Here is a 230,686-nt window from a genome sequence, read left to right on the forward strand (position 1 = left end):
CAGTTTTGAAAGGATAATCCCTTTGTACCTTGAAAACTGAATCGCGAAAGTAAAGCTTAGAATCATCCTTATAATAATGATGGTTTAAAAGGCCACTTTGGGGACTTTTAAACTACCGCTAGGTTAAGCTAGTAAGAGCACACGGAGGATGCCTAGGCGCCAGGAGCCGACGAAGGACGTGGCGAACGACGAAATTGCCTCGGGGAGCTGTAAGCAAGCATCGATCCGGGGATGTCCGAATGGGGAAACCCGGCTGCTGTAATAGGCAGTCACTCACACCTGAATACATAGGGTGTGAAGAGGCATACGAGGGGAACTGAAACATCTAAGTACCCTCAGGAAGAGAAAACAATAGTGATTCCGTCAGTAGCGGCGAGCGAACGCGGAAAAGCCTAAACCGGAGAGCTTGCTCTCCGGGGTTGTGGGACGTCTCACATGGAGTCAGAAAGGTGTTTATTAGACGAAGAGGTCTGGAAAGGCCCGCCAAAGAAGGTAATAGCCCTGTACTCGAAAGTAAATGCCCTCCGAGACGGATCCCGAGTACCGCGGGACACGTGAAACCCCGTGGGAATCCGGCAGGACCATCTGCTAAGGCTAAATACTCCCTGGCGACCGATAGTGAAGCAGTACCGTGAGGGAAAGGTGAAAAGCACCCCGGAAGGGAGTGAAATAGAACCTGAAACCGTGTGCTTACAAGAAGTCAGAGCCCTTTATGGGTGATGGCGTGCCTTTGTAGAATGAACCGGCGAGTTACGTTTACGTGCAAGGTTAAGGTGAAAAGCCGTAGCCGCAGCGAAAGCGAGTCTGAATAGGGCGAATGAGTACGTAGGCGTAGACCCGAAACCGTGTGATCTACCCCTGTCCAGGGTGAAGGTGCGGTAACACGCACTGGAGGCCCGAACCCACGAATGTTGAAAATTCGGGGATGAGGTGGGGTAGCGGAGAAATTCAATCGAACTCGGAGATAGCTGGTTCTCCCGAAATAGCTTTAGGGCTAGCCTCGGAGGAAGAGTCGTGGAGGTAGAGCACTGATTGGGTGCGGGGCCCGCCAAGGGTTACCAAGCTCAGTCAAACTCCGAATGCCATGGACTTATTATCCGGGAGTCAGACAATGGGTGCTAAGGTCCGTTGTCAAGAGGAAACAGCCCAGACCATCAGCTAAGGCCCACAAAATGTGGCTGATGGTGGTGCAAATGCCGCCGAAGCTATGGATTGATGCTTTTATGCTGCATCAGTGGTAGAGGCGTTGTGTACCGGGTTGAAGGCAGACCGGAAGGACTGCTGGACTGTACACAAGTGAGAATGCCGGTATGAGTAACGAAAAGACATGTGAGAATCATGTCCGCCGAAAGCCTAAGGGTTCCTGGGGAAGGCTCGTCCGCCCAGGGTAAGTCGGGACCTAAGGCGAGGCCGAAAGGCGTAGTCGAAGGACAACAGGTTGAAATTCCTGTACCACCGTAGCCGTTATGAGCAATGGGGGGGGACGCAGAAGGATAGGGACGCGAGCTGATGGATGCTCGTCCAAGCAGTGAGGCTGGTCAGTAGGCAAATCCGCTGACCGTAAGGCTGGGCTGTGACGGGGAGGGAAAATTACAGTACCGAAGGTCTTGATTTCATGCTGCCAAGAAAAGCCTCTAGCCAGGTAAAGGTGCCCGTACCGCAAACCGACACAGGTAGGCGAGAAGAGAATTCTAAGGCGCGCGGAAGAACTCTCGTTAAGGAACTCGGCAAAATGACCCCGTAACTTTGGGAGAAGGGGTGCCCCGGTAGGGTGAATAGCCCGAGGGGGCCGCAGTGAATAGGCCCGAGCGACTGTTTAGCAAAAACACAGGTCTGTGCGAAGCCGTAAGGCGAAGTATACGGGCTGACGCCTGCCCGGTGCTGGAAGGTTAAGGGGAGAGTGGTTAGCCGCAAGGCGAAGCTATGAACCGAAGCCCCAGTAAACGGCGGCCGTAACTATAACGGTCCTAAGGTAGCGAAATTCCTTGTCAGGTAAATTCTGACCCGCACGAATGGCGTAACGACTTGGGCGCTGTCTCAACGAGAGATCCGGTGAAATTTTAATACCTGTGAAGATGCAGGTTACCCGCGACAAGACGGAAAGACCCCATGGAGCTTTACTGCAGCTTGATATTGGACTTTGGTACGGTCTGTACAGGATAGGTGGGAGCCTGAGAAGCCGGAGCGCCAGCTTCGGTGGAGGCGCCGTTGGGATACCACCCTGATCGTATCGGAGTTCTAACCTGGGACCGTGGAACCGGTTCGGGGACAGTGTCAGGCGGGCAGTTTGACTGGGGCGGTCGCCTCCTAAAGAGTAACGGAGGCGCCCCAAGGTTCCCTCAGAATGGTTGGAAATCATTCGAAGAGTGCAAAGGCAGAAGGGAGCTTGACTGCGAGACCTACAAGTCGAGCAGGGACGAAAGTCGGGCTTAGTGATCCGGTGGTACCGCATGGAAGGGCCATCGCTCAACGGATAAAAGCTACCCTGGGGATAACAGGCTTATCTCCCCCAAGAGTCCACATCGACGGGGAGGTTTGGCACCTCGATGTCGGCTCATCGCATCCTGGGGCTGAAGTAGGTCCCAAGGGTTGGGCTGTTCGCCCATTAAAGCGGTACGCGAGCTGGGTTCAGAACGTCGTGAGACAGTTCGGTCCCTATCTGTCGCGGGCGTAGGAAATTTGAGAGGAGCTGTCCTTAGTACGAGAGGACCGGGATGGACGTACCGCTGGTGTACCAGTTGTCTCGCCAGAGGCATAGCTGGGTAGCCAAGTACGGAAGGGATAAGCGCTGAAAGCATCTAAGCGTGAAGCCCCCCTCAAGATGAGATTTCCCACATTGGTAAGACCCCTTGAAGACGACGAGGTAGATAGGTTGGAGGTGGAAGTGCAGCAATGCATGGAGCTGACCAATACTAATCGGTCGAGGGCTTATCCTAAGTAAGATGATTCGCAAGACGAACTTTCGCATTCAGTTTTTAAGGTACAATACCTTATCAATTATATATTCCCTGATAGCTCAGTCGGTAGAGCACTCGGCTGTTAACCGAGTTGTCACAGGTTCGAGTCCTGTTCGGGGAGCCATGGAGAGATGTCCGAGTTTGGTCGAAGGAGCACGATTGGAAATCGTGTAGGCGTCACAAGCGTCTCGAGGGTTCGAATCCCTCTCTCTCCGCCAGTATGGCCCGTTGGTCAAGCGGTTAAGACACCGCCCTTTCACGGCGGTAACACGGGTTCGAATCCCGTACGGGTCACCAATCATGTCTTGCGACTGGTAAAAATTGAGGGTTGAAATCAACCCCAACAATCTGTTAAGATATATTAGTCGCTACAATATGGACGCTTAGCTCAGCTGGGAGAGCATCTGCCTTACAAGCAGAGGGTCGGCGGTTCGATCCCGTCAGCGTCCACCATATTATCGCGGGGTGGAGCAGTTCGGTAGCTCGTCGGGCTCATAACCCGAAGGTCGCAGGTTCAAATCCTGTCCCCGCAACCAATCTGGAGCTGTGGTGTAGAGGCCTAACATGCCTGCCTGTCACGCAGGAGAACGCGGGTTCGAATCCCGTCAGCTCCGCCATTATACTTATATTATTAGGCTCGGTAGCTCAGTCGGTAGAGCAGAGGACTGAAAATCCTCGTGTCGGCGGTTCGATTCCGTCCCGAGCCACCATAATAGGCTTATGCCGGTGTAGCTCAGTTGGTAGAGCGGCTGACTTGTAATCAGTAGGTCGTGGGTTCGACTCCTATCGCCGGCACCATCATGGAGGATTAGCGAAGTGGCCAAACGCAGCAGACTGTAAATCTGTTCCCGTACGGGTTCGGTGGTTCGAATCCATCATCCTCCACCATACATAGGGGCATAGTTTAAAGGTAGAACAGCGGTCTCCAAAACCGTTAGTGTGGGTTCAATTCCTGCTGCCCCTGCCAATCCAATAATTTCATAATGTGGCGGTCGTGGCGAAGTGGTTAACGCATCGGATTGTGGCTCCGACACTCGGGGGTTCGATTCCCCTCGATCGCCCCATACCTTTGGGGATTAGCCAAGCGGTAAGGCAACGGACTTTGACTCCGTCATGCATAGGTTCGAATCCTATATCCCCAGCCATTTATGCGGACATAGCTCAGTGGTAGAGTATCGCCTTGCCAAGGCGAGGGTCGCGGGTTCGAATCCCGTTGTCCGCTCCAGATGGCGCCATAGCCAAGTGGTAAGGCAAAGCTCTGCAAAAGCTTTATTCCCCAGTTCGAATCTGGGTGGCGCCTCCAACTCATTTCTTTCTGAGTGATATGTGCCCTTAGCTCAGCCGGATAGAGCGTTTGACTACGAATCAAAAGGTCAGGAGTTCGAATCTCTTAGGGCACGCCAGATTAACTTCATATGCCGGTGTGGCGGAATGGCAGACGCGCGCGACTCAAAATCGTGAGGGAAACCGTGGAGGTTCGAGTCCTCTCACCGGCACCAGTTTTAACACCAAGACACCTGAAGGGTGTTTTTTTGTTTATATTGAAAACTTGACCGTACATTGTACGGAGACAATGAAATGCAACGTATAGCTAAGTTCCTCCCCGTTCGTACAGGTGGCGAGCATGCTTCAGCCGGATTACTGCCTTTCTGAAGAGTACATAAGAGTCTGTGACGACGCTGAGGGCGTAGAAACCCTGTGCGGGCACTTGCATGGAGCAATCCGGCGGAACAACCTATACAAGAAGAAGCCTTGCCATAACAATTCAGGCAAGGCTTCTTTATTATGATGTATATGGTGTATACTCTATACGTCTAAAAACGCCTTATTCTGCTTGGGGATTCTCGGTGTCGCCTGATACTGCAGGTGGAGCTTCCACCGGGACCGCAGAACGTTTTGCTTGTGGAGTGCCTGCTCCATTCGTCAGACGCTGAATCATTTTTTCGACATCAAGTCCGGACACATCCTTCAACATTTGCGGGGCCGTCGCCATCAGTTGGGTTACATAGTTGCTAACGCGGGCCGCCCCTTCTCCGTTGCCGGTATCCACGACAGTCAGCTTGTCAATCTGCTGCAGCGGCTCGGCAATCTTGCCGGCCAGTTCAGGCAGCATCTTCATGACGATATCGAGCACCGCTGCTTCGCCGAATTTCTCGAACGCTTCGGCGAGCTTCTGCTTCGCTTCGGCTTCTGCCAGACCGCGCAGCCGGATGACTTCGGCTTCCGCGGTTCCCCGTGCCCGTTCGGCGTCCGCTTCCGCCATACCGGTGAGGCGCTTCTGCTCCGCCATTGCCTTCGCTTCCGCCTCGATCCGATACTGCATCGCATCGGCTTCAAGCACTTTCTTGGATTTATCGGCTTCTGCGGACTGAACGACGGCGTAACGCTCGGCGTCTGCTTTCTTCTTCACTTCAGCATCATACTGCTTCTCACGGCGCAAAATTTCTTTAGCTTCGAGGTCAATTTCCCGTTCTTTCCGAACGAGCTCGACCCGCATTTGCTCTTCGACGACGCTTTGCTTGGAACGGGCTTCCTGCACGTAATACGCTTGGTCGGCTTCCGCACGGGCCATATCCTGATCCTTCTTAAAGGAAGCTACCTTCAATTCCTTCTCCTTCGCTGCTTCGGCGATGTTGGTATCGCGCAGCAGTTCGGCCTTCATTCCTTGCTCCTCGGCATTGGCCTTCTGAATCCGCGAGTCTCTCACCGCTTCGGCTTCCGCGATTTCAGCGTCGCGCTTCACGGCCGCAATCCGCGGCTTCCCGAGCGCATCCAAGTATCCGTGCTTGTCGCGTACGTCTTTGATGGTGAAGGAAACGATCTGAAGCCCCATCTTCTTCAAATCTTTGGCGGCCACAGACTGGACTTCCTGTGCAAAACGATCGCGGTTACGATAAACTTCCTCGACCGTCATTGATCCAAGGATCGCACGAAGATGTCCTTCCAATACTTCCTGCGCTTCGCTCTTGAGCGCTTCCGTCGGCTTGCCGAGGAATTGCTCGGCTGCCGTGGCAATATCTTCTACCGAACTGCCGATCTTAATGATGGCGACCGCGTCGGTCATCACCGGAACGCCTTGCTCGGTATATACTTCCGGTGTCATGACATCGAGCTTATGAGATAATAAGGACAAGAATTGCGACTGTTGAAACACCGGAAGAATAAATGCGCCGCCACCGCGGACAATTTTCATCTTGCGCCCCGTTTCATCGGCGCTGACATTTTTGGTACCGAGATACGTCCCGGTCACGATCATCGCCTCATCCGGGCTGACCGTCTTGTAGCGGGCCCAGAATGCGAGGCCCAGCACGAGGATGACGCCGATTACAATCACCGGCACCATGATCGCTTCATTGAATTCCATGGCATACAGCTCCCTTTTCTATGTAAATTTGTAGTGAAACCGTAATTAGCGTATTCCTGAATCAGTTTTCTTGAAGGCTGAGCATTTCTTTGGTAAGAGGGGATACATACAGCGTGTCTTCGGCGACGTTAATGACGACAACCGTCGTTCCGGCAGGAATGTTGTCCTTATCGAAAGAAGCGGCAATTTGATTCGTCAAGCCGGCTCCGATTCGCAATGTCACTTCCCCGTATCCGACGGAAGGAATCGAAATGCTGACTTCTCCGACTTTGCCAACCAAGTCCTGAATGGAGAAGCCGGTAGAGCTCTCTGTATTGTGCATTGGGCGAATATAGAGGAAATACATAAGAAGGCAGACAATGAGCGCGCCGGCGATAGCGACCACAAGAATGAGCGTGGACTGCCAAGCCGTATAACGGTTCAGCAGAATGCCAATTGCGCCAAAAGCCGTTAGCCCGCTCACGAGCACCGTCGGCTGCAGAAAAGGCAGCCCGTCTCCAAAAATGGAATCGAACGCATGACTCAATATTTCCCCGAATATCAAGGTAACAACGGAATATAAAATACCGAAGATGAACAGACCCCAAAATAACGTGTCCATGGCATTGCTCCTTTCGCCTGCCAGAGTCAGGCCCGATAGTTCGGAAAGCTTCCTATGATAATATATACGCCGAATCACGCACGGAGTTTCAAATTACCTTCCCTCGAGTCCAGCCCCGGTTGACCTTGAGACGGTCTGTCCCCCCGACCTGAGTCCAGTACGAAAAACCGCCCCCAGCCTGTTTTGAACAGAAGGGGAATCCCCTAAAATAAAGACATAAGCAAGGCACAATGAAAGGTGGTGACAAACCGAATGCAAATGAAAAAAGGCAACTCGTTCGCTATTATCTTGATAGCATTGGGAGCGTTCATTCTGCTCAGCAAGTTTGGAGTTCACTTGGGAAGCTGGTTCGGCTACTTGTTCCCGATTCTGCTGATTGTACTCGGTTATTATGGAGTCAAGGCAGGGAATTCGTTCTTCGGATGGGTCTTCATCATATTGGGCTCCATCACATTAATCGGCAAGCTATCCTGGCTCATCGGCATTTTCATCGCCATCGGAATGATTGTGTTCGGTATCTCAATGCTGAATAACAAACGAAGTGGCCATCATTACTGAACAGGAGACAGCAACGTATTTGGATGAAGGAGGGACAGAGAGGCATGAGCAATATTTTGAAAAGGGTTCGCGATATTACACTGGCAACGCTCAATGAGCGGCTTGACAAAGCGGAAGACCCTGTCCGGTTAATCGACCAATTCCTTATGCGCACTCGGCAGGACATCGCGGAAGCGGACCGCTTATATCAACAGTATGTGGTGCACGCGAATCAAATGAGACATCAGATGAATCAGGCCAATGAAATGAGAGAGCGCCGCGAGCAGCAAGCGATGCTGGCCTTGAAGGCGGGAGAGGAATTCGCCGCTAGGATTGCACTCCAAGAAAAAATGATGCATGACGAGAAAGCGCGGCAGTACGAGGATCTCTACAATAAAAGCAAGGAATCCATCCTGGAGCTGGAAGAACAGCTGAACATACTCAAGAGCGAATATCAGACCGTCTATGACAAGCGGCAGTATTACTTCGCTCGCATGCAGAACATACGGCTTCAGCAGCAAATGAACCAACGCTTTGGCCAATATGGCTACGGGCAGGTGGACGGCATGTTCCGCCGGCTGGAGGATCGCGTATCCGACATGGAGTGGGAAAACACAAGCCTTCAAGAGGTGCGCCGCTCCAACGGAACATCACCTTACGGCGGGAATACCGAAAGAGACATTGCACTGCAGCGTGAGATGGAACGTCTGCGCAAGAAATTGGACACTGCGAAGGAGTGACATGAACCATGAACAAAAAATTGTACCGTTCGGTTCGTGACCGGAAGTTCTGCGGTGTACTCGGAGGAATCGCTGAATGGTTGAATATGGATGCGACGCTGCTGCGCATACTGTTCGTCCTGGGCGTGTTCTTCACGGCATTCTCCCTGATACCCGTCTACTTCATCGTAGCGCTTGTGGTTCCGAAAGAGCCATTCACGACATACGGACCATATAATTACGGTGGAGGACCGTATCAGAATTCGAACGGATATTACGGAAATGACGGCGGCTATCCTGGTGGTGGCTACAACGGCAATAACAGCTGTAACAGCGGCTACAATAACGGCCGGAACGATTACAGCAGCTATGGATCCTACGGAACGAAGCCGAACGGAAGCAAGACTCAATATGATTCCCCCATCGATTCGATGATGGATGATATTGAAAGAAAAGCAATGCGCAAAGAACTTCAAGAACTTCGCGAGAAAATTGCGAAATACGAGAAAGGGGATAAGTAAAATGGGAGTATTCAAACGAATTAAAGATATGACGAAAGCGTCGATTCATGAAATGTTGGACAAGGTGGAAGATCCGGTAGTTATGCTTAACCAATACCTCCGCGACATGGAGCAGGAGATTCGGGAAGCTGAAGTAACGGTAGCGAAGCAAATGGCAAGCGAGCGCCGCATCAAGCATCGCTACGACGAAGCGATTCGGATGGTGGCTGACCGCGAAGTCCAGGCTGAGCGCGCTCTCGTATCCGGTCATGAAGAAGCAGCCCGCAAATACTTGGAAGAAAAATTGTACATCGATCAAAAAGTTACGGAATATGCAGAATTGCATGCCCAAGCGAAAGCGCAAGCCGATGAGCTCATGCAGCAGCTGCATTCGATGAAAGACGAGTTCTACAAGCTGCGCAACAAGCGCAACGAACTGTCTGCTCGTGCTCAAATGGCGAAAGCCCGCAAGCAAATGGCTTCCATTACAAGCGTTCACAGCATCGAATCGGGCGAAGCTTCCCGCGGATTCCAACGCATGGAAGAGAAGATTATGCAGCTTGAAGCGGAAGCGGAAGTCACCCGTGTACCGTACGGCGGATATGCAGCCACGACCTATCAACCACCGGTAGATGTTGAGAAGCAAATGAAAGTCGATGAGCAGTTGGAAGCATTGAAACAAAAATTGAACCGCAGCGAATAACCCCTTGGGACTTGGACGCGGTTATGATATGCTAACTAAGGAGCTTACGGCGATGCCCCCGCATCGCCGTTAAGTTTCGTTGTAAGGTTTTCCGGCACAACTCTATTGATTCTGAGCGACAGGAGGTGCGTCATGATAAAGGGGAACAATCGTTTACTTGCATATTTGCTCATTATCGCGGGACTGTTCATTCTGATTGGCAAATGGATTAGCTTCGGAACCTTTGTCGCCCTGTTCATGCTGTACCTCGGCATTAGCAAAGTAAAATCCGAGGAGCTTCGTCTCGGCTATACTTTGCTTGGTATCGGGGGAGCTATCCTGTTGTTGGAGCATCTGATGCTGTTTGTCGGCATCATTCTCATATCGCTCGGTATTTTTTATTCTCGGACCCGCTATGAACAAAAGCACGAATGGATGCAGAAGCGTCCCGATCTGACAGCGAATCTCAAATGGGATCGGGAGCCGTTCCATTTGCACAGCCAGAGCTTGTGGCATGTGATCGGAGAGAGCGACATCGACTTGTCGCTCGCGATGATGGAGGAGCCGGAGACGATGCTCTTGTTCCAAGGCGTGCTCGGAGATATGGACATTTCGATTCCTGACGATATCGGAGTCAAAGTGGAAGCGACGGTCTTGTTCGGACAGATCAATGCGGGTCAGCACCGGGAGACCGGCTTGCTCAACAAATGGGCCTATACTTCGCCGAATTATGAACGCTCGGAGCAGCGGGTGAAACTTCGCATCTCTTACATCGTAGGAGATATTGATATCCGATTGCACGCGTAATATGGAGAAGATGCTGCAGAAAGGAGATGCAAGCCGGCAATGGAACCGAAAAAACAGACGAAAAATATGGTTGTGCGCTTGATGGGCGAGACGCTTCTCCTTTCCTTTGTCCTGTTTTTCGTCATTGTTTATTTAATGCAATCATATGGATATGTCAAACCGTTCGAAACCTGGCTGGCCGGCGTGAAATCGACGCTGTCTGTCTTAATCGTCGTAGCCATAATTGCGGCGATTTTCGGCTTTTTCCAAGGTTTTCGCATGAAACGGCGGATTGAGCTGCTGCGCGAATCGATGCTGCTCTTGGAGAAGGGCAATCTGTCCCGGCCGATGCCGGACCTGGGAGACGACGAGATCGGCCAACTGGCCGATCAATTGGGCAGGGTGAGCAAGCGCTGGGAGGAACAGGTGACCTCCTTGCAGCGGTTATCCACGAATAACGCCCAATTAGCCGAACAGGCCAGGATATCGGCCATTATGGAAGAGCGTCAACGCTTGGCGCGGGAGCTGCATGACGCCGTGAGCCAACAATTATTCGCGATCTCGATGACGGCTACGGCGGTGCGAAGGACGCTGGACAAAGATTTTGAGCGAGCGGAGAGCCAGGTGGAGCTTATCGAGGAAATGGCCTCGGTAGCCCAATCGGAAATGAGAGCGCTGCTGCTCCATCTCCGGCCGGTTCACCTGGAAGGCAAGGGCCTTACGCAAGGTGTCGCTGAACTGATTCGAGAGCTTGAAGCGAAGGTGCCCATTCAGATTCAATATGAGATGGACGAGCATATTACGCTGTTGAAGGGCGTCGAGAATCATTTATTCCGTATCGTGCAGGAAGCATTATCGAATACGCTCCGCCATTCCAAGGCGACCCGCATGGAGATCAAGCTCCAGGACCGAGGCGATTATGTGCGTTTATTCATTCGCGATAATGGCGTCGGCTTCGAATGGGATGACAAAAAGCAAGCGAGCTACGGCTTGCGTACGATGCAGGAGCGAATCAATGAGATCGGGGGCTCGGTGCAATTCATTACGGCGCCGAACAAAGGCACCCGCATTGAAATACGCGTTCCCGTCGTCAATGAAGAGAGCGGGCTGAAGGACGAAGAGGGCAGCGATGGCCCAGGAGGTGAGGATGCCTGATATGGACACAGATATCAAAGTATTGCTCGTAGATGACCATGAGATGGTGCGCATCGGATTGGCAGCCGTATTGAGCACCGAGGATGGCATCGAGGTCGTTGGCGAGGCAAGCAACGGCGAGGAAGGAATCCGCTTGGCACAAGAGTACAAGCCGGATGTCGTGCTGATGGATCTGGTTATGGAGGGGATGGACGGCATTGAGACGACGCGCAAGCTGCTGAGCCTGTATCCCGACTGCAAGGTCATTGTGCTGACCAGTTACTTGGATGACGAGAAAATGTACCCTGTCATTGAAGCGGGAGCGTTCAGCTATCTGCTCAAGACGTCACGTGCAACGGAAATTGCCGAGGCTATCCGTGCCGCCGCTCGGGGACAGTCCGTTCTCGAATCGCAGGTCGCCTCGAAAATGATGAACCGCTTCCGCCAGCCGAAGCCTACGCAAGCCGCCCATGAACAACTGACGGACCGGGAAATGGATGTACTGCGATTGCTTGCCCAAGGCAAGTCCAACCAAGATATCGCCGATGACCTGTTCATTGGAATCAAGACCGTGAAGTTCCACGTCACGAATATCCTTGCCAAGCTGGGCGTGGAGGATCGCACGCAAGCCGCCATTTACGCTTACAAGAACGGCCTGGCTGAATAACGGATGACCCGACCTTAAAGGCCGGGTTTTTTTGTGCTCGCGGAAGGCCCAGGAGGGGGACAATAAGGAAACGCGAATGGAGTGTGATAAGTGGCAGAACCGGGTGACGATACCCGGTTCTGTCTGCAGGAGGGGCGTGCAAGGAAGCAGCCGTTAGCCGTTATTGTGCTTCTGGCAACAACTCGATGGGGAGCGGCAGGAATTCGGGGAGGAGAAGCAGAATGAGTGTTACACGAGCAAAAGAAACAAGAGCGCGATAAGCGTCAGGTCGAGTTCTATCCGGCCGCGGCCATACAGGCCCGAGTGTGGGCCATGATGCGAAGCTGGAAAGGCTCCCTTGGGTTGAAGGGAGGTCACCCTGCCCTTCTTCCCGCTGCATGGCTTGCATGGGCGCTTGACGGGCTTGCAAGGCCGCTTGACCGGTTTGACCCGCCGCTTGTGCGGCTTTTTCTTGGGCTCGCATTCTTCCTCAACAATCGGAATTACCTCTTCGGGAACTTCTTCTTCGTTCAGAATGATTTTGCCGTCCCGGCAGTGGCTGAGACGGCCAATGAACTGGCGGCCATCATGGGTAACGGCACACACGGTCCGCCCGCAATGCGATCGGATGACTTCTTCATCCAATGGAATAGGAATCACGTTACATACCTCCTTCTATAGCGGGAATGTTCTGTCATCAGTCTATTCATTGGAGGATATTGGCGCATGGACATTGACCTAGGAGAGAAGCGCCTAATTTTGCAGCATGGAATGTGCTCCCTATCGGTGAATCAATTATCCATATGAATATGGAGGCGGTTACGGTGAGACTGGTTCGCAGAACGAAGACTCCGGTCATTGGATTGCTTCTGTTGGCGTTGTGCGGCGCTGTCGCAGCCGCCTGGAGCAGCGATGCCTGGAAGCCGGCCCCATCCGCGATTGCGCCGGCATCGTCAGAGGTGGCGAAGCGGCTGCAAATGTTGTGGGTGCTGGCAGAATTGAGCGGAGAGCGGAAGTTCAGCTCCGCGATAACGGTTCAGGGCAGCTTTCTCGCTGAAGAAGGACTGGCGGCCGAAGTAGACCGCTGGCGGCGGGAAGCAGGCATCATGAGCACTCTCGACCCTAGGCAGGAACGGGGAAGGAAAGTGTATCGCGGGACGTATAATACGGCACCCTATCAAGGGGATGTGCTGTTGTTCCAGGAGAACGACGGGCGGATTTATTATACGGTCAAATTGTCGGCGGAAGCGAAAGGAGGCATGGCCCGTACGGCGGAAGAAGCGGAGCGGCTGCTGCGCCAGCTTGGGGAAGCGAAGATTGGGGCCGATTGGAACGCGACCGTCCGTGCGGCAACAGGGGCTTCCTTGACCGACGGCTTCGCAGCAGCGGAGAAGGCATTGGCGGAGTGGGGAACGGCCGTACCGCTCGACCGGTATGAAGATGACCGCACGATCAGCGTGACGTATGAGACGGACTATATGGGGGCCGGCGTCGCCATGAAGGGGCGGCAGGCCAATCTGCAGGTTGCGGCCCATGAGGATCGGGAACGTGGAGAGACACGGTTGTCTTTTGGCACGCCGCTTATCGCGGGGGAGTATTGATTCGACCTTTTTCGCTAACCCGTGGCGTCAATCTGACAAGTATGCTAAAATGTCATCACATTCGAAATGTGTGATGTCAAGTCTATAACAGAGTGTAAGGATGATGGAGAGAGATGACTGTGATGCATAACCAAGAATCCCAACTGGCTGAAGGCGCCGTCTTTTTTATATTCGGCGCGACCGGTGATTTGGCACGCCGCAAATTGTTTCCTGCCATTTACAGCTTATATCACGAAGGCAAATTAGGTGAGCGGTTTGCTGTCATCGGCTTGGCCCGCCGTGGACGTACGAATGATGAGTTTCGCGATGATGTGCGCGCGTCCATTGAAGAATTTTGTCGTTATCCGATTCCAAATGATGAAGTTTGGAGCCGCTTTGCGCAGCATTTCGAATACAAACCGCTTGACATCAACAATGTGGAGCGCTTCAAGGAATTACGGATACAGACCGAGCATATTGAACGGGAATTCAATATCCCGGGCAACCGCCTGTTCTACTTGGCGCTGGCGCCTGAACTGTTCGGCAGCGTCTCATTGAACCTGCGCGACGGCGGAATGCTCGACAGCGAAGGCTGGCATCGACTGGTCATTGAGAAGCCGTTCGGCTATGATTTGCCGTCGGCTCAGAAATTGAACGAAGAATTGAGCCATGTGTTCAAGGAAGAAGAGATCTACCGCATCGATCACTATTTGGGCAAAGAGATGGTCCAGAACATTGAAGTGATTCGATTCGCGAATGCCTTCTTTGAGCCATTGTGGAACAATAAGCACATCGCCAATATCCAGATTTCGCTGGCCGAGACGGTCGGCGTCGAAGAGCGCGGCGGCTATTACGATCATGCTGGAGCGCTGCGCGATATGGCCCAGAACCATATGCTGCAAATGCTGACGATGATCGCGATGGAAGCGCCTAGCCGGCTCCATCCGGAAGATATTCGCGATGAGAAGGTGAAGGTGCTTCGCTCTCTGCGCCAATTCGAGAATGCCGACGACGTGATGCGCAATGTCGTGCGCGGCCAATATGCGGCCGGCGCGTTGAACGGCAAGCCGCTGCCGGCGTACCGGGAAGAAGAGAAAGTGAACCCTGCTTCCGTCACGGAAACGTACTTCGCGGCCCGTCTCTATGTGGACAACTTCCGCTGGGCAGGCGTTCCCTTCTATATTCGCACCGGGAAGCGGCTTCCGGTCAAAACGACCGAGGTCGTCGTGGAGTTCAAGAACATGCCGACGAACGTCTATCTGTCGCAAAAGCATAAGCTGGAACCGAATCTGCTCGTCATTCGGGTGAACCCGATGGAAGGCATTTATGTCAAGATCAATGGCAAGAAGCCGGGAGCCGACGCCAGCGTGCAGCCGCTCGCGATGGATTTCTGCCAGAGCTGCATGGTCGGCATCAATACGCCGGAAGCCTATGAACGGCTTATCTTCGACGCGGCGCGCGGCGACTCCACTTATTTCACCCGGTGGGATGAAGTGGCATCGGCCTGGTCGTTCGTCGACAAGATCGCCGGAGCCTGGAAGGCATCCAGCGAAGACCTGCATCTGTATCCGGCAGGGTCTTGGGGACCGGAGCAAGCCGACAAGCTGTTGGCCGAAGACGGCTTCCAGTGGTGGCCGGTGAATGGACAAGAGGAAAGCCAGGTCATATGGAATAAGTAAATCAACAATAAGAGAAGGCTGTGCTCCCGACGGGAGCACAGTTTTTTTAGGCCAAAGCGGGTTGAGTCGTTCATAGCTTTTCCAGATTACTAGATTAAAATATAATATTCCTATAAATTCACTCGGAAAAAAAGATTGTGTTCTATCAAAAGATAGTTATACTATAAAATATAAAGTGTGTTACAATTTTCGGGGGGAATCGACATGAAACGCAACAAGTTATGGCTCGCACTCTTATTATCTTTAGTCGTTGCGGTGGTCAGCGCCTGCGGTGGCAGCCAGACGCCGGCTCCAGATACGGCTTCCGGCACCGATACGGGAGGAGAGCCGAAGAGCGGCGGCAGCATCATTATCGCGGTTCAGGATGATCCGCGAGTGATGAATCCTGTCTATGCCGGGGACCGGGTAACATTGACCATTAACCAATCGTTGTTCGCTCCTTTATATCATATCGATAACGGCGAGAAGAAATTCGTCCTGGCCGAAAGCTTGACTCCTTCGGAGGACTCGCTGACGTATACGCTGAAGCTGCGCGAAGGCTTGCAATGGCATGACGGGCAGCCACTGACGGCGGACGATGTCGTCTTTACGATGAACAGCATTTTGGATGAGAAGCAGCACAGCTCGGATCGGGCTAACTATGTATTCAATGGCAAGCCGCTGACGGCGAAAAAAGTGGATGATCTGACGGTGGAATTCGTGCTTCCGCAGCAATCGGCTTCGTTCGAAGGTGTACTGGCCAATTTCAAGCCAATTCCGAAGCATGTGTTCGAGGGTGAAGCGGATCTGGAGAAGAGCAGCAAGAACGACCAACCTATCGGATCGGGTCCGTTCAAATTTAAGGAATACCGCGCAGGTGAATATGTGACGCTGGAGCGGTTCGACGATTATTTTGCCGGCAAGGCGTATCTGGATTCGGTAACCTACCGCGTGGCGAAGGATTCGAACTCCGCCAACCTGGCCCTTCAGAACGGCGAGCTGCAAATGCGCATGATCGACTCCGTTGACTATGCCAAGCTCGACAACACCGGCAAATTCAATCTGGTGACGTATCCGGAAGGACGCCTTATCTATATGGTGTTCAACCAGAACGTCGATGTGATGAAGAAGAAGGAAGTGCGCCAAGCTATTGCGTACGCCTTGAATAAGGAAGAAATGATTACGGCAGCCTTCGGCTCGACGGAATTCGCGGAACCGGCCGCTTCGATCTTCACGCCGGACACGCTGTATCAGACGACGGATGTCGCCACCTACGATTACAATGTGGAGAAAGCGAAGGAGCTGCTCCAGCAAGCTGGCGTCAGCAACCTGAAGCTGCGTCTCGCGTATGTGAACTCGAACAAGCCACAGACCAGCAAAGCGCTGTATATTCAGCAGCAGTTGAAGGAAGTCGGCATCGACGTGGAACTGATGGCGCTCGATATCGCGGCTTTCGGCAATATGTCGCTCGACATGAACAACACGAGCTATGATATTTCGTTCGGCGGCTATATTATGGGCTACGAGCCGGATGCATACAAATCGCTCTATATGAGCGATGCGGCTTACAACTATGCTCATTATAAAAATTCGGACTTCGATGCGCTGTGGAACCAAGCGGCCGTCGAAATGGACAAAACGAAGCGCGGCGAGCTGTACAAGCAGATCCAGCAAACTGTCGCAGACGAGATGACCGTGTACCCAATCGCGTACGGTAAAGCGATCGTGGCGGTAGACAAGCGCTACGGCGGGTTGGAAGAAGCCATTCCGAAGCCGGTTGTTATGTTCGAGGATTTGTCCAAAATTTATGTGAAGTAATCTCTCGGAACCGATCATCATAAGGTAGCGGGAATTGAATCGAGAATTCGCGGGCGCTTGAAACGTTATCGTTTCAAGCGCTCTTTCGGAGGGAACCTGTGTGCAGAAATATATCGTGCGACGCGTTCTTCAAGCCATACCGCTATTATTCTTCATTTCTATCGTGTCGTTCGCGCTGATTAAGCTGGCTCCGGGAGATCCGGTCAATTCGTTCGTGACGCCCGATATGAACAAGGAAGACGTGGAACGGATAAGGGAAAGTCTCGGCTTGAACCTTCCGGTCTATATGCAATATTGGATCTGGCTGAAAAATGTGTTCATGGGCAATCTAGGCTACTCCCTGACCAGTCACCGGCCTGTGCTGACGCTGATTGTGGAGCGTCTTCCGGCCACGATTGGCTTAATGGGGGCGGCTCTCTTGTTGTCTTTGCTTATCTCCGTGCCGCTTAGCATGTACGCGGCTTCCCGGAAAAACCGCCCGGTCGATCGTGCGCTCGGGCTTGTATCGTATATCGGAATCTCGATCCCGAGCTTCTGGTTCGGGATCATGCTGATCTATTTGTTCGCCGTCCAGCTCAATTGGCTGCCGAGTATGGGAATGCGGACCATCGGCGTCGACTCGGTGTGGGATGTGCTGAAGCATGGCATCCTGCCGTGCACCGTGCTCTGCTTCATGAACGTCTCCGTCTATATGCGCTATGTCCGATCGAATACGATCTCGCAGCTGGAAGAGGATTATGTGCAGATTCAATATGCCTACGGCTCGACGCGAGGCACGGTCCTGCGGCGCCATGTGCTCAAGAACGTGCTGCTCCCGATTATTACGATTCTCGGGATGTCCTTCCCGGAATTGATCGCCGGGGCGTTCATCACTGAGTCGGTATTTTCCTGGCCTGGCATGGGATCGCTCGGAATTACCGCCGTGTTCGCCTTGGATTATCCCGTCATTATGGGGATAACGATGTTCTCGTCGGTCATGCTCGTGATCGGGAATCTGGCCGCGGACGTTCTGTATGGCGTAGTCGATCCGCGCATTAAGACGATGAGGTGATTGTGATGAACCGAATGAAATGGCGTAACGTACTTACCCAAGTGAAAGAGCAAAAGGCCGCCATTGCCGCGATCATTCTCCTTGCCGTCTTTGCACTCGCCGCGATCTTCGCCTTCCTTGTGCCGTACGACCCGAACAAGATCGTCGTGACGGAGCGGCTGCTGCCGCCCAGCGCCGCGCACTGGTTCGGAACGGATGATTACGGCCGCGATTATTTGGCGCGGGCGCTCTACGGCGGACGCGTCTCGCTCAGCGTGGGCTTCCTGGCGATGGCGATCGCTGTTATCGTCGGCACCGCCGTCGGTACGGTGAGCGGTTATTTTGGCGGCTGGATCGATAATGTGCTGATGCGGATGGTCGACATTTTGATGTCGATTCCGTCTTTTTTCTTAATGCTGATTCTTAACGCGTATCTCAAGCCGGGCATTACGACGATTATTCTCATTATCGGCATGCTCAGCTGGATGAATATCGCCCGGATCGTGCGGGCGGAGACGCTGTCGGTCAAGGAGCGGGAATATGTGCTCTATGCCCGGGTATCGGGACAGAATACGCTCGCTATTATTTTGAAGCATATTGTGCCCAATATTATGTCTACGATTATCGTGGCCGCGACGATTAACATCGCCTCGGCGATCTTGATGGAATCTTCGCTCAGCTTCCTCGGCCTGGGCATCCAGCAGCCGAATTCGTCCTGGGGCAGCATGCTGAACAATGCGCAAGGATTTATCGGAGAAGCGCCTTATCTGGCCTTGTTCCCGGGCTTGTTCATCTTGCTGACGGTCCTCTCCTTCAACGTGCTGGGCGATGTGTTCCGCGTCGCATTCGAGCCGAAGGCGAACAAGAGGTAATGATGGAAGACAGATGGAGAAGGGCTATGGAATTCACAGAGAACGGGAGTGGGACCAATGACTGAATTGCTGTCCGTCCGACAATTGAGAACATCGTTCATGACCCGGGACGGCGAAGTGCAGTCCGTCCGCGGCGTCAGCTTCGATGTGCGCGAGGGCGAGGTCATCGGCATCGTCGGCGAATCGGGAAGCGGCAAAAGCGTGACGGCCAAGTCGCTTATCGGCCTGATTCCGCCTCCGGGCGTCATCCGAGAGGGGGAAGTCCTGTACCGGGGCGAGAATCTGCTCGCCCTGCCGGAGAAGCGGCTGCGGCAGATTCGGGGCAACCGCATTGCGATGATTTTCCAGGACCCGATGACATCCTTGAACCCGGTCGTCAAGGTCGGGGCCCAGATCATCGAGGTGCTGCAGCGGCATAAGAAGCTGAGCAAGCAGGCGGCCCGCGCCGAGGCGATCGAGCTGCTCCGCAAAGTCGGCATCCCTTCGCCGGAGGAGCGGATCGATCAGTATCCGCATGAATTCAGCGGCGGAATGCGCCAGCGGGCGATGATCGCGATGGCGCTCTCCTGCCAGCCGGAGCTGCTCATCGCCGACGAGCCGACGACGGCGCTGGACGTGACCATCCAGGCTCAGATTCTCGGCCTGATGAAGCAGCTTCGGGATACGACCAACACGGCGATTCTCCTGATCACCCATGATCTGGGCGTCGTGGCCCAAGTATGCACTCGTGTCGTCGTCATGTATGGCGGCCTGATTATGGAAGAGGGCACGGTCCATGATATTTTCGAGCGGCCGATGCATCCGTATACGCAAGGGCTGCTGCGCTCGATCCCGAAGGTGACGGATGGGGAGCGGGAACGGCTCTTCAGCATTGAAGGCACGCCGCCGAATCTGCTGCATCCGCCCGGGGGTTGTCCGTTCCAGGACCGGTGCCCGCATGCGATGGAGCAATGCCGGCAGCTGCCCCCTTATGCGGTAACAGAGACGGGCCATCGTTCGCTCTGCTGGCTGCAGCAGGATGCGCTGGGCGTTACGCTGGAGGCGGTCAATCCAGAGGAGGTGGGGCAGCATGAGTAAGCCGGACCAGGCGCTGCTGGATGTGCGGGGCTTGAAAAAGTATTTTTATACCGCGAAAGGGCTGTTCGGTAAAAACAAGCAGACGCTGAAGGCGGTCGATGATGTCAGCTTCCAGATTCGGCGCGGAGAGACGTTCGGGCTCGTGGGCGAATCCGGCTGCGGCAAGTCGACAACAGGCCGCTCCATCGTCCGCCTGTACGATGTGACCGCAGGCGAGATTCGGTTCGACGGCACCGATCTGGCTCATCTGAGCGAACGGGAGCTGAAGCCGTTCCGCAAGCGGATGCAGACGATTTTCCAGGATCCGTATTCATCGTTGAATCCGGGCATGAACGTGACCCAGCTCATTAGCGAGCCGATGGAGATTCACGGCTTCGGCACGAAGGACGAGCGGCGGGAGACGGTGCTGGAGCTGCTGAACAAGGTCGGGCTGAAGCCCGAGCATGCGGAACGGTATCCGCATGAATTCAGCGGCGGCCAGCGGCAGCGGATCAGCATCGCGCGCGCCTTGTCCGTCAAGCCGGAGTTCATTCTGTGCGACGAGCCGATCTCGGCACTGGACGTATCCGTGCAGGCGCAGGTGGTCAATATGCTGGAGGATCTGCAGGCGGAGTTCGGATTGACCTATCTGTTCATCGCCCATGATCTGTCCATGGTGCGCCATATTTCCGACCGCATCGGCGTCATGTATCTGGGCAAGCTGGTCGAGCTGGCGCCGAGCGATGAATTGTACAATCATCCGGCTCATCCGTATACGCAAGCATTGCTGGCGGCTATCCCGGTGCCGGATCCGAATGCGGCCAGCGGCGCCGGAACGATGCTCGAAGGCGATCTGCCGAGCCCGTTGGCGGGATCGGCCGGCTGCCGCTTCGCCTCGCGCTGTCCGTTCGCCACGGATCGATGCCGTCAGCAGGAGCCGGAATGGAAGGAGATCTCGCCGGGACATTTTGCGGCTTGTCATTTATATGAAGAGAAATAAGGAGGCAGGGACAATGGGGAACGAGGCACGGTTGTCGCAAAACACGGCGATTCTGCTGGAACGCGCCCGGCGCAAAGGATTTACGGACGAGCAGTTGCTGGGCATCATTCGCTCCGGCGACGTTAGCCCGCTGACGAAGGTGAATGAGGAGTGGTATACGTACGATGATTTTCTGACGTATGCCGCTGAGCATGGCGAGTTGTTGGAACAGGCGGTCGCGGAAGGCTACCGCATTACGTTCAATACGATGAACGGATTGAAAATATGGCTGGAAACGCGCTTCGGCATCGAGGAAGGTATCGATTTCACCCGGGGAGAAGGGAAATATACCGGGCTGACGCTGTCTGAAGCGGACCTGGAGGCGCTTCGCTCCGGGCTGGCCGCGAATTGGGTTATCCTCGAAGAGGGAGAGGCATCCGGGCCGAAGCGGACGGTTACGCTGTCCGTGCGGGCCTTGAGCGGGCTGCAGTAAGGAATAAGAGCAAGATATAATCAGTCATTAGTAGAGAAGATAGGGACGAGAAAAGCGAACAAGCCGCCCGTGTCTCCGCAGAGGGAGATGCAGGCGGCTTGCGCTGTGTTAGGCAACCCGTTGGGCGGCAGCGGGAAGATCTGTTGCGGCTAAGGTCGTCATGCCAGTCTCATGCCAGTCCATGTCAGCCGCCGCGGGAAGTTCAATCCCGGAGAAGCTCGACGGCTAGCAGCCGGGCATCTCGTCCGGCTCCGCAGAGGAGAGCCGAACTGCGCGCCTGCTGCCACGGCATGCCAATGACGTACAGAGCGGCGGCCGGCGTGCGATGTCCATGATAGATGAGGTGGCCGCGAGCGTCCAGCGTTCCCGGAACATGGAGCCAGCGATAATCCGGCCGGAAGCCGGTCGCCCAGACGATGGCCGCTGGCCGGAAGGAGGCATGATCCTTGAACAGCACGGCGGCGCCGTCTTCCCCGCTGCCGACCGCTTCCGGGAACAGCCGAATCCGCCCGGCATGGACCGCATCCCGCAGCTCGTATCCGAAGATCGGATCTCCCTTTCTCCGCAGCCATCCTGCCCGCTTGCCGCCCGCCGGCGCATGCAGCAGGGTGAGCCGGTCCATCCATTCGAAGGTGCTCCGGTTCAGCAGCCGCAGCGGCAAGTGCCGGACCGGTCCGCGAGCGGACAATACCGTCATGCGGCTCTGCGACAGTTCAAACGCAATCTGGGCTCCGGAATTGCCTCCGCCGACGACAAGAGCCGGCCCGTCAGGCAATTGCGATGGCCGCTGATATTGGCTGGAATGGAGCTGGGCAATGCCGCTGCCAAGCGATGCGGCCCATTCCGGTATATATGGATTGCGGAAGGGGCCGCAGGCCACAACCAGCTTCCGGCAGCGCAGCGGCTGCTCCTGACCCCGGAGCGTGACTAGGAACGAGGGCGGGCCACAGCTGCCGTCTGCAGCCGCCGCGACCTGTTCGACGGTGCTTTCCAACCGCACGGGCAGCTTCCCATGCTGCGCATAGCGCTCCAAATAATCGGCAATCTCGTCCCGTCCCGGAAAGCTTTCCGGATCGCCTGGCAGCGGAAGTCCCGGTAATTCGCTATATTTCCGCGGCGTGAACAGGACGAGAGAATCATAGCGTTCGCGCCAATTGTCGCCAATTCGGGAATGCCGCTCGAGCAGCAGCAGCGAGAGGCGGGGCTGACGCCGGATCAATTCGGCCCCGAGCGCCAGTCCGGCTTGCCCTGCCCCGATGATGAGCACGTCTACATATTGCTGCGCCTGTGTTGCTTCCATGGCAATCCCCTTTCGGTTATAAGTGGTAGGATGCCATCATTATAACATTCAAACTAATGTTTGAATATAGAGGGCAGAAAAATATTATATTTGGCGCTCCCATGAAAATATTTTTGCCGATATCGCAAAAGATGTGTGCATTGTCCATTTATGGGCATCCCTGTTTTGTGATACAATAACGAATACGTGATTTTAGATGAGAGGGCTATGTCTAATGAGCAAATCATTATCTGAAGAATTGAAGCAAGAAGTGGAGAAGCGGCGCACCTTCGCGATCATCTCCCACCCGGACGCCGGGAAGACGACCTTGACAGAGAAGCTGCTCCTGTTCGGGGGAGCGATCCGCCTCGCGGGAACCGTCAAAGCCCGCAAAGCGAGCAAGCATGCGACGAGCGACTGGATGGAAATCGAGAAGCAGCGCGGCATCTCGGTTACGTCGTCCGTCATGCAGTTCGACTATAGCGGCCATCGTATCAATATTCTTGATACCCCGGGCCACCAGGATTTCAGTGAGGACACGTACCGGACGTTGACGGCCGCCGACAGCGCGGTCATGCTGATCGACGTGGCGAAGGGCGTCGAGAATCAGACGATTAAGCTGTTCCAGGTCTGCGCGAAGCGGGGCATCCCGATCTTCACGTTCATCAACAAGCTGGACCGCGAAGGACGGAATCCGTTCGAGCTGATGGAAGAGATTGAGCAAGTGCTGGGCATCCGTTCGGTTCCGATGAACTGGCCGATCGGCATGGGACGCCAGCTGTGCGGCGTGTACGACCGCATGAAGAAGCAAGTGGAGCTGTTCCAGGGCGACGACCATTCGGTCATTAAGGTGGAGAAAGTAGATGATTACCGCGATCCGGTCATCCGGGATATAGCGGGAGAGCATTTGCATGACCAGTTGTGCGAGGAGTTGGAGCTGCTGGACGTAGCCGGAGACGAATTCGATTATGAGAAAGTGAAGCGGGGCGAGCTGACTCCGGTCTTTTTCGGCAGCGCGATCAATAACTTCGGTGTGCAGACCTTCCTGGAGAACTTCCTCCAATTGGCGCCGAAGCCGGCTTCGCGTCAATCGACGGAAGGCCCGATCGAGCCGACGAATGAGAAGTTCACGGGTTACGTGTTCAAAATTCAGGCGAACATGAACCCGGCCCACCGCGACCGGATTGCGTTCCTGCGTATCTGCTCCGGGAAGTTCGAGCGGGGGATGAGCGTCAAGCATGTGCGCGTCGGCAAAGACATCAAGCTGTCGCAGCCGCAGCAATTCCTCGCCCAGGACCGGGATATCGTAACGGAAGCCTATCCTGGCGATATTATCGGGCTGTTCGATCCAGGCATCTTCCGCATAGGGGACAGCTTGAGCCAGGGAGGGGTCGTCACATTCGACGAGCTCCCGATTTTCTCGCCGGAAATTTTTGCTCGCGTCACGGTCAAAAACGCGCTCAAGCATAAGCAGTACCAGAAGGGCGTCGACCAGTTGACTGAGGAAGGAACGATTCAGGTGTTCCATTCCGCGAGCGTCTTCGAGGAGACGATACTGGGCGTTGTCGGCCAGCTTCAGTTCGAGGTGTTCGAGTATCGGATGAAGGCGGAGTACGGGGTCGACGTGCAGTTGATGAAGCTGCCTTACCAATTCGCGAGATGGGTGACGGGACCGAATATCGATCCGTCCAAATTCCGCATCAATTCGCAGCTCGTCAAAGACAAGTCCGGCAACTTCGTCGCCTTGTTCGAAAATGAATATGCGATGCGCACGGCAATGGACAAAATGCCGGAATTGAATTTCCTGGAGACGGCGCCGTAACACGTAACAGATTGGTATTCCAAGAATTAGCGAACCCCCTCATTCAAGATGATGAGGGGGTTCTGTCGATCAGCGGATGATTGCTGAATTCCCGTGTCACGGCTTGCGGATAACGAGCAGGTGCAGGAGATGGTTCAACTGCTCGGCTCTCACCTCATAGCGGTGCTGCTCCAGCCAGCGAATAAGCCGGGAACGGTCGGCGAAGTACTCATCGAGTACGGCCTCGACGGAGGCTTGGTCACCGCGTGCGTTGAGTTCGTCAAGGAACGCATCACGATGCTCGTTATCCGTGAACATCAGATCGGCGATGACGATCCGTCCGCCGGGGCGGAGCAGCCGGCCCATCTCCTCGAATGCAATCTCCTTCTGATCATCGGTGAGATGATGCAGCGCATAGGTCGATACGATGAAATCAAAGGCGACGTCCGCCAGCGGAATGGCCATCAGATTGCCCTTCAACAGACGAACGGCCGGGTATTTCCCGCGGCATTGCTCCAGCATGGCATCAGATTGATCGATGCCTGTCATGGCCGCCCCTTCGCGGAGGAAGCGTCCAGCCAGATTGCCTGTGCCGACGCCGAGCTCCAGCCCGCTTTCTCCCTGGCGGGGCGCAGTCTCCCGCGTCACCCGGTCCAATATGTTGTCGTAATCGGCATGTACCCGCAAGGAATCCGTATTGTTCGCTACGGCTTCATCGTAGCGGCTTGCCTGCGCATCGAAATTCCACCGATCGCGCCACTCCGCGCGCAGCTTCTCAAAGCGCTGCGACTGTTCCCCGATATGATGTAATTGACTCACAATCTTTTCCCCCTCCTGTTCGGTATCCTCTCTGTCCAATAGACGGCGCAGCATGCCCAGCAGACGCTGCAGCTCCGTATACTGCAGCGCTAACTGCTGCATTTGCTGATTGAGATAAGGGCGCAGCGCCGCCAGACGCCCATCGAGCGCCTCGTCAAGACATTCCCGAATCTGATCAAGCGGCAGATTCAGCTCGCGCAGCGCAGCAATCATGCGCAGACGCTCAATATCCTCCTCCCGGAAGACGCGGTACCCGTTGTCCTCCTGCTTGGCTGGGGACAGCAACCCCTTTTGCTCATAAAAACGAATCGCCCGCGTCGTCAAGCCGAGCCGATCGGCCGCTTCCTGAATTTTCATAGGCCAGCTCCTTTCAGATGTATTGTAACGCTTGACGCCGCGTTAAAGTAAAGTCTCTATTTTAATTTCCTCTCTTAAAAGGTTGGAAGCGTGCCCTGACATGCTCGGAAAGCAGCGCAAAAACACGAATCCGTCTCGGGGAGTCCGGCAGATTCGCGTTTTTGCATTCCATCAGGCGCGCGGCTGATCGTCTTGATGCAGCTTATGCTGCAGCGTATCCACCATCTGCTGACGCAGCTCGCTGTCGCTTTCCTTCCAGATTAATTCGAATAGAACGCCAAGACCGGGAAGCGCCCGCTCATCATAATCGATAGAGCCTTCGATCATGTCAATGACATCCTTATCCGGCTTATTGGACACTTTCTGCACAATCGCCTGGCGTAAGTTAAGTGTGACGGCCATCGGCTGCTCCCTCCTTCCTTACAGTGCCGGTTACGTATCTATCCCCCTCGCAGCGCCACCCAGAGGGATGACTTGGCATATAAGCCAGACATCCATCGGGATACACTATCGACTGACAGACGGCGAACCGGCACTTCGCGTATAACGTTCCCCAATTGGGTGACCCTCATACGGACGGGGACGGGGGATCCCTTCATCTCGCTGGATGGGCGTGGTATAATTGAGAAAGAATAAGCAGTGTCGGACGAATGGGGAAGGTGATAGTATGACGGCTAAAAAGCAATTTGCGATTATTGGGATGGGACGATTCGGCTCCAGCGTCGCCCAAAATTTGAGCAACATGAATTTCGAGGTGCTGGCCATCGACTCCAGTGAGCAGAAGATACAGGAAGTCATGAACATCGTAACGCATGCCGTCTCGGCGGACTCGACGGATGAAGATGCGCTCCGCGCCCTCGGTATCCGCAACTTCGATGTCGTAGTCGTCGCGATCGGACAAGATATTCAGTCCAGCATTCTGACGACGCTGATTTTGAAGGATCTGGGCGTACCGATGATTGTCGTCAAGGCGCAGAACGAGCTGCACGGCAAAGTATTGAGCAAAATAGGCGCCGATAAAGTGGTATTCCCGGAGCGGGATATGGGAGCAAGGGTGGCGCATCATTTGATTTCACCGAATATTTTGGACTATATCGAGCTGTCGGAGGACCATTCGATTGTAGAGATGCGGGCTTCCTCGCTTATGATAGGCAAGAACTTGAAGGAATTGGATATCCGTGCCCGCTTCGGGTGTAACGTCATGGCCATTAAGAACAACGGCAAGACGAATATTTCGCCGTATGCGGAAGACCGGATTAAGGATGGGGATATTTTGGTTATCGTGGGGCAGAATAATCATCTGAAAAACCTGGAACTGGCGTATGCCGAATCATGATGAATCGAACTGAGACGATTACTTCCGTTCATAATCCCCGCGTCAAGCGATGGGCGTCACTGCGGGAACGCAAAGGCCGGAAGCAGGAAGGATGCTTCCTCGTGGAAGGCATCCATCTCGTGCAGGAAGCGCTAGCCTCTGGTGCCCCGGTAGAGGCCGTCCTGTGCGATGAAGCGCGCGATGTCCCAGCCGAGTTGCTTCCGTATGCAGATGCGTCGCGAACCGCGACAGCAGACGGCGAGCAGCCGGAGTGGATCGGCGTCACGGATGCCATTATTCGCAAGCTGAGCGAGACGGAGACCCCACAGCCGGTCATCGCGGTCGTGCGCAAGCCGGCACTCGATCCGGGAGCTCTCTTCGGCGCGTTCATGCCGCTCGTGGTGGCGGTAGACGGGGTGCAGGATCCCGGCAATCTGGGCACGATCATCCGCTCGGCCGACGCTGTCGGGGCGACGGGGGTCGTCCTGGGCCGGGGAACGGTGGACGTGTATAACGCCAAGACGGTGCGCTCGACGATGGGCTCGCTCTTCCATCTCCCGGTAGTCGAGGCCGATCTGCAGTCCCTGCTTCCCGAAGCGAAGGCGCACGGGATGCGGCTGGCCAGCACGAGTCTGCAGGCTTCGCATTCCTGCTACGGTTACGATTACCGGCAGCCGCTCTGGCTCATCGTCGGCAATGAAGGCCAAGGCGTATCACCGGCCGTACAAGCTCTCGTCGACGATACCTTGATTATTCCGATGCGCGGCCAGGCCGAATCGCTGAATGTCGCCATGGCGACGACTGTGCTGCTCTACGAGGCGATGCGCCAGCGTCATTATACAATTTAGAATGACGGCTCTGATGTGAGTTGTAATGTAAATGACACTGATTTTTGGCGCAAACTCCTTGATATTCAAGGGTTTGCTGCCATTTGGTTTATGTTTGGCTTATAAATTGTGAAGGTGAAAATAAAAAAGTGTATTTTCAGAAGCTGGATTCCTCAGTAACCGTCAACTTGTTGAATGCTCTTTAAAAAGATAGAGTATCTATTCATTTTTCAATTATTTCCTCCGATTTAATATTATGTTATGGAGGTGATACAAATTGAGAATTGCTTTAAAGATATTCTTGGTGCTAATTAGTATTGGTCTCGGGGTGATTAGCTGTGGTCTAGGCTTAAATATTTTGATGAGTTTCCGTGAGCCCGGCTTTATTGTCTATAATCCAGGCCCCAGAGGGATACAAATTTTTTTACTATCGATGATTATCATTGGATATAGTATTTTGCTGTTTCTTTTACACAGGAACAAGAAGAACTCAGAGATAGCAATGATTGCGCTCTATACTTTTATTATTTCTATTATTGTAACTCCAGTAATTATTATTTACTCAGCAGACATAAGTCGTTTTTTTAGAACCCCGCCCTCTCATAAAACACAGATGTCTATACAAAAAGAAATTCAAAAAATTATACAAGAAAATGATTTGCCATATATATTAGATTCGAAAGAAAGTAAAAACCAAACAAAAAATGAGTACACCAGGACTGTAATTCTTTTAAGAAAAAAAACTGGCGATAAAATTCAACAAAAGGAGGTTGATTTAGTTATTAAAAACAGCCGGAGTTCTAAACTTAGACTGACTTTTTACGACAAAAATCAACAAGAGCATGTTACGGTAATCCTTGGCAAAGACAGGAGTATTTATTACTGTGACCCTATTGAGTTTTGTAAGTGAAAATAACTCCCATAGGGCTGCGCAGAGCAACAGGATGTGTATAAGGAAGTGGCTTGAACGAAACGACGACAACCACTGTCCTAAACACCGTTAAAAAATGGGATGCAAGAGATGCCAATTTCAGTTCCGCGCAGCTTCAACATAAAAGGCCGAGTGCACGGCGCACCGGCCTTTTTGCTGAACACCTGGAACAGCAGCAGCCGACAGGTTTCGAGCCGACTTCTACAGTTCATCCTTTTCCTGCTCCATAAGCACGCATGGCTGGCCATTTTCTTATATAGGCATCAGCGCGTTACGGAGTACGAAGTCGCATTAAGGGTGTCCTTCTTTTTTGGATGATGGCCGCATACACTGGAATCGTACAGGCCAACCATGATATCCGAGGCCGGAAAGGGGGAGCGGAGAGGTATGGCCAGATGGCGTTCCCGCGGCTTCCGAGCGACACGCTGGCGTCTGCCGCGCATCTCGATACAACCGCGCAAGCCTTCGGGATGGCGTCCCCGGAGAGTCTGGGGCGGAAGCCTGCGCGGCAAGGCCCCCCAAGGCGCTGCTTGGCAAGGGGGGAGGCCGTCCAAGCCGCGCCGTAAGCGCAAATATTTGTTTATTGCGCTCGTTATTATGACGCTGCTGACGGTACAGCTGTTCGTGTATGTAGATAAGCATGTACGAGGGCCGCTTATGCATCTTGCCAAAATCCGGGTCAAGCAAATAGCGACGCAAGCGATTAACAAAGCCATTACCGATCAGGTAATGCGGGGCCGGGAGCTGGATAAGCTGATCGAATGGAAGACGGATTCACGCGGCAAAGTGACGAGCTTCGTCTTGAATTATAACGAACATATGCGGATAACGTCCGAGACGGTCGAGATCGTGCAGCGGACGCTGCAGCAGACCCAGGAATTGAAGGAGCATATTCCGCTCGGGCAAGCGTTGGGCAGTCCGCTCATCGCCTCCTTCGGTCCAAGGGTCCCTTTCCGGATGGAGCCGCAGGGCGCAGCGAAGGTCGAATTGAGCACCCGGCCGATGGATGTCGGCATCAATATGGTACTGGTGGAGGTATATATCAGAGTCATTGAGGAAGTTGCGATTGTGATCCCTTTCGATCTGGAGCCTGAAGTGGTGGAGACGGAAATCCCAGTCTCTTATCTGCTCGTCGTCGGCGATGTGCCCATGTACTACTACGATGGCAAGGGGCAGCCCGTCGGAAGCAACCGTGAGAAAGCACCCGCCCTGTCCTTGCCGGTCCTGCCGCCATCCGGGGCAGTCAATTCTTCGGACAACGACAACCTTAGCGTGCCCGCGCATACCGAGATGGTCCCGCCGTCAGGCGAGCCATCCGACGGAATCGAACCGCCGCCGTCAGCAGCAGACCCATAAAAAGAATGGAGAACCGGGGCGGATCAGCCCCGGTTCTTGCTATGCAGGGGGAGAGGGAGCAGCTGCTTGAGCTGGCTTACCTTGAGCAAGCATGTGGGGAGAGTCGCTTATGGCCAATATCCCCGTTGGTCAGGAAGGGGCAAGGGGGAGGCGTTATGGTCGCTCGCCCCACAGATCAGGGGATAGGGGGATAAAGTGCGTTATGGTTGCTCGCCCCGCAGATCAGAGGGGTGGAGGTATATAATGCGGTTCCCGGCCTCTTGTGCATAAACGCGGAAAAAAAGCGATCCGGAAGCGGGATCGCTTTAGAACGTAACGGCTCACACTCCGGTATTGTCGGCAAGCCGAACCGGGTATGAAGCATCGCGTTCTGCTGTCGTATAATAACCGGCTTGCGGCAAGCATACAGATCAATTTAGCGCCGCTGCTCTTTCCTGCTGTTCGCCGGGACTGCGGACGGGGTCTTGGTGGGGAGCGAAGAGGTTTTGCGCCGCTCCTTCAGCTTGCGCAGGTCGGACAGCTCCCATTGCCGCAGCAGCGGGTAGGGGTCATAGGAATATTCCACCAGTCCCCGATCCCGGTAAATGCCGAAGTGGAGATGCGGCGGGAATTTGCCGGCGGTCCCAGGGGGGCCATAGCCGGAGCTGCCGACCCATCCGATCGTCTGTCCGGGGGTGACGATGTCGCCGATTTTTATGTTTTTCTGGTATCCGGACAAATGGGCGTAGTAATGGTAATTATTGTTGATGTCGCGGATGCCGATCCGCCAGCCGCCGTAGCGGTTCCAGCCCTTGATCTCGATGATGCCGTAGCAGGTGCTGCGGACAGGAACGCCGTAACCGGCGAAAATATCGGTTCCTTCGTGAATGCGGAATCCTCCGTAATGCCGCCCCATCCCCCAGGTGCTGCGGTATGAATAGTCAGCGGTCACGGGAAGCGGGAAGGCCGTGTCGAACAATTGAAGCTGATCGAAATGTTCATAGAGACGGGCGAACTGCTTCACGCGCTGCACGGCACGCGGGTTGGCGTAGTAATTCCACAGTCCGGTGCCGAAGTCGTCCTCGCTCAAGCCGTAGGAGCCGACAAGGTCGGCTACGCTGTACAGCAAGTCGGTGTCATTGTTCATATCAGCCCGTCCGTCTCCGGAGCCGTCGCGGCCCATCCCCTTGAACATCGAGATGGAGACCGGGTTCTGATCTTCCCAATCCGGATTGAGCATGCCAACCCACTTCGGCGGTTCGATAAATACACCGGTTATCCGCTCCGGATGCTGGCGCTGCTTCGGCTTGGCTTTCGTCAAAGTCCGTTCGTATTGATCGATAGCCGCAAGCCGGTACCAGGGAATGCCCGTTAAGGTTCCCATTTTTTCGTATAAATCCCGCCGTTCCCGCCATATATTCACCGTGTCGGGTTTAGGCGTCGTCGAGGCGGAGCCGGGCATTGAAGATGCAATCGGATGGAGTTCCTCCTTCTTTCCTGGCGACCAGGCGTCCATCGGTGAGCAGATGACGACCCAGAGCGCCAAGCCAGCCCATGATATGGCAGCTTTTTTCATGCGTGATTTCCCTCCTTATACCTGTCCCAAATGCAGATCTTAATGATAGAATGTGCACGAACGGGCTTTTTATCCGAACCCGGGACATGCAGGTATGGAATTTGGAGGGTTCATGGTATAATACTGAATTGAGGTCAAGGTAAAGCGAACGGAAAGAAGGTAATGACTCAATGAAAACGAAAGAGCAGAAACCAGACTGGATACGCATCAAACTGACCACAGGAGAAAATTATTCCGAAATCAAAGACATGATGCGCTCAAAAACGCTTCATACCGTATGCGAGGAGGCGCGGTGTCCGAACATTTACGAGTGTTGGGCCAATCGCACCGCAACATTTATGATTTTGGGTGATATCTGCACACGCGCTTGCCGCTTCTGTGCGGTTAACACCGGCATGCCGACCGAATTGGATCTGCAGGAGCCGGAACGTGTAGCGGAAGCGGCCGAGCGCATGGGCTTGCGCCACTGCGTCGTCACTTCCGTGGCAAGGGATGATCTGAAGGACGGAGGCGCCTCCATCTTCGCGGAGACGATTCGAGCGATTCGCCGTCGTTTGCCATTCTGCAGTGTAGAAGTGCTTATTCCCGATTTTATGGGGAACTGGGAAGCGCTGCGTGTCGTGATGGACGCGAAGCCGGATATATTGAATCATAATATCGAGACGGTAGAGCGGATGTCCGACCGGGTACGGGCCAAGGCGAAATATTCCCGTTCCCTGGAACTGCTGCGTCAGGCGAAGGAGATGCAGCCTGGGATCCCGACCAAGTCGAGCATTATGCTCGGCGTTGGCGAGGAATGGGATGAAATTTTGCAAGCCATGGATGACTTGCGGGCAGTTGATTGCGATATTTTGACGCTGGGACAATATTTGCAGCCGTCGCCGAAGCATTTGGATGTCGCCAAATATTATCATCCGGATCAGTTCGCCGAGCTGAAGCAGGAAGGAATGAAGCGGGGCTTCAGCCACGTCGAATCGGGGCCGCTCGTTCGGAGCTCGTATCATGCGCATGAACAAGTGAAGTCGGCCCATCAGGCCATGTCCACATCGCAAGCGACCGGCAGCTAACGGGATAGCTGTCGAAGCAGGCCATGGCCCTGATGCAATCCGGGGTTACGGGAAGGAGGAACGGGCATGTTCCACATTAGCGGCCAGACATATGAAGTGGTTCAGGAGCACAAGAATGCGTGGAATCCGGAGGCATTCCGCGACCGGTACAGCGAAGTGCTGGAACGGTATGATTATATCGTAGGCGACTGGGGATACAATCAGCTGCGGCTGAAAGGCTTCTTCCGGGATAATCATCCGAAGTCGACGAAGGACACGACTTCCTCCGGTATTGTTGATTATATTAACGAATATTGCAATTTCGGATGTGCTTATTTCATCGTGGAGAAATTGAGCAGCAAAGATCCGCGTTATCGCCAATCCCAGGATAACGGGGATGAAGAGGAAACGCACGGGGCCGCACCGGACAATAGGGAGGATGCCGCGACGAAGCAAGGCATCTCGCTCCAGCCGAAAGTCCCGACCCCGGAACCCGATGACGAACCTCCGGCGAAGCCGGCTATGCAGGAGCGCAAGCCGCGTCCGCGCCATCGCCACAAGAACCGGGGCCATCATTCCAATGAAGCCAAGCGATCGGATACCGCGAAGGTATCCGCGAAGGAGCCGCGTCCCCCGAAGGACAACCGCTCCTGATCGCGCATATACACATGAACACCTCCCTTATCGCATCATGCGAAGCGGGAGGTGTTGTTGTGTGTACCGATAATCTAATTCGTTGGGTAGCAGCCGTTCTCATCGTATCCGAGGAAGGCTTCACGGACGCGCTTCCAGAAGGGGAACGGCCGATAGCGGACGAAGGTGACCCGCTGATCCGCAACCCGGCAGCGAATCGAGCGCAGATGAGACAGCCGGATATTAATATGATCGATAGAGAGCAGCAGGTTCTGTCCTTGTCGGGGCCGAATGTCGAAATGATGATGCTTCGGCAGGATCAAGGATGATCCGAGTGTCCGGTACACCCGGTTGTTAATCGATGCAATCTCAGCCAATTGGATGGCCGGAATGGAAGGGTGAACCATGGCGCCGCCCAAGCTCTTATTGTAGGCAGTGCTTCCTGATGGCGTCGATACGCAGATTCCGTCTCCGCGGAACATTTCAAATAATTCATCATTGATGTCGATCTGGGCGACCAATGTATTATCAGTGCATTTCAGCGTAAATTCATTCAAGGCGATATAGGTCTTCTTCCCCGCATCCTCCCTGTCAAGCTCTAGCTTGATGAGCGGATATCTCACGATCCGAGGGTTGATCTGATCCTTGGAACGGTTCTCCGCCATCATATGGACGAGCAGTTCGATCTCATCCGGCTTCCAATCGGCATAAAAGCCAAGATGCCCCGTATGAATCCCGACGAAGGCGGTATGGTCAATCCGGTTGATGTAGCGGTGAAAGGCTTGCAGCATCGTGCCGTCCCCGCCGATGGACAGAACGATCTCCGGTTCTTCGTCATCTCGCACCAGTCCACGCGCCTCAGCCAAACGATGAAACGTCTCCGTCAAAGAGACGGACAATTCGTCTCCCCGGTTCAATACTGCATATTTCAAGGCGTTGACTCCTTTGTCGAACGGTATTGTGGAACATATCAACTCCATCTTATACGTTCCGCGGCCGGATTACAATCGTGTTTTCGACAAGAATCTCTCCTTCTGCTATGTCCGCAGCCGCCGCCAGGCAACGATCAGGAGGGAAGCGGCTAACAGCAGGCAGCATACCGTCAGCAGCGTCCAAAATCCGCCGCGCAGGGAATGCCAAGCGGTCTCCCAAGGGCTGTAGGCTTGGGCCCATACCTGTGAAGGGATCCAGACCGCTGCTTCCTCGGCGTACGGCGCTAGCAGCGGGAAGAGGAAATAGGCCGCCGCCGCCGCCAACAGGCTATGGAGCACCCGAGCTGCAAGGAAAGGGAGGTACCGCATATCGCATTCGTTCATAATGCTCGCGATCTGAGCGTGAACCGACAGTCCCGCCCAGGACAGGATCCAGGCCGCCGCCACCACCTGCGAGCGAAGCCCGGCCACGTTGGCTGCGCCTGCTCCCTTCGCGCCGAGGGTGACCTCGAACAAGCCGCCGGAGAAGGCCGATGCGAGCGCAGGCGACAAATGGAACAACGCCAAGGCCGACTGCAGCAGGCGGTCGATCATATTCATGACGCCAATACAGGCGAGCAATTCCATCAATACGGAGAAAAAGACGACGAGCCCGCCGACTACGGTCATCAGCCGGAGCGAGGAGCCGAGCGCCTCACGCAGCAGTGTGCCGAGCGGGCGTCCGTCCTGCTGCCTCGCCCGATGCATCGCCCGGAACGCGCGCCGGAACAACGGGCTGTCGAACTGGCGCATGTCACCTGGCGAAGGGGTCATCGGCGAGGCGGGCGCATGGTAGCGCATCAGGATGCCGATGGTGAGTCCGGCGCCATAATGGGCGACCGCCAGGATGAGGGCGAGGCCGGCATTGCCGAAAAAGCCGACGGCTACGGCTCCGATCAGGAATATCGGGTCGGAGGTGGAGGTGAAGGCGATGAGCCGTTCCCCCTCCTCTCGGGTGACAAGCCGATCGGCCCGCAGCCTCGTCGTCAGCTTGGCCCCTACAGGGTAGCCGGACGCATAGCCCATGGCGACAACGAAGCCGCCGATGCCCGGGACGCGGAACAGCGGGCGCATGACAGGATCGAGCAGCGCACCGATAAAATGCACGATGCCGAACCCGAGCAACGCTTCGGAGATGATGAAAAAAGGGAGCAGGGAAGGGAACAGGACGTCCCACCATATCGATAGGCCGCGAACCGCCGAGCTGAGGGCGGCAGACGGGTAAATGGCCATCAGGGCCGCAAAAGCGCTCAACACTCCCGCGATAAGGAGCATGAGAAGGATGCGGCTTGTCCTGCGGTTCATACAAAGCACTCTCCTTTCCTGTCACGCCGATGAGCACTCCATACTTTCAAGTTTATGAGAGGAAAGGGACAATCATGACAGGCGTCACGCCGCGCCGTGCCTTCATTCCGCAATATTCCTGTAATCAAAATGTAAAGAAAACGCTTGCATGTTTTCGTGTTATTTTGAAAATAATTATGATAAAATACAAGTATAGAGAGATGGAACGCGTTCGTTAGGGGTGATACGGATGAGCATTATTGCTGGCATCCTGGTTTGCGCTTTCGTCTATGTCATTCGAGAGTCGTTAATGGGACCACCGGAAGAAGATTGGGAAAGTTAATCATTTTACGCAAGCGCTGAAGGATTCAGCGTTTTTTTGTTTTTTACCGGGGAACGTGAAGCATCACATTGAAAAGACCCTCTTTTTATAATAAAGTGGGGGGGAGCAAGCAACCGCTCAAATTAACCGGTGGCCGGAAATGCAGCGCCGCAATGGTAAGGATGCTGCGCCTGGCCCCGTAAGACAGGAGCTGTGCCATGGAACGCATACAGCGCTACAATACGATTTATGATGCGATTGGCGGAGCGGATACGATTCGCCGCATCGTAGAGTCATTTTATCCCAAAGTCCAGGCTCACCCGCTGCTGGGCCCTTTGTTTCCCGAAGATATTTTTCCGGTTATGGAAAAGCAGTTCATGTTTTTGTCCCAGTTCTTCGGCGGGCCTTCGTTATTTTCCGATGCTTACGGCCATCCGATGATGCGGGCACGGCATTTGCCGTTCCCGGTGACGCCTGCCCGGGCCGAGGCTTGGCTCGGCTGCATGCGCGAAGCGCTGACGGAGATTGGCTTGGAGCCGGAACTGCGGGACATGGTGATTACCCGGCTGTCCGGCCCGGCGCATCATTTCGTGAATACGCCGGATGAAGAGGGGCAAGCGTAGCGTGTTACCCTGCCGGCCCGGCGCCGGCACCCCAGACAGAGAACGCATAAGGAGAGGAGAAGTTTGGTAGAAATAGAACCGCTGTTTACAAGTAAAATTGAATGTCCGTTTTGCTCTGAATCATTTGAGATCTCGCGTGTACGTTCACGCTTCAAAAAGTCTTCCCAGATCGACAGTGATTTTTGTCCCCATTATGCCGAGGACCGGCTGAATCCGGATTACTATGTCGTGCGGGTATGCCCGAACTGCGGCTGTGCATCGACCGAGAACTCGATCAAGAACTGGAATCATGCCCAGCGCCAGGCGTTCCGGGAGCGTGTCGCTTCCCATTGGACACGGAAGGAGTACGGAGGTGAACGGACATGGGAGCAGGCAATGGAGACGTATCAATTGGCCTTGTTGACGGCGCAGACGATCGGCGAGCACCAGCGCGTCGTGGCCGGCCTGCTGCATCATATCGCCTGGCTGTTCCGCTACCGCGGGATGGAGGCAGAGGAGCAGCGATATTTGCGCTTCGCGCTGGAGGCCTATATATCGGTGTATGAGTATGAATGGCAGGATCAGAACGATGCGCGGCTCATGTATATGATTGGCGAGCTGCACCGCCGGCTTGGCGAGTATAATGAAGCGGGGAAATACTTCACTCGCATCATCCAGGACAAGCGGATTATGGATGCGGCGATGATTCGGGCTGCGCGCCAGCAGTGGCAGCAGATGCGCGAGGAGATGCAGGAAGCGGCGGATGGGAAGGAACACCTGGAGAGCACGCCGATCTGATCTGACAGAGGACGAAGAACTGGGAGCTAGCGAATCTTCCGATCCGCCAGCAAATAGTCGCGATCGGCATCGAGGACGACGATCCGGTTATGGCAGCAGGGCATGATGAGCAGCCGCTTTTTCCCGTCACGAATGTCGGGAAGTTCCTTCGGCTTGAGTGATACAAGCACGTTATCCTCATGGCAAAAAGGGCACTGCGGAATATACATATCCCCCATAATGATGTCATAAGGAACCGTATTCTCGAACGGAATCATTGCGAACGCTCCCCATCGGAATCGGCCGGCGGTTCGGCCGGTTCCTGCTTCGCTTCGGCGGCAGCCAGTTCGGCCAGCTTCTTCATCAGAATATGCTGCGGCATATGCATGAGCTGTTCAATAGGAACACCCAGCGCCTGGGACAGCTTGACGGCGGTATCAGCAGAAATTTGCAAAGGTCTCATTGAGGCGCCATCCTTTCTATGCGGGTTACTCAATTTTTGATATAGTTTAGTTATACACGCTCAACATGCAAAACTCAAATCGCTGCAGCTATTTTTTTATTCCAAAAAAAGAAAGGTGTGTCCGCAATTATGCAACATCCGTTAAATCCGACATGGGATCTGGAATCGATCTTCCCGGGAGGGTCAGATTCGGAAGCGCTTCAACAATCATTCGCCGCGATCGAACAGGATCTGGCTCTGTTGAACGGGGAACTGAAAGAGTTGTCATCTCCGATCAGCGAGGACAGCATCCCGGCGCTAGCGAAGATAACCACCCGGTTGCAGGATCTGAATCGCCGGATGCAGGAGGCGGGCGCCTTTATCAGCTGTCTGACCGCTCAGAACCTTCAGGATAAGAAGGCGGTGCAATTAACGGGACGGAAGTCGGCGTTATCGGCGCAGCTGGTCGCTATCGACGCATTGTATGATGAGCTGCTCCGTGGAATGCCGGATGAGCGATGGTCCCGGTTCCTGGCGCTGCCGGAGATCGAAGGAGTGGCTTTCAATTTGAACGAACGCCGCGAGACGGCCAAGGAGAAGATGGGCCCGGAGTTGGAAGCGCTTGTTGGAGATCTCGCGGTGGACGGTTATCATGGCTGGGCGGAAATGTACAACACTATCGTCTCCCATGTGCGCATCAATTACGAGGAGAACGGTGTGACCCAGCAATTATCGGCAGGACAGGCTCATAACAAGTTGTCCCATCCGGATCGCCGTGTTCGCGAAGAGATGTTCAAGCTGTGGGAACAGGAATGGAGCGACAAGGCCGATTTCTGCGCTGACGCCCTGAATCATATTGCCGGCTTCCGCTTGAAGCTGTACGAACGCCGCGGTTGGGACAATGTCTTGAAGGAGCCGCTTGCCAGAAACCGGATGTCGCAAGAGACCTTGGATGCGATGTGGGATACGATCGTCCGCAATAAGCCAAAGTTCGTGCAATATTTGGAGCGGAAGGCTCAACTTCTCGGCGTAGAGAAGCTGAGCTGGTGCGATGTGGACGCTCCGATCGGCGGAAGCCAGACGACTATCAGCTATGACGATGGCGCGGAGGCTATCGTCGAGCAGTTCCGCAAGTTCAGCCCGCGGATGGCGGATTTCGCGGTGCGCGCGTTCGAGAACCGCTGGATTGAGGCGGAGGACCGGCCTGGCAAGCGGCCGGGCGGCTTCTGTACCTCCTTGCCGGTCAGCAAGCAGACGCGCATCTTCATGACCTATGCGGGCACACCATCCAACGTATCGACGCTGGCGCATGAACTGGGGCACGGTTACCATCAGCACGTGATGGACGGACTGCCGGCGTTCGCTCAGCGCTATGCGATGAATGTCGCGGAGACGGCCTCCACCTTCGCCGAAATGATCGTGGCCGATTCGGCCGTGAAGGGGGCGAAGGACGAGCAGGAGAAGCTGGGGCTGCTCGAAGACAAGATTCAGCGCTCCATTGCTTTCTATATGAATATTCATGCCCGCTTCCTGTTCGAGACTCGCTTCTATGAGAAGCGCAAGGCGGGACTGCTGTCGAGCGAACAAATCTGTGCATTGATGGAGGAAGCGCAGCAAGAAGCATATTGCGGGGCACTGGGTTCGCTGCATCCGCATTTCTGGGCTTCCAAAATGCACTTCTATTTCACGCATGTGCCGTTCTACAACTTCCCGTATACGTTCGGCTATTTGTTCAGCACCGGCTTGTATGCCCGCGCGCTGGAAGAAGGGGAATCGTTCGCTTCGAAATATGACGCGCTGCTGCGCGATACGGCAGTCATGACGGTGGAGGACCTTGCCAGCAAGCATCTTGGCATCGATCTGACGAAGCCGGACTTCTGGCAATCGGCCATCAATGTAACGCTCAAGGATGTGGAGCTCTTCTTGCAGATGACGGAATAAGCGGCTCGGGAAAGGAACGACACATTTGACATCCAATCGCCTATTGAAGGGATTCCATGCGGTGTTCTATTCGACGAATGCGCTGCTGATTCCCTATCTGCCCCTCTTGCTGACAGAGCGGGGATTTCATGCATGGGAAGCGGGGACGCTTCTCATGCTCGGGCCATTTCTGGCGATGTTCGTGCAGCCATTGGCCGGCGTGCTCAGCGATCGATTGAAGGCGGTCCGGCCACTGCTGTTCGGATGCTGGATCGCGCAAGGCACGGCCGCCGCCTGCCTGTTCCTGTCTTCGGGCAGAATGGCGGCCGCGGCCAGCCTGCTGGCACTCTATATTTTCTTCCTGCCTGCTGTGTCTCTGCTCGATTCTTTGACGGTCAAGACGGCGATTGCGGCAGGGCAGTCATACAGCAGCATCCGCCTGTGGGGATCGGTAGGGTTTACCATGACCGGACTTGTCCTCGGACAAATGTTCGATGCCTGGGGCGGCGTCGACTCACTCATGTGGATGTACGCCCCAATATGGATATGTCTGCTTATCGGAATCGGGTTCCTGCGGGAAGCGCCGGCTGATGCGAAGGAGGCCGAGACTGTGGTCAATCTCACGGTCTTGCGCAAAGCGCTCTCGGTGCCTGCCTTGCTGGTGTTCCTGCTGCTCGTCTTCATCGTGGCGATGCCGCATCGAATGAACGATGCGCTGCTCACACTTCATCTGAGCGACCTGGGAGCGACCTCCGCCCAAATGTCCTGGGCTTGGTCGGTCGCCGGGGTAAGCGAAGTCATTGGCTTTGCGGTGATGGCGGCATGGGTGTCCCGGAAGCGGATGCTGCGGTTGTTCGCTATCGTCTGCGGGTTGTACGCGATCCGATGGCTGCTGTACGCATTTGTGACGGAGCCTTGGGTTGTCATCGTCATGCAAGGAGCGCATGCCTTCACGTATGCTGCGCTGTGGGTGCTGTCCATCGAATTCGTGTCATCGCTCCTTCCCAGGCAGCTTGCGGCGACCGCTCAGGCGTTGCTTGGCATGGTGTTCCTTGGCCTGGCCGGCCTCGCGGGCGGGATGAGCGGCGGAGCGCTTCAGGAAGCATATGGCGGGACCGGGATGTATCTGTATGGCTTCGTCTGCGCGGCCGTAAGCACAATCGGCTTCGGCATCTGGGCCTTCCGGCGCGAGCGCGCTGAGCGTCTGCGGGCCGCGTCACCGAAGGCAACGAACTATTAGAGGTAGTTCAAAAAGTCCTGCTAATGTTGTCTTGCCTGCACTGCGCTGCTCCTTACAAGTTTTCGAAGCAAAACTCGCTACGAAAGCTACGAGTTCTTGCAACCTTCTTGGTGCTGAAAACCGGTCTTTTTGAACTCGCATTATCCTTATAAAATGAACCAGGCGGCCGAAGATTCGGCCGCCTGTCTGTATGTAGATGAGAAGTTCCGCATAGAGTTACATTTTGAATACTTGAATCGTGCGCTGCAATTGGGTCACCTTCTGCTGCAATTGCCCGGTTGACTCGACGGTAGCCTGGACGGAAGCGATCTGTTCGGTCATCGACGCCGACATCTGCTCGGTGCCTGCGGCGGCCTCCTGCGTAATCGCGGAGATGTTCACGATCGAACCGGTAATCGTCTTCGCGCTCTCCAGCATAAGATCGCTCTCCTGTGCGAAGGCAGCGATCTCTTCCGTAATGAACTGAATGGAATCAACAATCTCGTTGAAGATTCGTTCCGTCTCGCGGATCATTGCGGTCTGGCTCTGTACGACTGCTTCATTGGTCTGGATATTCGTAATCGCCTGGTTAATCCCGGATTCGATTCCCTTGACGAGCGAAAAGACTTCCTTCGTGGATGAGGAGGCTTCCTCGGCCAGATTGCGGACTTCCTGGGCGACGACGGCGAAGCCGCGGCCATGCTCTCCGGCTCGCGCCGCTTCAATGGATGCGTTCAGCGAGAGCAGGTTCGTCTGCTCGGCAATCTCGGAAATGGTGCGAGTAATCTTGGAGATGCCCTCGGCTTGCCGGGCCAACTGCTCGATCGTCGAGGCTACATGCTCCGTCGCTTCGATATTGCGTTCCATGCCGGCGGACTGGCTCTCCACCGCCGTGCGGCCCTTGGCCACCAGCTCCAGCGTCGTAGCGGAGCGGTTGTTCATCTCGCGGGAGGAATGCGCATAGGCTTCCACCTTCTGTTCGATTTCTTTGATCGAGTCGGACATCTGGGAGATATCCTCGGAGATCTCGGCGGAACCGACGGCCAATTCATTGGCGGATGCGGCGACCTGTTCCATCGCGATCTTCATATTCTGGTTCTTATGGTACATATCCCGTCCGGAATCGGACACATGACGGGTAATATCGGTAGTCTGCTGCAATATTTCGCGAAGCTTGAGCAGCATGGAATTGAAGGAATGTCCCAATTCGCCAAGCGCGTCGTCGCTCGTTACTTGCACGGTCTGAGAGAAATCGCCCCGGGCAATCTGCAAGGCTGAATTCGACATGTCCTTGATCGGCTCGTTAAGCGAGCGTTCTAGCATATTAATAATGGGATAGCTGATTCCCACTAGGATGACAAGGGTGATGAGGCCTGGAATCAATGTGGCATGAGTCGTCAATAGGACTATCGTAGTAAGAGCGAACAAGCCGACAATGCCATAACAGCCAAAGAGTAGCTTTTGCTTAAAACTCAAGGAATTGAACCAATTCATATGACCGCCCCTTCTTTCATCCCAATACGTCCATAATATAACAACATTATAGCATCGCCCCTACAGGCGGTCTATGTAATTGTTAGCAATCCGCCATAGTTTTACATTTTCAGGAACAGGATGATGAAGAAAGTCAAATACTGTTGCTATCTGTTGAATAAAGGAAAAATATCCTATATAATGTGTATAAAGAACTATTTTCATGTCGATGGAAATGGTTCTGTATTCTTAAGGAGGTGTGATTCGTCATGGGCTCTTATGAAATATCATTGGCCAGACAGTTCAGCATGGTTTTTGATAAGCTGGAATCGGAGCTGCTTGGACTTACAGGAGGCACGGTCATTGTATGTATTCGCAACGATGTCATAGGCAAATTCGGTGTCAAGCATGACGCGCTCGAAAGCCAGAACGGGGTCATCAAGCCGCTGCGCCAAGGATTGATGAAGCGGCATGTCGCAGAATTCCGCCAGACGGCGATGGAGGCCCTGAAGCACAAGAAGCAGTGGACTCACGGAGAGATTGTGTTTGATTTTGCCATGAAGCAGGATATCTTGCTCATCAGCACATGGTTCGAATCGAACTATAATCTGATACATATGTTAGAGAAGCCTGAAGCGCGCACATATAGACGCGTCTCCTGATGGCCGGCTGTAACCTCGGGGGAATGCCTTGAATATACACAGCAAAAGAAGCTCTCTGCCTGTCGGCGAGAGCTTCTGCGGTGTTATCAGGCAATTGACGTAAGTATGGTATACGATGCTCGAGATCGTCTAAGCTTATCGAGTCGTACGGCCTGCCAGTTGCTGCTCGGCCATTTGAACGAGACGCTTCGTGATGAAGCCCCCGAGAGAACCTGTATCGCGAGTCGTATAGTTGCCATAGTATCCGTCTTGAGGAATCGGAATTCCCAGCTCTTGAGCGATCTCGTACTTCATTTGCTGCAGGGCTGCAGTCGCTTGAGGCACTACGAGATTGTTGGAGCGGCTTCCACCTTGATTCGGCATGCTGTTCACCTCCCTGTGATTGTTAGTATGGAGAACGAGAGTAGAAATATGCAGTCAGGGAGGGGAACGGAGGATGTAAATAATGCCAGGCCGGAGGTACGGCCTGGCATCGCGTTACGGATGGATAATCTCGAGATCCAGGGTCAAGGTGACCGGGGCTTGCGGCTTCAGATCGATAAGTCCCGTCGTCTCGCTGCCGAACGGCAGGTTCGGCGCATCGGTCAGCCACGTATACGGCTCGACGCAAATGATCTCGTCCGCGGTGCCGCGGGTATACAGCACCCAGTGTTTGAAGTGAGGCTGGCTGCCAGCATAGCGGATGCGGTAACCGTCATCCCGGGTCAACCATGCCTCCGGCTTGCCTTCACCTGCGCTGAATACCGTATCAAAGTCGGAGCCTTGGAGATTCATGCCTTCAAGCAGCGCCTTATTTTCATCCAGAGGCAGCGTCCTGCCTGTCGTAATCAATTCCTCGTCCAGCTCATATATCCCAGCCACCGGGACTTGCAGCGTCCAACGGCTCGGTTCTCCGTCGATCAGGAACCAGGTATGGGTTCCGAACCCGAACGGAGCGGATTGTTCCCCCTTATTGGTTACCGTCAGCTGCTGGGTCAGGGTGCCTCCCTGAAGGCGGAAGGTGACCTCCAGCTCCAGCGGGGTAGGATATTGCCGCATCCAGTTGCCATCGCCGGCGGTGCGGAATTGCGCGGTAACTTCCGCAGCATCGACTGCAGCACTGGACCGGGTGACTGTCCACGGCTGAAGGCGGTGAAGCCCGTGAATATGGTTGTCATTCGCCGTATTCTGATCGAATTGGTAGCTTACGCCGGCATATGTGAATGTACCGCGGCGGATTCGCCCCGGAGGCATCAGCATCGGAATACCGAAGTGGTAAGGCTTGGTCATATAATAATCCAGGTCGCTCTCGGCAGGCGTGCGTAGAATATCCCGCTGCGCCTTCTTGTCCCACAGCCGGATGACATTGCAGCCGAGCCCTGGGAGCAGCGTAGCTGCCAAAGTGTCATTTTCTAGTATGACGGTCTCATAACCGTTCCATTGCCCTTTGTTCACTTGAACCATGTTGATTGCTCCTTTTCCCATACAGCTTCCCATTCACGTTGTTCACCAAGCCCGCTTCGTATTCAAGCGATCTTACCGGTACTTAGAAGCGGCCTGTGTGAACATGCATGATATGGTTCTAATCATAACAAATCAGTTGGGCAAAGTCATATGATGATTGATATCCCATTGACAAGCGGGACGATATTCGATATCCTAATGGCTAATTCAACCTGGATGGCATTCATCCGGCTGGAACAAAGCGATGATAAGGACAAGTAAGCTTCGCGGCGGGCTTCAGAGAACCGGTGGCTGGTGAGAACCGGTGCTTCCTGCGATGACTGAATGGACCTTGGAGTGCGGAGCCGAATCGGAGTAGGCTTTGCCGTAAGTCCTGCGTTAAAGGAAGAGAGGTTCGCAAGCGGCCCGATTGGGATTGAGGGGTTAGACCGCGACAGGCTGTCCTGCCGCGATAGAGCAGGCTTAGCGCGAACGAATAAGGGTGGCACCACGGTCTTCGTCCCTTTCCGGGATGGAAGGCCTTTTTTGCGTGTAAATCAAGGCATATTCAACACAATGAGGGAAAATGACAAGGAGTGTGAATTTCCAATGGCACGGGTATTATCCGGTATTCAGCCCAGCGGACAGTTGACGATGGGCAACTACATCGGGGCAATTCAAAATTTCGTAAAATTGCAGCATGAGCATGAGTGCTTCTTCATGGTCGTCGACCTGCACGCGATTACGGTGCCGCAAGATCCGGAAGCGCTGCGGGAGCAGACCGAGGCGGTAGCCGCGATTTATTTGGCGGCAGGCATTGATCCGGACAAGTCGGCCATTTTTCTTCAATCCCAGGTGCACCAGCATGCCGAGCTGGGCTGGTTGTTGACGACGCTCACCTATATGGGAGAGCTGGAGCGGATGACTCAGTTCAAGGATAAATCGGCAGGCAAAGAATCGGTCGGCACCGGCTTGTTCGTCTATCCGGCGCTGATGGCCGCCGACATATTGTTATACAATGCAGACCTTGTTCCGGTCGGCGATGATCAGAAGCAGCATCTGGAGTTGACGCGTGACGTAGCGAACCGCTTCAATCATCGTTACGGCGATTTTTTTACAATGCCAGCGCCGTATATTCCGGAGGTCGGGGCGAGAATTATGTCGTTGGACGATGCCTCCAAAAAAATGAGCAAAAGCAATCCGAATCCGGGAAGCTACATTTCCCTGCTGGATCCGCCAAATGTTATCCGCAAAAAAATTAGCCGGGCCAAAACGGATTCTGAAGCGCTCGTCAAGTATGATCCGGTGAACAAGCCCGAGATCAGCAATCTGCTCAGCATCTATTCGTACGCATCCGGACAGTCTGTCGCAGAGATCGAGGCGGAGTACGAAGGGCAGATGTACGGAGCCTTCAAGAAGGAATTGGGCGAGCGCGTCGTCGCGCTGCTGGAGCCGCTCCAGAACCGGTATGAAGAGGTGCGGCGGAACGGCGAGCATCTGGAAGCGCTGCGCCGCGGCGCCGAGAAAGCCAAGGAGGTCGCCCAGCAGCAGCTGGACGAAGTGAAGCGCCGGATGGGATTCGTTGTATAAGCCTCATCCGCGGCATGGTAACAGGGCAGGAGCCCCGTGCAGAGCACAATGTGCCTGCCGGGCTCCTGCCCTGCTGCGCATCAGGCCGACTTGCGGCGCTGCCGGGCCTTGACGATGAAGCCGAAGCCGATATTGAACACCGCCAGGACGGCGAAGAGGATGCTGAGCCATATGTTATGGCTGAGAGTGATGGCTGTCCCCGTCAACAGCACAATGGAAGAAACCGCGAACCATAATGCCAATCCTTTACTCACGCTTACCGCTCCTTTTCAAAGAAAAATCGCTTCAAAATGAAGTATAACATTTCGTAGATCGGACAAAATAGGGTTGCAAGCTTGCGACAACAAGAACCACCGATGTGAAAGGAGATTTTACTCATGGCTAATAATCAATCTCGCACGAATAACTTGGTCGTTCCTCAAGCCACTGCAGCCCTGCAGCAAATGAAATATGAAATTGCACAGGAATTGGGCATTCCGATTCCTCAAGACGGGTACTACGGAAACTACACGACCCGTGACACCGGTTCCATCGGGGGCTTCATGACGAAGCGCCTGATTCAAATCGCCGAGGAATCCTTGTCCGGCGGCAACCGCTAATTGATGCACTGATTTTTGGCTACTCCTGCGCGCGGAGTAGCCTTTTATATATCGACAAAATGGTGCGTAAACACAACTTTTCCGCTTTTTTGTCGTCTAACAATTAGATTCATAATCATGAACATTTACTCAAAAGGGGATAGTACATGCGGTTGAGACTAACTATGAGTGCAGTGAAACGGCTGAGCATATGGGTCTTGGGCGCACTTATCATAGGCTGCTCCGTATTGTGGTACATACATGAAACGTCCGGCCGATCGTGGACCACGCTAATGAGCATGAGCAAGACCGGGCCAGATGAGATCGAAATCTACAACGTCAACTCCATGTCGATGAACTCGGGGGAGGAGGATCGCCTGCTCGTCGTCTTGACGGAGCCTATTCATCTTCGGACCATAGATGAAGCCATATCGTCAGCCCGCCCAATCGAAGGAGTGGCGAAGGTGGCACAGCCCCATTTCCGCATTCATTACAATAATACCAACTATTATGTATGGTTGTCGAAAGATGAACAATATGGCGCATTTATGAACGCCGACCAGTCCCATACTCTATACAGTCTCAGCGACCGTTCCATTAACCAGCTGCAGGAGCTCTTCAATGATTTGCATCTGTGGCGCGAGCCCAAAGGATCGGGGACAGGGGGCGGATCCTAGGATTCGCCCCCTTCAGCTTCGCTCCCACTCCAGGCCATACCGCCTGGCGCTGCCCGGCTTGTTCAGCCAGCCGACAAAATAATCGAGAATATCGCCCTCTTTATTCATCATGATAAGCGCCACGAGCGGGAACTGCTTCCGATGGCGGTAACGGACATCTGCCCAGCGTACGGCGTAGCCGTAGCGGGTCGGCTCCAGGGTGGCGCAGACGAAGCGGGAAGTGTCCAACAGCGCTTGGACGGCAGGGTGAGATCGGGAAGCTTCCACCAGCGGATGGTCGCTGCATCGGGCGGTCTCAGTCCATGCTACCGTTCCCCGCTTCCAGTGCCCGAGCCGGTAAGTACCGTCCCTTCGCCGCTTCACGACATTCCAGCGGGAGAACGCGACGGTCGGCATGACCGTATACGACTCCCCTTCCGCGAATTCCGGGTCCCTGTTCGGCAACCCTTGCACGACTCGGCGATGGGCGCGGATCCGCCAGATGCAGTACAGAACGAGCACGCTGTACAGAATCGGAAAGACGATGCGGGGAGAGACGAGCCTGGTTACCCACAATGTAATTGCGGCGAGATGGGTGGAGAAGATAAACGGGTCGAACAGAGCGATAATATTCCAGCATATCCACCGATTCACGAATGGCCATGCCGCCAATGTCCCGTAAGGGTTGAACAGGTCGGAGATGATGTGGATGACGACGGCCAGCGCGGTCCATGCCAGCACGTGCAGGAAGGAGGCGCCCGGTATGGCACCCGCCAGCACAGCGGCAATCAGGACGGACCATACGACCGCCATGGGCGGGGAATGGGAGATTCCCCGATGTTGTTGAAGATATAAAATATTGTTTTTCCACTTGAAGACTGTATCCGCGTCCGGTGCTTGCGATCCAAGCATCACCCCCAAAAACACGGCTGCCGCAGTAGCCGGCTCGGAAGCGACGACCGGGTCGCATTGCGACAATCCCGCCAGACCTATCCCCATAACGACATGAGTGCTTGTGTCCACTTCGATCACCTCGCTTGTATTGTGAGCAGGATTGTACCAAAATATGACGGAGAGGCAAAAACTCCAGCTTGAAATAATAGGGAGAAGCTGCACGCAAATCCACGCAAGCACGCAAAAGAGTATCTTTCAAATAAGAAAGGATGAGAAACAAGCATGAAGCAGATGGATCGAATTATATTTGTGGAATACCGCATCCTGCCGGAGGCAAGAGATACCTACTTGACCGTGATCAAACGCCAACTGAAGCATCGGCCTGACGTCGTGCTGTATGAAGGAACCGACCAGCCGAACATCTTTGTCGAGCAATGGCTCGGAACGACCGCGGATGACTATGCCTCCCTGAAGAAGCTCCGCAGAGAAGGGATGGACGGCTGGGATGAGGTAACCGCATGCATTGCCGGGGGCGTGGACAAATTGCATATATGGGAGTTCCAGCGTTCTCCGATCGTGCCAGAGGAATAACTGGCTTAAGACGGTGTCAAATTGATGAACGATTCCTCGAAACATTGTCATTGTTCGGATTTATTTGCTATGATAAAAATTACAGCAGAAAGAAAAAGATTCTGCTTTTCTCTGAACACAACAAGGAGGAACGGGTCGCGTGGATAAACAAATGACTTATCGGGGGCCTTCCGATTCCGTTACATTAACGCCAGGGCCGATACGGGTCGGATTATGGAAAGAGTTTATTCAATTAACGAAGCCGGGCATTATCCGCTCGAACCTGATGGCGGCGTTTGCCGGCTTTTGGGTAGCGGCCAAGTGGGACATTCCTTGGCTTACCTTGCTGTGGATGCTGGTCGGAACGACGCTGGTCCTCGCATCCTCATGCGTATTCAACAATTATTTTGATCGGGATTTCGATATGAAGATGGAGCGGACGAAGAAGCGTGCGCTGCCGGAAGGACGATTGAAGCCGAACACCGTGCTTGGCTATGCTATCATCCTGGGCGCAGCCGGTCTGGCTGTGCTGTTCGGCCTCGTGAATGTATTATCCGGAGTCGTGGGCATCGCCGGCATGTTCTTCTATGTTGTCATATATACGCTGTGGCTCAAGCGCACCTCCACCTGGAGCACGTCTGTCGGCGGTATTTCCGGAGCGATGCCTCCTGTCATCGGCTATGTTGCCGTCACCGGCCAGATTGATATGGGAGCGGTATTGCTGTTCGCTTTGCTGTTCCTGTGGCAGCCGCCGCATTTCTGGGCGCTCGGTATCCGGCGCGTGGAAGAGTACCGTGCTGCCGGCTATCCGCTTCTGCCCGTCGTTAAGGGCATTACCCGCACGAAATGGCAGATGATTCCTTACGTCGTCTTGCTGCTGCCGGTATCATGGTTGTTCTATTCGTACGGTTATACTGGCATTATTTACGGCATCCTCGGCACCATCATCAATGCGATCTGGCTGTTCATCTGCATTGCCGGCTTCCGCGCGAAGGACACAGAAGCTTGGGCGAAGAAGAACTTCATTTGGTCCATTAACGTCCTGATGCTGAATATGCTGGTCATGATTTTGGACACGATGGGGAAAGTGTAAGGACGAATTTTGCAGGTTATAGCATGGGAAGCTAGGGGGAGGAACGGAGCATGTCGTGGGCGAAGAAGTATTCTTTTCAGATTTTCCTTGGGGCGCTGGTCGCAGTCTTTGCGATTGTGGTGGCCATTCTGTACTGGCCGCGGGAACCGGACATTCCGATGACCGATAAGAAGGCGCCGGATTTCAACATGCAAAATGTGGACGGCAGCACGGTGACGCTGGCGGATACGAACGGTAAGGTCCGCTTGTTCTATTTCTATTTCACCAACTGTCCGGATGTCTGCCCGCCAACGACATACCGCTTGTCTGAAGTACAGAAGCTGCTTCAGGAAAAGGGGATGTTCGGCACCGACGCGAGCATCGTCTCGATTTCATTCGATCCGGAACGCGATACGTTGGAGGAGATTAAGACATGGTCGGAGAAATACAACGCCGATTATAGCGGCTGGTACTTCCTGCGGGGCAAGGAAGAGGATGTCGCGAAGATGATGCCGGAGCTCGGATCCAGCGTCTTCAAGGACGAGGACGGGAATTTCACGCATCTGAACGTCATCACCCTGGTCGATCAGGACGGCAATATTCGCAAGTACTATAACGCGAATGATTTGGAGACGGCTTCCCCTGAAAATATCGCCAAAGATGTAGCGCGTCTCGTAAAAGCGTAACTATATATGGGAGCTCACAGCCGTCTGTCTTGTTGAGGCGCTGCTGTGAACCGCCTGATTCACAGAGGCGGGGCCGGATCCGGATATGTAATATATTCGACCAGCCCCGCCTTTTCGAGCTGCTGAATCAAGTACTCATCCGGCGTTCCTTCGACGCCCGCATAACCGCGGCGCGTGTAAATATGTTCAGCTTCGGGGAACGTATCACGCAATATGCCGCGTATCCGCTTGCCTGATGCGTCATTATCCAGGAACAAATAGACGTCCTTGTCATGCGCTTCCTTGCGCAGCTGCTCGGTCCGGAGCGTATTCAAGGTGCCGAACGTACACAAGATGCCTACTTCCTCGCTAAGAAGCCGCCGCAGCCGGCTGCGGTCGTTCTTCCCTTCCACGATGATGATAATATCCATAAGTGCCACCCCCTGCGGTATCCATTATCACAATGTTTCTGTACCGATAGTGTACCACAATCCAGACAGCCGCCTGCAAGGGCTTCTCGGGCGAACACAAAGAGGCTTGCCGGGATTGGCAAGCCGCATGAGGAGAGAGGGTAACAAGAAATAACGGTTAGTAGAGTGGCGCCCGCAAAATAATGACGAGCAAGATGTAAAGGACGAGGATGGTTCCGGTCGATGTTCCGAATCCGGGACCGCAGACAGGAGCCGGCTTCGCAACCGGGGCCACAGCCGCAGGACCAGGTCCGCAAGGATGGTAACAGTGGCTCATCTCGTTTCACCTCGCTTTCCCGTCGGGTCATTTGTTACAATGCTATACTATGTCGGCGCCTGCCCTGGGGCATGTGCATCTACCCAGATCCGCCCGAATGGGCTGATGGAGCAATAGGCAGCATTAGACCCGCGTTGTCGTGCGCGCGGCGGGGAGAAGAGAAGGCGGCAAAAAAGCTTGCTTCGCCGGCAGCAGCGTGACCGCAATCATAAGGACGACAAATGCGATAAAATAAGGCGAAATCGTATCTCTAATCTGCCCCGCGATCATCGGGCCGAGGAAGGAGCCGATGGAAGAGGCGATCGCCAGGATCGAAAATATCCGGCCAAAACGGGTTCCTCCGCTTAATAAAATCAAATGAGAGGTCATCGCGGGCAAAATGATTCCCTTGGTCATTCCGATCAGGAACAGCGTCGCCAGCAGTGGCACCGGCCAATGGATAGCCATTCCGAAAAAGAGCAGCGCCAACGCGAATGCGCCCATCCACGTCCTCGTATACGGTTGATAATGGTTCAGGAACAGCAGGCTCAACGTGAACAATGCGCCCAGGCTGACGGCGGAGAACAGGATGCCGGCCCGCATAATCGATTCGAGCGCGTCCGCCATCAGCGGAAGCTCGAAGAACAGGATACCCTGGGACAGCGAAATGGCAAGCGGCATGAAATAAAAGCGCCATGGGACAGGCACAGCTTCCGGCTCCTTATGCGGCTGTGAAGGAATCCCCTCTGCTTGTGGCGTCATAGTAACGGCATTCTGGTCGGTATCCCGGATGAAGAACCAGGCCATCACCCCGACGATGAGCAGCATGATGCCAAGCGCCTGGAAAGCCATGCCGAACCCGATCTTGGCGACGAGATACGCGCCGGCGGCCGGAGAGACAACCGAGGCGAGCGTATGAATGAGGCCGTTGCCTGCCATCAGCTTCCCTTGATGCACATGATCCCGGGCCATGCGTGCGAGCAGGGACAAGCAGGCCGGTGAGAGGAAGGCGAGCACGAATCCGCTAATGGAGCGCAGCACGAGCAGCTCCCAAGGATTGACGACATGGGCCTGCAAAATCATGATTATCCCAGCGCCGATCAGACTGAACACAATAAAAATCCGGCTACCGAATCGGTCGATTCCGTAACCGGCCAGCAGGTTGCCTGGCAGATGGGTGAAGGAGTACATACCCATCATCAATCCGATGAAGGAGGGCGCCGCACCTATTGAGATGGCAAACGGGGTTAGGATCGGGTATTGTGCGTGCAAATCAAAGAAAGCAACGAACAAGAACAAATAGAGCCACAGCACTGAGCGCAAAGTTCAGTCACCTCCAAATCGCTATGCTATACTTGTACGTTGGAAGGGACGAACTTAGTACCCCAAGATGCAATATGCTGCTCAAGGCGGGCGATTGCCATAAATAATGGGAATGATGCTATAATACGTGGTGGAAAGGTGGTTGTCAGGTGAATCAGATGGACATGTGGTTTGAATTTATTAAGCAGAACTGGCTCATTTTCCTCATCGCGCTCATCGTCTTATTCGTTATTGTCAGCTTCGTGAAGACGATGGTCAAATGGGCGCTTGTGTTGGTGATTATTGCCGCGGTCGCCGTGTACAGCGGGATTACATGGGATAATGTCAATCAGGTGGTCACGAATGTGAAGGATGAGACGGTGCAGAAGCTGAAGGAGCAGGCCACCCAGGCGATGCTCGATGAAGCGAAAAAAGCGACGTATACGGTCGAGAAGGACGGAACGTACACCATCAAGACGCCGAGTCTGGTGCTGACAGGGAAGTCGGACAGCGCCAAGGTGAACGTATCGTTCAGCGGCGTGCCGCTCGGGGAATGGGATATCAACGACACGCTGCGCCAATTCATTGACAAGGCGAAGCAGAAGCAATGAACGGGCAAATACTGACAGACGGGAATGTGGTGACGATATTGCTTGGCGTCATCCTGCTTCTCTCGGTGCTGCTAGGGGTGAGGAGAGGGGCTTCCGGCTCCGCTCGTCACCTTTTGTCATTTGTGTTGGATACCGCGGCCGTTGTGGTCTCTGCGCTGGCTTCCTATTGGATAGCGATGACGCTGTCTCCGCTTGTGCAGCGCCAGATGGTTGAATGGAGCATTGCGATTCCGGCGCGGGAGCTGTCGTGGTGGGAGCAGGTCGGCTATACGCTGCTAACCGGGATCCGCGACTTCCCGCTGCTTCGCTTCGCTGTGCTGTTCGCGTTGATATATATGATTACCCGCTGGATAGCCGGCTGGGCGCTGAACGCTCTGGTGCCGGCATTCGGCCGGGAACGGGCTTATCTTCCGCCGGGAACGGCGGCGGCCGGACCGTTGAAGACGCTGGGGAATTGGCTCGCCGGCGCGGTGCTGGGCGGCATCATCGGCATGGCGCGGGCGCTGCTCGTCATTCTCGTGCTGTTCGCTTATGTGACGTGGCAGCCGGATACGAAGGCGAGCGCGGTCATCCGCGATTCGGAGGCATACCGGCTGGCCGCCCAGAAGTTGATCGAACCGGTCGCCGGCGACTTTATCTCGTCCCAATGGCCAGTATTTACTTCCCAGGTCGCCGAAGAGCTTACATCGCTCATGCAGCGCAAATATGAAGTCGTCGATTCCCATATTCCGGACGACATCGAACAGGCTGCCGCGGACATTACAGCCGGCGCACACTCGGATGAAGAGAAGGCGCGCAAGCTGTACGATTGGATTGGAAGCCGCGTTCAATATGACTGGGACAAGGCGAAGCAGTATGAGACGAAGCGGGTGTGGAAAGAGCAGAGTCCGCAGGATACGTTCGCATCCAAGCAGGGCGTCTGCATCGATTACGCCCGTCTCTATGCGGTCATGGCCCGGTCAGTAGATGTGAAGGTCAAAGTAGTGACCGGTCTCGGGTATAACGGTCAGGGCGGGTATGGCCCCCATGCCTGGAACGAGGTCTGGCTATCGGAAGAACAGCGCTGGATTCCGCTCGATGCGACCTGGGCTAGCTCTGGTGATTGGTTCAATCCGCCGGATTTCGCCAAGACGCATGTGCCGGACAAGATAGCGGGGAGTTAATCCATGATTTAGGCCTTTGAAGGGGAATTCCTATCTATGCTAAAATGGTTGTGAACCAAGTTACAGCGGGAGAAAGGTTGATAGAGCAGTGAATCACCCTCATCATGATCCGGAAAAACGTGAAGTCATCAACCGGCGTAATTTTTCGCATCGGCTGAATTTATTCTTTTTTGTTACATTTGCCGTGTTTTCCGTACTAATCGTCCGGTTAGCGATATTGCAGTTCGTGGAAGGCCCGAGCCTGAAGGAGAAGGAAGCGCAGCTCGGTTATAAGGAGACGCCAATCCCTCCGCTTCGGGGCTCGATCTATGATGCGTCCGGAGAACAGGTCGCGTATTCGACCTCGACCCAGTCCTTATATTTTAATATCGAGAAAAATTACGGGGATCCGAAGAAGGCGGAACTGACCGACGTACAGAAGAAAAATCGGGAAGAGGCGAAGCTCTTGGCCCAGCGGCTGGCCGACGTGTTCATGGAGTACGGCGATCCCGAAGACAAGCCGCTGACCGCCGACGCCATCTACAACGATCTGATGGATCTGTCGGCGCGCGTCAATTTTACGTACACGCCGCGCATTATCAAGACCGGGCTGACCCAGAAGGAAGTGGCTTACTTCCTGGAGCATAAGCCGGAGTTCCCGGGCATTGATATCGTCGAGGACAGCGTGCGCCACTACGATCCGATGGCGGTGCAGACGGTCGGGTATTTGAAGAAGTTCAAGGGTGTGCGCGACAATCCGGGGTATTATAACGATATTTATAATAATCGCGCCACGACGCCGTCCGAGAAGCAATATCTCGACTACGAGGATGTCGGCTTCGATGGCATCGAGCTGATGTACCAAGAAGAGCTGCGGGGATTGAACGGGGTCAAGAAGTTCCCTGTCAATGTGGCGAACCGCATCATCGGGCCAATGGAGCTGACGAAGCCGCAGCGCGGCGACGATATCCATCTGACGATTCATCGCCATGTCCAAAAGGCGACCGAGGACGCGATCATGCAGACACTGGAGCGGATCAGGAACTCTTCGAACCGCTCGGAGCGGGCGCCGTATGCACGTACCGGCTATGCTGTCGCGATGGAGGTGGACACTGGGAATATCATTGCGATGGCGAGTATGCCGGACTACGATCCGAACGTGTGGCGGAACGGCTCGATCACTCCCGAGGATTATGAACAATACCAATATTATTTGATGAACGGAACGATTCGCGACGTCCCGGCTCCTTATGAAGATGACAAAGAGCGGATGAAGCATCCGGGCTCGGTTGTCTATCTCGGCTCGACGATGAAGCCGCTGTCCGTACTAATCGGCCTCCAGGAGAAGCTGTTCTCTCTCGGGGAGACCTATTACGACGGCGGTTACGCCCAGTTCGGCCGCGTCGGCCACGAGACGAAGGTGTGGAACTCGGGCAATGTCGGCTTCGGACGAATCGGAGCTTCGCGAGCATTGGAAGTGTCCTCTAACGCCTTCATGGTCGACATGATCGGGAAGCGTCTTTATTCGATGCCGACCGTCAACGGGCGCAATGGGCTGAGTGTATGGGACGAGTATATGGACGCCTTCGGGCTTGGCGTGCCGACCGGAAGCGGCCTGCCGCGCGAGCAGGCGGGAGCCAAGGATTATTTGCTCGAGGCCGAGCGCAATAACGCGCAATCCGCGCTCGTCTATGCCTCCTTCGGCCAGCAGGGGAAATATACGACCTTGCAGCTTGCCCAATTTGCCGCCACGCTGGCGAACCGGGGCACGCGCATCAAGCCGCAGTTAGTGAGCAAGATTACCGATGGCAACGGCCAAGTCGTGAAGAACTTCGGCCGCGAAGAGCTGAACAAGACGAAGATCGACGATGCCTACTGGAATGTCATCGAGGACGGCATGCTGAAGGTTAACGTCCACGGCTTCGACGGCTTCCCGTACTCGTTCTACCGCAAGACGGGTACGTCGCAGATGGACGTATCCGGAGGACGGGTGGACAACGCGGTGTTCATCGCTTATGCGCCGGCGGATAAACCGAAGCTTGCCGTCGCCGTCGTCGTGCCGGAGGGCGGCTTCGGGTCGTACGGTGCCGCGCCGATTGCGCGGGCGATGTTCGACGCGTATGATGAGGTGTACGGCTTGACCGGCACGCCGAAGAAGAAGCCGGATGAGCAAAAGGATGAACAGGCGGATACGTCCGCCGGGCAGGGTACGGAATAATACCATAGTCACGATATAGACGCTGATGTGTTCGCATAAGCGGTTTACCCTATGGGGGGAACGCTGCGAACGGTCAGCGTCTTTTGATGTTCCTTCGGTTTCAGTGTTTTGGCATCAAGTGCCAAATATGTGGTAAAATAATGTATCAAAATAAATTCATGGGCAGAAAGGATGATCGGACCAGTGATTCATCCCCATGATGATCCGGAGAAGCGGGAACTGGTGAACCGCCGCAAATTTTCATTCCGCTTGAATATTTTCTTTTTTATGACGTTTGCCATTTTCAGCGTGCTTATCGTCCGGTTGGCGATCCTGCAGTTCGTAGAAGGCCCGGGCTTGAAGAAGCAGGAATACGAGCTCAGCTATAAGGCAGCTCCGATCGCACCGCTTCGCGGAACGATTTTTGACGCGTCGGGGCAATCGATCGCGTATTCCACATCGACACAGTCGTTGTACTTCAATATTGAGAAAAACTATGGCGATCCGTCCAGCGGGAAGCTGACAGAGGCGCAGCAGGAGAACCGGGCAGAGGCTTATGCATTGGCGAAGCGTCTGGCCGAGACGTTCCGGCAGTACGGCCAACCGGAGGAAAAGCCGTTGACGGCCAACCGCATTTACCATGCGCTGATGGATTTGTCCTCCCGGGTCAATTATTCGTACACGCCCCGCATTATCAAGACTGGCTTGACCCGGCAGGAGGTGGCATACTTTCTCGAGCATAGGCCGGAGTTCCCAGGCATCGATATTGTGGAGGACAGCGTGCGCAATTATAACCCGATGGCGGTGCAGACGGTCGGTTATCTGAAGAAGTTCAAGGGCGTGCGCGCGGAGCCGGGCTTCTATCAAGACCTGTTCGACAACCGGAACAAGCTGCCGCAGGAGAAGCTGTACCTGGATTATGAGGATGTCGGCTTCGACGGCATCGAACGGATGTATCAGGAAGAGCTTCGGGGGCTGAACGGAGTGAAGAAGTTCCCCGTCAATGTGGCCAACCGCGTCATCGGTCCGATGGAAGTGACGAAGCCACAGCGCGGCAATAACATTCATCTGACAATTCACCGGGATATTCAAAAAGCGACGGAAGAGGCGATTATGCGGACATTGGAGAAAATCCGCAATTCGAGCAACCGCTCGGAACGGGCACCGAACGCCCACACCGGCTTCGCGGTAGCGATGGAAGTCGAGACAGGCCATGTCGTGTCCATCGCCAGTATGCCGGATTATAATCCGGATGTATGGAAGAACGGCTCGATCAGTCCCGAGAATTATAAAAAATATCAATATTATTTGCTGAACGGAGCCATCCGGGATGTGCCGGCTCCCTATGAGGACAATAACGAACGCATGAAGCATCCCGGCTCGGTCGTCTATCTGGGATCGACGATGAAGCCGTTGACCGTTTTGATCGGCCTGCAGGAGAAGCTGTTCTCGCCCGGCGAGACCTATTCCGACTACGGGTATGCCGAGATCGGGCGCGCCGGATCAGTCCGGCGGATATGGAACTCGGGCAATGCCTCCTTCGGTCCCATCAGGGCATCGAGGGCCCTGCAAGTGTCGTCGAACTCATTCATGATCGACATGATCGGCAAGCGGCTCTATAGCCTGCCGACGGTCAATGGCAGGAATGGCCTCACGATCTGGGATGAGTACATGGAGGGGTTCGGTCTCGGCGTGCTGACGGGGAGCGGACTGCCGCTTGAGCAGCCGGGGAGGAAGGATTACCTCATTGACGCCGAGCAGAACAGCGCGCAATCCGCGCTTGCCGGAGCGTCCTTCGGACAGATGGGGAAATATACGACACTCCAGCTGGCCCAGTACGCCGCGACGCTGGCGAACCGCGGCGAGCGGATTAAGCCGCAGCTCGTCAGCAAGATTACCGATAGGAACGGACAGGTGATCCGGACCTTCGGCCGTGAAGTGCTGAATCGGACGAAGATTGAGGATGAATACTGGCGCATCGTCGAGGATGGCATGTCCAAAGTGACTGCGCATGGCTTTGACGGCTTCCCGTATCCTTATTACCGGAAGACGGGCACCTCGCAGCAGCAAGGGGTGAATGGGGAAATGCTCGATAATGCGGTGTTCATCGCTTATGCGCCGCAGGATAAGCCGAAGCTCGCCGTAGCGGTCGTCGTTCCGGAAGGAGGATTCGGGGCCTACGGAGCCGCTCCGATCGGGCGGGCTATCTTCGATGCCTATGACGAGGTATACGGCCTGACAGGGAAGCCGAAGAAGAAGGCGAAGGCGCCAGCGGACAGCTCCGGCGGCCGGGATGCGGAATAACGGCAGGGCGGGAAGCGAAGATACGGATCGTTCGCTTAAGGTGACAGCCAACGAGGGCGAGCCCCAAGCGAACGTTCCGCTGGGAAAAGGATGGTCATCTTGCGGCTTATCGGATTGGGAGACCGTGTTACGGCAGGTGTTTTTTTGCGGCCGTCAAACCAGCAAGACCGGGCGTGCGGGATAACCGTCATGTGAGTCACCTGCCAGGGGTGGTCCGCATACGATATCTCAACGCCCTTGCTTTTTTGCAACCTAAAAGTTGCCCCTATCCAATAGAGTTGGTCTCGTTAAAAATGGGCGAGTCCGGAAGGAACATCAGCTTGCATATGTGCGAATAAAGGAGTGTTGGCAGCGATGAAGCCAAAGCAGTCGAAATGGAATTCAGCGTTAAAACGGTTCATTATGACCGTCCTGTTCCTGAGCGTCGTCATCGGATTGTCCGCCTGCACCGGATTCGAAGCTTATTTATACAGTCCGAGTGCAGTCACGGCCGCGTTGGTTCCGGTTGCGAAGGCATCTGGCAGCGATGCCGAAGGACGATAGGAGGCCTCGGCAGGGGGAGACTATAGAGCAGGGAAGCCCGTAAGTGCAGCTTCCATGATAGCGAAAGACGGCTGCACGCTGAAGATCCAGGCAGGAAGTCTTTGTTGCTGATGCTGTGTTATGGTACAATGTCGTTATGTGTTTTGGCGTGTTTTTTTGAGGAGTGAATACGAACATGACTAAATATCGATTGTTAGCTCTTGATATGGACGGCACGCTGCTGACTGACGATCATCGCATCAGCAAGAAGACGGCAGAGGCGATTCGGGACGCGCGCGAAGCGGGCATCACGGTCATCCTGTCCACAGGGCGCGCGTTCCCTAATGCGGTGCCATACGCGGAGGAATTGGGGCTGGATTCCCCAATGGTGACTGTTAACGGCAGCGAAGTATGGAAGAAGCCGCACCAGATTTATATCCGCCATCTGTTGGATCGCGAAGCGGTGAAGCGTATGGTGGCCTTGTCGGAGTCGCATGACACTTGGTTCTGGGCCTATTCGACGAAGCGGCTCTATAACCGGGAAAATTGGAATGCCGACATCGACAGCGAGGACTGGCTGAAGTTCGGTTATTTCAATGAGGACAAGGATGTACTCGGCTCGCTTTGGAAGGAGCTGCGCGTCATGGGAGGTCTCGAGCTGTCGAATTCCTCTCCAGACAATATCGAAATCAATCCATCCGGAATTCATAAAGCATCCGGTCTGCAGATCGTATGCGATCTGATCGGCTGCACGATGTCCGAGGCCGTCTCCATCGGCGACAGCCTGAATGATCTGGCCGCCATCCAGGCGTCCGGACTCGGGATTGCCATGGGGAATGCCCAGGATGATGTGAAGCGGGCGGCGGATGCCGTCGTGCGCTCCAATAATGAGGACGGGGTAGCCCAAGCGATTTGGGAGTATGTCCTGAAGTAAGTCTGAACGAGGAGGGCCCTGTTATGACCTTCTTAGGCTGGTTATGTGTACTCGTATTATTCGCGGTCGGGATGGCCGGCGCGATTTACCCTATTTTGCCGGGCGCGCTCGCCATTTATGCCGCATTCTTCGTGTACGGGCTGTTTTTTGGATTCGAGTCCTTCGGGTTCTGGTTCTGGTCGATACAGACACTGATTGTGGTCATGCTCTTCGTCGCTGATTATGTCGTCAATGCATGGGGTGTCAAGCGCTATGGCGGTTCGAAAGCCTCGGTAATCGGCAGCACGATCGGCATTATTATCGGCCCTTTTCTCATTCCGGCGTTCGGTCTTGTCCTTGGACCGTTCCTCGGCGCTTTTCTAGGCGAGATTTTTACGGGAGCGGATGTGGAAAAGGCGATGAAATCGTCCTGGGGAGCGGTCGTCGGGCTGTTCTCCAGCATAGCCGTAAAAATTGTTCTTCAGATCGTGATGATCGTCCTGTTCTTCACATGGGTGCTCATGTTCTAATTGAAACGGTGCATAGCAGCACCCGGTGAAGACGGCATAAGAAAGAAGGGAAACGTTTGGCAAAGGAATCATTTATAAAAGGAACGATCATCATTGCCGCCGCAACGCTGGTGGCGCGCGTTCTCGGCCTGGTTCAGCGCGTGCCGCTTGAGCATATGCTCGGATCGGTGGGCAATGCCTCCTTCGCCGCCTCGCAGACGGTCTATTTGCTGATTCTGGCGGTCGCGACGGCAGGCATCCCCAGCACGTTGAGCAAAATGGTATCAGAGCGCTATGCGCTGAACCGGGTGCGAGAAGCGGAGCGCGTCTATTATGCAGCGCTGCTGTTCGGTCTCGGCTCGGGCCTGATCGTGACGATATTGCTGTTCCTGTTCGCGCCAATATATGCCAATATGATTCAGCTTCCGGAAGCCGCGCTGGCGATCCGGGCGCTCGCGCCTGCCTTGCTCCTGTTCCCGGTCATCGCCATGATGCGGGGATATACACAGGGCCGCAATATGATGCAGGCGAGCGGGATGTCCCAGATTGTGGAGCAGATTTTACGGGTCATCACGGCGATTGGGTTGGCCTTCATTCTCATGCAGTCGGGAGCGTCGCAGGAATGGACGGCTGCCGCCGCTTCGTTCGGAGGCGTGTTGGGAAGCATCGGGGCGTTCGCCGTGATGATTCATTATTTGCGCAAGCTGAGGGAGGCGGATCGGGAGGCCGGGATCCGTGCCCGTCGATCCGGGGCCAAGAAGGTGCCTTTAAGCGATATTTTCAAGTCGATATTCGCCATGTCGGTGCCGATTGTCCTATCATCACTGGCTGTGCCAGCCGTGAACTTCATTGATACGTCGATTACGATTCCACTCTTGTCCCCGGATGTGGGACAAGCCCAGGCGGCTCATCTGTACGCGATTCTTGGACAGCGGGCACAGTCGATTGCCGGGATTCCTCCGATTTTGGCGATTGCCCTCAGCACCTCGCTGATCCCGATTATCTCTGCGGCCTATGCGAAGAAGGACATGAATCATCTGAAGCGGCAGACCTCGCTCGCGATGCGGATTTCCGTCCTGAGCGGCATGCCGATTGTGCTGGCTCTCTCCGTCGGCGCATTTTCGGTCAACGGCTTCCTGTTCAGCTCGCTGGACGGATCGGAAATTATTGCGATGCTGACGATCGGAACGATATTCCAAATAACGATGATGACGTCCAGCTCGATTCTTATCGGGTTGGGCAAGCCGTATATCGCCATGATTAGCGTAACGCTCGGCATTCTGATCAAGCTGCTGTCGAGCTTCCTGCTCGCAAATTACTTCGGCATTTACGGCATTATCGCAGGGACGATGATCAGCTTCCTCATTATCACATGGCTGAACCTGCGGGTCATGAAGAAGGTCGTCCCGTTCGATGTTCTTGGCAACCGCTGGATAGGCTTCCTGTTGACAAGCGTGCTGGCCGGCGGCATCGGCTTCGGCGTCGAGAAATTGGGAGAGCAACTGGTCGTCATCCTGCCGGCCAAGCTTGTCTATATGCTCACCGCCGGAATCGTGGCGTTGGTTGTTGTAGCGTTGTTCGTCGTGGGCCTCGTCGCGTTCCGCGTCGTGCGCCAGGATGAACTGGGAAGCTACCCGCGCTTAGTTCAGAAGGCGCTGCGCCCATTAATGCGCCTGCAGGGCGGAGCGGCACGTGGGCGGGCGCGGCGTTAGACGGTAGCCCCACATTCGTGCTTTTGAGAACGTAACCTGCAAAGCCTTGATAATGGCCTAGTCCCTTTGGAAAAAGAGGGGCTGGGCCATTTTTTATTGTAATAGACGGCCTCACCGGGATGCGATGTCCCCTATGGTCAGAAGCGCCGTGAACTATTGTGCGTGGCCTCTTATGCGTATTATCCCCATGAGTCAAGGATGGCGTGAACTAGTGTCTGCGTTCTCTTATGCGTATTATCCCCAAGGGTCAGGAACGCCGTAAACTTGTGTGTGTGGTCTCTTATGCGTATTATCCCCATGAGTCAGGGATGGCGTGAACTAGTATGTGCAGTCTCTTATGCGTATTATCCCCATGAGTCAGGGATGCTGTGAACTAGTATGTGCGCGGTCTCTTAAATGTATTATCCCCATGAGTCAGGGATGGCGTGCACTAGTGTCTGCGTTCTCTTATTCGTATTATCCCCAAGGGTCAGGAACGCCGTAAACTAGTGTGTGCGGTCTCTTATGCGTCTTATCCCCCTAAGTCAGGAATACCGTGAACTAGTGTACGCGGTCTCTTAAATGTATTATCCCCTTAGTTCAGATACGCGAAATTGTACCCAGACTCTTGTGTGCAGCCTCCCCATTACTCACATCAATTTCCTTCCTGACTAGAGGGGAGAGTGTCTATAGGGATGCGGGATCTGAGTAGATGGGATAGTGTCTGTCAGGGTGCTGGGAGGCTGGACCTGAGCAGAGGGAGAGTGGTGCTGGGAGGCTGGACCTGAGCAGAAGAGAGAGTGTCTGTAAGGATGCCAGGAGGCTGGATCTGAGCAGAAGGGAGAGTGCTTCTAAGGATGCGAGGCGCATGAACCTGAACGAATGGGAGAGTGCACCAAAGATACCAAAGGGAGTATAATTTCGTTTGGCTACCTTTAATTACCTTTTGATTTTTTTTCTGAAAAGTATAAAAAAGTATAGCGAAAATGTCCGATATACGTACAGTGTTGAATTTAAAACGGACAAAGAGGAGATTTTACAGTGAAATACGGTAAAAATTGGGCGCGGTCGATTCGGCATTCCATGCAAAAAAAGATGATTCTGCTGCTCACCTGCTTTATCATCGTTCCAACGATTATTCTTATTGTCGTGTTGACTATTACGGCATCGAACAACACGAAGAATATGATGTATGACCAGGTCAATGAAGCGACGAATTCGATCTCGCGGCTGCTGAATCAATCGTACGAGACGAACGCTCATATGATAGGCAGCTTGGTCAACGGGATTAGCGAATACCCGCAGGATATCGAGCGAATCAAGCACCGGGTGACGGATCTGGCGGGAGACGTCAACACGATTTTAAATGCCTATGTGGTGCTGGGAGACAAGTATCTCGACAGCAACGGCAGCAAGCTGAGCATTGATGATGCCGCTCAACGCGAATGGTATCAGTTGGCTTTGCAGCGTCCGAGCGAGGTCATCGTCTCGAAGCCTTATCAGGATATCATTACGGGAAAACTGATTTTGACGTTCTCGCATTCGCTGCCTAACGGAGCCGGTGTCGCCGGAATCGATGTCTCGATTGATAATATCAAGCAATCGGTAAGCCAATTCAAAGTTGGAAACAGCGGATATATCAGCCTCATTGACAAAGACAATCATATCTTGTTCCACCCGGAATATGAGCCAGGGACTCAAGTGGATAAGGAGCAGTATAGTGAGCTGCTGACGGACGAATATGGCGAGTTCCTGTCCAGCGCGGACGGCCGGAACGAGTTCATCAGCTTCGACAAGCGGAACAAGTTCGGCATCAATATCGTCTCGGTACTTAGCGTTGGCGAGATCAATCAGCAAGCGAATCAGATCGTCGTTATCGCTTCCGTGTTCCTCGTCGTGCTTATCGGGCTTATTGGACTTTTTCTATGGAGATTTGTCAATAATATCATCCGCCCTGTTGTTCGGATTCAGCAAGTGACGGAGCGGATCGCCACCGGCGATTTCTCGGTTCGCATTCCAACAAGCGAACGGACAGATGAAATCGGCCGTCTGGAGAAAAACTTCAATGCCATGTCGCAGGCATTATCCGAGATTATGATGCAAATCCGCGAAGTATCCGAATCGGTGGCGGCTTCGGCCGAAGAGCTGTCCGCGAATTCCGAGGAGAATCTCAGCTCCTTGCAAGAAGTATCGGCATCTTACCAGCAAGTGTCGGCGCAGTCGGCCCAACTGAATGAGCGCTTGAATACCGCAACGTCCCAAGCGCATCAGTCTGCGGCACATCTTAAGCGCGTCGTCGAGCTGGTCGGAAATTCTTCCCATGCGGCGCATGAGATGAGCGAATGGGCCGTGAATGGGGAAAAGGCGCTCGAAAATGTGCGGAAGCAGATGGAAGCCATCACGCGGAACACGGAACAGGCCAAGGCGGAGACCGAACAGTTGAATCAGCAATCGCATGATATTCACCGCATCGTTATCTTTATTCAAGAGGTAGCTGCCCAGACGGAGCTGCTTGCGCTTAATGCGTCGATTGAAGCGGCGCGGGCTGGCGAACACGGGCGCGGCTTCGCCGTCGTCGCGGGCGAGGTCCGCAAGCTGGCGGAGGAGACGAAGGAAGCGGCCGGCAAGATTACGGGCGTCGTGCAGCAAATGAGAGAGCGCTCCGACTCGGTATGGGCCACCATGCAGGACGGAGTCGAGACGGTAGCCGAGGGACAAGCGTTGACGCAGACGGTGACGGACAGATTCTCGGATATGTTCCAAGCAATCGATGAAATGAATATTCAATTAAGCCATGTGGCTGATTTGGGCGCCCAGCTTGCGTCTTCCAATGGCGAGATGATTGAGTCGTTCGATGCCGCAAGCGAGATGACCAATGTGACCTTAGTGGAAATGGAGACCGTAGCGGCAGCAAGTGAGCAGCAAAATGCGGCGATGCAGGAGATGGCGTCGTATGCGAATCACTTGGCGAGCATTGCCGATGATTTGCAGCAGTTGTCCGCACGCTTCAAATCCTGAATATAGACAGAGCGTTAGTATGAGAGCGTTCGAGCCGAAAGCGGCCGGCGCTCTTTTTGTTGCCGCCATAATTGAAGTTCGCCTAGAAAGGATACAGCCAACGACCGATGCAACCGATTTGCAACCCTTTTCCTGTTAACTGGAGGCGACTCTAGACTGAACAAGAGGTGGACGACTTGAACGAGGTGTTCATTGCGAGTGCGGTGCGTACTCCGATTGGAGGGTTGCAGGGCGGCTTCCAGGATACGCCGGCCACAGAACTGGGGGCCGTTGTCATGAAGGAGGCTTGCCAACGTGCGGGAGTAGCCAGTGAGCGGGTAGACCATGTGTATATGGGGCAGGTGCTGCAAGGCGGTATTGGAATGAATGGAGCGAGGCAGGCATCGTTGCAAGCGGGAATTCCGGATCGGGTTCCGGCGACGAGCGTAAATCTCGTATGCGGATCGGGCCTGCAGGCGGTAATGTTGGGGGCCCAATGTATCCGTTCGGGAGATGCAGACGTAATCGTGGCTGGCGGCATGGAAAATATGTCGCAGTCTCCTTACATGCTGAAGAAGGCGCGTCAGGGCTACCGGTTCGGGCATGGGGAGCTTGTTGACTCGGTGCTGCATGACGGGCTCACGTGCGCGATTACCGGTCAGCCGATGGGATGGACGGCGGAACGTCTTGCCGAGCGCTATGGACTGGCGCGCGAGCAGCAGGATGCCTTCGCGCTGCAGAGCCAGCAGCGGGCGCAAGCGGCGATGCAGGATGGACGGTTCCAAGAGGAGACCGTCGCGGTATCCGTTGCGGACCGCAAGGGTAGTGCGCGCCTGATCGCGGCGGATGAGCACCCCCGCTCAGGGCTGACAATGGAGGCGCTCGTCAGGCTGAGTCCGGCGTTCATCACGCAAGGCACGGTGACGGCAGGCAATTCGTCCGGCATCAACGACGGCGCGGCGGCCGTCGTATTGTGCGGCCGGAAGGCAGCCGATACGCATGGCATCGTCCCGGTCGCAGCCATTCGCGGATATGCCGCCGTCGGGCTTGAGCCGGAGTGGATGGGGCTTGGCCCGGTTCCTGCCCTGAGGCAGGCTATCGGCCGGGCAGGCTTGCGGCTGCAGGACATCGGCCTGTTCGAGATCAATGAGGCGTTCGCCGCGCAGGCGCTGGCCGTGATGAGCGAGCTGGAGCTTGATCCCGAACGGGTAAATGTGAATGGCGGGGCCATTGCGCTCGGCCATCCGATCGGCGCGAGCGGCGCGCGTGTGCTGGTCACCTTGATTCATGAGATGGAGCGCAGGCACATTCGATATGGTGCGGCAGCTCTATGCGTAGGAGGCGGTCATGGTGTCGCTGTTGTTGTCGAACGGAGCTGAGCCGGAACGGAGGGATCAGGCGATGCATGACAGCGCGCTTCGATGGTTCGAGAACCGGTGCCGGCATACTCCGGATCGGATTGCCACGGTAGATTGGCATAGAGGGATCCGCCTGACTTACCGGACTCTGCATCGCCGCGCGGAGCGGCTGGCTGCGGCCTTGCAGTCGTCGGGTATCGGTCATGGCGATCGGGTGGCCGTCCTGCTGCACAATCAGACGGAGATGCTGGAGGCGGTGCTCGGCTGCGGCATGATCGGGGCGATTGCGGTGCCGCTGAATTGGCGGCTGTCCGTGGCGGAGCTTCACGGGATTATGCTGGACTGCGAACCGAAGCTGATGGTGTATGACGGCGACGATCCGGAGATGGCGCGGCTGGTTGCGGGGCTACCGCTTGCGGACAGCGCGCAGCTGTCTGTCGCGGCATTGGAGTCCAGCATGGAAGGCGCGGCGGTGAAGCGGCATCATCCGGCGTATGGCGATGCCTGGATGATGATCTATACCGGCGGCACGACCGGGAAGCCGAAGGGGGTGGTGCTGACGCATGGATCCGTGTATTGGAATGCGGTCAACACCGTTGTCAGCTGGCAATTGACGGCTGACGACGTGACGCCGACGGTATTGCCGATGTTCCATACGGGCGGACTGAATGCGCTCACGATGCCGGTGCTGATGGCCGGGGGAACGGTCGTCGTGGTGCGAGCGTTTCAGTGCGAGGACATGGTCCGCCTGTTGAACGAAGAGCGATGCACTATCGCGCTCATGGTGCCGACGATGTACCATATGCTGGTCCATTCCGGCGCGTTCGCACAGGCGGAATTCCCGGCGATGCGGGCGTTCCTGTCGGGAGGAGCGCCATGCCCGCTATCGGTATATCAAGCCTTCCAAGCGAAAGGGCTTCCGTTCAAGGAAGGGTACGGAGCGACCGAATCGGGGCCGAACAACTTCGTCATTGATCCGGCGATTGCGGCGCACAAGCCCGGCTCCGTGGGCCTTCCGATGATGTTCAGCGAGGCGAAGCTTATACCGCTGCCAGGAGGCACTGGAAGTGTGGGGCCGAATCAGGTCGGAGAACTCGCGCTCCGGGGCGGGCATCTGTTCTCGCATTATTGGAATAACCCGGAGGCGACTTCCGAAGCCTTGCAGGAAGGCTGGTTCGTGACGGGGGACCTGGCTTCGCAGGACAAGGACGGCTATTATTATATCGTCGGGCGCAAAAAAGACATGATCATTACCGGCGGGGAGAACGTATATCCGCTGGAGGTGGAGCATACGCTGGAGAGCTGCCCGGGCGTCAAGGAGGCGGCGGTCGTCGGGCTGGCGGACGAGAAATGGGGGGAGGTCGTGGCTGCGGTGGTCGCGGTTGACGGGAGCGCTTCGGTGACGCAGGCCGGCCTTGCTGCCTTTTGCTCGGCGCGCATCGGCAAATACAAGGTGCCGAAGCGGTTCCTGCTCGTGCGGGAGCTGCCGACAACGGCCGTAGGCAAATTGGATAAGAAGCGAATGAAGGAATGGTTCGGCGGTTGACGCAAGTCGGCCGCTTTTTTTGCGAAAAACGAGATTAGCTATCGAATCAATTATGCTACAATATACAGGAGAATATGGGAAAGAGAGGTTCGTCATGAAGGAAGGACGCGTGCTTAAAATGAAGCTGATGCCGCCTCCCTTGAAAAAGCAGCTGCTTCACCGTCCACGAATCGCGAAGCGGCTGTCCCGCATCCCGGACTTTCCCCTTACGGTGTTGACATCGGGCCCGGGCTTCGGCAAGACGACAGCGCTCTCCGCATTTCTTCGATCCTCTGATTTGACGTATGCATGGTACGGCGTATCTCCCCAAGACAATGACTTCATTCCTTTTGTATCTCATATCGTCTATACGCTCAGGCAGGCGGTACCCGGATTCGGAGAGACGATGCTTGGCGACTTGAAAGGCGGAAGCCGGAGGGGCAGCGAGGACATTTATGCGTTGGCGGATTTGTTTTTGAATGAATTGACTGCGCTTCCGCAGCAGACGCTGCTCATCATCGACGACTATCACCTCGTGGAAGCGACGGACAGCATTGAACAGTGGATGCAGTATGTGCTTGTCTATCTGCCCGATTGCGACAAGCTGCGAATCGTCATCTCCTCCCGTTCGCGGCCCCAATGGGACAGCCTGGCTTCGATGCGCATTCACGGCCATTTGCTTGAACTCGCCAGAGAAGACCTTGCTTTTAATGAAGAAGAAATTGACGTTCTGTTCAGCGATTACTATGATCACCCGTTGACATCAAGCGAAGTCCGGCGGGTGCACGAGCAGACGGAAGGGTGGGTCATTGCGGTTCAGCTTATTTGGCAGCGCTTACTTGCGTCGAACGGAACGATTGCCGAAGCGCTTGACGCGCCCCGGGAAACGATGGAGGATCTGTTTCAATATTTGGCATTGGAGCTGTTCCAGAAGCAGCCGCCGTCCATGCGTACCTTCATGCTGGAGACGAGCATTTTCGACGAGCTGACCGGGGAATGGTGCGATGCGGTATGCGCAAGGCACGGATCTCATGCCTTGCTGTTACAGCTATGCGGCACGGGTATGCTGTCGGCGGTCGATGAACGGCAATTCCGCTATCATACGTTGTTCCGCGAATTCCTGACGGAACAGCTCGGACGGCAGCCGGAGCGGCGCGAGTCTTTGTTGAGGCAGGCGGTGCATGTATTTGCCGCCCGCAAGCGATATGACCTGGCGATAACGCAAGCGGCCGCCCTGCAGGATACGGAGGAGATGGCGCTCTTGCTGCAGGACGGAGGCGGCGAGCTAATCCGGAATGGACGTCTGGAGCTCGTCTGCGCCGCGCTTACGGGGCTTCCGGAGCGCATTAAGCACCGGCATCCTTACCTGCTTGTACTGCAGGGCGATATTTTCCGCTACCAATGTCAATATGAAGCTTCTGGCGAGCAGTATCGGATGGCCGAGTACGGGGCCGGAAGCGTTGGCAACCGCATGGTGCAGATGCTGGCGCTTGAAGGGCAGTCGCTCTTATATTTGGATACGATTCGCCCAGGATTGGCGGAGCCCTTGCTTGAGCGGGCCATAGCGCTGGCGGAGGCGCTGTTCGGATATTACCCGCCGTTAGCGGAAGAGGCGGAAGCTGGCTTGTCGGCGGAACAGGGGCTGTCCGGGCCAACTGGGAATCGGGCCGACCCGCAAGCTCAAGCCGGGTTGGCCGCGTATCGCTCGGCATGGCACGGACATGCGGGAGGGCGGCAGACGCTGGCGCGGCTGTACGCGATGATGGCCGAAAATATGCTGAACGCGGGCAGAGGGATGGAGGCGCAGATCTGGTATGATCGCGCGATACATGTCGATCGGGGCAGCCGCGATTGGATTTTGGAAGCGAGGCTGTGCCTGCGGACGGGACGGCTGCGCGAAGCGAGGGCGAAGCTGTTGCGGGCCGAGCAGTTGGAGCGAGGGGAAGGAATGCCTTATAACGGCCTCAGCTATCATCCGAAGACATTGTCGCGATCGCATCGGGAGATCGACCTGCTGCTGTCGATGATCGACAGCATGCGCGGCGAGCCGGCTCCGGCCAAGCGGGCGGCGGAGGACGGCATGATGCATGGCATCCGCTTGAAGGCCCCGTTCGTGGAAGCATGCGGCTGGATGCGAATGGGGCATGCCGCACAGCTGATGGGCACCTATGATGCGGGAGTGGCCGCGGATTGCTACCATGAGGCATTGGCCATCATGGAGCGGCTGGAGGTCAAGCGGGGAAGCGCGGAGCCGTATATGGGGCTGTGCCTGCTGTACGGCCGGGCGCGCTCGGCGGAGACGGCGCTTCGGTACGGGCAGACCGCCTGGGACGGAACCCAGAGCGCCAACGATGGCTGGCTGACGGCCCTTATCCGATTAAGCATGGGCATAGCGCTGTTCTATGACGACCGCTGCGCGGAAGCGGAGCAAGTGCTTCGCGAGTGCGGAGAGCGCTTCGTCGCCTGCGGAGATCAGTTCGGGTGCGCTACGGCGGAAATGTGGCAGGCGCTCATCGCCTATCGGCTGGAGCGGGACAGTTGGTTCGCGGTCTCGATGGAACGCTTTTTGACGTTGGCCGAGCAGGAAGGATACGCCTTTCTGTTCACGCGGCGCACGTTGTTCGGCCCAAGCGACACGCAGCAGCTCATCCCGCTGCTCATCGAAGCGGTCCGGCTCGATCTGTGCCGCGCTTATGCCGCTTCGCTGCTCTCGGAGCTTGGCATGGACCGATTGACTTATCATCCCGGTTATACCCTCTATATCGATACGCTGGGCGAGTTCCGTGTTCGCCTCGGCGATGTGGGGCTAGAGGAGAAGGACTGGCAGCGCGGCAAAGCGAAGGAGCTGTTCCAATTGCTTGTGACCCGCCGCCATCGCCCGGTCTCGAAGGAAGAACTGCTCTGCCAGCTGTTCCCCGAGGCGGAAGAGAAAGCGGCGAATCGTGACTTCAAGGTTGCGCTCAACGCCCTGAATACCGCTCTGGAGCCTCATCGCCGCGCCCGATCCGTACCCTATTTCATCCTGCGGCGGGGGCAGGCCTATCAGCTCAATCCGGGTGCGGGCTGGGTGCTGGACGCGGATCGCTTCGAGCAGTCAATGGCACGCGGGCTCGAAGCGGATGATACGGCAGAGGCTGTGTCCCGGCTGGAGGAGGGGCTTCGCTTGTATCAGGGGGATTATATGCCGGATCGGCGTTATGAGGATTGGTGCATCGAAGAAAGGGAGCGGCTGCAGGTGTTGTTCATGCGCGGAGCGGAACGGCTGTCCCGCCATTATATCGCGGCAGAGGCTTACGACAAGGCGGTCCACTGGGCGGAGGAGATGGCGGCGAAGGATCGCTGCTGGGAAGAGGCCTACCGCATCTTGATCGCCTGCCACCTCCGGATGAACAACCGGAACCAGGCGCTCAAATGGTACCGCAAGTGTGCAGCAGCCCTGCAGGATGAGCTTGGCATTGAGCCGATGCCGAGCATTCGGGACCTGATGGCGTCCGTAACCGAATGATGACCGGATTCTAGTGCAACTGATTTGCAACCTAACCCTCTTATGATGAACGGGAATTGAATCGTAAGGGGGTTTTGTCGTGTTCAAGCATCATGCTCCATTTCGGCGCATGCCGCGCATGTTCGTGTTCGCTCTGCTTGCATTCATCCTTCTCGCCGTCTCCGCTTGCGCAAGCGGCGGCGCGGGGCCTGGCAATGGCGGCGCTTCCGGCCAGACGGCTAACGGCGGCGGTTCCGTTGAGGACAAGGGCAAGGAGGGGCCGGCCGAAGGCGTGGAAGGAGCCGGACAACCGCCTATTCGGATTGGCGTGCTCGCTTCGATGACGGGGGCGCTCGAATCGTATGGCAAGCAGAGCACGCGTGGATTCGAGCTGGGCATTGATTATGCGACCGGGGGAACGAGAACCGTGGCCGGCCGCAGCATTGAGTTCATCATTGAAGATACGGAGACGAAGCCCGATGTGGCTGTCAAGAAAGCGACCAAGCTGCTCGAAACCGATAAAGTCGATTTCCTCGTCGGCTCCTCCAGCTCGGGCGACACGCTTGCCGTGCTTCCCCTGGCAGAAGAGTATGAGAAGGTGATGGTCGTCGAGCCGGCGGTTGCCGACAGCATCACTGGGGAGCTATGGAACCGGTATGTGTTCCGCACAGCGCGCAACTCTTCGCAGGATGCGGTGGCCGGCGCGGCGGCGATAGCGAAGCCGGGCGTCAAGATCGCCACATTCGCTCCCGATGGCGCGTTCGGCCGGGACGGCATCGCCGCGTTCATAGAGGCGGCGGAGAAGCTGAGGGCGGTCATCGTGGAGGAGCAGTATGCCGATGCCGCGGCGACCGATTTCACGGCGAACATTCAGAAGATCGTGAGCGCCAAGCCGGATTATTTGTTCATCGTCTGGGCGGGGGCGAACACGCCCTGGAAGCAGCTGCAGGATATGAAGGTACGGGAGCAGGGCATTAAAATATCGACCGGCGCGCCGGATATCGCCGCCCTCAAGACGATGCACGAGCTGGAGGGAATGGAAGGATTCTCGGTGTACTATTACACGCTCCCGGACAATGAGGTCAATCAATGGCTGGTGGAAGAGCATCAGAAGCGGTTCAATAGCGATTTGCCGGATCTGTTCACGCCGGGAGGAATGTCGGCCGCGATCGCGATTGTCGAAGCGCTGAAGAAAACCGGAGGCGAGGCGGATACGGACAAATTGATTGCCGCGATGGAAGGAATGAGCTTCGAGTCGCCCAAGGGCACCATGACGTTCCGGGCCGAAGATCATCAGGCCTTGCAAACCATATATGCGGTTACATTGAAAAAACGGGACGGGCTCGATTATCCGGAGCCGGTGCTGATTCGCGAGCTGTCGCCGGAGGAGACGGCTCCGCCGATACGCAACAAACGGCAGCCGGGGAGGTGAGGGGATGAACGGGACGGGATCCGCTCGTGCCGATGATATTGTATTGGCAACGGACGGGCTGACGATTGCCTTCGGAGGCCATGCGGCCGTCCGGGATGTGAGCCTGAAAATAGAGCGCCATCGCTTCAAGTCCATTATCGGGCCGAATGGCGCGGGCAAGACGACGCTGTTCAATCTGCTCAGCGGACAGCTGCGCCCGACGGCCGGGACGATCCGCTTCAACGATCAGGATATCACGGCGCTGCCTCCGTTCCGGCGCACCCGCTTGGGAATGGGGCGATCGTTCCAGTTGACGAACGTATTCCCGAATCTGACCGTGCTGGAAAATGTGCGGCTCGCCGTTCAGTCGCGGCAGGGGGTCCGCCTGAACTGGCATGCATCGCCGAGAGCGTTCCGCCGCTTCGAGGAGGAGGCGCAGCATTGGCTTGACATGGTGCTGCTCGGCAACCGGTCCGGGGCGATGGCCTCCTATCTCGCGCACGGGGAGAAGCGCAAGCTGGAGCTGGCGATGCTGCTGGCGCTGCAGCCGGAATTGCTGCTGCTAGACGAGCCGACGGCCGGAATCTCGATTGAAGAAGTCCCTGCCATCCTGGAGGTTATCCGCAAGATGAAGGAGGAAGGCAAGCGCACGATCGTGCTGATTGAGCACAAGATGGACATGGTGCTCGATCTGTCCGACACGATCGCCGTGCTGTTCGGCGGCCGGCTCCTGGCGGACGGGCGCCCGGAGGAGATTATGAGCAACGAGACGGTGCAGGCCGCTTATTTGGGAGGGCTGTATGATGACGCTGCTGCAAGTGCAGGGAATTGAGACGCATATCGGGCAATTTCATATTTTACAAGGCGTGACCTTCGAGGTGAAGGCAGGGGAGATTACGGTTGTGCTCGGAAGGAACGGCGCGGGCAAGACGACCGCCCTCCGCTCGATTATGGGCCTGAATCCGGTCTCCAGGGGCGAGATACGCTTTCAAGGCGAGCGAATCGAAGCGTTGCCCACACACCGGATAGCGCGCCAGGGCATCGGATATGTTCCGGAGGATCAGGGGATTTTCCCCGAGCTGACCGTAGGGGAGACGATGCGCATCGCGATGAGGCGCAATGACGCCGAGACGAAGGCGCGGCTCGAATGGGCGCTGGAGCTGTTCCCGGATTTGCGCGCCTTCTGGGGCCGCAAATCGGGGCTCCTCAGCGGGGGGCAGAAGCAGATGCTGGCCATCTCGAGGGCTTATGTAAATGATAATCGGCTGTTGCTTATCGATGAGCCGAGCAAGGGACTGGCTCCGATTATGGTGGAGAAGCTGATGCAGGCCATTGAGCAGATGAAGGCGAAGACGACCGTGCTGTTGGTGGAGCAGAACTTCATGATGGCCAGCCGTATCGGCGACCGGTACGTCCTGATGGATGAAGGGCGCATCGTCGCCGCAGGAACAATGGCCGAATTGCGGCAGGACGAAGCGACAAGGCGCAAATATTTGGGCATCGCATAGCCGGCCCGCGGAACGGGGGGATAGGAACATTGAATGGCATTATCAATTTGCTTGTGAACGGGCTGGCGACGGGAATGCTGATCTTCCTGTTGGCGTCGGGGCTTACGCTTATATTCGGTCTGATGGGCGTGCTGAACTTCGCGCATGGCGGACTGTTCGCCTGGGGAGCGTACGGCGGAGTATGGGTATATGCCGCGACGGGCTCGTTCGCCGCGGCCGTCATCGGGGCCGTCTTCATGGGCATGCTGATCGGCTTGGTCATGGAGCGGCTCGTCATCCGGCCCGTGTACGGCAATCCAATCCAGCAGATACTCGTCACGCTGGGCGCGATGCTCGTCTTGAGCGAGCTGCTGAAGGTTGCGTTCGGCCCGAATCCGCTCAAGGCCGGCGTTCCGCCGCTGCTGAACGGCAGTTGGGAGCTTGGCGGCATCATTTTCATTAAATACCGCTTGTTCATTATTGGTGTCGGGGCGATCGTCTTTGCCGGACTGCTGTTCGTGCTGAAGCGGACGACAATCGGCATTATCGTGCGCGCCGGGGTGATGAATCCCGAGATGGTGCAGGCGCTGGGCATCCCGATCCGCCGCGTGTTTACGCTCGTATTTATGGCGGGAGCCGGCCTTGCGGCCCTTGGGGGCGCGCTCCTCGCGCCGTATTCCGGGGTGATTTTCGCCGAGATGGGCATGCAATTCGCTATCCTCGCCTTCATCGTCGTCGTCATCGGCGGCATGGGAAGCATTCCGGGCTCCGCATTGGCGGCGGTGCTCGTCGGTCTCTCAGGCGCCTTCATGGCTTATTACGTGCCGGAGCTGTCGCTTGCCGCCAATATGCTGCTGATGGTCATCGTGCTGCTCATCAAGCCTTCCGGCTTGTTCGGGGCGAAGGGGGGAGCGGGATGAGAATGAACCGGATCGGAACGGCCGGGTTCCTGGTGATGGTCACGGCTCTGGCACTGCTTCCCGTGGTCAATGATTCACGCAGCTTTCTCATCGTCATGACGCAGATTTGCATATTCGCCATTTTTGCCATGAGCTACGATATCCTGCTCGGGTACACGGGAATTGTATCGTTCGGCCATTGTATGTTTTTCGGTGTCGGGGCCTATGCGAGCGGGATCATGCTGGAGCGGCTCGGTCCTTCCGTCGGGACGCTCTTCATGTCCGTCCTGGCCGGCATGGTGCTGTCCGCGCTGCTCAGTTATATCGTAGGAATGCTCTCGCTGCGGTTGAAAAGCCACTTTTACGCAATGCTGACGCTTGCCTTCTCGGGCCTGCTGCTGGTGCTGGCGGAGAAATGGCGGTCGCTGACGAACGGCAATGACGGCTTCACCTTCCCGATCCCGGCCGCAATGAAGGACCGGACCGTCCTGTACTTCACTGCGCTGGCCGTGATGGCGGCCATGTTCCTGCTGCTGCGCCGATTTACGCAATCCCCGGTCGGCCGGGTGCTGCAGGCCATTCGCGAAAATGAGCAGCGAGCCGAGTCGCTCGGTTACGAAATCGTTCATTACAAGGTGATGGCAACCGTGGTCGCCGGTATGGCGGCCAGTCTGAGCGGGTCGCTGTATGTGCTGACATTGCGGTTCGTCAATACGACAGTCTTCGGGATGGACATGACGCTGAACGCTTTGTTAATGACGATTATCGGCGGGGTAGGGACATTGTATGGGGCCATCATCGGGGCTTCCCTGATTGAATGGGCGCATCACGGACTATCGGAATTGGCCAAGTTCCACCCGATATTCGAGCGCTGGATCATTTTCTTCGGCTTATTGTACATCTTGGTCGTGCTGCTGTTCCCATCCGGCATCGTCGGCACGCTGCGCACCTGGATAGGGAGGCGCAGAGGGGGCCGTCCCGGGCATGACCGGAAGGGGGCTCCCAGGCCTGTGCGGAAGGAGGAAGCCGGATGATGGAGCACAGCGGCAGGGAAGGCTATGGTCAGCCTGAGCGGACGAATGGCGGAACGGCGGTCGGCTCCTTCGTCATCCGCTGCCAGACGCGGTTCGATGATGCTTCCGGCGGCGCATGGCGCATACGCGTCACTTATGTGCAGGGACAAGAAGAACAGACGGTCGCTTCCTGGGAGGAGGCGGTGCTGTTCATGCAGCAGCGAATGAAACGGGGGAACATGCCATATGATCGGTAACGGACATGATGCGGCGGACGCGATCCGCTTGCTGGCCACGGGGATCTACATCCCGGAAGGCCGAATGACGAGCGCGGATATCGCGCAGGCGTCCGGCATACCGCAGGAGATCGTCGAGACGAAGCTCGGCATCAAGCACAAACCGGTTCCCGGGCCGGAGGACCACCCTTGCGAGATGGGGGTGCGGGCGGCACGGCAAGCGCTGGCCCGGGCGGCGATCGATCCGGGCGAGCTTGATCTTGTCATCTATATTGGCGAGGAGTATAAAGAATATCCGGTATGGACGGCCGCCCTGAAGCTGCAGGACGATCTGGGCGCCGTCAATGCCTGGGGCTTCGATTTGTCCTCCCGCTGCTGCACGACGTTGATGGCCGTGAAGACGGCGAAGGCGATGATGCAGGGAGATGCGCGCATCTCGACCGTGCTGCTGGCGGGCGGATACCGCAACGGAGATCTCATTGATTTGTCCGACCCCGATACCCGCTTCATGGCCAATCTCGGCGCCGGCGGAGGGGCGATGATATTGCGCCGGGGAGCTAGCGCCGCTTATCCGGAAGTGCTGGACACAACTGTGATAACGGACGGCTCCTTCGCCGAGGATGTCATTATCGCGGCGGGCGGGACTAAGCGGCCGTTGACGGCGGAGCTGATCGCGCAGGGGGAGCCGCGGTTCCGGGTGCCTGATCCCGGCAGGATGAAGAGCCGGCTGGACGCGGTGTCGATGGCCCGGTTCGCCGAGGTGGTGGAACGCTCCGTTCGCAGCAGCGGCTGGCGTCCGGATGAGATCGATTTTATCGGTCTGCTCCATATGAAGCGATCCGCCCATGAGGCGGTGCTCCGGGCGCTGGGCATTCCGGCCCGCCAGTCGGTGTATCTGGATGAATTCGGGCATATCGGTCAATTCGATCCGATGATATGCATCGAGTTGGGCGTGAAGCAAGGCCTGATTCGCCCGGGTAGCGTAGTGGTGCTGGCTGCGGCGGGCATCGGCTATGCTTGGGGGGCGCTCACATTGAAATGGGGGGATTCCGTATGAAGGCAAGGGTCACATTGAAATCAGTCCTGCTGCCCAATGGGGAGACGCTCGGTTACCGTGAACGGGATGGCGGGGAGGAGGTCCTGCTGCTCATTCACGGCAATATGAATTCTTCTTACCATTGGGATGTGGCGTTGGAGCGGCTGGACCCCCGCTATAAGCTGTACGCAATCGATTTGCGGGGCTTCGGCATCTCGACGTATCATGAACCGATCCGCGCCTTGCGCGACTTGGCCGATGACGTGAAGCTGTTCTCCCGGGAGCTGGAGCTGGACCGATTGGCGGTCATGGGCTGGTCGACGGGCGGCGGCGTGGCGATGGAACTGGCGGCGGATTGGCCCGAGACGGTGACGAAGCTGATTTTATTGGCATCGGTATCGACCCGCGGATATCCGTTCCATGAAGATGGCGGCAGCGGCCTGCCGGATAGGGGCAGACGGATCGTGAGCTATGCGGGCATCGAGGCGCTGGAGCGCAATCGCTTGATCGCGGCAGCGATCGCACGGGGCGACCGCGTGTTTTTGAAGCGGCTGTATGAAGCGGTCATCTATGACAAGAACCGGCCGGAGGAAGCCCATTATGAAGCATATCTCGATGATATGCTGACCCAACGCAATCTGATGGACATATATCATGCGTTAAATACGTTCAATGTCAGCATGTTCGATCATGAGGCGGCCGCGGGCAGCGGCGCGGTGCGGCGCATTGCAGCCCCCACGCTGGTACTGCGCGGAGATCGGGACATGGTCATCAGCGAGGCGATGGCGGCAGAGACGCTCGCCGATCTGGGAGAGATCGCCCGGTTCATCCCGCTGAAGGACTGCGGGCACTCCCCGCTGGTCGACGATCCGGCGCAGCTGCTGCAAGCGGTGGAGGCGTTCCTCGCGGCGGACATCGTCATGCAGCCCGAAGTATGATCGGGGGGGGCGGACCAGGCAGGAGAGGCGGGACATGCGGAACATGCGGGACATGCGGGCAGGGCGATCTGCCGGACCGCTTGACGGAACCGTCTGAGAGACCGCCGTAGGGAGAGGCAAGGAATCAGACAGGAGGGGGAACATGAAGGTTGAGGGCAAGACGGTAATCATTACAGGCGGAGCCAATGGGATTGGCGAAGCGGCCGTGCGGCTGTTCATGGATGCGGGAGCGAATGTCGTCATCGCTGATTACAATGAAGAAGCGGGGATGCGGCTCCTGAATGATCTTGGACCGTCCGCAGGGGAGCGTGCGCTCTTCGCTGCATGCAATGTCGCGGATCCGGCCAGCGTGCAGCAGCTTATGGAGAAGACGCTGGAGCGCTTCGGCGCCATCGAGGTGCTGATTAATAACGCCGGGATCACCCGCGACGCGATGCTGCTGAAAATGTCGCCGGAACAGTGGCGCGATGTCATCGATGTGAATCTGACCGGCGTATTCTATTGCACTCGGCATGCTGCGCCCCATATGGCGGCTCAAGGACGGGGCAAGATTATTAACACGGCCTCCATCGTCGGCGTGCAGGGCAATATCGGGCAGACCAACTATGCGGCTGCCAAGGCGGGCGTCATCGGCATGACGAAGACATGGGCGCGCGAGCTTGGCTACAAAGGCATCAGCGTGAACGCGGTCGCGCCCGGCTTTATCGCGACGGACATGGTGGCGAAGATGCCGGAGAATATTGTCGACGGCATGCGGAACAAGGTGCCTTTGCGCCGGCTCGGACAACCGGAAGATGTCGCGCAGGTCTATCTGTTCCTTGCGTCCGGCGCCGCGGACTATATTAACGGAGCCGTCATTGAAGTGAACGGAGGGCTGTCGATCTGACAAGGGAACGAAGCCCTGCATAGCGGCTCGAGCAAGAAAAGGATCTTGGCCAGCCTCGTGAAGGGCGGCGCAAGATCCTTTTTTAAGTTGAAAGCGTTCGCGGCCGAATTCAGGAATGCTGCGTCCGGCCGGGATGAATGAAGCCGGCGAGGGAAGCCGTTTCCTTCCATAGCCGATCATGCGGCAAGGTCATGTCCGCCTGGAGAGGAGGGCGCGTCGGCTGCAGATGCTTCAGCATCCGCTCGTCCACGAACCAATCGCTGGCCTCGACGGGCGGCAGCGGCTCGTCCGGCCATGCATCGGCCAGCCGCGGGCTGTAGGCCCGATGATCCGCCGGCAGGTTCGCATGATCCTGCGCCGACGCTTGGGTGGTGAAGGCATGCGGCCAATAGTCGGCGCGCGATCCGGTGTGCGGGACGGCGCGCATGAAGCTTAACGCCCCTTCGTAGATGTCAGGGACATGGAATAACAGAGCGTACAATTTGCGTCCGAACGCGATCCGCTCGTCCAGATCGGAGAAATTCTCCAGTGTCAGCCCGACGAGCGGAACGGCCGGCTCCTGCACTGCCGGCACTCCGAGCGGGATAACGACCTGGTTCATCTGCATCCAGCCGTGCAGGCGGAAGTCCCACTTCGTGATGACCTGCTCGCGGAACTGTTCATTCTGGACGACGCTTCCTTCGATGACGTTCTGTTCATTGATGATGAGTGCGGTCGTCAGCAGAGGGCTGTCCGGCTGAACCCAGAAGCTGTCCCAAAATGGAACCATGAATGCCGATACGCCCAGATGCGGAAGCAGATGGAACAGGCTGCGCCCTTTGCGGCGGCTGGCGTCATATAATAGGAGCTGCGGGAAGGCGTCGTGAAAAATAAGGGCATTGCTGCGTTCCAGCAAGCGGAACGACCAGAGGCGCTGTGCCGGACTCATGATGCGCGGCAGCCATTCCCCCTGCAGATCCGTCATATTCCAGCCTCCGTTGCGGGAGACGGTATGGGCCAGCAGCGCCCAGTGCAGCTCCGGGTGCTGATTATAGAGGCGAAGGTAGGCTGCGGCCCGGGTAACATTGTTCCGGTTCGCAGCCGCTGCCAGATGGCGAATATGAGCGAGAAGCTTCAGCTCTTCGGATGTCAGACTTTGACGCTCATGGGCTCGGGCCTCTTCGGCATGCGGGCGGCTCCGCTCCGCGATAATCCGGTACAGACGCTCTTCCGTTCGTCTGGCTGCGGCCCGGTTCCACTCCATTGCGCGCAGGTTGCGTATGCTTCTCATCTGCCTGCGCATGCTAGTCCATAGATTGCGCATGACAGCGCAGGCGCTGTCAACGGCATGCCGAAGCAATCGCCAGGCGTACCGCCAGCGGGTAGGGGACGAGGATTCCATCGTATTTGCGCTCTCCTTTCCCGGAAATCCCTTGTTTTCCGTTTATTTTTTTACTAGTATGTCCAAAATGACGCGCCTGTGAACCTATTTGCAGTTTGACTTTTCATTTCACATTGGTTTATGTTGATAACAACCTAGTTGGGAGTGATGCGTGATGGAAAAAGTACAAACAGTGGAACGTTTTAAAGAAATCATTGCCCAGCCGTTGACGACGATCGCCGTATTCAAGACGTCCTGGTGCCCGGATTGTCACTTTATTGATCCGTTCATGCCGGAACTGGAGGCGCAGTATGAGGGGAAGGCCGTATTTTTCGAGGTGGATGCGGAAGCATTGGTCGATGTGGCCCAGCAGTACCACATTCTCGGCATTCCTAGCTTCGTTGCCTTCAAGAGCGGCAAGGAGACGATTCGCTTCGTCAACAAGCTGCGCAAGACGCGGCCGGAGATTGAACAGTTCGCAGATCGGGCCATTGCGGTGTCTGAAGCGGTATAAGCCAGAAGAGAACACATGATCCGCCCTTGGATGGGGCGGATTTTTTTATAGGTGCGCAAGGAAACGCATCGATCCGGTTTTATGGTGATGTGTAATATTTGTCACAATTTTGCCGTACATTCGATTAGGAAATCTTGTATAATGGGGACGATTGGCATGCTTTGTAGGTAAGAATTATTTTAATAATACGTGTTCAAAAAGGTCGAAGCGTGATTGATTTCAAATGAAAATAACGGGTCAGGTGAAACTGGTGAATTCGAACATCTACCGTAAATTGAAGTTATTGGCTTACGCCACGTGCATCGGCATGTTCATCGTCGTGCTGAACGGCGCCCTTGTCACGAAGACGGGCTCCGGCCAAGGCTGCGGCACCGATTGGCCGTTGTGCAATGGCAAATTCGTGCCTGCCTACACCATCGAATCGATGATTGAATACTCGCACCGTATCGTAACCGGGATTGTGGGCATTCTCGTACTGGCATCATTTATTTTTGTGTATCGGTTCGCGCGAGACAAGCGTGACGCAGTCATGTATTCATTACTGACACTTATTTTTACGGTCATTCAGGCGATTATGGGGGCGCTCGCCGTCGTCTTTACTCAGTCTCCGCCTGTCATGGCGCTGCATTTCGGAATCTCTTTGCTGGCGTTCGCCTCATCCTTCCTGCTCTGCCTGGCGCTGCGAAGGTATGAACGGGGCATCGTTCAACATGCGGGCAGAATCAGCGATACGTTCCGCTACGCCGTCTGGTTCACATGGTTATATACATATATCGTCATATACGTCGGCGCCTTCGTACGGCATACGGAGTCATCCGGCGGCTGCCTGGGATGGCCGCTCTGCAATGGCGAGTGGATCCCTGACATGACGGGAGGAACCGCAATCGCTTTCATGCACCGGGTGGCTGCAGCGCTGCTGCTGATTGTCGTCGCGGTAATGGCGCATTTCGCTTACCATCATCATAAGGATAACCGTGAGATTCAGCTGTGCGGGATATGGTCGATTGCGCTGTGTGCAGGGCAGATTGTAAGCGGGGCGCTCGTTGTTTTTGCGATAACGGATGAGAATTTGTATTTATTTGCGGGAATGCTGCATGCAGTGTTGATTTGCGGACTGTTCAGCGTGCTATGTCATATGAGCATTCGCGTATGGCAGCTGCGTGAACGAACATAAAGCGAAAAGAAGCAGTCACTTGACGGTGCGCGGCGCCATGGCGGGCTAACGTGCTACAAGCGATCTGCTTCTTCTTGTATTGCGTGGGGTTCCCGTGAACATAAGCCGATTTACGCTCCTTCTCTCAATTGACGGGCATCTTCGGCGTGAGCGCCGAACAGCAGTACGGACGCGGCCGCTTTCGCCGCAGCCAGCCAACGGACATTCCAACGTCTGCGCTCTGTGTCCCGATTCATGCTTCTCATGAACATCTACCTCCCGTAAAGTGTGGTCTTGCTTAAGAATCATAATGAGTGTTCAAAAAGGTCGGTTCTCAGCACCGAGAAGGTTGCTTGAACTCGAAGAAAGAGCAGCGCAGTGTAGGCAAAACTACATGAGCAGCGGATTTCGAGAGTGAGTGCAAGATTCGATGCCGAACTGCTTACATGAATTCTTCGTGAGATCAGAAGCGAACTTTTTGAACTTCTTCTCTTATTTTATCGATACGGATGGGGCGGTGCCATGCAACCTGCTTACGATTCTCTTACATTGTCGTAAGCTGTCCGGTTGTAGCGCTTTAGGTTCTCATGAAAAACAGATATACTACATAATAGTACGTAACTGTGGCGCGTATTACAGAATATAGCGAGCCGATTTGCAGCAAATATTTACCCAGCTAACGATCTAAGGAGGGCTAGCGTTGTCATTTTCGAATATTCGCAGTTTCATTCATACGCTCAAGCGGGAGAACGAGTTGGCGGTCATCGAAGCCGAAGTCGATCCGTATCTCGAGATCGCTGAAATTCATCGGCGGGTGATCGAGGAAGGCGGCCCCGCCCTGCTGTTCACCAATGTGAAGGGAAGCCCGTTCTCCGTCGCTACGAACCTGTTCGGGACGACCCGGCGGGTGGATATGGCCTTCGGGCCGAGACCGGAGCAGTTCGCCAACAAATGCATCGAAGCGGTGAATCGCTTCATGCCTCCATCGCCGAAGAAGCTGTGGGAAGAACGAAGCCTGGTCAAAGAACTGCTGGGCCTGCTCAAGGTAGGCATGAAGGATGTATCATCCGCTCAAGCGCCGATTATGGACGTGAAGCGGACCGATATGCCGATGCAAGGCCTGCCGGCGTTAACGAGCTGGCAATTGGACGGGGGGCCGTTCATTACCCTCCCGCTCGTCTACACCGAGCATCCCGCACGCAAGGGCAGCGATCATAACCTGGGAATGTACCGGGTTCAAATATACGATGACGAGACGACCGGAATCCACTGGCAGATTCAAAAAGGCGGCGGCTTCCATTATCATGAAGCCGAGCTCCGGAACGAGGCGCTGCCGGTGTCCATCTATGTCGGCGGCCCGCCCGCATTGATTGCGGCAGCCATCGCGCCGCTCCCGGAGAAGCTGCCGGAGCTGCTCATGGCCTCCTTCGTCATGGGCGAGCGCCTGCCTGTCGTGGACAGCGGCTTCGAAGGGCATCGCATTCCGGCGGAAGCTGAGTTCGTCATCCAGGGCTACGTGCCTCCGCATGAGCGGCGGCTGGAAGGGCCGTTCGGCGACCATTACGGCTATTACTCGTGGGCGCATGAGTTCCCGATTGTCAATGTGAAGCACATGTACCACCGCAAGGACGCGATCTACCCGGCGACGATCGTCGGCAAGCCGCGTCAGGAGGACTACTATTTGGGCGAGTATCTGGTCAAATTGCTGTCACCGGCCTTCCCGATGGTCATGCCGAGCGTGCGCAAGGTGCATCCTTATCCGGAGACAGGCGTCCATTCTCTGGCCGCTGCCGTCGTCCGGGAGAGCTATTCCCGCGAGGCGATGCTGAGCGGCTTCCGGATTCTCGGGGAAGGCCAGCTCAGCCTGACCAAATTCCTGATGCTCACCGATCAGGATGTCGATCTGGACAATTTCGCGCAGCTGATGGAGAACGTATTGGAGCGCTTCCAACCGGAGTCGGACCTGTATGTGCTCAACAATACGTCACATGATACGCTCGATTATACCGGGCACAAGCTGAATCACGGCAGCAAGGGCATAATGCTGGGGGTCGGCGAGCCGGTCCGCGAGCTCCCGCATACGTATGAGGGAGGCCCGATTGACGAAATATCGGATGTGGCCGTATTCTGCCGCGGTTGCCTGACGATGTCCGGAGCGTCCTATGAGGCCGAGCCGCAGTTGGCGGAACGGCTGATGGAGCGGTTGGCCGCGCAGGAGACGCCTTGGCCGCTCGTATTCCTGGTGGACGATGCGCAAGTGGCCCGCACGCAGCTGTCTTTCCTGTGGACGGTGTTCACTCGCTTCAACCCTGCTTCTGATATATACGCGCGGATGGAAGTCCGAAATCACCACATTGCGTATCAACTGCCGATTGTTATTGATGCGCGCATGAAGCCGGGCTACCCGGACGAATTGTTCCCGCGCGAAGATATCGTGCAACGGGTGGACGATCGTTGGAAAGACTATTTCCCGAACGGATTCTAATCGGGGGTGGTCACGATGCTGCGAAGCCTGTTCGGGGAAGCGCCCCGCAGGGATGAAGGCGCGTTGAAGGAAGCGATGGAAGCGATAGACCGCTATCTGTCGCATGTAAGGAAGCAGATGGACAACGGCGGGGATCCGGGGCATTACTGGCGCAAAATCGAAATCTGGACGGTAGGGCTTCGCACATCGCTCGATGAGCTGGAGCAGAGCATCTATGCTTCCGGCAAGTATGCGGAGCGGGTGACGAAGCAGTATCAGGAAGATATGAATGATCATGAATTGGATGATTATTACCGTCACGTCTACTTTTACAAAAATGCGTTCATCCGCGTCTTCTCCATCCTGGACAAGCTGGGGACGCTGCTGAATGAGGTGCTGCGGCTGGAGACGGAGCAAATGAAGCATTTGTTCTCTTACTTCACGGTGCTCCGCCGGCTGCATCTGACAGGCAGGCATCCGCGCCTGACCGACAAGCTGTCCGGCCTCAAGCAGCTGCATGGAGAAGCGATGCAGCGCCTGCGCACACGCCGCAATACCGAGATTCACTATATGAATGCGGAGATGCAGGACGATCTGTGGCAGCGGCACCGCAGCTTGAACAGCAAGCTGCGGCTGGAGGATATCCAGGCGAATATGGACGATGTGGAAGAAGGCATGCAGATGGTGTGCGGCGCGCTTACCGCTTCGTTCCGGGCTCTCGTTACCCTGGAAAAATGAAACGTAAGGTAAGAAAAGTCAATTGACAATATCCGAGTAATATCATATACTTTGAATAATTTCATAACGATTTCTTATCAAGAGTGGCGGAGGGACAGGCCCTGTGAAGCCCGGCAACCGATCCTGCAACCCGTATTTGCACGCAGCTTACCGCTGCCGCAAGATTGCAGGATGTCAATGGTGCTAATTCCTTCAGAACGGATAAGTTCTGGCAGATAAGAAAGGGCGCTAACCCACCTGCACACGAGAAGCACATGATACAGCCCCCTTTTGGCATCTGCCAAGAGGGGGCTTTTGGCGTGAATACAGAGATACAGGCCACCGCTAATTAGGAAGGGGAAAACTATCATTGATTCGTCTGGAGCATATCAGCAAACAATATGAAGTCAAAGGCAAGCTATCCGGACCTCTCGCATTGAACGATGTCAGTTTGACGATAGAGCAGGGAGAAATTTTTGGCATTATCGGCCACTCCGGGGCCGGCAAGAGCACACTGCTGCGCAGCATCAACCTGCTGGAGCGCCCGACCTCCGGGAAGGTGTTCGTGGATCAGGTGGACATGATGAAGCTGTCGAAGCGGGAGCTGCAGGAGCAGCGCAGCAAGATCGGCATGATTTTTCAGCATTTTAATCTGCTGTCCTCGGCGACCGTGTTCGACAATGTCGCATTCCCGCTGCGGCTGCAGAATGCGTCTGCCGCCCAAGTGAAGGCGAAAGCGGATGAATTAATCCGTCTCGTCGGTCTCGAGGAGCACCGCAATAAATATCCGGCGCAGTTGTCCGGGGGACAGAAGCAGAGGGTCGGCATTGCGCGAGCGCTTGCCAACGATCCGAAGGTGCTGCTCTGTGACGAAGCGACTTCTGCGCTCGATCCGCAGACGACGCAATCGATTCTGGAGCTGCTGCTCGATATTAACCGGCGCTTCGGCATCACGATCGTTCTCATCACCCACGAGATGCATGTCATTCAGGCGATATGCGACCGGGTCGCGGTCATCCATGCCGGCGAGATTGCAGAGCATGGCAAGGTCGTCGATGTCTTCCTGAAGCCGCAGCATCCGGTAACGAGGGAATTCATTATGGAGGAGCGCCATGACGCCGACCTGCAGCCGTGGATGGCCTTCCAGGGGCAGGCAGGAGACCATTCGCGCGTCGTCAAGATCAATTACTTGGGCGATGTGACGTATGAGCCTGTGCTGCAGACCGTCCTTACCGAGGCGGGGGTCCGCTTCACGATATTGCAGGGGACGATATCGCGCATGAAGGATACTCCCTATGGCCAATTGGTCGTTCGGCTGGACGGCGGCCAGCCGGATGTCGATAGATCGCTCTCCGCGCTGAAGGATAGAGGACTTGAAGTGGAGGTGATCGCCTAATGAAGGATCTGGATTTCTCCAAAATCAACTGGGGCGATATTGGAACGGCGACAAGCGACACGCTGGCGATGATGCTGTTCTCCGTCCTGTTCACGATCGTTATCGGGCTTCCGCTCGGCGTACTGCTTTATTTGACAGGAAAATCAAAAGGAACGGCCGGGAGAACCGTATATTTCGCAGTTTCTTTCATCGTCAACATTTTGCGTTCCGCGCCGTTCGTGATTCTGATGATCGCGCTGATTCCGGTCACCCGGATGATTGTCGGCACCTCGATCGGGGTCGAAGGCACGATTCCGCCGCTCGTTATTGCGGCTGCGCCATTCTTCGCCCGGCTGGTGGAGACCTCGCTGCGCGAGGTGGACCGCGGCGTCATCGAAGCCGCGCAGGCAATGGGCGCTTCGACCTGGCAGATCGTGCGCAAGGTGCTGCTGCCGGAGGCGATGCCGGGCCTTATCGCCGGCGCGACGATTACGGCCGTCACACTCGTTACCTATACGGCAATGTCAGGCATGGTCGGCGGCGGCGGTCTTGGGGACTTGGCCATTCGATACGGGTATCACCGCTACGAATTTGAAGTCATGATCATTTCGATTTTTATTATGGTGCTGCTCGTGCAAATTCTGCAATGGATTGGCGACGCATTCGTCCGCCGGTTCACCCGGAAGTAGCCATCCGGCCATGGCCCGCATGGGTCCGGCTGCGGAGATCGTCAGGAATTCGCTCGGTACCGAGCTTCCATATAGAAGTGTGTGTGAACGACCTCTATAACATCAAAATGGGGAATTAACGGGAGGAGAAGAGAGACATGAAAAAATGGACGTATGTATTGACGTTGATAGCGCTGATTGGCGTGCTCGCGGCTTGCGGCAGCAAGTCGTCGACCGGAACGGATACGGGTTCGTCGAACGCGGCGGGCGGAGAAGGCGGGACGGTGAAGCTGGTTGTTGGCGCATCGCCGGTGCCGCATGGCGAGATTCTGAACCATATTGCGCCGAAGCTGAAGGAGCAAGGCATTGAACTCGAGGTCAAAGAGTTCACGGACTATGTGCAGCCGAACGTGCAGGTGCACGAGAAGCAGCTGGATGCGAACTTCTTCCAGCACAAGCCGTACATGGACAATGAAGTGACGGAAAAGGGCTATGATCTTGTAAGTGTCGGGAACGTGCATGTGGAGCCATTCGGCGGGTATTCGAAATCGATCAAATCGATCGATGAACTGAAGGATGGAGATACGGTATCGATTCCGAACGATCCAACCAATGGCGGGCGCTCGCTCCTTCTGTTGGAGAAGCAAGGTCTGATCAAGTTGAAGGAAGACGCTGGCCTGAACGCCGGTGTGAAGGATATTATCGAAAATCCGAAAAATCTGAAATTCAAAGAGCTCGAAGCAGCCATGCTTCCTCGTACGCTGGATGAAGTCAACTTGGCGCTTATCAACACGAACTTTGCGCTGGAGGCCGGACTTAATCCGACGGAGGATGCCCTCTTCATCGAGGACAAGGATTCCCCGTATGCGAACATCCTGACAGCGCGGAGCGACAACAAAGACAGCGATGCGATCCAGAAGCTGCTGGCTGCGCTGCAATCGGATGACGTGAAGCAGTTCATCAGCGAGAAATACGAAGGCTCCATCGTTCCAGCATTTTAAGAAGCGTTATCTTTGGTCTTCGAATGGCCCCCTTGCACGGCAGCATGTTTGCCATGCAAGGGGGTTTTTGCATGCGTGCGGAAATGATCATGGGCGAGACGCCCCTCACGTTGTTGAAGACGGAAGCTTCATCGTTCCGGCCGGCCGCGGAGGCGGCATTCAATTTCTATGTGAAGGATGCGGAAGCCGCTCATCGGCACTTACAGGCTGCTGGAGTTGAGGTATCGGCGGTGGAGGAAGGAGAAGGCGTGCAGTGGTTTTTATTTCAAGATCATTGCGGCAATGCCCTGGAGGTATGCTCCTTCTAAGGCCGTGTGCTGCCTCGCCTCAAGTTGTTCTGCCCTGGCAAATCGCATATACTGAAGAGGAATGATGCGGAAGCCGGGAGGAGGAGATGATGTTGGAACAGGAGCGCAGGATTGCGCTGATTACAGGCAGTGCCAAAGGGCTGGGGAAGATGTCCGCGCTCGCCTTGGCCGAAGCCGGACATGACATTATTCTGAATTACATGCATAGCGAAGGCGAGGCAACTGAGCTCCAACGCCGGATTGCTTCCATAGGAGTCCGCTGCTTGCTCGTGCAAGCCGACATCTCGAAGACGGAAGATGTCAAGCGTCTCGTCCATACGATGAATGAACGAATAGGCATGGCGGATATCGTCGTCAACAATGCCGGACCCTTCGTCCGGGAACGCCGCCTGTTCGCTGACTATACCGAAGAGGAAATATTGTTCCTGCTGAACGGCAATCTGACCGGGGTCATGCTGCTCGATCATATGCTGCTCCCTTCCATGCGCCGGCGCGGGTGGGGGAGAATCATCCATTATGGATTCGGCCATGCGGGAGAAGCGCGTTCGTGGCCGCACCGTGCGGTATACGCCGCAGCCAAGGTCGGGCTCGTCTCTTTTACGAAGACGCTTGCTGTGGAGGAGGCCCCGTATGGCATTACGGTCAACATGATCTGCCCCGGAGATATTCGCGGCGACAACAAGGAGCGGCGCATCGACGAGGTGCAGGGCGTGAAGGATGAAGAGACGCCGCGCGGCCGCCCAGGCACGGGCGAGGATGTGACCCGGGTCATTCGCTTTCTGTGCGAGGAGCAATCGGATTTCTTCACGGGCAATATCATGAATGTATCGGGCGGACTCGACCCGATACGGGCCAATATCGGCAATCTTACGTGATTCGGGGAACGAGAAACTCGGGCGTGCGGTTATAAAAGTTTATTTTTTGAACAACCTCTAGTAAGGGTGTATATTACGTTATGCTGGAGCTTAATGCCCCTGTCCTGACAAGAGCGCGGTTCGCCGCGCTTGCCGGATGGAGGGCGTTTTTTCATATCGCGTGAGATGAACAGGTGGTAGATCAGATGAGCAGACTGACAAAAGAATTAGCGCAGGAAATTGTGACGAGGACGATGCAAGTGATTCACTATAACGTCAACGTCATGGATGAACGGGGACGGATTATCGGATCCGGAGACCGTTCGCGGATATATCAGAAGCATGAAGGGGCGGTCATTGCGATTGAGCGGAAGGGGCGCTTCGAGATAGACGAGGAGAGCGCGCGGAAGCTGCAAGGGGTGCTGCCCGGCACGAATCTTGCGATTCAGTTCCAGGGCGAAGTCGTGGGCGTGATCGGCATTACCGGCGATCCGAACGAGGTGACCAAGTACGGCGAGCTAGTGAAAATGACGGCAGAAATGTATCTGGAGCAAGCCGATCTTCTGGAAAAGGCCCAGTGGGACAAGCGGATGAAGGAGGATTTCCTGCTGTCCGTCATTCACGCGGACGGTAAGGATAACGATATGCTGCGCCTCCAGGCGGAACGGATCGGCTTCAATCCGGAGCGGTCGCGGGTCGCGTGCATTATGGAGCTGACAGGGGCGGAGAACGCGGATGCGCTGCCTACGCTCAAGCGAGTGGTCGAGCTGCTGGAGGGGCGGCCCGCCATCGACCTGATCGCCATCCGCAATACGCGCCAGATCGTGCTGTTCAAGCCGCATCTGCATCCGCGCGAGCCGGGTGCCGATATATGCGAAGGCATCGGCCGCATCCGCAGGCTGCTGGAGGAGAAGCAGATTGCGCCCCTCCGGATCGCCGTCGGCAAGGCGTATTCCGGCATCGGCGGCTTAATCGCGTCATACCGTTCCGCGCAGGATACGATGCGTGCGGGCCAGGCGATTTTCCCGGAGCAGCCGGTATATTATAGCGAAGACATGCCGAATGAGACAGCGGCGGCCAATGTCAAGCCATCTTGGATAGGGGAAGAGCTGCAGCGGCTATGGCAGCGGTTCGCGCAGGAGGACAAGAGCGGGGAGCTGCAGCAGACGCTGCAGGCTTATTATGAGGAGAACGGCGAACAGCGGCGCATTGCGGAGCGTTTGGCGATTCACCGGAATACGCTTCGTTACCGTCTGCAGCGCATTCATGAAGCGACCGGCAAGGACCCGAAGCATTTTCGCGACTTATATACGCTGATGACGGCCCGCTGGTTAAGCGCGCTAGGGGACAAGGAGAACGAGAGCAGCGTCTGAGCGGGCCCGCATCTGTTGTGCATTTGAACAAAAAACATGCTCAATAAAGCGCTGTATTTCATTTTTATGCATGATGAAGCGCTTACACATTACAGGTACAGTAATAGTACAAGGAATTGATATAACACCTTAGGGGGAGTACACTATGGACGTATCTGTAACTGTGCTCGGTGCTTTGACGGCATTGGTCGTAGCCATTGTACTAATATTGCGTAAAGTTCCTCCGGCGTACGGCATGATGATTGGCGCGCTGGCCGGCGGGATTGTCGGCGGGATCGGGCTGGTCGATTCCGTGAACCTGATGATGGATGGCGCGAAGGGCATGATACCGGCCGTGCTGCGCATCCTGGCTGCCGGTGTACTGGCCGGCGTCCTGATTGAATCGGGCGGGGCCAAGACGATTGCCGAGACATTGGTCCGCAAGTTCGGCGAGACGCGCGCCTTGTTCGCGCTGGCGTTCGCGACGATGGTGCTGACGGCGGTCGGCGTCTTCATCGACGTCGCGGTCATCACGGTGGCGCCGATTGCGCTCGCGATTGCGCAGCGCGCCGGCTTGTCCCGCATGGCGATTCTCCTCGCCATGATCGGCGGCGGCAAGGCCGGCAACATTATGTCGCCGAATCCGAACGCCATCTCGGCGGCGGAGGCATTCAACATTCCGCTGACATCGATGATGATGGCGGGAATTATACCGGCTCTGTTCGGGCTTTTTGCCACTTATCTGATTGCCAAGCGGCTGACGAAGAAGGGCACGATGATTGCCGCTGAAGAAAGCGTTGACAATGGCGAGCAGCAGCTTCCAAGCTTCCTGGCAGCCACGATGGCGCCGCTCACGGCGATTGTGCTGCTGGCGCTGCGCCCGCTGGCCGGCATCGTCATCGACCCGATTATCGCATTGCCTGCCGGGGGCCTCGTTGGCGCCTTGTGCATGGGACGCATCAAGCACATCAATCAATATGCGATATCGGGCCTCGGTAAAATGACGGGCGTGGCGGTTATGCTGCTCGGCACGGGAACGTTGGCAGGCATTATATCGAACTCGCAATTGAAAAATGTCATCATCGACAGCCTGGCCTCTTCCGGCCTGCCGGCTTACTTGCTGGCCCCGATAAGCGGCGCGTTCATGTCCTTGGCCACCGCTTCGACGACGGCAGGCACGGCGGTCGCAAGCTCGGTGTTCGGCTCGACGATTATGGAGCTTGGCGTCGCTTCGCTGGGCGCTGCGGCGATGATTCATGCCGGTGCGACCGTCTTCGACCATATGCCGCACGGCAGCTTCTTCCACGCGACGGGCGGAAGCGTTAACATGGCGATGAAGGAACGGCTGCGTCTCATTCCGTATGAGACTCTGATCGGCCTTGTCCTGGCTATCGTCTCGACATTGGTGTTCGGCGTATTCGGCTGGTTCCTCTAACCCGGGATGGCAACGGGGAGCAGTGACCGAAGGTTAAGGTTTGATGGAGAGGGAGTGGAGAGAATGAAGGTTGTAATTGCTCCAGACTCATTTAAAGAGAGCTTGTCCGCACTGGAGGCATGTCACGCGATAGAGAAAGGATGGCTCCATGTCTATCCCGAAGCGGAGATCATACATGTGCCGATGGCTGACGGCGGGGAGGGCACGGTGCAGTCCTTGGTCGATGCGACGGGCGGACGCTTGATTCACCGCGAAGTGACGGGACCGCTCGGCACGCCCGTAACCGCGTTCTACGGCTTGCTTGGCGACGGAAAGACGGCGGTGATCGAGATGGCCGCCGCCTCGGGTCTTGCGCTTGTGCCGCCAGCCCAGCGCAATCCGCTTGCAACGACGACGCGCGGCACCGGTGAGCTGATTATGTCGGCGTTGGACGAAGGCGTCAGCACGATCATTCTCGGGCTGGGCGGCAGCGCCACGAACGACGGCGGCGCGGGCATGGCGCAGGCGCTCGGCGTGCGGCTGCTTGATGCCAGCGGGGCGGAGATCGGCTATGGCGGCGGAGCATTGCACCGCATCGCCCGCATCGACGTGAGCGGAGCCGATCCGCGGCTGAGGGACGTTGCCTTCGTAGCTGCATGCGATGTGGACAACCCGCTAACCGGAGAGCGGGGGGCGTCGGCCGTATTCGGCCCTCAGAAAGGCGCCGGGCCGGACATGGTGCGGCAGCTTGACGGCAATCTCGCCCATTATGCGGCGATGATTAAGGCCTGCTTGGGCCGCGACGTAGAGGGGATTCCCGGCGCCGGCGCAGCCGGAGGGCTCGGCGCGGGCGTGCTCGCCTTTTTGGACGCCGAGCTGAAGCGGGGCGTCGATATCGTCATCGAAGCGACCGGACTCGCTTCGCATGTGAAGGATGCGGATCTCGTCATTACGGGGGAAGGCCGCATCGACAGCCAGACGATTTACGGCAAGACGCCGATGGGCGTGGCCAACACGGCCAAGCGCTATGGCGTGCCGGTTATCGGCATCGCGGGCTCGCTGGCGGACGGGCATGAAGTGGTTCATGAGCACGGCATCGATATGGTGTTCACGATCGTGCCCGGTGTATGCAGCCTGGACGAGGCGATGAGCCAAGCCGCTGCCAATATGGAGCGCACGGCGCGCAACATTGCGAAGACGTTGCAATGCGGCAGCAATTTGGGGAAATAAGTCAAGTAGTATAGGGCGGACGCTTTCTTGTTGGAAGGCGCCGCCTCTTTTTATGTCGTGACATTCACAAAAAATTCATCTTGCCTATGTCAATGAGTGAAGAATTGCATGCTGACATGCTATACTGTTAAGTGTAGCAAGGAAATACGGTATTGTCTTTTCTTTGCTCGACGAATCTACCTCTACACCGAGAGGAGGGGGACACCATAGAATTCAGGGTAAAGGATTTGTTACAGATCGACACATTGAAGCAAGCGTTCGTCGTCAGCGGCAAACAGGGTCTGAACAACCTTGTTCGCGGTGTCACTATTATTGAAGCGCCGGATATCGCGGAGTGGATTAACGGGGGAGAAATGCTCCTGACCAGTCTGTACCCGCTGCAATCTTTCGATTATAGTGAACAGCAGATCTTCATGGCGCAGCTTGCTGATAAAAAAGTAAGCGCTCTCGTTATCAAGACGGGACGATTTGTTCATGATATTCCATCCGGACTCATTGAAGCATCAGAGAGGCTTCATCTGCCTATCATCCAAATTCCGAAGCAAGTTCCTTATCGTGAAATTATGTATCCGGTGATGGAATTACTTTTTAACAAACAAGTGGTAAAGCTCAAATATTTCAAAGAAGTCCATGACCGATTTATCGCGCTTACGCTTGCCAATAAAGGCGCAGAAAATATTATCATGTCTTTGAAAAAACTGATTGGCAATCCTGTTACTTTATATGACCGGAACTTTTATCCGATATCGGCGACCGACCCGGATCTGGTGCAGTTTGAGGTGCTGGAGCACGAGGAAGTGGATGGTGCCCGCATCGATACGGAATTTGCATGTTTTCGGCAGCGCGTGCTTTACCCGGAATGGGGCGGCCGAACGTGCGAGCATCTTGTTGTTCCGGTAGAAACAGTAAATCATATCAAAATCCATCTCGTTATCCATGAGACGCGCAAAACTGTGGAAGCACTGGATTTCATTGCCATTGAAAACGCGGCTACCTCCTTATCGCTCGATCTCGTCAAGCAATATGCCGTAGCCGAAGTGGAGATGAAATTCAAAGACGACTTAATCGATGATCTGCTTAACGCCAAGATCGAATCGCTGCAGAGTGTGTACCAGAGGGCCAATTTGATTGGTTGGGATTTGAACAAGACCTATGTTGTCGTGCTGTTCCGGCTGCAGATTGTGGATGGTTACGATGAGAGCGAACTGGATCTGTACAGTCTTCATAACCCATATCAGCGCTTGCTGTATGATATCATTCAACGCCAGCTTCCGGAAGGAACCATCCGTATCCGTAACGATCAGCTCGTTGTACTGTGGGGAATCGAGACTCCTCCAGCTGATAAAATGGCCTCCTTGCGCATGATAAAGGCGGCAGCGAGGAACATTCAGCACACATTTTGCAAACGAATTCAAAGCATCGATCTGCAGGTAGGCATCGGGAACGCGGCCCATTCGATATCAGAGCTGCCCCGCAGCTATAAGGAAGCGCAAGATGCATTGCACCTTGGGACATTGATTAATGGCAATTCCGCGATCTCTGCCTTTTCGGATTTGGGCATATACCGCTTGCTCTGTCAAATCGAAGATGCCGACGAACTCGCAAAGTTCCTCCCGCTATCATTAAAAAAATTGCTCGTCTATAAACAGCCGAACCGGGATGATTTAATCAAAACGCTGCAGACGTTTTTGCAGCACCATCAAAATGCCGCCAAAACCGCCGAAGAACTTTACGTCCACTATAAGACCGTGACCTACCGGATTGAACGAATCAAAGAAATTACCGGCATGGATATGGATGACCCGGATGAGATGCTGTCGGTCCAAGTCGGATTGAAAATTCTCGTCTTGCTCGAGGATCATCCCGTCGCGTCGCAACCAGAGCTTGTGGGCGTGTAACCAAGACAGAATAAAGCCTTCACCATCCAGGCTCCGCTTACTGAGAGGAACAAAGCTCTCTGCAAGCGGAGTTTTTTGGCATATCAAAACTAGAGAATCTCATATATGCGACACCTCTTATAAACAATCTCCCATCAAGTCAGGAAGGCGAATATGTGCGGAATTCCTTATGACCCGTCTCCCATCGGTTCAGGAAAGCGAATATGTGCGGAGTTCCTTATGACCCGTCTCCCATCGGTTCAGGAAAGCGAATACGTGCGGAGTTCCTTATGACCAATCTCCCATCGGTTTAGGAAAGCGAATACGTGCGGAGTTCCTTATGCTCAATATCCCATCGAGTCAGGAAAGCGAATATGTGCGAAATTCCTTATGACCAATCTCCCATCAAGTCAGGAAAGCGAATATGTGCGGAGTAGCTTATTAGCCATCTCCCCAGGGCTGAGGAAGCATCTGTGTGCCCACTTAATATGCACTATCCCTAGCAATCAGAACCAAGTTTTTCACGTATGACTTTGGTTTCCCTTCTAGATAGTGAGCTATTGCCCAGTGGTCTATGGACAGTTTCCATATTTCAAAACATTGGTCAAGTAGGTTAAACCTGATCCAAGGGAGAGTGGAACAAAGAGCTGAAACAGAAGGGGTGCCTGACCTAATGGGAGGGTGGGACAAAGAGCGTAAACCGAAGGTAACCTAACCCAATGGGAAAGCGGTGCAAAGAGCGTAAACCGAAGGGGTACCTGACCCAATGGGAGAGTGGTGCAAAGAGCGTAAACCGAAGGTGGACCTGACCCGATGGGAGAGTGGTGCAAAGAGCAGAAACAGAAGGGGTACCTGACCCAATAGGTGACTGATAAGCAATGAACTAAAACTGGGTGGAGGGCACTCCATCTGTGAATTCTGTCAACGATTGGCGGCTTTCGATCCACAGGAAAGCTGCTTTTTTGTTGCCTTTATCCGAAGTGGATAAAAAGGCGGGTTGTTTTTTATCGAGATGCCTCGATGTTATTCGTTTTTGAAGCGTTTACAATCAAGATGCAAGCAAATTAAGACCTTATTCATGCGAGTTCAAAAGGTCACACCTGCAGGTATTTTCTAGTTGATCAGCGGGCGGTTTGAACAGCTAAGGTTGCGCCACGGGTAAGCGGCACGCCGTTTATCCCGCTTGGATAATGCGCAAATCTTACAGAAAGGACAGATATGGTCATGGATAATATCCAAACGGAAACGGTCCGTCTTGTCGAATGGCTGAGCGAGTTCGGTAAAGACCCGGCTGGAGGCGTATCGCGCCTGCTCTATTCCGATGTGTGGACAGCTGCGCAAAAAGCTTTGGAGCAGTACATGCAAGCGGAAGGATTCACTACGTATTACGATGAGGTCGGCAATCTGTTCGGGCGGTTGGAAGGAAGCCAGTTCCCGGATGAAACGATTATGAGCGGATCTCATGTGGACACTGTTCTGAACGGTGGTAAGTATGACGGGCAATACGGCATTCTCGCCGCTTTGCTGGCGATTAAGACTCTGAAGGAAAAGTACGGCCAGCCGCTGCGTACGCTGGAGGTGGTCTCGTTCGCGGAAGAAGAGGGCAGCCGCTTCCCGTATACGTTCTGGGGCAGCAAAAATGTGGTGGGTATCGCCAAAAAGGAGGACGTGCAAGACATTGCAGACTTCAAAGGCGTGCGCTTCACGGAAGCGATGGAGCAAGCGGGATTCGGCTTCCGCAAGGAGCCGGTGAAGCCGCGCACCGATATTCAAACGTTTGTCGAGCTGCATATTGAGCAGGGCAACGTATTGGAACGCGAAGGCTTGTCCGTTGGCGTCGTTCACAGCATCGTCGGCCAGCGGCGCTTCACCGTCGAGATTGGGGGAGAGGCGAATCATGCCGGCACGACGCCGATGGGTTACCGCAAAGATGCGGTTCACGCAGCAGGCCGGATGATTCAGCAAATTCTGGATCTGGCGCAAGAGAAAGGCGATCCGCTCGTGACAACGGTCGGCAAGATCGAGGTGACGCCGAATGTGGTCAACGTCGTGCCGGGCAAGGCGCTGTTCACGCTCGATATCCGCCATACAGACAAAGCGGAGCTGATCCGGTTCACTGATGAAGTGACGGAAGTGATGCAGCGCACCGCTGAAGCAATCGGCGTGGAATTGAAGGTAGATATGTGGATGGATGAGGATCCTGTCCCTATGGATCAACGGATTCTCGACGTACTAGAACGGCAGTGCCGGACAAATAACATTCCGTTCAAGCTGATGCACAGCGGAGCGGGTCACGATTCTCAGATTATGGCGAAATTTGTGCCTACGGCCATGCTGTTCGTTCCAAGCCGCAATGGAATTAGCCACAATCCGGCAGAGTATACGAGTCCGGAGCATCTGGCAGACGGGGTTCGCGCTTTGACCCACGCTCTGCATGAGTTGGCGTATTAAGCATGATAGGCATTAAACAAAGGACAAGCAGGCAGGCACAAATTGATTTGCGCTGAGGAGAGTGAGAATTATGAGGGACGTCAGCCAACAGGGTAAGTGGGAATATTGGAAAAAAGTCATCGTCATGCTTTGTCTCGGATGGACGGTCATTTGGATCTACCGCACCATCTTGAATCCGATTCTTCCCGAAATTCAACAAGATTTAAATGTAACGTCAGATGCAAGCATGGGCCTCATCTTCAGTGTATTTTTCTTCGCCTATACGATGATGCAAATTCCGTCAGGGTTGTTGGCAGATAGGTTTGGGCGGAAGACGATCATCATTCCGGGATTTATTTTGTTCACCTTGGGTGCAATTCTTGTCGGGTTCTCGACCTCACTCATGTTCATCCTGGTCGCGAGCTTCATTACCGGGTTGGGGCAAGGTACTTATTATGGTCCGGCTTATTCCATCTCATCGGAGACGATACCGAAGGAGAAGCGGGGCATTTCCACGGCGATCATTAACAGCGGTTCCGCCATCGGTATGGCCATCGGACTTATTGGATCGAGCTTCCTGGTGAAGGATGCCGGCTGGAATTGGCGGGTGCTGCTCTTTATTACGGCAGGCTTGGCCTTCAGCTTGATGCTGGTCTTTGCCAAAAACATCAAGAAGAACACGCCGCAGTCCAAAGCAGCTGTCGGGACTTCGGACGCCGAGAACCAAGACAAGGCGACATTTAAACGGCTGTTAGCCAATCCGAAGATGGTTGCCTCCTATGTGCTGTATTTTGCAACCTGTTATGGATATTATATGATCGTGACCTGGCTCCCGTCGTATTTGCAGGATGAACGGGGCTTCACAGGGACCGCGATCGGCTTCGCGGCCGCCCTGGTTGCGTTCAGCGCAGTGCCTGGCGCTTTGCTGTTCAGCCGGCTGTCGGACAAGTTCATGCACAAGAAGATTACGTTCATCATCATTTTGGAACTGCTGGCCGCAGTGATGCTGTACTTGACCGTCTCGGTCCAGACGACCACTTTGCTTATCGTCTGCCTTATCTTGTACGGCTTCCTCGGCAAGCTGGCCGTAGAGCCGATCTTGATCTCGTATGTGGCGGATATCGCGCCGAAGCAAGGAGTCGGATCTACGTTCGGAATTTTCAACTTTTTCGGCATGATGTCATCGGTTGTAGCGCCGTTCGTTACGGGTCTCATTTCCGACGCGACGGGCAGTAAAGTATTAGGCTTCTATCTGGCGACGATCATCATCTTGGTCGGAGCGGCCGTGATGCTGCTGGCTAATATGAAGAAGACGCCTCAGACGTCTTAATTAATAGAAGGAGAGTGTGCAATATGGGTTATCCAAAAGATTTGTTGTCGAGCCGTTCCATCATCAAGCGCGGCAATTTTGCCTTGATTCCGCCTGAGGGCTTGGTCAAAAATACAGTGCCCGGCTTTGAGCAATGCGATATCTCGATTCTGGCATCTCCGCGGCTTGGCGCCAAATTCGTCGATTATGTCGTGACGATGCACGAGGGCGGGAAGAACGCCCGGGGCTTCGGCGAAGCCGGCGTGGAAACGTTCGTGTACTGCATGGAAGGACGGGTGAAGGCCTCTGCGGATGAGCAGTCGTTCTCCCTGCAGGAAGGCGGCTACCTGTATTGCCCTCCGGGCGTGAAGCTCTACTTGGAGAACGAGCAGGCAGAAGATACGCGCTTGTTCTTGTACAAGCAGAAATATCAACCGCTGGAAGGAAGCTCTCTTCCATGGGTCGTATCGGGGAATGTGCATGATCTGGAAGCGGTGGATTACGACGACATGGCGAACGTCAAGCTGAAGGATTTGCTGCCAGCCGACCTTGCCTTCGATATGAATTTTCACATTTTGTCGTTCGAGCCAGGCGGCTGCCATCCGTTCGTAGAGACGCACTATCAGGAGCATGGGGCGATTATGCTGTCCGGCGAAGGTGTCTACAATCTGGACAATGAATGGATCCCAATCAAAAAAGGGGACTACCTCTATATGGGGCCTTATGTGCCGCAAGCGACTTATGCCGTAGGGAGAGAGCCGTTCGCCTACTTGTATTCCAAGGATTGCAACCGGGACGCTACTCTATAGGCGAAGCAGGAAATCGAAACCGCATCCCTGCTGCGGGCTGGGGCTTGCTCCGCCCGGCAGCAGGGGGAAGGCGGAATACTTGCCAGAGAGGGAATGGACATGAGAGTAAGCAAACAGAAATTGCATGAGCTAATCCGAACAAAATTATCCCGGGCCGGACTATCGGCCGCGCATGCGGATGTAGTGGCGGAAGTACTCGTTCATGCCGATGTCCGCGGGGTTCACTCGCATGGCGCCATGCGGGTCGAATATTATGCGGAGCGGATTTCCAAAGGCGGCACGAACGTGAATCCCCAATTTGAATTCAAGAAGACGGGGCCATGCTCCGCCGTGTTGGACGGGGATAACGGAGCGGGGCATGTGGCGGCCAAGCAGGCAATGGCAGAGGCCGTCAATATCGCGAAGGAGCATGGGGTCGCGGTCGTCGGGGTACGGCGAATCGGACATAGCGGCTCCCTGTCCTATTATGTGCAGCAAGCGGCGCGGGAAGGGCTGATCGGTATTTCGGTCTGCCAATCCGACCCGATGGTGGTGCCTTTCGGCGGGGCCGAGCCTTATTATGGAACGAACCCGATTGCTTTTGCCGCACCCGGCGAAGGGAACGAACTCATGACCTTCGATATGGCAACGACTGTCCAGGCTTGGGGAAAAATTTTGCATGCCCGTTCGAAGCATGAGCCGATTCCGGAAACATGGGCTGTCGATGAACGGGGTGTGCCGACGACCGATCCGTTCCAGGTGAATGCGCTGCTTCCGATTGCCGGACCGAAAGGATACGGCTTGATGATGATGGTTGATGTGTTGTCCGGCGTGTTGCTTGGACTGCCGTTCGGGAATCAGGTCAGCTCTATGTATCACGACTTGACCGAAGGCCGGAACCTGGGTCAGCTTCATATCGTGCTGGATCCATCCTTCTTTACCGATTTGGAGGCGTTCCGGCGCAATATTTCGAAGACGATGAGCGATCTGAACGGCATCAAGCCGGCGCCTGGTTTCGAGCGGGTGCTGTATCCAGGCCAGAATTATGATCTGATTGAACAGGATAATGAAGCGAACGGCATCGAGATTGTGGATGAGGTGTATGACTATCTCGTCTCCGATGTGATTCATAACAATGCGTACGACCATAAAGATCCGTTTGCTAAGTGACTTTTCTAACGGAGTAGGGGATTCAACCACTCCAGAGGGAAATCGTCCATACCGAACGGACAACCAGAGGTGAACTAGAATGCTGCATACGATCATTAAAAAAAATTCGTATCAAGATTCCGTCAATTTAATGCTTCTCACGAATCATATTTCCGCGCTTGAAGGCGTCAAGCAAGCATCGATCATGATGGGAACGCCAGCCAACAAGGACATTATGAACAATTCCGGCTTATACACGGATGAGCTCGAGCAAGCCGGGGCGAATGACATGTGCATCGTCATCGATGCCGAGGAGCAGAGCAATCTGGATGACATTCTCGCTGCGGTCGATAGCTTTCTAAGCGACCAATCGGTCAGCTCCGCTTCGTCCTCGCTCGAGAGCGTACGCTCGTGGGAGCGGGCTTTGAAGGAGAACCCGGGCGCCAACCTGGCCATTATCTCAGTACCGGGCCAATACGCAGCAGGGGAAGCCGAGAAAGCGCTCGATTACGGCCTGCATGCGTTCATTTTCAGTGACAATGTGCCTGTGGAGGAAGAACTGAAGCTGAAGCAGAAGGCGCATGAAAAAGGATTGCTCGTCATGGGTCCGGATTGCGGCACAGGAATATTGTCGGGGGTTCCCCTCGCCTTCGCGAACCGCGTCAAGGCAGGCAATATCGGCGTCGTCGGCGCCTCGGGCACAGGTATCCAAGAGGTAACGACGCTCATCGACCGCATGGGCGGCGGGATCAGCCATGCGATCGGTACTGGCGGGCGCGACCTGTCGGAGTCGATCGGAGCGATTACGATGCTGGACGGCATCCGCGGACTGGAGCATAACGACCAGACCGAGGTAATCGTCATCGTGTCCAAGCCACCGGCGAAGGCAGTGCGCGATCAGGTGGTGCGCCAGCTGCAAGGGATGTCGAAGCCGGCGGTTACCCTGTTCCTCGGAGAGAAGCCGTCTGCACATGAAGGCAATGTTTATCAAGCTTATACTTTGGAAGAAGCAGCTAGAATTGCTGTCGACCTGGCCAAAGGCGCCGATGTGCAGCCGCTGTACAGCGTGCCGCTCGATGTGCCAAAGATGGATTTGCAGCCGGGGCAGACTTCGATTCAGGGACTGTATGCCGGCGGTACCCTGGCCGCTGAAGCAGCTATGCTCATCGCGGATGCGCTTCAATTGAAAGACGGCCTCATTCATGAAGACGGTTACGTTCTCAAATCGAACGGTCATGCGATTGTCGATTTGGGCGATGACATGTATACGCAGGGCAAGCCGCATCCGATGATCGATCCGGCTACCCGGGTTCAGTATATCGAGAAGGCAGCCCAAGATCCGGCGACAGCGGTAATTCTGTTCGACGTCGTGCTTGGATACGGCAGCCATGATGATATGGCGAGCGTGCTGGCGCCGGTGATCGAAAAGGCGATTGCCAAGGCGAAGGCGGAAGGGCGCAACCTCTACTTTGTGGGTGTCCTCTGCGGTACGCAGCAGGATCCGCAGTCTTATGCAGAGCAGAAGCGCAAGTTCGAAGAAGCGGGCGTGCTGGTGAAGGAGAGTAATAATCAAGCGGTGCGCACTGTCCTGGCGATGATGAACCTCCGCCTGGAGGATGCGCCGAAGACGCACCGTCCGGCGGCAGCGGTTATGCCGGAAGAGACCTCCGCGTCCGCGCCTGTCGCAGCGCTGCTTGGCGGGAAGCCTTCCGTCATCAATGTAGGGCTGCAGAAGTTCACGCAAGCCATTCTTGCAAGCGGCGCCACGGCAATTCAATACGATTGGCGGCCGGTTGCGGGCGGCAGCGTGAAGATGCAGCGCGTATTGAAGCTATTGAACGAGTACCGGTTCACGAATTAGTATCCGGTGTCGCTTTTCCCGTGGACGATGAATCCACTCCTGTGAACCGCGTCCATGACGAACCATCGACGCCGCAGACGAACAGCTGGGAGGGAATTACAGATGAACTTTAATACTATTGATGAAGCCAATCAGGCGGTGATTGACAAGATTTCCGGCGGTACGCCGTTCCTTGTCGATGCCGTGCCGGCTCACACCGTTATTCCGGAACTGGAAGGCAAGACGCTGCTGCATGCAGGTCCGCCGATCGCCTACCAAGACATGACGGGACCGATGCAAGGCTCATGCGTAGGCGCCGCATTATTCGAGGGCTGGGCGAAGGACGAAGCTGAGGCCCGCGCTATGCTGGAACGGGGCGACATCCGCTTCATGCCGTGCCACCATGTGAAGGCCGTCGGACCGATGGGAGGCATCACGTCCGGCAATATGCCGGTATTTGTCGTCAAGAACCGCTCCGAAGGCAATGAAGCGTACTGCATTATGAATGAAGGCATCGGCAAGGTGCTTCGCTTCGGCGCTTATTCGGAAGAGGTCATTACGCGCTTGAGATGGATGCGGGACGTGCTCGGCCCAACGCTGTCCCGCGCGCTGAAGGCGACGAATGAAGGACTTAATCTGAATGTCATGATCGCGAAGGCGATTACGATGGGAGACGAATTCCATCAGCGCAACATCGCTGCTTCGCTTGTCTTTTTGAAAGAAATCAGCCCTTATATCGTTAGTCTGGATATGGATAAGCAAGAGATGCAGAGCGTCATTAAATTTTTGGCGGATACGGATCAGTTCTTTCTTAACATTATGATGGCCGCGTCCAAAGCTGTCATGGACGGTGCGCGCACGATCGAAGCCGGTACGGTGGTTACCGCGATGTGCCGGAACGGACGCGACTTCGGCATCCGCATCAGCGGCATGGGCGACGAATGGTTCACCGCGCCGGTTAATACGCCGCAGGGACTGTTCTTCACTGGCTATTCGCAAGAGGATGCCAACCCGGACATCGGCGACAGCGCGATTACGGAGACGTTCGGGGTCGGGGGGATGGCGATGATTGCCGCTCCGGGCGTAACCCGCTTCGTCGGGGCCGGCGGATTCAACGATGCGTTGGCGACGAGCAACGAGATGGTCGAGATCTCGATCGACCAAAATCCGAACTTCACGGTTCCGACCTGGAACTTCCGCGGCATTTGCCTCGGCATCGATGCGAGAAAGGTCGTAGAAACCGGAATTACGCCTGTCATTAATACCGGGATCGCCCATAAGGAGCCAGGTGTGGGACAGATCGGCGCAGGCACGGTTCGTCCGCCTGTCGAATGCTTCGAGAAGGCGCTGGAAGCGTATGCGGCCAAGCTCGGACTTCTGTAACACGCCGCAGCATACGAATTGTCTCAAGGGAGAGGAGATGGACGCCCAGCTTGGGGCGCTCCTCGCCCAGAGGCCGACGGGCCGCGTCCACAGCATCTTCGAGAACGGCATCAACCTGGCGATGGGAGACGCGTTGATTTTTGTCGGCACGACGAAGAACGGCAGGCTTCCGTTCGGCATCCATATGGGGCAGGACAGCGTCAAAAGGCTGCGCCGCCATGTTCGGCTCGAGGATACCGTCGTGGCTGAGGGGGCGGACACGATTCGCTTTATCCATCCAGGCGGTCCGCTGACGCTTGATCTGGCGCAGGCCGTCCCATTCCAGTATGAGATCCGATCGGATCGGTATCATTGTTTTCGTGATTTATTTCACGTGAACGAATTTTTGAAAACCTGCCTCACCTGGGGCGTGCCGACCGGACTCGATGTGGAATGGGACCGCTTTCTCGCGAATGATTACCGGCCGGATGAACCGCAGTATGCTGTGGTGCGGCAGGCGGAGCAGCTGCTTGGCGGCCTGTTGTCCGGCGAGGTTCAAGCGGTCGAGGCGCCTTTGCGCTATTTTCTAGGGCGCGGGCCGGGACTGACGCCCTCGGGAGATGACTTTCTCGTCGGTGTGCTGGCCGTTCATAAGCTAACCGGCGCATTTCATCCCGCATGTGTGACCGTCTTGCGCCATATGGTAGAAGGAGAAGCCATTACGACGGATGTCAGCAGGGCCTATTTGCTTCATGCGCTGCAAGGCCGCTTCAGCGACAAGGTCACCCGGGTGATGAACGCGATGGTAATGGAAGATATGAAAGAGATAGAAAACGCAGCTCCGCTCAATTCCAATCTTGAGCAGATGCTTGAGACCGGACACAGCTCCGGGATCGATACGGCATTCGGGATCGCCAGTGCCATCATGGCCCTTAGGAGGAATGAAAGAACATGTCAAAACGAGTTGTGATCGCATTTGGGGGCAACGCTATCTTGCAGCCTCATCAAGCTGCAACCTATGAGAACCAGCTTGCCAATGTGCGCAGCAGCAGCAAGAAGATTGCCGATATCGTGGAAGCGGGCTACGAAGTCATTATTACGCACGGCAACGGCCCGCAGGTGGGATTGATTTTGCAGCAAAATGAAGAAGCGAAAGAGGTTGTTCCGCCATTTCCATTGGATGTGTGCAGCGCGGAGTCTCAGGGCTTCATCGGATATATGCTTGATCAATGCTTGAAAAACGAACTGCGCAAGCGGGGCTTGCCGCAGCAGGTCGTCAGTGTACTCACCCAGACGAGAGTATCACTGGAGGATGAAGCGTTCCTTCATCCAACGAAGCCGATCGGCGTCTTCTACACCGAGGAAGAAGCGAAGCGATTGATGCAGGACAAAGGCTGGAACATGCAGGAAGACGCTGGCCGGGGATGGAGACGCGTCGTTCCTTCGCCGCAGCCGCAATCGATTGTGGAGGCGGATACGATTATGAAGATTGCCGCAAGCGGGGCCATTGTCATTGGTGCCGGCGGCGGAGGCATTCCGGTCGTGCAAGCCGAGGACGGCACGCTTTCCGGGGTCGAAGCGGTGATTGACAAGGATCGCAGCGGTCTCAAATTAGCTCAGGAAGCGAACGCCGATATTTTTATGATGGTCACCGATGTGAAAAATGTCTATATTCATTACGGCAAGCCCGAGCAGAAGGCGCTGGAGCATATCAGTACCGAGGAAGCCAAGCAGTATATCGGGGAAGGGCATTTCTCCAGCGGCAGCATGGGGCCGAAGATGGAGGCCGCTGTGGCATTTGCGGAACTTGGCAAGCACGCTATCATTTGCTCGCTTGACGATGCCGCTCTGGCTCTTCAAGGAACAACCGGGACGCATATTTCCTAATATAATATTGCAAGCAACCGACAGGCTGCGTAAAGCGGAGAAAGACCGCTTGCGCAGCCTTTTTCTTCGATACAAGCCCTGCATCACCGTTCGTCCTGCTGAATATAGTAGAAGTGTTGGCCGTACAAATTTTTCCTTACAACATTTTTACAATCCGATCATCGTCCGTTAATATTACGGCCGTACATTGAATAGGTGCGGCACAAAAAGGAGGGGACGTCTCGCGCATGCATACCGATCCGTCCCGCTTGCCGGGAAGGAACGAACTAACAGTCCGGGGGACTGCACGAAAAGGAGCTTGATTACGAATGGATATGAAATCATGGCTGCGGCCGCTGCTGGCCGGCGCGCTCGCTATCAGCCTGACAGCATGCTCCGGCGGAGAAGGAGCAGGGACGACGGCGGATGTGAAGGCGCCGCTTGCCGGCTTGAAGGAGGACACGACACCGGTAACCATTCAATACTGGCACGCTCATGCCGAAGCCCAGATCGAAGGCTTGAACGCGCAGATCGCGGCGTTCCAGAACAAATATCCGCATATTACAGTCGAACCCGTCTATCAGGGAGGATATGGGGATCTACATAAAAAACTGCAGGCGGCGGTCGCGGCCAACGACGTGCCGGACGTGACCAACGTGGAGGTCGCTTCGCTTCCGAACTTCGCCGAGGGCGGCGTGTTCACCGATCTGACGCCATGGATCGAACGGGACAAGGTGGACCTGGACGATTTCGCCTCGGGAATGCTAAAGGCGTATGCCTATCAAGGGAAGCAGTACGGCTTCCCGCTCATCGTCAGCACGAGCGTATTCATCTATAACAAGGCGCTGCTCGATGAGTTGGGCGTGGAGCCGCCGCAGACATGGGGCGAGATCGACGCCTTCAACGCCAAGGTCGCCAAGCGGGACAACGGCAAGACCACCCGTTATGCCTTCTCGGTGCCGGGCTGGGACACCTGGTATTATGATCCGTGGCTGATTAACGGCGGCGGCCGCATCCTGTCTGAAGACGGAAGCGAAGCCGCGGTGCAGACGCCGGAATCGCTCCGGTATGTGGAGAATTTCCACCGCTGGCTGAAGGAAGGCGTCGTCCATATGGGCTACGGCAAGGGCGCGTCCGACAATATGCGCCAGATGTTCCTCGGCGGCGAGATCGCCATGGTGCAGCATACGTCGGCCATGCTGAAGATGTACCGCGAGAATGCCGGCTTCGAGGTCGGGGTGTCCTTCCTGCCGGGAGATCAGGAGCGCACCTCGAATATCGGGGGCGCCGGCATCGTCATGATGGACGGCATCAAGGATGACAAGAAGCGGGAAGCCGCCTGGAAATTCATTCAGTTCATGACATCGGCCGAACAAAATCTTTCCTGGGCGGAATCAGTCGGATATTTGCCGACGCGGAAGTCGGCCATCGCCTCGGAGGAAGGACAAGCTTACTTTTCCAGGTGGCCGCAGTACAAAGCGGTGTTCGATCATTTCGATAATGTGACCCCGCGGCTGCAGCATCCGGCATATCCGGAATTCAGTGAGGTCTACAAAGAAGTGATCGGCGAAATGATATTGAACGGGGCGGATCCGGCGCCAATGATGAAGAATGCGGCAGCCAAAATCAATGACATCCTGGCGGAGCATGAGTGATGGGCATGCGGGATGAGATGTTCACCCATTCGCTTCCCGCAGGGCAGGAGGAGGCGCAGGCCGCCCCGGCCCGCTCGCGGCGGAGCCGAAGACAACGGCGTGAGAGTTGGAAGGACCTGTCTTTTGCGCTGCCGGCGCTCGGGTTTCTGGCCGTGTTCCTGTATTACCCCCTGCTGAATTCTATCTATATTAGCCTGACGAACTGGAACATGACGCGACCAACGAAGCAATTCGTGGGCGCCAACAATTATGTATGGCTATTGAACAATGAGGACTTCTATCATTCGCTCAAAGTGACCTTGCTCTACACGGTGATGGACGTCGCCGGCACGCTCGGCATCGGGCTGCTGCTTGCCTTGCTCTTTAACGTCGCGTCTTCGCGCCTGTTCGGCTTCATGCGGGGCATTGTCTTTATGCCGCATTATATTTCGATGGTCGTCGCGGCGATGGTCTTCACCTGGATTTACAATGGGCAGTACGGCTTGCTCAACAGTCTGTTGAACGCGTTCGGCTTCGACTCGGTCGGGTGGCTGGTCGAGCCGTCAACGGCGCTGCCGGCGCTGGTCGCCGTCTCCGTCTGGAAGGGGGTCGGCTTCGCGATGATTCTGTTCATCGCGGGGATACGGGGCATCCCGATGGAGTACTACGAAGCGGCCGCCATTGATGGCGCGGACCGGGTGCGGCAGTTCTGGCATATTACGCTGCCGCTGCTGTCGCCGATGACGTTGTTCCTGCTCATTACGACGTTCATCTCGTCGATGCAGGTGTTCCAATCCATCGATATTATGACGAACGGGGGGCCGCTCAAAGCGACCAATGCGATCGTCTATTGGATTTATACGATGGCGTTCGTCGATTTCAAGACGGGACGGGCGATGGCGCTTGTGATGGTGATGTTCGTCATTATTTTGGCGCTCGCCTTGCTGCAATGGTGGGCGAGCCGGAAGAAGGTGCATTATGAGGGATAACCGCATGGCGGGCCAACGGAACAGGAAGCTGATGTACGCCGGCCGCCTTGCGCTTGCCGTCATCGTCACCGCTCTGCTGTTCTTCCCGGTCTATTGGCTCATCGTCAGTTCGCTGAAGACGCAGCAGGAGATGAGGCTTGCGGTGCCAACCTTCTGGCCGCAGACCTTCTCCTGGAGCAATTATGCGGAAGCGTTCCGGATTATTCCTTACGCGCGCTTCTTCGGCAATACGCTTCTGATGTCCGCAGGCATCGTCGTGCTCCAGCTCAATGTGGCGCTGCTGGCCGCGTTCGCGTTCGCCAAAGGCCGCTTCCGCGGCAAGGAAGTCTTGTTCTTCCTCGTGCTGGCGGCCATGATCGTGCCGGATCAGGTGACGTTCGTACCCGTCTATGTCATGATGTCGAAGCTCAACTGGCTGGACACCTTCTGGGCATTAATCATTCCGCACGGGGCGTCCGCATATGGCATCTTTCTGCTCCGGCAAGCGTTCAAATCGGTCAACAACGATGTGTTGGAAGCGGCGCGGGTGGACGGAGGAGGGCGGCTGACGCTGTTGTACCGGATATTGCTGCCGATGACGATGCCTACCGTCGTGACCTTGGCGGTGCTGCAGTTCATTAGCGCCTGGAATTCTTATTTCTGGCCGCTCATCATGACCAATTCGAATGACATGCGCGTGCTTACCGTGGGCATCAGCATGCTGCGCGATTCGATTGCCGGCGATGAAGCGATGTACTTCCATATCATTATGGCCGCCAGCGGCATGGCGATTGTGCCGATCGTCATTCTGTTCACGTTCATGCAGAAGCATATCGTCTCCGCGATGGCCAACTCCACCTTCAAATAGCGGATGGCTTCGGCCATCGGCACAAAAAAAGGGATGCCGCCAGCCTCTTCAGGCCGGTGGCATCCCTTGTCCGTGTAGGGAGGGCAATTAGAATACTTGAACGACTTCCGTAATGCCTTCCACTTCTTCTACCAATGCGCGTTCAATACCCGCTTTGAGGGTAATGGTGGAGCTTGGGCAGCTGCCGCATGCGCCCATCAAGCGCAATTTGACAATACCGTCCTCGACGTCGACCAATTCGACATCCCCGCCGTCACGCTGCAGGAACGGACGCAGTTTATCCAGCACTTCCAGCACTTCATCATACGTGCTGTTCTGTGTTTGTTCACTCATCTTTCGCCAACTCCTTTCATCCATGCTCCTTTTATTATATTATAAAGCTATTCGAAATCAAAGGCACTACATGAAAGCGGGGAAATATCTATGCGTCCGATCATTGAGTTATGCGTGAATAACGTGCATCAGGGAACGGACCAGTTGATGAAGCGGTTCGCCGCTCTTCCGAATGTCGATGTGATCGAATACGGCTGCCTCGGCAATTGCGGAGAGTGCTTCCTGTTCCCATTTGCGTATGTGAACGGGGAGATTGTGGCCGCGGAGTCCGCGGAGCAATTATATGATGTGATTATGGAGAAAGTTAAGGAAATACAAGCATGGGAGCAGCCGGACGCCAATTGACGCCGCTGCTCCCATGCTTTGTATAAGGGTCATCCGAAATGCTGCTTGGACATCCACAGCACGCCGCTCTTGATGACGCGCGGAACGTAGCCGACCATCGTGCGCTTGCCGAGCAAGCCGAAGCCGGCCTTCTTGCCGAGGGAGCCGAGCACGCCCTTGAGCTTGATTTTGCCCAAATGCGGCGTCTCGTTCTTCCAGATCGCCTTGATGACATCGGCAATCTGCTCTCCCTGAGCTCCGGCCGCTTGCGCGCTCGGGGAGAACGGCAAGCTGGCGCAGTCGCCGACGACAAAGACGTTCGGATAGTCCGGAATCTGATGATACGCATTCAGCAAGACGCGCCCTTGCGGATCTTTGGGCACCTGAAGCGCCTGAACGACCTCCACTGGCTGGATGCCGGCAGTCCATACCGTAGCGTGAGACAGAATCTCCTCTTCCTTGTCTTCCGCGCGGTTATAGATGACGCCCTTCTCCAGGCGGCTGACGTGAACATGCGAGCGGAGCTCCACATCATGCTCCTGGAACCACTCGGATACATAGCGGGACAGCTTCTCCGGGAAGGCGGACAGCACCCGGCCGCCCCGATCCAGTATCCGGATGTTCAGATCGGGACGGCTCTCTCTCAATTCCGACGCCGTCTCGACTCCGCTTAGTCCGCCCCCGACGATGCTGACCTGCCCGTATGGCTTGACGTCGTTCAAGCGCTGATAGGTCTGTCTCGTGCTGGAGAGCGATTGAATGCTGCAGCCGAACTGCTCCGCGCCGGGGATGCCATGGAATTTGTCCGTGCAGCCCAGGCCAATCGCCAAATAATCGTATGCCATCGCATCATCATGCTCGAAATGAATGAGCCGGTTGTCCAAATCGATGGCTTGGACATTGCCGTAATGAAGCTGAACGCGCGGATCGGTCGGAAAGGACACGCGAATATCGATATCCGGAACCGTCCCGGCCGCCAGCGCGTAGTACTCGGTCTTCAATCCTTGGTATGGCATGCGGTCAATCAATACAAGCTGTACGTCAGAGGGCAGATCGCCCTCTAACAACCGTTGAATAATGGCCAATCCTCCGTAACCGCCACCTAATATGACGTATCGTTTCATCCGTTCGACTTCCCCCTATGATGCCGAAATTATAGATAATATGCCGTCATCGACAGCGCCTACGTCGTATGGCTCCTCTCCAGAAAACGGGTTGCTCGTGCACTGATGCCTGTCTATTCTATCTATTTATCTCGGTTCCTATCTCTCCAAATCGAAGCTTCCCCTCTATTCCCAGGCTATTCGTATACCTTCACTTCATTATAGAAGGTGTCGCGCTCTACCGGGATGCGGCCTGCGCCCTTCACGAGCCAGATCAACTCGTCGCGCGTCAGTCCTTCCGGCGTCAGCGCGCCTGCGGCATGGCTGATCCGTTCCTTAACGAGCGTGCCATGCACGTCGGAGGCGCCGAAGGTTAGCGCGACCTGGGTCAGCTGCGTGCCGATGTTGATGAAGTATGCCTTGATATGCTGTACATTGTCCAGCATGAGACGGCTGATTGCGATCGTCTTCAAGTCCTCGTACGCGGAGTTGCGCCGCTTGATGCTCGCTTTCGGACTCTTCGGCTGCATCGACAGTGGTATGAATACCTGGAATCCGTTCGTCTCATCCTGCAATTCACGAATCTTCATCATATGGCGCACTCGATCCTCATGCGATTCGATCGCGCCGTAGAGCATCGTGGTGTGCGTCTTCATGCCCAGTTGGTGCGCCGTGCGGTGCACCTCCAGATACCGGTCGACGCCGGCCTTCTCCACGCGCATCTTCTTGCGGTATTCATCCGACAGAATTTCTGCGCCGCCCCCTGTCAGCGACTCCAGGCCGGCGTCCATCAGCTGGCGCAGCACTTCTTCCACGCTCAAGCCGCTGATGCGGGTAAAGAAGTCGATTTCGGCAGCCGTATACGCCTTGAGCGTGACTTGCGGATATTTCTCCTTCAGCACGCGCAAGGAATCGACATAGTATTGGAACGGCACATGCGGGTTATGGCCGCCCACGATGTGGAATTCCCTTACACCCGGATGGATGTGCTGGTCGACATACTCGATCATTTCCTGCCCCGATAGCGTGTACGATCCTTCCTGCCCCTGATCCTTGCGGAAATTGCAGAAGGCGCAGTGCGCTTCACAGACATTGGTAAAATAGAGAGACATATTCTCGATGAAATATACTTTCTTCCCGTTCTTGCGTAAATTTGCGAGATTCGCTAATTGACCCAAGGTCAACAAGTCGTCCGTCTCATACAAATATACACCGTCTTCCAGCGTCAAGCGTTCCCCACGCTCGACCTTGTCCACTATTTCGGCCATGCGGGTATCCGCATGACGGGCGATGACCGTTGTCATGCACAGGCCTCCTTCTCATTCATCTGCTCTTGGCCGTCACTGGCATCCGGCTGCGGGCCTCGCATTCGGCGCTTGCGCAAATGCGGGAGCGCGCATCGGATCCGATAGGCCGGTTACCGCCAGGCGTTCGGCACGCGTCCGCCTTGCCGGCAGAGCAGTCGTGCGCCAGCCGGTGGGCCGGCGCGATCCTTTTCCGAACAAAATAAAAACTCCTCGACGAAATGTTGATTCCGTCGGAGGATTCAGTGAAACATATCACAGCTTCCGTAGTCACCTTCATTATACTCTTGCCTTCCAGAAGGGGCAATACATGATACGGGATAGCGGGAAACAGGAGATCGTTCTCTTGTAACGATCCGATGGGATGGGTATACTTAATACTACAAGGAGGGATTAGAATGATTACAATCAGCGATCAAGCGGTTGAGAAAATAGAGGAAATGATGGCCCAGGAAGAGAATCCGGCTTTGTTCCTGCGCATCGGTGTGCATGCCGGCGGCTGCAGCGGCTTCTCTTACGGCATGGGGCTGGACGATCAGGAGAGCGCCGATGACGTGCATATGACGTTCGGCCAGGTGAAGGTCGTCGTCGACAAAGAGAGCATCCCTTTCTTGAACGGACTCGTTATTGACTTCAAGGAGTCGGGAATGTCCGGCGGCTTCACGATCGACAACCCGAACGCCACCGCCACCTGCGGCTGCGGCGCGAGCTTCCGCACCGCCCTTGCTCAGGGCAAGGCGGAGAAATGCGACGACTAAAGCTCGTCGTTGAGCGTTTTTTTCAAGCGGGGATCTGAATGCTGCCTTGCGTTAGCTGCAACGCGAAGAAGCGAAAGGGTTGCGGATCACACGGCGATTTTGAGTAATAACAACTCCGGGAATGTATAATAACAACCCTAATTTCGGTGTTGTAGGACTGTTAATCACGGCCTCTCTAACGGTGGATTCGTTAAATTACCGTTACGGGAGGTTTTTTGTTTTGTCTTAAACCAGCAATCCTTACATTTACCTTACAGTAGTCCTAAATCCGTTGCTAATAGTTAAAATCTAGATTAGGATGTCTAAAAATAACCAAATAGTGGAGGTGGTTTTGGTGAAAAGAGGACTAATTGTCTTAGGTGTTTCGGCAACGCTTCTGGCAGGTGTATTGGCTCCGATAACAGGTTTTGCTGCAGAAAAAAGTGACACACAACCAAATGTAAAAGTTAACGCTAGCTATGACTATGTGCCTTCTTCCATTTTTGTTGGCAGCAGTTTTTCTTTTCCGGGCAAATATAAATACCCCTATGTCTGGTTTGGCGAGGATGTAGTATCGGTTGATGTCTTTGGCAAAGTAACAGGTGCACTCGTATAGCGAGCAAATCGCTATGAGCAATTCGCTATAATCGGCGCTTGCGGTGCGATAACCCCGTCCGGTTCTCTGCTTCCTGCGACAGGTTGTCTGCCTATAAGCTTTCGCCGAAGTTACAGACATGACAAAGAATTCAGACGTCCTCATAGTACGGACCCTGTGATGAATGCTGCAAAGGAGCAATGTCGATCGATGAAAAGTAATAAATCAAAAAATGAATTAGGAGTCTTCACAATATATTCTTTATTTTACATATTTATTGTTGCCATATTTTCGGTAGTGATAATGCATTTCCCTATGCCCATATTAGGAGCTAGCAGCTTCACGGAGGACGTATGGTATGTAGTATTTATTAAAATCGTTTTTCTTTTTTTTATTCCCTTATTTATTTATAGAAGACTCGGGCACAAAATTTCTGACATTTTCAAAATTGAACTGAATCGGAAAATATGTATAGCTGTAATTGGATGTATGCTTCTAGGCAGTCTTTTAAATAGCAGTTATTTGGCAGAGATTAATAGAGTTGTCGCCAACGGTGATATTATGACATGGATACAATTCACCGTTGGTCTCCTTTTACCACTTGTGCAAGCGGCCATTCCTGAAGAAATATTTTATAGATATATTCTTCAAACCCGATTAGAAAAAGCGTTTGGAAGCATTTTCGGTATTTTTTTCACTTCCCTTTTGTTCGCTTCTTTTCATTTTCCCTCCCGTTATTTGCTTGCAAGTGGAGGAGAGGGGTATGCTGGTGATATTTATTCCATTTTAACGGGAACGATTCTGCCTGCTTTTGTTTTTGGAATTATTTTGGGATATTTATGGAGAAGATTCAGGAATGTTTGGATAGTAATTGCTTTACATTATGGGATTGATACATTGCCTTCAATTGCCTCTCTATTACATATAGATAGATGAAAATCATGAACGTAGGAAATGGGAACTTCATGGTGGTTGGAATTAATATTCTCTGCCAGGATGCATTCAAACGAGAAAAAAGACCGCCATCCTTCTCCGAGGGGCGGTCTATTGATGTGTGCGGATTGGATAGTCCGGGACGATAGCGACCCCGTAAGTGCTTCTGCTTCGTTGCGTTATTAGGCTAGCGGCGCTATTGCCGCGCCGGCTCCTTAAGCGTCTTGCCGAGCAGGACCATAAGCCAGATGATGGCGGCGCCCACAAGCGCATGCCCGAGTCCGGCCATATGGTTCAGGCCGTTCATGTCCCTGCCGAGCACCTGCAGGATGCCGCGCGTCGTCATCGTGCCGATCGTCATCAGCATGCCGGCATTATACACATAGTACCACGCTGTGAACGAGCGGACCTCGTGCACGCGGAACAGGCGCGCCAGGATGAGGAGCACGAGGAAGAAGAGGAAGCCGAGCACGAGCAGATGGGTATGGAGCGGCTTCAGCATCGTATAGTCCGTAAAGCCGTTCAACTTGGTGAACTCTCTGAAAAAAACACCTGCTAATAGTCCGAGCACAGCATAAATAAATGATGTCACATACAGCTTTTTCATGGTGTATTACCTCTCTCCAATTCATTTTGGGGACCTGTCTGCTGCCCGGCATCACATAGCCGCCGGGCAGCAGCCGAGGCGGGGTCAAGCTGCCGGAGCTTCCATCGCCTCTGTACTCTCGCCGTTCTGAGGGAAGGGCAGCATTCTCCCTCCCCTGTTTGTATTTTCGCGTCTCTACCAGATAGTGTACCTGGCTCGTATGAACGGAATATGAACGTAAGGTAACAATTCGGGGCTCGGAGCTGGGCCGACGCCGCATTCATTGGCTGCCTGTGAGGATCCGGACAGGTCAGGCTTGCGCTAGGCAGAAGCACCGGAAGGCTTGGCCGGCAGCAGAACGGTGAACGCCGTCCCTTCCCCGACGGCGCTCACGGCGTGAATCGATCCGCCGTGCAAGTGAACGATGCGCTCGGCGATGGAGAGCCCGAGGCCGGTTCCGCTCTGCGATCCCCGCTCCGGAGAGCTTGATTTGTAGAAGCGGTCGAAAATATAGGGAAGATCCTCCGGGGCGATGCCTTTGCCGGTATCGCGAATGACCACCTCGGCGTTTCCCTGGTCATTTATTCCACATTGTACATAAAGGCTTCCGCCCGTATCTGTAAACTTGATCGCATTGGCGAGCAGGTTCATCCACACTTGATGGAGCAGTCCGGCATCGCCGGACATCTCCGTCTTCTGGAGCTCGAGATGCAGCTCCAGCTCTTTCTCCGACCATTGGGGCTCCAGCGTGATCAACAGTTCCCGCAGATGCTCATCGAGCCGGAACGGCACCCGCTTGAGGGCCTCCTGGCCGCGATCGAGCGAGGCGAGCGTCAGCAGCTGCCGGCTGAGCCCGGACAAGCGCTCGCTCTCCACTGCGATGATATGGAGATACTTCCGTTCCTCATCCGGGGGCAGCGGATGCTCGAGCAATTGGGCGGCCAGCCCGCGAATCGATGTAAGCGGCGATTGGATCTCATGGGACACGTTGGCGACGAATTGCCTCCGCATCGTGTCTGCCTGCTCGATCGATTGGGCCATGCGCGTGAACCGGCGGGCCAGTTCCCCAATCTCGTCCTGGCGGTGGACATCAAGCCAGACCTCATATTGTCCGCGCTCCAGCTCGGTGGTTGCCTTCGCGAGCCGGTTGACCGGGCGGACGATGTACCGGGACTTGATAGCGATGAGCACGAGGCTGAAGCCGAAGGTGACGGCCAGCAGCACGGCCAGCAGCAGGCGGATCTCCTTCGTCTGCTGTACCATATCCGGGCGGATGAACAGTGCGTAGCGCCGGCCCTGCGCTTCCAGCGGAAGACCATAGCTGAACTCCAGCTTGTTCTCGAAAATATTCGGGATGAACCACCGCTGCTTGTTCTCCAGCAGGCCCTTGTATACTTGGCCGTCAAGCACGCGCCGCACGACTCCCTCGGGCAAGGAGGCATCCTTGAAGGCGCGGCCGAACGCGGCCGCTTGCCCGTCCTCGTCGAACAAATAGAGCTGGTACCCCATCCCGGAGAGATGCTCCATATAGGAGGCGAGCTTGTCCGGGGGCGATTCCGTGGCGAAAAAGGTAATGGAACGCCCGATATCCCGCATCTTCTCTTCATAATGAAGATTGAGCGTATGGCCGTATGCCAGATTGGCCGTCAGGAGGCCGACCGCGAAGCTGAGCAGCACGATGACGACGGAGCTGGTTACAATCGTCGCATATAAGGATCTCATGATTCACGAACCTCCAGCTTATAGCCGAGTCCCCGGATGGTGACGATGCGGAAGTCATCGGTCGTCTCATGCAGCCGCTCCCGCAGACGCTTAATATGGACATCGATGGTCCGGCTGTCGCCGGTGAAGTCCGCGCCCCAGATCTGATCGAGCAGCTGGTCGCGCGTGAACAATCTGCCGGGATGGGCGGCCAGCTGTGCCAGCAGCTCGAATTCCTTGCGGGGCAAGGTCCACTCCTGCCCGCCGGCCGTCACGAGATAGCTCGCTCTGTCGATGATCGTGTCGTGGAAGCGTATCGTTGAGGCCGATACGAGCTGATAGCGCCGCAGGAGCGCCTTCATCCGGAACAGAAGCTCTTTCGGCTCGAACGGCTTGACCAGATAATCGTCGGTGCCGGCTTCATAGCCTGCGGCCTTATCCTCCAGCTCGCCGCGGGCTGTGAGCAGAATGACCGGAATATCGTAATGCCGGCGGATATCGGCGCAGAGCGTCCAGCCGTCCATGCCGGGCATCATGACATCGACAACGGCGATATGCACCGTTTCTTTGTCTAACCGACGAGAAGCATCCAGGCCGTCAGCCGCCTCAATCACCTCATATTGCTCCCGTTCAAGGATCAAGCGCAGCAGCGCCCGAATATGCGGATCGTCGTCCGCCACAAGCACTCGAATGCGCATCCGTAAGCACCACCTTAAATGTAATAATTTTCACATAAACCGGAGACAACACTCTCCATATAGCAAATCCTTGGAACCGCGGATGGCGGCTCCAAGGATCTCGATGTTCGCTACAAAAACGTTTTGTCGACCATTAAGGCAATCAAATAAAAGCAAAATAAGGAAAATAACCAGCATCCTGTCCCAAGCAAGCGGTGTTGCTTTCTCCAAAATTGAAAGCCGAGTGCCAATATTCCGGCATTGGCCAGAACCAGCACCACGGACATGCCGACAATGGCAATCCAATACAGCACTTCAAATACAGCGGCCGTCGTCATGGAAAGTCGCTCCCATCTTCATTATTGCATTCCCTCTGTAACCTTATCCATACGATACCATCCCGCATGCGGCAATGACAAGCCAACGGGACGGAGAAATGTGTCGAATTGAAGCGCTTCGGAAGAAGGAAGCGGGCTAGGCATGTCCCTAAAATAAGGCGCGTGCCGCGGACAATCATCCAAGAATTTTCAGGCGGCAATGAGTATGTATAAACGAGAGGCTCGTAGACGAAAGGGGATAGACGCATGGAAGGACGGCAGTTAGCCAGCAAATGGCTGAAGACGGAAGCGCTGCTGGGAAATCCGCGGGTTGCGGATCATATTCCGGCAACGCGGGTGTATAACACCTCCAATTTGCATCAAATGCTGAACCGATATGGATTTGTCGTCATCAAGCCGATCGTGGGCGGCGGCGGAAACGGCGTCATCAAAATCACCATGGAAGGCGGGAATTATGCGTACACCTATATGGCGAATACGCGCTCATTTACCGGGTTCGATGAGATGGTCCGCTCGCTGTCCACGGTGAAGAAGAAGCGCAGATACATTATTCAGCGCGGCATTCGGCTGGCTTCGATTAGCGGGAGACCGATCGATTACCGGGTCAAATTCGTGAAGACGAAGGGAAGATGGGTCTGCCGGGGCGTCGTCGGCAGGCTGGCGCGCCAGGGCCTCTTCGTGACGAATCTATGCAGAGGCGGGACGCAGCTCAACGGGTCAGAAGGCATTCGCCGCTCCTTGTCCGGCCGGATGGTTCGAGCGAAGAGGCGGGAGATGCTGAATATTTCGCAGAAATGCACCCGAATCTTGGAGAGGAAGTACCCGGGCATTCGCCAGCTCGGCTATGATTACGGGATCGACAAATCCGGACATATCTGGATCTTTGAAGTGAATACGCGCCCGCAATAGCGAACATTCGCGATGCGGGCGGCTTCCGCGCTTACAGTCCATAGAGTGATAGATTTCATTTGGGAACAACAAGATTATGATTAAAGATTTTTATCCAAAAGTCAACAAAAATAGATGTGAATAAAACTATCCACATCATCCCCAATGATTCAAGTCCTTTTTCGACGGTTATCAACAAGTTAAACACATATCTTCCACAGCCGGTTGTGGATAACGGAACGCTTGTTCCTGAGAAATCAACCATGATATGATGATGGGGCATTAAGGAAACTTTTAGGAAAGGTTGTGATTAGGATGGCTTTGCTCTCCGATGAATTGCTTATGGATTCCTATGAGCAGGCAATCAAGCTGGGTCTAGATGATGACTTCATCGCGCTGCTGCTTGCCGAAATTCAGAAACGCCGCCTGCATCCGACCCTCTTCCACAAACCGGTGTGCAGATAGAATAGCCGGTTATTCGTGATCCTTACTCCCAAGACAGGCCATTGACAGTTGAGGACGTGTTACAGTGCTCACAATATAAGATATGCACACACAACCGGCTGCTAGAACGATCCTGGATATGGATCGGAAGCGTGTCATTGGCGTCCTCCGCTTGGAAATAAGGAGAGTAAGGTCCATAATAATCTTCCAGTTTGCCGCTGTCGACGGCTGGGTTCAAACAGTTCGGACATTGAAGCATGTGACTGGTTATGCCGTTGCATAGTGGACAAACATGAAACAAGGGTATCCTCCTCCATTAGATACAGAATAGGAGTAGGATACCCTTTCTTTCCTTGTCTCATGACAAGCCGTTATTATTCCGCTATCCGCGCCGTTCGCGCTTCCTGTCGGGCAGCTTACATCTTCATGTTGCTGCTGTGGCCAGGGGACAGCTTGGCCGTCGGATCGATGTACACCTTCGCGTTGTTCACCGCTGTTGGCGCTTCGCCGAAGCCGACCGCAATCAATTTCAGCTTGCCGGGATATGTCGTAATATCGCCTGCCGCGAATATGCCTGGAATGTTGGTCTCCATCCGGGTATCGACGACAATCGATCCGCCTTCAATGTTCAATCCCCATTCGGCAATCGGCCCCAACGAGGATACGAAGCCGAAGTTAACGATGACCGCATCGACATCGATATCCATCGAGTCTTTGCTCTTCGTATCGGTGATGGTCACCCGTTCCACGCGTCCCGCGTCTCCGTGCAGGGCGGTAATCTCCTTCGGCGTCAGCACCTGCACCTTGGAGTTCATCAATTGCTCGACGCTGTGCTCATGGGCGCGGAATTTGTCGCGGCGGTGAATCAGGGTCACCTGCTCCGCGATCGGCTCCAGCATTAATGCCCAGTCTACGGCGGAATCGCCGCCGCCGCTGATCAACACGCGCTGACCTTTGTACTGCTGCAGATCGCTGACGAAATAGTGCAGGTTCGACTTCTCGTACGGCGCGGCTTCCGGCAGCTCGAGCCTGCGCGGTTCGAAGGCGCCTACGCCTGCGGTGATGATCACGGCCTTGGCGTGATGAACCTGCTTATCCGTCGTAACCGCGAAGAGGCGCTCGTCGAGCTTCTCGACCTTAAGCACTTTCTCTTCCAGCCGCACATCGGGGTGGAAATGCTCCATCTGCTGCTTGAGCTGATTGACCAGTTCCTGGGCCGTAACCTTCGGGAATCCGGCTACGTCGTAAATGTATTTCTCGGGATACAGGGCTGCTAACTGTCCTCCTAGTTGAGGCATGCTCTCAAGCAGCCGTACGGATGCTTGGCGCATACCGCCGTAGAAGGCGGCAAACATTCCGGCAGGACCGCCACCAATAATAAGAATATCTACAATATCTTGTTGTGAAGCTGGCTGTGAATCCAAGGCAGAGCACCTCCAAAATGACGATGTCTGACCACGTGATCATGGTCATTGTGCAATCCGGCACATTATCCATTATAAACCTAGTACGGAGAGAAGGAAACAATGCATTTGAAAAGGTTTCATGCGATGTCAGCGATTTTCACAAATGAAATGTGGTACAATATAGGAAAGAAGGAAGAACACGAAAATTTTGACCCATTAATTGACAGTTCAAAAAAACAAACATCTAAAACGCTTACATTTAGGAATAAGTAAAAATGATGCTTGTATTTTAGCTGGAAACTCGATATCATTGCATGTGGATTGTATACAAAGTTCGATAAATTGTCGATGATGCAATTCACAGCGGCGTTTCTTTTATACAACATCGCGTAGGCAATAGTTTGTTTTTTTTTGTGGGGATTTTCACATTTCCACTACAACTTACTTATTATAAATGGGCGTCGAAGCACAGCCGATTCTTTTCCTGCGGGTCCACAGAGTCGGCTCAAGTTGATTTACCCGACTGGAAGGAGCAAATTACGATGAGCAACATACCTAAAATCGTCATTTTAGGCGCGGGATACGGTGGCATCATGGCAGCTCAGCGGCTGCAAAAAGAATTGAATTACAATGAAGCGGATGTAACGCTGGTCAACAAACATGACTACCATTACTTCACGACTCATTTGCATATGCCTGCTGCCGGTACAGACTCCTATGAAAATGCCCGCGTATCGATTTCCAAGCTAATCGACGAGTTCAAGATTGATTTCGTCAAATCGGCCGTCAAAGAAATCCGCGTGCAAGACAAGAAGGTCATTTTGGAAGACGGAACGCTGTCCTTTGATTACTTGGTCATCGGCCTGGGCGGAGAGCCGGAGACATTTGGCATTCCGGGTCTGGGCGAGTATGCGTTCAGCATTCGCAGCATCAACTCGGTTCGCGTCATCCGCGAGCATATTGAACATCAATTCGCTCTGTTCAAGCAGGATGAGAGCAAGAAAGAGCGCTTGAACTTTATTGTCGGCGGAGCGGGCTTCACCGGCATTGAGTTCGTAGGCGAATTATCCGATCGCGTTCCACAGCTGTGCAAGCAGTTCGATGTTGACCCGCAGCTCGTTAATATTTATAACATTGAAGCGGCGCCGACAGCGCTCCCGGGCTTCGATCCGGAGTTGGTCGAATACGCGATGGACGTGCTGAAGAAGAAGGGCGTAACGTTCAAGCTGGCGACCGCAATCAAGGAATGCACACCGGAAGGCGTCGTGCTCGCGACCGGTGAAGAGATCAAGGCATCCACCGTCGTATGGACCGGGGGCATCCGCGGCAACCGTCTCATCGAGCAAGCCGGCTTCGAAGCGATGCGCGGCCGTGTCAAGGTGGATGAATATTTGAGAGCGCCTGGCCATGACAACATCTTTATTATCGGCGACAACTCGCTGATGATTAACCCGGCGAACGATCGTCCCTTCCCGCCGACGGCGCAAATGGCGATGCAGCAAGGTCCGGTATGTACAAGCAATATCGTCGCTTCCATTCGCAATCAACCGCTCAAGAAATTCGAGTATCATAATAAAGGGACCGTAGCATCCCTGGGCAAAGGCGAAGCGATCGGCGTCGTCGGCTCGAAGAAGCTGAAAGGCTTCTGGGCGGCACAGCTGAAAAAAGTGATCGACATTCGCTGGCTGTTCATCATCGGAGGCATTTCCTTGGCGCTTCGCAAAGGAAAGTTCTTCTAAGCGATGCGTCATTGCAGCGTGCAGGTGCGGGGGCTGCTGACCCGCCCCGAATTGGATCGCTACAACGCCTTGATGGAGGCCGGATCGTATCTGGAGCAGCAGAACCGCCACGATCTGGCCTATACCGTGCAAAAAGAAATCGATCTGCTCATTCAACCGGCGATCGAACGGCTGAAGGAAAAAGGCCGTATGCGTGATCGCATGACAGCGGAATATTTGGCTTCTCTGCAGGATGAAGAAGATTGATTCTAGATAGGCACACCGTCGCCGCAGCTCGCTGCGGCGGCTTTTTTTTGCTAGGAATAAATATTTTTGATTGATAACGATTTAAAACAACTATTTTTTTGATGCCAATGGTCCGTGCTATAGTGTAACCAATCAGCTGATGCCTGTGGGCTCATCCTTATCTTTGCGATTACCCATGAGGCGGAAATCCAATTCGGAGGTGGAAGTGGTTTGCGTATCACGCCAAATGAAAGCGGTGCCAATAACTTATCGGGCCGCCTGGATCGGCTGCCTGTCAGTTCGATTCATCGCAAGACGTTAGTGACGCTGGCGATCATTTATTTTTTTGAATATGCGGATTTGAATACGTTTTCTTTCGTGGCCCCGGTATTGAAAAAGGAGTGGGGGATGTCCGTCACCGAGATCGGCTGGATCACATCAAGCTCTTTTCTCGGGATGTTCATCGGTTCGGTATTTGGCGGATGGTTCGCGGACCGATACGGAAGAAAGCGGGCCATTATGATGATGACGTTATTTTTTTCCGTGTTCTCTATGCTTACGGCTGTGGCATGGAATCCGGTCATCCTCGGAATCTTCCGCTTCTTGACCGGCATGGGAGTATCCGCGGCCCTGATCAATTCGAGCACATATATTAGCGAGTTTTTCCCTTCCGTTTCCCGAGGCAAATTTCAGGGCATCGCACTCGTCGTCGGCTTGCTGGGCATTCCGGTCACCGGCTGGATTTCAACCTTGCTTATCGGGTTAGGCCCCTTCGGCTGGAAATTCGTCTTCATCTGGGGCGGAATGGGGATCGTAGGTGTATGGTTCCTGCGCCATCTTCATGAAATTCCGCGTTGGCATGTATCCCGGGGAGAAACGGAAAAAGCGGAGGCGATCGTCCGGCAGGTGGAAGAGCAGGCGCTCCGCGAAAAAGGAGAACTGCCTCCCGTTCCCGAGCCAGCTTATCGGCCCCAAGCGCATATGGCAGCCAAGGGCTACCGCGAATTGTTCAAGGGAAAATACCGCCACCGGACGCTCATCCTGGCTATGGCTTGGATTTTCCAGACACTCGGCTTCTACGGATTCGGCTCCTGGGTTCCGACGCTGCTCGTTCAGAACGGAATTATGCTCGATAAATCACTGCTGTATAGCACGTTGATTACGATCGGTGCTCCGCTCGGAGCTTTGCTTGGCGCGATGATCTCCGACCGCTTTGAACGGAAGTGGAATTTGGTCGCTTCATCGCTCTTTATCGCAATATCCGTATTCTTTTATGGCATGACGGTCAATCCGCTGTTCCTTATCGCGTTCGGCTTTCTCGTGAATCTAATCGAGCGAACCTATTCCTCCAACCTTTACACCTATACGTCTGAAATGTATCCGACATCGATTCGCGGAACGGGCTATGGGCTAACGTACGGCTTGGGGAGGTTCTCCAATGTGCTTGGGCCGATGCTGATCAGCTTGCTGCTGCTCGAGTTCGGAAGCTTCAGCGTCTTCGCGTTCATCTCGCTCTGCTGGGTCGGCTCAGCAATCGCCTTGAGCTTCGGTCCCGCCACCAACCGGCGCAGCCTGGATGACTTCGAGAGCGGCGAGGATGAGATCAGACCATTCGAGCGAACCCGGGCGATGACGGCGATGGCCAAGAACGATTGAGCAATAAGCAAAGAGAAGAAGATAGAGAGACCGCGATGGTCTCGCTCTATCTTCTTTTTGGCGTTTCCAAGTCTCTATTTTTCATAAAATCCACGAATTCCTTAATGAGCGTCAAGTTAAGCGACTCTTTCCGATAAATCATCCACGATTTCCGTTTCCATGGCTCGCCGTGCTGTGTGGTCAAATTAATTTTGTATAAATCCTCTTGACCGCCGAGCACGATCGTCGGCAATATGGCATATCCGAGCCCGTTCAACACCATTTCTTTGCCGGTCTCCATCTTATCCACCTTCATCGCGATGTTCGGGGGCAGCGAATACCGCTCCTTCCACCAGAGGTCGATCGTATTTTGCAGGGAAGGCTCCGTCTTATAATTGATTCGCGGGAGGCTGGGCAGGTCCTGAAGACGAATTTCGTGCTTGGAGACGATACAAATATTCTCCTCCATCATTAAATGCTTCTCGTCCGGCCAATCGTAATCGCCCCGAATCATGCCGATATGGACATGCTGGCTGTAGACGGAATGAACGAGATTCGAGCTCCAGTCCGTCATGACCCTCACTTCCACATCCGGGTACTGCTCCAGGAATTGCTTGAGAATGGAGGGGAGAATATAAGTCGCAATATTGCTGGCTACGCCCAAACGAAGGATTCCCGTGACCTTATTATCCATATTTCGCAGAAATTCTTTCGTCTGGCGAAGCTGCAGGCGCATATCTTTGGCGTACTTGACGAGATGCTCCCCCTGAGGCGTGAATTGAATGCCCCTTCTTCCCCGGTTGACGATCTTGACGCCGAATTCTTTTTCCAGCTGTTGTATCCGGTACGTTAGCGCGGGCTGTGAAATATAGAGCTTCTCCGCGGCCTTGGTAATATTCTGCTCATGGTGCAGCGTCTCCAAAATGATCCAATCTTTCTCCTCCATCATATCCTCCTCGCTTCAGATATCGAAAAAAATTATCGAAAACAATAAAAGTTCGATATTTTATTTATTGCAAATACAGTAATACACTGAAATTAAAAAGTCAATGAATCGAATGCAGCGATAGATAAGGAGTGAGGGGTCATGTATGGCTTCGGACAAGTGGTCGGCATACCGGCCGTGATGATGCGGGGAGGGACAAGCAAAGGGCTCGTATTGCGGACATGCGATCTCCCGTCAGATGGCGCGCTGCGGGATCAGGTCATTTTGCGCATGTTCGGAAGCCCGGACAGCAATCAGATCGACGGGCTGGGAGGGGGGAGCAGTCTGACCAGCAAGCTGGCCCTGATCGGCCCTCCTTCTCATCCGGAGGCGCATATCGATTATACCTTCGGGCAAGTCAGCCTTGACAAGAACGTCATCGATTATAAAGTCACTTGCGGGAATCTGACGGCTGCGGTCGGGCTGTATGCCGCGGAAGAAGGTTACGTCCCCATGACTGAACCGATTACGGAAGTGAAGATATACAATACCAATACCGATAAACTGATTATTGCCGAAATTCCGGTGAAGAACGGGGCCATTCAATATGAAGGCCAGTTCTCGATCGCCGGCGTTCCGGGCGAATCGTCCAAGATTATGCTGAATTTTTCCGATGCGGGCGGGACGTTTACGCAAAAAACGCTGCCGACAGGAAATGTCGTCGATACGGTGCAAGCGGGTGACGGGCGGCGGATGGAGATCAGTATCGTTGACTGCGTCAACACGATTGTCTTTGTCAACGCGCGGGATGTCGGGCTTACGGGCACGGAGCTTCGGGCGGACATTAACGGCAATGCGGCGCTGCTGGACACGCTGGAGCAGATTCGTGTCGAGGGCGGCATTCTTGCCGGGCTAATCCGGCCGGACGAACCAGTCGGCCCGGGAACCCATTCCCTCCCCAAGATCGTTATCGTCGCGGAGCCGGCCGATTACGTCACGTCGGCGAAGGAGCCGATACGCGCGGCGGATATCGACATTTTATCGCGCTATATTTCGATGGGGGGCCTTCATAGGGCCCATGCTGTCGGCGGAGCGTTGGCGCTTGCGGCCGCCTGCCAAATACCGGGGACGATCCCCAACCGGTTGACGGCGTCACCGGGTTCGGCCGTGCGCATCGGGCACCCGTCCGGCACGATGTATGCGGAAGCCGCCGTCGCCAGGACACCATCGGATTGGCTGGTCATGCGAGCGGCTTGCGGCCGAACCGCCCGCAGGCTAATGGCCGGCGACGCCTATATTCCGGCAGCTGTGCTGTCTGCCCCTAACTAAGCGTCCTGTCCGCGAATCGAGAGGCAGCATGAGGAGCGGGCGCTGGCTTCAGGAGCATAGGCATGAAATGCAAAAACCGGGAAGCCCCCTGCGGGCTTCCCGGTCTGTGCTTCTACGGCTAGCGTAGAGAACGCTATACCTTCATGATATCGTTCAGCTTCTCCGGCGTGAGCAGGTTCCCGACGTAGAAGGAGCCGAACTCGCCGAAGCGGGCGCTCACTTCATCGAAGCGCATCTCATAGACGAGCTTCTTGAATTGCAGCGCGTCGTCGCTGAACAGCGTCACGCCCCATTCCCAATCGTCCAGGCCGACGGAGCCGGTAATGATCTGCTTCACCTTCCCGGCATAGCTGCGGCCGATCATGCCGTGGCTGCGCATCATGGCGCGGCGATCATCCATGGACAGCATGTACCAGTTGTCGGAGAGATCGCGCTTCTTGTTCATCGGATAGAAGCAGATATGCTTGCTCTTCGGCAGCGCCGGCTTCAGGCGGGCCGCCACTTCCGGATTGTCCATCGGATCGCCGGTCGCCCCCTGCTTCGCCATATAATTGCTCAGCTCGACAATGCTCACGTACGAGTAAGTTGGAATCGTATATTGTGCGAAGGAGGTTTTGTTGAAGGCATGCTCCATCGCGTTCAATTCTTCCAAGGTCTCGCGCAGATGGAATTGAACGAGATCGGCTTTCTGCCCGACGATGCTGTATACGGCGGTGCTTCCCTGCTTCTCTTCTTCCGCCTTGGTCCAATCGGACCAGAGCGATTGCAGCTCGTCCAGCGCATGCGCCCGCTCCTCGTCATCCGCCTTGTTCCACTTCGTCCAGTCGATTAAGCGAAAATCATGGAGCGCATACCAGCCTTCCAATGTTAATGCGGCTTCATTCATGTCGTGAACCTCCAATGCTTTATTATATGAAGATGTCTTCATCATCGAACATACACAAGGCCATTGTAGCTTATCTGTCAGCCCAGGAGCAACGTGGAGGTGATAAATGTCACTGAATGTTCGTTGATTTTTGGCTTCTGTGCCAGTACACTAATACTAATCAAGGCAAATTAGTGAATTTTGGATATGCGGCAGGCCGTCGGAGTATCCATATGGAGATAGGTTACAGGGGGATGATGATAGACATGATGGGATGGATTATGGTCATCATTTTGATGATGCTGTTCTTCGTCATGATGTTCGGGATCGGGTTTATTTTGAACATGCTGATGAAGACGACCTGGTTCCCAATCGGATTTTATATCGTTATTGTGCTGCCGGCGACCATTTGGATGCTGTGGAAGAGCGATCTGTCCTTCATCGGCAATATCGGAAGCTACGGTCTTGTCGATTACTTGACAGCATTGGCGGGATTGGCCGGGGCCTTCATCAGCGGCAAGACGATTGATTTGCTTCGCAAGAGCGGCTACAAAATGTTTTGATAAGGTGTGATGGGCGTGGACCAGGGGGTCCGCGCCTTTTTGGATCGGAATGGAGCCGCGAAGATGCGAAGCGAAGAGGTGCGGGTGCGGAGCGCAGAATCGCGCGGGTGCGAATGCCGGGGTGCAAGCGTAGCGGTGGCCGGGGATGTCCACCGAAGAGTGCAGGGCTGGCGGCACTGCCACAGGCTTTATGAGGCTCATAGAGCGCCGGATAAGACACAAATGGCAAAAATCCTGCAAAAGCGCAGTAATTTTTTTACTTATGGAGAAAAATTAAGGATATTACTGCAAAAGTGCAGGAATTTGTTTCTCTTGTTCCAATAGAGCCCCTTATCAGCCGAAATTGATGTATATTTGCAGGATCTTCTATTTCGAATAAGCGCCTCGGTGAGAATACTGCATTTCTGCATTATTTCCATAGAACCGGAATGACAGAAAGCTCGGCCTTCCAGCGGGGCTCAGCAAAATAACAAGCGCAATCCGTTGAGGGAAGCAGGAACGTATATTTCTCCGCACGCATTTCCTCTCAAAGCAGATATCTTCAAACTAGCTATCTCCAAAGTCGCGCTCTTCAAAGCAGTTATCCCCGAACTAGCTATCTCCAAAGCTGTAATCTTCAAAACAGTTACTCCGAAATAGCTATCTCTAGAGCACCTATCACTAATGAAACAAACTCCAAAGCACCTATCTCAAATGCATTAATCTCCATTGCCGTTATCTCGAAAGCGGCAATCTTTAAAAGTAGTTATCTTTCATGCAGCAATCTACAAAGTAGTAATTTTCAGAGTGATAATCTTCAGAGTTGATCTCTTCGAATTTACTCTCTTCAAATTTATTCTCTTCAAAGTCTCTCCCCCAATGATCGTTCCTCTCCAGCGTCGTTATCCTGAAAATAGAATAGTATCCCTGTGTGTAGATATTTATCCTTGTAGCCGGCCCGCTAGGGTGCTTTATTGGAATGTATAGAGCTCCTGGGAATATTTTGCTCGGTCCTGGTCCGTGGTGACAGAGGCTGCAGCGGCCAGGAGGGAACGAAGCTGGGGGTGATGCTGTAGAAACGGCGACGTTGGCCTTCCCGAAGGCTTGATTCATGCTGATAACAAAAAGGAGGAATGTAATGAAATGAGGGCAGCGAACCGCAAAGCACTGGTTTGTCTCTTTGTCATCGCCTTGGTTTGTTCCGTCTTCCCGGCAAGCGTATTTGCGGCCCCGGCATGGGCGCCGAATACCGATTATCGGGTCGGCGATGTCGTCACCTACGGCGGCACCGACTACAAATGCATCCAGCCGCACACTTCACTGAACGGATGGGAGCCGCCGAACGCGCCGGCGCTGTGGATGCCGCAAGCAGGCCCCGGGCCGGAGCCGGAACCGGAGCCGGATACCGAGCCGCCGGCGGCGCCGGCGAATCTGGCCGTCACCGGCTTCACGTCCACGGCCGTGTCGCTTAGCTGGAGCGCAGCGAGCGATAATGTCGGTGTCACCGGCTACGAGGTGTACCGGAACGGAACGCTCGCGGGAACGACCGCGATCACGTCGTATACCGTGACGGGACTGACGCCGGATACGTCGTATTCGTTCGCCGTGAAGGCGAAGGATGCGGCGGGCAATGCTTCCGCATCGAGTGCGGCCGTGACCGTCACTACCGCACCGGGAGGACCGGACCCGAATCCGGCCCCCGGCAAGCTGCTGATCGGCTATTGGCATAATTTCGACAATGGCTCGACCGCCCTGAAGCTGCGCGATGTATCGCCGCAGTATGACGTCATTCATGTCGCCTTCGCCGAGACCGTGGGGAGAGACCACTCGACCTTAAGCTTCACGCCGTACAACGTCACGGTCGCGGAATTCCGGTCGGATGTCGCTTACTTGCACAGCCAGGGGAAAAAGGTGCTGATTTCCATCGGCGGGCAGAACGGCTCGGTTGAGCTTCACAGCAATCAGGATGTCCAAAATTTCGTAAATTCATTGGCAAGCATTATCCAGACCTATGGATTTGACGGATTGGATATCGATTTGGAGGGCGGTTCCGTCTCGCTGGGCGCCGGGGACACGGATTACCGCCATCCGACGACGCCGAAAATCGTCAATCTCATCGCCGCGGTCCGGCAGCTCAGCGATCGCGTCGGCCCGGGCTTCATGCTGACGATGGCGCCGGAGACTGCTTACGTCCAGGGCGGCATCGTCGCCTACGCCGGTCCATGGGGCGCCTACCTGCCCGTCATTCACGGGCTGCGTGACAAGCTGGACTTCATTCATGTCCAGCATTATAACGCCGGCGGCAACGAGGCGTTGGACGGCCGGGTCTATACACAGGGGACGGCCGATTTCCAGGTTGCTATGGCGGAAATGCTGCTGCGGGGCTTCCCGATCGGACGCAACCCGAACAATCTGTTCCAGCCGCTGCGGGAAGAACAGGTCGCGATCGGCCTCCCGGCGGTGCCTAGCGCTGCGCCTTCGGGCGGCTACACCTCAGGGGCGGATATCGCGAAGGCTCTCCGCTATATTGTGAAGGGCACATCCTACGGCGGTACGTATACGCTGCAGCAAGCCGGAGGATATCCGAACTTTCGCGGCGTGATGACATGGTCGGTCAATTGGGACGCCACGAGCGGCTATGCCTTTGCCAATCAGGTACGGTCGGCCCTCGGCGGATTAAGCAGCGCCGCCGGCCTTGCCGCTGGCCCGGAACAGGCGGTCCGCATCCTGTCGGCGCCGCCAGCAGTCGCTGAAGCGTCGCTGCCAGCAGTGGCCGAAGCGCCGCTCCCAGCCGCCGCTGAACCGTCGCCGCCAGCAGCCGCCGAAGCGCTGCCGGCTGCTGACGTAGCCCTTGCCGCGGCTGCGGCCTGGGCTACGGGAGTGAGTTACGCCGTCAACGATTACGTATCCTATCAAGGGAAGATATACCGCTGCCGTCAGCCGCATACGTCGCTGGCGGGCTGGGAGCCGCCCAACGTGCCGGCGCTGTGGAGCTACGTCGGCGAGGGAGAAGCGCCGGAGGATAACGAACCTCCCAGCGCACCGGCCGATCTGAGGCTGATCGGCAAGACGGCGACCAGTGTGTCGCTCGCATGGAGCCCGGCGGCAGACAATATCGGGGTGACCGGATACGAGGTGTACCGGGATCAGACATTGGCCACGACGACGAGCGGTACAAGCGCGATTGTGACCGGGTTGGCGCCGGAGACGGCGTATTCCTTCACGGTGAAGGCGAAGGATGCGGCTGGCAATGTCTCCCCTCCCAGCGCTGCCTTGAGCGTGACGACCTCTGCTGCCGGCGGGCCGGCTCCGCTGCCCGGTAAAGTATTGGTCGGCTACTGGCATAACTTCGTGAACGGCGCGGGCTTTCTTCCGCTGCGTGATGTCTCCACCAATTTCGATGTTATCCATGTCGCGTTTGCTGAACCGGCGGACAACAGCGGGAAGATTGAATTCACGCCTTACCAATATACCGATGCCGCCTTCAAGGAAGATGTCGCTTACTTGCAAAGTCTGGGCAAAAAAGTGACTCTCTCGATCGGCGGCCAGAACGGCCACGTCGAATTGACGACTCCCGCCGCCCGCGACCGGTTCGTCCAATCGGTGATTGCGATTATCGAGAAGTACGGATTTGACGGATTGGACATTGATTTCGAAGGGCAGTCGCTTTATCTGAACCAAGGGGATACGGACCTCGAGCGCCCGACGACACCTGCGGTTATCCATCTGATTGATGCGCTGCGCGCCATTCATGATCATTTCAGAGCGGAGTTCCTGCTGACGATGGCGCCGGAGACATTTTTCGTCCAGGTCGGGTACACGAATTACGGCGCAGGCCAATGGGGCGGCGATCGGCGCGCCGGGGCATACTTGCCTGTCATCCATGCCTTGCGCGACATCATCGCTTGGGTGCAGGTGCAGCATTACAACTCTGGACCGGTAACCGGTCTCGACAATCGGTTCTATTCGATGGGCAGCGCCGATTTCCATGTGGCGATGGCCGACATGCTGGTGACGGGCTTCCCGCTCGCCAAAGATCCGAACCGGCTCTTTCCGGGGCTCCGTCCGGACCAGGTCGTCATCGGCCTGCCGGCTGACAGCCAGGCGGGCAACGGCTATACGAGCGCCGCAGAAGTGCATAAAGCGCTCGATTATCTCATCAAGGGGCGAGCGTTCGGGGGCAGCTATTCGCTGCGGAACCCGTCCGGTTATCCAGAGCTCCGCGGCTTGATGACGTGGTCGATTAATTGGGACCGCTTCAACCGATTCGGCTTCTCCGATCCGCATCGCGCTTATTTGGACCGGTTGCATTGATCATCCTCCCCAAGGGGAAGGTGCGAGCGGAGGGGACTTTTGACAGAAGGCGGCTCCATCGCATACAATGAAGATATGCATGCCGCAGCGAGACGGGCGGGCATTACATTTCGAAGGAAAGGGCAAGGTATATCGCCGATGAGCAATTAATCCGAACTGAAGCGAATCATTTTGACGATATCGATTTCAAAATGTACGTTCAGAGAGGATAGATCTGCCTGCGGGCGGATTGTCACCGGCTATGTCTTGACCCACATTCAAGGATATCATTGCTGTTGCGCGCTTCGGCGAAGTGTGAACTTGCGCTGACACGCGCGATGGACTGACTGCCTAAGCGGTGCAGGCGCTGCAAGATGCAGGCGGCTTCGGCCGCTTGCGAAGGGACGCTGCCTCTGGGGCACGCGTTGTTTTGCGGCTTGCCGGCAGCATGGCCAGCGGCCAGACGTCCTTGAGCATTGCCGTATCATCTATCCTCTCTGGAATCCAGGGAGGTTTTTTTATGTATTCAAACAGATACTCGGAAGGCAGACAACGGCCCCCTGCCGGCAAGCTTGTATTGGAGGCGAGCGGCTTGGCCGCCGAGGCCGGAGACCGCCGTTTGTTCTCGATTCCGGAGACGCTGCGCGTCTATTCCGGCGAACGAATCGGGCTAATCGGGGCGAACGGTGCAGGCAAGACGACACTAATTCGGATATTGGCGGGGCTGCTGGAGCCTGCGCAAGGAAGCGTCAGGCGAATGGCATCCTGCGCTTTCGTGCCTCAGCTCGACGATATCCGGGATGAAGCCTCGGCCGAAGCGACGCTTAGCGGCGGAGAGCGGACGAAGCGGCGGCTCGAGCAGGCGCTGCAGGGCGGCGCCGAGCTGCTGCTGCTCGACGAGCCGACCAGCCATCTCGATATGGAGCAGATGAAGCGAATGGAAGAGCGGCTGCTCGATTTCTCACGGACGGGCACGCTGCTGCTTATCTCGCATGACCGGACGCTCCTGAACCGGGTTTGCACGAAAATATGGGAGATGGAAAACGGAACCCTCCATATTTATGCCGGCGGCTACGACGATTACCGCGTAGAGAAGGAACGGCTGCGCACGGAGCGCGAGCGCGAGTATGACCAGTATATCGCGGAGCGGGACCGGCTGCAGGAGATGATCGTCCAGACGAGGGTCATGGCGCAGGGCGTTGGCACCCCGCGTCCACGCAAAGGCTTGACCAGCAAGGAGATTCGTTCTGCCCGCCCTCACTTCAACCGCAAGCAGGGGAAGATGGATAAGCGGGTCAAGGCGATGGAGACGCGGCTGGAGAAGCTGCCGCAGGTGGAGCGCCCGTTCGAGCTTCCTCCCGTCGCCTTCGATGCAGAGTGCCACCGGCCGCTTCGGAGCAAGAGCGCACTCGAGGTGAAGGAGCTGCGGCTCTGCGCCGGGGAGCGGGAGCTGGTGCGGGACGGCAGCTTCCGCATCCGTCCGCAGATGAAGGTAGCCTTGCTCGGGCCGAACGGCTCGGGGAAGACGACGCTGCTGCGGCTGCTGAAGCAGAGAAGCGAGACCCCGGACGGCGGGCCGGAAGCGAGCGCTTCATCTGCCATGATCCGGTTCGCGCCGAATGCGCGCGTCGCCTATTTCGATCAGAAGCTGTACTCGCTTGACCTGCAGGAGAGCGCCTTGGAGAACGTGCAGAAGTCGAGCGCCTACGACCAGACCGCCATCCGCACGGCCTTGGCCCGGCTGCGGCTGCGCCGGGACGAGGCGTTGAAGCCGGTCTGGCAGCTAAGCGGCGGAGAGAAGGTCAAGACACAGCTCGTCAAGCTGTTCCTGAGCGAAGCCAATGTGCTGCTGCTCGATGAGCCGACGAATTACCTCGACATCGAGGCTCGCGAGGAGTTGGAGCGGGTGTTGGCCGCCTATCCGGGGACGCTTCTGTTCGCGACCCATGACCGTATGCTGCTGGAACGGACGGCCACGCATGTCCTCCGCTTCAACGGACAGTCGTTGGAGCTGCTGCCGATCGAGGCGCTGCACGCCGACAGGGAGTCGCCGCCGCAGCAGGACTCGCAAGCCGTTGGTACGGCCCCGCAGCAAGCGGCCTGGACGGAAGAGCAGCGGATGAAGGTCGAGCTGGAATGGTCCGAGCTGCTGTCCCGGCTGTCCCAGCCGGTTCGCCATGACGAGGCCGAGAAGGAGCGGCTAGAGCGGCGTTACGCCGAATTGCTTGAGCTGCGCAGGGCGATGCGATGAGCGGGAGATTCCAAATCGGCTGCCGCGCCTGCGACGGCCGGTTCGGACCGGTTCACCGGGGCATCCGCAATCGCCGAACACCGGATTTTTCCCCGGACGGTTCGTCCCCAAGTATGTTACAATAGGTGAACGTGACGTGCACGGATGAAAAGGAGAGAGTGTCATGCGAATGTCCAACATGCATCATTTTACAGAACACCATCGGTATGTGGCTTACCGGGAATTCAGCCTCAGCGAGCTGGATCGGAAGATGCTGTCCCACGTCTATCAGCCGATGGTCGGAGCATTCGCGATTGGGCTATATCATTTATTGTATCAGCATGCGCCTGCGGACCGCGTCGGCTACTCGGGAATCGATGCCCAGCGCCGCCTGTTCCTGCTGCTTGGGCTGGAGCCGAGCGAGAAGGGGCGCACCTACTTTATCGAACAGACCTCGAAGCTGGAGGCGGTCGGATTGCTGCAGACGTCGCGGATGCTCCTTCCGGACATGGAGGAGCATATGTACGAATATGAGCTTCAGCCTCCGCTATCGCCGCATGAGTTTTTCCGGACGCAGCATCTGACCCTGCTGCTGCGCGACTTCGTCGGCAAGTACGCCGTGCTGAATCTGAGGGAGCAATTCAGTACGGGCGAGCCCTTCGATGAGACGGTGAAGGAGGCGGAGCGCGAAAATATTTCGATCCCGTTCTATGAACTGTTCCGCCTGAACACGCAGGTGATTGACGTCGAGCTGGAGCAGGCGCTGGATGAAGTGGCGCCGAGCCGGGCGTCGGTCCGCCCTCCGGCGGTGACCGAGGAAGCAGAGGCGCCGGCCTTGAACTATGCCGACATTATTATCCGCTTCCCGAAGCAGTCGGTGAACCGCAGCTTCGTCGAACGGCTGCGCTATGACCAGGAAGGGCTTGGCGTCATCAATTATGTCGTCCGCAAGTTCGGGCTAACGCTGCAGGAGACGGTCCGGCTTCTCGATGAAGACGGCATCTTTGCCGAGAACGGCCGCATCGTCATCGATGAGCTGCAGCACCGGGCGCATATGCACTTCCGTCAGAACAAGCGCCGCGGGGAATGGCAGGAGCGGGAGCAGCAGCGCATCGGCCATCTCGGGGAGGAGACCGCGGCCCCGCAAGAGGAAGTCGCGGTCGAGATGGAGTTCTATGTTGACGTGCCGCCGCAGTTCAGCGGCAAATGCGATATTCATCAATACAATATGATGCTTCGCAATACACCGTACACCCAACTGCTGGAGCGGTTTTTCCCGGGAGCAGTGCCGGACTCTTTTTTGGATATGTTCACCAAGATGGATCTCAATTATAAGCTGCCGGATGAAGTCATTAACGTACTCATTCATTATTTGATGACCATGCTCGTACAAGGGGCCGAGCAGCGGTTGAACCGCAACTTCGTCGAAGCGATTGTGTCCAATATGCTGGTGAAGCAGGTCAACACTTATGAGCAAGCGGTAATGTATATCCGCCAGCAGTCGCAGCTGCAGGAGGCAGGCGCGGCCCGTTCGGGCGGGAAGGCCGCTTCGCAGCGGACGCGCAGCCGTTACGGAAAAGCGGCAAAACCGGCGATTCCGATCGTGACCCGCTCGGAGGAGGCGCCTTCGTCGCTGTCGCAGGAGGAGATCGACGCCGCACGGGCGCTCGCCCGCAGATTGGACGGACAAGCCTAAGGCCGGCAGGCGTGCTTGCAGGCTCCCCACACGATGAATATCGAAGACAGAAGATAAGGAGGGCTCCCGCATGGAATCGATAGGCGAACTGTTGAAGCAGCTGCCGCTTGGCAGCCGGCGCGCGCAAGCGGAGCAGAAGATGGCCGAGCTGATGAACCATCCGCTCGTCGCCGAATTCCGCAGCTCCTACCCCGAGCTGGACGAGCGTAGCCTTCGCATGAATATGAACAAATTGTACCAGTACGTGAAGGAAGCGGGGCATTGCAGCCAATGCCCGGGCCTGGATCAGTGCCCGAACGATTTCCATGGGCATTATACCCGGCTGAGCGCCGAGACGGTCAACGGACAGGCGTTCATCTATGACCGCAAGGTCCCGTGCCAGAAGTCGCTTGCGCATGAGCGCCAGCAGTCGATCCACAACCGCGTCCGTTCTTTTTACGTGGATGAGACGGCCCTTAAGCAGGGATATTCCGCCCGGGAGATGCTGGAGATCGACATGGAGCGGGTGCCTGCTGTCAAAAAAGTGATGGAATATGTGATGCAGGCGAAGGAATCTGGGCTGACGCCGCACGGATTGTACCTGGTCGGCCCGTTCGGGACCGGGAAGACCTTCCTGATGAGCTATGTGCTGTACGAACTGGCCCGCGCCGGTTATACCGGGGTCATCGTCTACATGCCAGAATTCGTCGAGGAGCTCAAATCGATGTTCCAGGAGCCGCAGAAGCTGCGGGAGACGATCGAGCTGATGAAGGAGACAGATTTGCTCGTATTTGACGATATCGGAGCGGAGAATATGTCGGCCTGGGTGCGCGATCATGTGCTCGGCTCGATTTTGAACTACCGGATGAACCGGAAGCCGACCTTCTATACGTCGAATTATGACACCAACTCGCTGCTGAAGCATTTCAGCTATACGCGCGACGGGGAAGATATTTATAAGGCAGAGCGGCTGATGGACCGGATTAAGCCGTTCACGGACATTGTCCATGTGAATGGGCGCAACAAACGGGGAACGTAAGACACGTGATAAGCGTGTCTTTTTTTATGCCGCATTGACAGGATGAGAAGGCCGAAACTATAATGGTCATAGCAACTATCGTCACATCAATAATGGAGGCCCGCTTTGGAATTAGAAAAATATATTGGCGTCATCGTGAGCCGTGCAGATTTGAAATTGAGCAATTATTATCAAAAAGTAGTCAGCCCGTTCGGCCTCACCGTCGATCAATGGGAGATTCTTGTCGTGCTGTGGGAGCAGGAGGGCATCACGCAAAAGGAGCTTGCCGAGCGCTTGTACAAGGATCAGACGAACATTGCGCGAATGTTGTTCAAGCTGGAGACAAAGGGTTTTATCCATCGCGTCACCCATGAGACGGACAGAAGAGCTTTGCGCGTCTACTTAACCTCCAAAGGACGGGAAATCAAGGATGAGATTATGGAACCTTCGATTGAAGCCTATAAAAAAACGATAGCCGGCTTAACCGAAGAAGAAGTAGACAACTTCAGAAGAACACTTGCGGTGATGTACAACAATGTCAAGGATCTGTAGCTTGCTTGTCTGGGCGAGGTCCTTCGTTTTATGGACAAATAGTTGCCATGACCATTATCATCACAACAAATATATGGATGGAGGTGGGGCTGTTATTTTCAATTGAGCGGGAGACTCAGTTATTTTTTTGAAAAATTACTTGCTATAACAATTAAGGATGTGACAAGTATGTCGGGTACACAGGTGGAAACGGAATCGCAAAAGGCAGGGATCCTCGATGCTCCTTACCGGGCATTAACCATCGGCATCGTTTTGATCGTGACGACGATGGCGTTTGAAGGGCTGGCCATCACGACCATTGCTCCCAAATTGGCGCAGCATTTAGAGGGTATTCATTTATATGGATGGATATTTAGCGCCTTTCTGTTGTCCCAAATTATCGGCACGATGATTATGGGGCAGCAGATTGACAGGAGGGGAGTCACTCGCTCCTTTATGGCGGCCATCATCATTTTTGTTATCGGCATTGTCGTCGCGGCATCAGCGGTCAATATGTATATGCTCATTGCCGGGAGAGCGCTTCAAGGCTTTGGCGCGGGCGCCAGCATCACTTGCGTGTATTACAGCATCACGCTGCGCTATCCGGATGCGCTCCGGACCAAAATCCTTGCGGCTTTTTCCGGCGCCTATATCCTTCCTGCACTAATCGGCCCTTATCTGGCAGGAGTCATCGCCGAGCTTGCCTCATGGAGATTTGTATTTTGGTTTGTACTCCCATTCGTTGTGCTGGCCGTGATTTTGACGATTCCTTCCTTCCGGCACATGCAGCAGACCGGGCGCACATCATCCGGACAACGCCATCATAAGGAAATCTATGCCATCATTTTGACGCTGGGCACGGGGCTGCTGCTGACCGGCTCAGGCTCGATATCCGAATGGAGCGGCATCGCGTTGACGGTGGCGGGCCTTGTTCTAGTGGTGCCCCCTTTGCGGAAGCTGCTCCCTTCCGGGTCCTTCCTCCTTCGCAAAGGCCTGCCTGCCACCATTGTATCCAGAGGGTTCTACGTCGCCGTTTATGTCGCTACGGAGAGTTACGTCGTCTTGGCCCTGATCCAAGTGAAAGGTCTGTCCGCGGACATTGCTGGCTTGATTGTGGCCGCCGGAGCGTTGAGCTGGTCCACGGCGGCTTGGCTGCAATCCAAGCTTGACGAACGGGATGCCGGCAAGGGCAGGAAGAAGAGAGCGGTGATCGGAGTCGCCATGATGGTCATCGGCGTCATTTGCGTCATGGCGGTCATCGGGCTGCCTGGGGGCACTATTGCTTTGGCGATTTTGTCCCAAATATGCACCGGATTCGGCATCGGGCTGGCCAACCCGACAACAGGAGCCATTGCGCTGCAGCATGCAGAGCCCGGCCAGGAAGGCGAGGTATCGTCTCAGCTCCAATTCGTCGATGCGTTCGGGCCCGGATTAAGCGTAGGCATTGGCGGAGCGCTTATCGCCATCAGCGATTCGCTTGATTGGGGAATCTTTGCGGGCATCATGCTGGCCTTAACTGCCCAGTTGTTGTTCATCGTTATCAGCTTGGCCGCCGCCTCCCGCATTGCGGTCCAACGTTAAAGATAACCATTCATCTTCGTCCATCCGCCTGGTGCGGGTTCCGGAAAGGCTTCGATAGCAGTAAAAAAAGCATGCAGCGATGCATGCTTTATCTTCATAATGGCTCGCGTATGGCTCGCGCAGGAACGGATTGAAAGGTTCGGGCGCTTCCGCTTGACGCTGTTCCCGGCAGGCGGAAGCTATCCGGGCCTGCCTGCGGAACGGCGTATGGCGATTGGATGTTACGACATAATGAACTTCACGATCACCATGCCGAAGAAGACGACGAACATAAACCCGAACATGGCGTTGAACCCGAACAACACGTCTGAAAAATCATTTCTCGGTTCTTCGTTGACATGTTCGCGAGGATCCATCGTATTGGCTTCCATTAGCGCGTCCTCCCATTTGTCCGTCACGTTGCAATGATTCAGATCACAACATGGACAGGTAGTAAAACCCATTTTAACGCCTCTAGTATATCGAACGGCGGCGGAACTGTAAAGTCCGGGCCTTGTTATCGTGTGACAAATTCCTAACAAAATGCATCCTGCTCCGATTTCACATAAAAGTCCGACTTGTGGTATACTTTACTTGTTGACTCAGATATTCTGTTTTTCACGATAAAGGAGGTTCTCTAACATGGCTATCGTAAATGTGTCCGACCAGTCGTTCAAGACCGAGGTAGAAGGTCAGCAGGGCGTCGTATTGGTCGACTTTTGGGCGCCTTGGTGCGGCCCTTGCAAGAGATTGGCTCCGATTCTTGAAGAATTGGACGGAGAAGTAAGCGGTCAAGCAACGATCGCGAAGGTGAACGTGGATGAGAATCCGGAATCCGCTTCCCGCTTCGGCGTAATGAGCATTCCGACGATCATCGTGTTCAAGGACGGTCAGCCAGTGGACAAAGTGGTCGGCCTGAACTCCAAGGATGCGCTCAAAGGCTTGATTGGCAAGCATCAATAAGCATCCGTGCGGATGAGTATGCAATAGAAGAGAAGCCTTCCTGGCTCAGGAAGGCTTCTTTGCGTTGAGCAGAAGCGCAGCGCCCTCTTTTTTGATAAAATAGAAGAGTCATGCATCTACAACGAATGCCATGAGCTTTCGTGCAGGGTGCCGAGGCAGGAACAATGATGGTAAGGAGGGAGCTCGCGTGAGCGACTCGGACAAGAACCGCCCGAACTGGCGCGCAGAGCGGTGGAAGGCCCGCTGGAATGAACGCTATGCCCCGGAACAGGAAGACGAGCTGGATGCCGAAGCATTGGCTGAACGCGCCCAGGCGCTGGAGCAGATTCACCACAAGCTCGCCTTGCTGCCCGATGCGCCAGGCTGCTATTTGATGAAGAACAGAGAGGGCACAATTATTTATGTCGGCAAGGCCAAGGTGCTTAAGAACCGTGTCCGCTCCTATTTCTCGGGCAGCCATGACGGCAAAACCCAACGACTTGTAGCGGAAATCCGCGATTTCGAATATATCGTCACCGGCAGCAATATGGAAGCCCTCATATTGGAATGCAATCTTATTAAGAAGCATCACCCGCGTTACAATGTGCTGCTGAAGGATGACAAGACGTTTCCTTATATCAAAATAACGAATGAACGCCACCCGCGGCTTGAGGTGACGCGCCGGGTGCTGAAGGATAAGGCGAAATATTTCGGCCCTTATCCGAACGGCTTCGCTGCCCAACAGACGAAGAAGCTGCTCGACCGCCTCTATCCGCTGCGCAAATGCTCCACGATGCCGGATCGGGTCTGCTTGTACTATCATATCGGCCAGTGCTTGGCCCCCTGCGAGTACGAGGTGACTGAGTCCGAATACGAAAACATGGTGCAGGAGATCTCCAAATTTCTCAGCGGCGGACATGAAGAGATTAAACGTGAGCTGCAGCGGAAGATGGAGGAGGCGGCCGAGGAGCTGCAATTCGAGCGGGCCAAGGAATATCGCGATCAGCTGATGGCGATCGCGTCGATTATGGAGAAGCAGAACATCAATACATCCGATCAGGTCGATCGGGATGTGTTCGGGTTCGCGGTGGACAAAGGCTGGATGTGCGTGCAGATTCTTTATATCCGTCAAGGAAAAATGATCGAGCGCCATACGACGCAATTTCCGTTCTATGGGGAGCCCTATGCCGACTTCATGTCCTTCGTGACGCAATATTACAGCGAGAATCCGGCGGTGCCGAAGGAGATTCTTCTCCCGGATCCGGATGGACTGGCTGCGCTGACGGCAGACGCGGAAGACTTGGTTGACGTGGAAGACGTGGATGGCGGGGCTAATCGGGAGGGGCTGGACGCCGTTCCACATGCCGAAGAGAGCTTGGCGACGACAGAAGCGCTCCAGCAATGGCTGAAGGTGAAGGTCATCCTGCCGAAGCGCGGGCTGAAGAAGCAGATGGTATCGATGGCGATGGAAAATGCGCGGGTCGCTTTGGACGAGAAGTTCAAGCTGGTCGAGCGAAGCGAGGAGCGGACGCAGCGGGCTGCCCAACGGCTCGGGGATGCGCTCGGGATCGGTTCGCTGCGCCGGATTGAAGCCTTCGATAACTCCAATATTCAGGGGGCCGACCCGGTCTCCGCGATGGTCGTCTTCACGGACGGCAAGCCGGATAAGAAGGAATACCGGAAATACAAAGTGCGTACCGTCGTCGGCCCGGATGATTACGAGACGATGCGCGAAGTCATCCGCCGCCGCTATGAACGGGTGTTGAAGGAACAGCTGGATATGCCGGATCTCATTATCGTGGACGGCGGCCGGGGTCAGATGTCGGCGGCGCTGGATGTGCTCGAGAATGAACTCGGCCTTGACATCCCGGTATGCGGTCTGGTCAAGGACAACAAGCATAAGACGGCGCAGCTGATGGCCGGATTCCCGCCCGCCATCGTGCCGCTTGCGCGGGACAGCCAGGAGTTCTACCTGCTGCAGCGCATTCAGGATGAGGTTCACCGCTTCGCGATCTCGTTCCACCGCGAACGGCGGGCCAAATCGATGGTGACGTCTGCCCTCGATTCCATTCCGGGCATTGGCGAGAAGCGGCGGAAGCTGCTGCTCAAGCACTTCGGCTCCTTGAAGAAAATCAGGGAAGCATCGGTCGAGGATTTCCGGGAAATCGGGATTGGCGAGAAGCTGGCGAATACGATCTTGGCCTCGCTCCGGCGAGAGAAGGAACCGCAGGCAGCGGAGCCGGATGCCCCGGACATGGAGGCTGCCGATGTGGATAATGACGTGAACAATGATGAATAAAAGGAAACAAGCTGGAAGCTTTGCAGGCCGTTACTGCAAGGCTTCTTTTTTCGAGCGGGTTCCGGCGGTTTCGGTTGACGTACTGGACTTACGCTTGGCCCTAGAACCGGGCGGCGGCTCGGCCCCTCTAGGCAGGGGTTCGGAGCACCTTATTAAGCAATCTCCCCGTCGCTCAGAATCGAAGCTGGCACACGTCCCTGACGAGATGGGAGCGTGCCCAAAGGGATGGCCGCATGAAGGCTAGCGGGAAACGTTCCTGAGGAGAGGGGAGAGTGCGCGAAAGGAACGGCAAGGACAACCCCCCGGGACGGAAACTGAGCGAAGGGGAGAATGTCTATAAGGATGTTAACAAGAGATCAACTTGGCCTTGGGGAAGACACAGGAAGGCGGAGATGCGGGCTGTTTTACCGAACTGCCGGCAGCCGTCGCGCTGGTTTATAGACCAGTCATCCGGGGAATGTTATGATGTTGGTCAAGAAATAAGCATCGAGCCGGTAAAGGGTGTGTTGTCGTGTATTTCGACCGCGGAACGATAAGAACGAAGCTGCAAGCGCAGATCCAGGCGAACGGGCATATTATTGGCGTAGCGGCCGGCGCGGGCATCACCGCCAAGTATGCGGTTAAGGGCGGAGCGGATTTCATTTTAGCCTTGAATTCAGGCCGGTTCCGGCAGATGGGGCTGAGCTCGCTGGGCGGGCTGCTTCCCTTTTCGAACAGCAACGATCTGGTGATGGAATTCGGAACGAGGGAGATTATCCCTATCGTCAGAGACGTTCCCGTTATCTTTGGGCTGTGCGCGACGGATCCGACCATTGAGTTGGAGCAATATATTGAATCGATTCGGGAACAGGGCTTTTCTGGCATAAATAACTATCCGACCGTCGGATTAATGGGCGGTCTTTTTGGTGAGGCTTTGAAGGAAGAAGGGACTTGCTTCGACATTGAAATCGAGGCGATCCGGTTAGCGCATGCCAAAGGCTTGTTTACGATCGCATTCGTGTTCGAAGAAGATCAGGCGCGGCGTATGGCTGCTGCCGGAGCGGATATCGTGTGCGCGCATTTGGGCTTTACGAAGGGCGGCGTTCTTGGCGCGAAAAAAGTATTGTCGCTCAAAGCCGCGGCGGAGATGGCAAGAGATATTTTTAACGCTTGCGATGAAGTCAATACCGGTGTCATGAAGATGGTCTACGGCGGGCCAGTCAACACTCCTTCCGACGTGGAGTATATGTATGACAATACCGGAGCTGTAGGCTATTTGGGCGGCTCGTCCTTCGAGAGAATTCCTTCCGAAGCGGCGATTACGCAGGCGGCCAGCGAGTTCAAGGAGGCGGGGCTGACCGAGCAGGACAAGCTCCTTCGCCATATGCTAGAGGGCGTGGCCAAGCATTATGATCATGTGCAGTTCGTGAAGGAGTATGTAGCCGCGAATTACATGAATGAGATTTCGTTTGCCGAGCTCGCATTGGTAGCCCATATTTCGCGAACACATTTAAGCTACTTGTTCAAAAAAGAAGTAGGCTGCACGTTTCCCGAATACTTGACGAGATTTCGAATCAACAAGGCCAAGGAATTCATGAAGCAGAGCCATATTGACCTGTCCGAGGTGTCGGCGCTGGCCGGATATAATGACTACGCCCATTTCAGCAAAACATTCAAAAAACTGACGGGGCTGTCCCCGCGAGAATATCGACATCAGTACAAAAACACATAAAAGCCATACAAATTCACATGAATTGCCCAGGTGAAAGACCTATACTTGAATTGTAAGCAAGTTCAGCAATACTGAGTACTTCCACTTTACCGAGGAGGTTATGCCAGTGAAAACAGTCGCGATAGTCGGAACGTTTGATTCCAAAGGAACCGAGTTTGCTTTTGTCAGAGATATGCTTCAAGGTCTTGGTCTGAATACGCTTACGATCCATAGCGGAGTGTTCGAGCCGATGTTCGTCCCGGATGTCTCGAATGAGGAAGTAGCCAGGGAAGCTGGAGCGGATATTCGTGAAATCGCCTCCAAACGGGACCGATCGCTAGCCACGGAAGTACTCGCGAAGGGCATGGAAAAGCTGATTCCGAGACTGTACGCGGAAGGTAAATTCGATGGAATCCTCTCCTTCGGCGGCAGCGGCGGCACATCGATCGTTACGCCCGGAATGAGAGCGCTCCCAATCGGCGTGCCGAAGATTATGGTGTCGACCGTCGCTTCCGGAAATGTCTCGCAATATGTCGGGACGAGCGATATTATGATGTATCCATCTATCGTCGACGTGTCGGGACTGAACTCGATTTCGACCAAAATATTTACGAACGCGGCCATGGCGATAGCCGGTATGCTGAAGTTCGAGGTGGAGCATGCTGTGGAGAAAAAGCCGCTCATCGCGGCGACGATGTTCGGGCTGACGACGCCTTGCGTCAATCAAGCACGCGAGTATCTGGAGGAACAAGGCTATGAAGTGGTCGTGTTCCATGCCACGGGCGCCGGCGGCAAGACGATGGAACGGTTGATCGAATCCGGATTCTTCGATGGCGTGCTGGATATCACGACCACGGAATGGTGCGACGAGCTGGTCGGCGGCGTGCTCAATGCCGGACCGAACCGGCTTGAGGCGGCCGTGCGGGGGCGTGTGCCTCAAGTGGTATCGACAGGAGCGCTGGACATGGTCAACTTCGGCCCGTTCGATACGGTGCCCGAGAAGTTCGCGAATCGAACGTTCTACAAGCACAATCCGACCGTCACGTTGATGAGAACGACCGTGGAGGAAAATATAGAGCTGGGCAAAATTATCGCCGGGAAATTGAACGAGGCGACTGCTCCGACTGCGCTCATGCTGCCATTGAAGGGCGTATCCGGGCTGGATGTGGAAGGACAGCCATTCTACGGGCCGGAAGAGGATCAGGCCTTGTTCGATACGCTGAGACAGGAAATCGACCGCAATGCCATAGAACTCATCGAACTCGATTCGGACATCAATGACAAGAGCTTTGCACTGGCCGCAGCCCGGAAGTTAGTCGAACTGATGCGGAAGCGCACACAAGAGGAGGATGCAAAATGAAACAAACTCGACAGGAAATCATCAGTCAACTGAAAGCGCAAGTAGCCAATGGCGACATGATCTTGGGCGCCGGAGCAGGAACGGGGATTTCCGCCAAGAGCGGCGAAGCGGGCGGAGTTGATTTGATTATCATTTACAACTCGGGAAGATATAGAATGGCCGGCCGGGGCTCTCTCGCGGGATTGATGCCTTACGGGGACGCCAACCAAATCGTCGTCGATATGGGGGCGGAAGTACTGCCGGTCGTGAAGCGCGCTCCGGTGCTGGCGGGAGTATGCGGTACAGACCCGTTCCGCATCATGGATGTGTTCCTGAAGCAGTTGAAGGAGCAAGGCTTCGCAGGCGTGCAGAACTTCCCGACCGTGGGCCTGATCGACGGCGTCTTCCGGGCGAATCTGGAAGAGACGGGCATGGGCTATGATTTGGAAGTGGACATGATTCGCAAGGCTCATGAGCTTGATCTGCTTACGACGCCGTATGTGTTCGACGAGGAGCAGGCGATGAAGATGGCCAAGGCAGGCGCGGATATTTTGGTTGCGCATATGGGCTTGACGACCAAAGGGACGATTGGCGCGAAGACTGCTCTCTCGCTTGACGATTGCGCCAAGAAAGTCCAAGCCATCGCTGACGCAGGCCGTGCGGTGAATCCGGATATTTTGGTCATCTGCCACGGCGGTCCGATTGCGGAGCCGGAGGATGCCCGCTATATTTTCGAGCATACGACGGGCATCGACGGATTTTTCGGCGCTTCCAGCATCGAGCGGTTCGCGGCCGAGGTTGGCATCCGCCAGCAAGCCGAAGCGTTCAAAAATGTAAAATTGAAATCGTAAATAAAGAAAAACAGCATTGCTGGGCTTGTCCCGCGACGCCTGTTATAAATAAGACGTGTACGGGTTAACCGCCGCTTGGCAGGGTCAACCCGCGCACGTCTTTTTTCATGGCAGCCTTGCGCTATACCGATGGAGATACCTCACGCTGTACACGATCAACATCGGCAGCGCCAGATAGAATACGCCAAGTCCGAGGCCGGACGCTGTGCCCTCCAGCAGATAAGAGATGCTCATCAGCACGTTGTCGAGCATGAGATGGGCGAACATGGCCGTCCAGAAGCCATGGCGCAGCATAATGGCGAGGAACAGGAGGCCGATTATGAGCAGCTCCACCGGTCGCGAATAGTACGGGTAAATCGGATAAGTCACATGGCCGAAGGCCCAGATCAAGGTCGGAATGACCCCGGCTGCCCAAGGGTTCCGAATCCAGCGGTTCAGCAGGCCGGTCCCGAACCAGCGGAATACGCCTTCCTCTGAAATCGCCGCCATCCAGGCGAGGAGCGGATAGAGGGCTGGCGCGGTCAGATTGAGCGGAGACATGGAGGCATCGGTGGCCGACCAGGCGCCGAAGCCGGTCTCCAGCGTCAGGAAGATGACGCTCTGTACCCCGAGCAGTACGCCCGCATACAGCGTTCCGAGGCGGAATGACCCGGTCAAGACCGTGCCGAATGACCGATCGCGCCATGTCGGCAGCAGCTCGCTTCGTCCTGACTGTCTCCAGAAATAAGAGCCCGACACCAGCGAAAAATAAAGGAACAGCCCTTGCGTAACCGTAATGGCCCCTTGCAGCACGAGGGCCACATTCAGATTCAGCTCCGTACGGGGCACTCCGAACTGCAGGACGACCAAGCCGGGCATCATATTCCACATATGGAGCATGGAGATGGCGCATGACAGGAGCGACAGAGCGATTAAGGTGCCTGAGCCGAAGCGGATCCGCCGCCGGTAATAAATGCAAGCCCACAGCGCAAGCATACTGAGTCCCATCGACATCCACCGGTAGCCGATACGATAGAGGGAACCGGCGGTCTCGGTCTGCTTCACATCAATGTCCTTGTAATCGGACGGAATGCTCCAGACGGGATGCAGCGCCACGACGCGATCTAAGCGCATGCGAACGACTAGTTCGAGCCGGGCAGCCCCGATCTCGCCCTGCTTGACGGAGTAACGCAGTTCATCCGCCTTAGACAAATGATCATCCTGCAGTTCCAGCTTGGATACGTCCCAGCCGAGCGCGTTCAGCTCGCGGTCGGCAATTGGCCGCGCCTTCTCAACGGCGAGCGCGGGGGCCTCCGATTGTGGACTCTCTGGAATGGCGGCTAATTCATACCCCACGATGCTGCCGCTTGTCATATGTACATCAACCTTCAAAATGTCGTTCCCATCGGGTGTCGTGACACCGAGCAGGACTTGATAAATATCTATCGGGGCCTGGCTGTCCCATGGAGCATAGCTGGCGGCCAGCCTCTCCCGGTTCATATATCCCGACATTAGTCTGTCGGTCTGGTAGACGACCGTCGGCTCCTGTTCCGACAGCATGATGCGGCTTCTCCTCGGCTCGCGCTTCACAAATTCAACCGCCCGCTCGGCAGCCTGCCGCTTCGTAAGAAGCGTTCGCTCCTGCTCTGGCCCGGTCCGGTTCGCTTCCTGAAGCGAGGGAATAACTATCTGCAGGAGCACAAACACTATAAATCCAATGATCGAAGCCAGCCATAAACGTTTCGTTACATGATGGAACACAGGCATAGAGCTACCTCCGTTATCGATTCCGGTGCTTTTCATTATTGTATCCACTCCATTGGCGTAAAGTCCAGGCATGAAAATTATGGAATAAACCAGCTACACGCTGAAATAGAAAGCGCGAAAGACACAGTGAGAGATTAGGATAGGATGTAAGCGCTATTTAAAGTCTTTTTCCTATATTTTTTGTTTATTTTGTGCCTGCATCGACTTTGTGCCCCTGTCATGAAACGTATATAATCTCGTTATGAATTGAATACGGCCGAATTTCGTGAATTACGAAAGCGGGGGACCCGATCATTGGGGTGAATTTTGCGCCGATCCGCATTATGGATCTTGGCAAATAGGGCGGCCTGGACGCGCCCGAATCCGTCAGCTAACCTCGTAGGCATTGAACGTCAGGATACCAGCGTTAGCATTGGAGTTCCAGTGCTTTTTTTCGTGCTGAAAATGAGGTGATTTCGTTGAAATCAATTAAAAAAGCATCCCGGTGGAAGCTCACCCCGCCGCGAATTCTGGTGACGGGGTTCGGGACGATTATTCTCATCGGGGCGCTGCTGCTGATGCTTCCGATAGCCAATTCAGATGGCCAGCCTCTCCCTTTCATCGATGCGCTGTTCACAGCCACGTCGGCAACTTGCGTAACGGGGCTTGTTGTGGTGGATACGGGCACGCATTTCACCTTGTTCGGGCAGATCGTCATTATTACGCTGATTCAGGTCGGCGGACTTGGCTTCATGACGATGGGGACGCTGTTCGCGCTTGCCTTCCGCAAGCGTATTTCGTTAAAAGAACGTCTCATTTTGCAGGAAGCGCTGAATCAAGGCAGCATGGAGGGCATCGTTCGCCTGATTCGCAAGGTGCTGCTGTACGCCTTCAGCATCGAAGGTGCAGCGGCGGTCCTGTTCACGCTGCGCTGGTCATTTGACCTGCCGTTCGGCAAGGCATTGTACTTTGGCATATTTCACGCGATATCGTTTTTCAATAACGCCGGCTTCGATCTGTTCGGCTCCGTATCGGGACCGTTCAGCAGCCTGACCCGGTATGTCGGCGACCCGATCGTGAATACCGTCTCGATGCTGCTGATCGTGCTGGGCGGACTCGGCTTTATCGTCCTGTCCGATGTAGCGGAATACCGGCGCACCCGCAGACTGGCGCTCCATTCCAAGGTCGTGCTGACGATGACGGGCTTGCTCATCGTATTGGGCGCCATCGTCATTTTCGTCTTCGAATTCACGAACCCGGCGACGCTGGGCAGTCTGAACGGCTGGCAGAAGATGTGGGCGGCATTCTTCCAATCGGTCAGCCCGCGTACAGCCGGAGCGAATACGGTCGATATCGGCACGATGCGGCAAGCAACGCAGTTCTTCATGGTCGTGCTGATGTTCATCGGCGCCTCTCCTGGCTCGACGGGCGGCGGAATCAAGACGACGACGTTCGCCATTCTTATCGGCGCCGTCATCACGATGATTCGGGGGAAGGAGGACATCGTAATCTTCCGTCATCGGCTGGGCAAAGACCGGATATTTAAGGCGGTCACGATAACATTGATGGCCTTGTTCATGGTGATCGGGGTAACGATGGTATTGTCCACGACCGAGGATCATCCATTTTTGATGATATTGTTCGAGACGACTTCGGCGTTCGGGACCGTCGGACTAACGGCGGGCCTGACGACCGATTTGACCGTAGTCGGCAAATTATTGATCTGCCTGATGATGTTCGCGGGGCGGCTGGGTCCGATTACGCTGGCCTATGCCTTAGGCCCAAAAAGCGAACGTGAGCTATTCAAGCACCCGGAAGGAAAAATTACGATCGGATAAAAGGCCGGCATTCCGGGATTACCATATAGAAGAAGAGTAATGGGCGAAGGAGCAATACGAACATGGAGTTACAGCAATTTGCAGTCGTGGGGATGGGCAGATTCGGTTCGAGTCTGGCGCAGGAGCTGGTCGAGCTCGGCCATCAGGTGCTGGGAATCGATAAGGATGAAGAGGTTGTCTCGGAGATGAACAACGTCTTGACGCATGCCGTCGTTGCCGATGCGGCGGATGAGGATGTTCTTCGTTCGCTCGGCATCCGGAATTTCGATTGCGCCATTGTCGCTATCGGGAATGATCTGCAGACGAGCGTTCTCGTCAGTATCCAGATGAAGGAGCTTGGGGTCAGAAAAGTGGTCGCCAAAGCCGTGTCCGAGCTGCACGGGCGCGTGTTGGAGCGGATTGGCGTCGATCGGGTCATCTATCCGGAAAGGGATATGGGGATCCGTGTGGCCCACCAACTGGTATCGCCGAACCTTCTGGATTATATCGAATTGTCCAAGGACTATACGATTGCGGAGCTGAGTGTTCCCGGCAATTTGCGCGGCAAGATGCTCAAGGATGTCAACCCGAGAGCCCGGTACGGCTGCAGCATCGTGGCGCTGCATAAGCCGAACGGCGTGATTATCGCTCCATCGGCCGAGGATGTCCTCCAGGACGATGATGTCATGGTCGTCATCGGAACGAATGCCCAGATCGATCAATTCGAGGATCAGATCGGGAAGCGCAGGTAGATGCAATAAAGCCCTCCAGGCCATTCCGGCGGAGGGCTTTGCTGCATGCATGCAGGGCGGGATTAGAACAGAATTTTGGCCATAATCAGTAAGAGCAGGAAATAGCCGCTTAGGCTGGCCAGCACATACACGAAGCGGTTATTCCGCGACACTTGGGCTTGCTCCAGCGACTCATAGATGGTCATCATGACCGATACGAGCCAGGCGAGGCCGGCGATGGAGAGCGCCAATAAATAGAATGACAGCAGCGAGATGATTCCGGCGACCGCATAGATAGGTCCGTAAGGCATCTGCATCGCCGCTAACTGGACGAAAAAGGTCTTGGCGTCGAGCTTCCGACCGCCTTTCCAGCGGTTCACGAAGTAGAGCGAGCCGAAGAGGGCGGCCAAGGCGACGAGATGGAGCAGCATCAGCTGCAGAAAATATGAAAACGGCGGAGCCGTGTTGCCAAGTCCGATCGGCAGGGGGCCGAACAGAAACTTCGCGAATTGGTCAATGAACAGATAGCCGAAGAGCGCAAATCCGATCGCAGACGCGGCAGCGCCGATCACGCCGTACCAATAATCGGCTCCCGTCGTCATATAGCTTGCCGCCTGAGGCTCCTTCATGAGGCGGACAACGCGTGCCATGTCGATATTCGGCCTGGATGTCTTCGGCGAGCCATAACCTGGATCCGTCGGCTGCACGGGTTCCTGCGTATGACGAACGGGAAACGGCTGCTCCGCCGCGGCGGCAGTCTCCCACCGATCCGGAGAGGACGCCTGGGTTTCATCTGCTGGGCGTCCCTCATGCACCCGGCACGTATGTACTTCGTGCTCTTGCAGCGGTTCGCCGCATCGATTGCATACTTTCATCTTCTCTACCTCCTAGATTTCCCCCATCATGCATGAACATATCGGGTCTCGTGTCTCTGTATATGTAACAGTATTAGATTCGACGCATCCTCTCCTATTCCTGCTTCGATTGCGCATTCCATCCGGAGGCGGCCCGGGCCGTCTCTTCGATGAACCGTCTTGCGGTCAGACTGAGGGCGGCTTGCTTCGCATAGACAAGCGACGTGATCCGCTCCGTCTGCACCAGCTCCTTCAGATGGATGGCGACGAGCCCGTTGTCGTCCAGCCATTCGGAGCGCAAGTACGATTTGGGGAGCAGCGCCGCAGCATGGCAGGGAGACAGCAGGCGGACGATCGCTTCGAAGGAGTCGATCTCCATCCGGATGTCGGGAACGATATGGTGGCGCCGGAACAGGTCGTCGATCAGCTTGCGGTACCAGGTGCCTTTAGAGAACAGCAGCATCGGGAGACCGTTCAGCCGGGCAATCGAACCCTGATCGCCGGAGGCCAGCTCATGCTCCCGCGGCATGACCAGTTCCAAATGATCGGAGAACAGGGGAAGACAGACGAGGCTCGGATCGCGGATCGCGTCGGCGACCAAGCCGACATCAACCTTTTGATCCCGGATGAAGGAAATGATCTCGTGCGTCTTGCCGGTTACGGTTTTCAATTGCGCTTCCGGATATTTTTCTACAAATAAAGAAACAAACAGCGGCAGCGTCGTCTGCAGCGTCGTCAAGCTCGCCCCGATCGTGACGGACGCATGGCCTTCGATCTTGTAATCCGCGATCGACTTCAAGAAATCAAGCTGCCGGTTGCGGATGTCGAGCGCGAACTCATACGTAATCTGTCCGACCCGGGTCAGCTCCAGCCGCTTGCCGTTCCGGATGAACAGATCGACGCCGAGTTCGCTCTCCAGCTTCGCGATTTGGCGGGAGAGGGCGGGCTGGGACAGGTTGAGCCGCTTGGATGCCTGATTCAAGGTTGATAATTCAACGACGGTAGCGAATGATTCCAGCAAATCGAGCACTGCGCTTCCTCCTTTTGCCATGTACTAAAAGGTTGCCATTTCAGATAAATGACTTTGATATGCGTAAAAGTTATTAAAATTATAAAAACATTGCAATACCATTATAAGAGAAAAAGAGGTAACATGAGAAGTGTCACAACTTAGTCACAAGTATGGAGAGCGGTTACATCGGCATCCCTCAAGAGATTCACCCGTATGTCATAATGTGGATCGCCTCCGATTTCGCAAAAATGACAAAATGTTGACGCTTTCGACAGGCACGGGTAAAATGAGGGTTGTTTCAATTACCAAAATCTACTGGTACGTACATGGAAAGGGGAAACGGCACGCTTATGAAACGAGGTTATTTTTACTCGCGGAAGTTGCATTCGCTTCTCGGGGTTATCCCGCTCGGCTTCTTTCTTGTGGAGCATATGCTGACCAACTTCGCGGCATTTGACGGCGGGAAGGAAGCGTTTCAGAGCAGCGTCAAGATGTTGAATGACCTGCCGCTCATTTTCTTTCTCGAGATGTTCGGCATCTGGCTTCCGCTTCTGTATCACGGAGTGTATGGTCTCTATATCGCCTATACCGCGAAGAACAACGTAGGGAACTTCAACTACGGGCGCAACGTGGCATTTCTATGGCAGCGGATTACGGGGGTCATCACGTTTATTTTCGTCACCTGGCATGTGTTCGAGACGCGCTTCCAGATTACACTCGGCAATGTGACGCATGAAGAGCTGGGCACTCATATGAACGGTATCGTATCGCAGCCGCTCATGTTCGCCGTCTATACGATCGCGGTCATCGCGGCATCGTATCATTTCACGAACGGACTGTGGGCCTTCCTCGTCAGCTGGGGAATCACGATTGGCCCGCGCGCGCAGAAGGTGTCGGCCAAGATTTGCATGGGCTTGTTCGTGATCATGTCCGTCTTGTTCGTATTGTCGCTGTTCGGCTTCCGCGGAGAAGAGTTCCAGGCGGCTTCCGTTATGATGGATACAGTCAAATCGGTTATTGGTTAAGGGGGAGGACGCATAATGGCTAAGCAGAAAATCATCGTCGTCGGCGGCGGTCTCGCCGGTCTGATGGCTGTCGTAAAAGCAGCGGAGGCAGGCGTGCACGTTGACCTGTTCTCTCTGGTTCCCGTCAAGCGGTCCCACTCCGTATGCGCTCAGGGCGGAATCAACGGGGCGGTCAACACGAAGGGGGAAGGCGACTCGCCATGGGAGCATTTTGACGATACGGTATACGGCGGGGACTTCCTCGCGAACCAACCTCCGGTCAAGGCAATGTGCGAAGCGGCGCCGGGCATCATCCATTTGATGGACCGGATGGGCGTCATGTTCAGCCGCACGCCGGAAGGGCTGCTTGATTTCCGCCGCTTCGGCGGCACGCAGTATCACCGGACAGCGTTCGCCGGTGCAACGACCGGCCAGCAGCTGTTGTATGCGCTTGACGAGCAGGTGCGCCGTTGGGAAGCCGCTGGTCTCGTCACCAAGTATGAGCATTGGGAATTCCTGTCGGCCGTTATCGACGAGGATGAAGTGTGCCGCGGCATCACGGCGCAGGATCTCCGCTCGATGGAAGTCAAGTCGTTCGCGGCCGATGCGGTCATTCTCGCGACCGGCGGTCCCGGCATTATTTTCGGCAAGACGACGAACTCGGTTATCAACACAGGGACGGCAGCCAGCGCTGTCTACCAGCAGGGGGTCCGCTATGCGAACGGGGAATTCATTCAGATTCACCCGACGGCCATTCCGGGAGATGACAAGCTTCGTCTCATGTCCGAGTCCGCGCGCGGCGAAGGCGGACGGATCTGGACCTACAAGGACGGCAAGCCATGGTATTTCCTCGAGGAAAAGTATCCGGCATACGGGAACCTCGTGCCGCGTGATATCGCGACTCGGGAAATTTTCCATGTCTGCGTCGATTTGAAGCTCGGCGTCAACGGCGAGAACATGGTCTACCTCGATCTGTCGCACAAGGATCCGAAGGAGCTTGACGTCAAGCTCGGCGGCATAATCGAGATTTACGAGAAGTTCATGGGGGACGACCCGCGCAAGATTCCGATGAAGATCTTCCCGGGTGTCCACTATTCGATGGGCGGCATGTGGGTCGACTACAACCAGATGACGAATATCAAGGGCCTGTTCGCCGCAGGGGAATGCGAATACCAGTATCACGGGGCGAACCGTCTCGGCGCCAATTCCCTCCTGTCGGCCATTTTCGGCGGCATGGTCGCGGGGCCGAAGGCCGTGGAATATATTCGAGGACTGGATAAGTCCGTTGAGGATATCTCCTCCAGCGTATTCGACCGCGAAGTCAAGCTGAGAGCGGATCGGTACGATAATCTGCTCAAGATGGACGGCAGCGAGAATGCCTATGTTCTCCATAAAGAGCTGGGCGAATGGATGACGAACAATATGACGGTCGTCCGCTACAATTCGAAGCTGGAAGAGACCGTCGTGAAGATCAAAGAGCTGAAGCAGCGTTATGCGAGCATCAATATGTCGGATACGGCGCGCTGGAACAACCAGGCCGCCAGCTTCACCCGCCAGCTGTGGAACATGCTCGAGCTGGCCGAAGCGATGACGAAGAGTGCCCTGCTTCGCAACGAGAGCCGCGGCGCTCATTACAAGCCGGACTACCCGGATCGGAACGACGAGGACTTCCTCAAGACGACGATTGCCGCCTGGACGCCGGAAGGGCCGGAGATCAGTTACGACGAGATAGACGTATCCCTCATTCAACCGCGGAAGCGCGATTATACGACGGATAAAAAAAGTAAAAAGAAAGGAGAATAACGATGGCGGAAGCAGTGGCATCATCCAAGAAAATTAAGTTCATTGTGACGCGTCAGGATTCGCCTGATGCAGCTCCTTATACCGAAGAGTTCGAAATTCCGTATCGCCCGAACATGAACGTCATCAGCGCCCTGATGGAGATTCAGCGGAATCCTGTCAACGCGTCGGGCAAAGAGACGGCCCCGGTCTGTTGGGAGTCGAACTGTCTGGAAGAAGTGTGCGGCGCCTGCTCGATGGTCATCAACGGCAAGCCGCGCCAAGCCTGCTCGGCCTTGATCGACAAGCTGGAGCAGCCGATTCGCCTGGCTCCGATGAAGACGTTCCCGATCGTGCGCGATCTGGTCATCAACCGGGAGCGGATGTTCAATGCGCTCAAGCGCGTCAAGGCCTGGATTCCGATTGACGGCACATATGATCTGGGACCGGGGCCGCGCATGGCGGAGACGAAGCGCCAGTGGGCGTATGAGCTGTCCAAGTGCATGACCTGCGGCGTATGTCTCGAAGCTTGCCCGAACGTGAATGACAAGACAAGCTTCATCGGACCGGCGCCGCTATCGCAAGTCCGTCTGTTCAACGCGCATCCGACGGGCGAGATGAACAAGGATGAGCGCTTGGAAGCGCTGTTAGACGATGGCGGCATTGAAGGCTGCGGCAACTCGCAGAACTGCGTCCGCTCCTGTCCGAAGGAGATTCCATTGACCACATCCATCGCGGAAATGAATAAAGACACGACCAAACTGATGTTCAAGCGCTGGTTCAAAATGTAACCAAGGCTGCGTCAGGCCACGGGCGTCCCGGGAACGGGGCGCTCTTTTTATTTTGTCCCTCGGTATGCGTGACTGTGATAGGCTGCCAACGTGAACTGCGCGCCATGACATAGACATGCTGTCAACGCGATATGGAGAGAGTACGATGCTGTCAATCCGCTAACCGACGGGCAAGATGCTAATCGGTGAGGCAAGAACGGTTGAATCCTGCAAATCTACAGTATTTCTCTTGTTTGGATACTGTTTCCGATGAAATTGCTGCAAATCTGCATCTTTTACCCCGTCCAATCTCAAATCCAAGCTTAAAAGCACAAAATTGATGCCTTTTTGCAGGAATCTCTTTTTCAAAATAGAGCTTCACCGGGAATGCTGTATTTTTGCAGCATTGGCCTGGGGAACGCAAGCTGCCCGGAGCAATGTGCTACTGGCAGCAGTAATAAATTTGACAAATTCGTGAATTTCATATTTCCGTAGACAACAATTTCCTTTATAGTAATGGTAAATATAAGCAGCACCTTTGCGGCACCTCTGGCATCACCTTGAGTCTGGAACAGACAGGATAGAGGAGGGATTCTCATTGCGTGAATCATTTACGAACTGCGAAAGCGACGCTATGGCGTGCTCCCGGTTGTTCTACCCGCACATTAAGGAAGCGGTCGATCTGTGGGATCCTATCGGCCTGCTGTCACTGGGCGCGCCGTCTGACGAGTACGACAGCTTGTCCCTGCATATTACGCTGCTGTACGCCAAGCGTCCCGAGCCGGACGGCATGGCTGCGCAATTGGAGCGATATATGGAGGAGCAATTCGGCCTCGGTCCGGCAGTCATGCCGCGAGATCGCGGGGAAGCGTGGACGCGAAGCATTCGGACATTTTGTCGGCACTTACTTGAAGATGAACGGTTGTTCGAGCGTTATGAGCATTGGCGGCTTCACCACGGGCGTTGTCATACGACAGAGGTATGCTGAGGGGCTGGAGGAGGGCTAGCCTGTCTGAATCATGAGGTAAGCCCGCTGCCCTCGCGCGAGTCCACCAGTATCGGCATCGAGAAGGGCAGGGCTTGCAGGTCGCTGCCTCCCCCGAATCCGCCGTATCGGCATCGAGAAGGGCAGGGCTTGCAGGTCGCTGCCTCCCGAATCCGCCGTATCGCATCGAGAAGGGCAGGGCTTACAGGTCACTGCCCTCCCGGCCGAGTCCACAGTATCGGCATCGGGAAGGGCAGGGCGGGCAGGCCGCTGCCGCGGACGGCTAGCGGAACAGCCGCTTGATGATATCCAGCCTCCGGGCGGCACCGGGATAGCGGAAGGAGAAATCAAACGCGGTCGTCTGATAGAGGACGCTCTTCCGATGGCTGAACGTATTGAAGCTGTGAACGCCGTGATAGCTGCCGATTCCGCTCTCGCCCACCCCGCCGAACGGAAGATAAGGCGTAGCCAGGTGCATGAGCGTATCATTGATGCAGCCGCCGCCAAACGGAAGCTGCCGGACGACGCGCTGCTGCAAGGCCCGATCGGCCGTGAACAGATAGAGCGCGAGCGGCTTCGGCCGCTCAAGGATCGCGTGCTCGGCTTCCTCGTACGACTCGTAAGTGAGAATGGGCAGTATCGGCCCGAATATCTCCTCCTGCATGACGGGTGACGACCAGTCCGCTTCCGTCATGACGGTCGGAGCCAAGCGCAGCCGCTCCCGGTCGGATTCGCCGCCGAAGGCGATGCGGCCGTTGTCCAGGAAGCTGTGCAGCCGTTCCCAGTGCCGCTCGCTGACGATAGATGCGTACTCGCCGCTGTCAAGCGGCCGCGGTCCGAAGAATTGGCTAATCGTCCGCTCCAGCTCGCGGATTAGCTCATCGCGGCGGGATTGATGGACATATACGTAATCCGGCGCGACGCAGGTCTGCCCGGCATTCGTCCATTTGCCGAAGGCGATCCGTCTGGCCGCAAGCTTCATATCAGCGTCATGATGGACGATGCAGGGGCTCTTGCCGCCAAGCTCCAGCGTGATCGGAATCAGGCGGGAGGCCGCCGCCTCCATGACGAGCTTGCCGACCGGGACGCTGCCGGTGAAGAAAATATAATCGAACGGCCAGGCCAACAGCTGCTGGGCCGTCTCGGCGTCCCCCTGCACGACGGCGACATGACCCGGATCGAACGTCTCCCCGACGAGACGTTCCAGCACCGCGCCGGTATGCGGCGTCAGCTCTGACGGCTTCAGCACCGCCGTGTTGCCGGCGGCGATTGCGCCGATAAGCGGGGCGAGGGCCAACTGGAACGGATAGTTCCAGGGGGCGATGATGAGCGCGCTGCCGTACGGCTCAGGCACAATCATGCCGCGGCTTCCCAGATGGGTGAGCGCCGTCCTGGCACGGCGCGGCTTCGCCCAGCGGCTGACCCGCCGCGCAGCCAGCCGCGCTTCCTCCAGCACGATGCCGATCTCGGTCATGTACGCTTCCGACGCGCTCTTCCCCAAATCCTGCCGAAGCGCGGCGGTGATGTCCTGCTCCATCCCGCGCACGCGGTCAGCAAGGCGGATAAGGGCTGCGCGCCGCTCCTTAACGTCACGGGTGCGCCCTTCACGGTAATACGTTTTTTGCATTTCCAACAGAGCCGGATCTGTCATGGATGACGCCTCCTCTCCCCAATCGCAATGCTTCATGACCTCATTACAACATATTTTTTTGCGGTTTGCATTGAACTTCTTGCTGATTCATAATAAAAGTACAGAATTCAATATTATTTCGCTTATTTTTCCTGGCGATTGCGGCACGGCTATGGAATGCGGGAAGGGAATATCATTCGCCCAGCTTCGCTGCCCAATCCGGACTAATGCGCGTCGGCCAAGCTGCCGCCGATCCGCTTATTCGGTCCCTTCGGAAATGGGCACTGCTTACTTTGACAAGAGAAAGGGTATCATATCTCGGATTGCCCGCGCATAACACAGAACAAGACACCGACATTCATAGTCTAGAGAGGAGACAATAACATTATGCAATCCATCGCTATCATTTCAGATATACATGGTAATTTGCAGGCATTGGAAGCGGTGCTGCAGGATGTGGAGCGCCAAGGCGCCGACCGGATCTACTGTCTTGGCGATGTCGTCGGGAAGGGCCCGAATCCGGCGGAGGCTGTCGATCTCATCTGGGAGCATTGCGATGTGATCGTGCGCGGCAATTGGGATGAGCTTGTCCTGCGGATGGAAGAGGACATCCAATTCCGCTGGCACGCCGAACGGCTGGGCGAGAAGCGCCGGAGCATGCTGGCCGCGCTGCCGTTCTCTCATGACTTCATCATGAGCGGCCGGCATATCCGTCTCGTCCATGCGTCCCCGCAGAGCGTCTATCATCGGGTACAGCCGTGGGATGCGGAAGAGAGAAGACTCGGCATGTTCGAATTCACCTCCTCCCTCAACGAGCCTCTTCATCCGTGCCAATCGCCGGATGTTGTCATATACGGGGATATTCATAATGCTTATTTGCAGCATCTTCAGGGCCGCACGCTGGTCAACTGCGGCAGCGTAGGCAATCCGCTTGACATTACCCAGGCGTCCTATATTATGCTGCAAGGGAGCTTGGGGCAAGTGACGACCAGTGAATTTTCGATTCATTTTCACCGGGTGCCCTATGATATCGAACGGGCTGTCCGGGCTGCCCAAGAGGCGGATATCCCGGGCCTCCAGCCGTACGTGCGGGAGCTGCGCACCGGCGTGTACCGTGGGCTTCAAAGCGGAGAAGCATAGACTCGGAAGCGCGGCATCCAGCCATGCGAGCCTGATCGGACGATGAGGACAGCCCGTAACGGACTGTCCTGTTTGCCGTGCGGCGGCAGAAGTCATGGACTCTTTTTCCATAGAATGCTATGCTGTGTAGCGGTGATATCTATGTTCCGAATCGGAGACTTTTCAAAATCAACGCAAGTGTCCATCCGAATGCTGCGCTATTATGATGAAGTCGGCCTGTTGAAGCCGGCCCGGGTTGATGAGCTTACAGGCTATCGGCTCTATTCCATCGACCAAATCCCAGTCATACAGCAAATTATCCTTTTACGAGATATGGAATTCAATGTTGCTGAAATCGCTTGCGCCCTTGCCAACTGGGAAGATTCCTTCATTATCGGGCAATTGGAGAATAAAAAGAAAGAAATACATGCAGCGATTCGGCGGGAATTAGAGCATATCGCCAAAATCGAAGTCGCGATAAAAGACCAGACCGAATCCCATTGCCCTGTCTACCGCCCGAGTCACAGCGATTGACGAGGAGAACGGCATCATTCAGCTTGCGTATATTGACGCATATGAAGGCAGCCCGGCCCTTGATGAGAAGCCTTACACTCCAAGCCTCGACAGGGTGGAAATTCCGCATGTGCCGGACTGGTGCGCCCACTGGCCTGGAGGAATCGGCCTCGTTCGATTGGGCCAAGGAGTTTCGCTGGAGCAATGAATGAGAGAGTTTCATTTGGACCGCCACAGACTACGAAAAGCGATTCGATCATCAAATTTTCATCATTTGTTACACAACGGTAATATTTCTGTTAACGGAGGTTAATGTTGAGAGGGTATATTGATAACAAGACCCCCTTTTGATGAATATATATCCCTTGAGTCGGACCTGAATGTTCAGGTCCTCTTTTTTTTTGCCTCTTGGCTGTCAGGAGCGGCCGGAAGGACCAAAAAGCCGCTCTACGCGAGCGGCACTTCATGTCTTTGTTTCTGCTTGTAGTAGACCCAGGACGTGAAGCCGATCTCGAGGAGCCGCTTCCGGACTTGCTCCCATTCGTCGCCGACCCGGGACGGCTTGTGGGCATCGGAGCCGAACGTGACATCGACGCCGAAGTGAAGGGCCCGTTCCAGAATCTCGTCGGAAGGATACCAGCCGCCGCTCAGCTTCGTCTTGCCGGACGTATTGATCTCGATCGCCACGCCGCAATCGGCGATGACGGACAGCGTCTCATCGATAGCCTCGGCAGCAGCGATATCCGAGAAGGCCGGATAGTTCCCCTTCATCGCGTCGATGTGGCCGAGAATCTGGAACATGCCGGAGCGGGCGGAATCGCGAATGAGCTCATAATACGTTACCTTCTGGGCGATGCGTTCTTCATCGGACAGCTTTTTCCACCGGTTCTTATTGAAAATGCTGATCTCGTTCGTATAATGAACGGATCCGATTATATAATCGAACGGATACCGGTCCAGCATCTGGCGGTAGGTCTCGGCGTGCGGAGGGAAATAGTCGGACTCGATGCCGAGCAGCACGTCGATGCGTCCTTCATATTCCCGCTTCAGCTCCAGCACTTCATTCACATAATTCTCGAAGTCGCTCTTCGCCATCGCGATATTGGGAAAGGCCTGATCTTCCTCTCTGCCGAAGTACGGGGTATGATCGGAAATGCCGATGACGTCCAGCCCGTTCGCGATCCCTGCCTCGATGTATTCCCGGATATTTCCGTCCGCATGCCCGCAGCGGAAATGATGTGTATGCAAGTCGAATTTCATATCTTTTTCCTCCTATTCTGACCCGATGAATTGCGTTTCCGGCATGCCTTTCAGGTCATTCAGGAACTGCTGCATCGCGGAATTCAAATATCGGCCCGTACGGTACATGACGCCGACCGGATGGGCGATCTCCAACTCATGGATATGTACAATCTGCAGGGTTCCCCGCTTCAGCTCGTTGCTGACGGACAGCTTCGAGATGATGGCTGCGCCAAGATTCAGCTCTACCATCCGCTTCACTTCCTCGCTGCTGTTCAATTCCATCACAATATGAGGCTGAATGCCGTGACGGCGGAACGTCTCATCCGCGAACCGGCGGCCGAGGGTGTCGGTGGACAGCATAATGAGAGGGATATCCCGCAGCAGATCCATGGTGCCATGCTTATGCTCGGCTAGCGGATGGTTCGCATTGACAACCAGTTCGAACGTGTCGTAGTACAGAACGGAAGAGACAAGATTCGGATTCTGCTCATTCAAATACCCGATTCCGATATCCAAGGTGCCATTTTCGATTTGGCTCATGATTTGGGTTGAGGACATGGACAAGATGGAGGTCTTGATGAGCGGGAATTGATCCTGGAAATAGGAAAGCACCCGCGGGAGAATTTGAATGGCAATCGATGTCGTCGTTCCAAGCACGATATGACCCTGCGGAATTTGCTGCAAATCGTTCAGCTTTTGCTTCAAATCATCGACGATTTGGAGTATGCGTTCGGCTTGTTCAAGAAACAACCGGCCGCTGTCGGTCAGCGTAACCGGCTGATTGCGATCAATGAGAATGGTCTTGAACTCATCTTCCAAGCTCTTGATTTGCGCAGATACGGCAGGCTGAGTCAGGTTCAGCAGTTCGCCGGCTTTGCGGAAGCTCATTGTCTTGGAAATCGTGATGAGCGTTTCCAATTGGCTCAAATTCATTGAAGCTCTCCTTTCCCGTGCAATGACATGAATCATAAATGCCAAGATTATAAAAATATTTATCAATAATAACATAGCAATAAAATTGTTTTGTCATTATATATCTTAGATTATAGAGGAAGCGGCTGGCCGGAGCAATGTGTGCTTCTTTTTCCATGCTGTGCAAGCAGGTACGTCCGAATTTTTCCCCATTTCACGCATAATGATTCAGCCGGCATTTTGTGCCGGAGAACCGTCCGGTCTAGCGCCTCCTGGTTGAACCAACTGTGACGGCGGGCTCCCAAAACAGCCCGCTCCAGTCAACGGAACGGGCTGCTGCGGTCCAAGCTTAATGCAATGCTGAGGTCAAGGCTCAGTGCAATGCTGCGGCAGGCTGCAAGGTGATCTCGAAGGCCCGCCCCCACATGAAGTCCGGGTTGTCATCGTCCAGCGATACATGGGAGTAGGCCGCCAAGGACCAGAGAGACCCGCGAATTTGCCGTACATTTTGCGCAGCTCCCGGGCAGCCGGCCAAAAATGCGTTTTTGCCGGCAAGGGTGGCAGTATGCGTCTGCATACGTGTGCGGAGGATCGCCAGAAGGAAGGCATAATCGGCCGCCGTATTGAAGAGGCGCATGTTCTGGTCGGCCATGGACGCAATGTTGGAATACATGCAGTGCTTTCTCGAATAGGTACGGATTTCGCCGATTGCCGTTGTTTTATAATAATAGTCTTTCAGGAAACGCTTGAACAGCAGTGAACCATGTGCATTGACGGCCCGATCGAGGGCTGCCGGACGATTCTCCGTAACGAGGAAGGCATAGCGCGCTTGCCCCATGCCTAGTGCAATCCCGATCTTATTCCCCGGAGTATTCCAGGCGCTGTATCCAAGCAGGCATCCCGTATGCCGGCTGTCCAGCAGCGCTTCGGTCACGGCGGCGTTGGCCGGACCTCGCCCCGCGAAATCGATGGCGACCGTCGGAATCCGGTTCGACACATTCGCTTCCAACCGGCTTATGGCGGCGGACACCTGCTCCGGGGCAGTAATGGCAATGATCTCGATATCTGGTGAACAAGGGACACGCTGGCCCCCGATTATATCGACGTGGCGCCGGATATTGTCATCCACATTCATATATTCGTAAGGGCTCGTGATGGTGGATCCGTCAGGCCCGTAATAGCGCACCGCGTAGCGCGGCTTGGTCCCGCCGCGATGCAATTGGTTCGCCATGCGGGCCATCAGCGCATGCCCCAGTCCGTCCGCATCCGGAAGAATAATGGCACGGTCGGGATTTTGTCCGCTGGCTCCGCCGCCGAGCCAAGCGTTGATGCGCCCTTCGATGAATCGAATCTCGTTGAGCTGCGCGCCTTGCGTATAAGCATCGTCAACGCCGATCGCCAGGAAGTCGATATAACCCTGCCGGGCCAGCTGCTCCAGAATATAATAGTTGGTTTTGAATTTATGCCGGCGGGCGTTGTAATATTGTTCCTTGTCGAAATGAACGGTGCCCCCATAAGACCCGTCTGGGGACAAGTCATACCCTTGCAAAATATCGTCAAACGCGGTAAAGCTCTTGCGGGGCTGCTGCATGAAGCTGCGCGACTCCGTATAAGCCTCATAGGTCAGACCATCCACGAACGTCGTCGTCGCCAACCGCATGATGGTATCGAGAACATAGATCGGCTTGCCCGGACACGATTGCTTCACGAGACGAATGACGTCCAGCCGCTTCGCCGCCGCAGGGTCGTAATCGGGGTAGATGCCGCCCCCATTCGCCCTTAAGCGCCGGCTGCCGATTAATCCTCCATAGACCAGCATATCGGTGGAGATAATAAACCCGTCCGCCGCCCCGGCGTGACGGAGAATAAAGCGCCGAATATTGTCCGGATGGCCGACAGCCGGGGAAGACGTGCTTTCCAGGATTCCGCCCGCGGCTATTTTTTCCGTATCCAGCCGATTCCGAATATCGCTTCGGCAAGGGGTGATGACGTTGAGACCTGCCGAGCGCCCTTGCATAATCACATCATCCAAATTAACGGGCCGGTCGTCGAGCGGCACATACAGAACGTTTTTCATCCTTGATCAACTCCCTGTTATGGATAGGCTGCGCCCCATTTCAGTTACTAGGCTTATGTGTACGCATGCCTTCACTTCTATAGGCAATGAAGGAGGGGAAAATACAACCAACCGGGCGAAAAAATTTTGGATAAGCATGGGGGCCGGTCCGTTGCGAAAACTTAATATTTGAAACAGTTGACCCGCCAGCCTGCGATGCCTCACAATAAATGAAGGCGCTCTCATCGAAGCGGAATGCGGAGATGATAAGTTGAAATTAGGGGGACACGCAATGCGTACGAAAGAAGTTCGCAGTTGGATGATGTACGATTGGGCGAATTCCGCTTTTGCGACTACGATGCTGGCGGCGGTGCTGCCGATTTTTTACCAGACCGTAGCCGCCTCGAATCTGCCTGGACATCAGGCGACCAGCTATTGGGCCTTCACCCAGACGATAGGCATGATTCTGGTTGCGGTGCTGTCGCCGATACTGGGGGCGGTGGCCGATCTGTCCCAGCGGAAGATGGCGTTCCTTCGCGTGTGTGCCTGGATGGGAGCCTTGGCCTGCATCCTGATGGTGTTCGCGGGTGAAGGAGACTGGCTGTATGTATCGGTGCTGTTCGTCTTCGCCACGATCGGTTTTTCCGGCGGCAATACATTCTATGACTCGCTCCTTCCGGATATCGCTCCGCCCGAAGCACGGGACGAAATCTCTGCCAAAGGCTATATGTACGGCTATATCGGCGGCGGGGCCCTGCTGGCCGTCAATATTGTGATGCTGGAATTGTGGGAGACGTTCGGCTTCGCCAGCAAGGTGGCGGCGACCCAGGCCGTATTCCTGACCGTCGGCGTCTGGTGGCTTCTGTTCTCGCTGCCGCTGTTCCGCACGCTGCGCGACCCGGCCCGAATCGAACGGCGCTCAGCGGTTTATTACACGAAGCATGGGTTCGGCCGTATTTTCTACACCTTGAAGCGGGTGAAGCACTATCCGGAGCTGTTGAAATATATTTTATCCTTCTGGTTCTTCAATGACGGGATATCGACCATCATCGCCATGTCGGCCATCTATGGCGCCGAGATTGGCATCGAGACGAGCCATCTCATTATTGCCTTGCTCATTACGCAGTTCGTGGGCATCCCGTTCACGTTCCTGTTCGCGAAGTTCGCCAGACAGCTCGGATCGAAGCGATCACTCTATATTTCGCTCAGCACGTATATCGTCATCGTGTTCCTTGGCTACTTCATGACGTCCGCGCTTCATTTTTATATTTTGGCCTTCCTTGTCGGTATGGTTCAAGGCGGCAGCCAGGCCGTGGCCCGCTCCGTCTTCAGCCAGATGGTGCCGCGCAGCCGGGCATCCGAGTTCTTCGGCTTCCTGAGCCTGTCGAGCAAAGTATCGGCTTCCATCGGCCCGGCCGTATTCGGGATGGTCGGCCTGCTGACCGGATCCACCCGCTTGGCGATCTTATCGATTCTCGCCTTCTTCATTATCGGTATTCTGCTCCTTGTCTTCGTCGATATCGAGAAGGGGCGCCGAGAGGCGGAACAGGAAGAGAGCCTGTTCACGGGAGGCTCGATCAATCCGCCAGCCCCCGGCGTTCCGGTGAATTGAGACGGATAACAGAAAGGGACTATTGCGTGGAAAAAAGTTAAGGGCGTCATGCTGCGAGTGCGGCAGACGCCCTTGGTTCCGTTCCTGAAGCTAGGCCGCCACGCCCTGCTGGCTTGGCGCAGTGAGGCCCGTCGAAGCGGCCGCCGGAGAGTACTGCGGCTTATTAACCCCGGTTCGTGCCGCTTGCCCGTCTGCGGGAGAACAGCTTCACGATTTCCACGATCGGAATCATGGACAGCGAGGCGCCGGCGACGATGAGCCACTGCTGGCGGTTCAACGCTACGACACTGAACAGCTCGCGCAGGAACGGAAGCGCGATGACGAGCACGATAAGCAGCCCGGATATAATCACGGCGATATTTAGCTTCCGGTTCGTGAACCAACCGATCCGGAACAGCGACTGCTTGTTGGAGCGGACATTGAACGCATGCGTGAGCTGGATTAAGCCCAGCGTGGCGAAGGCCATCGTAATCGCCACATCCTCGGAATAATGCGTATGTCCCCAGTAATAGGTGAGCAGCGTCAGCAAGGCTTCGAGCAGCCCCTGATAGACGAGGCTGACGCCGATGCCACCGGCGAAGATGCTGGCCGAGGCTTGGCGCGGCTCCTGCTTCATCAGGTCTTCTTCGGCCTGTTCGAAGCCGAGCGCCAGCGCGGGCAGCGTGTCGGTGACCAGATTGATCCACAGGATATGAATCGGAAAGAGAATTTTCCAGTTCAGCATCGTCGCCACGAACAGGGTGACGACCTCGCCGAGATTGGCAGACAGCAAATATTGAATCGTCTTGCGGATGTTGCTGTATACCTTCCGTCCTTCCTCGACGGCGAGAACGATCGTCGAGAAATTGTCGTCCGCCAGCACCATATCCGAAGCGCCCTTCGCCACATCGGTGCCGGTAATGCCCATGCCGACGCCGATATCGGCTGCCTTCAAGGCCGGAGCATCATTTACTCCGTCACCTGTCATGGCTACGATTTTGCCCTTCTTCTTCCACGCCTTCACGATCCGGACCTTATGTTCGGGCGATACGCGGGCATAGACAGAATATTGCTCCACCTCCGCCTCGAACGCTTCGTCATCGATGCGGCTCAGTTCCGCCCCGGTCAGGACTGCGCCATCCTTGTCGATGATGCCCAGTTCCTTCGCGATTGCGGCGGCCGTGTCCCCGTGATCGCCCGTAATCATCACGGGGCGAATGCCGGCCAGCTTGCAGATGCGAACCGCTTCCTTCACTTCTTCGCGCGGCGGATCGATCATACCGACCAGGCCGGCGAAGACGAGATCGCTCTCGAGGGCATCCACTGTCAGGTTGTCCGGCACCCGCTCCGCATCCCGGTAGGCGAGGGCCAGTACGCGCAGCGCCTTGTCAGCCATCGCTTTATTGGCGGCGGCGATGCGCTGGAGGTGCTCGTCTGTCATCGGTTCGACGCTGCCGTCCTGAAGAATATGGGTGCAACGGGCCGTTAGCACGTCAGGCGCGCCCTTCGTCATGATGCGGCATCGGCTCCCGCCTTCTCCGTTCTCCTCAGCGGGCAGCTGATGAACGGTCGTCATCCGCTTGCGTTCCGAATCGAACGGCAGCTCGGCGATCCGCGGGAAGCGCCGTTCGGCCTCTCGTTTGTCGATGCCGTTCAGGAGGGCATAGTCGATCAGTGCCGTCTCGGTCGGATCGCCGATCGCCCCGGCCGTATTTCCTCCACCGGCATCCGCTAGCCGGGCGTCATTGCAGAGGACCATCACCTGCATCAGCCGTTCGGCCGCGGGAGTCCGGCTCCACTCTTCCCCGGATGAGCGGAGGGTATTGTCGGCGAAGAGCTCTTTGACGGTCATCCGGTTCTGTGTCAAGGTTCCCGTCTTATCCGAGCAGATAATATCTGTGCTGCCGAGCGTCTCCACTGCAGGCAGCTTGCGGATGATTGCTTTGCGCCGGGCCATCGTCTGCACGCCAAGCGCCAAAATAATCGTGACAATGGCAGGCAAGCCTTCCGGAATGGCCGCCACCGCAAGCGAGATGGAGGTGAGCAGCATGTCGAACAGCTCCCTGCCTTCGATAAGCCCAACGGTGAACATAACGACCGCGACGATCACGATAATGATGGTGAACGTTTTGCCCAGTTCGTTCAGCTTGCGCTGAAGCGGCGTGACCTCATCCTCTTCCTGCGACAAATAGCCCGCGATCGAACCGACCTCGGTGGCGCCTCCGGTGGCGGTAACGACACCGAGGCCCCGGCCGTAAGAGACGTGGCTCGTCATATAGGCCATATTGATGCGATCCCCGATCACGAGATCGGCTTCGCTTAACGGGTCCGTCCCTTTTTCGACCGGGACCGATTCCCCGGTCAATGCCGCCTCTTCAATCTTCAGCGAGGCGGATTCGATAAGCCGCAGATCGGCCGGAACCACATTGCCGGCCTCCAGCAGGACGATGTCGCCGGGGACAAGCTCTTCGGCCTTAATATCGAGTGCCTGCCCCCCGCGCATGACGCGGGCATGGGGCGTGGACATCTGCTTCAGTGCGCTCAGCGCCTGCTCCGCCTTCTGCTCCTGAATGACGCCGAGCACGGCATTCAGGACGACGACAACGAGAATGATGACGGAGTCGGTCCATTCGCCCAACAGGCCGGAGACGATGGCGGCGGCAAGCAGGACGAGAATCATGACGTCCTTGAATTGGGCCAGCAGCTTCGCCAGCAGGGACGGGCCGGCCGTCTCCTCGAGTAGATTGCGCCCATATTGCTGCCTCCGCTGCTCCGCTTCCTGCCCGGTCAGGCCTTCCCGGCGCGAGCCAAGCCGCTGCAAGGCCGCTTCGGCGGTCAATGTATGAAAAGCTGCCTCTTGATTCTCCTGTTCCTTTTTCATGTTCCTCAGCTCCTATCAAGGCTAGTGTGAGAGAACAAGCGGAAAAATATGTGTGTGCGGCCTTTCAACGGCCGTCGTCCTCATCCCATATCGGATCCTCGACGGTAATTGCCCGGTTCTGATCCAGGGGCAGCCCGGTCTCATACGAGCGGTTGCCGATGGCAGCCGTCAAGGCGGCATCGGCATGGCGCGCACCGGCGCTGCCGGCCCCCTCCGTCCTGCGGGCGTGCCAATAGTTCTTCACGGCCTCCAAGGCGGCGGCCGCATCCGTCCGGGCGGCATCCCACATCTCCCATACCGTCGTCGCGAAGTGCTCGCCGCTTCCCGTCGGATCAAGCCACGGCCGGCGGGCGAGATTCATCACATCGTAAGGCGGCGTCACCTTGCGGTAGACGAACGGATCGAGGTGCTTGCCGGCGAGACGGCGCTTCACGCCAGTCGGGTCATGGAACAGCTTCTGCGCGCGAATCATCGCCCGGTAAGCGGCGTTCCACGAAGATGGCGCGACGCCTGCGGCAAGCTTCGGATAATAGGTCCGCGACAGCTCGGACAAATGGTGAATGACAGCGGCCGGCATGGAACGGCCTGCCTCGATCTCCTTCCATACGGGAATTTTCCACGACGGAATGCTTCTCTTATCCTGCAGCACATGCGTATCCATCAATACTTCGAACCGCTGGTGATCCCACTTCCGGAATCCGGAGCGGGAGAACACATACGGGTGCATATTCCGATCCAAAATATGATGAAGCAGAAAGCCGAGCGCGTATACGCGGCTATCCTCCACGGTGGTGAGATCCGGGCTTGCCGCGCGGATCAGACCGGTAAGGAACGGACCGCAATGCTCATTATGCATCGCGCTTCCCAACTCGTTCATGACGCTCGCGGGCTGCCACGGGAAAAAATGATGGTAGAATAAAAAATCAGGCCCCTGGCAGCCGAGATTGAACAGCCGCCGGCTCCGGTCCTCTTCAATGGAACGGCCAAGGCCCGCCGCGGCGAGCGCCTCCTGGCCGAACAGCAAATGCGTCCACACATTCGGCATCGATAGTATCTCCTTTGTCAGTTCATCGTTCTCCTGTTTACCAGCTTCCCGAGCTGTTCGCCTAGTCCGCTTTTGAACACTGTTTCTAACGTTTCTAAGTAATGTTTCTAAGTTCAAGATGACGCTTTCTAGGCAAAGTTGTCAACCTTTTTGTATAATGGGAACCGTTGATGTATATGCCGGGCCGCAGAAGAGGGATACGGCCTCGCGTGCAAGCTTGGAAAAGGAGACGATGCATATGGGGCGCATGAAGCCCTTTGTCAGTCTGCAATCGAAAATATTGAGATTTACCGTCCTGCTCGTCTGTATTCCGATTCTGCTCATCGGCCTGTTCTCTTATTGGAAATCATCCGAGATCGTAGAGCAAAAAGTATCGGCGTCGGATCTGAATGCCGTGACCCAGGTCGGGTTGAATATTCAGTTCATGACGGATTACGTGCATGATACATCGCTGTTCCTGATTCAATCGGATGAGGTGCGGCGCTTCCTGCTCAGCGGAACCCAGTCGCAGGACAATATCGCGAAGGAGCAGGCGGTCATGGAACGCTTTTTTCTTCATCTTATCAATATGAAGGATTTCATTCATTCGATATATTTGCGGGGGGAGAACGGCATGACCTTCTCTACCTCGCCTGAAGCTATCGGCTTGGACGGCCTGATGCTCGATGAGGTGAAGCGGCTGCGCGGCAAGCCGCTCTGGTTCGTCCAGAGGCGGGGCGGGCATGAGATGCTGTCCTTCATTCGCGAGATCCGGGATGTGAATAATGTCGGCCGCCGGCTGGGCATGGTTCAGATCAACATCGACCTGCCGTATGTGCGCGATCTGATGAAGCAGCAGCGCATCGGTACGCAGGATAACTATTATTTGCTCAATGAGGAGCGGCTCGTGCTGGCCTCGACCGGGGATGCGCATGTCTATTCCCGGCTCCCGGCGGAACTCGACTACGACAATGAGGCCCAGGGCGGTCATGGATACTATACGGTCGCGATGGGCGGTCAACGCTATCTGGTAACCTACGCCGGCCTGGGCAAATCCGGCTGGCAGATCGTCCACTCGGTACCGCTGAATGAAGTGCTCCAGGAGAATAGCGCGATTCCGCAGCTGATGCTGCTGGCGATGGTGATCTCTTTCGCCCTATGCGTCATTACGGCGCTTCTGTTCTCCCGCCGCATTATTCGCCCGATCCGGCAGCTCCGCAGCCTGATGCTGAAGGTCGAGCGGGGCCAGTTCCAGGGACGGGTCGAAATCGGGAGCAACGATGAGATTACGCTGCTCGGCCGCAGCTTCAACCGCATGAACGAGCGGCTGCATGAGATGATCAAGCTTGTCTATGAGGCGGAGCTCAAGAAGAAGGAAGCGGAGCTCAAGGCGTTCCAGGCGCAGATTAACCCGCATTTTCTCTATAATACGCTCGATACGATCTACTGGATGAGCCGCATGGAGAAGGCGTATGACACGGCCCAGCTCGTCGAGGCGCTCTCCAAGCTGTTCCGCCTCAGCCTGAACAGCGGCAAGGAGCTAACGACGGTGCGGGATGAAGTGAATCACGTAACGAATTATATGATTATTCAACGCAGGCGCTATGAAGAATTAATCGATTTCGCGCTGGAGGTCGATGAAGAAGATACACTGAACGGAATGACCGTGAAGCTTATATTGCAGCCGTTCGTCGAGAACGCGATCGTTCACGGCATCGAGAAGCTGGGCGAACCGGGAACGATCCGCGTTCGCATCTTCCGGCGGGACGAACAACTCGTCTTCCGCATTGAGGATACGGGCACCGGGGTCGATATCGCGGAGATGGAACGGCTGATGCGCGAGAGCGGCGGCAATAACCGGGGGTTCGCGATCAAGAACGTGAACGACCGCATCCAGCTCTATTACGGTCAGGAGTACGGGGTAACCTTCATGAACAGGAAGGAAGGCGGGACGATCGCAGAAATCATCCAGCCTTGGCGCTACGGGGAGGGCAAGCCAGCATGAACAGGGACATGATCAAAGTATTGATCGTTGACGATGAGATGATCATCCGCAAAGGCATACGAACGTCCATCGATTGGGAGCGGCTCGGCATCGAGATCGTGGGCGAAGCGAAGAACGGGCAGGAGGCGTTGGAGCTGTCTGGCCGTATGGAGCCCGATATCGTCATGACGGATATCCGGATGCCGGTCATGGACGGACTCGCCTTGGCCGCGGCGCTGCGCGAACGGCAGCCGCAGGTCAAGATCATCATCGTCTCGGGCTATGACGATTTTGACTATGCGCGGCAGGCGCTCAAAATCGGCGTCAGCGAATATTTGACCAAGCCAGTCGGCGCCGAGGACTTAACGAAGCTGATGCTCAAGCTGGGCGATCAGATTCATGAGGAGCGGGATCGCTCTTATGAAGAGCGGAATAAAGGCATGCTGCTGCGCGAGAGTCTGCCGTTCATCCAGAGCAAATGGCTGCTCCGTCTCCTGCAGGGAGAGGCGAAGCTCGATGAGGAGATGCTGGACCGGGCGCGCCAGCTTCAGATTACGCTCGAAGGCCCGGAATATGCCGTTGCCGTCGTCGATATTGACGATTACTTGCTCCTGATGGGCCAGGCGTCAGACCGGGAGAAGGAGCTGCTTATGTTCGCACTATACAATGTGGCGGACGAGCTGTTGACGGAACGGTATCCGAGCGCCCTCTGCCAAATGGATGAAAGCTCGATCGCGATACTGCTCAACGTCAATAGGATGAACAGGCACCGGATCCTGACCATGTGCGAGGAGCTGAGCGATTGCATCCGCCGCTTCGTCAAAGTATCCGTCACCATCGGCATCGGAAGCGTCGTTCCTTCGCTCCATCAGGTGAACGAGAGCATGCTCGAAGCGCTTAACGCCCTGTCGGGCAAGGCGTACCGGGGCAAAGGGCAGGTCATCGCCTTCCAGCCGGGGGAGCACGCGGACCATGATGAGCCGGTGTTCGTATCCGCCAAGGAGGAAGCCGAGCTGCTTCAATCCCTGACGGCGTTGGATACCGCCGGCATACAGGACCGTCTCGACACCTGGTTCCGGCATTTTGCAGAAGCGGGCGCATCTTATCCGCATGTGCGATCGCTGTGCGTGAAGCTGATCGTGCTGGCGACGAACCATGTGGAGCAGATGGGGGTGCAGCGCAGCGAGCTGGAGCCAGTCCTGCTGCGGCCGTACGAGGAGGTTCACAAGTACGAGACGATCTTCGATCTGCGGAGCTGGGTCGGCCGTATCTTCGATTCCTTCGTGGATCATCTTACCCGCCACAAGACCGGGCGCTACCGCAATATCGTCGCGGTGGCGATCCAGTATATGCAAGAGCACTATGCCCAGGATCTGAAGCTGGAGGACGTGGCTGGGCAGGTCTATGTCACCCCGAACTATTTCAGCCGTGTCTTCAAGGAAGAGACGGGGGAGCATTTCTCGGAATGGTTGAACAAGCTCCGGGTCGAGAAGGCGAAGCAGCTGCTGAAGGATGTCGGGCTCAAGGTATACGAGGTAGCCGAGCGAGTAGGTTATAATGATTATAAATATTTCGCGCATATCTTCAAAAAATATACCGGCATTACTCCGAAGCAGTACCGCAATGAATTGTAGCGGCATAGCGGGCAGGAGAAATGATGCGGCCGATGGGGCAGAATACAATAAGGCAAGGCTGGCGGCGCCGGCTTTGCCTTATTTGTGTCTCCCATCCTTGGTCACAGTTCCGCACAGACGGGAAGAAGGTTAAAAAATCGGATAATTTGATATAATCCTCTACTTACGAGCCGGGTCCGATTACCTATAATTAGAATTGTAAACGGTCGCATCATAATGATCGCACAACTTAAAGGGGTGTACAAAAATGAAAAAAGGCATCAAACGTTGGACGTCGATTCTGCTGATCAGCTGTCTGGCGGTAGCGGTGGCTGGCTGCGGCTCGTCCAAGCCGGCTGCGGAGTCGGGCAAGGACAAAGGCCCGTCCGATCCGATTACGTTCATGCATATGTTCGACAAGAACGCCGAAGGCGGCGGGCTTCATCAAGCGGAGCTGCTCGACAAGTTCACGGCGGATAATCCGGACATTCTGCTGGATCAAGAGATTCAGTCGCATGACAACTACGAGACGAAGATCAAGACGCTGGCCGCTGCCAACGAGCTGCCAGATGTATTCCTGATGAAGAGCTCGATGGTAACGACCTTCGTCGAGAACGGATTGGTAAGACCGGTTGACGATCTGTTGGATAAAGATCCGGATTGGAAGAACGGCTTCGTAGACGGCGCGCTCGATACGTACCAAGTCGACGGCCAAACCTACGGCATTCAATTTTCGGGCGGACCGACCCATGTAATTTATTACAACAAAGATTTGGTTGCCAATGCCGGATTCTCCGAATTCCCGAAAACATGGGGTGACTTCCTGAAACTGATCGACAACCTGAAGGCCCAGAACATTACGCCGATTGCCTTCGGCAACAAAGGTAAATGGCTTGCGAACTCCAGCTACATGTCGACGCTGGGCGATCGCTTCACCGGAACGGAATGGTTCGAGAGCCTCGCGAACCACAAGGGCGCCAAGTTCACGGATAAGGAATTCGTGGAAGCGCTGGCGTTGTTCCAGGATCTGGCCAAGCGCGGATCGTTCAACAACGACATGAACTCGATCGACAACAATCAGATGAAGACGCTCTACTACAACGGCAAGGCGGCGATGTTCATCGAGGGCGCCTGGGCGAGCAACGCGGTGGAGACCGGCGGACCGCAAGAGATTTTGGACAAGACGGAATTGGCTGTCTTCCCGGCTATCGATGGCGCCAAGGGCGACCAGAACGGCGTATCCGGCGGCGGCGGATGGGCATATGCCATCAATGCCAACATCGACGAGTCGAAGCTCGACGATATCGCCAAGCTGATGAAAACCTTGTCCGACAAGGAAGCAGCCGAAGTCATTCTGAAATACGGCGACATTCCTTCCAGCAAGGTGGACAATATCAACGAGTTGGATCTGTCCCCGCTTACCAAAAAAATGGTGAAGCTGCTTGAAACGACGAAATATGTTCCTATCTACGATTCCCGTCTGTCCCCAGGTCTGACGGAAGCGATGAACTCTGCGATGCAGGAAATGCTCATCGGTCAGGTGACGCCAGAAAAAGCGGCTGAAGTGATGCAAAAGGAATACGAGAACGAAATGTAATCCCGGCTTGAACGCCAAGCTGGCTTATAACAAAGATACACACAAGATACAAAGATAGAGATGCAACAGTTGGATAGAAGACGGACGGACCCTTCTCCTGAACGCCATGTTCGGGAGGAGTCTGTCTTGTCTGTTGTTCTGCATATGCAAAAGAGAGGAGAGAGCCGTGATGAATAACTCCGCGATTCGGCCCAAGCGATGGACATTTTTCGCCTATTTGCTGCCAAGCGTGCTGCTGTACGCGTTCATGGTCCTTGTTCCGCTGGTGCTCGCCTTGCGATACAGCTTCTATAAATGGTCGGGCGGACCGAAGATGGAATGGATCGGGCTCCGCAACTACGAGGTGCTTCTTCAAGATACGAAATTTTGGGGCGCTTTTCTCAATAACTTAATTATTGTCGGCTTCAGTGTCGTCGGCCAGATCGGGATCGCGTTCGTCATCGCGGTATTCCTGATGAACAAATGGGTGAAGTGGCGCGAATTCCACCGGACCGTCATCTTTATTCCCGTCGTCCTGTCCTCGGTCGTCATCGGGTTCCTGTGGTCCATGATCTTCAATAATGACGCGGGGCTGCTGAACTGGCTGCTGACTTCCCTGGGGCTCGAATCCTGGATCAAGCCTTGGCTGGACGATCCGAACGTCGTCATGTACTCCGTAACAGCACCGATTGTGTGGCAATATATCGGTTTCTACCTGATTATATTTATGGCTTCGATGCAGAGCATCAACGGGGAAGTGTACGAGATGGCGGAGATCGATGGAGCCACCGGCTTCAAGAAGACGATGTACATTACGCTGCCCCTGCTGAAGGATACGATGAAAATTGCCGTGATGCTCTGTATTGCGGGGAACATGAAGGCGTTCGACAGCATCTTCGTCATGACGGGTGGCGGACCGGGCAACTCGTCCACAGTCATGGCGCAATATGCATATGACACGTCGTTCAAAGCGTTCAAGCTTGGATACGGCAGTGCGATCTCCATCGGCATTATGGTGCTCAGCGTCTTCCTTATCCTGTTGAGCCGCTTGATTGGAGGGAAGAACAATGACTAAAGCGATGCGGTACATTCCGCGGTTCTTGATCAACCTGTTCCTGTGGGTCATGTCGTTGTCCTGCATATTCCCGGTCATCTGGATGATCTATTCCTCGCTGAAAACCCAGCAGGAATTCAACCTTAATATTATTTCGCTGCCAACGTCGCTTAATTTCCAGAACTATATTGACGCCTTCCGCATCGGGAAAATGGATACGTATTTCGTGAACAGTGTATTCGTCACGGTGCTGACGGTTATTTTCACGGTCGTCCTGAGCTTCCTGGCCGCCTATATTTTGGCGCGCTTCGAGTTCCCGGGCCGCAATGTGGTCTACTTCATGTTCCTGGCAGGGATGCTCATTCCGATTCACGGGCTGCTTATCCCGGTCTTCGTCGAGTTCAAGGCGCTGGGGCTGCTCGATAAGCGGATAACGCTTGTGCTGCCGTATGTTGCCTTCAACCTGTCGATGGGGATATTCCTGTTCGAGAACTTCATCAAATCGATTCCGCTCGAGGTGGAGGAAGCGGCGGCGATTGACGGAAGCAGCACGACGCGGCGGGTACTTACGATCGTGCTTCCGATGTGTCTTCCGGTCATCTCGACGGCCATCATCCTGTACTTCTTGGGCGCCTGGAACGAGTTCCCGTTCGCTCTCGTGCTGATTAAGAGCCCGGAGCTGCGGACGCTGCCGGTCGGTCTGACGAATTTCAACGGACAGTTCACCGTGAACTATCCGCAAATGATGGCCGCAATGGTTATCGTCGTATTGCCGGTCATTTTGACATATCTCGCATTCTATAAGAAAATTATGCAAGGGATGACGGCGGGGGCCGTCAAAGGCTAACGGACCCCCGTCTATCGACATAATGAGCAGATAGGGGCGGATGAATGATGGATAAGCATTCCGCGCGGCGGCCGAATGTGATCGTGCTCGTCGCCGATGACCACCGGTATGAGTCGATTCGGGCGCACGGCAACCCCGAGGTCCTGACTCCGACGCTGGACCGCTTGGCCGAGCGCGGTGTCAGCTACCAGAGCACGAACATCATTGGCGGGATGGACGGAGCGGTATGCTCGCCATGCCGGGCCTGCCTGAACACAGGCTCCTCGATATTCGGGGCGACGGTGAAGCAGGAGCTGGGCGACACGGTGGAGAAGATGACGCTGTCTCCGCAGAAGCGCACCTTGGGCGAGGCATTCCAACAGCACGGCTACTATGCTTATGCGGTCGGGAAGTGGCATAATGACACCGCCAGCTTCAACCGCAGCTTTGCCGGCGGCAACCGCATCTTCTTCGGCGGAATGAGCCATCATCGGGAGGTCCCTGTCTATAGCTATGATCCGACGGGAAGCTATGCGTCCTCCCAGCGCACCGTCGAGAGCACCTTCTCGACCGAGCTGTTCACGGATGAAGCGGAGGCGTTCATCCGGAGGTATGACCGGGAGGAACCGTTTTTCCTCTATGTCGCGTATACGTCACCTCATGATCCGCGGACGGCACCCGAGCCGTATGGGTCGCACTATGAGGGCGATCGCGTCACCGTGCCCGGCAATTTTTTGCCGGAGCATCCTTTTGACAATGGAGAGATGCATATCCGGGACGAAGGGCTCGCGGGCCTGCCGCGCAAGAAGGATGAAGTTCGGCGCCATATCGCCGATTATTACGCGATGATCACCCATATGGATGCGCAGATGGGGCGGTTGATGCAGGCGCTGGAGGAGACCGGACGAATGGACGACACTATCGTCGTCTATACGTCTGACCACGGGCTCGCCGTCGGGCAGCATGGTCTGATGGGCAAGCAGAATCTGTACGAGCACAGCATCCGCATCCCGTGGCTGATGGCAGGGCCTGGCGTGCCGGCCAAGGGGCCGGTAAGCGGGCAAGTGTATCAGATGGATATTTATCCGACCTTATGCGAGTTGGCCGGCATTCCTGTTCCTGCGTCCGTGGAAGGACGCAGCATGGCAGGCTTGCTCCGCGGAGAAGCCGGCGCGGAGCGGAATACCGTCTATGCGCTGTACAAGGACACGCAGCGGATGGTGAAGGACGGCCGCTACAAGCTCATTCGCTACAGGAAGTCCGGCGTCACCGGCGAAGGTACGGACATGGTGCAGCTCTTCGACCTGCTGGAAGATCCCGGGGAGCTGCGCAATCTGGCGCAGGAGCCAGGGCTGCAGCAGCATATCCGCCGCCTGGACGAGGCGATGCAGGCGTGGATGAGACAGGTCGGCGACCCGTTCGCGGATTCATTTGCGATAAGCTGATGAAGTTCCGGAGCAGAGGGTAGCGATAACCCGCATTTGCATGTAAACTAAGAAGAGCCGCGGGCAGGACAAGGCAGACGGATGACTTCGCTCTTTCCGCTGTCCGTGCCTGCGCATATCATCCGATATATACATCAAGTGGAACAGGTGGAGGATACCCAAGATGGAACAATTCCGATTGCCCAAAATCGACGTGCCGAAGTTCGAGCTTCCCCAAGCGGTGAAGCAGGTGCTGGCGGAGGCCGAGCAGAAGCTGGCGCATCGCCCGAAGCTGTTGAAGCAGTTCAAGAACTGCTTCCCGAATACGCTGGAGACGACGACGAAGCTGCTGGAGGACGGCACGACCTTCGTGCTGACCGGGGACATTCCGGCCATGTGGCTGCGCGACTCGGTGGAGCAAGTCATTCACTATGTCCCGTTCGCGAAGGATGACGCCGATTTGCAGCGCATCATCGGCGGCTTGATTAAGCGCCATATGTTCTATATCAATATCGATCCGTATGCGAACGCATTCAATGAAGGCCCGAACGACTGGCACTGGGATGCGAATGACCAGACCGATATGTCCCCATGGATATGGGAGCGCAAATATGAGCTTGATTCGATGTGCTTCACGATTCGTCTCGCTTATATGTATTGGAAAGAAACAGGGCGCACCGATATTTTCGATTCGAACTTCAAATCCGCCATGCGCAAAATCGTCGACGTCTGGAAGACGGAGCAGCGCCATTTCGAGCTATCGCCGTACCGCTTCATGCGCGAGAATTGCCCGGATATCGATACGCTGCGCAACGACGGTCTTGGCATGCCGGTCAACTATACGGGAATGACATGGTCCGGCTTCCGTCCGAGCGACGATGCCTGCGATTTCCATTACAATATTCCTTCCAACATGTTCGCGGCCGTCTCGCTTCGCCAGATGCAGGAGATTGCGAAGTACGGCTTCCGCGACGAAGCGTTCGTGAAGGAAATGCACAAGCTCGAAAAAGAAATCGAGCACGGCATCCAGCTGTACGGCACCTACAATCACCCGACCTACGGCAAAATGTACGTGTACGAGACAGATGGCTTCGGCAACTTCTGTCTAATGGACGACGCGGGGACGCCGAGTCTGATGTCGATTCCGTATCTTGGCTATACGGACGCAGCAGATCCGATCTACCAAAATACGCGCCGCTTCATTCTCAGCAAGGAAAATCCGTACTACTTCGAAGGCAAGGCCGCCTCGGGAATCGGCAGCCCGCATACGCCGGACGGCTATATATGGCATATGGCGCTCTCGATGCAGGGCTTGACCGCGATCAGCGATGAGGAGATCGTGTCGCTCATCGGCACACTGGAAGCAACCGATGCCGATACCGGCTTCATGCATGAAGGCTTCCACGCGGATGATCCGGCCATCTTCACCCGTCCGTGGTTCGCCTGGTCGAACAGTCTGTTCTCCCAGCTCGTATGGAAGGCGATGCAGCGGGGATTGCTGGACAATTAAAGGACAAGCCGAAGTTCATTGAGACCAGAACAAGGGGAATGTCTCACAGGCACTGAAAATGATGGAGATGACGAGTGAACAGAGAATGTGGATGCGGGGAAAACGGCGGCGCACAAACTGGTGGAAGATGGATGAAGCAGTGAAATGCTGCGTGGATGCATCAATTTCTGCTCTTTAAGCCGCTATTTGATGAAATTCCTGCAAAAGTCAGGCTGTTGAGAAAGTCCAAGGGATTTTGTGGCACTTCATTTTTTGTGTGGCGGATCTCGTCTCTCCGTAGAAAAAATCGATTTAAAACGCGATGGGCGCCAAGTTTTGAGTAGGAAGATGGACAATCTCCACCCCTTCTTAAAAAATAGGGGTTTTCCAACGGCCTGAAAACTGCACCATTTTCCTAGACACGTCTATCCGGTAAGCGAAATCTGCATAACGGCACGATTTCTACACCTATTCGGTAAGCGAAATCCTGCGCAAATACAGCAATTCGATATGGACGACTTGACCAGAAAGGGAATCCTGCAAAACTACAGGAATTTCACCCGTTTCGCTTCGACTTGAAGCAAAAGGGCCTAAAATGATGTAGATTTGCAGCAATTCCTCGGGATGTGGACTCGTTGAGCCGAAATTCCTGTAAAATAGCAGCAATTCCCTCCACATGTTCAAGCCTCAGGAGGCAACGATGTCTCAAAGAGGCAATGATGCCTCCTGAAGGCGATAACGCTTCCTGAAGGCGATGATGCCCAGGATCCGACGCGGTCTCTTGGATCCCGTAAAATCAGGCCATTGAAAAGTCTATGAGAATTTTCGCCACTTTCTTTTATCGATTGGATCGTCAGAAATTGATGCCGTTTTGCAGGATTCCCTGTAACGGAGTACACGTCATAATGGAAAAGTGCATTTCGGCAGGTTTTGGAGAGTTGAGCTTTGAAAAATCAGGGGGGCTGTCTCACTGTAGTGAAATACTACTTGTGGGACACCCCCCTTGCTGCGTTCTCTTATATTTTATAGCGGCTTATCATCTGGTTCAGCGTTTGCGCCATCTGATTAAGCTGCTCCGCGTTGTTCAGCAGTGTGCCCATATCGAGCAGCTGCTGATCCGTGAACTTCACCAGCTTCGTGGCATGCTCCGCGTTCTTCTCAGCGATGTGGGCAATCTCATTCACGGAAGCAAACACTTCCTCGGAGCCGGCGGACATTTCTTCCGTCACGGCTGACGTGTCCTGAATCTGGCCTGCGATATCCGTAATGTCCGTTAGGATGCGTTCGAAGGTCGTGCCCGAATTCTGCACCTTTTTAATGCCATCGGCGACGCTATCCCGCACTTGCTCCATCGATTCCACGGCTCTGCGGGCATCCATTCTCGTCTCCTCGATCAGATCGGAGATTTCACGGGCGGATTCGGCCGAGCGCTCCGCCAGCTTCCTGACTTCATGGGCGACGACGGCGAAGCCTTGGCCATGTTCCCCGGCCCGGGATGCTTCAATCGCCGCATTGAGCGCAAGCAGGTTCGTCTGCGATGCGATCTGGGTGATGACATCGACGATATGGGCCATCTGCTCCGACCGCTCGCCGAGCGTCTGCACCAATCCCCCGGAATGCTTCACCGATTCATCGATCGTATTCATCTGCTGTACCGCTTCCTGGAGCAGCATATTGCCCTGCTTCGCTTGGTCGGTCGTATCGATGGACGTCTCGGAAATGTTGGTTGTGCTTTCCGCGATGCGCTGAATGCCGATGGCCATCTCTTCCATCGCCTTGGCTCCTTCCTCCGTGCCCCGCATCTGCGTCTCGGCCCCGCTCGCGACGATCTTGACGATCGAGTCTACTTCTTGAATCTGAGCCGTGCTCGCGGCCGTGTGGTCGGACAACTGCTTCGAAGAGTCACCCAATGTATTCGCGGCGCTGCGTATCTCCCCGACGAGTTGGCGGATGGAGGCTTGCATCACTTGCAGCGACTGCCCCAGCACGCCGATTTCGTCCTTTTTCCGCTGAATATGGGCAGGGACCTCGCCCGTGAAATCCCCTGCGCTGATCTCCTTCAGATTGGCGACGACGGTCTGAATCGGCTTCGTAATGCTCAATGCCATCCCAAGCGCCAGCAGCACAGAGAAGATGGCGCATATCGAGCTGGTGATCAGATTGATCCTTGCGATCTTGTCGGCTTCCTTCGTCAGCTCGCTTTTTTCAACGATAGATAAATATTTCCACCCGGTCGTCTTCGACGAATACAAGTTGGTCATGTAGTGCGTGCCATCGACTTGAATCTCGAAGTGATCCGCATCTTTTTCTTTGATACCGGCAAATTCGGGCACGCCGATGTCCGCGATATTTTTGGAAATCAGCTCCGGATTGCGGGGATGAGCGAGAATCGTTCCGTCTTTGGAGAGGAGAACGACATAGCCGGTCTCCCGGATTTTGATGCTCTGAAGCTGTTCGGTCAGCTTGTCGAGGCTCGTATCCAGTCCGACTACGCCCAGCGGCTTGCCGTTGTCGTCATGGACGACTGCCACGCTGCTCATATTCAACTTGCCGGTAACCGAATCGACATACGGATCGGTAATCGTGACCAAGTCCGGATTCGCCATCGCATTCGCATACCAAGGGCGGGTGCGCGGGTCATACTTGGCCGCCATTTCTTTCTCCGGCCACTGCACGTAACCGCCATGATTAGCCGCCAAAAAAACGGCAGAGGTGTTCGGATGCGTGTTGGCAAAGCGCTCAAACTCCTTATAGATTTGACTCTCAATGCCGCCGTTTTGCGCAAATGCCGATTTTATGTTCTTCGTTTGCTTCATATACGTGGTGATGCTGTCATCCGCTTGATTGATGATCGGGCTGTCCGCCAGAAACTTTACATTTTCTTTCACCGTGTCGAAAAAAAGCGCCATTCGGCCGTCTACCTGCGAGATTTCGTTGGTTGTCGATGTTACGAATGAAGCGGTGATTTCCTTGATCATACTGTTATTCACAATAATACCAATAATTGAAATCGGAATCAGAATCGTAACTAAAAAGGCAAGAATCAGTTTCATTTTAATACTTTTTAACATAGCTGGCCCTCCTCTAAGCTGTTTGCGCAGACAGATTCGACATTAATTAAGGAAATTCGACACCATCTCTATTCTATTTATCGCCCAAAAAAAGGTCTTTCTTAATACCTATTATAAATAGAAGGGAGTTTTCTTCTGAATAATTTTGCATTTCCTATTTTGCTCTTGAAGATTAGGTCTTTGGTCATAGAAGATTGCTTGATTGAAACGGCGCCAATCTCTTCAGAACAGCGTCATCCACGATTGCATAAGCAAAATCCATCGGTTTATCATAAAAATAAAGCTGAGGGAATCATTCTTTATGCTCGGAACTATATAAATATACAAAATTAATGAAATTGAGATAAATGTTTTAGTGATCGATGCGAGTGTTTTTAGTATAATAGTCATATAAAAATGGGTAGGTAGGACGTTCGAATGAGGTTCGGACATCACTCCCTTATTGTCGGAAAGGGGCGAAAGATACAAAGATGAAAGCCGAGTGGATTCATCCTTTTTTGCAATCGGCGTGCACAGTCATTGAGCAAGTCGTGCAAGTCCGTCCGGAACGGGGAGAGCTTGAGATGCTATCTTGGAGCGGGTCTCATGATTTTCGTATCCAGATAGGGATGACAGGGCAATTATCGGGCCATGTGGCGTTCGGATTAAATGAAGATGTTGCCATTAAGATGGCTTCGGCGATGATGGGAGGCTTCCCGCTGGAAGTGCTTGATGCCATTGGAGAAAGCGCGATTTCGGAGCTGGGGAATATGATTAGCGGGAATGCGACGACGTTGATGTACAATCAAGGGCTGCACGTTGATATCACGCCGCCTCAATTGCTGCTCCCCTCCAACTCGGGACCGATTCAACAGGCGATGGCGGTGCCGCTCATTATTGGAGACATCGGACGGTTTGATGTGCTCATGCATATCGGATATAGTGATAAGGTCAGTATTGTATCCTGACGCATGATGCAAGGTCTGCGGCGAGCTGCAGCGCCAGGAATGGCGGACTGCAGGCGAGGCAGGCCCAAAGGAGCAGCAGGTAATGGATTGGACAGGGAAAATTGTGCTCATCACTGGAGCGTCGAGCGGCATTGGGGCTCTGACCGCCCAAGCCGTCGCGGCAAAAGGAGCCGTTCCGGTGTTGACGGGACGTTCGCGGAACAAGCTGGAGGCCGCCGTTCTGGGCATAACAGCGGAGCATGCCGTCTATACGATGGACGTGACGAGCGACGATGACGTGGAACGTGTCATAACTGATGTCCTGAAGCGGTTCGGCCGTATCGACATCCTGCTCAACAATGCGGGATACGGGGAGTTCGAGCGCGTTACGGACATGAGCGTGGCCCGATTCGCCGGCATGATGGACGTTAATTATATGGGGGTTGTGCGCTGCACGAAGGCGGTGCTTCCGCATATGCTGGCGCGCCGCGACGGTCATATCGTGAATATTGCCTCTATGGCAGGCAAGATCGGCTCACCCAAGTCTGCCGGCTACAGCGCGACGAAGCATGCCGTGCTCGGGTTCACGAATGCGCTTCGGATGGAGCTGGCGGGAACTGGCGTGGCCGTATCGGCCGTCAATCCGGGACCTGTCGATACGCCCTTCTTCGAACTGGCTGATCCTTCCGGCCAGTATGTGAACAATGTCCGCTGGTTCATGATGCCGCCGGAGAAGGTGGTGCGCCACCTGCTTCGCATCATGGAGACGCGCAGACAGGAAGTGGACCTGCCGTGGCTGGGAGCCTTGGGCATACGCTTCTATTCTCTCTTTCCCCGCATATCCAATCGTATCGCAGCCAGATTGCTGAACAAAAAATAAGCGCCGCTATGGGCGCTTAACGAATGTTATCGGCTCGGGAGGGAAGAACTGCAGCCGGTCCGCTCATCCTATGCCGCCACGGAATGCGGGCTAGCGGGAGCGGACTTGTCGCAGCAGCCGGCACAGAGCGTCAGGAACTGGAGCCGCCCTGCCGATGCGCCTCGTTCATTTGCTTAATCTCCTCGAACAGCGCCCGTATTTCCGCCTTTCCTTCCGGATGGGCATCGTTCCAATGCCGAGTCAGGTTCGGCATCGTCTTATGCATTTGATTATACAGAGCCCACCGCTTCACCTTGTCGACGGTGGCCGGATCGGAATGCCCCGTCAGCAGCTCGGCATATTTTTCAACTAACCGTTCGAATGCGGGTTGCGCAGCTTCACTCATATTAGGTCCTCCTTTTTCCTGTTACGATGATGATCGATGCCTCACCATTACGGTCCGCGATTTGCGGCCCCTTCGATTGCTTTCATACTTCCGCTTTATATTCCAGCATGTCACGAACAAGAGTAGATGATGCATTATGATGGCTCGGGCCGGCTTCAGGAGCTGCCCTATGATTGCGCATAATCTGCATTTATGGTTAATTGTACCACATTTCGCGGTCAAGACGGGCCGATCAAGGACGAAAAGTTTGGTGGCGGCGCTTCTTTTCGCTATAATAGAGCCATGGATACCGAAGTTGAGTTAGATATACATACATGAACGGATGTCATGTCATAGAGAGGAACGATGCAGTTGAGCACCACGTTTGCTTCCTTGTCGATTACCGAGGAATTGTTAGCCAAGCTTCAAGCGAAAGACATTACCGCTCCGTCTCCCGTACAGGCGGAAGCGATTCCGGCAGCGCTGGAGGGCCGCGATATTCTGGCCCAGTCGCAGACCGGAACGGGCAAGACACTGGCTTACCTCTTGCCGGTATTGATGAAAATAGACGCCTCGCATCGAGGCACGCAGGCGGTTGTCATTGCCCCGACGCAGGAGCTGGCGATGCAGATCGTGCGCGAGGCGGAGTACTACGGCGAGGGAAGCGGCATTCATGTCGCCGCGCTCATTGGCGGAGCTGCGCTGAACCGCCAGGTGGAGCGGCTGCGCGACAAGCCGCAGCTTGTCGTCGGCACGCCCGGCCGGATCCGGGAACTGATTGAGATGCGCAAGCTGAAGATGCATGAGGTCCGCATGATCGTCGTGGATGAGGTCGACCATTTGCTGCAGAAGGGCGGAGCCCGCGATACGGACATGGCGATACGCAGCGCGCTGCGCGATCGGCAGCTTCTCTTCTTCTCGGCGACTCTCCCTCAGGAGGTTCGGGAACTGGCCGCTCGCTTCATGCAGGCGCCGGCGGAGATCGGAATCGAGCCGGACAAGCGGATGGCGGACACGATTCAGCATCTGTATGTGGCCGTTGAACGCGACAAGATCGACATGGTCCGCCGTCTTATCCGGCTGTGGAACCCGAAGCGGGCGATCGCGTTCGTGAATGACACGAACCGCATCGGAGAATGGGAGGCGAAGCTGGCCTATGCCGGCCTGTCGGTTGCTTCCCTGTACGGGGATGCGCCGAAGCAGGAGCGGGCAGCCGTGCTGCGGCGCTTCCGCGATGGCCAGGTCCAGGTGCTCCTGGCGACCGATGTCGCGGCCAGAGGATTGGATATCCCGGATCTGCCGCTCGTCATCAGCATTGAGCCGGCGCTAGATGCGGAGCACTATATTCACCGCGCCGGCCGCACCGGCCGGATGGGCCGCCAAGGAACGTCCGTCAATCTGATTACGCCGCAAGAGCGGTTCATTATGCGCAAGTTCGAACGCGAGCTTGGAATTACGATCGCCGAGCGCGTCTTCTACGAAGGGCGCCTGCACGACCCGAACGCGAACCGGGGCGGGGGCAAGCCGAACCGCAAGCCGCGCGGCGCGCGCGATGCCGCCGGAGCTGCCAGGAAGGCGCAGCCCAAGTCGGAGCGTCACCAGGAACGGAAGGACAAAGGCGCCCCGAAGTGGCTCAAGGATAAACGCACGTAATTAGGAGGAAAAGGTCGAGCACCGCTGAATGGGCATCATTCGGCGGTGCTTTTGCATTTGGAAAGGAATTGGCATCGAGTCTAGTAAAAACATAACAAAAACATAAAGTTTCCTGTATATGGTTGAACCGGGCTATGTCAACCGATATACTGAATTTGGAATGGGAAAAGGAGGAGAACGGACTGTGGTAAGGAAATGGAAGATTGCTCTGCTTCTGACCCTCGTCGTTGCGATGCTAAGCGGCTGCTTCGGCGAGAAGCCGGTGCTTGAGGAGCTCGGGAAGGACGGCAAGGGGAAGATTAAAGTTGTCTATTATAACGAAGAAGCCTTTTACTCGGAGTATGGCAATAGTTTTAATGTGAAATATCCGGATATTGAATTTGAAGTGATCGATCAGCAAGAAATGTACCGGGAAATGCAGAATAATGAAGATGCCGATTATCGGGAAGAAACGAGGAAGTTCCTGGACAAGCATAAGCCGGACGTATTGATGGTTGATTTGTCCACGATGGAGAAGATGGCCCAGGAAGGCAAGCTCTATAATCTGGACGCCGTTATCGCTCAGGAGCAATTCGATCTGGACGGATTTATGCCGGGCCTCATCGATATGATTCGAGCCAAGGGAGGCGGTTCGCTCTACGGACTGGCCCCTAATTTCTTCACGAGTGTAATCTACTATAATGCCGGGTTGTTCCGGGAGCATAATATCGAACCGCCGCGCAATAAAATGACTTGGCAGGAGCTGATCGATCTGTCGAGCCGCTTCTCGGGCATCGGATCGGGCGAGAATCAAATTTATGGCTACTACGAACGATATGGCACTGTGGACCAACTGCTGAATAAAATAGCGCAAGCCTCCTCGCTGCGCCTGTTCGACGCCAAAGGGGAAAAGCTCGTCTTCAATACGGATGGGTGGAAGCAAGCGATGAAGATGGCTTCAGACGCGATCCGGAACAAGTCGATCTATACCCAACCAATGGATGAAGGCAATGAACGTGTATTTATGGGCGACGACGATCTCTTTTTCAAAGGCAAGGCAGCGATGATTATCGATGGACCTTGGATGGTATCCCAATTCAAGAATCGCATGATGTGGGATAAAGAAGCAAAGGAAATCGACTGGGGCATGGTGACCGCGCCTGTCGATCCGTCGAATCCGGATGAATCATCGTATTCGAGTCTGAACGAAGTATTCGCTATCGCGGCGGATTCCCCGAACAAGCGGGCGGCGTGGGAGTTCGTCAAATTCGTGAACGGGACGGAAATGGCCAAGGCGGCCTCCCGCTCTTCGCGGGGATATCTGCCGACACGGAACCAGTTCATGAAGGAAATTGAGGGCAAAAGCACGGAGCCGTTCTATTTGCTGCGGCCGAAGGCGGACTACGAGTCGATGTGGGGCGGAGCAAATGTGAAAATGCCGCGAGATTTCTACGATGACTTCACTAAGATTCTGGCCAAAGAAATGAAAGCCGTGGTCGACAACAAGAAGACGGTGGAGGAAGCCGCCGCCGCCATACAGGCGGAAGGCGAGGCAGCGCTGCAAAAGGGCAGAGAAGCGGAAAAAGCGCGCAAAGCGGCCAAAAATAGTGCAGAAGGCGACAGCGGCAAAGCCGCAGAGGAGAACAAAACTGAGGATTCAGGCAGTGCGGAGGCAACCACATCCGAAGGGGATTGACTAGCATAGAATGCAAGACATGACTTATGGCCGCTGACACAAGTTGGCGGCCTTTTTATTTCGTAAAGGGGGAGACAATAGTTGGCGAAAAAATGGAAGATCGTTGTGCTTCTGACTGCAGTTGTGGCCATGCTCGGCGGCTGCCTCGGCGAGAAACCGGTACTTGACGAGCTGGGGAAGGACGGCAAGGGGAAAATTAAAGTCGTATATTATGACGAAGACAATTTTTATCGTGAATACGGCAATTACTTTAACGTCAAATACCCGGATATTGAATTTGAAATCGTGAACATGAATGAAATGTACAAGGACTTGGAAGGGAAGGAGAATGTCGATTACGAGGCGGAGCGGCTGAAGTTCTTGGAGAAGCATAAGCCCGATGTAATGATGGTCAGTCTCGAGAATATGGAGAAGATGGTCCAGGAAGGCAAGCTGTATAATCTGGATGCCGTTATCGCCCAGGAAAAATTCGATCTGGAAGGATATATGCCGGGCCTGATTGACATGATCCGAGAAAAAGGAGGCGGTTCGCTGTATGGACTGAGTCCGAATTTCTATACTAGTGTCATGTATTACAATGCCGAGCTGTTCCGGGAGCATAATATCGAACCGCCGCGCAACAAGATGAGCTGGCAGGAGGTACTCGATCTGTCGAGCCGCTTCGCCGGCATCGGCTCAGGCGAGGATCAAATCTATGGTTACTATGAGCGTTACGGTTCGCCAGAGAATCTGCTCTATAAGATGGCTGAAGCTTCCTCGCTCCGTCTGTTCGACCCGAAGGGGGAGAAGCTCATATTCAACACGGACGGGTGGAAGCAGTTGATGAAGCAGGAGACCGATTCGATCCGGAATAAGGCGGTATATACGATGCCGCCGAGCAATCATGAAGATCGTGTATTTAGGGGAGACGATGATCTCTTTTTTAAAGGCAAAGCTGCGATGGTTATAGAATCTCCATGGTTCTTAACCCAGATTAAGGATCGCCATTTATGGGATAAAGAGTCGAAGAAAATCGATTGGGGCATGGTAACCGCGCCTGTCGATCCGGCTTCTCCCGATGAAACGTCATATGCAGGTCTGAGCGAAATGTATGTCATCGCGGCGGATTCCCCGAACAAGCGGGCGGCGTGGGAGTTCGTCAAGTTCGTCAACGGGCCGGAAATGGCCAAAGCGGCCTCCCGTTCAATGAGAGGCGATCTGCCGACACGGACGCAGTTCATGAAGGAAGTAGACGGCAAAAGCACGGAGGCGTTCTATATGCTGCGGCCGAAGGCGGAATCCGGCTCGATGTGGGGCGGGTCGAACGTCCAAATCCCTTATGACTTCCATTCGGCCTTCAGTACCATTCTGTCGAAGGAATTGCAGGCCGTCATCGACAACAAGAAGACGGTGGAGGAAGCGGCGGCCGCCATCCAGGCAGAGGGCGAAGCGGCCCTGCTAAAGGCCAGGGAAGAGGACAAAGCGCGTAAAGAGGCTGAACAGAAAGTAAAAGGTGAGAGCGGCAAAGCAGAAGAAGAGAACAAAACAGAAGGCTCTGGCAGCGCGGAGGCAGGAACAGCAGAAGGAGATTGACCAGCGTAGAATGCAAGACAGGACATTGGCCGCTGACATAGGTTGGCGGTCGTACCGTTTGTAGAGGAGGAGAATCTATTTTGCTTAAAAAATGGAAGATTGCTTTGCTTCTTACCATGGTGGTTGCCTTGCTCGGCGGCTGCTTCGGCGAGAAGCCCGTATTGGACGAGCTGGGAAAGGACGGCAAGGGGACAATTAAAGTTGTCTATTATGATGAGGATAACTTTTATCGGCAATACGGTAATTATTTCAATGTGAAATATCCGGATATTGAATTCGAGATCGTAAGTATGCAGGAAATGTACCGGGATCTGCAAGACAAAGAAAATGTCGATTATGAAGAAGAGCGGTTGAAGTTTCTGGAGAAGAACAAGCCGGATGTACTGATGATCGATTTGGAAATGATGGAGAAGCTTGCCCAGGAAGGGAAGCTGTATAATCTGGATTCGATCATTACTCAGGAAAAATTCGATTTGGAAGGGTATATGCCGGGCCTTGTCGACATGATTCGGGAACATGGCGGCGGTTCGCTGTACGGACTGGCTCCGTCTTTCTATACTAGTGCCATTTATTATAATGCCGAGCTGTTCCGGGAGAATAACATCGAACCGCCGCGCAATAAAATGACATGGCAGGAGGTGCTTGATCTGTCGAGCCGCTTCGCAAGTGTCGGTTCAGGCGAGAATCAAGTCTATGGCTACTATCAGCGCTATGGAGGAGGACCTCAAGATCTCTTTTTGGATGTTGCAAACGGATCCTCGATGCGGTTTTTCGACGCCAAAGGGGAGAAGCTCGTCTTCAATACGGACGGATGGAAGCAGGTGGTGAGGCTCACAACGGACGCGATCCGGAACAAGGGGGTATACACTCAACCGAGGGATGAGGGGGACACCCACAGATTTTCGTCGGATGAAGATCTCTTTTTCAAAGGCCGTGCCGCGATGATCATGGGGGACTCATGGTTCATATCTCAAATCAAGAACCGTATCATGTGGGATAAAGAGGCCAAGCCAATCGACTGGGAAATGGTATCCGTACCTGTCGATCCGGCTTCTCCTGACGAGTCTTCGTACGCGAGTCTGCACGAAGTCTATGCCATCGCGGCGGATTCGCCGAACAAGCGGGCGGCGTGGGAGTTCGTCAAATTCGTGAACGGGCCGGAAATGGCCAAGGCAGCCTCCCGTTCGATGGAGGGCAACCTTCCGACGAGGAACCAATTCATGAAGGAAATCGACGGTAAAAGCACGGAGGCATTCTATTCGCTGCGGCCGAAGGCGAAGTACGAATCGATCTGGGGCGGACGGGATGTTGAAGTACCGTCCACTTTCTACGGGGATTTCCGAACGCTCCTGGATAAGGAACTGAAGTCTGTAATAGACAACAAGAAGACGGTCGATGAAGCTGCCGCCGCCATCCAGGCGGAGGGTGAAGCAGCCCTGCTGAAGGGCCGGGAAGAGGACAAAGCGCGCAAAGAGGCTGAACAGAAAGCAAAAGGCGAGAGCGGCAAAGCAGAAGAAGAGAACAAAACAGAAGGCTCTGGCAGCGCGGAGGCAGGAACAGCAGAAGGGGATTGACCAGCGTAGAATGCAGAAGATGACTTTTTTTGGCCGCTGACATAAGTTGGCGGTCTTTTTATTGATCAAGGAGGAGAACCTATTTTGTTTAAAAAATGAAAAATCGTTTTACTGTTGACTCTGGGAAGCCTCGCTGCAGAATAGCAACCTGATCGAACGGAGCCGATATTCAGGGGGCAAAAAGTAGTATCTCACTACAGTGAGACAGCCACCCTGATTCTCAAAGCTCGAATCGATGAACATCATGTACCATTCAGGCTGTTGAGAAAGTCCAAAGGAATTTTGGGTACTTCATCAGGACTTGTCTCTCAGTAGAAAAATTTTATCTGATCGAAGTGCCTGAAAACTGCACAATGAAATGTCTTTCCCATAGGGGAAGTCCTCAAATTTGCACGGTTTCTCAAGACACGTTGATTCGGTAGGCAAAATCTTGCGCAAAGACAGCAATTCGATAGGGACGACTTCGCCAGAAAGGGAACCCTGTAAAACGGCAGCAATTTCACCCGTTTCTCTTCGACTTAGCTCAAAAGGGCCTAAAATGATGTAGCTGTGCAGTAATTCCTCGAAATGTAGACTCATTGAGCCGAAATTCCTGTAAAATAGCAGCAATTCCCTCCACACGTTAAAACCCCAGGATATTATGATGTCTCCAGAAGGCGATGACGCTCTGAATGCCAAGTTTCGATTAGGTAATCACCCCTCCGAAAAAAACAGGGGTTTTCCAACAGCCTGACTTTTGCAGGAATTTCATCAAATAGCGGCTTAAAAAGGAGAAATTGATAGCATCCACGCAGCATTTTCACTGCTCCATCCATCTTCCACCGTTTTGCCAACCCGCCATTTTTCGATCTGTACAGTCTCTATGCGAGCGTTTCCGTTTTTTTCGCATCCACATTCTCTGTTGACTCGTCACCTCAATCATTTTGCAATGCCTATGAGACATCCCCTGTTCCGTTGATGCGGGCATCTTCCTTGCAGTTGCCTCAGTGGCACATTCAAGGAGAACGGTTCGTTGTAACAAGAGGGGATCGTATGGATCCGCCGCGCCACCAGATGAGCTGGGAAGAAGCTGCTGGAGCTGTCAAGCCGCTTCAAGGACACTCCAACAGGGACCAGAACGAATGGAGATTCTTAAGATTCTTAACATTCACTGATCGATTCGCTTAACTTTTCCTTTATCTGGTTGAAGAATCTAGGGACGGCCGCTATACTTTGGTCTGGAATGAAAGGGAGGAGTACGGATTGAGACAGAAATGGAAGGCGGCCATTTTGCTGCTTGCGGTGATTTCTATGCTGGGGGGCTGCTTCGCCGAGAAACCGGTGCTCGAAGAGCTGGGGCCAGATGGCAAAGGGAAAATCAAAGTGCTCTATTATGACGAAGAGAGCTTCTTTAAGGAATTTGGCAGCCCATTTAATTTGAGTTACCCCAATATTGAGTTGGAGGTGGTAAGCACCGCTCCAATTGGACGGGAAATGCAGGTCAACGGCACGACCTATGAGGAAGAATATATCAAGCATATCGAGAAGAACAAGCCGGATGTTCTGATTGTGAGCAGACGCGACCTGTTCGATAAGCTGGCGGAGGAAGGCAAGCTGTACAACTTGGAGGCGATTATCGAACAGGAGAAGTTCGATCTTGAAGGCTATTTGCCCGGGTTCGTCGATTTGCTGCGGGAACGCGGGGGCGGCTCGCTATACGGTCTGGCGCCGTACTTTTCGACCTCGGTCATTTTCTATAATGCCGATCTGTTCCGAGAGCATCACATTGAACTGCCGCGCAACAGGATGAGCTGGAAGGAGCTGCTCGAACTGGCGAGCCGGTTTGCGGAATACGGTTCCGAAGACGATCCGATCTACGGGTTGGTTAATCAGTACGGACGAGCCGACAGCATTTTTTTTGATGTAGCCGAGAGCTTGTCGTTGCGGCTGTTCGATGCGAAAGGGGAAAAAACCACGTTCAATACGGACGGTTGGAAGGAAGCGATGGAGCTGACAGCCAACGCGATTCGCGGCAAAGCGGTTTTTTCGACGTTGTTGGAACCGCGATTCCGATATGGTGAGGTTGATGTTAATCAGAGCGAGAATTTCTTCCAAGGCAAGGTCGCGATGGTGCTCGGAACGCCCTGGTTCATGCACGAGCTTACGGAGTATCCGAAATATGATAAAGAAGCAAGCCCAATCGATTGGGGCATCGTGACCGCCCCTGTCGATCCAGGGAATCCGGATCAATCACAGTATGTGTCTCTTCGCGACGAATTCGCTATCCTGGCCGATTCCCCGAACAAGCGGGCTGCTTGGGAATTCGTGAAGTATGTGAACGGTCCGGAGAGGGCGAAGGCCGCTTCCCGTTCCTTGAGGGACTTGCGGGACGAGCTGCCGACAAGAGGGGAGTACATGAAAGAACTGGACGGCAAGAGCCTGGAGCCTTACTTTATGCTGAGACCGAAGGCATCGAGCGGAACGGTATGGGGCGGACCGAACGTGAAGATCCCGCCGGGCTTCTACTGGAACTTCACGAATCTGATTAAGCAGGAGCTGAGAGACATGATCGAGAACAATAAACCGGCCGAAGCCGCCGTGGCCAGGATCGACGAAGAAGGCAACGCTATCCTCAAGCAAGAACGAGAGAGAGAGAAGGCGGAGGCAGAGGAGATGCGGAGGAAGGCGCTAGAGAATGCCGCGAAGAAGTAAGAGATGGAGAAGCTTGATCGGAGGCCGCTGACTTAAGTCGGCGGTCTTTTTTTCGGCAGACAAGGACCCTTAAGAGAGCGGAAAGGAGTGGAGATTCTTAATATTCTTAACATTCACGTTGTGATTCGCTTAAGATTTCCTTTATCTGGTTGAATGGTCTGGGAGCGGCCGATATACTTGCTCTGGAATGAAAGGGAGGAGAAGGAATTGAGACAGAAATGGAAGGCAGCCATTCTGCTGCTAACGGTAATCTCTTTGCTAGGAGGCTGTTTTGCGGAGAAGCCGGTGCTCGAAGAGCTGGAACCGGAGCGCAAGGTGAAAATTAAAGTCATGTACCACAACGATGAAAGCTTTTATAGGGATTATGGCAATGGCTTTGATGCGATCTTTAATGACAAATATCCCAACCTTGAGTTCGAATTCATCAGCCTCATTGAAATGTACCCGGATATTGAGAAGAATGGGACGAGCTTTGAGGAAGAGTATCTCAAGCTGATTGAGAAGAACAAACCGGATATCCTGTTTTTCACCAAAACCGACCTGTTCGAGAAGATGGCGCAGGAAGGCAAGCTGTACAATCTGGACCCGATCATCGCACAGGAGAATTTCGATGTTGACAGTTACATGCCCGGACTTATCGATATGATGCGGCATTATGGGGACGGCTCGCTATACGGCTTGGCTCCGTCCTTTTATACGAACAACCTTTACTATAACGCCGAGCTGTTCCGGGAATATCAGATTGAACCGCCGCGCAATCAGATGAGCTGGCAAGAGGTGCTGGAGTTATCGCAACGCTTCGCCGGCCTGGGTTCCAAGGATAAGCCGATTTATGGCTTGACGGAGGATTTCGGCCGGGTGGAAGAGCTTCTGTTCGGGATAGCGGCGACCTCGTCGCTGCGCGCGCTGGACGCGAAGGGAGAGAAGCTGGCATTTAACACGGAGGGCTGGAAGGAAGCGATGGAATTGGTAGCCGATGCGGTTCGCAGCAGAGCAGTATTTGCGTATCCATTGGAAGAAGACGTGAGATATTTGCAGACTGAGCCGTTTCTCAGGGGTGAAGTCGCGATGGTGCTCGGGTCAGGCATGTTCCTGAATCAAATGTTGGAAGGTCCGATGCAGGATGATGGGAAGGAGATGGAGTGGAACATGGTCACGGTTCCCGTCGATCCGGCATCACCGGACGAATCGCCATTCGTAGAGTTGAACGGAATCTATGCAATCGCAGCCGATTCCGCGAACAAGCGGGCCGCGTGGGAATTCATGAAGTACGTGAACAGCCCGGAAATGGCGAAGGCCCTATCCCGCTCTCCGCATGCCGGCCTGCAGACAAGATCCGGCTTCACCAAAGAAATCGCCGGCAAAAGCACGGAAAGCTTCTACCTGCTGCGGCCGAAGGCCGGGGGCGGTTCCATCTGGGGAGGCTCGAACGTGAACCGGCCGGATGAGTTCACTTTTGGCTTCCCGAATCTGGTGGAAAAGCAATTGTACGAAATGATCGAGAACGGGAAGTCTGCCGAAGCGGCGGCGGCCGCCATCGAGAGCGAGGGCAACGCGCTCCTTGAGCAGGCCCGGGCGGCGCAGAAGGCAAAGGCGAAAGCCGGCAAGAAGTAGCGTACAGAAGCGTGGAGAGCCCGATTCCAATGGAAGAAGGCAATTGGATAAGGCTTCCCGCAGAACAAAGATATTGTGACGGCCGCCAGCGCAGGTTGACGGCCGTTTTTTGCTTGGCGACCGATGAGAGGATGACAGGAGCGGCCGATATGTTCCGGGAGCAAATATTGAACCGCCGCGCAATCAGATGAGCTGGACAGAATTGCTCGAATTGCCGAGCCGCTTCGCTGGCCTCGGTTCCGGTGACGTTCGGATTTATGGTCTCTCGGATGAATACGGCTTTGCCGACGACTTGCTGTTTACGTTGGCAAGGAGCTTATCGTTACGAGTGCTGGACGCAAAGGGGGAGAAGATCAACTTCCATACGGAGAGCTGGAAGGAAGCGTTGGAGGTGACAGCCAACGCAATTCTCGGCCACACGGTCTATACGGCTCCGCTGAAGCCGATCGCTTCAGGCACGATCCTTCATTCGCGGACCGAGCAGTTTTTCCAAGGCAAACTGGCGATGATGATCGGATCGTCCTCGCTCATAGGCGAGCTCCGCAAGCACGAAAAAGAAGTCAATTGGGACTTCGTGACGGCGCCCGTCGATCCGGCTGCGCTGGAGGAATCCGGTTTTGCGTACGTGTACGATATTTATGCGATCGCGGCCGATTCTCCGAACAAGCGGGCTGCCTGGGAATTCGTGAAGTTTATGAACGGTCCGGAAATGGCGAAGGCCAAGTCCCGTTCCTTCCGGGGCGACCTGCCGACAAGGGTGGACTACATGAGAGAGGTGGACGGCAAAAGCATGGAGCCTTTCTATATGCTGCGGCCGCAGGCATTGCATGCGTACTTATGGCGGGGGCTTGACCGTGAATTCCTGTCCGGCTTCCGTACGAATTTCTCGAACCTGGTCCTCAAGGAATTGAAGGAGATGGTCGAGAACGGGAAGTCTGCGGAGGAAGCCGCGGCCGCCATCGAGAGGGAGGGCAACGCGCTCCTCGAGCAAGCGCGGGAAGCGAGAAAGGCGGAGACGGCGAAGACCGGGATGAAGTAGACCCGATCAAGGCCGGAGCGGAACCATTGCACATTCCTTAATAGTTCTTAACATCTCCTATTGATTTGATTAAGATTTCCTTTATTTGGTTGAATGATGCGGGAACCGCCGATATACTTGCATCTTGTAACGAAAAGGAGGAGAACGGATTGAGAAAGAAATGGAAGGTTGCCATACTGCTGCTTGCTGTGATTTCTTTGCTGGGGGGCTGCTTCGGCGGGAAGCCCGCGCTTGAAGAGCTGGACTCCGAGGGCAAGGGAAAAATTAAAGTGCTCTATTATGACGAGGGCAGCTTTTATAGCGATTACGGGAACAACTTCAATGTGAAGTATCCCAATATTGAGTTCGAGGTCATCAACACGGGCACAATCTATCAGGATATGCAGGAAAACGGGACGAGCTATGAGGAGGAATATCTCAAGTTTATCGAGAAACACAAGCCGGATGTCATTATGACGGGTTCGGACAGCTTCGAGAAGCTTGCGCAGGAAGGGAAGCTGTACAATCTGGACACGGTGATCGAGCAGGAGAAATTCGGTCTTGACGGATATATGCCCGGGCTCGTCGATATGCTTCGGGAACGCGGCGGCGGCTCGTTATACGGCTTGGCTCCGTACTTTAATGCCTCGGTCGTCTACTATAACGCCGATCTGTTCCGAGAACATCAGATTGACCCGCCGCGCAATCAGATGAGCTGGAAAGAACTGCTCGAATTGTCGAGCCGCTTCGCGGGCATCGGTTCCGGGGACGATCAGATTTATGGTTTGTCCGATGAATTTGGTCAAGCCGAAGGCATGCTTTTTAATGTGGCAAGCAGTTCGTCGCTCCGGGTGTTCGACGCGAAGGGGGAGAAGATCACCTTCAATACGGACGGCTGGAAGGAAGCGATGGAGCTGACAGCCAAGGCGATTCGCGGCAAAGCGGTCTATACGGCTTCTCTGGAGCCGGAAAAAGAAAATACGATGTTTTTTTTGCAGACCGAGCAGTTCTTCAAGGGCAAAGTCGCGATGATGTTCGGATCGAGCTGGCTCATGAGCGATCTTCGGAACCGGCCGAAGTATGACAGCGACATCCAAGAAATCAATTGGGACTTCGTTACGGCGCCCGTCGATCCGGCTGCGCCGGAGGAATCGGCCTTTACGGTGTTAGATTCTATCTATGGGATCGCGGCCGATTCCCCGAACAAGCGGGCGGCTTGGGAGTTCGTGAAGTTCGTGAACGGCCCGGAGATGGCGAAGGCCGCTTCCCGTTCCTTCCGGGGCCAACTGCCGACAAGGGTGGACGCGATGAAAGAAGTGGACGGCAAAAGCACGGAAGCCTTCTATATGCTGCGTCCGAAAGCTTCGGGCGGGTCCGTATGGGGGGGCTCGAACGTGAATTTCCCGGACGGCTTCCGCATGGCCTTTTCGAATCTAATCATTAAGGAATTGAAGGCGATGGTCGAGAACGGAAAGTCTGCGGAGGAGGCCGTGGCCGTGATCGAGACCGAAGGCAATGCGGCCCTGCAGCAGGCGCGGGAGGCGGCCAAAGCGAAGGAGCAGGCCGGGAAGAAATAAGCTGCCGCTTAGCAAAGGGCGAATGACAGAAGGAGAGAAGGCGGAGTGACAAACAAGTGGAGGCCCGTCCTGCTGCTGCTAGCGGTGATTGCTGTGCTGGGCGGGTGCATGGGCAAGACTCCCGTGCTGGAGGAGCTAGGGGAAGACGGCGCGGGGAAGCTGAAGGTCATGTCTTACAGCGAAGCGTTATTTTATGAAGAATACGGTAATCAGTTTAATATGAAGTATCCCAATATTCAGTTCGAAGTCGCGAGCATCCAGGAGATCTATAAGGATATGGATGAGCTGTCTCTCAGCTATCAGGATGCGTTCATGAGGTTCGTCGAAAAAAACAAGCCGGATGTCATTATATGTGAATACGGCCAATTCGAGCAGTTGATTCAGGAGGACAAGCTGTATAATCTGGATGCGATTATCGCCGAGGAGACATTCGATCTCGATGGGTACTTGCCCGGGGTCATCGATGTGCTTCGGGATACCGGCGGCGGATCGGTATACGGGCTCGCCCCGACGCTGGATACCGCGGCGGTCTTCTATAACGCCGAGCTGTTCCGGGAGCATCATATCGAGCCTCCGCGGAATAAGATGACCTGGCAAGAACTGTTAGAATTGTCGGAGCGCTTCGCGGCGATCGATTCCGGAGAGGAGCGCTTGTATGGTTTGTCCGAGCAGTACGCCTCGCCCGCCATGTTGTTCTATGAGATCGCGGAGACATCGTCGCTGCGTCTCGTCGATGGGAAGGGAGAAAAGGTTATCTTCAACACGGAGGGGTGGAAGGAAGTGCTGGAGATGGTGAGCGGGGCCATCCGGAGCCACGCTCTGCATGCCCCGTCTCCGAAGCTGGACTCGGATACATCCGTTTCTATGCTCACGGATTCGCCGTTCTTTCGCGGCAAATCCGCGATGGTCATCGGCAACTTCTTCTTCTTCACAGATCTGCGCAACCGGCCGCAATATGATAAGGACGCGCAAAAAATCGATTGGGGCGTCGTGACCGTCCCCGTCGATCCGCAATTCCCGGACGTGTCGCCTCATATTAGACCCGCCACGATCTTCGCGATTCCGGCGGATTCCCCGAACAAGCGGGCCGCCTGGGAATTCGTGAAGCATGTGAACGACCCGGAAAAGGCGAAGGAGGAATCGCGGACGCTGGGCAGGGGACTTCCGGCCAGGAGCGAGTTCTTCACCGAAGTGGACGGAAAGAACGTTGAGGCATTATATATGCTGAAGCCAAAAGGAAAATGGGGACTCTGGGGAGAATCGGATCGTGACATTCCGAGCTCATTCTTTCCTTCCATGTACGACCTGCTGGAGCGAGAAATTATGGCGGTAGCCGACGGTAAGAAAACCGTCGAAGAAGCGGCCGCTGCTATCGAACGCGAAGGCAACGAGGCGCTCAAGCAAGCGCGGAAGGCGGCGGAGATGAAGCGGGAGGCCGCGAAGCAGCCCGCCGAAGACGCAGGCTCGGCGCCGCAAGAGGACCTGGAAGGAGCAGCCGAAAGCGAGTAAGGAGCCGGGCAGGTGGGATATCGCCCTGGTCCCCGCGCTTAAGATCGTGTACCAGCGTGTCCTGAGCATATCCCACGTGTGCCCCGAGCGTGTCTCGATCGTGTCCCGCGCTTACTCGGAGCGTGTCCCGAGCCGAAGCTTCCGTCCGCGCCTGCATGATACCGTTGGGTTCGCATCCCCGCTTCGTGTCCGGTATAATAGGCGGTGAGGTGACGATATATGGAATCTTTATTACATATTGAGCGGTTGACCGGCGGCTACAGTGTCGGCCGACCGGTTCTCCACGATATTAACTTCACGGTCGAAGCCGGCCAGATGATCGGGTTGATCGGGCTGAACGGCGCCGGCAAGAGCACGACGATGAAGCATATTCTTGGGCTGCTTGAGCCGCAGTCCGGCAAGGTGACGCTGCAGGGCCGCACGCTGGCTGAAGCGCCGGAGCAGTACCGGGCGGCATTGGCGTATGTTCCCGAGTCACCGCTGCTGTATGACGCCTTGACCGTGCGCGAGCATCTGGTCTGGACGGCGACCGCTTACGGGGTGGACAAGGCCCGATTCGAGCAGCGGGTGGCCGAGCTTGCGCAGTTGTTCCAGATGGAGCCGCATCTGGATAAGGCGGCTCAGCATCTATCCAAGGGCATGAAGCAGAAGACGATGCTGATGTGCGCATTCGCGGTTCGCCCTCCGCTCTATATCATTGACGAGCCGTTCCTTGGCCTTGATCCGCTCGGCATCCGTTCGCTGCTTCAATATATGAAGAGCGTCAAGGAAGAAGGAGCGGCGCTGCTCGTCAGCTCGCATATTTTGTCCACGATCGAGCATTATTGTGACGGCTTCGTCCTGCTGCACCAAGGTAGAGTGCTGGGGGCGGGCAGCCGGGAGGAACTGCGGAAGCAGTGGAGCAGCCAATCCGGACGCCCTGCCGAAGAGCGGCTCGAGGATCTCTTCTATACGTGGGTGACCGACGCGCAGGAGGGCGGTGATCGTCCATGGAACGGATAACTCCTGGGGAAGCCGGCGGAACCGCGCCGTTCGACGCCGTCCGGTTATGGCAGGAGCGCCGGCAGCGGTTTTGGAGGCAAGTCATCCCTTATATAGGCTATGTCGCGCAGAGCGGATTGGCCATAGTGCTCGTCTTGGGATTTATCACCGGGACGGCATTTTACGCCAATTATCTGGATCATATTCCGCCTGGCTTTCCGGTTCGCGAGCTGGTGCTGCTTCTGGTCGCGCCGGCGACGGCTTACATGACCTACCGTACGTTCCTGGAGCCGCCGGATCTGGTCTTCCTGCTCCGGGTGGAAGGACGGATGGCCGATTACATGAAGCGAAGCATCCGCTACAGTCTCATCCCGAGAATGCTGCTGCCGCTGGCGGTATGGACCGTGCTGTGGCCGTTGTACCATCGGGCGGATCCGCAGCCGAAGCATTTTGCGCTGATGCTGGCGGTGATTATATTGTTGAAGTCTGTCGCTGCCGCCGGCAGCTGGGGCGAACGGCAGATGAGCGATCCGTCTCTCCGCAGAGCGGGCCAATGGCTTCGCTATGCTTGGGTCTGGGGATCCATGGCGAGCTGGCTGTGGCTGAGCGTTCCGGCGGCAGCGCTGATTACGGGAACGGCGGGACTAGGTTATATCGGCTGGACGCTTACCCGGAGCAGGCTCCGTTTTCCATGGGAGCGCCACATCGAGACGGAGCGGGTTCATATGAGCCGGGTATTTCTGTTTCTTTCGAACTTCGTCGACATTGCCGTCACGGAAGAGCGCCGGTATATGCGGCCTTGGCTGAAGCGGTTCGGCGATCGCCATGCCTGCCGGCCTCATGCCGCTTACCGGTATTTGCTGGCGAAGACATTCGCCCGCAGCGAGCTGCTGGGCATTCTGATGCGCCTCACCGTCATCGGCTTGCTCGCCATATTGTGGGTGCGGGACTCCGTCTGGAGCGCAGCGGCCTACGGGCTGCTCCTGCTCGTTATCGGAGCCCAGCTCCATACCTTGTTCACGTATCACCGTCATGATGTCATGCGAAGCATTTATCCGCTGCCGCCTCACGCCCGGCATGAGGCCGCGCTGCGCATGAGCACGGCCATCCATCTAAGCTGCGCCATTGTCCTGCTAATCCCGCTCTGGCTGGGCGCGACGGCTTGGAGCTTCAAGGGAGCCGCCGCTGCGGGCGGGTTGGGGCTTGTGCTCTTGTTCCGGCTCAAGCGCGCCAAGGGGCGGGCGGATGATGATGAAGCCTAGAGACAGCAAGAAGGGTATCCGGCGCTTAAGGGCGCAGGGATACCCTTCTTCGTTATTCGGCGGAGAAGGAGCTCCGCCATCTATATCACATCGGAGCGTCTGTCTGCCGAGGCCGACGCGACCTCCGGGATAACGGCATCCGGCTGCAGGGAGCAGGGATCCATCGCGTGCAGCGTTCGGACGAAGCGCAGCGTTCCGGTCTTCGAGCGCAGCACGAGCGAATGCGTCTCTGCGTAATTGCCAGATGTGTTCCGCACTCCTTGCAGCACATCTCCCGGCGTGATCCCGGTCGCCGCGAAGATGACATCGCCTCGCCCGCACAGATCCTCCGTATGCAGCAGCCGATCGGGAGGGTGAACTCCCATCGCCAAGCACCGGTTCCATTCGTCTTCGCCGGCTGGCATAAGACGAGCCTGCATCTCTCCGCCCATGCAGCGCAGAGCGGCTGCGGCCAAGACGCCTTCCGGTGCGCCGCCCGAGCCGACATAGAGATCGACGCCGGACTCCGAGAAGGCCGTGGCCAGCGCGCCTGCCACATCGCCCGCCTCGAGCAGCTTCAGCCGGACGCCGGCGCGCCGCAGGGCAGCGATCTCGGCGGCATGGCGTTCCCGATCGAGAATAGACACCGTCAACTCCGATACATCGCGTCCCAAGACGGTGGCCGTCTTCCGGACCGTCCATTCAAGCGGATCATCTAGATGAAGGTGACCTCTTAGCCGCGGTCCGCAGGCCAGCTTGCGCATATACATATCGGGTGCATGAAGCAGCTGTCCCCGGTCAGCAATAGCGATGACGGACAATGCTCCGTTCAATCCTTTGGCGACCAATTCCGTGCCTTCGACGGGGTCTACCGCGACATCCGCCTCCGAGCCTTCGCCGGATCCGACCGATTCTCCGATGGCGAGCATCGGGGCCTCGTCCATTTCTCCCTCCCCGATAACCACCGTACCTTGAATCGGAACCGAAGCGAACATGCTGCGCATCATGCGGGTCGCCGCGTCATCCGCCTCATCGGAACGCCCCCTGCCAACCCATTGCGCCGATGCCAGGGCTGCCGCTTCGGTGACGCGAACACATTCCAAACTTAATTGACGATCCATACTTCTTCACCACTCCTGAATATGACGTATTAAATAATTAAATATTGTGTGTTATTAAATAATATGATATATAATATGGAAAAGCAATCCGTTATTTTGTCCAGTCAAACGAATTGTTGCAAGAATATGATGGTTTATGCCGTCATATTTATAGGGTATCAGCCAGAAGCTTCCGCGATCACCGTCATTAATGACACCATAATGCATCGCGTTAGGATACCCGTCACGATGACTGAGGAGAGGTGGATGTGTGTGATGGAACAAACCCAATGCAAGCCGCTATTGGGCGTCATTCTCTGCAAACAATGCAACCGGTTTATCGCAGAACAAGATACGGAACGGGTAACGGTCTATTACATGGACTGCAAATCACATGGCTGTCACGAGGATGCGGCATCGGAAAGAGAGGTACAGTACCTTGAAGTCTAGTGCGCAGCCGGCATGGCATCAGGAAGCGGAATGGAGCGAGGGCGGGCAGGCGACGTATTTTCGCCTCATTCGCCGCACCGGTTCCGCATGGGGACACATATGGGATGAAGACAGTTCAGGGCAGAGAGCAGCGTTCAGCCGCACGGTCATGCGCTGCTGGAAGCGTTCAGACATTCATGTTGCGCTCAGCCAGGAAGCCGCTCATATTTTGCTCACCTCGGGTTCGGAGCCGCTCTTGACGCCGGAACGAATCCGGCTGGTGAGGGAGATGCTGCAGGCGGTCAATGGGCCTGAGCGAAGCGCCGCTCTTGACAAGCTGGTTCCGTTCATGACGTCCGAATATGAGTCCTTCATCAAGTCGGCCTCATCGTCACGCCCCGTGCATCTATATATCATACTGGCGGATGCCCGCTTGAAGGAAGCGCTGCCGAGCCTGACGGATATCGAGCAGCGGATGGAAGTGCTGCAGCGCCTGGCTGCGGAATCGGAAGGGCGCAGCCTAGAGAAGGTGAACCAGCAGTGGTTCGTGTTGCGCCGCTGGAAGGAATGGCTGATTGCCGATGAGGACCGGAAGCCGGCCTTCATCTCGGACGCCGTGCCGGATTGGATCGATATGCAGGCGGAAGCGCTGTTCCGGGCCGTCGATCGCTGTTACCGGAACGGCAGCAAAGCTCATGTCACCGTGATGCTCCCCTATCACTCGGAGGCATGGGAGAAGCATGTCCATATGGCCCGATCTGCCGCCGAGCAGATTATGGGGGAGACGGCCAAGCGAAGCGGCCCGTTAGTCGGCCTGTGGATTACGGGCGATGAAGCGGGGGTAGATGAAGATGAGCGGATTACAGATCCCGATATCGTATGGAGATGCTCATTCTCCCCTTATTAAGCCCTGGAGACGATCTTCCTGCCCGGCGGTGAAGATCGTCTCTTCTGTTGGGCATTGATGGAAGCTGTCGAATTGCAGTACAATATAGGGAATGAAGCTGTGCATGAACATGAATTTTGTCGAAGGAAAAAGGGGGGATGCGCCATTCAACTTACGCCGCGCCAATCAGAAATCGTCCAGCTCGTGCAACGGTCCGCGCCGATTACCGGCGAACAGATCGCAGAGCAGCTCGGGATCAGCCGGCCGACGATTCGTTCTGATCTTTCCGTGCTTGTCATGCTGGGATATTTGGATGCCAAGCCGAAGGTCGGTTATTTCCCGGGCAACATTACGGCAGGCGCTCCAAGCGAGCCATTGAACATTCGAGTACAGGACGTCCAGAGCATGCCCATCATCGTCCGGGACACTTCCACTGTTCATGATGCTGTAGTCACTTTGTTTTTGGAGAACGTAGGAAGTTTGATTGTAGCTGATGACGAGGGGATGCTGCTTGGCGTCGTCTCAAGAAAAGATTTGTTGAAGGTAACGCTCGGCAATGCGGTGGCGGGGACGATGCCCGTCAGCTTCGTGATGACCCGCACGCCGCTGATTACCGTGAAGCCGGAGGATTCGATTATCGAGGCCGCCAAAAGGCTGGACGAGCATGATATCGATACGCTGCCTGTCGTTGTACAGCGTGGAGATGCGGCCAACGACAAATGGGAGGTCGTTGGACGGATATCCAAGACGACGATTCTGAAAGTATTTCTTCGCCAGGCGAAGGGCAGGTAAAGGAAGGGAAGGGGAAGCGCAAGCATGGGAGAATCGAGCCAACAATCTCCATACATTGTGACGGTATGCTCCGATTCGTTGGGAGATACCGCTGAATCCGTCGTCCGGGCGGCAGCACGACAATTCCATGGACAGGAAATTATTATTCAACGGAAGAGCCATGTGAAGCAAGAGGATGAAATCAGAGCGTTGATGGAGCAGGTGAGCCGTGAAGGCGGCTTCGTCGCCTATACGCTGGTGCAGCCCGAGCTTCGGGAAATGATGAAGGAAGAAGCGATTCGGCTCGGCGTGCGAGCGGTCGATATTATGGGACCGATGATGCAAGCATTCATCGATACGTTCAACGACTCTCCGAAGCGTCAGCCCGGATTGCTTCATACGATGGATGACGATTATTTTCGCCGCATGGAGGCCATCGAATTCGCGGTCAAATGCGATGACGGGAAGGATACCACGGCGATTGCCGAAGCGGATATCGTGCTGATCGGCCCTTCCCGCACCTCGAAGACGCCGCTGAGCGTCTTCTTGAGCCACAAGGGCTACAAAGTCGCTAATATTCCGTTGTCGCCGGAAGTGAAGCCGCCGCAGGAAATATACCGGATGCCCGGTGAGCGCATCTTCATGCTGACGATGCCGGCCGAGCGTCTGCTGCGCATCCGGGAAGAGAGGCTGAAGAATCTGGGCCTGCCTCATAGCTCCATGTATTGCTCCGCCGAGCGGATACAGGAGGAGCTGGATTACGCGGCCATGCTGGCCGACAAATGGAATTGCCATGTATTCGATGTAGCCGACAAAGCGATTGAAGAGACGGCGAACGCCATTATCCGGCTGCTTCCGTCTTCGTAAGAGAAGGGGCTGTCCCATAAGTAGTTTTTTACTATCTGTAAGATGTTCTCTAAACTTGAAAAGGCCGAGTTAAGGGGTTACATTGCCCCTTGAACTCGACCTTTTTTCCTTATAGTTGCCCACTTTAGCCAAATTGCGGCGAGGGAAAGCCACCCGACCTCAAGGCTTATTTTCGACAGCCCTCGAAGCAGGAAGCGACTAAATCCACTCCCATTTTTGCATTCTATTCGGTTTTGAATTTCGAGGAAGCCTCTCTTAGCTGCTTGGTCAATGCGTCGATCTCTTCAATCATGGAGGCCAACTGTTGAACCATAGCCGATTGTACTTGAATCGTAGAGGTTACCTGCTCAACCGAAGCTGACACTTCTTCGCCAGAGGCAGACAAGTTCTGAGCCAGCTCCATAACATCTTCTTTGCCCCGCTTCATGGTGTCCATTTCGTAGGCCATGCCCTTAATTTGCTCTGTAATGTCAACAACGTTGTTCAAAATGGCTTCAAACGCCAGTTTCGTATTGTCAACATATTGATTTTGCTTGGCAGATACATCTTGAAGGCTTCTTACTGATCCATTTGCCTCCTGCGCCAAGCTAAGGTTGTCTGTGATGATTTCCTCGATCTCGCTTGACTGCTTTGCACATAGCTCAGCCAATTGTCTTACTTCGGAAGCGACAACGGCGAATCCTTTGCCATGCTCCCCAGCTCGCGCGGCTTCTATCGAGGCGTTAAGGGCGAGCAAATTCGTTTGCTTTGCAATCTTGCCAATGGTTTCCGTAATGGAGGCAATACGTAAGGAGCTTTCCTCTAGCTTAGCCGTGATGGCTGCGATTGAAGCAACTTCCTGTTCACTGTCGCCATGGGTATGGATCAACTGATTCACGACTTCATTTCCACTATGGAAGACTTCAATAATGGAATCCGTCCGATCCTTCACAGCGGATGACAATTGATTGACAACTGCAATTTTATCCCCGAGATCACCGAACTTATTTACGATTTGCTCGGTATCGAGCGCTTGGGACTCTATAGCTTTGGCGATTTCCATGGTCGTAATCGATGTTTCCTGAATGGATATCGTCGTTTGCTTGGAGGCGGTGTCCAATTCATTTGTGCTTGTGTTCAAGTGCCCGATTGAGTGATTCATTTGGGAAATCAGGCTCTTATTTTGTTCGACCATGACGGTGAAGCTGTCCGCCAACTCTTTAAATTCGCTCTTGTAGTTGCCCGTTGCGGCAACGGTGAGATCGCCGGACGCCAAGGTCTTGAACAAGTCGGTTAGTCTTGCGATTGGCCGCGTAATCGTACGCGAGATGATAATACCCACCGTCAAGGATATCAATAGGGCAACAAGCGTAATGATCGATATTTTGGCGAATAGATCATCAAGAGGTTTCTTAATGTTCTTATAGCTGTCTTGTACCACAATTGTCCAATCTGCTTTCGGAATTTTTGAATAACGGATAAAGTATTCCGGATCCTCAATACCTCCACGGGATATTTCCCCCTTAACCGGAGTCTGAATGACTGTATTAAACTTGTCGGATTCTACCATATGCCCGATTGCAGAGTTATTGTCTGAGTGGAAGATGGTTCGGCCTTCGCGATCCAAGACCAAGGTGCTTCCTTGCCCATTGCTGTCCACCTTCAGTTGATCTACAAAAAACGAGGTGTTTACGGTCATAATAAACACACCTTCAACATTCGCGCCGTCCCCCAGGATAGGTTGTGCGAACACAACCACCTGACTGCCGGTACTTTTGGATACAATCGACTCGCTGATGAACGATTGTCCTTTCATTGCCGCTTGGAAATAGGCTCGATCCGTGCGGCTGCTTCCAATGTTGTCTCGGTTCGAACTCGCAATGATGATGCCGTTCTTATCGATGAGACTGCCCGTGCTCGTTTTGAGACTATCAGCCATCAGCTTATTCGCCCTCGTGAAAAGCGGATTGCGTTCAGAGAAAAAATCGGCATCCATTAATGAATTCTCTGCCCGAAGCTGCAGCAGGGAGAGGTATGTCTGATTAATAGACGCCAAATAAATGGACTGCTCCTCCAGTTGCACGGACGACCATAAACCTTCACCGATGCGGTTGGCATTCAATATCATGTTGTTCTTGCTTTCCTTCAAAAGCATGTCGGACCCGTACCAGTACAGTATGGAACTCGTTCCGATCAACATGCATACCGCCAAGGTGCTGATTAACAACGGAAGCTTTACTTGCAGTGACATATTCGCGATGCGAATGCCCCACCTCTTAAGTGTTTCCATCCTCGTCTCACCCCTGATGTACAAGATATGTTCCTATGACTCCTATGCAAATCCGATTTTCCATTTACGTATATGCCTCCTTCCCAACCATTTGGAAATATATGATTAGAAGTCTACAAATCTATTCAACGGAAATATTTAAGTGTTTTTATATAGGTAAATTACGGTAAATGAGCGCGGCGAATATTCGAATCATGAAGAAATAAAGAAAGGGGCTGTCTCATAAGTGATATGCTCCCCTTACGGTAGACAGGAGCTTAAAAGCTTACTCAGGAGGAGCGAAAGCAATGACGAAGGGGCGTTCGACGACTTGGCAGGAACGGATCGATATTGTGCAATACTGTCTTGCTCATCAGCATGACTACCGTAAGACAGCGGACCCAGCAAGTCTGCCAATGGGTGAAGAAGTTTGAAGAGGGCGGTCAGGATGCGTTAAAGGATGGTCGGGGAAGAAAGAAAGCGCCGGAGGAATTAACAGAGGCCGATCGCCAAAAACTCGAGATGAAAAAGATGGAATATGAAATCGAGCGGCTTCGGGCGGAGAATGCATTTCTAAAAAAGTTACGGGAATTCCAAAGGAGGCGAAGCTAAGCCAATACCGTCAAGAGAACGTCTACTTTACTATTCAAGCGCTTCAGGAAGAAGCGTTGTTCAGCGTTCAGCTTCTGTGTGAAATTGCAGGCATTTCACGTTCAAGCTATTACAAGTGGCTAAATCGCAAGCCCAGTTCCCATGAGCAGGAAAATGCAGAGCTAACGCATGTCATGATGTCCATTTATGAGAAAGTCGAGCGTACCTTTGGATACCGTCAATTAACGTTGCACATGCGCCGCCAAACGGGAAAAACGATTAACCAAAAGCGCGTGTACCGGCTGATGAAGATACAAGGAATTCAATCCGTCATTCGGAGGAAGAAAAAGAGATATGCGAGATCCACTCCACAGCAGGTGGCTGAGAACGTGCTGAACCGCAAATTCACTGCAGATGCGGCAAATGATGCTTCATAGCGACCGGGGTTTCCAATATACCTCTCTGGACTTCAAGAAGCTCTTGGACGATAACGAAATGACTTAGAGTATATCCCGTGTTGGACGATGCATCGATAACGATCCAATGGAATCTTTCTGGGGAACTCTAAAATGCGAGAAGTATTATTTACACACCTACCATACCTTTGAGGAGCTTGAAAAAGACATCCAGGCTACATCCACTTTTACAATTACGAACGATTACAAGCAAAACTAAACGGCCTCAGTCCGATGGAATTCAGGACCAAAGCCGCTTAATTGATTTTTATTATTTGTACTGTCTACTTGACGGGGTGCAGTTCAAAGGTAGTTTTTAACTACCATGAGACAGCCCCATCCTGCATTTCACAGCTTGAGATTATTTGCCGAAAAACTGCAAAAAACTGCAAAATTACAGTTTTCCCTTATGATATTTACTCTGTTGCAGGAGTTCCTGCAGAACTGCATCAATTTCAGCCATGCCAATGGCTTGAAAGCAAAAAATGGAGAAAAGGATGCCCTTTTCAGGCCGCTGGAACCCCCCTTTTTTTACGAAGGGGTGGAGATGTCCATGTAGACAATCAAAACTTGGCACTCAGAATATTTTCTACTGAGAGACGAGCTCCACGATATAAAAAAAGGGGGTGGATAAAATTCCCATACATTTCTCAACGGCCTGATTTTACGGGATCCAAGAGACCGCGTCGGATCCTGGGGGCATCATTGCCTTCAGGAAGCATCATTGAATTCTGGAGGCATCGTTGCCTCCTGGGACTTGAACGTGTGGAGGCAATTGCTGCTATTTTACAGGAATTTCGGCTCAATGAGTCCACATCCCGAGGACTTGCTGCAAATCTACATCATTTTAGGCCCTTTTGCTTCAGGCCGAAGCGAAACGGGTGAAATTCCTGCAGTTTTGCAGGATTCCCTTTCTGGTCAAGTCGTCCATATCGAATTGCTGTATTTGCGCAGGATTTCGCTTACCGAATAGGCGTAGAAATTGTGCAGTTTTGCGGATTTCGCCTACCGGATAGACGTGTCTAGGGAAATGGTGCACTTTTCAGGCCGTTGGAAATCCCCTGTTTTTTACGAAGGGGTGGAGATTGTCCATTTTCCTGCTCAAAACTTGGACCCATTAGCGTTTTAAATCGATTTTTTCTATTAAGAGACGAGATTCACCACACAAAAAATGAAGTGCCACAAAATCCCTCGGACTTTCTCAACAGCCTGGCAGGAATTGTAGCAGATAGCAGCTAAAAGAAAGTAAATTCCTGTATAAACGCAGGATTCCGCTGCCTCGTCCCCCTTCCGCCGCTTTGCCCCCCAATGGAAGCACGCTGTCACTTCTCGTCCGCGACGACCGCTTCTGCAGCCAGGGCGTGGACAAGCGCCTGGGTCTCACAGGCTTCCCGGCCATCGGTAAGGGGCCGGCCGCCGTAGGTGATGCACCTGATAAAGTGCAGAATCGCATCCTCGAAGCCTCTAATCTTCGCCACGGAAGTCCATGATCCCGCAGATTCGATGCGGCTTACTCCGTTCTCTTCCACCGTCAGTTCGGTCAGATTGCACACCCGATGGGTGGATACGGGGCCGATCCGTTCGACCCGCTCTACATCGATGCCAGCGTGGCGGTGCATGCCTGCAAAAATCGACGGGCCTGTACCATCGGCGGGCGTGAACAGATGATGGACATCGAGCAAATGCCCCTGCGAATTAATATAAACCCGTCCTGTCCAACGCAGCCCATCGCCGGATGCACGGCTGAAATGGCGCACCAGATCGATGACGTGAATATAATCGTCCAGCAGCGTGTCCAGGTAAGGAACAGGCTTCACTTTGCCGGCGCGGTGCTTCTCGATGCGGATCCAGGAGGCTTGTGCCGCTTCCGAGGCCAACGCTTCATAGCGCGGGGCGAATCTGCGGTTGAAGCCGACCATCAACGTGCGCCCCAGCTTCTCGCTTAGCTCGGCCAAGGCCTCCGCCTGCTCCAGCGTGGCGGCAAGCGGCTTGTCGACATAGACATCGATGCCGCGCCGGAGCAGCTCGGCGACAATCTCGTAATGGGAAGCCGTCGAGCTGTGAACGAACATGGCGTCGCAATCCTCAGCGAGGCGTCCGATGCTCGCGTACGGCGCTATCCGATGCTGGGCGCATACGGCGAGGCGCTTCGCTTCGTTCGGCGTGTAGGCGCCGACGAGCGTCCATGCCTCGGCGCGGCCAAGCACCGGCAAATAGGCCTTCTGCGCAATGCTTCCCAAGCCGACGATGCCAATCCGGGGCACTCTCATATGGGTTCTCCTCCCTTTTCATGCCGAAGCCGGCAGCATATCGGGCTGCCGGCTTCTTCGTCATCTGCGCGCACAGGTCACGCAGTTATTATTGGCTAATATCAAGCACGCCTTGATAAATGGTATCGAACAGCTTCTCGAGATCGGATTCCTCGATGCAAGAGAAGGCAACCCGCAAGTCGGTGTCGCCAAGCGCGATTGTCCCGACGCCATACGCGTCAAGCAAATGGGTACGGAGCTGCTCCGCTGGCACAGTGTTCAGCTTGAGGCACATGAAGTATCCGGAATTGAACGGATAGTAGCTCCATACATCCCCGTATTTCCCGCTATCGAGCAGCGATTTGACCTTGTTGGCCCGCGCTTTCATGATGTGGTACTTCTCCTGCTTCTGCGCTTCGAATTCCGGTGATTGCAGGGCGCGCAGGACGAAGGTCTGGGAAGGATGGGGGCCGCTTGAAATGGTCGCGCGAATGATGCCCATCGTCTTCTGTTCCAACGCCGCGAGCACGGCTTCCGACTCTGCGGCATAGGTGATGAACCCGACACGGAAGCCCCATACATATTCTTCCTTGGTCGCTCCATCCACCTTGACCGGCAGCACGTTCGGATGCAGGGAAGCGAGAGACGAGAAAAGGGACTCATGCATCGAATCCTCGAAAAACAAGCCGAAATAAGCGTCATCCGTCACGACAACGAGACGCATGCCGGCTTCCGCCGCCTCAAGAATGGCATTGACGATCGCTTGGCCCTCTTCCCGGCCCGGTGTATATCCGGTCGGATTGTTCGGGAAGTTCAGCACGACGATGGCTTTGCCCTTGTCACGATGGGCGAACAGCGCCTCACGAAGCCCGGCGCTATTGAACTTCCAGTTGCCGTCGTACAACGGATAGTAGACCATCTCGGCCCCGCGGCGGATGTTGAAGGTCAACTCGTAGTTCTCCCAATTTTTATCCGGCATAATGACGACGTCGCCTTCCTCGGCGAACAAATCGGCGACAATGCTTAATCCGTGCGTCAACGCATTGGTCGCGATCGGCATGCTGATAAGTTTGTCAGCAAGCAAAGGATTCTCCTTGATCATCTTCTCTTTCCACAGCTTGCGGAGCTCCGGCTTGCCTGCCGGCGGGGCATACGGGTAAATATCCTTCGGGTTGTAGGCAGACAGCGTATCCTGGATGACGTCCAGATGCATCGGGATGCCGCCTTCCGTCGCGATGCCAATCGTCGCGTTGAATTGCTTCGCCTTGCTCCCCGCTTCTGCGGATTGGCTTAATATGCCTTCCTTCGGGAAATAGATCTGGCGGCCGAGGCGCGAAAGCATGGCGTGAATGTTCGGGTTGTCTCTTTGAATCGTGTCATTCAATTGCTGAGCCAGTGGGTTCATTTCGTCCATCCTTCCAACATCATTCTAGATTGATTTTTCCCATTATATCATCAAATTTCCGCTTTCGTCACGGGGGTGGAGCGAATATGACCCAATCAGGGCGACAGAGCGGCGGCCGGCAAGATTGTGTTCATGAAGCGATTTGTAGTAGAATAGTGCAAATGGTAACAGGCGTTGAATGAGCTGCCATACATTAACTATTATAGAGAATTCCCGAATGGAATCCGGGAAGGAGGGAGGAACCATCCGTGTTGAACGCCGAACCGAATCGATACGTCATTAAGCCGGCCTGCGCGAAGATAACATGCGAGCCGAATTGGAAATGGCATAAGCGTGAGAATGCGATGCCGAATTATGATCTCTTTTATGTATGGAACGGAGAAGGAGAGCTGCAGTTGAATGATGTATCGTATCATCTCAGCAAAGGCAGCTGCTTCCTCTTCCGGCCAGGAGACAATACGGTCGCTTCCCACAATGCTCAGAAGCCGCTGACGCTAACGTATATCCATTTTGACGTGGAAGGTCCTGTCTACGAGATACCCGAACCATACCGTGTTCTGGAGGAGACTGTCGATTTTGAGCATCTGCTGGCCCGTTACGTCCGCTTGTTCCTGTCCCGATCCTACGGGGCGGAGGAAGAGGCGAAGCTGGTCCTCAAGCAGTTGATGATTCATCTCCTGCGCATCGATCGCGAAGGAACCGGGGAACGGAAGACAAGCTATCATCTGTCCGAGGCGATTCATGAGATTGCCAACTATATCCGGCAAAATCCGGGGGCCAATCACCGTATTCAGGATTTGGCGCAGCGCGCCCAATTGTCGCCGCGTTATTTCTCGGTCAAATTCAAAGAGCTGATCGGTACCTCAGTGCAAACGTATATTATCCGCTCCCGCATTGAACGGGCCGAGCATCTGCTGCACCATGCGGGGATGAATGTAACGGAAGTGGCGGATGCGCTCGGATACCGGGATATCTTTTTTTTCAGCAGGCAGTTCAAGCAGTACACAGGGCGAAGCCCTTCTGAAATACGTTGACGGAATAGAGAAAAGGCCGCTTGTGATGAACGTTGCTCCATTCATCGACAAGCGGCCTTCATTCTGCTGCGGGGCCTATCAAGCTTCCCCTGTTCGCGGACTGGCCGGTACGCCCTGAAGCCGGCCCAAGCCTTCTCCCATCTTCACGATAGAGCCGACAGTCAAATCGCTCCGCGGCTCAAATGTACCGTTCTCCATCAATAGAACAACGGTCGATCCAAATGCGAAATAGGCGAGTTCCTGCCCCCGCTCATAGGCGGGAAGCGGCGCTCCGTCTGCATAGTGGATACTGCTTACGTTCAGCGCTCCGACCTTCACGACCGCCACCTCGCCATGTGCATGGCGAAGATACGTAATCAACCGTTCGTTGCGGCTCAGCACGCGAGGCATATGGCGCAGCCCGAAGTCATTCACCGGATACACCCTGCCCGGCACGTGCTCGCTCTCCACCAGCTTCCCGGTGACCGGCGAATGAATGCGATGATAGTCAGTAGGGCTGAGATAGAGCACGAAATAGTAGCCATGCATGTATTTCTGCTGGTAAGGCGAACGGTGCAGCAGCTCGTCCAGCATGTAGTCTTGCCCCTTGACATTGAGAATCGTGCCTTGCTGTATCGGACCCATTCCGGTAATTAGCGAATCCACCGGGCTAAGCAAAATATCGTCGCCGGCAGCAAGCGGCCTCATTCCCGGCTTCAGGCGGCGGGTGAAGAATTCGTTCAGCGTTCGGTATTCAGACATTGGCTTCTCCGCCTCGTCTACTTGTATGTTATAGGTCTTGGCAAAGGAAGGAATCCATCGGCGGCTCCATCCTGAGCTTGCCGCGCGGCCGGCTGTACGCGATACCCATTTGCGCGAGGATAATTCGGTCAGGAGGCGCATCCATCGTTTCTTCATGATTGTTCATCACCTAGTGGCAGGTGCCCTTTCTCCCGGGAGCGGGACAGGCGCCCTGTATATTTGTATTCCGCAGAAAAGAGCGCAAACCGCCCTTCTGTGGATTATCTTGACACAGAACGCCTGTTTTTTCAATATGATAATCCATACGCCGCCGCTTGACTAACTCTGCAGAAGAGAGGCCCCGTAAGCGATGGGATTGCTGTAAGTGGCCTTCCAAATGTCGTATAGCCCGGCTTCGCGGAAGCTGTAGCGTTGATCGCGTCCGTTGCATTCAATGAACAAAGGCTTGCCGTCGGACGTCAACCCGATATCGAGCCCGACATCGGCCATATGGGGCAAGCTGAGGGAAAGCCGGTTCACGATATGAAGAGAGAATGCGTTGACGCGCTCCACCACCTCTAAGACGGAGCAATGCGGTACACCGGCGGCAACAAGCTCTTCAAGCTGATGCACTGTCCCTCCCTGTGCAACGTTGGTAACGAAGGTATGCTGAGGCGCGACCCGGCCGACGATTCCCGTAATCTGCCACTCTCTGCTTCCGTCGCGTTGAACAGAGACTCGCAAATCAAAGGGACGATCGTGGTGCCGGGCGAGCGGTAGCAGCTCCTGTACAAGATAGGGAGTCCGCCGCAGTTGGGCAAGCACGAATCGCGGCAGCTTTCCCCCCGGGAGCTTGGCCTTCCTCCACCTTCTCGATCCGCCGGCTGTTCGCCAGGAATAGACAATGGTCCAGCCGGTGCTGCTGCGCTCCAGCTTCATAATGCCGCGTCCGACACTGTTGTTGTCCGGCTTCAGCACGATAGCGCCGTAGCCGTCCATCAATGCCGCAACGTTGCCTGGCCGGGCAAGCGTCGTAATAGGCAAATGAGGCACAAGTTCGGGATCTTGCTGGAGCAGCACGTGGAGCTTCCATTTTCCGTATCGATTCACCTGATTGAAAATAACCGTGCCGCGGTTCACCATCGACCGGACTCGTGCATGCGCCCCGGAATGGAAATAGATAGCCCGGTTATGAATGACGGACGGAACGGGGATGCGTCGTCTGGCGTAGCCCGTACCGTCTTTTATATATGCAACAGCTTCCATCTGCTTCACATTCACATCTTCCACGCGCATGAAGCACGGAATAACGCCGTGGAGCCTGCCGGCTTCCTCGTAGAAGGCAATGGCTTCATGCCCTGTCTTGTTCCGCAGCAATCCCCGCAGCATGTTCGAATTGAACAGGATGCCGATGCGGTTGTCTGGCATGGAATCACCTCCTCTGAACTAGTGATCTACTGACTCGCTGTCGCTGGTGTATTGTATGAACGAGCTATCGGCTACGAGTGGACGAGTGTAGACGGAGGTTAGTCCAAATTAAGGCCCCGGCTTGGCCGGCGGCTCGCCTGCAGACCCGTCAGCCCGCAAGCCGACATGTCAGACGAGGCAATTAGAAAGGAGAAAGCTGTATGCACAAGGTTGCAATCCTAACGCCAGGATCCTATCCTTATCCGTCAGGTTCCAGCAGTTCGGTGGAGCGAGTTATCGAGAATGTTACCGGTCTCGTGTCGTCCTGTGCGGATATTCGCGTGTACGGCCGAAGATGGCCGGGGCAGGCCGAGTCGGAATGGGTGCGCGGCGTCAAAGTTGAACGGATCAGATCGGCCTCCTTGCGGTTGTATGTGCATGAAGCGATGCGGTGCATAGCTCAGTTCCGGCCCGATATTATTCAGATCGAGAACCGTCCCCGATACATTCCGCTAATGAAGCGGCATTTTCCGCACGCTCGCATTTGGCTGCAGCTTCATTCCACCACCTTCATGCACAGAAAGGCGATTGCGCCGCCTGGGCTCCGGCGGGCGCTGTCTGTTGCCGATCAGATATTTGTGAACAGCCGCTATTTGGAAAAGCAGGTGACACGGGTATGTCCTGGGTGCAGGGAGAAGACGGCCGTCAATTTGCTCGGCGTGGACGCCGAGCGCTTCCCGTCGCGCTGGACCGAAGAAGGGATCCGGCGTTACACGGAAGGGAAACGGATCCGCGGATGGGCAGAGCGGGACATCGTCCTGTATGTCGGCCGTCTCATTCCGCAAAAAGGCGTCTGGGAGCTGCTGCAGGCTGTACCCCGAGTCATCCGTGAGCATCCGCGGGCACTGTTCGTCATTGTCGGGGGCGTTTCTTACGGTTTGAATTGGAAGACAGCGTATGTGCGCCGTCTGGAACGGTTCGCGCGCAAGTACCCGCATCATATCCGGATGGTCCCTTATGTCCCGCATGAGGAGGTTCCGGCTTGGTACGCGCTGGCCGACCTTCTTGCGGTTCCGTCGCTGCGCCGGGAAGCGTTCGGACTGGTCAATCTGGAGGCGATGGCTTCAGGAGTCCCGGTCGTGGCATCCAGGGTGGGGGGGATTCAGGAAGTCGTCCGGAATGGAGAGACCGGACTGCTCGTCCCGCCGTACCGTCTGCCTGTCCGGTTGGCTTCGGCCATTGTCCGGCTGCTGCGGGATCGGGAAGCGCTCCGGCAGATGGGAGAGGCCGCTGACCGGCATGTGCGCAATTCGTTCACTTGGAAGCAGACGGCGGAGCGCTGGGCCAGCTTCATTGACTACCTCGGCTGATGTAAGCCTTGCCCGAGGAATCTCTGTGGGTTGTCCGTTCCTTGACATGTCAATACCTCAAATAGGCGAGTGACGATATGAGCCTATAACGCATATGATGCTCTATATGTTGGGCATAGAACGGAAAGGAGAGAGCACATGAAAAGGAAAAATGAAAAGCGGACAACCAAGGGACAGAAGCCATCAAAGAAATCGCCCAGAAAGCCGCTATACTTTGTCGATAATCCGAACCAGTCGGAGTTATCGCTGCTGGACCGTCTTAATTCAACGAAGAATCCGCCGGACGATTCCGATAGAGCAAGCGTTAATGCGCTGGCTGCCCTTGAAGCCGTAGAGTCGGAGCGAGAGAATTCGCCTCCGCTGATCACGGCTATATCCGAGAGAGACCTTTATGACGACGACCGGATCGGGGAGGAACTGGAAGTCATGACGGGGGGGGCAGAGACCGAAGAGGAATTGCCGCTCCTCGAGAACCCGCCCGCTGAGGATGAACCGGACAGAGCCGAAGGGACAGATGATCTTATAGCGCCGGGAAGGCCAACGTCCCGTCAAGGAGGGAGCAGCCGCCGCAATGATCGCACTGCGAAGCGGTATGCTGGTACGGAACGTTCCCGAGCGGGCGAAGAGGAACGGCCATCGCGCAAGGAGGATTATCCGACTTATACGTCGGCATTCAGCATGGCGGGGACGCTGCCGACCGATCCTGCGGCGCGCGATGCTGCCGCACGGTCAGGCATGGATGAACCGGCGGCCCCCACTCCCCCGCCGTCTCCGGCTGCTCAGCCTGAAGCCCATGCTGCCCAGGCTGCCGATACCCGCAAGGCGAAAGAGAAGCTGCTGGCAGAGAAGCGGAGTTCGGCGCGATCGACCGCCTTTATCTATACCGATGATATTGCGGATGAAGCGGTCACGGAGGAGAAGCTGGCCGCCTATTCGATCAGCGGATCGAAGCTGCGGCGCGAGAGTATTGGCACCGACATGCTGATTGACTATGCCGTTACGTCCCTGAAAATAGCGGAGGAGGCAGTAACCGGATCGAAAATTGCACCCAACTCGATCGCTGGGGAGCATTTAATACGCAATGCCGTGTCCGGGGGAAAGCTTCGCGACCGCTCGGTTACAGGGGAGAAAATTAAGGACGGCAGTATCACTTCCGAGAAGCTGGCGGACAAAACGATTGATTCGTCCAAGATCGCGGAAGGATCGATCCAAGCGAAGCATCTGAGCGAGCTGTTGATTTCAGGCAATCTGATTCAAGATCAAGCGATTACCGCGGAGAAAATCCGCAGCGGTGCCATTCGCACGGAAAATCTGGCGAACGAATCGGTTGACGCCTCCAAGCTGGCGCCTGAGTCGGTTACGAACTCCAAGCTGCGCGCCGGGGCAATTACCGGCGACAAGTTGGCGCCAGGCAGCATCGACGCGCGCCATTTCAGCGAAGGGGCCGTTGAAGGCCGCGCTATCGGAATGCAGGCGGTGGAGAGCCGTCATATCGGCCCCGGGCAGATCGAAAGCACTCATATCGCGTTTGGCACGCTCTCCGGAGCGATGCTTGAAGCCAAGAGCATCACCAGCGAGCCGCTAGCTGACGAGGCGGTGCAATCCCGTCATCTGGCAGAAGATAGTATTCGCGAGGGGCATATCGGCCCAGGACAGGTCAGCAGCCGTCATCTGGCCGATAGAGTCATTACCACCGCCAAGCTGGCGGATCAATCCGTCAGCACGATGAAGCTTGTCGAGCACGCGGTCACCTCCTCCAAGCTGGCGGATCAAAGCGTGCTGTCGACGAAGCTGGCGGATGAAGCGGTTCGTTCCCGGCACCTCGGGAAGCAATCGGTTGACGGGCAGCATTTGGCTCTTCAGGCAGTTGAGTCCCTTCACATCGCGGAAGAGGCCGTCAATGAGATACACATCGCCCCCGGTGCTGTAAATGGAATTCATCTTATGCCGGAAGCGGTTCATGGCGAGCATCTTGCGGATCAAGCGGTGGAAAGCCGGCATGTAGGCTACCAGGCTATCGAGAGCCGGCATCTTGGCGATGAAGCGGTCACCACAGCCAAGCTGGCTCCGGGCGCCGTATCGTCCGATCAACTGGCGGATGAAGCGGTTATAGCCCGGAAGCTGGGAGCTGCCAGCGTCACGTCGGAGAAGCTGGCCTATGCCAGTGTGCAGCAGCATCATTTGGCGGAAGGAGCGGTCGGCCCGGAAGCGCTCGGCCCCCAGGCGGTGCAGGAGGAGCATATTGCCACTGGAGCGATCAGGTCGGGACATATCTATCCGCAGTCCATCCAGTCTACCGAGCTGGCTCCCGAGGCCGTCACGAGCGAGAAGCTGTCGGTGAATGCCGTCTGTGAGCGCCATATCGGGACGGGGGTTATCTATTCCCATCATCTGGCTGACCATATTATTACATCTTTGAAATTGTCTCCGGAGAGCGTATCGACCGATAAACTGAGTGATTTGTCCGTCACCACCGCCAAGCTGACGAACAGTAGCGTAACCGCAGACAAACTGGCGGAGAACAGCGTGACAACGGCACATCTTGTCGCTGGAGCCGTCACGTCCGACACTCTGGCTGACGAGAGCGTGCAGGCGCAGCATCTCGCACCGAATTCGGTAGGGGCGGGGCAACTGCAGCCGGATTCGGTCTCAGGGGCGACGATCCAAGAATCAGCGATTCGCGCGGAGCATGTGCATCCCGGGAGCATCGGTTCGGTTCAGCTTGATGCAGCCAGCGTAGGCAGCGAACACGTGATTGAGGGATCCATTCACGCCAAGCATCTCGCAGGCTGGAGCATCGGGTCCGATCATCTCGTCGATGCGGCCGTTACAGGAGATAAATTGGCAGATGACAGCGTGGCGGCCCGGAATCTCCAAGCGGCAAGTGTAGATACCGATCATCTGGCGGAGGAAGCTGTCACCGGCTTGAAGGTGGCTCCCGGTTCGATTGGATCTCACCATGTACGGGAAGGAGCGATCCGGTCCGTCCATCTGGCCGCGCATTCTGTTGGCGAGGAGCAGCTTCAGCCGAAATCGATATCTTCAGGAATGCTGCAGGAGGACAGCGTAACTGCGGCCAGCATCGCTCCCCAGTCCATCACGGAGAAGCATGTGGCGCTGGAAGCGATATCCGGCAAGCATATGCAGGCAGAGTCGATTCAGGGGTACCATCTGCGCAAAGGAACGATTACGATGGCGCATTTGGGCGCTGATGTGCTCTCCAGCGATCTTATCCCGGAGGGAAGTCTGGGCGGGAGCAAGCTTCAACCTCGGGCTGTGACGAGCGGACATATGGCGGATGCCGCCATCCAAGCCAGCCATCTGGCCGACGATGCGGTTCACTCCCGTCATATTGCGGTGCAAGTGATCCGTTCGGAGCATCTTTCGGCCAGTTCGGTGTCCGGCGAGCATCTCGCTTCCGACTCGGTCAGCGGCGAGGCGATAGCGGAAGGCGCTGTCGGCAGCGGCCATCTCTCAGCAGGCGCGGTGCAAAGCCACCATGTCGCCTCCGGAGCGATTCAAGCCGAGCATCTGCAGAAGAACGCGATTACCGGCGAGCATATCCGGCAGGCTGCAATCGGCGGCCATCATTTGCAGCTGGGTATGATTGACAGCCAGCATCTCCAGCCCGGCTTGATTGTATCCGCTCATTTAAGCGAAGGGGCTGTTCTTCCGCATCATTTGCGGGAGCAGACAATCGGAGAGGAGCATCTGCAGGCTGCAAGCATTCGTGCGGATATGCTTCAGGACGGAGCCGTGACGGAACGGAGCCTGGGTGACGGCTGTGTGACGAGCAGCAAGCTGGATATGTGCAGCATCGCACGTGATCATGTGCAACCGGGAGCCATTGGCAGCACGGAGCTGGCAGGCGGCGCAGTTCAATCGTCTCATGTGCAGCTTGGTGCCATTGGCAGCGACCATATTGAGACAAATGCGATCGGAAGCGATCAATTGGCAGATGGAACGGTCGGCTTCTCGCATTTGAATGAAGAGGTCATGGAGCTGCTAACCTCTGCGATAACGCCGAAGCCGGCGGAGGCCGTTGTGATTCCGGAAGATTCGATCGCGTCGGAGATGCTGCATGCCGGGGCGGTTACGGCAGAGAAGCTGGCTCCTCACAGTGTCGGCTCGACTCATCTGCAGGAACAGGCCATCAATTCCTCACATTTGGAGGGAGCCGCGGTGGAGGGGCGGCATATCCGCCCGCAAGCGGTCGCCAGTGAGCATATCGGCACGGGGGCCGTCCAGTCCGAGCATATTTCGAGCGGAGCCGTGCTCGGCAGCCATATGGCTGCGGGCGAAGTAACGGGGCACCATATTGCGGAGGGTCAGGTAGCCAGTCAGCATATCGGTGCGGGTGTAGTCACAGGCCATCATATCGCCAAGGGCGAAGTGGCCGGTTGGCATATTGGTTCGGGTGAAGTAAAAGGCCGCCATATCGCCGAGGGCGAGGTAGCGTCATCGCATATCGGCGAGGGAGAAGTCACCGGGCGGCATATTGCTGAAGGGGAGGTCGTCGGTCATCATATCGGAGCTGGCGAGGTAACCGGCCGCCATATCGCCGAGGGCGAGGTAGCCGGTCATCATATCGGCGCGGCTGAAGTGACCGGCCGTCATATCGCTGAAGGCGAGGTAACCGGCGATCATATCGGAGCAGGCGAAGTAAAAGCCCGCCATATCGCCGAGGGTGAGGTCGCCGGTCGCCATATCGGAACAGGCGAAGTCACCGGCCGCCATATCGCTGAAGGCCAGATAGCCGGTGAGCATATCGGAGCAGGGGAAGTCACCAGCCGTCATATCGCCGAGGGCCAGGTATCCGGATGGCATATCGGAGCAGGAGAAATAACGGATCGCCATATCGCTGAGGGCGAAGTAGCGGGTCGTCATATCGGAGCAGGAGAAGTGACCGGCCGTCATATCGCTGAAGGCGAGGTAATCGGCCAGCATATCGGAGCAGGCGAAATCACCGGCCGCCATATCATGGAAGGAGAAGTAGCTGGTCATCATATTGGAGCAGAGGAAGTCACTGGCCGTCACATCGCCGAAGGCGAAGTAGCGGGCCGGCATATCGGAACGGGCGAAGTCACTGGCCGTCATATCGCCGAAGGCGGGGTAGCGGGCCGGCATATTGGAGCGAGCGAAGTGACCGGCCATCATATCGCCGAGGCTGAGATAGCCGGTCATCATATCGGAGCAGGAGAAGTGACCGGCCGCCATATTGGCGAGGCCGAGGTAGCGGGCCATCATATCGGAGCAGGAGAAGTGACCGGCCGTCACATCGCTGAGGGCGAGGTAGCGGGCCATCATATCGGAGCAGGAGAAGTGACCGGCCGTCATATCGCTGAGGGCGAGGTAGTTGGTGAGCATATCGGAGCAGGCGAGGTCACCGGCCATCATATTGGCGAGGGCGAAGTAGCGGGTCGTCATATCGGAGCGGGTGAAGTGACCGGCCGTCATATTGCCGAGGGTGAGGTATCCGGGTGGCATATCGGAGCAGGCGAAATAACGGACCGTCATATCGCTGAAGGCGAAGTCGCGGGTTATCATATCGGCAAGGGGGAAATTGCCGGTGAGCATATCGGGGCCGGAGAAGTAAAAGGCCGCCATATCACCGAGGGCGAAGTAGTCGGCCACCATATTGGAACGGGAGAAATAAAAGGCCGCCATATCGCTGTGGGCGAGGTAGCAGGCAATCATATCCGTGCGGGTGCAGTGACCGGCCGTCATATCGCTGATGGCGAGATAGCCGGTGAGCATATCGGAGCAAGCGAGGTCACCGGCCATCATATTGGCGAGGGCCAGGTAGCGGGTCATCATATCGGAGCCGGTGAAGTAGTCGGCCGTCATATTGCCGAGGGCGAGATAGCGGGCCAACATATCGGAACGGGAGAAGTGAGCGGCCGCCATATCGCCGAGAATGAGATAGCGGGCCAACATATCGGAACGGGAGAAGTGAGCGGCCGCCATATCGCCGAGAATGAGGTATCGGGTCATCATATCGGAGCCGGAGAAGTGAGCGGCCGTCATATCGCCGAGTGTGAGATAGCGGGCCAACATATCGGAGCCGGAGAAGTGAGCGGCCGTCATATTGGCGAGGGCGAGATAGCGGGCCAACATATCGGAGCCGGAGAAGTGAGCGGCCGTCATATTGGTGAGGGCGAGATAGCGGGCCAACATATCGGAGCCGGAGAAGTGAGCGGCCGCCATATCGCCGAGAATGAGGTATCGGGTCATCATATCGGAACGGGAGAAGTGAGCGGCCGCCATATCGCCGAGAATGAGATAACGGGACAACATATCGGAGCCGGAGAAGTAGTCGGCCGCCATATCGCCGAGGGTGAGGTGTCGGGCCAACATATCGGAGCCGGAGAAGTGAGCGGCCGCCATATTGGCGAGGGCGAGATAACGGGCCAACATATCCGAACGGGAGAAGTGAGCGGCCGTCATATTGCCGAGGGTGAGGTATCGGGTCATCATATCGGAACGGGAGAAGTGAGCGGCCGCCATATCGCCGAGAATGAGATAACGGGCCAACATATCGGGGCCGGAGAAGTGAGCGGCCGCCATATCGCCGAGGGCGAGATAGCGGGCCAACATATCGGAGCCGGAGAAGTAGTCGGCCGCCATATCGCCGAGGGTGAGGTATCGGGTCATCATATCGGAACGGGAGAAGTGAGCGGCCGCCATATCGCTGAGAATGAGATATCGGGCCAACATATCGGAGCCGGAGAAGTGAGCGGCCGCCATATCGCCGAGAATGAGATAACGGGTCATCATATCGGAACGGGAGAAGTGAGCGGCCGTCATATTGCCGAGGGCGAGATATCGGGTCATCATATCGGAGCCGGAGAAGTGAGCGGCCGTCATATCGCCGAGGGCGAGGTAACGGGCCAACATATCGGAGCCGGAGAAGTGAGCGGCCGTCATATTGCCGAGGGCGAGATAACGGGCCAACATCTCGGGGCAGGAGAAGTGAAGAGCCGCCATATCGGCGAAGGAGAAATAGCCGGTTATCATATCGGAGCAGGAGAAGTAAAAGGTCATCACATCGCTGAAGGCGAGGTAGTCGGCCGCCATATTGGCGAAGGTGAGGTAACGGGCCAACATCTCGGGGCAGGTGAAGTAACAGGCCGCCACATCGGCGAAGGAGAAGTAACCGGCCAACATCTCGGGGCAGGTGAAGTAACAGGCCGCCATATCGGCGAAGGAGAAATATCCGGTCAACATATCGGAGCAGGAGAAGTAAAAGGTCATCACATTGCTGAAGGCGAGGTAGTGGGCCATCATATTGGTGAAGGTCAGGTAACCGGCCAACATCTCGGGGCAGGTGAAGTAACAGGCCGCCATATCTGCGAAGGAGAAATATCCGGTCAACATATCGGAGCAGGAGAAGTAAAAGGTCATCACATCGCTGAAGGCGAGGTAGTCGGCCGCCATATTGGCGAAGGTGAGGTAACGGGCCAACATCTCGGGGCAGGTGAAGTAACAGGCCGCCACATCGGCGAAGGAGAAGTAACCGGCCAACATCTCGGGGCAGGTGAAGTAACAGGCCGCCATATCGGAGAAGGAGAAATAGCCGGTCAACATATCGGAGCCGGAGAAGTAAAAGGTCATCACATTGCTGAAGGCGAGGTAGTGGGCCATCATATTGGTGAAGGTCAGGTAACGGGCCAACATCTCGGGGCAGGTGAAGTAACAGGCCGCCATCTCGGCGAAGGAGAAATATCCGGTCATCATATCGGAGCAGGAGAAGTAAAAGGTCATCACATTGCTGAAGGCGAGGTAGTGGGCCGTCATATTGGTGAAGGTCAGGTAACCGGCCAACATCTCGGGGCAGGTGAAGTAACAGGCCGCCATATCGGCGAAGGAGAAATAGCCGGTCAACATATCGGAGCAGGAGAAGTAAAAGGTCATCACATCGCTGAAGGCGAGGTAGTGGGCCATCATATTGGCGAAGGTGAGGTAACCGGCCTACATCTCGGGACAGGAGAAGTGAAGAGCCGCCATATCGGCGAAGGAGAAATAGCCGGCCAACATATCGCAGCGGGGAGCATCCGGTCTGAGCACTTGGAAGAGGGAGTCTTGATTTCGATCGTGCCCCAGCCCGGAACGGTTACACCGGAGTCCTGTTCCTTCGTTCCCGTGCGCACTGCGATGCCGCGCGCCGGAGCTTTGCAGCAATTCGGGATGAGCGCATTTCTGCTCCAGGGGGAGACAGACCGGGTAGACGTCCGGATTGCCTTCGATGAGCCGTTCCCGAATAATCAATATGTTCTTGTCGCGATGACCAACCACCCGGAATGCCATGCGGTGCTCAAATCGCAAGCAACGCACAGCGCCGTTCTGGAAATACACCGTAAAGATCCACAGTCACAGCCGTTCGGCTGCGTATCCTGGATTGCGATCGGCTAGCTTGCGGCCGATACGCCGGTTAGACAAGATAGCCGCCAGATGCCAACTGGCGGCTTTTTGCACATCTTAGCGATCCGCCGGGTTATGGGAGGAAGCGGGCCGAATGTGCACATGTGCCGTTACACTCTGGACTCTGTCTCATACAATGGGATGTAAATACATGTGCAATTTGCCCGGGAGGGATACGTGCAATGGCTCATTCCAAAAGATTTCGTTCTGCGCGAACGCGTACCCGCCGGCGTGTACGGCGACATCGAATCCATAGTTCTTCCGATCCCTTTGTATCGGTCATCATCCCGGTTTTGAATGAACGGCGAACACTGGCCCGTGTCATTGAGCGGGCGGCACAGGTGCATCCCGCCTCAGAGGTCATCGTCGTAGCGAACGGCACGACGGACGGTTCGGACCGCATCGCAGAAGAGATGGGAGCCCGGGTTCTTCGTTATGCGATCCCGCTTGGCCACGATAAGGGAAGATCCATTGGAGCCGAAGCTGCGGCAGGACGAATTCTGCTGTTCATCGACGGAGATATCGTGCTGCAAGCATCGGAATTGCGCCCGTTCGTCCATGCGGTGAACAATGGCGTCGATGTCGCTCTCAATAATTATCAGGGACCCGTCCGGAAGCATACTGTACATGGAGTTGTATTGGCAAAGCATGCCTTGAACGCCATGCTGTCCAGGCAGGATCTGGGGGGAGCTTCCATGACTGCCGTTCCGCATGCGTTAAGTCGTCGGGCGCTTGAACTGATCGGTGTCGACGCGCTATCTGTCCCGCCGCTTGCGCATACGATGGCCATCGTATACGGGCTGAATATCCGGGGAGTGCATACGATTGACGTCGGCCGCATAAATCGGATACGTGTACGGGGGATGGGGCAGGATCCGCTGGAGCCGCTGATATGGCAAGATCACATGCAGGCGATTCGCTGGTTGATGGAACAGCGGGGCCCTCGCGGTGGCCATTCGGATTTGACCAGACAACGGGAGCGGGTGACATGATGCCATGAAAAGGAAGCGATTCTTCCGCAGAACATGGAAGATTATCCGGGGGCTGGGCCGTTCACCGCGCCGACGCCAATCGCGCGGGGGACGAAGAAAGGGCTACCGGCGCATGCTGGCTAGCCGTATGATCAGGCGAAGCCGGCACCGGCAAAGCGGACATAAGCAGCTTCTGCATTGGAAACATCAGCTACCTGTGCCGCAGGTAAGCGGAGCGTGGCGCCATGCAGCGCGGGATGCGGGAAGGCGGCACGGGAACGAATATGCCGCATTAGGCGGGCAGGATACATGCAAGGACATTGTCCGCTTCATGCAAAGCCGGTTCACCGAGTTCCTCGCGCCATACCGGCTGGAACCCTTATCCTACTCGGAAGTCAGCGAGTTGGCGAAAGCATACAGAGCCGGATTTACGATAGGAAGGTACCAGAACGGGAGGGAAGCCGTACTAATTCCGACCCCTAGGCCGATCGATGCAATCGTGTGCGCCCAAAATGAAGAAGACAGCATCGCAGGAGTGTTGAAGGAACTCGGGCGCCTGCCGTTGTCGCGCACCATCGTCGTGGTGAACGGATCCTCAGACGGCAGCTTGCAGGCGGTGCTGGAAGCTTCGGAGGACGCCAGCATCGTTCACTATCCGGAAGCGCTTGGCCATGACGTTGGCCGCGCTATCGGGGCGAGTCTGTCTCAAGCGGAGATTCTGTTATTCGCGGATGCCGATATCCCGGTTGCTGCGGAAGAGCTCGGCGCTTTTATATGGGCATGCGACAATGGCGTCGATGTGGCTCTTAACGACATCAGTCCGTTCCTGGGACCCTTCGTCAAGCGGGATGGAATTACGCACTGCAAAGAGTGGCTGAACCGTAGTCTGGGCCGCGCCGACTTGCATGCCAATTCGCTGACCGCTGTCCCTCATGCCATTACTCGCCGCGCGCTCGATACCGTAGGTGTGCAAAATTTAATCGTTCCTCCCAAATTCCAGACGCTTGCCTTGGTACGGGGCTTACGCACGGAAGCGGTGCATGCGGTCGACGTTATCGGAAGGAATCGGATACGCCGCACGAATGTAGGCGCATTGAATCCGGTGGCCGAGCTTATCATCGGGGATCATGTGGAGGCATTTCACTCCTTATGGGAGGAAAATGCGTCATTCTTCAGCGAGAAGCACCAACGCGATCAGATTGCCGAGAGGAGGAACCGGGGATGAATTGAATCCTCCGCCCGGCAGGTGCGCATTATTCGTGTAAGCTCCGTACCGTTCACAGAGTTGGGCTTTCCCAACTTACTCTAAGGAGGGAATCGAATGAAAGGAATTATTTTGGCGGGAGGTACAGGCACCCGTCTATATCCATTGACGAAGCTTATGAATAAGCATCTGCTCCCTGTTGGCAGGCATCCGATGGTCAGCTACGGCATTGAGCGTCTGCGTGCGGCGGGTATTACGGAAATTATTATGGTTATCGGAAAAATGTCCGCATCCTTGTTTACAGAGTATTACGGGAGCGGGCAGTCTTGTGGCGTTCAACTGACCTTTGCCATCCAGGAGGAAGCGGGGGGCATCGCCCAAGCACTCTCGCTGGCGAAGCCGTATATTGCTCCAGGAGAGAAATTCATCGTACTGCTCGGCGATAATTTGTTCCGCGACGATCTGGCTCCATATGCAGCGGCATTCGGCGATCAGAGGCCTGGCGAGGCACGCGTTCTGCTGCGGGAAGTGTCCGACCCGGAGCGATACGGAGTGCCGGTCTTCGACAGCGCCAATCCGAAGCGGATCGTCCGCATTGAAGAGAAGCCGGAGCATCCGCCATCATCGTATTGCGTCACGGGCATTTATATGTATGATACCGATGTCTTTCAGCATATTGAGGCGGTTGCACCATCCGAGCGCGGGGAATTGGAGATTACGGATGTCAACAACCGGTACGCGGCCGCAGGCAAGCTGCACTATGATGTGCTTCGATCATGGTGGACAGATGCGGGCACGTTCGAGTCGCTGCATGAAGCGGCTCAAGAGTTGAAGGAGGTCGAGTTATGAACCGGCTTCTCGTAACCGGAGGCATGGGGTTCATCGGCAGTAATTTCATTCTCTACATGCTGGCCCGTCGCCCGGAAGTGCACATTACGAATCTGGATGTGCTCACTTATGCAGGCAATCCGGATAATTTGCAGCATATTGCTGATAGCGAAGCCTATAGATTCGTACGGGCCGATATTACGGATGCGGCGGCTGTGGAACAGGTTATGGCGGAGGGCGCATTCGATGCGATCGTGCACTTTGCCGCCGAATCCCATGTTGATCGCAGCATTGCCGATCCGGAGTCATTCATCCGCACGAATGTGCTCGGCACGTTCCGATTGCTGGAATCGGCACGCCGCCACAGCATTCCCCGCTTTATTCACGTGTCGACCGACGAAGTGTACGGATCGCTAGGAGCGACCGGATTTTTTACCGAAGAATCCCCGCTCATGCCGAACAGCCCCTATTCCGCCAGCAAGGCCGGATCGGATATGCTGGCACGCTCCTATGCCCGCACGTACGGCATGCCAGTCATTATTACCCGCTGCTCGAACAATTACGGTCCGCGCCAATTT

Annotated in this window: 195 protein-coding genes, 16 tRNA genes, 1 rRNA gene, 1 pseudogene, 2 riboswitches and 1 other annotated feature (1 of these 216 only partly in view); of the genes and pseudogenes, 163 read left to right on the forward strand and 50 right to left on the reverse strand. The window is 55.2% G+C overall.

Going from position 1 to position 230,686, the window contains the following annotated elements; translation table 11 throughout:
- The first annotated feature begins 121 nt into the window (after nt 1-121).
- From FLT43_RS22815 to FLT43_RS22895, 17 genes are all read left to right on the forward strand, one after another.
- Nucleotides 122-2,936 (forward strand): 23S ribosomal RNA (locus FLT43_RS22815).
- Nucleotides 2,937-3,005: 69 nt separating this feature from the next.
- A tRNA-Asn gene (locus FLT43_RS22820) sits at nt 3,006-3,081 on the forward strand.
- A 1-nt stretch (nt 3,082) separates the two neighbouring features.
- A tRNA-Ser gene (locus tag FLT43_RS22825) sits at nt 3,083-3,175 on the forward strand.
- Between the two features lie 4 nt (nt 3,176-3,179).
- Nucleotides 3,180-3,254, forward strand: a tRNA-Glu gene (locus FLT43_RS22830).
- 80 nt (nt 3,255-3,334) lie between these two features.
- Nucleotides 3,335-3,410 (forward strand) — tRNA-Val (locus FLT43_RS22835).
- 6 nt (nt 3,411-3,416) lie between these two features.
- Nucleotides 3,417-3,493 (forward strand) — tRNA-Met (locus FLT43_RS22840).
- 4 nt (nt 3,494-3,497) lie between these two features.
- Nucleotides 3,498-3,574, forward strand: a tRNA-Asp gene (locus FLT43_RS22845).
- A gap of 17 nt (nt 3,575-3,591) precedes the next feature.
- Nucleotides 3,592-3,667, forward strand: a tRNA-Phe gene (locus FLT43_RS22850).
- A 12-nt stretch (nt 3,668-3,679) separates the two neighbouring features.
- A tRNA-Thr gene (locus FLT43_RS22855) sits at nt 3,680-3,755 on the forward strand.
- 4 nt (nt 3,756-3,759) lie between these two features.
- Nucleotides 3,760-3,845 (forward strand) — tRNA-Tyr (locus tag FLT43_RS22860).
- A 5-nt stretch (nt 3,846-3,850) separates the two neighbouring features.
- Nucleotides 3,851-3,924: transfer RNA gene (locus FLT43_RS22865), tRNA-Trp, on the forward strand.
- A gap of 21 nt (nt 3,925-3,945) precedes the next feature.
- A tRNA-His gene (locus tag FLT43_RS22870) sits at nt 3,946-4,021 on the forward strand.
- 6 nt (nt 4,022-4,027) lie between these two features.
- A tRNA-Gln gene (locus tag FLT43_RS22875) sits at nt 4,028-4,102 on the forward strand.
- Nucleotides 4,103-4,107: 5 nt separating this feature from the next.
- Nucleotides 4,108-4,182 (forward strand) — tRNA-Gly (locus FLT43_RS22880).
- A gap of 3 nt (nt 4,183-4,185) precedes the next feature.
- A tRNA-Cys gene (locus FLT43_RS22885) sits at nt 4,186-4,260 on the forward strand.
- A 23-nt stretch (nt 4,261-4,283) separates the two neighbouring features.
- Nucleotides 4,284-4,360 (forward strand) — tRNA-Arg (locus tag FLT43_RS22890).
- Nucleotides 4,361-4,374: 14 nt separating this feature from the next.
- Nucleotides 4,375-4,456: transfer RNA gene (locus FLT43_RS22895), tRNA-Leu, on the forward strand.
- A 326-nt stretch (nt 4,457-4,782) separates the two neighbouring features.
- Here FLT43_RS22895 and FLT43_RS22900 read toward each other — a convergent pair.
- Together FLT43_RS22900 and FLT43_RS22905 are read right to left on the reverse strand one after the other, a co-directional pair.
- Nucleotides 4,783-6,321 (reverse strand): flotillin lipid rafts scaffold protein FloT, encoded by a 1,539-nt coding sequence (locus FLT43_RS22900; RefSeq protein WP_087440905.1) that lies wholly within the window; start codon nt 6,319-6,321, stop codon nt 4,783-4,785.
- A 61-nt stretch (nt 6,322-6,382) separates the two neighbouring features.
- Entirely contained in the window at nt 6,383-6,922 is a 540-nt protein-coding gene (locus FLT43_RS22905; RefSeq protein ID WP_087440904.1) for an NfeD family membrane protein, read from the reverse strand.
- A 252-nt stretch (nt 6,923-7,174) separates the two neighbouring features.
- On the opposite strand from FLT43_RS22905, the gene FLT43_RS22910 reads away from it, so the two are divergent.
- The 7 genes from FLT43_RS22910 (at nt 7,175) to FLT43_RS22940 (ending at nt 11,947) form a co-directional block, all read left to right on the forward strand.
- On the forward strand, nt 7,175-7,480 hold the full coding sequence (locus FLT43_RS22910) for a LiaF transmembrane domain-containing protein (protein WP_087440903.1): 306 nt from the start codon (nt 7,175-7,177) through the stop codon (nt 7,478-7,480).
- Between the two features lie 44 nt (nt 7,481-7,524).
- On the forward strand, nt 7,525-8,199 hold the full coding sequence (locus FLT43_RS22915; RefSeq protein WP_087440902.1) for a PspA/IM30 family protein: 675 nt from the start codon (nt 7,525-7,527) through the stop codon (nt 8,197-8,199).
- Between the two features lie 8 nt (nt 8,200-8,207).
- Nucleotides 8,208-8,699, forward strand: coding sequence for a PspC domain-containing protein (locus FLT43_RS22920; RefSeq protein ID WP_087440901.1), 492 nt, complete (start codon nt 8,208-8,210; stop codon nt 8,697-8,699).
- A gap of 1 nt (nt 8,700) precedes the next feature.
- Nucleotides 8,701-9,381: a PspA/IM30 family protein gene (locus FLT43_RS22925; RefSeq protein ID WP_087440900.1), complete on the forward strand. Its 681-nt coding sequence runs from the start codon at nt 8,701-8,703 to the stop codon at nt 9,379-9,381.
- 132 nt (nt 9,382-9,513) lie between these two features.
- On the forward strand, nt 9,514-10,167 hold the full coding sequence (liaF, locus tag FLT43_RS22930) for a cell wall-active antibiotics response protein LiaF (protein ID WP_087440899.1): 654 nt from the start codon (nt 9,514-9,516) through the stop codon (nt 10,165-10,167).
- A gap of 39 nt (nt 10,168-10,206) precedes the next feature.
- Nucleotides 10,207-11,301: a HAMP domain-containing sensor histidine kinase gene (locus tag FLT43_RS22935; protein WP_087440898.1), complete on the forward strand. Its 1,095-nt coding sequence runs from the start codon at nt 10,207-10,209 to the stop codon at nt 11,299-11,301.
- A gap of 1 nt (nt 11,302) precedes the next feature.
- Nucleotides 11,303-11,947: a response regulator transcription factor gene (locus FLT43_RS22940; RefSeq protein WP_087440917.1), complete on the forward strand. Its 645-nt coding sequence runs from the start codon at nt 11,303-11,305 to the stop codon at nt 11,945-11,947.
- 228 nt (nt 11,948-12,175) lie between these two features.
- Here FLT43_RS22940 and FLT43_RS22945 read toward each other — a convergent pair whose 3' ends face one another.
- Nucleotides 12,176-12,586, reverse strand: coding sequence for a hypothetical protein (locus FLT43_RS22945; RefSeq protein WP_127510889.1), 411 nt, complete (start codon nt 12,584-12,586; stop codon nt 12,176-12,178).
- Nucleotides 12,587-12,750: 164 nt separating this feature from the next.
- Between FLT43_RS22945 and FLT43_RS22950 the strand changes: the two genes are divergently transcribed.
- The 8 genes from FLT43_RS22950 (at nt 12,751) to FLT43_RS22985 (ending at nt 21,412) form a co-directional block, all read left to right on the forward strand.
- Nucleotides 12,751-13,527, forward strand: a complete 777-nt coding sequence (locus FLT43_RS22950; RefSeq protein ID WP_244194049.1) for a YwmB family TATA-box binding protein — start codon at nt 12,751-12,753, stop codon at nt 13,525-13,527.
- Between the two features lie 113 nt (nt 13,528-13,640).
- On the forward strand, nt 13,641-15,185 hold the full coding sequence (gene zwf / locus FLT43_RS22955; protein WP_087440896.1) for a glucose-6-phosphate dehydrogenase: 1,545 nt from the start codon (nt 13,641-13,643) through the stop codon (nt 15,183-15,185).
- A 204-nt stretch (nt 15,186-15,389) separates the two neighbouring features.
- Nucleotides 15,390-16,982 carry an ABC transporter substrate-binding protein gene (locus tag FLT43_RS22960; protein WP_087440895.1) on the forward strand — a complete coding sequence of 531 codons (1,593 nt, stop codon included), beginning with the start codon at nt 15,390-15,392 and terminating at the stop codon, nt 16,980-16,982.
- 100 nt (nt 16,983-17,082) lie between these two features.
- Entirely contained in the window at nt 17,083-18,033 is a 951-nt protein-coding gene (locus FLT43_RS22965; RefSeq protein WP_087440894.1) for an ABC transporter permease, read from the forward strand.
- Nucleotides 18,034-18,038: 5 nt separating this feature from the next.
- Complete coding sequence (locus FLT43_RS22970) at nt 18,039-18,884, forward strand: ABC transporter permease (RefSeq protein WP_087440893.1); 846 nt, start codon at nt 18,039-18,041, stop codon at nt 18,882-18,884.
- 57 nt (nt 18,885-18,941) lie between these two features.
- Nucleotides 18,942-19,961: an ABC transporter ATP-binding protein gene (locus tag FLT43_RS22975; protein ID WP_087440892.1), complete on the forward strand. Its 1,020-nt coding sequence runs from the start codon at nt 18,942-18,944 to the stop codon at nt 19,959-19,961.
- Nucleotides 19,954-20,940, forward strand: coding sequence for an ABC transporter ATP-binding protein (locus FLT43_RS22980; protein ID WP_087440891.1), 987 nt, complete (start codon nt 19,954-19,956; stop codon nt 20,938-20,940). The genes FLT43_RS22975 and FLT43_RS22980 overlap by 8 nt, the downstream gene beginning before the upstream one ends.
- A gap of 13 nt (nt 20,941-20,953) precedes the next feature.
- On the forward strand, nt 20,954-21,412 hold the full coding sequence (locus FLT43_RS22985) for a hypothetical protein (protein ID WP_087440890.1): 459 nt from the start codon (nt 20,954-20,956) through the stop codon (nt 21,410-21,412).
- Between the two features lie 202 nt (nt 21,413-21,614).
- Here the strand turns inward: FLT43_RS22985 and FLT43_RS22990 are convergent, their stop codons facing one another.
- The gene (locus FLT43_RS22990; protein WP_087440889.1) at nt 21,615-22,712 is read right to left on the reverse strand and encodes a flavin-containing monooxygenase; all 1,098 of its coding nucleotides are present in this window, start codon (nt 22,710-22,712) and stop codon (nt 21,615-21,617) included.
- Nucleotides 22,713-22,926: 214 nt separating this feature from the next.
- Here FLT43_RS22990 and FLT43_RS22995 point away from each other — a divergent pair, with 214 nt between their 5' ends.
- Complete coding sequence (locus FLT43_RS22995) at nt 22,927-24,513, forward strand: peptide chain release factor 3 (protein ID WP_087440888.1); 1,587 nt, start codon at nt 22,927-22,929, stop codon at nt 24,511-24,513.
- A gap of 96 nt (nt 24,514-24,609) precedes the next feature.
- Here the strand turns inward: FLT43_RS22995 and FLT43_RS23000 are convergent, their stop codons facing one another.
- Nucleotides 24,610-25,668 carry a MerR family transcriptional regulator gene (locus FLT43_RS23000; protein ID WP_087440887.1) on the reverse strand — a complete coding sequence of 353 codons (1,059 nt, stop codon included), beginning with the start codon at nt 25,666-25,668 and terminating at the stop codon, nt 24,610-24,612.
- A gap of 171 nt (nt 25,669-25,839) precedes the next feature.
- Complete coding sequence (gene sspI / locus FLT43_RS23005) at nt 25,840-26,070, reverse strand: small acid-soluble spore protein SspI (RefSeq protein WP_006675737.1); 231 nt, start codon at nt 26,068-26,070, stop codon at nt 25,840-25,842.
- 265 nt (nt 26,071-26,335) lie between these two features.
- Between sspI and FLT43_RS23010 the strand changes: the two genes are divergently transcribed.
- From FLT43_RS23010 to yunB, 5 genes are all read left to right on the forward strand, one after another.
- Nucleotides 26,336-27,004 (forward strand): potassium channel family protein, encoded by a 669-nt coding sequence (locus tag FLT43_RS23010; protein ID WP_087440886.1) that lies wholly within the window; start codon nt 26,336-26,338, stop codon nt 27,002-27,004.
- Entirely contained in the window at nt 27,001-27,831 is an 831-nt protein-coding gene (locus FLT43_RS23015) for a TrmH family RNA methyltransferase (RefSeq protein WP_087440885.1), read from the forward strand. Before FLT43_RS23010 ends, FLT43_RS23015 begins: the two co-directional genes overlap by 4 nt.
- 256 nt (nt 27,832-28,087) lie before the next feature.
- Entirely contained in the window at nt 28,088-28,720 is a 633-nt protein-coding gene (locus FLT43_RS23020) for a hypothetical protein (protein ID WP_087440884.1), read from the forward strand.
- Between the two features lie 53 nt (nt 28,721-28,773).
- Complete coding sequence (locus FLT43_RS29465; RefSeq protein WP_127510888.1) at nt 28,774-28,971, forward strand: hypothetical protein; 198 nt, start codon at nt 28,774-28,776, stop codon at nt 28,969-28,971.
- Nucleotides 28,972-29,128: 157 nt separating this feature from the next.
- On the forward strand, nt 29,129-30,097 hold the full coding sequence (yunB, locus tag FLT43_RS23025; protein ID WP_087440882.1) for a sporulation protein YunB: 969 nt from the start codon (nt 29,129-29,131) through the stop codon (nt 30,095-30,097).
- Nucleotides 30,098-30,512: 415 nt separating this feature from the next.
- On the opposite strand, the gene FLT43_RS23030 is transcribed toward yunB, so the two are convergent.
- Nucleotides 30,513-31,652, reverse strand: coding sequence for a M23 family metallopeptidase (locus FLT43_RS23030; RefSeq protein ID WP_087440881.1), 1,140 nt, complete (start codon nt 31,650-31,652; stop codon nt 30,513-30,515).
- Between the two features lie 164 nt (nt 31,653-31,816).
- On the opposite strand from FLT43_RS23030, the pseudogene lipA reads away from it, so the two are divergent.
- Nucleotides 31,817-32,719 (forward strand): annotated as a pseudogene (lipA, locus tag FLT43_RS23035) (lipoyl synthase); the annotation flags it as partial.
- A gap of 66 nt (nt 32,720-32,785) precedes the next feature.
- Nucleotides 32,786-33,352 carry a YutD family protein gene (locus FLT43_RS23040; RefSeq protein ID WP_087440879.1) on the forward strand — a complete coding sequence of 189 codons (567 nt, stop codon included), beginning with the start codon at nt 32,786-32,788 and terminating at the stop codon, nt 33,350-33,352.
- Nucleotides 33,353-33,426: 74 nt separating this feature from the next.
- Here FLT43_RS23040 and FLT43_RS23045 read toward each other — a convergent pair whose 3' ends face one another.
- Both FLT43_RS23045 and ylbJ read right to left on the reverse strand, forming a co-directional pair.
- Nucleotides 33,427-34,263 (reverse strand): NAD kinase, encoded by an 837-nt coding sequence (locus FLT43_RS23045; RefSeq protein WP_087440878.1) that lies wholly within the window; start codon nt 34,261-34,263, stop codon nt 33,427-33,429.
- A 105-nt stretch (nt 34,264-34,368) separates the two neighbouring features.
- Nucleotides 34,369-35,607 (reverse strand): sporulation integral membrane protein YlbJ, encoded by a 1,239-nt coding sequence (gene ylbJ / locus FLT43_RS23050; RefSeq protein ID WP_087440877.1) that lies wholly within the window; start codon nt 35,605-35,607, stop codon nt 34,369-34,371.
- A gap of 519 nt (nt 35,608-36,126) precedes the next feature.
- Here ylbJ and FLT43_RS23055 point away from each other — a divergent pair.
- Nucleotides 36,127-36,531 carry a globin domain-containing protein gene (locus FLT43_RS23055; RefSeq protein ID WP_087440876.1) on the forward strand — a complete coding sequence of 135 codons (405 nt, stop codon included), beginning with the start codon at nt 36,127-36,129 and terminating at the stop codon, nt 36,529-36,531.
- A 63-nt stretch (nt 36,532-36,594) separates the two neighbouring features.
- Nucleotides 36,595-37,308, forward strand: a complete 714-nt coding sequence (locus tag FLT43_RS23060; protein WP_087440875.1) for a DUF2225 domain-containing protein — start codon at nt 36,595-36,597, stop codon at nt 37,306-37,308.
- A gap of 26 nt (nt 37,309-37,334) precedes the next feature.
- On the opposite strand, the gene FLT43_RS23065 is transcribed toward FLT43_RS23060, so the two are convergent.
- Together FLT43_RS23065 and FLT43_RS23070 are read right to left on the reverse strand one after the other, a co-directional pair.
- Nucleotides 37,335-37,565, reverse strand: a complete 231-nt coding sequence (locus tag FLT43_RS23065; protein ID WP_006675724.1) for a hypothetical protein — start codon at nt 37,563-37,565, stop codon at nt 37,335-37,337.
- On the reverse strand, nt 37,562-37,750 hold the full coding sequence (locus tag FLT43_RS23070; protein ID WP_087440874.1) for a YycC family protein: 189 nt from the start codon (nt 37,748-37,750) through the stop codon (nt 37,562-37,564). Before FLT43_RS23070 ends, FLT43_RS23065 begins: the two co-directional genes overlap by 4 nt.
- 129 nt (nt 37,751-37,879) lie before the next feature.
- Between FLT43_RS23070 and FLT43_RS23075 the strand changes: the two genes are divergently transcribed.
- Both FLT43_RS23075 and FLT43_RS23080 read left to right on the forward strand, forming a co-directional pair.
- Complete coding sequence (locus FLT43_RS23075) at nt 37,880-39,670, forward strand: M3 family oligoendopeptidase (protein ID WP_087440873.1); 1,791 nt, start codon at nt 37,880-37,882, stop codon at nt 39,668-39,670.
- A gap of 25 nt (nt 39,671-39,695) precedes the next feature.
- Complete coding sequence (locus tag FLT43_RS23080; protein ID WP_087440872.1) at nt 39,696-40,889, forward strand: MFS transporter; 1,194 nt, start codon at nt 39,696-39,698, stop codon at nt 40,887-40,889.
- 216 nt (nt 40,890-41,105) lie between these two features.
- On the opposite strand, the gene FLT43_RS23085 is transcribed toward FLT43_RS23080, so the two are convergent.
- Nucleotides 41,106-42,362 (reverse strand): methyl-accepting chemotaxis protein, encoded by a 1,257-nt coding sequence (locus FLT43_RS23085; protein WP_087440871.1) that lies wholly within the window; start codon nt 42,360-42,362, stop codon nt 41,106-41,108.
- A 248-nt stretch (nt 42,363-42,610) separates the two neighbouring features.
- Between FLT43_RS23085 and FLT43_RS23090 the strand changes: the two genes are divergently transcribed.
- Nucleotides 42,611-43,003 carry an O-methyltransferase gene (locus FLT43_RS23090; protein ID WP_087440870.1) on the forward strand — a complete coding sequence of 131 codons (393 nt, stop codon included), beginning with the start codon at nt 42,611-42,613 and terminating at the stop codon, nt 43,001-43,003.
- Nucleotides 43,004-43,138: 135 nt separating this feature from the next.
- On the opposite strand, the gene FLT43_RS23095 is transcribed toward FLT43_RS23090, so the two are convergent.
- Both FLT43_RS23095 and FLT43_RS23100 read right to left on the reverse strand, forming a co-directional pair.
- Complete coding sequence (locus FLT43_RS23095; protein WP_087440869.1) at nt 43,139-43,366, reverse strand: alpha/beta-type small acid-soluble spore protein; 228 nt, start codon at nt 43,364-43,366, stop codon at nt 43,139-43,141.
- Nucleotides 43,367-43,480: 114 nt separating this feature from the next.
- Nucleotides 43,481-44,446, reverse strand: coding sequence for an aldose 1-epimerase (locus FLT43_RS23100; RefSeq protein WP_087440868.1), 966 nt, complete (start codon nt 44,444-44,446; stop codon nt 43,481-43,483).
- Nucleotides 44,447-44,681: 235 nt separating this feature from the next.
- Nucleotides 44,682-44,953: a binding site (T-box leader), on the forward strand.
- 81 nt (nt 44,954-45,034) lie between these two features.
- On the opposite strand from FLT43_RS23100, the gene trpS reads away from it, so the two are divergent.
- Nucleotides 45,035-46,015: a tryptophan--tRNA ligase gene (gene trpS, locus FLT43_RS23105; protein WP_087440867.1), complete on the forward strand. Its 981-nt coding sequence runs from the start codon at nt 45,035-45,037 to the stop codon at nt 46,013-46,015.
- 80 nt (nt 46,016-46,095) lie between these two features.
- On the opposite strand, the gene FLT43_RS29470 is transcribed toward trpS, so the two are convergent.
- Complete coding sequence (locus tag FLT43_RS29470; RefSeq protein ID WP_164776168.1) at nt 46,096-46,269, reverse strand: DUF5325 family protein; 174 nt, start codon at nt 46,267-46,269, stop codon at nt 46,096-46,098.
- Between the two features lie 123 nt (nt 46,270-46,392).
- Between FLT43_RS29470 and FLT43_RS23110 the strand changes: the two genes are divergently transcribed.
- Together FLT43_RS23110 and FLT43_RS23115 are read left to right on the forward strand one after the other, a co-directional pair.
- Entirely contained in the window at nt 46,393-46,614 is a 222-nt protein-coding gene (locus FLT43_RS23110; protein WP_087440866.1) for an alpha/beta-type small acid-soluble spore protein, read from the forward strand.
- 164 nt (nt 46,615-46,778) lie between these two features.
- Nucleotides 46,779-47,270 (forward strand): YhfM domain-containing protein, encoded by a 492-nt coding sequence (locus tag FLT43_RS23115; RefSeq protein ID WP_244194048.1) that lies wholly within the window; start codon nt 46,779-46,781, stop codon nt 47,268-47,270.
- A gap of 12 nt (nt 47,271-47,282) precedes the next feature.
- On the opposite strand, the gene FLT43_RS23120 is transcribed toward FLT43_RS23115, so the two are convergent.
- Nucleotides 47,283-48,272 (reverse strand): metal-dependent hydrolase, encoded by a 990-nt coding sequence (locus FLT43_RS23120; protein WP_087440864.1) that lies wholly within the window; start codon nt 48,270-48,272, stop codon nt 47,283-47,285.
- A 153-nt stretch (nt 48,273-48,425) separates the two neighbouring features.
- Between FLT43_RS23120 and FLT43_RS23125 the strand changes: the two genes are divergently transcribed.
- The 3 genes from FLT43_RS23125 to FLT43_RS23135 all read left to right on the forward strand — a co-directional run bounded on the left by FLT43_RS23125 (nt 48,426) and on the right by FLT43_RS23135 (nt 50,471).
- A complete protein-coding gene (locus FLT43_RS23125) occupies nt 48,426-48,734 on the forward strand; it encodes a hypothetical protein (RefSeq protein ID WP_087440863.1) in 309 nt (102 codons plus the stop codon).
- 139 nt (nt 48,735-48,873) lie between these two features.
- The gene (gene cyoE, locus FLT43_RS23130; RefSeq protein WP_087440862.1) at nt 48,874-49,806 is read left to right on the forward strand and encodes a heme o synthase; all 933 of its coding nucleotides are present in this window, start codon (nt 48,874-48,876) and stop codon (nt 49,804-49,806) included.
- 50 nt (nt 49,807-49,856) lie between these two features.
- The gene (locus FLT43_RS23135; RefSeq protein WP_087440861.1) at nt 49,857-50,471 is read left to right on the forward strand and encodes an SCO family protein; all 615 of its coding nucleotides are present in this window, start codon (nt 49,857-49,859) and stop codon (nt 50,469-50,471) included.
- Nucleotides 50,472-50,530: 59 nt separating this feature from the next.
- Here FLT43_RS23135 and FLT43_RS23140 read toward each other — a convergent pair whose 3' ends face one another.
- The 3 genes from FLT43_RS23140 to FLT43_RS23150 form a co-directional block, all read right to left on the reverse strand.
- Nucleotides 50,531-50,881 carry a toprim domain-containing protein gene (locus FLT43_RS23140; RefSeq protein WP_087440860.1) on the reverse strand — a complete coding sequence of 117 codons (351 nt, stop codon included), beginning with the start codon at nt 50,879-50,881 and terminating at the stop codon, nt 50,531-50,533.
- A 157-nt stretch (nt 50,882-51,038) separates the two neighbouring features.
- Nucleotides 51,039-51,155, reverse strand: a complete 117-nt coding sequence (locus FLT43_RS30910) for a sporulation protein YjcZ (protein WP_115057766.1) — start codon at nt 51,153-51,155, stop codon at nt 51,039-51,041.
- Between the two features lie 165 nt (nt 51,156-51,320).
- On the reverse strand, nt 51,321-52,499 hold the full coding sequence (locus FLT43_RS23150) for an MFS transporter (protein WP_087440859.1): 1,179 nt from the start codon (nt 52,497-52,499) through the stop codon (nt 51,321-51,323).
- Nucleotides 52,500-52,648: 149 nt separating this feature from the next.
- On the opposite strand from FLT43_RS23150, the gene FLT43_RS23155 reads away from it, so the two are divergent.
- From FLT43_RS23155 to fabG, 21 genes are all read left to right on the forward strand, one after another.
- Nucleotides 52,649-53,089: an ATPase gene (locus tag FLT43_RS23155; RefSeq protein ID WP_087440858.1), complete on the forward strand. Its 441-nt coding sequence runs from the start codon at nt 52,649-52,651 to the stop codon at nt 53,087-53,089.
- Nucleotides 53,086-54,252, forward strand: a complete 1,167-nt coding sequence (locus FLT43_RS23160; RefSeq protein ID WP_087440857.1) for a transglutaminase domain-containing protein — start codon at nt 53,086-53,088, stop codon at nt 54,250-54,252. The genes FLT43_RS23155 and FLT43_RS23160 overlap by 4 nt, the downstream gene beginning before the upstream one ends.
- An 88-nt stretch (nt 54,253-54,340) precedes the next feature.
- Nucleotides 54,341-56,449 carry a peptidoglycan D,D-transpeptidase FtsI family protein gene (locus tag FLT43_RS23165; RefSeq protein WP_087440856.1) on the forward strand — a complete coding sequence of 703 codons (2,109 nt, stop codon included), beginning with the start codon at nt 54,341-54,343 and terminating at the stop codon, nt 56,447-56,449.
- A 183-nt stretch (nt 56,450-56,632) separates the two neighbouring features.
- Nucleotides 56,633-58,732 (forward strand): peptidoglycan D,D-transpeptidase FtsI family protein, encoded by a 2,100-nt coding sequence (locus FLT43_RS23170; protein WP_087440855.1) that lies wholly within the window; start codon nt 56,633-56,635, stop codon nt 58,730-58,732.
- A gap of 354 nt (nt 58,733-59,086) precedes the next feature.
- Nucleotides 59,087-59,275: a hypothetical protein gene (locus tag FLT43_RS23175; protein WP_087440853.1), complete on the forward strand. Its 189-nt coding sequence runs from the start codon at nt 59,087-59,089 to the stop codon at nt 59,273-59,275.
- Nucleotides 59,276-59,450: 175 nt separating this feature from the next.
- Nucleotides 59,451-60,188 carry a Cof-type HAD-IIB family hydrolase gene (locus FLT43_RS23180; protein WP_087440852.1) on the forward strand — a complete coding sequence of 246 codons (738 nt, stop codon included), beginning with the start codon at nt 59,451-59,453 and terminating at the stop codon, nt 60,186-60,188.
- 23 nt (nt 60,189-60,211) lie between these two features.
- Nucleotides 60,212-60,697, forward strand: a complete 486-nt coding sequence (locus FLT43_RS23185; RefSeq protein WP_087440851.1) for a DUF456 domain-containing protein — start codon at nt 60,212-60,214, stop codon at nt 60,695-60,697.
- A 56-nt stretch (nt 60,698-60,753) separates the two neighbouring features.
- Nucleotides 60,754-62,388 (forward strand): putative polysaccharide biosynthesis protein, encoded by a 1,635-nt coding sequence (locus FLT43_RS23190; RefSeq protein ID WP_087440850.1) that lies wholly within the window; start codon nt 60,754-60,756, stop codon nt 62,386-62,388.
- Between the two features lie 1,020 nt (nt 62,389-63,408).
- On the forward strand, nt 63,409-65,385 hold the full coding sequence (locus tag FLT43_RS23195; RefSeq protein ID WP_087440849.1) for a methyl-accepting chemotaxis protein: 1,977 nt from the start codon (nt 63,409-63,411) through the stop codon (nt 65,383-65,385).
- Between the two features lie 176 nt (nt 65,386-65,561).
- The gene (locus FLT43_RS23200) at nt 65,562-66,743 is read left to right on the forward strand and encodes an acetyl-CoA C-acetyltransferase (protein WP_087440848.1); all 1,182 of its coding nucleotides are present in this window, start codon (nt 65,562-65,564) and stop codon (nt 66,741-66,743) included.
- A complete protein-coding gene (locus FLT43_RS23205) occupies nt 66,712-68,268 on the forward strand; it encodes a class I adenylate-forming enzyme family protein (RefSeq protein ID WP_087440847.1) in 1,557 nt (518 codons plus the stop codon). Before FLT43_RS23200 ends, FLT43_RS23205 begins: the two co-directional genes overlap by 32 nt.
- A gap of 94 nt (nt 68,269-68,362) precedes the next feature.
- On the forward strand, nt 68,363-71,752 hold the full coding sequence (locus FLT43_RS23210; RefSeq protein ID WP_087440846.1) for an AfsR/SARP family transcriptional regulator: 3,390 nt from the start codon (nt 68,363-68,365) through the stop codon (nt 71,750-71,752).
- A 109-nt stretch (nt 71,753-71,861) separates the two neighbouring features.
- Nucleotides 71,862-73,163: a substrate-binding domain-containing protein gene (locus tag FLT43_RS23215; protein ID WP_164776172.1), complete on the forward strand. Its 1,302-nt coding sequence runs from the start codon at nt 71,862-71,864 to the stop codon at nt 73,161-73,163.
- 4 nt (nt 73,164-73,167) lie between these two features.
- Entirely contained in the window at nt 73,168-73,974 is an 807-nt protein-coding gene (locus FLT43_RS23220; RefSeq protein ID WP_087440844.1) for an ABC transporter ATP-binding protein, read from the forward strand.
- Nucleotides 73,946-74,650: an ABC transporter ATP-binding protein gene (locus tag FLT43_RS23225; RefSeq protein WP_087440843.1), complete on the forward strand. Its 705-nt coding sequence runs from the start codon at nt 73,946-73,948 to the stop codon at nt 74,648-74,650. The genes FLT43_RS23220 and FLT43_RS23225 overlap by 29 nt, the downstream gene beginning before the upstream one ends.
- A 29-nt stretch (nt 74,651-74,679) precedes the next feature.
- Nucleotides 74,680-75,549: a branched-chain amino acid ABC transporter permease gene (locus FLT43_RS23230; protein ID WP_087440842.1), complete on the forward strand. Its 870-nt coding sequence runs from the start codon at nt 74,680-74,682 to the stop codon at nt 75,547-75,549.
- On the forward strand, nt 75,546-76,562 hold the full coding sequence (locus tag FLT43_RS23235; RefSeq protein WP_087440841.1) for a branched-chain amino acid ABC transporter permease: 1,017 nt from the start codon (nt 75,546-75,548) through the stop codon (nt 76,560-76,562). The genes FLT43_RS23230 and FLT43_RS23235 overlap by 4 nt, the downstream gene beginning before the upstream one ends.
- Nucleotides 76,559-76,798, forward strand: a complete 240-nt coding sequence (locus tag FLT43_RS23240; protein ID WP_244194047.1) for a hypothetical protein — start codon at nt 76,559-76,561, stop codon at nt 76,796-76,798. Before FLT43_RS23235 ends, FLT43_RS23240 begins: the two co-directional genes overlap by 4 nt.
- The gene (locus FLT43_RS23245) at nt 76,788-77,834 is read left to right on the forward strand and encodes a 3-oxoacyl-ACP synthase (protein ID WP_087440840.1); all 1,047 of its coding nucleotides are present in this window, start codon (nt 76,788-76,790) and stop codon (nt 77,832-77,834) included. Before FLT43_RS23240 ends, FLT43_RS23245 begins: the two co-directional genes overlap by 11 nt.
- Nucleotides 77,831-78,751 (forward strand): intracellular short-chain-length polyhydroxyalkanoate depolymerase, encoded by a 921-nt coding sequence (gene phaZ / locus FLT43_RS23250; protein ID WP_087440839.1) that lies wholly within the window; start codon nt 77,831-77,833, stop codon nt 78,749-78,751. Before FLT43_RS23245 ends, phaZ begins: the two co-directional genes overlap by 4 nt.
- Before the next feature lie 142 nt (nt 78,752-78,893).
- A complete protein-coding gene (fabG, locus tag FLT43_RS23255) occupies nt 78,894-79,637 on the forward strand; it encodes a 3-oxoacyl-ACP reductase FabG (RefSeq protein ID WP_087440838.1) in 744 nt (247 codons plus the stop codon).
- Between the two features lie 109 nt (nt 79,638-79,746).
- Here fabG and FLT43_RS23260 read toward each other — a convergent pair whose 3' ends face one another.
- Nucleotides 79,747-81,018 (reverse strand): DUF2515 family protein, encoded by a 1,272-nt coding sequence (locus tag FLT43_RS23260; protein WP_087440837.1) that lies wholly within the window; start codon nt 81,016-81,018, stop codon nt 79,747-79,749.
- Between the two features lie 154 nt (nt 81,019-81,172).
- On the opposite strand from FLT43_RS23260, the gene FLT43_RS23265 reads away from it, so the two are divergent.
- Both FLT43_RS23265 and FLT43_RS23270 read left to right on the forward strand, forming a co-directional pair.
- Entirely contained in the window at nt 81,173-81,511 is a 339-nt protein-coding gene (locus FLT43_RS23265) for a thioredoxin family protein (RefSeq protein ID WP_087440836.1), read from the forward strand.
- Between the two features lie 223 nt (nt 81,512-81,734).
- Entirely contained in the window at nt 81,735-82,685 is a 951-nt protein-coding gene (locus FLT43_RS23270) for a COX15/CtaA family protein (RefSeq protein WP_087440835.1), read from the forward strand.
- Nucleotides 82,686-82,795: 110 nt separating this feature from the next.
- On the opposite strand, the gene FLT43_RS30595 is transcribed toward FLT43_RS23270, so the two are convergent.
- Nucleotides 82,796-82,930, reverse strand: coding sequence for a hypothetical protein (locus tag FLT43_RS30595; RefSeq protein WP_255321557.1), 135 nt, complete (start codon nt 82,928-82,930; stop codon nt 82,796-82,798).
- Between the two features lie 434 nt (nt 82,931-83,364).
- On the opposite strand from FLT43_RS30595, the gene FLT43_RS23275 reads away from it, so the two are divergent.
- The 22 genes from FLT43_RS23275 to FLT43_RS23380 all read left to right on the forward strand — a co-directional run bounded on the left by FLT43_RS23275 (nt 83,365) and on the right by FLT43_RS23380 (nt 110,138).
- Entirely contained in the window at nt 83,365-85,149 is a 1,785-nt protein-coding gene (locus FLT43_RS23275) for a UbiD family decarboxylase (protein ID WP_087440834.1), read from the forward strand.
- A 15-nt stretch (nt 85,150-85,164) separates the two neighbouring features.
- A complete protein-coding gene (locus FLT43_RS23280) occupies nt 85,165-85,866 on the forward strand; it encodes a Cthe_2314 family HEPN domain-containing protein (RefSeq protein ID WP_087440833.1) in 702 nt (233 codons plus the stop codon).
- Between the two features lie 71 nt (nt 85,867-85,937).
- Nucleotides 85,938-86,088, forward strand: a riboswitch (SAM riboswitch).
- A gap of 127 nt (nt 86,089-86,215) precedes the next feature.
- Entirely contained in the window at nt 86,216-87,241 is a 1,026-nt protein-coding gene (locus tag FLT43_RS23285) for a methionine ABC transporter ATP-binding protein (protein WP_087440832.1), read from the forward strand.
- Nucleotides 87,241-87,909 (forward strand): methionine ABC transporter permease, encoded by a 669-nt coding sequence (locus tag FLT43_RS23290; RefSeq protein ID WP_087440831.1) that lies wholly within the window; start codon nt 87,241-87,243, stop codon nt 87,907-87,909. The genes FLT43_RS23285 and FLT43_RS23290 overlap by 1 nt, the downstream gene beginning before the upstream one ends.
- A gap of 137 nt (nt 87,910-88,046) precedes the next feature.
- Nucleotides 88,047-88,889, forward strand: coding sequence for a MetQ/NlpA family ABC transporter substrate-binding protein (locus FLT43_RS23295; protein ID WP_087440830.1), 843 nt, complete (start codon nt 88,047-88,049; stop codon nt 88,887-88,889).
- A 71-nt stretch (nt 88,890-88,960) separates the two neighbouring features.
- Nucleotides 88,961-89,197, forward strand: coding sequence for a VOC family protein (locus FLT43_RS23300; RefSeq protein WP_087440829.1), 237 nt, complete (start codon nt 88,961-88,963; stop codon nt 89,195-89,197).
- An 89-nt stretch (nt 89,198-89,286) separates the two neighbouring features.
- Complete coding sequence (locus tag FLT43_RS23305) at nt 89,287-90,072, forward strand: SDR family oxidoreductase (RefSeq protein ID WP_087440828.1); 786 nt, start codon at nt 89,287-89,289, stop codon at nt 90,070-90,072.
- 185 nt (nt 90,073-90,257) lie between these two features.
- The gene (locus FLT43_RS23310; protein WP_087440827.1) at nt 90,258-91,424 is read left to right on the forward strand and encodes a sugar diacid recognition domain-containing protein; all 1,167 of its coding nucleotides are present in this window, start codon (nt 90,258-90,260) and stop codon (nt 91,422-91,424) included.
- 145 nt (nt 91,425-91,569) lie between these two features.
- Nucleotides 91,570-92,838, forward strand: coding sequence for a GntP family permease (locus FLT43_RS23315; RefSeq protein ID WP_087440826.1), 1,269 nt, complete (start codon nt 91,570-91,572; stop codon nt 92,836-92,838).
- 63 nt (nt 92,839-92,901) lie between these two features.
- Complete coding sequence (locus tag FLT43_RS23320) at nt 92,902-94,047, forward strand: glycerate kinase (RefSeq protein ID WP_087440825.1); 1,146 nt, start codon at nt 92,902-92,904, stop codon at nt 94,045-94,047.
- Between the two features lie 227 nt (nt 94,048-94,274).
- Nucleotides 94,275-95,945, forward strand: coding sequence for a PucR family transcriptional regulator (locus tag FLT43_RS23325; RefSeq protein ID WP_244194046.1), 1,671 nt, complete (start codon nt 94,275-94,277; stop codon nt 95,943-95,945).
- 1,203 nt (nt 95,946-97,148) lie between these two features.
- Nucleotides 97,149-98,375 carry an allantoate deiminase gene (allC, locus tag FLT43_RS23330; RefSeq protein ID WP_087440824.1) on the forward strand — a complete coding sequence of 409 codons (1,227 nt, stop codon included), beginning with the start codon at nt 97,149-97,151 and terminating at the stop codon, nt 98,373-98,375.
- Between the two features lie 70 nt (nt 98,376-98,445).
- On the forward strand, nt 98,446-99,684 hold the full coding sequence (locus tag FLT43_RS23335; protein WP_087440823.1) for an MFS transporter: 1,239 nt from the start codon (nt 98,446-98,448) through the stop codon (nt 99,682-99,684).
- 23 nt (nt 99,685-99,707) lie between these two features.
- Nucleotides 99,708-100,472: a (S)-ureidoglycine aminohydrolase gene (allE, locus tag FLT43_RS23340; RefSeq protein WP_087440822.1), complete on the forward strand. Its 765-nt coding sequence runs from the start codon at nt 99,708-99,710 to the stop codon at nt 100,470-100,472.
- Between the two features lie 99 nt (nt 100,473-100,571).
- Nucleotides 100,572-101,621, forward strand: coding sequence for an ureidoglycolate dehydrogenase (allD, locus tag FLT43_RS23345; protein ID WP_087440913.1), 1,050 nt, complete (start codon nt 100,572-100,574; stop codon nt 101,619-101,621).
- Between the two features lie 79 nt (nt 101,622-101,700).
- A complete protein-coding gene (gene fdrA, locus FLT43_RS23350) occupies nt 101,701-103,461 on the forward strand; it encodes an acyl-CoA synthetase FdrA (protein ID WP_087440821.1) in 1,761 nt (586 codons plus the stop codon).
- 102 nt (nt 103,462-103,563) lie between these two features.
- On the forward strand, nt 103,564-104,823 hold the full coding sequence (locus tag FLT43_RS23355; RefSeq protein ID WP_087440820.1) for a YlbE family protein: 1,260 nt from the start codon (nt 103,564-103,566) through the stop codon (nt 104,821-104,823).
- On the forward strand, nt 104,798-105,772 hold the full coding sequence (locus FLT43_RS23360) for an oxamate carbamoyltransferase subunit AllH family protein (RefSeq protein ID WP_087440819.1): 975 nt from the start codon (nt 104,798-104,800) through the stop codon (nt 105,770-105,772). The genes FLT43_RS23355 and FLT43_RS23360 overlap by 26 nt, the downstream gene beginning before the upstream one ends.
- On the forward strand, nt 105,754-106,689 hold the full coding sequence (arcC, locus tag FLT43_RS23365; RefSeq protein WP_087440818.1) for a carbamate kinase: 936 nt from the start codon (nt 105,754-105,756) through the stop codon (nt 106,687-106,689). The genes FLT43_RS23360 and arcC overlap by 19 nt, the downstream gene beginning before the upstream one ends.
- 308 nt (nt 106,690-106,997) lie before the next feature.
- On the forward strand, nt 106,998-108,323 hold the full coding sequence (locus FLT43_RS23370) for an ABC transporter substrate-binding protein (protein ID WP_087440817.1): 1,326 nt from the start codon (nt 106,998-107,000) through the stop codon (nt 108,321-108,323).
- Nucleotides 108,323-109,291, forward strand: a complete 969-nt coding sequence (locus FLT43_RS23375) for a carbohydrate ABC transporter permease (protein WP_087440816.1) — start codon at nt 108,323-108,325, stop codon at nt 109,289-109,291. Before FLT43_RS23370 ends, FLT43_RS23375 begins: the two co-directional genes overlap by 1 nt.
- Nucleotides 109,281-110,138 (forward strand): carbohydrate ABC transporter permease, encoded by an 858-nt coding sequence (locus FLT43_RS23380; protein ID WP_087440815.1) that lies wholly within the window; start codon nt 109,281-109,283, stop codon nt 110,136-110,138. The genes FLT43_RS23375 and FLT43_RS23380 overlap by 11 nt, the downstream gene beginning before the upstream one ends.
- An 87-nt stretch (nt 110,139-110,225) precedes the next feature.
- On the opposite strand, the gene FLT43_RS23385 is transcribed toward FLT43_RS23380, so the two are convergent.
- The gene (locus FLT43_RS23385) at nt 110,226-110,471 is read right to left on the reverse strand and encodes a NifU family protein (RefSeq protein ID WP_006676073.1); all 246 of its coding nucleotides are present in this window, start codon (nt 110,469-110,471) and stop codon (nt 110,226-110,228) included.
- 90 nt (nt 110,472-110,561) lie between these two features.
- On the opposite strand from FLT43_RS23385, the gene FLT43_RS23390 reads away from it, so the two are divergent.
- The gene (locus tag FLT43_RS23390) at nt 110,562-110,816 is read left to right on the forward strand and encodes a YuzB family protein (RefSeq protein WP_087440814.1); all 255 of its coding nucleotides are present in this window, start codon (nt 110,562-110,564) and stop codon (nt 110,814-110,816) included.
- A 29-nt stretch (nt 110,817-110,845) separates the two neighbouring features.
- On the opposite strand, the gene FLT43_RS23395 is transcribed toward FLT43_RS23390, so the two are convergent.
- The 3 genes from FLT43_RS23395 to FLT43_RS29475 form a co-directional block, all read right to left on the reverse strand.
- Nucleotides 110,846-111,919, reverse strand: coding sequence for an NAD(P)/FAD-dependent oxidoreductase (locus tag FLT43_RS23395; protein ID WP_087440813.1), 1,074 nt, complete (start codon nt 111,917-111,919; stop codon nt 110,846-110,848).
- 176 nt (nt 111,920-112,095) lie between these two features.
- The gene (gene mqnE, locus FLT43_RS23400) at nt 112,096-113,202 is read right to left on the reverse strand and encodes an aminofutalosine synthase MqnE (RefSeq protein WP_087440812.1); all 1,107 of its coding nucleotides are present in this window, start codon (nt 113,200-113,202) and stop codon (nt 112,096-112,098) included.
- A 36-nt stretch (nt 113,203-113,238) separates the two neighbouring features.
- Nucleotides 113,239-113,403: a hypothetical protein gene (locus tag FLT43_RS29475; protein ID WP_164776166.1), complete on the reverse strand. Its 165-nt coding sequence runs from the start codon at nt 113,401-113,403 to the stop codon at nt 113,239-113,241.
- A 197-nt stretch (nt 113,404-113,600) separates the two neighbouring features.
- On the opposite strand from FLT43_RS29475, the gene FLT43_RS23405 reads away from it, so the two are divergent.
- From FLT43_RS23405 to FLT43_RS23415, 3 genes are all read left to right on the forward strand, one after another.
- Nucleotides 113,601-113,960, forward strand: coding sequence for a HesB/IscA family protein (locus tag FLT43_RS23405; protein WP_087440811.1), 360 nt, complete (start codon nt 113,601-113,603; stop codon nt 113,958-113,960).
- Nucleotides 113,961-114,294: 334 nt separating this feature from the next.
- Nucleotides 114,295-114,555, forward strand: a complete 261-nt coding sequence (locus tag FLT43_RS23410) for a hypothetical protein (protein ID WP_127510887.1) — start codon at nt 114,295-114,297, stop codon at nt 114,553-114,555.
- A gap of 189 nt (nt 114,556-114,744) precedes the next feature.
- The gene (locus FLT43_RS23415) at nt 114,745-115,470 is read left to right on the forward strand and encodes a CPBP family intramembrane glutamic endopeptidase (RefSeq protein WP_164776164.1); all 726 of its coding nucleotides are present in this window, start codon (nt 114,745-114,747) and stop codon (nt 115,468-115,470) included.
- Between the two features lie 193 nt (nt 115,471-115,663).
- Here the strand turns inward: FLT43_RS23415 and FLT43_RS23420 are convergent, their stop codons facing one another.
- The 4 genes from FLT43_RS23420 to FLT43_RS23435 all read right to left on the reverse strand — a co-directional run bounded on the left by FLT43_RS23420 (nt 115,664) and on the right by FLT43_RS23435 (nt 118,769).
- Nucleotides 115,664-116,074: a DUF2871 domain-containing protein gene (locus tag FLT43_RS23420; RefSeq protein WP_087440809.1), complete on the reverse strand. Its 411-nt coding sequence runs from the start codon at nt 116,072-116,074 to the stop codon at nt 115,664-115,666.
- A gap of 300 nt (nt 116,075-116,374) precedes the next feature.
- The gene (locus FLT43_RS23425; protein ID WP_087440808.1) at nt 116,375-117,775 is read right to left on the reverse strand and encodes a sensor histidine kinase; all 1,401 of its coding nucleotides are present in this window, start codon (nt 117,773-117,775) and stop codon (nt 116,375-116,377) included.
- On the reverse strand, nt 117,772-118,452 hold the full coding sequence (locus tag FLT43_RS23430) for a response regulator transcription factor (protein ID WP_087440807.1): 681 nt from the start codon (nt 118,450-118,452) through the stop codon (nt 117,772-117,774). The genes FLT43_RS23425 and FLT43_RS23430 overlap by 4 nt, the downstream gene beginning before the upstream one ends.
- Before the next feature lie 110 nt (nt 118,453-118,562).
- Complete coding sequence (locus FLT43_RS23435; protein WP_087440806.1) at nt 118,563-118,769, reverse strand: hypothetical protein; 207 nt, start codon at nt 118,767-118,769, stop codon at nt 118,563-118,565.
- Between the two features lie 246 nt (nt 118,770-119,015).
- Here FLT43_RS23435 and FLT43_RS23440 point away from each other — a divergent pair, with 246 nt between their 5' ends.
- Complete coding sequence (locus FLT43_RS23440; protein WP_087440805.1) at nt 119,016-119,678, forward strand: YheC/YheD family protein; 663 nt, start codon at nt 119,016-119,018, stop codon at nt 119,676-119,678.
- A gap of 294 nt (nt 119,679-119,972) precedes the next feature.
- Nucleotides 119,973-120,122 carry a sporulation histidine kinase inhibitor Sda gene (gene sda, locus FLT43_RS23445; RefSeq protein WP_087440804.1) on the forward strand — a complete coding sequence of 50 codons (150 nt, stop codon included), beginning with the start codon at nt 119,973-119,975 and terminating at the stop codon, nt 120,120-120,122.
- A 395-nt stretch (nt 120,123-120,517) separates the two neighbouring features.
- Here the strand turns inward: sda and FLT43_RS23450 are convergent, their stop codons facing one another.
- Nucleotides 120,518-121,525 carry an NAD(P)/FAD-dependent oxidoreductase gene (locus FLT43_RS23450; RefSeq protein WP_087440803.1) on the reverse strand — a complete coding sequence of 336 codons (1,008 nt, stop codon included), beginning with the start codon at nt 121,523-121,525 and terminating at the stop codon, nt 120,518-120,520.
- A 524-nt stretch (nt 121,526-122,049) separates the two neighbouring features.
- Between FLT43_RS23450 and FLT43_RS23455 the strand changes: the two genes are divergently transcribed.
- From FLT43_RS23455 to FLT43_RS23465, 3 genes are all read left to right on the forward strand, one after another.
- Entirely contained in the window at nt 122,050-123,246 is a 1,197-nt protein-coding gene (locus FLT43_RS23455; RefSeq protein WP_087440802.1) for an NAD(P)/FAD-dependent oxidoreductase, read from the forward strand.
- A gap of 3 nt (nt 123,247-123,249) precedes the next feature.
- A complete protein-coding gene (locus FLT43_RS23460) occupies nt 123,250-123,492 on the forward strand; it encodes a hypothetical protein (protein WP_087440801.1) in 243 nt (80 codons plus the stop codon).
- A 210-nt stretch (nt 123,493-123,702) separates the two neighbouring features.
- Nucleotides 123,703-125,127, forward strand: a complete 1,425-nt coding sequence (locus FLT43_RS23465; RefSeq protein ID WP_087440800.1) for an MFS transporter — start codon at nt 123,703-123,705, stop codon at nt 125,125-125,127.
- Nucleotides 125,128-125,173: 46 nt separating this feature from the next.
- On the opposite strand, the gene FLT43_RS23470 is transcribed toward FLT43_RS23465, so the two are convergent.
- A complete protein-coding gene (locus FLT43_RS23470) occupies nt 125,174-126,052 on the reverse strand; it encodes a LysR family transcriptional regulator (protein ID WP_087440799.1) in 879 nt (292 codons plus the stop codon).
- A gap of 141 nt (nt 126,053-126,193) precedes the next feature.
- Between FLT43_RS23470 and FLT43_RS23475 the strand changes: the two genes are divergently transcribed.
- Nucleotides 126,194-127,360, forward strand: coding sequence for a 2-methylaconitate cis-trans isomerase PrpF family protein (locus FLT43_RS23475; protein ID WP_087440798.1), 1,167 nt, complete (start codon nt 126,194-126,196; stop codon nt 127,358-127,360).
- A 133-nt stretch (nt 127,361-127,493) separates the two neighbouring features.
- Here FLT43_RS23475 and hemQ read toward each other — a convergent pair whose 3' ends face one another.
- Nucleotides 127,494-128,246 carry a hydrogen peroxide-dependent heme synthase gene (hemQ, locus tag FLT43_RS23480; RefSeq protein ID WP_087440797.1) on the reverse strand — a complete coding sequence of 251 codons (753 nt, stop codon included), beginning with the start codon at nt 128,244-128,246 and terminating at the stop codon, nt 127,494-127,496.
- A 248-nt stretch (nt 128,247-128,494) separates the two neighbouring features.
- Between hemQ and FLT43_RS23485 the strand changes: the two genes are divergently transcribed.
- The 7 genes from FLT43_RS23485 (at nt 128,495) to FLT43_RS23515 (ending at nt 140,095) form a co-directional block, all read left to right on the forward strand.
- Nucleotides 128,495-128,788 (forward strand): YuiB family protein, encoded by a 294-nt coding sequence (locus FLT43_RS23485; RefSeq protein ID WP_087440912.1) that lies wholly within the window; start codon nt 128,495-128,497, stop codon nt 128,786-128,788.
- A 1,122-nt stretch (nt 128,789-129,910) separates the two neighbouring features.
- A complete protein-coding gene (locus tag FLT43_RS29785; protein WP_221936166.1) occupies nt 129,911-133,081 on the forward strand; it encodes a chitinase in 3,171 nt (1,056 codons plus the stop codon).
- Between the two features lie 499 nt (nt 133,082-133,580).
- Complete coding sequence (abc-f, locus tag FLT43_RS23495) at nt 133,581-135,311, forward strand: ribosomal protection-like ABC-F family protein (protein WP_087440795.1); 1,731 nt, start codon at nt 133,581-133,583, stop codon at nt 135,309-135,311.
- 163 nt (nt 135,312-135,474) lie between these two features.
- The gene (locus tag FLT43_RS23500; RefSeq protein WP_087440794.1) at nt 135,475-136,986 is read left to right on the forward strand and encodes a DnaD domain protein; all 1,512 of its coding nucleotides are present in this window, start codon (nt 135,475-135,477) and stop codon (nt 136,984-136,986) included.
- 70 nt (nt 136,987-137,056) lie between these two features.
- Complete coding sequence (dnaI, locus tag FLT43_RS23505) at nt 137,057-138,004, forward strand: primosomal protein DnaI (protein ID WP_087440793.1); 948 nt, start codon at nt 137,057-137,059, stop codon at nt 138,002-138,004.
- 105 nt (nt 138,005-138,109) lie between these two features.
- The gene (locus tag FLT43_RS23510) at nt 138,110-138,535 is read left to right on the forward strand and encodes a MarR family winged helix-turn-helix transcriptional regulator (RefSeq protein ID WP_087440792.1); all 426 of its coding nucleotides are present in this window, start codon (nt 138,110-138,112) and stop codon (nt 138,533-138,535) included.
- A gap of 168 nt (nt 138,536-138,703) precedes the next feature.
- Nucleotides 138,704-140,095, forward strand: coding sequence for an MFS transporter (locus tag FLT43_RS23515; RefSeq protein ID WP_087440791.1), 1,392 nt, complete (start codon nt 138,704-138,706; stop codon nt 140,093-140,095).
- A 221-nt stretch (nt 140,096-140,316) separates the two neighbouring features.
- Here FLT43_RS23515 and FLT43_RS23520 read toward each other — a convergent pair whose 3' ends face one another.
- Nucleotides 140,317-140,466 (reverse strand): YqzM family protein, encoded by a 150-nt coding sequence (locus tag FLT43_RS23520; protein WP_087440790.1) that lies wholly within the window; start codon nt 140,464-140,466, stop codon nt 140,317-140,319.
- A 250-nt stretch (nt 140,467-140,716) separates the two neighbouring features.
- On the opposite strand from FLT43_RS23520, the gene trxA reads away from it, so the two are divergent.
- The 5 genes from trxA to FLT43_RS23545 all read left to right on the forward strand — a co-directional run bounded on the left by trxA (nt 140,717) and on the right by FLT43_RS23545 (nt 147,195).
- Nucleotides 140,717-141,037, forward strand: a complete 321-nt coding sequence (gene trxA / locus FLT43_RS23525) for a thioredoxin (protein ID WP_006676046.1) — start codon at nt 140,717-140,719, stop codon at nt 141,035-141,037.
- Nucleotides 141,038-141,224: 187 nt separating this feature from the next.
- Nucleotides 141,225-143,315, forward strand: a complete 2,091-nt coding sequence (uvrC, locus tag FLT43_RS23530; protein WP_087440789.1) for an excinuclease ABC subunit UvrC — start codon at nt 141,225-141,227, stop codon at nt 143,313-143,315.
- 511 nt (nt 143,316-143,826) lie between these two features.
- A complete protein-coding gene (locus FLT43_RS23535; RefSeq protein ID WP_087440788.1) occupies nt 143,827-145,026 on the forward strand; it encodes a phosphoenolpyruvate hydrolase family protein in 1,200 nt (399 codons plus the stop codon).
- Nucleotides 145,027-145,132: 106 nt separating this feature from the next.
- Nucleotides 145,133-146,365 (forward strand): Tm-1-like ATP-binding domain-containing protein, encoded by a 1,233-nt coding sequence (locus FLT43_RS23540; RefSeq protein WP_087440787.1) that lies wholly within the window; start codon nt 145,133-145,135, stop codon nt 146,363-146,365.
- Nucleotides 146,362-147,195: a phosphoenolpyruvate hydrolase family protein gene (locus tag FLT43_RS23545; protein ID WP_087440786.1), complete on the forward strand. Its 834-nt coding sequence runs from the start codon at nt 146,362-146,364 to the stop codon at nt 147,193-147,195. The genes FLT43_RS23540 and FLT43_RS23545 overlap by 4 nt, the downstream gene beginning before the upstream one ends.
- A gap of 105 nt (nt 147,196-147,300) precedes the next feature.
- Here the strand turns inward: FLT43_RS23545 and FLT43_RS23550 are convergent, their stop codons facing one another.
- Entirely contained in the window at nt 147,301-148,941 is a 1,641-nt protein-coding gene (locus tag FLT43_RS23550; protein WP_087440785.1) for a CPBP family intramembrane glutamic endopeptidase, read from the reverse strand.
- A gap of 244 nt (nt 148,942-149,185) precedes the next feature.
- Nucleotides 149,186-149,341, forward strand: a riboswitch (cyclic di-AMP (ydaO/yuaA leader).
- A gap of 58 nt (nt 149,342-149,399) precedes the next feature.
- Between FLT43_RS23550 and FLT43_RS23555 the strand changes: the two genes are divergently transcribed.
- Nucleotides 149,400-150,758 (forward strand): TrkH family potassium uptake protein, encoded by a 1,359-nt coding sequence (locus FLT43_RS23555; RefSeq protein WP_244194045.1) that lies wholly within the window; start codon nt 149,400-149,402, stop codon nt 150,756-150,758.
- A gap of 62 nt (nt 150,759-150,820) precedes the next feature.
- Nucleotides 150,821-151,489, forward strand: coding sequence for a potassium channel family protein (locus FLT43_RS23560; protein ID WP_087440784.1), 669 nt, complete (start codon nt 150,821-150,823; stop codon nt 151,487-151,489).
- Between the two features lie 62 nt (nt 151,490-151,551).
- On the opposite strand, the gene FLT43_RS23565 is transcribed toward FLT43_RS23560, so the two are convergent.
- Complete coding sequence (locus FLT43_RS23565) at nt 151,552-152,343, reverse strand: hypothetical protein (protein ID WP_087440783.1); 792 nt, start codon at nt 152,341-152,343, stop codon at nt 151,552-151,554.
- 94 nt (nt 152,344-152,437) lie between these two features.
- A complete protein-coding gene (locus FLT43_RS23570; protein WP_087440782.1) occupies nt 152,438-153,352 on the reverse strand; it encodes a LysR family transcriptional regulator in 915 nt (304 codons plus the stop codon).
- A 332-nt stretch (nt 153,353-153,684) separates the two neighbouring features.
- On the opposite strand from FLT43_RS23570, the gene FLT43_RS23575 reads away from it, so the two are divergent.
- The 4 genes from FLT43_RS23575 to FLT43_RS23590 all read left to right on the forward strand — a co-directional run bounded on the left by FLT43_RS23575 (nt 153,685) and on the right by FLT43_RS23590 (nt 157,875).
- A complete protein-coding gene (locus tag FLT43_RS23575) occupies nt 153,685-154,359 on the forward strand; it encodes a succinate dehydrogenase cytochrome b558 subunit (protein WP_087440781.1) in 675 nt (224 codons plus the stop codon).
- Nucleotides 154,360-154,374: 15 nt separating this feature from the next.
- On the forward strand, nt 154,375-156,141 hold the full coding sequence (sdhA, locus tag FLT43_RS23580) for a succinate dehydrogenase flavoprotein subunit (RefSeq protein WP_087440780.1): 1,767 nt from the start codon (nt 154,375-154,377) through the stop codon (nt 156,139-156,141).
- Nucleotides 156,142-156,143: 2 nt separating this feature from the next.
- Nucleotides 156,144-156,908, forward strand: a complete 765-nt coding sequence (gene sdhB / locus FLT43_RS23585; RefSeq protein WP_087440779.1) for a succinate dehydrogenase iron-sulfur subunit — start codon at nt 156,144-156,146, stop codon at nt 156,906-156,908.
- 577 nt (nt 156,909-157,485) lie between these two features.
- Complete coding sequence (locus tag FLT43_RS23590) at nt 157,486-157,875, forward strand: hypothetical protein (protein WP_087440777.1); 390 nt, start codon at nt 157,486-157,488, stop codon at nt 157,873-157,875.
- A 280-nt stretch (nt 157,876-158,155) separates the two neighbouring features.
- Here FLT43_RS23590 and FLT43_RS23595 read toward each other — a convergent pair whose 3' ends face one another.
- Complete coding sequence (locus tag FLT43_RS23595; RefSeq protein WP_087440776.1) at nt 158,156-159,523, reverse strand: aldehyde dehydrogenase; 1,368 nt, start codon at nt 159,521-159,523, stop codon at nt 158,156-158,158.
- Nucleotides 159,524-159,889: 366 nt separating this feature from the next.
- On the opposite strand from FLT43_RS23595, the gene FLT43_RS23600 reads away from it, so the two are divergent.
- The 3 genes from FLT43_RS23600 (at nt 159,890) to FLT43_RS23610 (ending at nt 161,342) form a co-directional block, all read left to right on the forward strand.
- A complete protein-coding gene (locus FLT43_RS23600) occupies nt 159,890-160,642 on the forward strand; it encodes a metallophosphoesterase family protein (protein ID WP_006676031.1) in 753 nt (250 codons plus the stop codon).
- Nucleotides 160,643-160,783: 141 nt separating this feature from the next.
- On the forward strand, nt 160,784-161,155 hold the full coding sequence (locus FLT43_RS23605; protein ID WP_174818136.1) for a MerR family transcriptional regulator: 372 nt from the start codon (nt 160,784-160,786) through the stop codon (nt 161,153-161,155).
- Nucleotides 161,151-161,342: a hypothetical protein gene (locus FLT43_RS23610; RefSeq protein WP_304363578.1), complete on the forward strand. Its 192-nt coding sequence runs from the start codon at nt 161,151-161,153 to the stop codon at nt 161,340-161,342. The genes FLT43_RS23605 and FLT43_RS23610 overlap by 5 nt, the downstream gene beginning before the upstream one ends.
- A 239-nt stretch (nt 161,343-161,581) precedes the next feature.
- On the opposite strand, the gene FLT43_RS23615 is transcribed toward FLT43_RS23610, so the two are convergent.
- From FLT43_RS23615 to FLT43_RS23625, 3 genes are all read right to left on the reverse strand, one after another.
- On the reverse strand, nt 161,582-162,394 hold the full coding sequence (locus FLT43_RS23615) for a histidinol-phosphatase (RefSeq protein ID WP_087440775.1): 813 nt from the start codon (nt 162,392-162,394) through the stop codon (nt 161,582-161,584).
- A 12-nt stretch (nt 162,395-162,406) separates the two neighbouring features.
- Entirely contained in the window at nt 162,407-163,309 is a 903-nt protein-coding gene (locus tag FLT43_RS23620; RefSeq protein ID WP_087440774.1) for a LysR family transcriptional regulator, read from the reverse strand.
- Between the two features lie 352 nt (nt 163,310-163,661).
- Nucleotides 163,662-165,365, reverse strand: a complete 1,704-nt coding sequence (locus tag FLT43_RS23625) for a DUF4127 family protein (protein ID WP_087440773.1) — start codon at nt 165,363-165,365, stop codon at nt 163,662-163,664.
- Nucleotides 165,366-165,636: 271 nt separating this feature from the next.
- Between FLT43_RS23625 and FLT43_RS23630 the strand changes: the two genes are divergently transcribed.
- Entirely contained in the window at nt 165,637-166,956 is a 1,320-nt protein-coding gene (locus FLT43_RS23630) for an MFS transporter (protein ID WP_087440772.1), read from the forward strand.
- A gap of 163 nt (nt 166,957-167,119) precedes the next feature.
- Here the strand turns inward: FLT43_RS23630 and FLT43_RS23635 are convergent, their stop codons facing one another.
- Together FLT43_RS23635 and FLT43_RS23640 are read right to left on the reverse strand one after the other, a co-directional pair.
- The gene (locus FLT43_RS23635; protein WP_087440771.1) at nt 167,120-169,816 is read right to left on the reverse strand and encodes a calcium-translocating P-type ATPase, SERCA-type; all 2,697 of its coding nucleotides are present in this window, start codon (nt 169,814-169,816) and stop codon (nt 167,120-167,122) included.
- Nucleotides 169,817-169,880: 64 nt separating this feature from the next.
- On the reverse strand, nt 169,881-170,861 hold the full coding sequence (locus tag FLT43_RS23640) for a zinc dependent phospholipase C family protein (RefSeq protein WP_087440770.1): 981 nt from the start codon (nt 170,859-170,861) through the stop codon (nt 169,881-169,883).
- Nucleotides 170,862-171,099: 238 nt separating this feature from the next.
- Between FLT43_RS23640 and FLT43_RS23645 the strand changes: the two genes are divergently transcribed.
- The 7 genes from FLT43_RS23645 to FLT43_RS23675 all read left to right on the forward strand — a co-directional run bounded on the left by FLT43_RS23645 (nt 171,100) and on the right by FLT43_RS23675 (nt 180,827).
- On the forward strand, nt 171,100-172,845 hold the full coding sequence (locus FLT43_RS23645; protein WP_244194043.1) for a sensor histidine kinase: 1,746 nt from the start codon (nt 171,100-171,102) through the stop codon (nt 172,843-172,845).
- Entirely contained in the window at nt 172,842-174,458 is a 1,617-nt protein-coding gene (locus tag FLT43_RS23650; RefSeq protein ID WP_087440768.1) for a response regulator transcription factor, read from the forward strand. The genes FLT43_RS23645 and FLT43_RS23650 overlap by 4 nt, the downstream gene beginning before the upstream one ends.
- 247 nt (nt 174,459-174,705) lie before the next feature.
- Complete coding sequence (locus FLT43_RS23655; RefSeq protein ID WP_087440767.1) at nt 174,706-176,034, forward strand: extracellular solute-binding protein; 1,329 nt, start codon at nt 174,706-174,708, stop codon at nt 176,032-176,034.
- 169 nt (nt 176,035-176,203) lie between these two features.
- Nucleotides 176,204-177,088 (forward strand): carbohydrate ABC transporter permease, encoded by an 885-nt coding sequence (locus FLT43_RS23660; RefSeq protein WP_087440766.1) that lies wholly within the window; start codon nt 176,204-176,206, stop codon nt 177,086-177,088.
- The gene (locus FLT43_RS23665; RefSeq protein WP_087440765.1) at nt 177,081-177,914 is read left to right on the forward strand and encodes a carbohydrate ABC transporter permease; all 834 of its coding nucleotides are present in this window, start codon (nt 177,081-177,083) and stop codon (nt 177,912-177,914) included. The genes FLT43_RS23660 and FLT43_RS23665 overlap by 8 nt, the downstream gene beginning before the upstream one ends.
- A gap of 44 nt (nt 177,915-177,958) precedes the next feature.
- Nucleotides 177,959-179,338, forward strand: a complete 1,380-nt coding sequence (locus FLT43_RS23670) for a sulfatase family protein (RefSeq protein ID WP_244194042.1) — start codon at nt 177,959-177,961, stop codon at nt 179,336-179,338.
- A gap of 163 nt (nt 179,339-179,501) precedes the next feature.
- Nucleotides 179,502-180,827: a glycoside hydrolase family 125 protein gene (locus tag FLT43_RS23675; protein ID WP_087440764.1), complete on the forward strand. Its 1,326-nt coding sequence runs from the start codon at nt 179,502-179,504 to the stop codon at nt 180,825-180,827.
- Nucleotides 180,828-181,822: 995 nt separating this feature from the next.
- On the opposite strand, the gene FLT43_RS23680 is transcribed toward FLT43_RS23675, so the two are convergent.
- Complete coding sequence (locus FLT43_RS23680; RefSeq protein WP_087440763.1) at nt 181,823-183,877, reverse strand: methyl-accepting chemotaxis protein; 2,055 nt, start codon at nt 183,875-183,877, stop codon at nt 181,823-181,825.
- A gap of 470 nt (nt 183,878-184,347) precedes the next feature.
- Between FLT43_RS23680 and FLT43_RS23685 the strand changes: the two genes are divergently transcribed.
- Nucleotides 184,348-184,824 (forward strand): chemotaxis protein CheX, encoded by a 477-nt coding sequence (locus tag FLT43_RS23685; protein WP_087440762.1) that lies wholly within the window; start codon nt 184,348-184,350, stop codon nt 184,822-184,824.
- A gap of 82 nt (nt 184,825-184,906) precedes the next feature.
- On the forward strand, nt 184,907-185,683 hold the full coding sequence (locus FLT43_RS23690) for an SDR family NAD(P)-dependent oxidoreductase (protein WP_087440761.1): 777 nt from the start codon (nt 184,907-184,909) through the stop codon (nt 185,681-185,683).
- Between the two features lie 130 nt (nt 185,684-185,813).
- Here the strand turns inward: FLT43_RS23690 and FLT43_RS23695 are convergent, their stop codons facing one another.
- Nucleotides 185,814-186,068 (reverse strand): DUF2573 family protein, encoded by a 255-nt coding sequence (locus FLT43_RS23695; protein ID WP_006678815.1) that lies wholly within the window; start codon nt 186,066-186,068, stop codon nt 185,814-185,816.
- 345 nt (nt 186,069-186,413) lie between these two features.
- Between FLT43_RS23695 and FLT43_RS23700 the strand changes: the two genes are divergently transcribed.
- From FLT43_RS23700 to FLT43_RS23750, 11 genes are all read left to right on the forward strand, one after another.
- Nucleotides 186,414-187,700, forward strand: coding sequence for a DEAD/DEAH box helicase (locus FLT43_RS23700; protein ID WP_087440760.1), 1,287 nt, complete (start codon nt 186,414-186,416; stop codon nt 187,698-187,700).
- Nucleotides 187,701-187,884: 184 nt separating this feature from the next.
- Nucleotides 187,885-189,375, forward strand: a complete 1,491-nt coding sequence (locus FLT43_RS23705) for an ABC transporter substrate-binding protein (protein ID WP_087440759.1) — start codon at nt 187,885-187,887, stop codon at nt 189,373-189,375.
- An 81-nt stretch (nt 189,376-189,456) separates the two neighbouring features.
- Nucleotides 189,457-190,947 carry an ABC transporter substrate-binding protein gene (locus tag FLT43_RS23710; protein ID WP_087440758.1) on the forward strand — a complete coding sequence of 497 codons (1,491 nt, stop codon included), beginning with the start codon at nt 189,457-189,459 and terminating at the stop codon, nt 190,945-190,947.
- Between the two features lie 80 nt (nt 190,948-191,027).
- Nucleotides 191,028-192,521: an extracellular solute-binding protein gene (locus FLT43_RS23715; RefSeq protein WP_087440757.1), complete on the forward strand. Its 1,494-nt coding sequence runs from the start codon at nt 191,028-191,030 to the stop codon at nt 192,519-192,521.
- A gap of 1,242 nt (nt 192,522-193,763) precedes the next feature.
- Complete coding sequence (locus FLT43_RS23720; RefSeq protein ID WP_087440755.1) at nt 193,764-195,212, forward strand: ABC transporter substrate-binding protein; 1,449 nt, start codon at nt 193,764-193,766, stop codon at nt 195,210-195,212.
- 207 nt (nt 195,213-195,419) lie between these two features.
- Nucleotides 195,420-196,826, forward strand: coding sequence for an ABC transporter substrate-binding protein (locus FLT43_RS23725; protein ID WP_244194041.1), 1,407 nt, complete (start codon nt 195,420-195,422; stop codon nt 196,824-196,826).
- A gap of 187 nt (nt 196,827-197,013) precedes the next feature.
- The gene (locus tag FLT43_RS23730; RefSeq protein ID WP_244194040.1) at nt 197,014-197,865 is read left to right on the forward strand and encodes an extracellular solute-binding protein; all 852 of its coding nucleotides are present in this window, start codon (nt 197,014-197,016) and stop codon (nt 197,863-197,865) included.
- Nucleotides 197,866-198,014: 149 nt separating this feature from the next.
- Nucleotides 198,015-199,421: an ABC transporter substrate-binding protein gene (locus FLT43_RS23735; protein ID WP_087440753.1), complete on the forward strand. Its 1,407-nt coding sequence runs from the start codon at nt 198,015-198,017 to the stop codon at nt 199,419-199,421.
- A 45-nt stretch (nt 199,422-199,466) separates the two neighbouring features.
- Nucleotides 199,467-200,930 (forward strand): ABC transporter substrate-binding protein, encoded by a 1,464-nt coding sequence (locus tag FLT43_RS23740; protein WP_087440752.1) that lies wholly within the window; start codon nt 199,467-199,469, stop codon nt 200,928-200,930.
- Between the two features lie 219 nt (nt 200,931-201,149).
- Complete coding sequence (locus FLT43_RS23745) at nt 201,150-201,932, forward strand: ABC transporter ATP-binding protein (protein WP_087440751.1); 783 nt, start codon at nt 201,150-201,152, stop codon at nt 201,930-201,932.
- Nucleotides 201,920-203,173 (forward strand): ABC transporter permease, encoded by a 1,254-nt coding sequence (locus FLT43_RS23750; RefSeq protein ID WP_087440750.1) that lies wholly within the window; start codon nt 201,920-201,922, stop codon nt 203,171-203,173. The genes FLT43_RS23745 and FLT43_RS23750 overlap by 13 nt, the downstream gene beginning before the upstream one ends.
- An 80-nt stretch (nt 203,174-203,253) precedes the next feature.
- Here the strand turns inward: FLT43_RS23750 and glpX are convergent, their stop codons facing one another.
- Nucleotides 203,254-204,273 (reverse strand): class II fructose-bisphosphatase, encoded by a 1,020-nt coding sequence (gene glpX / locus FLT43_RS23755; protein WP_087440749.1) that lies wholly within the window; start codon nt 204,271-204,273, stop codon nt 203,254-203,256.
- Between the two features lie 255 nt (nt 204,274-204,528).
- Here glpX and FLT43_RS23760 point away from each other — a divergent pair, with 255 nt between their 5' ends.
- The 4 genes from FLT43_RS23760 to FLT43_RS23775 are packed head-to-tail and all read left to right on the forward strand — an operon-like array spanning nt 204,529 to nt 207,205.
- A complete protein-coding gene (locus FLT43_RS23760; protein WP_087440908.1) occupies nt 204,529-204,702 on the forward strand; it encodes a GapA-binding peptide SR1P in 174 nt (57 codons plus the stop codon).
- On the forward strand, nt 204,692-205,588 hold the full coding sequence (locus FLT43_RS23765) for a phosphoenolpyruvate protein kinase (protein WP_087440748.1): 897 nt from the start codon (nt 204,692-204,694) through the stop codon (nt 205,586-205,588). Before FLT43_RS23760 ends, FLT43_RS23765 begins: the two co-directional genes overlap by 11 nt.
- Before the next feature lie 57 nt (nt 205,589-205,645).
- A complete protein-coding gene (locus FLT43_RS23770) occupies nt 205,646-206,359 on the forward strand; it encodes a helix-turn-helix transcriptional regulator (protein WP_244194039.1) in 714 nt (237 codons plus the stop codon).
- Between the two features lie 24 nt (nt 206,360-206,383).
- Nucleotides 206,384-207,205: a pyruvate, water dikinase regulatory protein gene (locus tag FLT43_RS23775; protein ID WP_087440747.1), complete on the forward strand. Its 822-nt coding sequence runs from the start codon at nt 206,384-206,386 to the stop codon at nt 207,203-207,205.
- Nucleotides 207,206-207,428: 223 nt separating this feature from the next.
- On the opposite strand, the gene FLT43_RS23780 is transcribed toward FLT43_RS23775, so the two are convergent.
- Nucleotides 207,429-209,474 carry a methyl-accepting chemotaxis protein gene (locus FLT43_RS23780; RefSeq protein ID WP_087440746.1) on the reverse strand — a complete coding sequence of 682 codons (2,046 nt, stop codon included), beginning with the start codon at nt 209,472-209,474 and terminating at the stop codon, nt 207,429-207,431.
- 357 nt (nt 209,475-209,831) lie between these two features.
- On the opposite strand from FLT43_RS23780, the gene FLT43_RS23785 reads away from it, so the two are divergent.
- The 4 genes from FLT43_RS23785 to FLT43_RS23800 all read left to right on the forward strand — a co-directional run bounded on the left by FLT43_RS23785 (nt 209,832) and on the right by FLT43_RS23800 (nt 211,058).
- The gene (locus tag FLT43_RS23785) at nt 209,832-210,065 is read left to right on the forward strand and encodes a helix-turn-helix domain-containing protein (protein ID WP_255321648.1); all 234 of its coding nucleotides are present in this window, start codon (nt 209,832-209,834) and stop codon (nt 210,063-210,065) included.
- Between the two features lie 56 nt (nt 210,066-210,121).
- Nucleotides 210,122-210,481 (forward strand): IS3 family transposase, encoded by a 360-nt coding sequence (locus tag FLT43_RS23790; protein ID WP_087440744.1) that lies wholly within the window; start codon nt 210,122-210,124, stop codon nt 210,479-210,481.
- 198 nt (nt 210,482-210,679) lie between these two features.
- Nucleotides 210,680-210,760, forward strand: a complete 81-nt coding sequence (locus FLT43_RS30915) for an IS3 family transposase (protein ID WP_087440906.1) — start codon at nt 210,680-210,682, stop codon at nt 210,758-210,760.
- 64 nt (nt 210,761-210,824) lie between these two features.
- On the forward strand, nt 210,825-211,058 hold the full coding sequence (locus tag FLT43_RS23800; RefSeq protein WP_087440743.1) for a hypothetical protein: 234 nt from the start codon (nt 210,825-210,827) through the stop codon (nt 211,056-211,058).
- Nucleotides 211,059-211,821: 763 nt separating this feature from the next.
- Here the strand turns inward: FLT43_RS23800 and FLT43_RS23805 are convergent.
- Both FLT43_RS23805 and FLT43_RS23810 read right to left on the reverse strand, forming a co-directional pair.
- Nucleotides 211,822-212,769, reverse strand: coding sequence for a Gfo/Idh/MocA family protein (locus tag FLT43_RS23805; protein ID WP_087441198.1), 948 nt, complete (start codon nt 212,767-212,769; stop codon nt 211,822-211,824).
- 88 nt (nt 212,770-212,857) lie between these two features.
- On the reverse strand, nt 212,858-214,153 hold the full coding sequence (locus FLT43_RS23810) for an aminotransferase class I/II-fold pyridoxal phosphate-dependent enzyme (protein WP_087441197.1): 1,296 nt from the start codon (nt 214,151-214,153) through the stop codon (nt 212,858-212,860).
- Nucleotides 214,154-214,401: 248 nt separating this feature from the next.
- Between FLT43_RS23810 and FLT43_RS23815 the strand changes: the two genes are divergently transcribed.
- Nucleotides 214,402-215,187 (forward strand): helix-turn-helix domain-containing protein, encoded by a 786-nt coding sequence (locus FLT43_RS23815; protein WP_087441196.1) that lies wholly within the window; start codon nt 214,402-214,404, stop codon nt 215,185-215,187.
- Nucleotides 215,188-215,265: 78 nt separating this feature from the next.
- Here the strand turns inward: FLT43_RS23815 and asd are convergent, their stop codons facing one another.
- Together asd and FLT43_RS23825 are read right to left on the reverse strand one after the other, a co-directional pair.
- Nucleotides 215,266-216,084, reverse strand: coding sequence for an archaetidylserine decarboxylase (asd, locus tag FLT43_RS23820; protein ID WP_087441195.1), 819 nt, complete (start codon nt 216,082-216,084; stop codon nt 215,266-215,268).
- Between the two features lie 162 nt (nt 216,085-216,246).
- Nucleotides 216,247-217,335 (reverse strand): YheC/YheD family endospore coat-associated protein, encoded by a 1,089-nt coding sequence (locus FLT43_RS23825; RefSeq protein ID WP_087441194.1) that lies wholly within the window; start codon nt 217,333-217,335, stop codon nt 216,247-216,249.
- Between the two features lie 200 nt (nt 217,336-217,535).
- Here FLT43_RS23825 and FLT43_RS23830 point away from each other — a divergent pair, with 200 nt between their 5' ends.
- The 6 genes from FLT43_RS23830 to rfbB form a co-directional block, all read left to right on the forward strand.
- On the forward strand, nt 217,536-218,684 hold the full coding sequence (locus FLT43_RS23830) for a glycosyltransferase family 4 protein (protein ID WP_087441193.1): 1,149 nt from the start codon (nt 217,536-217,538) through the stop codon (nt 218,682-218,684).
- A gap of 138 nt (nt 218,685-218,822) precedes the next feature.
- Nucleotides 218,823-227,096 carry a WIAG-tail domain gene (locus FLT43_RS23835; RefSeq protein ID WP_115057720.1) on the forward strand — a complete coding sequence of 2,758 codons (8,274 nt, stop codon included), beginning with the start codon at nt 218,823-218,825 and terminating at the stop codon, nt 227,094-227,096.
- 191 nt (nt 227,097-227,287) lie between these two features.
- Nucleotides 227,288-228,097, forward strand: a complete 810-nt coding sequence (locus tag FLT43_RS23840; protein WP_087441190.1) for a glycosyltransferase family 2 protein — start codon at nt 227,288-227,290, stop codon at nt 228,095-228,097.
- Between the two features lie 4 nt (nt 228,098-228,101).
- Nucleotides 228,102-229,301 (forward strand): glycosyltransferase family 2 protein, encoded by a 1,200-nt coding sequence (locus FLT43_RS23845; RefSeq protein WP_244194081.1) that lies wholly within the window; start codon nt 228,102-228,104, stop codon nt 229,299-229,301.
- A gap of 96 nt (nt 229,302-229,397) precedes the next feature.
- Nucleotides 229,398-230,129, forward strand: coding sequence for a sugar phosphate nucleotidyltransferase (locus FLT43_RS23850; RefSeq protein WP_087441189.1), 732 nt, complete (start codon nt 229,398-229,400; stop codon nt 230,127-230,129).
- Nucleotides 230,126-230,686, forward strand: the 5' portion of a protein-coding gene (rfbB, locus tag FLT43_RS23855; protein WP_087441188.1) for a dTDP-glucose 4,6-dehydratase. It continues 432 nt past the right edge of the window; the window shows 561 of its 993 coding nt (coding positions 1-561); its start codon is at nt 230,126-230,128; its stop codon lies off the right edge, out of view. The genes FLT43_RS23850 and rfbB overlap by 4 nt, the downstream gene beginning before the upstream one ends.

The organism is Paenibacillus thiaminolyticus, from assembly GCF_007066085.1.
Classification (GTDB): Bacteria; Bacillota; Bacilli; order Paenibacillales; family Paenibacillaceae; genus Paenibacillus_B; species Paenibacillus_B thiaminolyticus.

Bases quoted from the DNA above. Each gene is read 5' to 3' on its own strand.
- FLT43_RS23475 (WP_087440798.1), top strand. From the start codon at position 126,194: ATGTATGGCTTCGGACAAGTGGTCGGCATACCGGCCGTGATGATGCGG.
- sdhA (WP_087440780.1), top strand. From the start codon at position 154,375: ATGGCTAAGCAGAAAATCATCGTCGTCGGCGGCGGTCTCGCCGGTCTG.
- FLT43_RS23210 (WP_087440846.1), top strand. From the start codon at position 68,363: ATGAAGGAAGGACGCGTGCTTAAAATGAAGCTGATGCCGCCTCCCTTG.
- FLT43_RS23390 (WP_087440814.1), top strand. From the start codon at position 110,562: ATGCGTCCGATCATTGAGTTATGCGTGAATAACGTGCATCAGGGAACG.
- FLT43_RS22960 (WP_087440895.1), top strand. From the start codon at position 15,390: ATGAAACGCAACAAGTTATGGCTCGCACTCTTATTATCTTTAGTCGTT.
- FLT43_RS23685 (WP_087440762.1), top strand. From the start codon at position 184,348: ATGAAAGCCGAGTGGATTCATCCTTTTTTGCAATCGGCGTGCACAGTC.
- FLT43_RS23850 (WP_087441189.1), top strand. From the start codon at position 229,398: ATGAAAGGAATTATTTTGGCGGGAGGTACAGGCACCCGTCTATATCCA.
- FLT43_RS23805 (WP_087441198.1), bottom strand. From the start codon at position 212,769: ATGAGAGTGCCCCGGATTGGCATCGTCGGCTTGGGAAGCATTGCGCAG.
- FLT43_RS23015 (WP_087440885.1), top strand. From the start codon at position 27,001: ATGATGAATCGAACTGAGACGATTACTTCCGTTCATAATCCCCGCGTC.
- FLT43_RS23320 (WP_087440825.1), top strand. From the start codon at position 92,902: ATGAAGGTTGTAATTGCTCCAGACTCATTTAAAGAGAGCTTGTCCGCA.
- FLT43_RS23100 (WP_087440868.1), bottom strand. From the start codon at position 44,446: ATGGTTCAAGTGAACAAAGGGCAATGGAACGGTTATGAGACCGTCATA.
- FLT43_RS22990 (WP_087440889.1), bottom strand. From the start codon at position 22,712: ATGGAAGCAACACAGGCGCAGCAATATGTAGACGTGCTCATCATCGGG.
- FLT43_RS23280 (WP_087440833.1), top strand. From the start codon at position 85,165: ATGCTGCGAAGCCTGTTCGGGGAAGCGCCCCGCAGGGATGAAGGCGCG.
- FLT43_RS22910 (WP_087440903.1), top strand. From the start codon at position 7,175: ATGCAAATGAAAAAAGGCAACTCGTTCGCTATTATCTTGATAGCATTG.
- FLT43_RS22915 (WP_087440902.1), top strand. From the start codon at position 7,525: ATGAGCAATATTTTGAAAAGGGTTCGCGATATTACACTGGCAACGCTC.
- FLT43_RS23430 (WP_087440807.1), bottom strand. From the start codon at position 118,452: ATGCGCATTCGAGTGCTTGTGGCGGACGACGATCCGCATATTCGGGCG.
- FLT43_RS23825 (WP_087441194.1), bottom strand. From the start codon at position 217,335: ATGCCAGACAACCGCATCGGCATCCTGTTCAATTCGAACATGCTGCGG.
- FLT43_RS23395 (WP_087440813.1), bottom strand. From the start codon at position 111,919: ATGAAACGATACGTCATATTAGGTGGCGGTTACGGAGGATTGGCCATT.
- FLT43_RS23545 (WP_087440786.1), top strand. From the start codon at position 146,362: ATGAAACAAACTCGACAGGAAATCATCAGTCAACTGAAAGCGCAAGTA.
- FLT43_RS23640 (WP_087440770.1), bottom strand. From the start codon at position 170,861: ATGCCGAATGTGTGGACGCATTTGCTGTTCGGCCAGGAGGCGCTCGCC.
- FLT43_RS23070 (WP_087440874.1), bottom strand. From the start codon at position 37,750: ATGAGACCTTTGCAAATTTCTGCTGATACCGCCGTCAAGCTGTCCCAG.
- FLT43_RS23300 (WP_087440829.1), top strand. From the start codon at position 88,961: ATGCGTGCGGAAATGATCATGGGCGAGACGCCCCTCACGTTGTTGAAG.
- fdrA (WP_087440821.1), top strand. From the start codon at position 101,701: ATGCTGCATACGATCATTAAAAAAAATTCGTATCAAGATTCCGTCAAT.
- FLT43_RS23175 (WP_087440853.1), top strand. From the start codon at position 59,087: ATGAAGCCAAAGCAGTCGAAATGGAATTCAGCGTTAAAACGGTTCATT.
- phaZ (WP_087440839.1), top strand. From the start codon at position 77,831: ATGAAGGCAAGGGTCACATTGAAATCAGTCCTGCTGCCCAATGGGGAG.
- FLT43_RS23695 (WP_006678815.1), bottom strand. From the start codon at position 186,068: ATGAGTGAAGCTGCGCAACCCGCATTCGAACGGTTAGTTGAAAAATAT.
- sda (WP_087440804.1), top strand. From the start codon at position 119,973: ATGGCTTTGCTCTCCGATGAATTGCTTATGGATTCCTATGAGCAGGCA.
- FLT43_RS23470 (WP_087440799.1), bottom strand. From the start codon at position 126,052: ATGGAGGAGAAAGATTGGATCATTTTGGAGACGCTGCACCATGAGCAG.
- FLT43_RS23630 (WP_087440772.1), top strand. From the start codon at position 165,637: ATGCGTACGAAAGAAGTTCGCAGTTGGATGATGTACGATTGGGCGAAT.
- FLT43_RS22925 (WP_087440900.1), top strand. From the start codon at position 8,701: ATGGGAGTATTCAAACGAATTAAAGATATGACGAAAGCGTCGATTCAT.
- FLT43_RS23800 (WP_087440743.1), top strand. From the start codon at position 210,825: ATGAGACAGCCCCATCCTGCATTTCACAGCTTGAGATTATTTGCCGAA.
- FLT43_RS23095 (WP_087440869.1), bottom strand. From the start codon at position 43,366: ATGCCGAATCAAGGTGGAAGCCGCTCCAACAATCTCGTAGTGCCTCAA.
- FLT43_RS23240 (WP_244194047.1), top strand. From the start codon at position 76,559: ATGATGGAGCACAGCGGCAGGGAAGGCTATGGTCAGCCTGAGCGGACG.
- FLT43_RS23650 (WP_087440768.1), top strand. From the start codon at position 172,842: ATGAACAGGGACATGATCAAAGTATTGATCGTTGACGATGAGATGATC.
- sdhB (WP_087440779.1), top strand. From the start codon at position 156,144: ATGGCGGAAGCAGTGGCATCATCCAAGAAAATTAAGTTCATTGTGACG.
- FLT43_RS23670 (WP_244194042.1), top strand. From the start codon at position 177,959: ATGATGGATAAGCATTCCGCGCGGCGGCCGAATGTGATCGTGCTCGTC.
- FLT43_RS23775 (WP_087440747.1), top strand. From the start codon at position 206,384: ATGGGAGAATCGAGCCAACAATCTCCATACATTGTGACGGTATGCTCC.
- FLT43_RS23385 (WP_006676073.1), bottom strand. From the start codon at position 110,471: ATGAGTGAACAAACACAGAACAGCACGTATGATGAAGTGCTGGAAGTG.
- FLT43_RS23440 (WP_087440805.1), top strand. From the start codon at position 119,016: ATGGAAGGACGGCAGTTAGCCAGCAAATGGCTGAAGACGGAAGCGCTG.
- trpS (WP_087440867.1), top strand. From the start codon at position 45,035: ATGGCACGGGTATTATCCGGTATTCAGCCCAGCGGACAGTTGACGATG.
- FLT43_RS23160 (WP_087440857.1), top strand. From the start codon at position 53,086: ATGAACGGGCAAATACTGACAGACGGGAATGTGGTGACGATATTGCTT.
- FLT43_RS23315 (WP_087440826.1), top strand. From the start codon at position 91,570: ATGGACGTATCTGTAACTGTGCTCGGTGCTTTGACGGCATTGGTCGTA.
- allD (WP_087440913.1), top strand. From the start codon at position 100,572: ATGAGAGTAAGCAAACAGAAATTGCATGAGCTAATCCGAACAAAATTA.
- mqnE (WP_087440812.1), bottom strand. From the start codon at position 113,202: ATGACAACGGTCATCGCCCGTCATGCGGATACCCGCATGGCCGAAATA.
- FLT43_RS23125 (WP_087440863.1), top strand. From the start codon at position 48,426: ATGAAGCAGATGGATCGAATTATATTTGTGGAATACCGCATCCTGCCG.
- FLT43_RS22970 (WP_087440893.1), top strand. From the start codon at position 18,039: ATGAACCGAATGAAATGGCGTAACGTACTTACCCAAGTGAAAGAGCAA.
- FLT43_RS23265 (WP_087440836.1), top strand. From the start codon at position 81,173: ATGGAAAAAGTACAAACAGTGGAACGTTTTAAAGAAATCATTGCCCAG.
- FLT43_RS23675 (WP_087440764.1), top strand. From the start codon at position 179,502: ATGGAACAATTCCGATTGCCCAAAATCGACGTGCCGAAGTTCGAGCTT.
- FLT43_RS23425 (WP_087440808.1), bottom strand. From the start codon at position 117,775: ATGAGATCCTTATATGCGACGATTGTAACCAGCTCCGTCGTCATCGTG.
- FLT43_RS23225 (WP_087440843.1), top strand. From the start codon at position 73,946: ATGACGCTGCTGCAAGTGCAGGGAATTGAGACGCATATCGGGCAATTT.
- FLT43_RS23645 (WP_244194043.1), top strand. From the start codon at position 171,100: ATGGGGCGCATGAAGCCCTTTGTCAGTCTGCAATCGAAAATATTGAGA.
- FLT43_RS23845 (WP_244194081.1), top strand. From the start codon at position 228,102: ATGAAAAGGAAGCGATTCTTCCGCAGAACATGGAAGATTATCCGGGGG.
- FLT43_RS22940 (WP_087440917.1), top strand. From the start codon at position 11,303: ATGGACACAGATATCAAAGTATTGCTCGTAGATGACCATGAGATGGTG.
- allE (WP_087440822.1), top strand. From the start codon at position 99,708: ATGGGTTATCCAAAAGATTTGTTGTCGAGCCGTTCCATCATCAAGCGC.
- FLT43_RS23785 (WP_255321648.1), top strand. From the start codon at position 209,832: ATGACTACCGTAAGACAGCGGACCCAGCAAGTCTGCCAATGGGTGAAG.
- FLT43_RS23305 (WP_087440828.1), top strand. From the start codon at position 89,287: ATGTTGGAACAGGAGCGCAGGATTGCGCTGATTACAGGCAGTGCCAAA.
- ylbJ (WP_087440877.1), bottom strand. From the start codon at position 35,607: ATGAACCGCAGGACAAGCCGCATCCTTCTCATGCTCCTTATCGCGGGA.
- FLT43_RS23380 (WP_087440815.1), top strand. From the start codon at position 109,281: ATGAGGGATAACCGCATGGCGGGCCAACGGAACAGGAAGCTGATGTAC.
- FLT43_RS30595 (WP_255321557.1), bottom strand. From the start codon at position 82,930: ATGAGAAGCATGAATCGGGACACAGAGCGCAGACGTTGGAATGTCCGT.
- FLT43_RS23760 (WP_087440908.1), top strand. From the start codon at position 204,529: ATGGAACAAACCCAATGCAAGCCGCTATTGGGCGTCATTCTCTGCAAA.
- dnaI (WP_087440793.1), top strand. From the start codon at position 137,057: ATGGAATCGATAGGCGAACTGTTGAAGCAGCTGCCGCTTGGCAGCCGG.
- FLT43_RS22975 (WP_087440892.1), top strand. From the start codon at position 18,942: ATGACTGAATTGCTGTCCGTCCGACAATTGAGAACATCGTTCATGACC.
- FLT43_RS23065 (WP_006675724.1), bottom strand. From the start codon at position 37,565: ATGATTCCGTTCGAGAATACGGTTCCTTATGACATCATTATGGGGGAT.
- FLT43_RS23270 (WP_087440835.1), top strand. From the start codon at position 81,735: ATGAAAATAACGGGTCAGGTGAAACTGGTGAATTCGAACATCTACCGT.
- abc-f (WP_087440795.1), top strand. From the start codon at position 133,581: ATGTATTCAAACAGATACTCGGAAGGCAGACAACGGCCCCCTGCCGGC.
- FLT43_RS23110 (WP_087440866.1), top strand. From the start codon at position 46,393: ATGGCTAATAATCAATCTCGCACGAATAACTTGGTCGTTCCTCAAGCC.
- FLT43_RS23565 (WP_087440783.1), bottom strand. From the start codon at position 152,343: ATGAAAGTATGCAATCGATGCGGCGAACCGCTGCAAGAGCACGAAGTA.
- FLT43_RS23405 (WP_087440811.1), top strand. From the start codon at position 113,601: ATGATTACAATCAGCGATCAAGCGGTTGAGAAAATAGAGGAAATGATG.
- FLT43_RS23310 (WP_087440827.1), top strand. From the start codon at position 90,258: ATGAGCAGACTGACAAAAGAATTAGCGCAGGAAATTGTGACGAGGACG.
- FLT43_RS23205 (WP_087440847.1), top strand. From the start codon at position 66,712: ATGGTGTCGCTGTTGTTGTCGAACGGAGCTGAGCCGGAACGGAGGGAT.
- FLT43_RS23460 (WP_087440801.1), top strand. From the start codon at position 123,250: ATGCGTCATTGCAGCGTGCAGGTGCGGGGGCTGCTGACCCGCCCCGAA.
- FLT43_RS23220 (WP_087440844.1), top strand. From the start codon at position 73,168: ATGAACGGGACGGGATCCGCTCGTGCCGATGATATTGTATTGGCAACG.
- FLT43_RS23665 (WP_087440765.1), top strand. From the start codon at position 177,081: ATGACTAAAGCGATGCGGTACATTCCGCGGTTCTTGATCAACCTGTTC.
- FLT43_RS22905 (WP_087440904.1), bottom strand. From the start codon at position 6,922: ATGGACACGTTATTTTGGGGTCTGTTCATCTTCGGTATTTTATATTCC.
- FLT43_RS23090 (WP_087440870.1), top strand. From the start codon at position 42,611: ATGGGCTCTTATGAAATATCATTGGCCAGACAGTTCAGCATGGTTTTT.
- FLT43_RS23235 (WP_087440841.1), top strand. From the start codon at position 75,546: ATGAGAATGAACCGGATCGGAACGGCCGGGTTCCTGGTGATGGTCACG.
- FLT43_RS23140 (WP_087440860.1), bottom strand. From the start codon at position 50,881: ATGGATATTATCATCATCGTGGAAGGGAAGAACGACCGCAGCCGGCTG.
- FLT43_RS23485 (WP_087440912.1), top strand. From the start codon at position 128,495: ATGGGATGGATTATGGTCATCATTTTGATGATGCTGTTCTTCGTCATG.
- fabG (WP_087440838.1), top strand. From the start codon at position 78,894: ATGAAGGTTGAGGGCAAGACGGTAATCATTACAGGCGGAGCCAATGGG.
- FLT43_RS23435 (WP_087440806.1), bottom strand. From the start codon at position 118,769: ATGACGACGGCCGCTGTATTTGAAGTGCTGTATTGGATTGCCATTGTC.
- FLT43_RS23560 (WP_087440784.1), top strand. From the start codon at position 150,821: ATGGAGTTACAGCAATTTGCAGTCGTGGGGATGGGCAGATTCGGTTCG.
- FLT43_RS23625 (WP_087440773.1), bottom strand. From the start codon at position 165,365: ATGAAAAACGTTCTGTATGTGCCGCTCGACGACCGGCCCGTTAATTTG.
- liaF (WP_087440899.1), top strand. From the start codon at position 9,514: ATGATAAAGGGGAACAATCGTTTACTTGCATATTTGCTCATTATCGCG.
- arcC (WP_087440818.1), top strand. From the start codon at position 105,754: ATGTCAAAACGAGTTGTGATCGCATTTGGGGGCAACGCTATCTTGCAG.
- FLT43_RS23115 (WP_244194048.1), top strand. From the start codon at position 46,779: ATGAGTGCAGTGAAACGGCTGAGCATATGGGTCTTGGGCGCACTTATC.
- FLT43_RS23135 (WP_087440861.1), top strand. From the start codon at position 49,857: ATGTCGTGGGCGAAGAAGTATTCTTTTCAGATTTTCCTTGGGGCGCTG.
- FLT43_RS23780 (WP_087440746.1), bottom strand. From the start codon at position 209,474: ATGGAAACACTTAAGAGGTGGGGCATTCGCATCGCGAATATGTCACTG.
- FLT43_RS23745 (WP_087440751.1), top strand. From the start codon at position 201,150: ATGGAATCTTTATTACATATTGAGCGGTTGACCGGCGGCTACAGTGTC.
- glpX (WP_087440749.1), bottom strand. From the start codon at position 204,273: ATGGATCGTCAATTAAGTTTGGAATGTGTTCGCGTCACCGAAGCGGCA.
- FLT43_RS23600 (WP_006676031.1), top strand. From the start codon at position 159,890: ATGCAATCCATCGCTATCATTTCAGATATACATGGTAATTTGCAGGCA.
- FLT43_RS23030 (WP_087440881.1), bottom strand. From the start codon at position 31,652: ATGAAAAAAGCTGCCATATCATGGGCTGGCTTGGCGCTCTGGGTCGTC.
- FLT43_RS23595 (WP_087440776.1), bottom strand. From the start codon at position 159,523: ATGACAGATCCGGCTCTGTTGGAAATGCAAAAAACGTATTACCGTGAA.
- trxA (WP_006676046.1), top strand. From the start codon at position 140,717: ATGGCTATCGTAAATGTGTCCGACCAGTCGTTCAAGACCGAGGTAGAA.
- FLT43_RS23655 (WP_087440767.1), top strand. From the start codon at position 174,706: ATGAAAAAAGGCATCAAACGTTGGACGTCGATTCTGCTGATCAGCTGT.
- FLT43_RS23520 (WP_087440790.1), bottom strand. From the start codon at position 140,466: ATGGAAGCCAATACGATGGATCCTCGCGAACATGTCAACGAAGAACCG.
- FLT43_RS23180 (WP_087440852.1), top strand. From the start codon at position 59,451: ATGACTAAATATCGATTGTTAGCTCTTGATATGGACGGCACGCTGCTG.
- FLT43_RS23730 (WP_244194040.1), top strand. From the start codon at position 197,014: ATGAGCTGGACAGAATTGCTCGAATTGCCGAGCCGCTTCGCTGGCCTC.
- FLT43_RS22985 (WP_087440890.1), top strand. From the start codon at position 20,954: ATGGGGAACGAGGCACGGTTGTCGCAAAACACGGCGATTCTGCTGGAA.
- FLT43_RS23550 (WP_087440785.1), bottom strand. From the start codon at position 148,941: ATGCCTGTGTTCCATCATGTAACGAAACGTTTATGGCTGGCTTCGATC.
- FLT43_RS23075 (WP_087440873.1), top strand. From the start codon at position 37,880: ATGCAACATCCGTTAAATCCGACATGGGATCTGGAATCGATCTTCCCG.
- FLT43_RS23830 (WP_087441193.1), top strand. From the start codon at position 217,536: ATGCACAAGGTTGCAATCCTAACGCCAGGATCCTATCCTTATCCGTCA.
- FLT43_RS23500 (WP_087440794.1), top strand. From the start codon at position 135,475: ATGCGAATGTCCAACATGCATCATTTTACAGAACACCATCGGTATGTG.
- FLT43_RS23690 (WP_087440761.1), top strand. From the start codon at position 184,907: ATGGATTGGACAGGGAAAATTGTGCTCATCACTGGAGCGTCGAGCGGC.
- FLT43_RS23770 (WP_244194039.1), top strand. From the start codon at position 205,646: ATGGAAGCTGTCGAATTGCAGTACAATATAGGGAATGAAGCTGTGCAT.
- FLT43_RS23620 (WP_087440774.1), bottom strand. From the start codon at position 163,309: ATGAATTTGAGCCAATTGGAAACGCTCATCACGATTTCCAAGACAATG.
- sspI (WP_006675737.1), bottom strand. From the start codon at position 26,070: ATGGCCGTCACACTTAACTTACGCCAGGCGATTGTGCAGAAAGTGTCC.
- FLT43_RS23575 (WP_087440781.1), top strand. From the start codon at position 153,685: ATGAAACGAGGTTATTTTTACTCGCGGAAGTTGCATTCGCTTCTCGGG.
- FLT43_RS22935 (WP_087440898.1), top strand. From the start codon at position 10,207: ATGGAACCGAAAAAACAGACGAAAAATATGGTTGTGCGCTTGATGGGC.
- FLT43_RS23375 (WP_087440816.1), top strand. From the start codon at position 108,323: ATGGGCATGCGGGATGAGATGTTCACCCATTCGCTTCCCGCAGGGCAG.
- allC (WP_087440824.1), top strand. From the start codon at position 97,149: ATGGATAATATCCAAACGGAAACGGTCCGTCTTGTCGAATGGCTGAGC.
- FLT43_RS23660 (WP_087440766.1), top strand. From the start codon at position 176,204: ATGAATAACTCCGCGATTCGGCCCAAGCGATGGACATTTTTCGCCTAT.
- FLT43_RS23185 (WP_087440851.1), top strand. From the start codon at position 60,212: ATGACCTTCTTAGGCTGGTTATGTGTACTCGTATTATTCGCGGTCGGG.
- FLT43_RS23245 (WP_087440840.1), top strand. From the start codon at position 76,788: ATGATCGGTAACGGACATGATGCGGCGGACGCGATCCGCTTGCTGGCC.
- FLT43_RS23360 (WP_087440819.1), top strand. From the start codon at position 104,798: ATGCGGCCAAGCTCGGACTTCTGTAACACGCCGCAGCATACGAATTGT.
- FLT43_RS23840 (WP_087441190.1), top strand. From the start codon at position 227,288: ATGGCTCATTCCAAAAGATTTCGTTCTGCGCGAACGCGTACCCGCCGG.
- FLT43_RS22900 (WP_087440905.1), bottom strand. From the start codon at position 6,321: ATGGAATTCAATGAAGCGATCATGGTGCCGGTGATTGTAATCGGCGTC.
- FLT43_RS23010 (WP_087440886.1), top strand. From the start codon at position 26,336: ATGACGGCTAAAAAGCAATTTGCGATTATTGGGATGGGACGATTCGGC.
- FLT43_RS22995 (WP_087440888.1), top strand. From the start codon at position 22,927: ATGAGCAAATCATTATCTGAAGAATTGAAGCAAGAAGTGGAGAAGCGG.
- FLT43_RS23260 (WP_087440837.1), bottom strand. From the start codon at position 81,018: ATGGAATCCTCGTCCCCTACCCGCTGGCGGTACGCCTGGCGATTGCTT.
- FLT43_RS23335 (WP_087440823.1), top strand. From the start codon at position 98,446: ATGAGGGACGTCAGCCAACAGGGTAAGTGGGAATATTGGAAAAAAGTC.
- FLT43_RS23515 (WP_087440791.1), top strand. From the start codon at position 138,704: ATGTCGGGTACACAGGTGGAAACGGAATCGCAAAAGGCAGGGATCCTC.
- FLT43_RS23750 (WP_087440750.1), top strand. From the start codon at position 201,920: ATGGAACGGATAACTCCTGGGGAAGCCGGCGGAACCGCGCCGTTCGAC.
- FLT43_RS23415 (WP_164776164.1), top strand. From the start codon at position 114,745: ATGAAAAGTAATAAATCAAAAAATGAATTAGGAGTCTTCACAATATAT.
- FLT43_RS23055 (WP_087440876.1), top strand. From the start codon at position 36,127: ATGGAACGCATACAGCGCTACAATACGATTTATGATGCGATTGGCGGA.
- FLT43_RS22980 (WP_087440891.1), top strand. From the start codon at position 19,954: ATGAGTAAGCCGGACCAGGCGCTGCTGGATGTGCGGGGCTTGAAAAAG.
- FLT43_RS23295 (WP_087440830.1), top strand. From the start codon at position 88,047: ATGAAAAAATGGACGTATGTATTGACGTTGATAGCGCTGATTGGCGTG.
- FLT43_RS23810 (WP_087441197.1), bottom strand. From the start codon at position 214,153: ATGAACCCACTGGCTCAGCAATTGAATGACACGATTCAAAGAGACAAC.
- FLT43_RS23000 (WP_087440887.1), bottom strand. From the start codon at position 25,668: ATGAAAATTCAGGAAGCGGCCGATCGGCTCGGCTTGACGACGCGGGCG.
- FLT43_RS23700 (WP_087440760.1), top strand. From the start codon at position 186,414: ATGCAGTTGAGCACCACGTTTGCTTCCTTGTCGATTACCGAGGAATTG.
- asd (WP_087441195.1), bottom strand. From the start codon at position 216,084: ATGAAGAAACGATGGATGCGCCTCCTGACCGAATTATCCTCGCGCAAA.
- FLT43_RS23835 (WP_115057720.1), top strand. From the start codon at position 218,823: ATGAAAAGGAAAAATGAAAAGCGGACAACCAAGGGACAGAAGCCATCA.
- FLT43_RS23370 (WP_087440817.1), top strand. From the start codon at position 106,998: ATGGATATGAAATCATGGCTGCGGCCGCTGCTGGCCGGCGCGCTCGCT.
- yunB (WP_087440882.1), top strand. From the start codon at position 29,129: ATGGCCAGATGGCGTTCCCGCGGCTTCCGAGCGACACGCTGGCGTCTG.
- FLT43_RS22920 (WP_087440901.1), top strand. From the start codon at position 8,208: ATGAACAAAAAATTGTACCGTTCGGTTCGTGACCGGAAGTTCTGCGGT.
- FLT43_RS23085 (WP_087440871.1), bottom strand. From the start codon at position 42,362: ATGAATTGGTTCAATTCCTTGAGTTTTAAGCAAAAGCTACTCTTTGGC.
- FLT43_RS23355 (WP_087440820.1), top strand. From the start codon at position 103,564: ATGAACTTTAATACTATTGATGAAGCCAATCAGGCGGTGATTGACAAG.
- FLT43_RS23290 (WP_087440831.1), top strand. From the start codon at position 87,241: ATGAAGGATCTGGATTTCTCCAAAATCAACTGGGGCGATATTGGAACG.
- hemQ (WP_087440797.1), bottom strand. From the start codon at position 128,246: ATGAATGAAGCCGCATTAACATTGGAAGGCTGGTATGCGCTCCATGAT.
- FLT43_RS23420 (WP_087440809.1), bottom strand. From the start codon at position 116,074: ATGAAAAAGCTGTATGTGACATCATTTATTTATGCTGTGCTCGGACTA.
- FLT43_RS23215 (WP_164776172.1), top strand. From the start codon at position 71,862: ATGCCGCGCATGTTCGTGTTCGCTCTGCTTGCATTCATCCTTCTCGCC.
- FLT43_RS23605 (WP_174818136.1), top strand. From the start codon at position 160,784: ATGTTCCGAATCGGAGACTTTTCAAAATCAACGCAAGTGTCCATCCGA.
- FLT43_RS29785 (WP_221936166.1), top strand. From the start codon at position 129,911: ATGAGGGCAGCGAACCGCAAAGCACTGGTTTGTCTCTTTGTCATCGCC.
- FLT43_RS23680 (WP_087440763.1), bottom strand. From the start codon at position 183,877: ATGTTAAAAAGTATTAAAATGAAACTGATTCTTGCCTTTTTAGTTACG.
- zwf (WP_087440896.1), top strand. From the start codon at position 13,641: ATGACTGTGATGCATAACCAAGAATCCCAACTGGCTGAAGGCGCCGTC.
- FLT43_RS23040 (WP_087440879.1), top strand. From the start codon at position 32,786: ATGTTCCACATTAGCGGCCAGACATATGAAGTGGTTCAGGAGCACAAG.
- FLT43_RS23615 (WP_087440775.1), bottom strand. From the start codon at position 162,394: ATGAAATTCGACTTGCATACACATCATTTCCGCTGCGGGCATGCGGAC.
- FLT43_RS23635 (WP_087440771.1), bottom strand. From the start codon at position 169,816: ATGAAAAAGGAACAGGAGAATCAAGAGGCAGCTTTTCATACATTGACC.
- FLT43_RS23455 (WP_087440802.1), top strand. From the start codon at position 122,050: ATGAGCAACATACCTAAAATCGTCATTTTAGGCGCGGGATACGGTGGC.